This window comes from Pedobacter sp. GW821-FHT01D05, assembly GCF_059422505.1.
The window spans coordinates 1-172739 of the sequence record NZ_JBWKXA010000003.1 but is presented as its reverse complement, the minus strand read 5'-3'; the positions used below and the strand labels follow the sequence as shown (position 1 = coordinate 172739).

The following is a 172739-nucleotide window of genomic DNA, read 5'->3' as shown; positions in this document are numbered from 1 at the left end:
TGCATCAGCACTTGTTCTATAGCGTCATTTGTTTTAAATTGCTAGTGCAATCCCTAAATATTAAATCATCCTAAAAATTATTAATGTCCAGTATGGACATTTCCTCGGTAGAAATTGCAGATGGCAATTTTCGTTCCGTAGGAACGTTTGATTATGATTTAAATTTAGAACGCTATGCCGAATACCTATACCCAATTACACATTCAGTTTGTTTTTGCCGTTAAATTTCGGGCCTCATTAATTCATAAAGATTGGAAGGAAAGGCTTTTGAAATATATCACAGGGATATTTCAGTCAAATAACCATAAAATGATCCAGATCAATTGTATGCCGGATCATATTCACATCTTTATTGGTATGCGGCCGCACCAATCCATTTCCAGCCTGATCCAGAATGTAAAAACAGAAAGTTCAAAATGGATTAACGATCAGAGATTTTGTAAAGTTAAATTTGCCTGGCAAGAAGGTTATGGCGCATTCTCTTATTCAAAAAGCCATATTCAACAAGTTATTCAATACATCCAAAACCAGGAACAGCACCATAAAAAGAAGAGCTTTTTAGAGGAGTACACCAGTTTCTTAAAAACGTTTGAGATTGAATACGAAGAAAGATACATCTTCAAAGAACCAGAATAATTTATTATTATCTTTGCCAACTATTCAATCACCCAGATGAGCAAGCTTTTCGGATATATTTTAAGCCCTATTTTTTATATTTTCTTTGGATTAACACTTTGTATCTTCCACCCTATTCAATGGATTTGCTTTAAGCTTTTTGGCTATAAGGCGCATAAGGTTTCGGTAGATATCCTTAATTTTTTCCTAACCTACTGCCAGATCTTTCTATTCAATTCAATCAGTTTTAAGAATGAATACGATTTACCGACAGATAGACCAATTATTTTTGCTGCGAACCACCAGAGCATGTATGATATCCCTTCGTTAATTTGGTTTTTAAGAAAACACAGCGCAAAATTTATCTCTAAAATTGAGCTTACCAAAGGTATTCCATCCATATCCATTAACCTGCGTTTAGGCGGTGGGGCTAACATTAACCGAAAAGATAACAAACAGGCCATTTCCGAAATCATCAAACTTGGTCGTAGGATGAAAGAAAACAATTGGAGCACTGTTATTTTCCCGGAGGGAACCCGGGCGAAAGATGGTCAGTTGAAAACATTTCAATTTGGGGGTATTGCAACCATATTAAAGGTAGTTCCTAATGCCTTGGTTGTTCCGGTAGCCATAGAAAATTCGTGGAAAATTGTTCGCTTTGGCATGTTTCCGTTAACTACTGGCAATGCGCTAAAATGGACGGTTTTAAAACCGATAGAACCAGGCTTAAAAACGCCGAATGATATTACGCTAGAAGCAGAAAACGAAATCAGGAAAGTTTTAGGTCAACCAATGGCACAGCCTGCTGTCTTATAGTTTTTATTAATCCCTTTAAAGATCCTTCGACTCTGCTCAGGATGACAATCGCGGCAGGATCATTCCGTGGTTTTTGTGCTTCGGTGGCAATTAAAAGGTTAATTTTTTGAACTGGTTTAGCACTTACACCAACGCCCTAAATGTTCTTATTTCCGATCACCCTGAAAAATTCATCACGGTAGGTATCGCCAACAGGGATAATCTTCTGATTGATGGTAATGCGGCTACGCTCGATACTTTCAATTTTATCAACAGCCACAATATAAGATTTGTGCACCCTGATAAACTGACCTTGAGGTAAAGCTTCTTCCATCTTCTTCATACTCTGTAGCGTAATTACACGCTCATCTTTCGTAAAGATCGAAATGTAATCTTTTAAACCTTCGATGAATAAAATATTATGCAGATAAATTTTTTGAATCTTATGTTCTGTTTTAACGAAAATATAATCTTGCACAGGATTTGCTGAACCAGAAAACGGTGCAGGTGTAACGATAGGCTGTGCTACACTTGCAGGGGCTTCAACAGGTTTTACCTGATTATGTACTTTTTCCACGGCTTTATAAAAACGGTCGAATGCGATTGGCTTTAACAAATAATCCGAAACATTTAGGTCGTAACTTTCTAAAGCATACTGTGGGTAAGCAGTAGTTAATATGTAGTGGCATTTATTGCCAGCGATTTTTAAAAACTGGATTCCGGTAAGCTCAGGCATCTGAATATCTAAAAACACAAGATCAATCCCTCCGCCCTGAACAATCTGCAAAGCTTCAATAGGGTTTTCGCACCTTTTAACCATGGTTAAAAAAGGCACTTTCGAAATATAATCCTGTAAAATATCAAGCGCTAAAGGCTCATCATCAACAACAATACAGTTTAAGTTCATTTTAGGTTATTATTTTAATTAATGATTTATCCGGTTTATGTTTGGTTATCGGATTATATATCAATCATCAGTTCACAGGTGTAATGAGTAGCCGAATTTACAACATTTAATTTATATCTATCAGGGTAAACCAATTGTAACCGTCGTTCTACATTGGTTAAACCAACCCCTCCCTGTGCATCTTTATTCTGTTGGTTCTTTTTATTCACTACGCTAAAATGCAAAATCTTCTGGTTGGCAATGATATTAATTTTTACCGGTTCGGCCGGATCGGTTACTACGCCATGTTTAAATGCATTTTCTACAAACGAAATCAACATTAAAGGAACAATTTTTTGATTGTCAATTTCGCCGTTTAAGGTAAGTTCTATATAGGCGCCATCTTTAAACCTTATTTTTTGCAGTTCGATATAACTGGTTAAATAGTCTACTTCTTTGCTTAATGCTACTGTTGGTGTATTGCTCTCATAAATCATGTAACGCATAATTTCCGAAAGCTTCATAATGGCATCGGCAGTTTTATCCGATTTTTGATAGGCCAGTGAATAAATGTTATTGAGCGAATTGAAAAGAAAATGTGGGTTTAGCTGCGATTTTAAAAACTGAAGTTCCATTTCGCGGCGTTCACTTTCTAGGTTACGTTGGATACGCTCGTTAGAAAACCAATCAATAATAAATTTAATAATACAACTGCTGATCAGGAAAAAACCAGAGAAAAAGGCCGCATTCAAGGCAAAGCTATTCACAGAAAAATTGTGCACCTCTTTTTCAGTTCTATAAGTCAACAGTTCTTCGGGGTTAAGAACCGCTAGCACCGTTTTCAAAAACGTACCTGCAATAAGCAACAAGAAGAATGAAAGGAAGTAAATCCAGTATTTTTTCTGTCTCTTTATCAATTCAGGTATTAAGAAAATATAATTGATATAAAAAAGAGAAACGTTGATAATACCGATTACACCAAAAGATAAAAAATAATCTTTCATTGTTGCGCTACCTTCCCTGAATACAGACATGGCAATCAGGAACATAAAGATCAATCCCCAGTATATAGTATGTAAAATTAAAGGACCCCTGCTTTGTTTCATTGGTTATTCATTAAATATTCTTAAAGCTGGTACAAGTTAAAATAACACGTAATAGCTTCATGCATCCAAAGTAAATAAACTTTCAATTTAAACCGAACACAATCTACCAACGGGCATTTTTTTTCTACCAACGGCCCAATAGGCAAATTTTATCGACAAACGCCAAAAATGTCTGTTGATCTAGAATCTTGAACACTTGGTATAATAGATTTTAGCAGCTTGTTTTTCTTGAGTTTCTTTGAATCATCAAAACGAAAACAAAATGAAAACATCATCAGCAATCAACTTAAACAATCAAACAGTAATGGCTGATGATAACTTCACAGCCTCTCAAATAAAACTATCGATCATGAAAAAGTTAGCAAACACATCACCATTTTTACTTTTATTATTACCTGTATTTATGATGATTATTTTAACACTTACGGTTAGCACCAGTCAGAATGATGCAGAAATAGTTGTAAAACCTACAAAAACATCTGGTTCCGTTGTAAAACAAGTAACTGCCATTTTCAAATAGAAACAATGGGTAATTACGCTATCGAAACAGTAGGTTTAAACTTTAACTTCGGCAACCAGATTATTGTAAAAGATCTCTCACTACAAGTACCCAAAGGTAGTATTTATGGCTTTTTAGGCCCAAACGGGGCTGGAAAAACAACCACCATAAAAATCTTGCTTAACCTGCTCAAATCGCCTTCTGATCAGGTTTTTATCTTCGGTAAAGAAATAAACAGTAATCGTATTGCTACCCTTAAACGCATTGGCGCTTTAGTAGAACAGCCAGCCATTTATGGGCATTTAACAGGAAAAGAAAACCTTATTAACCGCTGTATTCTGTTAGGCATAAAAAAAGCCAAAGCTGATGAAATGCTGTCGCTAGTAGGTTTGGCAGATGCAGCAAATAAAAAAGCCAGTAAATATTCATTAGGCATGAAACAACGGCTGGGCATTGCGCAGGCACTAATTTCAGATCCCGAATTACTCCTGTTGGATGAGCCTACAAATGGTTTAGATCCAAATGGCATTATTGAGGTCCGGAACCTCATGATCGATTTAGCCACAAAACACCAAAAAACAATATTGGTTTCAAGCCACTTATTGGCAGAAATAGAAAGAACAGCCACCCATGTTGGCATCATAAACAAAGGTCAATTATTATTTCAGGGTACAATTAACGAACTTCATTTACTAAGCAAACCAATGCTCGAAATCGAAGTCGACAATATCGAAAATGCAAGTTCCCTTTTAACCAAGTCGGGTTATGAAATTGCCACAAAAACCGATAAGGTAATTACCATACCCTATACTTCCCCACAAAAAAGTGGAGAACTAAATACATTCCTTATCCAAAATGGTTTCACGGTAAGCAGTCTTTATCAACAACGAAAAGATCTCGAAAATTTATTCCTTGATATTACCAAAACAAACTAACATGCACGCTCTTTATATTTCTTTAATATCAGAATTTTACAAATCCAGAAAAACCTTAGCCTTCTGGGCAGCTATATTATTACCAGTTATTATATGCGGATTAATCAGCTTTGGTTTTTATTCCGACGCAGAGAAAATCATCGGCAACCACTATCCTCCAATAATATTATGGGCACATTACAGCGGTGCAGCACTCGGCGTAATGGGATTTTTGATAATGCCCTTCTATGTTATATTCATGGCCTTCTCGGTCAATAATATCGAACATAAGAACGATACCTGGAAAATGTTATTTGCCCAACCCTTAAATAAATTTTCGATTTATGCCGCAAAATACCTGTATGCGGTCCTGTTAATATTTATCTGCTTATTCTTATTTGCTACACTTACCTATGCCTTTGGCCATTTATTACAGGTATTGTTGCCTAAGCTTAATTTTAATCAATACAACCCGCTAAATATCCTAGTTAACTCTTACGGCAAATTATTCTTATCATCTTTAGGCATTTTATCGCTACAGTTTATATTAAGTTTGCTATGGAGCGATTTTCTTAAGCCAATGGGCATTGGCTTTATTGGCACCATTATGGGCATTATTACCGCAAATGTGGGTTGGAAATATGCTTACCTGATCCCTTATTCATTACCTGCCTTATCTTTAAAGATGACCAAGGTAAAAAAAGGAGGCGATCCGCTGGATTTTCCGGTTTTTACGCAGGAAATATGGACAAGCTTGATTTATGCTTTGGTTCTTTTCATTATTGGCTACTTTATCGTAACTAAAAAGAGCATAAAATAATTTCAATCTGTAAATTTCTTGTCCTGTACAATGCGATATGTAAAAATCTCATTGGATAATAATTTGAAGTGGTTTAAAGTGTATTTTAGATCAAAATCAACCACCAAATTATTCATAAAATGATCAAAAAATTTACAATCACAGCAATGGCCTTTGGCCTGTGCTTTTCAGCTTTTGCACAAGATACCCCTGATGCAGCTGTAGTACAAAAAATAAGAAAGGAAGGTTTAGAAAATTCGAAGGCAATGGATATTGCTTTTAATTTAACAGATGTAAGCGGTCCCCGTTTATCAAACTCTCCAGGATTAAAAAAAGCACAGGATTGGGCTGTGAAGCAACTTACCGATTGGGGATTAAAAAATGTACACCTTGAAGCCTGGGGAACTTTCGGTAAAGGCTGGCAGATTGATAAATACTATGCCGCCACCACCCTTCCTTACTACCATGCCATCATTGCCTCTCCTAAAGCATGGACACCTGGTACAAATGGCCCAATCAAATCGCAGGTCATTTTAATCAAGGCCGATAGTGTTGCCGATTTAGCAAAATATAAAGGCAAATTAGCCGGAAAAATCATTATGATGGATCAGGGTACCCCGCTAACAAGTGGCGTTAAGCCCGATTTTCTGCGCTATGCCGATACTACTTTGGCACAAATGGCCGCAGCAAAACCACAAACTGCAGGTCCAAGACAACGCCCTGCCGGCGGACCAATGGCTGATAGAATGGCGCAAATGATGAAAATGCGTGAAATCCGTGCGGCAATGAGCGCCATGCTGGTAGAGGAAAAAGTTGGTTTAATTTTAACTTATGCCCGTGGAGGACAGGGGACTTTTTTTACCAGCAACGGGGCTTCTTATGCTTTAGATGCAAAACCAGTATCGCCTGAACTTGAAGTTGCAGCAGAAGATTTCTTGCATGTATTGCGTCTTTTACGTGCTGGCAAGCCTGTAGAAATTGAAGCCGATATCAAAACCTCTTTTTATGATCAGGATCCTCAGGGATATAACGTAATTGCCGAAATACCCGGAACCGATAAAAAACTAAAAGATGAAGTGGTAATGATTGGTGGGCACTTCGATTCGTGGCATGCGGCAACGGGCGCTACAGATAATGCAGCAGGTTCTACCGTAATGATGGAAGCCATGCGTATTTTAAAAGCGATAGATTTTAAACCGAAGCGCACCATCCGTATTGCACTTTGGAGCTCGGAAGAGCAAGGTTTATTTGGATCAAGAGGTTATGTAGCAAAACATTTCGGCGATCCGAAAACAATGGTATTAACGCCAGATCAGAAAAAAATATCAGCTTATTACAACCTCGATAATGGAACAGGGAAAATCCGCGGTGTATATTTACAGGGCAATGCAGCGGCTGGTCCGATTTTCCAAAGCTGGTTAACACCTTTTAACGATCTTGGTGCAACCACCATCACTATCAATAATACAGGTGGTACCGACCACCAAGCATTTGATGCCGTAGGCATACCGGGTTTCCAGTTTATTCAGGATCCTGCCGATTACAATACCCGTACACACCATAGCAATATGGATACTTATGATAGACTTGTTGAGGATGATTTAAAACAGGCAGCAACCATTATTGCTTCTTTTGTTTACAATACTTCGCAGCGCGAAGCACAGATTCCAAGAAAAGAACTGCCTGCTCCGCAACCCGCAAGGCCCTAAACACAAAATACAACGCATAAACACAAGCCTGCTGATTTGACTTTAGTATCAAATAGCAGGCTTTGCTGTTTAGAATGAGAGGTTATGCGTATTTTAACCCTTATAAGGATAATATTCTTTCTTTAAAGGCCCAAACAATTAATTGATAAGAATTTTTAAGATCGAGCTTTCTTACCATATTTCTTCGGTGCGTATTAACGGTATGCTCGCTGATAAAAAGCATTTCGCCAATTTCTTTACTGTTGTAACCCATTGATAACAGGTGTACAATTTCAACTTCCCTTTCGCTGATCGAACTGTGATTTTCCCGTAGCAGGATATTGTTTATCATTTTTGAAAGAATTAAATGGTTAAATGTTTTCTATATCAATCTTCACATCAAATAGACTTTTTTTTGAATAAGTTCAAAATAATTGTTTTTCTGGGGTAGACGGCATTAATATGTTATAACCGCAAATTATTCAGCTGTTATTGTATACCAAAAGTAGTGGTACCGCGCAATTCCGCGTTAGCGCAAAACACCCTAAATAGAAGGGTATTTTTACGGTATTTTAATTACAAATAGCTCTTGCCGAAACCCTTATTATTATCGATTTTTAGAAAAAATCAAACAATAAATTTATGAGTCAAAAATTAAATTCGGAACCTATCGATAAGAAGGTTGCGCAGGCCATGGTTGATGCCTATGCCGTAGAGGCAAGAAAATTTCCAAAATCTTTCACCAAAGCAGTATGGTTTCCGGCAGAACAGATATTAGAAATTGCAAAATCAATGAGCGAAGGAAAATATGATGGTTTAAGGCTTTATTTTGCGCAATATACCGATGTTTTACCTGAAGGCGTAAAAAGTGGGTACGTAGGTAAAAACACTTTATTATTGGTACCTACAACTGCATGCGAAAGCAACGACGACGAACATGAGGATAATCCTGATGATATTGGAAACAGAGGCCAGGGCTGCCCAGATTTTTGTGAGGGAACGAGTTTATAAACAATGAGGTACTTATCTCCCATATTTATAGCAGAGCTTATTTGCCTAATAGCAGCCATTACCATAATATGGAAAGACAAGCATGCATTTGGGAAAGTGATTACCTGCTATTTAGCCATTGCATTAATTACTGAAGAGGTTGCTGCTTATATGGCTATTAGAGGCATACACAATTTATGGCTCTTTAATATTTTTATATTTTTTGAAATCAGCACAATATTATATGGTCTTTACCACTGCTTAAAAGAGTATACCAATCCCAAACCTATATTTATTATAGGTGCGGGTATTGTATACCCGATGTATTTTAGCTTTTTCATCAACCATCCCTTTGCTGATTTAAACACGATTACAATTACTGTAATGTCAGTCGTTTTCACACTTTATTGCCTCTATTATTATTACTTGCTATTAAAAGATGAAAACTTTATCGAGATCAAAACTCACCCCGAGTTTTGGTGGGTAACAGGCGTTCTATTTTATTACTTCGGTAGCACCATGTCGAACATCTTTGATGGATTGTTTACCGTTAAGATTATAGGTCATGTTACTTTAAGATATTGTATTTATATCGTATTAAACCTTATTTTATGTAGCTTTTGGTTATATTCCTTTATATGCAGAATGAAACAACAAAAATTGCAATCTTAGTCGCTATCTCGACGTTGATATTCCTGCTTGTACCTGTGTTTTTGATTTTATACATTAGATCGTACAACCGGCACAAAAAGAATCATGTATTAGAAAAACAGAATATGCAGCAAAAATTTGAGTCCGAAATGCTTCAAACCCGCATTGAAGTACAAGATCAAACGATGCAGAGTATAGCCACAGAACTACATGATAACGTTGGCCAGTTGCTCAGTCTTACCACACTCACCTTAAACTCTGTAAATTTAAACGACGGAGAAAAGGCCAAAAAGAAAATCGATAATTCATTAGCACTTATTAACAAATCCATTAAAGAATTAAGGGAACTGGCAAAACTATTGCATGGCGAACAACTGGTAGAAAATGGCATTGGCCACGCCATTGATCAGGAAATTAACTGGTTGAATAAAGCTGGTTCTTACGAATTAAAAATCAATAACCAGTTAATCGATCTGCAAATTACATCGCCAAATAAAGATTTAATCCTTCTTCGTTTATTGCAGGAAATCATTAATAATATTATAAAACATGCTCAGGCAACCTGTATTCAAATCGATTCGCACCTGACAAACAGCATTTTACATTTAAGGGTTGCCGAAAATGGGATTGGTTTTAACCCTGAAGAAACTAAATCAAAAAAATCGGGAATGGGCTTAAATTCTATTTATAAAAGAATTGAGATGATCAATGGAAAATTAATATTAAATTCGGCTCCAGGCGAGGGCACTTCCATTTCAATAGAAGTTCCATACCCTTAATTGTATGCAAGAACAAAGTATTTCTATCGCTATTGTTGATGATCACACGCTTTTCCGTTCCGGATTGGCCAGCCTATTGGAAGAATTTGACGAAATAAATGTTACGTTTGAGGCGGTAAACGGATTAGATCTCCAGCCTAAAATAAACAATCACCAACACGTTCAACTGGTACTAATGGACATTAATATGCCGGTAATGGACGGCTTTGCAGCAACTAAATGGGTTAAAACTAATCATCCGAATGTACATGTACTGGCATTAAGTATGCTCGAAGATGAAAAAGCAATTATCGGGATGCTTAAAGCCGGTGCCGGAGGCTATATGCTTAAAGAATCAACCCCGTCAGATCTGCTAACAGCAATTAAAGTAATAGTAGATAAAGGTTTCTATGTAAATGAGCTGGTATCGGGCAGGCTTTTGGTGGCGCTAAAAGATAGCGATCAGAAACCAGTATTCTCCGCAAGAGAACTTACATTTTTACAATATTGCAGTACCGAACTTACTTATAAGGAAATTGCAGATCTCATGAATGTTAGTCCACGCACAGTAGACAACTACAGGGAATCCCTTTTTGCGAAGCTGAATATTAAATCTCGCACCGGATTAGTGGTGTATGGGATCAAAAACAACCTGATTACGATATAGTCCTCATCCATAACTAGAATACAATCAGCTGATTTACATAAATTAATAACTAGATTTAATATTTTTCTTAAAGTAAAACCTTAAAAGGGCGAAAAAAGTCATTCTTATTAATTTTTCTAATAATTTATTTAATAAAATTTGGATAACTAACTAATTAGTTTTAACTTTAGTTAAGGCAATTAATTTGCTATCATCCTTATTATTATTAACTATTATGGAAATTAAAGATTTAACCAAAGCCGAAGAACAGATTATGCAGGTTTTATGGCAATTGGAAAAAGCATTCGTCAAAGAAGTTATTGATGAGCTACCCCTCCCTAAACCTGCGTACAATACCGTATCAACCATTATTAGAATTTTAGAAACCAAAGGTTTTATTGGTCACGAAGCGTTTGGTAAAGCACATCAGTACCATCCTTTAGTGAGCAGGGAAGAATATAAACGCCACGCAACAGAAAAATTGTTGGGCAATTACTTCGAAAATTCGGTAGAGAGTATGTTCTCCTTCTTCGTTAAAGAAGAGAAACTGGATTTAAGCGATGTTGATGAAATTTTAAAAATGATTAATAAAATTAAACATAAGCCAAAATGAGTTTTGCCCACTACCTATTACAGGTGAACTTATACTTAATTGTTTTTTTCGGTTTTTACAAATTACTGTTAGATAAGGAGACCTACTTCACTTTAAACCGCATTTATTTAGTAGCTGCAGGCGTTTTGTCGTTATCTATACCATTTATCCGTTTAGAATGGCTAACGGAGCAGAAAGCGGCGCAACAGGTTTATACTTCAGTTAACTGGGAAGCCGTATTAGCACAGGCAACGATTGTAACGGAGCACAATACCGGTTTTAACTGGGGTAATGCATTCGTTTATATCTATTGCGCAGGTATTTTGTTTTTCTTAGGTAGATTGGTGTTTAACCTATTAGCGGTTAAAAAACTCATTTCAATCAGCAAGGCTGGCACGGCTTTCTCTTTTTTTGGCAAAAAAGTAATTGATCGGGAATTGCCACAAATGGATGTGATTGATATTCATGAAGAAGCACATATTAAACAATGGCATACCGTAGATATTTTATTTTTCGAAATTATAGGGATTATTACCTGGTTAAACCCGGTGATTTATCTTTATAAAAAAGCAATTAAAAACATCCACGAGTTTTTAGCTGATGAACTTGCTGCCGAATTTCAGGGTGATAAAGCGGAATATGCCATGTTATTGCTAAGTAAGTCGTTTGGCATTTCGCCAAATGCCTTAACGAATGGCTTTTTAGAAAAATCATTGATCAAAAAAAGAATTTTCATGCTTCATAAAGAGCGGTCTAAAAAGATCGCTATTATGAAGTATGGAATTTTTATCCCCTTATTTGCCCTTCTAATCGTATTTTCGTCTGCTACTGTCCGTAAAAATGAGAAGTTGTTATCCATTACCGATCAAATCCCTTTAGAGAAGCCGATTGAGATTGTTGAGAACATGGTTACAACACCCGAGAAGATAACCGTAGCACCTAAAATTTCAGTTGATGGCAAAACAGATGCAAACTGGAAAGGATTTTATCAGTTTTTGTTAAGAAATATTAAATACCCAGGTGCAGCGAGCAGCGATGAGGTACAAGGTAATGCGCAGATCAAATTTAACCTAAAAGGCGGTAGGGTTACCAATATTACATCGAATGTAGAGTTAGGAGCAGGTTGCGATGAAGAAGTGATGAAAGCAATTTTATCGTATAAAGGATTTAAAACTGTGGCAGATGGCAAATATGCTTTAACAGTAAGTTTTAAAATCCCAGAATCTTCAGAAGCGTTTAAGAATAAATTATTGCCTAAATCGGATGGATATGTAAATCTGAACAAGATTAACATCATATCTTATCTTCCTAAAACCGCTGGAACAGAAAGCAGCGATGTTAAATCTGAAAATACAGATAAAGTGTATGATTTCGTTTCAATTGAGAAACAACCAGAATTTCCGGGCGGTATAAGCAAGTTTTATAAATACCTGGGTGGCAGCATCAGGTATCCAAAAATGGCACAGGAAAATAATGTTCAGGGTAAAGTTTTTCTCAGCTTTGTTGTTGAAAAAGATGGCTCTTTAACAGATGTCCAGATTACACGGGGTTTAGGAAGTGGTACCGATGAAGAAGCGATGAGGGTTATAAAAGAATCGCCAAAATGGAACCCAGGCATCCAAAATGGCTTGGCCGTTAGGGTAAAATACAACATCAATGTTAATTTCACACTTAATACAGATCCTCCTAAAACACTAGCACAAACTCCTACGGGCATAAGACTTAGAAACGATATCAATTTTAACGGTCTTATCATATTAGATGGCGTTAAACTTGATGAAAACAGTCAATTAAATGATATAAATCCAAACAACATTGAATCTATCGAAGTTTTAAAAGATCAGGCTGCTGTTAGTCTTTATGGACCGAGGGCGAAAGCTGGTGCAATTCTAATTACAAGTAAAAGTTCAAAAGCCAGTGCTTTTAGACCGCTCGATGCTAAAGAACTTACTATCGACAGAACTTCTAATTTTTTCGACCTTAAAAGAAAATTCTAGCCAAAATGAAAAATATAATCGCCTTTACCCTAATGATGGGTTTTAGTTTAGTTGGTTTTGCTCAAAAGGCAGATAGCACAAAAACAACCAAAATAATACTTAGAGGTGTACCTGCCCTTGGTACTGAGCCCTTAATTATAATAGATGGTAATAAACAGTATATAAGAGGCACATCATCACTTAGCGAGGTTGATCCCAATAACATTGAGTCTGTAAGCATCCTAAAAGATAGTTTAGCAACGGCGCGATATGGCGCTGATGGTTTTGCGGGGGTAATAGAAGTTAAAACCAAAAATGGTTCTTTAAGCAATTCTGATATTAAAACCGCTCCAATAAAAATTGACGATACCAAGTTAAAAGGAAAAGTATCAGGATTTAGTGTGCGTCCAAATGTACCTAACCCCAGTACATCTATAACCTTAAGAAATCTATTGAACCAAGATTTTGACCTCAAGGCAGAGCCGCTTTATGTCGTGGACGGGAAAGAAGTTTCAGAAATAAAAACCCTGAATCAGAATTCCGTTGAATCAATAGAAGTGCTTAAAGATTCATCTGCAATAACTTTACATGGTGATAAGGGCAAAAATGGAGTAGTGATTATTACCACAAAAAAACCAAAAGAAACGCCTAAGAAAAACTAAATAACCAACATTTTAATAAAAAAACAATGAGAAAGCTAATCTTTTTAGCCCTAATGGGCATCGCTATGTGCTTAAATCAAGTAAAAGCACAAGACAATCCAGACAAAGTTTATGATTTTACCTCCCTAGAAAAGACACCCGATTATCCTGGTGGAATTACTAAATTTTATGAATTCTTAGGTCGTGAGATTAAGTACCCCGAAGTAGCTAAGAAAAACAGCACACAGGGAAAAGTATTTGCTTCTTTTGTAGTCGAAAAAAATGGCGCTTTAACCGATGTTCAGATTACCAGAAGTCTAACACCAGAAACGGATAAAGAAGCCCTTAGGGTATTGAACAAATCGCCAAGATGGAATCCTGGACTGTTAAATGGAAGACCTGTTCGTGTGAAGTACAACATCAATGTTAATTTCACTATGAAATAGATCCGAAATTGGCAATTGGCTTAAACACACAAAACCCCAGCAAAATTGCCGGGGTTTTATGTTTTCTCTCCTGTCTCGGAAGACTAAATTTAGAAAAATTTTAATGTATATGCAAATATTACAGAATAAAATTTCTAAATACGCAAAATTTTAATATGCAAACATAAGATTATTACAACTTTCGCAAACTTTTATTTCGACCTCACTTTGTTGTGCAAGGTTTCGGTTTTAAATTCTAAAGTTTCATATGTTTTCACAACAACGGGAAAATGTTAAATGTGTATCTGTTTTAGTCGTTTGCTTGCTAACAAATCATTAAAATTTAATTCACTATTTATTCCTGGTCTATTAACCAGTATTAGACTACTAATGTGCCTTTCAACAGCTATTTTTATCTATTTTATGATCAGTTTTTAGTTTGCTTTAAAACTAAAAAGCCTCCACGTTGTGGAGGCTCAAGAACCCTGCGGTTAAGCTGGGCGCACAGTATATTTTTTAAACAGTTTCTTCTGAAATAAATTTTGCAGATGCAAAATCACGGTTCATGCGAGCAATGTTTTCTAAAGAAATTCCTTTAGGGCATTCGGCTTCGCAAGCACCTGTATTGGTACAGTTACCAAAACCTTCAGCATCCATTTGCGCAACCATGCTCTGCACCCTGCGGTAACGCTCTGGCTGACCTTGTGGTAACAATGCCAACTGAGAGATCTTAGCTGATACGAATAACATTGCTGAGGCATTTTTACAGGTTGCCACACAAGCACCGCAACCAATACAAGCTGCAGCTTCGAAAGCAGCATCTGCCTGCATTTTAGGGATTGGCAGGTTGTTCGCATCTTGCGCATTACCTGTATTTACCGAAATAAAGCCACCGGCAGCAATAACTCTATCGAATGCAGAACGATCTACAGTTAAATCCTTTACTACCGGGAAAGCAGCCGCTCTCCAGGGCTCAACAACAATAGTATCGCCATCTTTGAAAGAACGCATGTGCAACTGGCAGGTAGTAACCAAATCCTTTGGTCCGTGCGGACGTCCGTTGATAAACATCGAGCACATTCCGCAGATCCCTTCGCGGCAATCGTGATCGAATACCACCGGCTCTTCGCCTTTATTAATTAATTGTTCGTTTAATACATCGAACATCTCCAAAAAAGACATATCCGGTGAAATATCGGCCAATTTATAATCTACCAAAGCACCTTTGGCATTGTTATTTTTTTGACGCCAAACTTTTAGCGTTAAGTTCATATTTCCTGTACTCATGATATTGAGATTTAAGTATCAAGTAACGAGAACCAAGTATCAAGATTTAATTCAAGTCTTGATACTTGATACTTACGTCTTGCTACTATTTATAACTTCTTTGTGCTACTTTAATATTTTCAAACTTCAGCTCTTCTTTGTGAAGCTCGAAGTTTACACCTTCTTTAAATTCCCAAGCCGCTACGTAAGCATAGTTCTCATCATCACGTAGTGCCTCTCCTTCTTCTGTCTGATACTCTTCACGGAAGTGACCACCACAACTTTCGTTACGGTTTAACGCATCAATACACATCAACTCGCCCAGCTCAATAAAATCGGCAACACGACCAGCTTTTTCCAATTCGGTGTTTAACTCATCAGCTGTTCCAGGCACACGAACATCACTCCAGAATTCAGCACGTAAAGCCCTGATTTCCTGAATTGCTTCGTTTAAACCTTTTTCGTTACGGGCCATACCACATTTCTCCCACATAATGTGGCCTAAACGTTTGTGGAAATGATCTACCGATTTGGTTCCTTTAATATTGATCAGCGTATTTAAAATACCAACTGCTCTTTCTTCAGCCTCTACAAAGGCAGGGTGATCAGTAGGGATTGCTTTTACCGAAATCTCTTTCGATAAATAAGCACCAATGGTGTAAGGAAGAACGAAATAACCATCAGCTAAACCTTGCATCAAAGCAGATGCACCTAAACGGTTGGCACCGTGATCTGAGAAGTTAGCCTCACCAGTACAGTATAAACCAGGTACCGATGTCATTAAGTTATAATCAACCCATAAACCACCCATGGTGTAGTGAACCGCAGGATAGATACGCATTGGTGTTTCGTAAGGATTTTCACCGGTAATCTGCGCATACATATCGAATAGGTTACCATATTTTTCCTTAATTACTGCAGTACCTAAGCGCATACAGGTTTCTTTGTCAGGATTGTGATTACCCGCTTTAGCAGCTTCGATTTTTCCGTAACGTTCTGTATTGGCTTTAAAATCCAAGTATACTGCTAATTTAGAAGCACCTACTCCATAACCTGCATCACAACGCTCTTTCGCAGCACGGGAGGCCACATCACGAGGAACTAAGTTACCGAAAGCAGGGTAACGGCGCTCTAAATAATAATCTCTTTCATCTTCAGGAATTTCTGAAGCTTTACGGTTATCATCTTTCTTTTTAGGAACCCAGATACGTCCATCGTTACGTAACGACTCAGACATTAGGGTTAATTTAGATTGGTGATCACCAGAAACCGGGATACAGGTTGGGTGGATCTGCGTGTAACATGGGTTTGCAAAATAAGCACCTTGTTTGTGCGCTTTCCAGGCAGCAGTAACATTACTTCCCATCGCGTTGGTAGAAAGATAGAATACGTTACCGTAACCACCTGTTCCTAATACCACGGCATGGCCGAAATGACGCTCGATTTCTCCTGTAATTAAGTTACGTGCAATAATACCACGTGCTTTGCCATCGATTTTAACAACCTCAAGCATTTCATGGCGGGTATACATTTCTACTTTACCCATACCAATCTGGCGCTCCAAAGCAGAATATGCACCTAATAATAACTGTTGACCAGTTTGACCAGCTGCATAAAAAGTACGTTGTACCTGTGTACCACCGAATGAACGGTTATCTAACAAACCACCGTACTCACGTGCCAAAGGCACACCCTGAGCCACACACTGATCTATAATGTTGGCACTTACTTCGGCCAAACGATGCACATTGGCTTCGCGGGCACGATAATCGCCACCTTTAATCGTATCGTAAAAAAGTCGATAAACGCTATCACCATCATTCTGATAGTTTTTTGCTGCATTGATACCACCCTGAGCAGCAATCGAGTGTGCTCTACGCGGCGAATCCTGGAAGCAGAAACATTTTACCTTGTAACCCATCTCAGCCAAAGTAGCTGCTGCCGAAGCACCTGCTAACCCAGAACCTACAATGATTACTTCAATAGTTCTTTTGTTCGATGGGTTAACCAAAGGCACAGAAGACTTATATTTTGTCCATTTGCTGGTTAATTCGCCTTCTGGAATATTTGAATTAATATCTGACATATCTTTTGTGCTAAAAATTATTGAATAAGACCGAAATAAACTGCAATCGGCATGGCTGCGAAAAGGATCGAAATAATAACCGAATACCAAACGCCAGCTCCTTTAATTATACCGTTATATTTTGAGTGGTTCCATCCTAATGTTTGGAATGCCGAAGCAAAACCGTGCAACAGGTGGTAGCATAAAGAAAACATAGCCAAAATATATACAGCAACCCTTACCGGATCCTGAAATTTCTCTTTCATTACTGCATAAAGATCTTCATGTCCGTTGGCATCAACTGTTGGGATTCCTGTAAAACGGGAAACTACCCAAAAATCTTTCAGGTGAACCACCAGGAAGATTAGCAAAAGCGTACCCAGCAAGCCCATAGAACGGCTGTACCATTTACTGTTTGCCTTACCATCGTTTACGGCATATTTAACCGGGCGCGCTTTTTGGTTTTGCAACGTTAAACGTAACGCCTGAAAAATGTGCGCAAGCAAACCAATAAACAACACAATTTCGCCAGCCCGGATAATCCAGTTAGTGGCCATAAAATGTGCGCCTACGTTAAATGTTAAACCACCATCGCTAATAAAAATTAAAGCATTAATACCGCAGTGTACAATTAAAAAAAGTATCAGGAACAAACCTGTAATACCCATGATGAATTTCTTCCCTATTGAAGAAGAAAATGCATTTCCGAAACCACTCATTTGATTAGGATTTATATCTAAATTTCTTGCAAAAGTATCTAATTATGAGTTTAATTTATAAACGAATATGACAAAACAACGATAAAACATTTATTTAGAAACATTCTAAAGCATATTCGGAAATAATTGAAAGATTATGGGATTATTTGTGGTTTCATAAGTTTTTTTACCATTAAGAAATGAAGATCATTAAGGGCTAAGAATCTTATAACTTAATTTCTTAATGATAAAAAAAATTGAAGATGAGCTTATTTTCACCAAAAAAACAACTAAGTTTTTCGTTATATTGCAATATCAAATTGTTAACATGAAAAAACAGCTCTATTTACTTACTTTATTGGCAGGTATTTTATCTGCTTGCGATCCAGCTCCTGCTACCTTTAAACTCGAAACCAAAAACTTTGGCCCAAATGCCGTAATTACCATTCAAAGCGCTGAAAATGGCGAGAAACTGAAAGTTGAAAACATTACCAACAGCAGCCAGACTTTTAAAATCAATATCCCAATAAAAGGCTATGCCACTTTAAGAACTGAAGACGGTAATCACACGGGAGAATATTACTTCTATCTTGATCAAGGCAGTTTCAAAGGCGTTCTTGATGGAAAAAACATCAATTCATATCCTTTAAAAAACGTTCCAAGCAAGGAAGGCGAACAGTTTATAGACTTCTATAAACTAAAAGACAACATGAGTAAAAACCTGCTCGACAGTTTGGATATTGTTGAAATGGAATTGGACCAAGCCACAAGGGCCAATATTATGGAACGCGCCAAAGAAGCAGACCGCTGGAGGGAGAAAAAAATCCTGCTCCAATTGGATATCATAAAGGCCTTTGCCAAAAAGTATCCCGGTTCTGCACACACGCTCTTTTTATTGGAACAACTGGGCAGGGCAGATTCGGAGCCCAAAAATTATTTATCCATTTTTAACAGTTTAGATAAAGAAGTTCAGGAAAGCAAAAAGGGTAAAAAACTTTTAGAAGAGCTTAAACAAGCTAACCAGATGATGGCGGGAAGTAAAATGCCTAATATTGAAGGAGAAAATCCAGATGGAAAAAAGTTCGACCCAGGTATACTTAAAAAGGTAAACTTGATTATATGCTGGACTTCTTATAGTGGGAAAAGCAGAAAAAATAACCAGGTATTAGTTAAACTCTACGAAAAGTATAAAAATAAAGACGTAGAATTTATCGGGGTATCGTTCGATAAAAAAAGAGACTGGTGGGTGAATGTGATCAAGGATGACCACCTTACCTGGCCACAATATTCAGATCTTCAGGGAGCGAAATCGCCCAATGCAAAAAATCTGAGCAATTATAATGTTACTTACTTCTTTTTAGTAGATAAAAACGGCATTGTATTAACCAACAACGATCTTTCTTTAGATTTTGTTGACGATGAGATCAGCAAAAATTTGGCTGGTAGGTAAATGTGACGGTTGACAATCAAAAGTTGATTCTACAAAAAAAGTCCCGATTTGCATCGGGACTTTTTACGATTTATGTGTTCGAGTTTTCTTAAGCTACTTTAACATTTACCGCGTTTAGGCCTTTTCTACCTTCTTCTACATCGTAGTTTACGGTATCATTCTCGCGAATGTTATCGATTAAGCCTGAAGCATGAACAAAAATTTCGGCATCGCCATTAGATGGAGTGATAAATCCGAAACCTTTAGTTTCATTAAAAAATTTTACTGTTCCTTGTTGCATTATATTGTATTTTAATTTGTTTCAAAGATAGAGTTAAATCCCTATAAATCAATTTTTTATTTTTTATTATGTAAATAATTGCTAAATATATTGATAATTTGCCCTTTAAGCCCCATTTAGCGCTCCGATTTAATTCATCTTTACCCGATATATTGCCCGGTTTTATCAATAAGGCACGTCCAAAACAGGCCTTTGCCTCCACTTTTCTACCCAAAAAGCTAAGATCAACCCAATGTATAATTGCTATCGTAATTGATACTGGCTATCCGGGATTTAAATTTAGCTATAAACGAGGCTTTCGCGCTGCTCATAATTTACCATTAGATTTTCGGTAATTTTCACTACCAATGTTTCTTGTTCTTTACCATCATAGCTTAAGATTAACAAATCACCAATGATTTCGTGTAAAATTAATTTGGGGCTGGTATAGGTGATCGATACCACATGCGCTGCTTTATTTAACAGATCTGAAGCATAAATATGTAATTCGGTCCAATCGAAAAGAATTGGATGACCTTCTAAATCGCTTAAAACAGGTATTTTATGTTCTAAGGCAGCAATGCTGTTTATTACGGCGTATTGAAGTTTTTGGTGTAACGCATTTGCCTTTTCGCTGGCTTGCTGCATCTGAGCAAAGGTATGTAGGTGCTGATCTAAGCTGTATATTTTTGATCTTTTTTGAAATTCTTTGTAAGTATCGTGAAATATCCGTCTTTCAAAATCCGTTCTGCACATGAAATTGAAATATTGTTTTACGCTGAGGTTAATGCTAGCTAAAGCCATAATATTCGGTTTTGGTTGCTGATTCAAATATGGGACAATAAAAAAAATTAATTTATAGCGTATCGGTAAACGCTGATTATCAATCGGTAAATAGCGAAACTAGTTCTTGATTATGAAAAACGGATGAATATTGGTTTGAGTACGAAGATTTGAACGAACAGCCCGTTATTTAAGATATTTTAACATTCCGAGATTTCCTAGAACCAGTTGCCAATTTCATTTTTTCTAAAACAGTTTAAATTCCAGCAGGTTATTAATATACAAATAGGTATAACCAAAATCTTTAACGATATGGAAACGAGAAATAACCATGCTTTAATCCAGGCTCTACTAGATTGCGCGCTAGCTTGCGAGCATTGTGCATCGTCTTGCTTAAAAGAAGAGGACATCAACATGATGATTGACTGCATTAAACTAGATAGGGATTGCGCAGATATCTGTACCCAAGCAGCCAGGTTATTGCAAAGAGATTCAATTATCGGGCATCAATATCTATTGCTCTGCGAAGAAATATGCAGGCTTTGTGCAGCGGAATGTGTTAAACACGATCATGAACATTGCAGACAATGTGCTGTTGCCTGCGAAGAATGTGCAGACGCTTGCCATGCTAATCACGAACCGATCCATCAGGATTAAAAAAAAGCGTCCCGATTTAAAATCGGGACGCTTTTAAAACTATTTTTTATCAGATCAATTACTGCGCCGGGAAGCTATAGTTATAAGAACCCTGCTCGCCAACACCAGAAATACTCACCATGTTGTTTCTACCTAAAGGCAATGCTTTTTGAACATCGGCTACAGAATTTACTGGCTGTCCATTCACTTTAGTAATGATTAAACCTTTTTCAACACCAATATTATCAAATGCCTTGCCGGTAGTAACTGATGTTACCACTACACCACTATTGATGCCGTATTTCGATTTCTGGGCCTGAGTAGCCGGAGCAAAAGTTGCACCTAATTTCGAAACCTCAGCGCCTTTGCTTGTTGCATTTTTGGCTGTAAGGCCTACGCTAGCTTCTCCTTTTAGGGTTACGGTATAATCTTTAAGTGCACCATCCCTCAACACGGTTAACTTAACCTTATCGCCTGGATTTAAACGGCCAACTCTTTCCTGAAGATCAGGAGAATCGTTGATCACTACGCCATCAACTTTTTTGATTACGTCACCTGATTTAATGCCTGCTGCTGCAGCACCGCCGCCAGCAACTACATCATTCACATATAAACCGCTTATTTCGTTGGTTTTAATGCCTTCAGGTTTCTCTTCACCGCTTAAGGGCACAAAGTTAACACCAATATAACCACGTTTAACCGAGCCATATTTCATAAAATCATCAACAATTTTACGGGCAAGATTAACTGGAATTGCAAATCCATAACCTTGGTTGTATCCGCTTTGTGATGCGATTGCCGAGTTAATACCCACCAATTCGCCATTTGCGTTTACAAGTGCACCACCGCTGTTACCTGGGTTAATGGCAGCATCGGTTTGGATAAATGATTCGATACTGGTATTTGCCGGACGATCTGGTCTTTTACCGGTACGTTGGTATTCGCGGTATTCCTCTTCTGTAATTTCATTGCCTTGTTGCTCGCGGCCAATAATACCAATGCTACGGTTTTTTGCGCTTACAATACCAGCGGTTACCGTAGTATTTAAATCTAACGGGAAACCAACCGCTAAAACCCATTCGCCAACCTGTACATTATCTGAGTTACCCATTTTCACTACAGGCAAGCCCGTTGCACTTACTTTAATTAAAGCTAAATCGGTATTCGGATCGCGGCCAATTACTTTTGCTTCTACTTTACGTCTGTCTGTTAAAACTACCTCTACCTTCTCTGCATTTTCTACCACGTGGTTATTGGTTACGATATAACCATCCTGACTGATAATTACACCAGAACCCGATGCCGCTCTAGGCTGACGCTGCATCTGACGGCCACCGCCACCAAAGAAATCTTCCATCATATCAAATGGAGAAGAACTTCTGCCACCGCTTTGTGCCGCGTATGTAGTTTTAATGTGAACTACACCAGGTGCAACAGCTGCTGCCGCCTGCGTAAAATCTGTTGTTCCCGCTGATGATACTTTAAGTGGATTGTTTGCGAAGTATAAGTTCTGTTTTTCAGTAATGGTACTGCCCGTTTGGTTACGCTCAAATAGTTTGTAACCCCCAATTGCTGCTGCCCCACCTATAAAAGCAGCCAACACCGTAATTCCTAATATTTTTTTCATGTGTTTGTATATTGTTTTTTAATGGTCATGAAGCTATTAAAAGCTTATTCTCGCTTTTACAAACTGTTAGCTTTTAATGGTTTCGTGTTTCTATATTGTGTTTTTTAAAGCCATGATTTATTATAAGCTGATTTGCTAGCTAATTGTTTGGTTAGCTTATAATATTCATTTGTTAAATGTTATTATTTGCAAGAGCATTTACACTTTGATTTAAGCAGAATGCTCAGGCAGTTTTTATCTGCTCAAATTTTCTTTCGTAAGTTTATTCAAATTTAATACCATATAAACGATATTTGTATCCTCAAAGCACTTAGTTTTGTGTTAAAAAATGTTAAATCAAAAAACACAAACCGCTTATTACCTTTTGCAACTCAAATATTGCATTAAAAAATGAAGCTTTCATGAAAATTAATTTCTTTAAATACCAGGGCGCAGGAAACGATTTTATTTTAATAGACCACACCATGAGTCCATTAAAAAATATTGATAATCAATTAGTTGAACAATTATGCCATAGGAGATTTGGTATTGGTGCCGATGGATTGATGTTTATTACCAAACATGAGGATTATGATTTTGAGATGCATTATTTTAACGCTGACGGTAAGCTGGGCAGCATGTGCGGAAATGGTGGCAGATGCATTGTTGCCTTTGCCAAACAACTCGGAATCATCGATCGCGAAACAAACTTTTTGGCAGTAGATGGCCCACATTATGCCAGAATTTCAGAAAATGGCGAATGGGTTGATTTGCAAATGATTGATGTAGATACCATTACCAAAGATGATGAGGCTTATGTACTGAACACTGGTTCACCGCATTATGTTGCTTTACAAAACGGTTTAAAAGACTTTGATGTTTTTACTGAAGGGAAAAACATTCGCTATAACTCAACTTATGCAGAAAAAGGTATAAATGTAAACTTTGTAGAAGATAAGGGTGATCATTTATTTGTGCGTACCTACGAACGTGGCGTGGAAGATGAAACTTATGCCTGTGGTACTGGGGTAACCGCGGTGGCCATGGCCATGGCGAAACACAAAGGGCAAACTGGTCATATTAAAACGGCCATCAAAGTTTTGGGTGGCGATATTAAAATAGAATTCGATTACGATGGTAAGGAATTTACTAATGTATTTTTATGTGGCCCGGCCAAATTGGTTTTTGAGGGAGAAGTGGAATAATCTTAAATTTCGTTTTAGTGATCCGAATAGCTTATCTTTTAGTCTTTATAGCATGCTGTATGTCATGCAAGCAAAAAAAACAGGTTAAGCAATCTAAGATCAAAGTAATAGATAGCCCATCAAAAGCAAGAATAGATTCTACGAATAAAAAACAAGATTCTCTTTTTCATAATGCTTTAGATCGTGTATTTGCACTAATCAAAGCCAATTCTAATAATACCTTTGATAAAAGTTTTTCTACTACAAAAGATAATCACCTAGACCATAATGTTAAAGTAGAGGTCAAGTTAGGATACTTATTTTCACAGAACTATAAAAATTTGCTAATCATAAGTGCATCAAATCTTGAAACAAGGGTATACATTTATAATAGCGATGCTACAGATTTTAATCAATTAGTGACTAAAAAGTATTCAAATTATTCTTTTCCGATATTTTCAATTAAGGATATAAATGCTGATGGGCTAAAAGATTTTATAGTCAACTGGTACCCAGCATCAGGTTGTTGCAGAAGAAATATTTATGATTTGTATCTCTCTAAAGCAGATAAAACTTTCAGTAAAGAGGTAACACTTGTTAATCCTACTTTTTATTCAAAAGAAAAAGTAATCAGGGGTGTTACATATGATCATCCCGGACTCGCTTCCTTATATAAATTTAAATGGAATAAGCTAAACCTGGATACTCTGGAATACATCTACCCTAACTTAAAAGATACGCTTCAGTTTTCATTTATTAAATCAAGTCATAAGAGGTATTCATCATCAAAAAGCAAGCATTTAGAGAAATTAAAATCATTACCACAAGAATATAACTCGGTTTCAGAAATCCGTTATTTTAAATCATATGATCTAATGGACATCAAAGCAATTTCAAAAAACTATAATAATTAAGCCATTACTTTAGTTAAAACCGGGTATTATTAAGGACGTTAGCTCGTATTAAATTGATCAAAATTTTTGATATTTACTTTAATAAAAATCGTATATTTCCTTTGAATTTAACAGCTTTTAACATCTGTCGCAAGATATTTACACACTGTTTTTTATGCAGAAATACACGACAACACAATCTATAACAGCACTTTAAATGAAATTCGGCATGTTTTCAAACGAAAAATAAATCAATCGATTGATTAAATGACAGAATTCGGACAGATTTATTTTTTTTTAGGCTCTATTTTTGGGCATTTATCGGCGAAAATCGAAGTCCTATATTTTTTTGACAACGCCCTTAATTCCGGAAATTTAAATTTAAACACACAGAAATACCCATGAGAAAAGTAACAACTCTCTTTTTTAGCGTGAGCATTGGTATGCTTTTAGCGTCCTGCGGAAATAACGATGCAGCTAAAAAAGCTGCCGCTGCAGCAGCAGCTGGTCCACAGGCTTACCCTGTTTTTACAGTAACCACACAAAATACAACATTAGATTCTGATTATCCAGCAACAATTGAAGGTATTCAAAATATCGATATCCGTCCGAAAGTTGATGGTTTTATTGAAAAAATATTGGTTGATGAGGGTGCTGTAGTTAAGAAAGGTCAGTTACTTTTCACCATTAATGCACCACAGTACGAGCAACAGGTTAGAACAGCACGGGCAGCAATTAGCAGTGCCGAAGCTGATGTAAATGCTGCACAGCTAACAGTAAACAAAACCAAACCCCTGGTAGAGAAAGATATTATTAGCAAATACGATCTGGATGCAGCGCAGCTAACGCTTCAAAGCAGGAAAGCTGCATTGGCACAAGCAAAAGCAGAATTGGTAAATGCACAGGTTAACTTAGGTTATACGTCGATTACCAGCCCTGTTGATGGCGTAGTTGGCAGTATCCCTTTCAGAAATGGGAGTTTAGTGAGCAGCAGCAGCACACAGCCTTTAACTACGGTGTCTAATACTTCTAAGGTTTACGCCTATTTCTCATTAAACGAGAAGCAGCTTTTAGATTTTTCAAACACCTATAAAGGCAACACACTTGCGCAGCAAATGAAAAACATTCCTCCGGTGAGTTTAGTTCTTGCAGATGGAACGATTTATGCGCAGAATGGCAAAATCGAATCCATCAATGGACAGATAAACACCAGTACTGGTTCAGCAAGTTTAAGGGCAACATTCCCTAATCCGGTTTTCTTATTAAAAAACGGTGCAAGTGCATCGGTTAGGATTCCGCAGCACGTGGAAAATGCAATTTTAGTCCCTCAAAAATCAACGATCGATTTACAGGGCAAGAAATTCGTCTACATTTTAGGCGATTCGGCTAAGGTAATCAATACCCAAATTGAAGTGATGGAATTAGCTAAAGATAATTTCTACGTAGTTACCAAAGGACTTAAAGCTGGCGATAAAGTTATTTTAGAAGGCTTTCAATCGTTAAAAGACGGAACTAAAATTAAACCTGAGGTAAAAAATACCGATTCAGTTTATGCTGAAATAAAAAAATAACAATATAGTCAGTGCAATCACACTATAGCAGTGTAATCCATATTAATTATGTTTAAGAAATTTATAGATAGGCCCGTTTTATCAACAGTTATATCCATTATAATTGTAATATTAGGTGTATTAGGCCTCGTAACTTTACCCATCTCGCAATACCCCGAAATTGCGCCGCCAACCGTTCAGGTATCGGCTTCGTACCAGGGCGCAAATGCCGACGTGGTAATGAGTAGTGTTGTTGTTCCATTGGAAGAGCAGATAAACGGTGTGGAAGACATGACTTACATGACTTCTAGCGCCAGTAACGATGGTACCGCAACCATTACCGTTAACTTTAAATTGGGTACAAATGCCGATTTAGCAGCGGTTAATGTACAGAACCGTGTAGCCAGGGCAACCAGTTTATTACCTGCAGAGGTAACCAGATCGGGTGTAATTACAGCCAAAAGACAAGCGAGTAATTTACTTATTTTTGCCATTTACAGTGATGATCCATCATACGATCAGAAATTTTTACAGAATTATGCCAACATCAATATCATCCCCGAAATTAAAAGGATTAGCGGTGTGGGTGATGCAAGTGCATTTGGTACTTTAGATTACACCATGCGGATCTGGCTTAAGCCAGAAGTAATGGCTGTTTATGGTCTGGTACCGAATGATGTAAGTGTAGCTTTGGCAGAGCAAAACATCGAAGCTGCACCAGGTCAGTTTGGTGAGCAGGGCAATCAGGCTTTTCAATACACCTTAAAATATAGTGGCCGTTTAAAAACAGAAACTGAGTTTAGCAACATCATTATTAAGGCAGATGCAAACGGACAGATTCTACGCCTAAAAGATGTGGCCAGAATAGAACTTGGTGCCCAAAGTTATGCCAGTTATGTAAAGTTTAATGGTAAACCAGCACTCGGTATAGCCATTAGTCAAACAGCAGGTTCGAATGCGAAAGAGGTAATTGAAAACTCGATCAAAGCTTTAGATAAAGCAGCAACTTCTTTCCCTAAAGGCGTTCATTACGAAACCGTTGTTAACGTAAACAACTTTTTGGATGCCTCAATCGAAAAGGTTATTCACACCTTGATCGAAGCATTTATTTTGGTGTTTTTAGTGGTATTTATTTTCTTACAGGATTTCCGCTCAACTTTAATTCCGGCAATCAGTGTTCCGGTAGCTATTATCGGTACCTTCTTCTTCCTGAGTTTATTCGGTTTTACCATCAACCTGTTAACCTTATTTGCATTGGTACTGGCTATCGGTATCGTGGTAGATGATGCCATTGTGGTGGTTGAGGCCGTGCATGCCAAACTTGATGCCGGTTACAAAGACCCAAAAAAGGCAACGAAAGATGCGATGGACGACATCAGTGGTGCGATTATTTCGATTACCCTGGTAATGGCAGCGGTATTTATCCCGGTAAGTTTTATCCAGGGTTCGTCGGGTGTATTTTATAAACAATTCGGTTTAACACTGGCTATCGCGATTATTTTATCAGCAATCAACGCTTTAACATTAAGTCCGGCACTGTGTGCGATGTTCTTAAAACCACACGCAGAAGATCACGAAAAAAGTAAAAATTTCTTACAGCGTTTTTATACTGCTTTCAATACTTCGTTTGATGCCGTAACGCAAAAATATAAACGTTCTGTTGGCTTCTTAGGTAAAAAAAGATGGCTTGCAGGTTTAGGAATTGCTGTTTTCGCAGTGGTGCTGGTATGGATTATGAATACCACGCCTAAAGGTTTCGTACCAAACGAAGATTTAGGAACCGTGTTTTCTGATATTTCATTGCCACCTTCTACTTCACAGGAAGAAACCGATAAAATTATTGTAAAAATCAATGATATTGTAAGTAAGGTGCCAGAGGTAGAAGCTACATTTAGGGTTGTTGGCCGGAGTTTGATCAGTGGTTCGGGTAGTTCTTACGGTATGGTTATCGCAAGGCTTAAACCATGGGATCAACGTAAGCGCGATGTTAAAGCCATTATTGGTGAATTATTTGCAAAAGCATCCAGCATTAAGGGCGCGAAGGTAATTTTCTTTGCTCCACCCACTATTCAGGGTTTTGGTACCGGTGGTGGTTTCGAGTTCCAGTTGCAGGATAAAACCGGTGGCGATATCAAAAAATTCAACGAAGTGGGTAATGCATTTTTAGCGGCGTTAAGTAAACGTCCAGAAATTCAATACGCATCAACCTCTTTCAACCCCAACTTTCCACAATATCAGATTGATGTAAATGTGGCAAAAGTAAAACAGGCTGGCTTAACGGTTAGCGATGTGTTGGGTGTTTTGCAAGGTTATTATGGTGGTGTTTATGCCTCAAACTTTAATAAATTTGGTAAACAGTACAGGGTAATGTACCAGGCAGATGCCAAGTACCGTGCTAATCAGCAAAGTTTAACCAGCATTTACGTGCGTAACTCGAGCGGTACAATGGCTCCTATTTCTGAGTTTATTACTTTAGAAAAAGTTTACGGGCCACAGGCTATTTCACGTTTCAACTTGTATACCTCAATTGCAGTTACGGGTAACCCGAATGCAGGATTTAGTTCTGGTGATGCCATTAAGGCTATTCAGGAAGAAGCGGCAATCCACCTTCCAACAGGTTATGGCTATGAGTTCTCCGGTTTATCGCGTGAAGAAGTAAGCAGTGGCAGTCAGACAGTTTTTATCTTCCTGCTTTGCGTAATCTTCGTGTACTTCCTGCTTTCGGCACAGTACGAAAGTTATATCTTACCGTTGGCGGTATTGTTTTCACTACCGATCGGTTTGGCCGGTGTATTCATCTTCGATAAAATCTTTGGCGTGGATAATAACATTTATACACAGATTACCTTAATCATGCTTGTGGGACTACTTGCAAAGAATGCCATTTTAATTGTAGAGTATGCGGTAGACAGGCGACGAAAGGGAATGAGTATTATTAACTCGGCTATTGATGGTGCAACTGCCCGTTTACGTCCGATCTTGATGACCTCTTTTGCTTTTATTCTGGGTTTATTGCCTCTAATGTTGTCATCAGGTGTTGGTGCAGCAGGTAATACCTCAATTGGTACAGGAGCTGTAGGCGGTATGTTAATCGGTACTATATTCGGTGTATTTGTAATCCCTGCTTTGTTCATTGTTTTCCAAACCCTACAGGAAAAAATAAGTAACAAATCTCCTTTTGAGGAAGGCATTGATCGCGAACAAACAGAAGAAGAGTATGAGTTAGCGGTTAACCGTCCACATTAATTTTAAAACCATGAAATTTAGATATAAGCATTCCATTTTAATCGGTGTAGCCATCCTCAGCCTAAGCGCCTGCGTAACTAAAAAATACGAGCGCCCACAACTTAAGAGCGAAGGGTTATACCGTGATAACAATACAACAGACACCACTACTATTGCAGATCTGCAATGGAAAACGTTGTTTTCAGATACCACTTTACAATCGCTGATCCAGCAGGGGATAAATGAAAATTTAGACTTGAAACAAGCGATTGAGCGCATTAAAGTTGCAGAAGCCACTTTAATTCAAAGCCGTGGCGCATTATTGCCCAGCTTACAGGCCGATGTAAACGTAACGGATAATAAACAATCGCAGGCCTCCTTAAACTTTCCTCCTGGGATTAACATTAATTTAGAAACCCAAACCTATAAAGCACAATTGAGCACCAGTTGGGAAGCTGACATTTGGGGGAAATTAAGCAGTGCAAAACGTGGTGCTTACGCTACTTTATTACAAAGTGATGCGGCAAAACGTGCTGTTCAAACGCAGTTAATTGCAACCATTGCCAACAATTATTATACTTTGCTGGCGCTTGACAAACAATTGGCCATTACCGAGGAAACCATTAAAGTGAGGACCAAGGATGTAGAAACCATGAAAGCCTTAAAACAAGGCGCCGTAGTTAATGGTGCTGCTGTTGTACAGAGCGAAGCCAATTTATATGCGGCTCAGGTAACCTTGCCTGATTTAAAAAGAAGTATTAAAGAGGCTGAAAATGCACTAAGTGTTTTGGTTGCTAAAGCACCAAACGCGATTAACCGCACTACCTTAGATCAGCAAACCCCTTATGCGAATTTACAAACCGGCGTTTCTGCACAATTGTTAAAAAACCGTCCGGATGTGATCGCTGCTGAATTTGGTTTCAGATCAGCTTTCGAAAACACAAACGTAGCTAAAGCTTATTTTTATCCTGCTTTAACCATTACCGCAACGGGTGGACTATCAAGCTTACAATTACAGGATTTCTTTAGCAAATCTATCTTCTATAATTTGGTAGGCGGTTTAACACAGCCAATTTTTGCGAAAGGTGCAAACAAAGCACGTTTAAAAACAGCCGAAGCGAATCAACAGATTGCTTTTTACAACTTTCAACAAACGCTGTTAACCGGCGGACAGGAAGTATCTAATGCTTTGTACGCTTACCAAACGGCTTCAGAAAAAGAAGAAACCAGGGCAAAACAAATTGCTTCGTTAACCAAAGCAGTAGATTTTACCAAAGAATTATTACGCTACAGTTCGGCAACAAACTATACTGATGTTTTAACTTCAGAACAAAGTTTGTTAGCGGCACAATTAAGTGGCATTAACGATCGATTACAAAAACTACAATCGGTGGTAAACCTATACCGGGCATTAGGCGGTGGCTGGAAATAAACAATAATTAACAAAATTTTTAAGGCATTCTGATTTTCAGGATGCCTTTTTTGTTTAGGCCAATCCACAAATAGCATTACAATTTGATTAATCGCAATAATAAAATGAGCGTATGCTTAGTTAAGCGCTCAATTATTTTTCAGAAAAATAATGTACGTTTGTTTCACTAAAACGCTAGCCACAAAACAGTTTATTTGTATTTTGGCTGCACCAAACAATTTTATGCGCTTCTCAAAACTGCTAGCCCTATTTGTCGGCTTATTTTTCTGCAATAATATTTACGCTCAAACTTACGTAGTAACCAGTAATGCCGATAGCGGCCCTGGCACACTAAGAGAAGGATTAACACAAGCGGCAATAGCCAATAGGATAACTACTTTTACCATTAACTTCAATTTGCCAGGCACGCCTAGCGACAATGCCAACCGAACCATTAGATTACGTTCGGCATTACCTGTGGTTTCTTCTAATGTAGTAATTGATGGTACCTCGCAGGCGGCATGGCCTGCACTTGGTGTTTCTGGAGCTAAGGTAATTTTAGAGCCAGAATATCCTAATTCCACATTTTCGGGGCTGGTAATTGGCCAGTCGTCATCCACGCAGGTCCAAACTACAGGGGTTGAAGTTTATGGTTTGTACATCAGGAATTTTGCCACCATTAACAACTTACAAAATGTAAATATGGCTCAAGGCTCGGGAATTGTAATCGATTATCGTGCAAATAATATTACCATTGGGGCTCCGGGAAAAGGAAATGTTATTGGAGGGAATATTAACGGTATTATTGTACAGAACAGCTATTATTTTACAACCATCACCGCAACTAAAATTAAGATCCAATCGAACTTAATCGGGGTGATATATGATGGAATAACACCAAACACCAATGTTTTTGGTATTTCGGCCAATTTATATGACAGTGCATTAGATGTAGGTGGTGATAATGCTGGCGAAGGAAACGTGATTGCCGCAAACCGGATTAATGTAGATATCACCCGGTCATCGTACTCCACCAACGCAAGGTTTGATGTCAACGTGATCAATAATAAAATCGGGGTTGATTATACAGGCAAAAAAGATTTCCATGAATTACCAATATTTCTTTCTTCTTCCGCTTTAGAAATTGCAGGGTTAAAAGTTAATGCGGTAAATACCGCACTTTATGTGCGCAATAATATTATCGGTGGAAACAGAACTACAGGGGTTTCGATCACCAATTCAGACTTTATTTTAACCGGAAATGCCATTGGTACCGATGCTGCCGGAGCGGTAGTGATGAGCAACGGAATTGGCGTAAAAATAGAAGCAGGTGCAGGAGGAACCATCGGCGGCGCAACACCTGCCGAAGCAAACTTAATTGCCAACAACAATTTCGGGGTCGAAACGGTATCGTCAAAACCCGTAAAAATTACGAGGAACAGTTTCTTTTGCAACAACACCTTTGGTATTGGGAAAACCTTAACTATCCTTCAGCCCTATATTCAGATCCTCAAAAAGCGAAATGATTATGTTTCGGGCAAGGCCACACCCAACTCAGAAGTAGAACTATTTTATTCAGTAAACTGCAAAATAGATGGTATTTGCGAGGGTAAAATCTATATTGCCACGGTACAGGCTGGTAGCGATGGCCGATGGGAATACAATGGTAACTTAACAGGAATGGTTACCGCAACTGCCAGTTTATTAAATGCCACCACCTCTCCTTTCTCCACTGCGGAGTTATTGCCAAACGAAGCCATAGTAGAACCCGTAACCTGTATCGCCAATGGATCGATCACGATACCTGAGGTGCGTGAGGGTTTTACCTTCGACTGGGTAAAAATAGAAACCGATGGGAGCCGTGTACCCAAAGGAAATACACAAAGTATCTCCAATTTAGATGTCGGCACTTACGAAGTAAAGGTTGATGATGGCTGTAAATATTTCAAAACCGTTTTCATTATCAAAGATCAAAAGTTAACCAAACCTACTATTCTACCAGTCTCACCTGCATGTGGACAAACTACTTTTACGTTTACTGCTGAGGTTTTAAGGGGGAAAGGTGTGCTAAAATACGAATGGATAAATACTGCAACAAATGCTGTTGTAAGCAGAACAAACCCGGCAAATTTACCTGAAGGTACTTACTTCGTAAAAGTATCGGATGAGGCAAACTGTTCGTTAGACTCTGATCCGATTACGGTTAGAAGGAAACCAAGAATAATTATTTCAAGTACCACACCGCCGAAACATGCTACCTGTGGCAGCCAGAATGGTGCAATTACCGGTTTAAAAATTACTGATTTTACAGGAACCGTTACTTATAACTGGTATAAACCAGATCCCATTACTGGAGATTTAGGAAATTCAATTTCTACAACATTGGATTTAGTAAATGTTGAAGGAGGAAATTATAAACTCGTGGTAACCGATGAAGGAGAATGTAACCTCCCTCCTGTTTCTGCTTCTTATTTCATCATCACCGACAATACCATTCAGATCAGCGATGCTTCAATCAAAAAAAATGTCACCTGTAATAGCGACAATGGCGCTTTGGATGGAATTACACTAACCGATGCTGATGGTTACGAATGGATTGGACCGGATGGAATTACCATCAAAAAAGGTGTTTATTCTCCTGGAACATCTTTATTGATCGAAAACCTAAAACCTGGTTCTTACAGATTATGGGCCAGTAACAGCAGGTCTGCCTGCCCGAGAGTGCCAAGAGATTTTGTGGTAACAGCCATCGCCTCTCCTGTTTATACCTTTTCGCACCGCGAATCGCCAACCACCTGCGGGTTGATCAATGGAAGTATCGACTTAGATTTTAGCTCTGCGCTTCCATACCGATACGAATGGAAAGATCAGGCAGGCAACATCATTTCGAGCACGAAAACAATTAATTCCATTTCGCTTAAAAATTTACCGGGCGGCACTTATACGATGTACGCTTATGACATTAATAACTGCGCTCCTTTTGTTATAGGCCCATATACAATAGATGTTACGCCCTTGCTAACCATTGTGCCTAAAACCGGAACTCCAGTTAAAGATGGATGTAGTTTACAGAGAGGTTCCGTTACGGGAGTTGAGGTAATTGGTGGTGTACCAGGCTATACTTTTAAATGGATAAACGAAGCTGGCGAAGCTGTTCAATTTACGCAAGATCTAACTAAAATTGGTGCAGGCACCTATCGTTTAGAAGTTTACGATAAAACAGCTTGCGGTTACGCCATCAGTGAGCCTTTCACCATTATTGACGAACCTTTTAAAATTATAGCTCCTATCATCAACGACCTACGCGTTTGTTATGTGTCAGATATTGTTTTGCCTGTAATTTCCCCTGAAGAAGGAACCTACCAACTCTTTGAAAAAATTGATGATACCAAGCCGTTTTTAGAAAATACCAACGGAATATTCAAATTTAAGGTGGCCAAAACAGCTGATTATTTTGTGAGGAGAAAACTGGGTTCTTGTACCAGCGAGTTTACCAAGGTGCACGTAGAGGTAACACACGATAACCTGGAGGTTACCAACACCATGACCCCAAATGGAGATGGTATGAACGATGTGTGGCAAGTGAGGGGTTTACCAGATTTTAAGGGTACCAACATTAAAATCTACACCCGTGGTGGTCAGTTGGTTTACGAATCAATCGGCAATTATACCAAACCATTTGATGGCCGTTTTAGGGATAAAGAATTACCAGCAGGCGTTTATTATTATGTGATCGATTTAAGGGCTGAATGTAAACCGCTAGGTGGCAGTATAACACTTTTACGTTAAAATTGCCTGCTTGGACAAACTACCTGATAGCGGTTATTCAATAAAATACCCAGTACAATTTCGTGGGTACCATTATTTACCGAACGTAAGCCTGAAGTATTTACATCATAAGAATAACTCAGGTTTACCAGCGATGCAATATTAAATCCCGCCAGGAGCGAAAAAGAATCGTTGTTCCTGAAACTGGTTCCAACCCAGAATTTATCCTGATAGGCAAACTTCAAATTGGCATCGAAAGTAGCCGGAGAGTTGGCCCAATATGAAATCAAACCAGAGGGAATCATTGCAATATCCTCATCGAGAAATATTTTATAACCCGCCGTTCCGTAAAAAGTAGCCGCTTGGTAGGGACTCGTTTTAACTTGATTGTTTACAATACTGCTTTTATTTCCAACCAGCTGTTTTGCTGAAACACCGGCAAAAAACCTTGGACTATACAACCAAATACCCGCGCCAATATCTGGTCTAATTTTGTTGTTATAATCGGCAGAGAATAAAGGATCGCCTGATTCATCGGCTATAATTCCACGTACATCAACACTGATCGATTTAAATCCGCCCGATAAACCAACTGATAAATTTACTTCGTTTGTAATACCCAGATGATAGGCATAGGTTAAATTTACATTAGTCTGCCGAACCAAGCCTGCTTTATCCGTCATGGCCACCAGGCCAATTCCATGGTGAGGCTCTGCCGCGGTGTAGCTGTTTACAAAACTTCTGCTCATTGGGTTGTCTCCATTCCCGGCAAATGAATTTACATTGCTCCGAACAAAATCTTCACCAATAGCAGTGCTTAAAGAGAGGTATTGTGTACTGGGCGCACCTTCTAAACCGCTCCATTGTTTGCGTAAACCTATTTTTAAATCTGTATAATTATCTATTCCCGATAATGCAGGATTCAATAGTATATTGTTAAAAATATATTGGGTGCTCCGGGGGATTTCTTGCGCATAGCTACAAAAGAATAAGCAGGCAAGCAGAGAGAGCGTATAAAAAAATTTCATTTAAACCTTAATAGTGATGCGTTAATTGATTGATACTAAAAAACCTATCAATACAAGGGCTAAGATAATAAGTTGTAGCCAATTATAAAGTATTTAATATTTATCTGCCTTTAACTTCAAATAGGTTCTCCATCCAATGTTGGCAATTAACCGCTCATTTAAATTCCGATAAAAAACTGATAATTTTATCTCAAAAACCGCTACTTCTTTTTGATGTAACCTCAAAATATTGTATGTTTAAAGTTTTTTAAGCGCTTAGCTTAGAAAAAATTTTAAACCAATCAATGTTACGTGTCGATAGTTCTAAAGCCTGTAAAGTGGTGTACTCTTTGTGCAAACATGAGTACTTGGGCTATTTAATTGAACCTCACGTTGTTCAGCTCAATCCGCAGGGAGATTTTTCTTTTACTTATCAACGGATTTTTACACATACAGCAGAAGAATTTAATGCCTGCTTAAGTGATATTGATTATAAGCTGATCAAGATTTTAGATGACATTGAGCAAGACTCGCTGATTAAAAAATATTATAAAAAGCTGATCAGGCCAACCGAGTTTTTCACTAAAATTTTCGACAATAAATTTTATGAAAATGTTCGTCCTAAAATCGAAAAGAAACTTGCCGAAGCTTTAGAACTTTTAAAGGTAAAAAACGAGCTTTATGTAATGGACAAAGATGGCTGGCCGGTAGAACGCAAAATCGAACTGGCCAATGAGCCTGCATCTATTCTTTTTCATTTCCGAAGGAATGAAACTGAAACACGCTATTTTCCGACCATCAAATATCAGAATCTGCGTATCGAATTTATGTTTAAAGAAGCACAGATCATCAGCAATAAACCTGCATGGCTATTACTAAATGATGTATTATACTTTTTTGATCAGGATATTGAAGGAAAAAAACTGCAGCCCTTTTTAAATAAACGCTTTATTGCCATACCCAAAACAACCGAAGCCACTTATTTTGAAAAGTTTGTAGCTCCTTTAATAGAAAAGCACCATGTGTACGCCGAAGGTTTCGAGATCAGAACCGAACAATTTGAGGCAACACCGGTAATTAAAGTTTTATATGTAGATGGTGGTCTTTCTCAAATTCAGCTATATTTTAAATACGGCGAGTATACTTTCCCTGTAGAAAACGCACACAAAGTAACTGTACGTTTAGAAAAAACTGCCGATAACTATATTTTCCACCGCATCAAACGTTCGGCAGAATGGGAGAAAAAGCAGTTTAATTTGCTCTTATCGTTAGGATTAAAAAAAACGAGCTCTTTATTCAGCAACCTGGAAGTAGCTTCTGCCGACGAAAATCCAAGTTACGGGGCTATAAATTGGGTAAACGAGCATATCGAAATTTTGCAGGCATCGGGTTTTGAAATTGAACAGGCCACAGGGCAGAAAAAATTTGTTTTCGGCGCCAGCAAAATAGATCTTGAAGTTAAAGAAGGAAACGATTGGTTCGATATCCATGCCGTGGTATGGTTCGGAAAATATCAGATTCCTTTTCTTTCACTAAAGCAACATATTCTACATAAAAAGCGTGAATTTTTATTGCCCGATGGTGAAGTAGCCATTATTCCAGATAAATGGTTTACGCAATACGGTAGTCTGTTCAGTTTGGCCGAGGCCGGAAAAACGCTAAAATTAAAGAAACACCATATTGGCCTCATCAATGATTTGGCTGAAGATAGCCTGGCTAATGTTACGCTTGAACGCAAGTTGCAGCGATTATCAGACTTTGAGGATATTGCCGATACGCAGATGCCTGTTCATTTTAAAGGCAGTTTGCGCGATTACCAGAAAGCCGGTTATAACTGGTTCAGTTTTTTACGCGAATACAATTTCGGTGGATGTTTGGCCGATGATATGGGTTTGGGTAAAACCATCCAAACATTGGCCATGCTGCAAAAGGTGAAGGAAGATGACCAATTGCTTGAAACGCAGACGACCTCGCTCATCATCATGCCTACCTCTTTAATTTACAACTGGTTAACAGAGGCTAAAAAGTTTACACCAAAGCTTAAAATACTGGCTCATACAGGCACCAACCGAAATAAAGATGTGGCCAATTTTGCCAATTACGATATTATCATTACCACTTACGGGGTAACCAGAGTAGATGTAGATGAATTGAAAAACTTTTATTTCAACTACATTATTCTCGATGAAAGTCAGAACATTAAAAACCCGGCATCCAAATCGTTCAAAGCCGTTAGAAGCTTAAAATCTAAACATAAACTGATTCTGAGCGGTACACCTGTAGAAAACTCAGTAAGCGATTTATGGTCGCAGTTAACTTTTTTAAACCCTGGTTTATTGGGTACACAGGCATTCTTCTACGAAGAATATGTGCAAGCGATAGAAAAGAAAAAGGACGAAGAAAAAGCGCGCAAACTGCAATCGATCATCAAACCATTTGTGCTGCGTAGAACGAAAGAACAAGTAGCAGCAGAATTACCGCCTAAAACCGAACAGGTAATTTATTGCGATATGAGCGAAGATCAGGCTGCTTATTACGAAAAAACAAAATCGGCATACCGCAATGATTTATTGCAGAGCATGGACGATGGAACCTTCGCACAGAAACAGGTACAGCTTTTACAAGGGTTAACCGCCCTACGTCAACTGGCCAACCACCCTGTGATGATTGATGGTGCCTATGTTTCAGATTCCGGAAAGTTCGAAAACGTAATCCACACACTAGATAATGTCCTTAAAGGCGGACATAAGGTTTTGGTTTTTTCTCAGTTTGTAAAACACCTGGATATCTTCAAAAAACATTTCGAAGCGGAGCATATTCCGTTTGCTTATTTAGATGGTGCAACCCGTAACCGTGGCGAAATTGTTTCAGAATTTCAGCAGAATAGCGAACTGAAGGTCTTCTTAATCTCTATAAAAGCAGGCGGCGTAGGTTTAAACTTAACCCAGGCCGATTATGTTTTTATCCTCGATCCATGGTGGAACCCGGCAGTAGAACAACAAGCCATCGACAGAACGCACCGTATTGGTCAGGATAAAAAGGTTTTCATTTACAAATTTATTGCAAAAGATACCGTTGAAGAGAAAATATTGGCCTTACAGAACCGTAAAAAATCGCTCGCGAACTCTTTAATTACAACCGAGGAAAGTTTCTTTAAATCGTTAAGCAAAGAAGATATACGCGATATATTGAATTAGTTGCCAGAAATTTGCCACGGAGGCACGGAAATCACGGAATTAGGATTTGCATTCTTTATAGATTTAGTATATTTGGCTACATCCCAACTTAATAAGTTTAAACCTTTATTAAGTCTCTTGGAATGGAAATTCGTCAATCAAACTTCCCGTTAAAAAATGAAACTGATCTAATCATTAATGCAGCTATTGAGATCCATAGCCATTTAGGGTGTGGGTTCTTAGAAATTGTTTACAAAGATGCCTTTTGCATAGAACTAAAAAACAGGGATTATTTTTACGAAAGAGAAAAGTTATACCAAATTTATTATAAAGGTATTCTCCTACCCCATAGCTTTTATGCCGACTTTATTATATTCGATGCGGTAATATTAGAAATTAAATCAAAAAGCGCTATTGCAAGCGCCGATATAGCGCAAACTCTAAACTATTTAAGATGTTCAGGTTGCAAAGTTGGGCTCATTTTAAATTTCGGCAAATCAACTCTCGAAATTAGGCGTGTGGTTTTATAATTCAATATCGATTTCCTACAAATTAAGTTGAGCTATAGCAAATAGATAAATGTTTTCCGTGTTAATCTGTGTCTCCGTGGCAAAACAATAGACACGTAAATCCAAATTTTTACGGCACTAATATATTTAAAATTCTTTTCAAAACTCATTTCCTTCTTACTTGTTATACAGTAGAACATAAATTTAACCATCATGACAAATCAAGATTTTAATACCGCTGTAAACAATGTTAAGGAAGCCTGGAAGTATCCAGAATTGTTCGAAAACGTTTCAAAATCTGAGCGTTGGTTATCTGGCGCTGCAGGAACATATTTACTCTTTAAAGGCATCACCAGCATTTTTTCACATCCTGTAATTGGGCTTACGGGTGCAGCAATTGGTGCGGGATTACTGTACCGCGGCATCACGGGTTATTGCCCAATGCGCGATTTGGCCGAACAGCGTAAAGAAGATATTGCCCCTGATGAAGTGATTATAAGTGAAACCTATGTTGTTGACGATTTGGGGTAAAATTTTAAATACGAAATTTCCTTTTCTTAATAAACTGGTTAACTTTAAAAGTTAAACCACAATCATGAACAAGTACACACTATTATTTATTCCTGCACTTTTTGCAGGGCAAGCTATGGCACAAGACAAGAAACCGGATCCTGCCAAAGACCCAAAAACAACCGAGGTTTGGGAACCCGTTCCTAAAATTGTTACACCAGGCAAATTGCCTCAGGATGCACCATCTGATGCTACCATTCTTTTTAACGGCAGAAATTTAGATGCATGGCATTCTGTTAAAGATCCATCTAAACCAGCTGCATGGACAATCGACGATGGTTTTTTCACGGTAAAAAAAGGTACTGGTAATATCGAAACCAATAAAAAGTTTACCGATTATCAATTGCACATGGAATGGAAAATCCCTGAAAACATAACTGGCGAAGGTCAGGCACGTGGAAATAGCGGGGTATTTTTGGCATCAACAGGTGGCGGTGATGACGGTTACGAAATCCAGATTATGGATGCATACAACAACAAAACCTATGTGAACGGACAAACGGGCAGTGTTTACAAACAAGCGATTCCACTAGCTAATGCCAACAAGAAACCAGGCGAATGGCAATACTATGATATCATCTGGAACGCGCCACGTTTTAATGAAGATGGAACCGTACAAAAACCAGCTAGTGTTACCGTATTTTTAAACGGCGTGCTTTTACAGAACGGATTTGTATTAAAAGGAGAAACCAGATACATTGGTGCACCTGAATATAAAAAACATGGTCCTTCTTCAATCAAATTACAAGATCACGGCGATCCAAGTCCTGCAATCAGTTACAGAAACATCTGGGTAAGAGAATTATAATTTCAACAAAACAACAAGAAGAAACCTGCAGGCCAAAAGCTTGCGGGTTTTGTTTTATAAGATAATTTGACTGATAATTGTACCTAATTTAACGTCGATTTTTTTTATGAACAAAGGCAGATTAGAAGCATTTAGTGATGGGGTAATTGCAATTATCATTACCATTATGGTTTTGGAGATCAAGGTTCCCGAGCATGGCGAAACTTTAGCAAGCTTAAAACCGCTTATTCCAAAATTCATCAGCTATGTTTTAAGTTTTATCTACGTAGGTATTTACTGGAACAATCACCACCATTTACTGCATGCGGTTAAAAAAGTAAACGGATCAATGCTTTGGGCAAATCTTAATTTTTTATTCTGGCTCTCGTTATTCCCGGTAGCAGCCGGATGGATGGGCGAACATCATTTTGCCTTATGGCCGGTTATAATTTATGGTGCTGTACTCCTGCTTGCCGCTATTTCCTACACCCTGTTGGTAATCGTCATCAAAAGAACAGAAGGTCAGCATTCACTTGTGGTACATGCCATTGGGAATGATGCAAAAGGGAAATTCTCATTACTTTTTTATATCGGAGGCATTGCACTAAGCTTTATAAACCCATGGATTGGCGTTGCACTCTACTTCTCTGTAGCCTGCATCTGGTTTATTCCAGATAAACGGATAGAAAATGCAATGCGCGAACAAGGTCTAATTGACGGGAATAGCGGACAATAACATTAATGCTGACTTAGATTTACAAAAGCCACAAAAAAATTAACCTCTTAGGCATAAATCCTTCAACAATAATTGTAATGCCAGCCCTGGCCACCTAGCCCCGATTGCAGTGAACATCCCGATCCTTTCGTCGGGATAAAACGTAAAGCGGGAAGAAACCTAAATAGCTGTACTCAAATGCGCTCCAAATAAACCTCAAACGCAAGGATATCAGTAAGGAGCCTGAAGCAGTTCCATATACAATTCCCGTTCTATCATTTCAGCGCCTAAACGCATTAAATGATCGTTCGGCAACTGACAGTCAATTAAATCGATATTCATTTTACTTAAAAAAATCAATGCTGCTTTTGAGGCATTGCTTACATGGCTAAACATGCTTTCGCCACAAAAAACACGGTTTACTTTTAGACCATATAAGCCTCCCACCAGCTGCTCAGCCTGCCAAACCTCTACACTGTGCGCATAGCCCTGCTGATGAAGACTAATGTAAGCATCTTGCATTTCGTTGGTAATCCAGGTACCATCCTGTCCCTTCCTTTTGGTAGTTGCGCAATTGCGGATCACTTCGGCAAAAGCCTGATTAAAGGTGATCTTGAAAACTTCCTGATTTAAAATTTTCTGCATGCTTTTACTGATCTTGATTCTATCGGGATAAATCACACAGCGTTTGTGTGGCGAATACCAAAGAATTGGTTCGCCTTCACTAAACCATGGAAATATACCATTCGAATAGGCGATTAGCAATCGCTCCGTACTTAAATCACCGCCAATGGCCAGTAAGCCATCCTCTTCTGCCAAAGCCGGATCTGGGAAGCCTGGGTTATCGTCTAGTAACTGAAAAAACATAAACAAAAATAAGAAAGAAAACAAAGATTAAACCCTGGCGTTTTAAATATGTCATACTGTAAAACAGTCTATTATGAGTGCAAAAGATAATTTCTTAAAAGTAAAACATCTTTACAACCGGGCGGGCTTCGGGCTTTCTTATGCCGACTTACAAAAATTGAGCAAAAAAAATCTTGATAAAGTGGTGGACAACTTGCTTAAAGATTCCCAAAAAGATGATCCAATCAATTTAGTGAACGATTACGAATCGAAACGACAGCTTTTGGTACAGGCAGGTTTATACTCGAAAAAAGACCTGACCGATGAAGAAAAGAAAATGCGCCAGCAGATTGTACGCGAACAGAACGAGGTGAGCCGCGATCTGAATATTGCCTTCATTACCAAAATGATCAATACCAGTGCCCCACTGAGGGAAAAGATGACCCTTTTTTGGCATGGCCATTTTGCCTGCCGCAGCAACAACCCATTTTTTGCACAACAATTAAATAATATCCAAAGAACAAATGCCCTTGGCAGCTTTAAAACTTTATTGGTTGAGGTCTCCAAGTCGCCTGCAATGCTGCAATACCTGAATAACCAGCAGAACAGAAAAGGTAAACCAAATGAGAACTTCGCACGTGAACTTATGGAACTTTTCACTTTGGGAAGAGGAAATTATACCGAGCAGGACATTAAAGAATCTGCCCGCGCTTTTACCGGCTGGATGTACGATAAAGATGGCTCGTTCATTTTCAGGCAAAACCTGCACGATCCTGGAACAAAAACTTTTTTCGGTAAAATCGGGAATTTCGAGGGCGAAAACATCATCGATATTATTCTCGAAAAACCAGAAACAGCACAGTTTATCGCCCGGAAAGTATATAAATTTTTCGTGAACGATAATCCAAATGAGGCTCATGTTAAAGAACTTGCCACCCATTTTTACAATTCAAAATACGACATTGCCTCGATGATGAAAAAAATGTTTACATCAGATTGGTTTTATAGTCCAGAGAATGTAGGCACAAAAATTAAATCGCCCGCTGAATTTTTGGTGGGCTTAAGTCGCGAGTTTTATGTTACCTATAACAAACCACAGGTTTTAATACAGCTACAAAGCAGTTTGGGGCAATATTTATTTAACCCACCTAATGTAGCGGGCTGGCCTGGCGGACAAAGCTGGATTGATAGTTCATCATTAATGTTAAGGATGCGCATTCCTTCACTTGTTTTAAATGACGGGGAAATCGATTTCAGTGGCAAAGCCGATCCTGAAGATGAAGCCGTAATTGCCTTAAGCAGAACAGCTACCACCAATGCAAATGCCAACATGAAACCAAAATCGTATGTAAACGCAAATGCAGACTGGCCTAAATTTTTAGATACTTTACCAAAAGGATTAACGCCATTGGAACTTACCGAGTTTTTATTACAACCGAAATTAAATACCAAAATAACAACAATGGTAAGCGATAATAAAGGATTGCGGAGTACGGCAGTAGAAATTACCAGCATGCCCGAGTATCAGTTGTGCTAGAGAACAGTTAATAGTCAATGGTTGATGGTCAATAGCCGATTAGCTAAGCGCCCAAGCCATAAACCATTGACCATAAAACCATTGACCCATCAAAGACTAACAAGATGAACAGAAGAAATTTTTTAAGAAATACAGGATTCGTTGCAGCAGGTTCGCTATTTGTTCCAGCTTTTATGAAACCGCTTGAGGCCATGGCGCTTGATGAGCTAAGCCTATACAAAAACCTGGTTGTGGTACAGCTTTCTGGTGGAAATGACGGCTTAAACACGGTTATTCCCTTCGGAAATGATATTTATTACCAAAAAAGAAAAAGTATTGCCATTAAACCTGAAGAGGTAATTAAACTGAACGACATGCAAGGGCTAAACCCGAACATGGCCGCCTTGCAAGAAATTTATGACCAAGGCTGGATGACTATCATTAACGATGTTGGATACCCTAACCCCGACCGCTCGCATTTCCGTTCGATGGATATCTGGCAAACGGGTAGCGATAGCAATCAATTCTTATCAACCGGATGGATTGGCCGTTATTTAGATAGCAATTGCCAAACCTGCAAATTCCCTTACACGGCAATAGAAGTAGACGACTCACTTTCTCTGGCCATGAAAGGGCAAACCAAAAAAGGAATTGCATTAAAAGATCCTGCGGCTCTGTTCCGCAATACAAATGATCCCTTTTTTAAGGCCATGTTGCAGAATGATAAGGAACATTTAGACGAAGATAATTTAGGTTATTTGTATAAAACGATGATCGAAACTTCATCCTCTGCCAGTTATATACAGAATACCTCCAAAATTTACCAGTCGAAATCTACTTACCCAACTTCGGGTTTTGCAAACCAATTGAAAACGGTTTCTAAATTTATTTCTTCGGGATTAAAAACCAGGGTTTATTATGTATCGTTAAGTGGTTTTGATACCCACGTAAATCAAATTGGTCAACAGGGCAATCTGCTTAAACAATATAGTGAAGGTATGGCTGCTTTTTTGAAAGATCTAAAATCGAACAATAAACTGGAGGATACCCTGGTGATTACCTTCTCTGAATTTGGCCGCAGGGTAGAACAAAATGCCAGTAACGGCACCGACCACGGAACAGCAAATAATATGTTTGTTTTTGGTGGAAAATTGAAGAAACAAGGAATTTTTAACGCTGCACCTAATTTAAGTGACTTAGATACAGGTGATTTAAAATATCAATTGGATTTCAGACAGGTTTATGGTACCATTTTAGATAAATGGCTGGATGTAAATAATGCTGATATTTTAAATAAAAAGTTTAATACACTGGATTTTATATAAGTTGAGCGCTTAAAAGAAGCTAGCTTATAAGAATCTGTAACGTTGAGCTTAGCCTGCACTGAGCAAAGTCGAAGTGAAACGCCTTGCTATAAATTTAGTAAGTCCTTCGACAGCTACTATTGACAGACTCCATAGAAGATCGTCATTTCGACCGAAGCAATGCGGAGTGGAGAAATCTTAAACTATGTTACCGAAAAGTTTAAAGATTTCTCCATTACGCTACCGATGGAAAATCGGTAAGCTTCAGTCGAAATGACGATATTATTTCTCTTAAATTCACCTGTCACTAATATTGATTTTAGACAATAAATTACCCCTCATTATAACAAATTCATATTAATATATAGCCTCTTCTTATTTATCATGAAAATAATTCTTATTTCCGCTTTAACACATATACTGGTCGGTTTGACGATGGGTCTATCTGTTCTGTGTAAACACTAAACAACTCGTAGCCATAGGCTTTCATTTTGTTCACCGCATCAATTGCTGAATTAAATTCGATTTTTTTATCCTTATCATCTCTGATGTACAGTTCGCTATAATCGCCTACCTTTTGGCCATGCTCCAGCGCAATCCATTGTTTATCGGCCAAAAAACTTTTTACTGCACGGATCTGGATATAATCCACATGGATATCGGTCAATTTCACGCCATTTACATTTTGGGCTTTGGCACGCGACAGCCCAAAGCACGCGACAAGTGCCGCTGCAAGAATTAATTTTTTCATGTTGTGTTTCTTTTGTGTGTAATTCTAAATTACAAAGAATACATGAGTATGTATTAAATGAATTGTAACAAAACATCCATTATTAAATCTTAAACTAAAAAACTTAATGAACTTTTTAGGCAATATTATCTGGATTATTTTTGGCGGTATCTTTATTTTTTTCGAATATATTATTGGAGGCATAATCCTATGTTTAACCATCGTGGGGATTCCTTTTGGTATCCAATGTTTTAAATTTGCCATTGTTGGCCTTGCTCCTTTTGGCGTTAAAATAACCGATACCTCATCAAACACAGGTTGCCTTTCTACCATTATGAACCTGATCTGGATTTTATGCGGCGGTTTCTGGATTGCTTTAACCCATTTGTTTTTTGGTATCCTGCTTTGCATTACTATTGTAGGTATCCCATTTGGGCGCCAGCATTTTAAGTTGATGAATTTAGCTTTTACACCCTTCGGAAAATCGATTTCCTGATTCAAACCTGAACTTCAAGATAGTTTCTTCCACCTATTCGTCAGCAATGACGATAGCTTTTTTTGAAAAGCAGGCTTCGGTGTTTATCGGATCCGAAAGCCCCGCCATCCGCTTTATCTCTCTGCGTTCGGTGCCCGCTCCTGTCGGGTTTATTGAACTGTGGCCTGTTCCCAATAGCAAAAACACTATACCTAGCCCCGATTAAATAGAAGACCCCGATATCGGGACAGGAAGGACATTAATATATTGCAGCGTCATTTCCAACTTGATTGGAAATCGTAATGCCTTGGTAGGATTTTAAGTTGCCTTAAGATTAGCTTCGCTGAGCACTGCATGGTTCCCGCCTGCGCGGGAATGACGCCCTTTGAAACTATTGTATCAATCCTATTGATTTAGAATGTTCAATTGCTTCCCCGCTATTAATAAACAAACACGCCCTCACCCCTTTATCTTCAATTTTTTTAAGCAATTCCCTCGTTTCTACTTCTTTTTCAGGACGAACATTACGGATGTAGACTGCTTCGATGTTTTTTGGATATTTCTCCACTATTGTTGAATAAATTTTTGGATCCTGCTGCGAGTTGTCGCCAAAAAACACAAACTTCTGTTTGGGGAAGGCATCTAAAATCCGCATTACCCTTAATAATTTACCCTCATGCCCTGTTTTACCTGTTCTAACTAAATCTTTCCACCGTTTTAAGGTATTTAAAAGGAAAGCACCGTCAGGCAACTTGTTAAACCTAAAAGTCTCGACCAAATAATCGTAAAGGTTCCATTCACTGCTGCTTACATAAAAAAAAGGATTGGGCTGATCTGATTCAGTATGCGACATGGCCAATTGCTGATAATGACTGGCTGCATCAGGAAAGGTTTTACGCGTATGCGGATTCTTGATAAACAACTCTCTCAGCCGCCGCCCAATAGTTGCCGAATGAGAAATCATCACGGTATCATCTACATCCGAAATAAAGGCATATTGCGTAATGTGCGGTACATATACCTTACCCTCACCCGAACTTAAAACTTTCCCGTTTTTATCAACAGCTTCTACTTTAACAAAATGCCAGCCCGCAGGTACATCATGCTCGGCTTTCCATTCGAACTTAAAAAAGCCATCTCCTTCTGTTTTATTGTAAATTGTTTGATCAAAAAACTGTAAACGCACCTCAACAAAAGCATAAGGTTTTAGGATGAAGAGCTTTAAAAGATGTGCGATATTAACAAACAAATTATTGCTGTAAACCTGCCGTGTTTTTGCCTTGCGTTTAAAAACATGGCCATAAACAACCAAATTGTGTGCGTGGCCATAGCCATGATATACCTTAACACTAACAGATTTATTCATCTGTATTAAAACAGAGTTTATTAAAAGTTGTTTGTGATGTAAACCATAAGGTAACACATGAAATTATTATTCATCATCAATCCAGGCTCGGGCAGCCACGACATTAATTTAAAGGAAGTAATTTCTACCCATTTCGATGTAAAAAAAACAGAGATCGATTTATTCGAATTACCGGAAGACTGCTCTTTAGAGCAGATAAAAGAAAGGATTAAAGCTGCGAAAGCAGATCGTGTGGTGGCCGTTGGTGGCGATGGCACCTTAAAACTGGTTGCCGAATGTCTGTTACATACCGAAACGCCGATTGGCATAATCCCTGCCGGTTCTGCAAATGGAATGGCGAAAGAATTAGGTATACCAACTGATATTGAACTGGCTTTAGCTATTCTGGATGAAGGCCGTTTGCAAAAAATCCATGTAGTTAAACTTAATGATGAAATCTGCATCCATTTATCCGATTTAGGTTTTAATGCTTATCTGGTAAAGAAATTTGATACCCTGCCCCAGCGCGGCATGTGGGGTTATGCAAAGGCTACCTGGCATGCCTTATGGAATCATAGCAGAATGGACGTGCAATTGAAACTTAAAAGTGAAACAATCACTTCTAAAGCGGCAATGGTGGCTATTGCGAACGCAACCATGTACGGTTCTGGGCTGAAGATAAATCCAGATGGAAAATTAGATGACGATCTTTTCGAAGTGGTTTTGGTAAAAGATTACTCTTATCTCGAGATCTTAAAGATATGGATCACCAAATTACCTTTCAACCCTAAAAAAATAGAAGTATTTCAAACTGCTGAGGTTAAGATTTCTTCGAAACTTAAAGCTCACTTCCAAGTTGATGGAGAATACATTGGCAAGGTGAATACCGTTGAAGCAAAAATTCTGCCTGCTGCCATAACGGTAGTTTTACCTGAGGTATCAGAAGAATGAGCGGTGAATTTTAATCGTAAAATATAACCTGAAGAATTCGGCAATAAAACAGATGCGGAATAAAATATCAAACCACCGCTCGCCGAGGTTTAACACTTCTGGTAAAAAAGTAATAAAACCGATAGAAAATATCCAGACCACCAAGCGAAATGGAAACTGAATATAATAGGTGATAAAACCGAATTTCTTAAACAAGATTAAACCTGCTGCCGATACAAAAAGCGACACGAATAAAGGCAACAATAAAACAACCTTTGCCTGCGAAAGTATCTGATCGGGGATTTCGTTGAGGTGTGTTAAAATTTGCCAAAACTGTTTAGCAAGCAATACGATACTGATGATATCCAATAAGGCAAAAAATCTGATGGTGTTCTTCATTTACTTACAATACTTTGCTAAATAATCATCAGCCATTTTACTCCCCATATATTTAACAAATAAAAAATCCTCACAGGCACCTTGTTTATCGCCCTGTTTTATTTTCTTTAGGGCCATTTTTATCCTGTCATCCAAATATTCATCATCAATGCCCAACTGGTTTTTAATGGCAATAATCTGAACCTCTTGTCCGGGTTTTGCCTGGTCGATGTTTTTATAGAAATTGATTACCGAGTTGGTTAAACCTTCTTCTGCCAAATAAGTACGGATAGCTTCCTGAATAGCCTCATTTGATTTTCCTTCGCAATTATAGCCCGAAAGCACGAAATTAACCGGCGCAACAATCGAAACCGTTGTATCGTAACCTGCCGGAACTTGCCATTTACCGCTGCTTAAACGCACCAGACGCAGGGCTTCTTCATCGAGATCAGATAATATTCCTTTACTCACTTTAGAAAAATAAACTTTCCCTTGTGCATTAAGCTTAAAACTCACATTTACCGTTCCTTGAATACAATTATCTTTAGAGAATTGCGGATAAATGGTATTCTCTCTCAGGAAGTTTACAAAACCGCTTTTACCCGATTTAAACTGAACCTGACCCATGGCCAATGAACAGCAGAAAAGTAAAGAGAGGGTGAGCAGGTTTTTCATGATACTAATTTACGGTTTATTCAGGTTTAACCGCAAAGAACGCAAAGTTTTTCGCAAAGAACAGAGGAGTTGTTTTGCCACGGAAGCACAGAAACACGGAAAAATTGATCATCACCCAAACTGGAGCGTAAGTTGTACCCCTTTTACATTGATGGGGAAGTAGAGAAATCTTTTAAAACTCTGCGCCTTCTGTGTCTCCGTAGCTAACCAAATAAAAACCTCTGTGCCTTTTCTCTGTGGCCTCGGTCGTTAGAACTAACAAAACGTAGCCTTCAAAATCAAATTCGGGTCGGGGCAGTTTGCCAGGTATTTTTCCCGTTCACTAAATCTGCAAACGCCTGGGTAATCGCCTTTTAATCCTTCCATATTTCTGATCAATTGGAGATGAAGGTGTGGCGGCCAGTAACCGTTCTCTTCCTTTGCTCCTAATACTGCGATTTTAGCCCCAGCAGGGATGAATTTACCTTCCTTAAGATCATTTAACGAAGCCAGACTTAAATGCCCGTATAAGGCATTAAATTTAAGCCCATCTATTTCATAAGCGAGGATAATGGTTGCACCGTAATCGCCAAAGTTGTTGTTATTGGCAAAGCTTTGCACAGTGGCATCATAAAAATTGTAGATTGGTGTTCCTACCGGGCCCCAGATATCTACACCTAAATGTAACCTGCGGGCTTCTTCTCCGGCATCAAAATGCGCACTTCGTGAATATATGGTGCGGTGTTCGTCATAACCACCAATTCCATAACGGGCATTATTATCAATTAATTTTCCATTTACCCAGGCAGAAAATAAATCGGTATTATCCAGAATCTCATCCGTTAATTCAGTATTTGCTGCTGTAAAATCTAAAGGTAAAAGCTGATCCCGTTCTACATCAAAATCAACCACCTTATGGATCAATGAAGCATTCGTTTGAATAATCTGCTCAAAAGTTTGCATCTATAAATTACTTAAAAATATAAACGAAGTTGTAAATATAGTGAGATAAGGCTCCTCCGATTACGAACAGGTGCCAAAGTTCGTGACTGTGCATCCACCTGAACAGCTGTTTATCCTTTGCATAATAATAGGTTCCGGCAATGTAAAAAACGCCACCAAACAGCAACCAGAAAATTGCGCCAATAGGTAAGGTACCTAGCATTTTCTGCAGCAAAGGCACAATCAAACAGCCCATTAAAATATAAATAGATAAAGAAATAGCGGTGCTTTTTAATCGGTTAAAGATTTTAAGCAGGCAACCTATAATAGCGATAATCCAAACGATGGCGAACAGACTCCAACGTAACCAGCCATCAAAAACCAGTAAAGCTGTTGGTGTATACGATCCTGCGATCATTAAATAAATGCAGCAATGATCGAATTTTTGCCAAAAACGCACGCCATAATCGGTAGCCGGATAACCATGGTACATGGCACTTACGCCGAAAAGGATAAAAGTGCCGATGCTATAAATCCAGGCAGCTGTATATTCAATAGGCGTGTTGCATTTTTGGAGCAATATATAACCTGCCGGGATCGCAATTAATGCCGGTATTAAATGAGTGAAGAAATTAACGGGTTCCCTTAGCTTCCTCACAAAGATTATTCGCTGTCTTCGTCTTTTTGTCTGGGCTCTTTTGCAATCTTATCAAAAAGATGATCCATACGCTCTACATACTCGTTTGTATCATCTACAAAGAAAGTAAGCTCTGGCACCACCCTAACCTGATGGCGGATTCTGCTTCCCAGTTTATACCTGATTTCGCCAGAATGTGCGTTAACTGTATTGATAGAAAGCGTGGTGTTATTGGTATTAAAAAAGCTCAGGTAAACTTTAGCCACTGCCAAATCTGGCGAAACCCGAACACGGGTAATGGTTACCAATGTATTAGGCAAAAATGCAGCACCTTCACGCTGAAAAACCTGTGCTAACTCCTCTTGTAATACTCCTGCAAATTTCTGCTGACGTTTACTTTCCATAATGTATTTATCTATCGCCTTTATGATGAAACCTTATAGGTTTTAAAAACCTATGAGGTTTATTTTCGCACCGTAATGACGGAATTTAATCTAATATAACAAATTACTATCATACGGGTATCTCGCTACATGGGCAGCTTTAACCTTATCGTACAATAATGTTTTAAACTCTTCTAAGTTTTCTTTTTCGGTAGCCGATATAAACAATACAGGCACTTTATCGTGGCTCATCCAGCTTTTCTTAAAGTCTTCTAAAGTCAGCTTCCCATCATCCTCTTCATCGTCAAGCTCTGGCGAAACATAGGCATCAATCTTATTAAAAACTAAAATCATGTCTTTATCAATCGCGCCAATATCTTTCAAGGTTTCGTTAACGGTATTAATCTGATCTTCGAAGTTGGGATGCGAAACATCAACCACGTGGATCAATAAATCAGCTTCTCGTACCTCATCTAAAGTTGATTTAAAACATTCTACCAAATGGTGAGGCAGCTTGCGGATAAACCCAACGGTATCAGAAAGTAAAAAAGGCAAATTCTCGATTACCACCTTACGAACTGTAGTATCTAAAGTTGCAAACAATTTATTTTCTGCAAATACTTCCGATTTCGACAGCATATTCATTATGGTCGATTTACCAACATTGGTATAGCCTACCAAAGCAACCCGAATTAACTGACCACGGTTCTTGCGCTGTGTTTCGTTCTGCCGGTCTATATTTCTTAAACGCTCTTTTAATAAAGAGATTTTATTTAAAATAATACGTCTATCACTTTCAATCTGCGTTTCACCCGGACCACGCATCCCGATACCACCTTTCTGACGCTCTAAGTGAGTCCACATACCGGTTAGCCTTGGCAAAACATATTGTAATTGTGCCAGTTCCACCTGTGTTTTTGCCTGTGCAGTTTGGGCCCTGTTGGCAAAAATATCCAGAATCAGATTGCTTCGATCTAAAACCTTAACGCCAAGTTCACGATCGATGTTACGCAGTTGCGACGGCGATAATTCATCGTCGAAAACCACCACATCAATTTCTTCTGATTTTACATACGCCTTTATCTCTTCCAGTTTTCCCGTACCCACAAATGTAGCTCGTTCTGGTTTAAGCATCTTCTGTGTAAAAACCTTCTCTACCTTTCCTCCAGCTGTATCTACCAAAAAAGCCAGCTCATCTAAATATTCTTTTGTTTGGGCTTCTTTTTCACCAGGTGTAACCACTCCAACTAAAATTGCCCGCTCCTGCACAATGGCAGTATCATATGTTTTTTGTTTTCCCATGTAATTGAGGCAAATATACGAATTTGCCAACGTGTAAATCCATTAAGCTTCGTTATTCCGTCATTTCGAGCGCAGCAAAGCGTAGCCGAGAAATCTTTTAACAACAAGTCCATCTAAAGATTTCTTCTCCGAAGGAGTTCTTCTGGAACATTACGGCCGAAATGACGGTTTTTCTATAAAACTCGATCTATATCTGCCCTACAAATTCCTTTATTGCAACACCCGGATTATCCGTCTTCATAAAATTCTCACCAATTAAAAACCCGTTAAAGCCTGCAGCCTTTAGATCTTTAATCGTTTGTGGATTACTGATCGCACTTTCTGAAATCTTTAAAAATTCGCCCGGGATTTTATCTACCAAATCGAACGAGGTTTGGATATCTACTGTAAAATCGCCCAGGTTTCTATTGTTTACCCCAATGGCATCCAGATTGGGGCAGATGCTTCGCTCCAGCTCTTCCAGGTTATGCACTTCTAACAGTACATTTAAACCTAAGTCTTTTGCAAACTTTCCGAAATCGTTGATCTGCTGAGGGGTTAATATGGAGGCAATCAAAAGAATAATATCAGCACCCCAGGCTTTCGCTTCCAGGATCTGATACGCATCGATCATAAAATCTTTTCTCAAAATCGGGATATTGTTTGCCGCTCTTGCTGCCAGGATATCGTCGGTTTTACCGCCAAAGAAATCTACATCCGTTAATACCGAAAGTGCAGATGCACCCGCAGCATTATAAGCCTGCGTTACCTCCGCTACATCGGCAAGGCCATTAATTAACCCTTTTGACGGCGAGCGACGCTTAAACTCAGCGATAATACCGGTGCGGTCTTCGGCCAATAAAAATTCTTTAAAAGAATATGGTGTTCTTTTAAAATGCACCGAATTTTCTAAATCCTGGACTGAAACCAAAGCTTTGGCAGCTGCGACTTCTTCTTTTTTACGTAATACGATTTTATCTAATATGTTCATTTTACTAATCCGTCATGCTGACTTGTTTCAGCATCTAAAAGTTAACTAATCCCAGTAAGATCCTGAATCAAGTTCAGGATGACGACCGGATGAATAAGCACTAGGGGGTTGAGGTTAACCAGTTTTCCATCATCTGCTTTCCGTACTCGGTTAATACACTTTCCGGGTGAAACTGTACCCCGCGAACATCTAATGTTTCATGTCTTAACGCCATGATCTCATTCTTATGATCTCTTGCTGTAATTTTTAAACAGGAAGGAAAGTTCTCTTTACTTACCACCCAACTGTGGTAACGGCCAACATTTATGGTTTGCGGGCATTCCCAGAACAACGGTTCGTCACCATCTACAACAGTTACCGGTGTAGCAATTCCGTGCATTGGTCTGCCTAAGTTCAATAAAGTGCCACCAAAAACTTCGGCTATAGCTTGCTGGCCTAAGCATACCCCAAAAATACTCTTCGTTGGTGCATAGGTTTTAATTACATCCAATAACAAACCAGCTTCTTCCGGAATGCCAGGCCCAGGTGAAAGTAATATTTTATCGTACTTTTCTACATCGGCCAGATCGAATTTATCATTTCTCCAAACTTCTGCTTCATAACCAACTTCGTTAATTAAATGCACAAGATTGTAGGTAAAACTATCATAGTTATCGATTACTAAGACGGTTTTTTTATCTATATTTTCCATTTTATTTCCTGTTAACGGATTTCACTCCAAGCTAAAAATTCCTCAGTCCAACTATATTCCCTCTGCCATTTGCACCGCTTTCCGCAAAGCCGCAATTTTATTGTTTACCTCTTGCATTTCAGTTTCGGGAACAGAATCGGCCACAATACCTGCACCTGCACGGTAATGCAGTTCGTTATTCTTGCTCATAAACGTCCTGATCATGATGGCATGATTAAAATCTTCATTGAAACCCATAAAACCGATTGCCCCTGCATAAAAATTCCTGCCCAGCTTTTCGTTTTCGTCAATCAATTGCATAGCTTTATATTTTGGCGCACCACTTAAGGTACCTGCCGGATAGGTATCGGCAACTACTTTAAAAGCACTTACGTTTTCCTGCAAATGACCGCTCACTTTACTTACCAGGTGGATCAGGTGCGAATAGTATTGTACCTCTTTAAAAGATTTTACCTCAACACGGTTACAGTGCCTGCTCAAGTCGTTTCTGGCCAGATCAACCAGCATAACATGTTCTGCACTTTCCTTCGGGTCTTGTTCTAATTTACGGGCCTGTTCGGCATCTTCGATGTCGTTTCCGCTACGTTTAAAAGTCCCTGCGATTGGGAAAATGTTGGCCGAATTGTTTTTGATGGTAATCTGTGCCTCTGGTGAAGAACCGAACAATTTAAAATTCCCATAATCAAAATAAAACAGGTAAGGCGATGGGTTTATGGAACGCAGGCAACGGTATACATTAAATTCATCACCAGAAAAAGCCTGTTTAAATGCTCTTGAAGGCACAATCTGAAAAACATCTCCACGGTAAATATGCTTTTGTAGTTTCTCCACCAGATCCATAAAACCCTGATCGGTTAGGTTCGAACTTTCCTCGCCACGAAGTTGAAACTTATATTCAGGATAATTTTTATTCTGGATCAGGTATTCCATTTTTTCAAGCCCGCCCTCTTCTTCTCCTTCGAAAGTATTTTTGAAAAGGGTAATTTCATTTTTGAAGTGATCGATGGCGATGATATAACGATACAAGTGGTACTGCATTTCCGGAATCTCTTCGCCCTCAGGGGTTTCGGAGCTAAACTTTATATCTTCAAAATGTTGTACAGCATTCCAGGTAAAATAGCCAAACAGACCGCTCGAAATAAATTTGATTTCTGGTAATTCCGTTTCTCTGAATTTATCTTTAAAATCGGTAATTTCTTCGATCAGGTTTTTACTTTCGGTAATCTCTACGGCGCCATCAGGGAAATAAGTCTCCAATCGCGATCCTTTTAAAATAATTCCCGCTACCGGATCTGCACAAACGAAACTCATCGAGTTTTCTCTACTGTGGTAATCAGAACTTTCTAACAGGATACTGTTAGGATACACATCACGTAAGCGTAAATAAATGCTCACTGGCGTTGTGGTATCGGCAAGCATTTTTTTGTAAGTGGTATTAATTTTATACATGATAAAGGTAAATGGTGTAAGCTATAGGGCTTAAGGTTTGCATTTCGTATTTTTTAACAATAAAAAGCCCGGCGTGTGGTTCTACGCCGGGCTTTAATGGTTCTTTAATAAGGTTTAGGTTGATAAACTATATTTTGTTCATACGCAGCCAGCGCAATTCATTTGAATTACTTTGCCAAAGCCATGTATGTATATTGTTGATCATGAGCAACAAAAATATAAAGAATTTCCAAAAACGGAAATAATTATGAAAATAAATATCCGTTAACCGCAAAGGACACAGAGTGAAAGCACAAAGTACACAAAGATTAATATCCGAATAACGCTTCTGCGCCTCTTTGCGAAAAACTTAGTGTGCTTTGCGGTTAACCACTTAAGACACCCCAAAAAACGATCTACCAGGCACAGCTTTAACCATCAGCAGAATGGCAACAATGATCAGGATCAATGCCAATCCAAAGAATACGGCAATAGTACGGTGTTTTGCTACAGCTTCTGTTACCTTTTTCGATTTTGCATTACCAATGGTAATCAGAATAATGGCAATAAGCATCATTGAAGTATGCTCAGCCTTAAAGTAACGGCCTATGGCATCGCTCATCGGCAATTTTGTTAATGGACTTAAGAAAAAAAGCACCAAACCTATCAGGAATTGAATGTGTGCACTGATCAGCGTAAATACATTCAGCTTACGGTTACCTTCCGTGTAAGTTTTATTACCAAACCAGCCCGACAAAGCATTGATTACAGCAATAACCAATAGAATTAATACGATGTAGCGCCATCCAGAGTGCGCAGATTTTAAGATGTTGTACATTTTTATCAAATATGTTTAGTCAAAAATAGACATTAATTGTAAAAAATAGGATATTCAACAGATTGAACGCTTATTTATATTAGTTTTAAACAAATTAAAACCCTAAACTTATTATGAAGAAAATTTTACTTGCCGTTGGGCTGGTAATTTCTACTACATTTCTGTTTGCACAGCAAACCTCCTTTCCTGTTAACGGTTCTTTTGATACCAGACCCGGAATGTTTGCTTTTACCAATGCAACAATAGTAGTTAATGCCAATCAAACCCTTACAAATGCCACACTTTTAATCAAAGGACAAACCATACAGGGTGTTGGTGCTGGTTTAGCCGTACCTAAAGGATATGTGGTAATCGACCTTAAAGGAAAATTTGTTTATCCATCCTTAATTGATGCCTTTACCAGTTATGGCCTTAGCGAAACACCGGCACAACAGCGTGGCTTCGGCGGTCAGCGCCAGTCTATTTTCGTTTCGACCAAAAAGGGAGCTTATGGCTGGAACGAATCAATCAGACCAGAAACTTATGTAAAAAGCATCTTTTCTACCGACAGCAAAAAAGCAGATGAATTACGTAAGGTAGGCTTTGGTAGTGTAAACGTAATTAATCGCGATGGTATTGCCCGCGGTGTTTCTGCTGCCGTAACTTTAAACGAAGGTGCCGATAACAGCGTATTCTTAAAAGATCAAACCGCAGCAAACTATTCGTTTAACAAAGGAACATCATCAAACGATTACCCGACTTCTTTAATGGGTTCTATTGCTTTATTGCGCCAAACCTATTACGATGCGCAATGGTATGGCAAACAAAAAGATGAGTATAACATCTCGCTAGACGAATTTGGCAAACAACAAACCATTCCACAGCTATTTGAAGTAGATGGCTGGCAGAACATTCTGCGTGCTGATAAAATCGGAAAAGAATTTGGCAAAAAATACATCATTAAATCTACAGGTGATGAATACCAGCGCATAAACGAGGTTAAAGCTACCGGAGCCAGCTTAATTATTCCATTAACTTTCCCTAAAGCTTACGATGTTGAAGATCCTGCAGAAGCTAGAAATGTAACTTTATCACAGATGAAAGGCTGGGAACTGGCACCAACCAACCCGGCTAGTTTAGAGAAAGCAGGAATTAAATTTGCTTTAACGGCATTCGGCCTGGAGAACAGTCGCGATTTTTGGGCAAACATCCGCATAGCTATAGAAAACGGCTTAACTGAAAAACAGGCTTTACAATCGGTTACCGAAATCCCTGCTTCACTTTTGGGCATCAGCGATAAAGTAGGCTCATTGGAAAAGGGAAAAGTAGCCAACTTTTTAATCTCATCAGATAATCTGTTCAAAAACGGGAACATCATTTTTGAAAACTGGGTACAGGGCAAACGTTTCATTGTAAACAAAATGGATGTGAGCGATATACGTGGCACTTACAACTTAAATGTTGATGGTATTGGTGCTTTAATCCTAAAAATTACCGGAACAGGTGGCGGATCGACAGCTGCAATTGAAAGAACAGGTGTAGATAGTGTTAAAACCACAGCAACTTTTACCAGAAACGGCGATTGGATAAGCATCAATTTCAACTTAAAGAAAAACCCAAAGGGTGATGTCCGTTTAAGTGGTTACATTACTTCGGCAAACCCGGTTACCATAAAAGGCGAATCGGCACTGGCAGATGGCACTACCGGAAAGTTTACAGCAACTTATAAAGAAGCTGCTAAAGAAATGCCTAAAAAAGAAGAGCCAAAAAGCACTTTGGCCATGGGTCCGGTAATTTATCCTTTTTCTGCCTTCGGAAGCACTGAACTACCAAAACAAGAAACGGTTTTAATTAAAAACGGAACCGTTTGGACGAATGAAAAAGATGGAATTCTTCAAAATGCTGATGTACTTTTAGAAAACGGGAAAATTAAAGCAGTTGGTAAAAACCTTTCGGCAAGCGGCGCTAAAGTGATCGATGCTACCGGTAAACACGTAACCGCTGGTATTATTGATGAGCACTCGCATATCGCAGGCGCTGGTGGTATTAACGAAGGTGCGCAATCGGTTTCTGCTGAAGTACGCGTTGCAGACATCCTCAATTCAGAAGACGTAAACATTTACCGCCAGCTGGCCGGTGGTGTAACCACTTCACAAATCCTACATGGTTCGGCCAATCCGATTGGTGGCCAATCGCAATTGATTAAACTGCGCTGGGGCAAATCGCCAGAGGAACTGAAATTTGCAGGTGCCGATGGCTTCATTAAATTTGCTTTGGGCGAAAACGTGAAACAAAGTAATTTCGGCACAGGTGCCCGTTTCCCGGTTACACGCATGGGTGTTGAGCAAACTTTTGTGGATGAGTTTACCCGTGCAAAAGAATACGAAAAAGCTTTATCCGTAAAAGGCAACAGCGTACGTAAAGATTTAGAGTTAGATGCTATTGTTGAGATTCTGAACAACAAACGTTTCATTACCTGCCATTCTTATGTGCAGAGCGAAATCAACATGTTAATTCATGTGGCTGATAGCTTAGGATTCAAGATCAATACCTTTACGCACATTTTAGAAGGTTACAAAGTGGCCGATAAAATGAAAGCGCATGGCATTGCAGGTTCTACCTTCTCCGATTGGTGGGCTTATAAAAACGAAGTGGCCGAAGCCATCCCTTACAATGGAAAAATTATGCATAATGTTGGTGTAACTACGGCTTTCAACTCTGATGATGCCGAAATGGCCCGTCACTTAAACCAGGAAGCAGGTAAATCGGTATTATATGGTAATGTACCTGAAGAAGATGCTTTTAAGTTTGTAACCTTAAACCCGGCGAAAATGCTGCACATCGACGATAAAGTGGGCAGTTTAAAAGCAGGTAAAGATGCCGATGTGGTGATCTGGACCGCCAATCCACTTTCTATCTATGCCAGGGCAGAGAAAACTTTTGTAGACGGCATTGCTTATTGGGATATCGAGAAAGATGCTCAGGTAATCAAAACCCAGCAAACAGAGAAAGCACGTCTGATCCAAAAGATGTTAGAGAGTAAAAGCAAAGGTGGACGTACACAACGTCCATTGGGTGATGCACCACGCCTGTACAATTGCGAAACTTTAGAAAACTATTCAGCAGAATTAACCGAGAAAGAACATGCACACTAAACAATATTTACTCAGCCTGGCTTTATCGGCAACAAGCCTGATGTGTTTTGCACAGGCAAACATTTCGCCAGCGAAAAAACAAAGTAAAACCATCGCCATAACAGGTGCAACCGTACATGTTGGCAATGGAACAGTGATCGAAAACGGAACCATCCTTTTTGGCAGTGGAAAAATTATCTCAGTTACCGCCAACGGGCAGGTACCACAAGATGATGTAATGCGCATTGTAGCTACAGGTAAACACATTTACCCTGGTTTTATTGCCGCAACTACCAATTTAGGCTTAACAGAAATTGAAGCCGTAAAAGCAACCCTGGATTTTCAGGAAATTGGGGATTTTAATTCACACATCCGCTCCATTGTTGCTTACAATACCGATTCTAAAGTTCCAGCCACGTTGCGCAGCAATGGTGTGTTAATGGCACAACCAACACCCCAGGGCGGCACGGTTTCTGGCAGTTCATCCGTTGTTCAGCTCGACGCCTGGAACTGGGAAGATGCAGCACTTAAAACCGATGATGCTATGCACATGACCTGGCCGGTTACACCGCGTTTTAGAGGTGGCTTTGGTGGTTTCGGCAGGCCGCAGCAATCGCCAGAAAGCTTAGCCGAACGTACACAAGCGGCCATTGCACAGTTAACTTCTTTCTTTGCTGAGGCAAAAGCCTATTCGGAAATGGGCAAACCAGAAGTAATTAATACCCGATTCGAAGCGATGAAAAAAGTATTCACTGGCAACGAAAAATTGTTCATCGCGGCCGAAAGTCAGAAAGATATTGTTGCAGCAGTTAATTTCGCTAAGAAATTTGGCATTACCCCGGTAATTACAGGCGCTGATGAAGCTTACCTGATTATCGATTTCCTGAAAGAAAACAACATTACCCTGGTGGTGAAACAGCCCCATGCTTTACCAAACAACAATGATGACGATGTAAATATGCCTTACAAAAATGCTGCAATATTGGCCAATGCAGGCTTAAATGTGGTATTGAGTATTGATGGTTACTGGCAACAGCGCAACCTGCCTTTTATGGCCGGTACGGTTACAGCCTGGGGTTTGGATAAAGAAAAAGCATTATCAACCATTACCTTAAATGCGGCCAAAGCGATGGGCGTTGATAAAACCACTGGCAGCATTGAGACTGGCAAAGATGCAACTTTCTTTATCTCTGCTGGCGATGCTTTGGATATGCGCACCAACAAAGTGGAGCAGGCATTTATTCAGGGGAGAGACATTAATCTTGATAATCTACACAAACAATTGGATAAAAAATTCAGCGATAAATTTACTGCAGAGAAGAAGTAAATTTTTGAATGGTTAACTGTTTAATTATTCAAATTGGCTAATTGTTAAAGCCTAACACAAACGGCCGATATTGATTTATCGGCCGTTTGTGTTAAGTAATTGGAGAATTATAAAATAAGAGGTAAATCCATTTTTATAGCTAACCTTTATCAGAATTAAAATGAAAAAAGCTTGTAAACAATATTTCCATTATTAAATGTAATTTTTACGCCAAGTTGTAATGGATATTCATTTTTAGCAGCCCATATCGACCTTTCGGCTTGGTCAAATACAGATACTGGAACAAAATCAACCCCCGTATTGGCACCCCATGCTTCTACACTTGCTACATCATTAGCAATCGCCGGGTTAATCACTAGCGAATTAGCAAAGAAATTTGGATTGAATTTTACTGATCTACTAAAACCATCATAAACCTCTCCTGGATAGCCATATTCATCCGTTACCCAAGTGTAATGCGTAACCTCCTCAACAACCGCATTTGCAGTTTCCAGATAAAAAACTCCCCAGGGTATATTTTGTACGGCGCGGTAGGCCACACTACCTGTTAATGGTTTTAAATACACACTAAAAGACGTTTTTGGCGATGTTAACTTAATCGATCCAGTTTGGTTGATTGTTCCTTTCAGTTTAATATTATAAGGCACTGCCGATTCCCCTCCCGAAAAACCTGTTATTAACCCCAATATACTCTTTAAAAATAGCGCGCCACCTCCCGCAATTCTTCCTGCAGCATCTGTCTCAGGTATTTTTAAAACCTTTGCTACGCCTTCTGCAGTTTTAGCATAAAAGCTTTCCGCATTTTTAATTATACCTAATGCACTAGGGCCACCAGCTGCTTGTGGTTGGGCAGTACCATCTAATTGTATATTTCCATTTAAAACAACGTCAGATTGTGTCACTTCTGAAACACCAATATTAAATGAGGTATTTTCATCAAAAGTTGAGCTGTATCCGCTGACATCAAAATCTGCAATCATCCATTGTTGCACCCCTGCAAAAGTAACTGCAGTTTGCTTGTATTCACTGCTTTGAGTATTAACCGGATTAGCCGGATATTCAACAGTCCAAGCATAAGGGGGCTTTGTGCTACTGTATAAAAAGAACTTTGGATAGGTTGTATTTGTCGCATAACTAAGCGTGATTTGTTGATAAGAGGATTGAACATCATAAGTTCTCAATACACACACCCTCAAAATGCCCCTATGTTTATTATAAAGTAACAAAAACGGATAGGCATTAGCTTCCGTTGGCGTTCCAAAATCGCGCGATACCAGCATCCATCCATTGGCAGGATACATATCTGCTTTTGAAACATCAACATTGCCATAAACTTTTTGAGCACCATCAATAAAAGGATTCAAAGTTGTAACACTACCAACAGATCCATTGGCGTTGTTAAAATAAGCAGTCCAACTGTGCTGGGTCCAATCCCAGGTTGCATCCAAATTAGGATCACCCGGATTTAGTGGGCGTGAACTGGTTAACTTGGAATTAGATCTCGAAAACAATGCTGTTTCCTTTGGAATCTGCTGTTCTTTCTTACAAGATGAGACAATTAGTACCAATAGAACTAATAGAGTGTTAATTTTTTTCATATCTGTTTTTTTCTTAAAAAGACAGTTTTAAAATTAACCACACGTAATACTAAAATTACTTTTATGTAAAATTTATATACAAATTTAATACATTATGAGACAGCTATAAATCTGGAAAAACATACAAACAAACTATCCGAATACTACTGATGCTATTTTCTTAACATTGACCAAATTTGTAAACCATTTCATAATATAAAATCCAATTCAACTTAACACTACATTAACATCTTTGCCATCATAAAAAATTAGAAAACCAATTTTGATGAAACCTGCCTGAGCAGCAAAAAATAACATGTTCGGGCAAGCTTCATAACCGCTAAAAAACAAATGATGATGAAAAATTTACTTATTGCAGTGTTGCTGCTGTTTTGCTTTGTCCCAAACCGGGTTCTGGCACAAACAACCCAGGCATCAATTTCGGGTGTAATCACCGATCAACAAAAGAAACCTATTCCTGGAGTTTCGGTGCAGATCAGAAACAATTCAACAGGTTTCACTACTAAAACATCTACCAACGCTCAGGGCGAATATACTTTTAAAGAACTTCCTTTGGGTGGCCCTTACTCGGTAAAAGCCCTTTACGTAGGCTTCGGCGAGCAGACCAGAAATGGTTATATGTTAAACCTTGGCGATGTAGTTAAGGTGGGTATCACCATGCAGGAAGCTTCGCAGGATTTAGACGCCGTACAGGTAGTGGCTTCGGGTTTGAGGAACAAAGTTCAAAACTTTGGTGCTTCTACAGAAATTTCGGCCAAAACAATGAACCAATTGCCTGTAAACGGGCGTAATTTTTCTAACTTAATGGATCTATCTCCTTTAAGCCGTGGCGGAAATATTTCGGGGCAGTTAGGTTCTTCTACGAATTATACCATTGACGGAATGAATGCCAAAAACCCAACATCAGCTGGCAGTACCACGAGTCGTAGTGGTGCGCCATATTCAATTTCTATTGAGGCTGTTCGGGAGTTTAAGGTAGTAACCAATCAATATGATGTTACTTTAGGCAGAGCCGGGGGCGGTACAGTAACCGCTGTAACTAAATCTGGTACAAACACAGTAAGTGGAAGCGCCTTTGGTTATGGCCGTGCAGATTGGTTAGCCAGCCGTTACGATATTAGAGGTGTAAAACGTGATAACGATTTCTCTACTTATCAATACGGTTTTACTTTAGGTGGCCCAATTATTAAGGATAAATTACATTATTTCGTTGGTTTAGATCATCAGAAAGATGCTCGCCCATTAATTATTGCCGATGTTAACGGCCCAGCTGATGAAGCACGTTTCAGAATCACTAATAGCACTTTAGCACAGTTTTTGGATGTTGCCCGTACTAAATATGGAGTAGCAAATACACCTCAATATGGTTCTTTCGATAAAAAGCGTGGTTCGGATGCTGCATTTGCCCGTGTAGATTGGCAAATTAACGACAGAAATTTATTAACCATTCGTGATAATTACACAAACGATAGAAATCCATTAGGTTTAGCAGATAACACCGCGATAAATTTCTACGAAAGTTACGGTAACGATAAAAATGTTGACAATAATTTATTGGCAACTTTACGGTCAACCATAAGCAGCAAAATCACTAACGAATTAAAAATACAACATTTATATACTTTCCAGGCGAGTACCCAAAATGATGAATTAACAGGTGCCATTCCAAGAGCAATTGTAGGAAATATAAAATCTGACCTTGCTGATGGCACCAAGGGGATCTCTACTGCAATACAAATTGGTGGTCACCGTTTCGGGCAGGAAGGTTTTACCAATAATGTTTTTCAATTGGTAGATAATTTCTATTATAATACCGATAAAGTTAAATATACATTTGGTGTTGATGTGATGTATACGAATGCAAAATCTCTTTATGGTAGTGAGGTTAATGGCCGTTTCGAATACTCAACTTCTCAGATTCAAGACCCCGCTTTTCCAAATGACCCTACAAAAAAGATCGAAGTTCCTGCAATTACAAACTTTAATAACCTTGCTCCGAACAGATTTTATCGTGAAGTACCTTTGGTTGCCGACCCATCGGTTAAAGCAGGCATTTGGAACGCCGCTATTTATGGACAAATGCAGACTAAATTAGCAAAAGGTTTAGATTTTATAGGCGGTTTGCGTATTGATTACAGCTCTTATCCAAAATCGCCACTTAATCAGCAATTATTTGATGCTATTGGCGTGAGAACAGACCATGAATTAAAACAATTTTTAATTCAGCCAAGAATTCAATTTAATTGGGATATTAATGAAAACCGAACAGACTTTGTTCGTTTCGGAGCAGGTATTTTCGGCTCGGATGTGAACAATTATGTGACCATTAATAACTTAACCTTTGATGGTAAACATTTAGCAACAGTTGATGTTTTTGGAGCAGATGTGCCAACACCAAACTTTATAGGTTATAGAAATGGTACTGTTGCTACACCTTCATTAAGTGCTTTACAGGTGCCAACCATCAATACTTATGCAGAGGATGCAAAAATTCCGGTGGTTTATAAAGCCAACTTATCATACAGTAAATTAATTACCGATAAATTTAAGGTTGGGATTACGGGTTACGCCACATTAGGCCGTAACAACTACATGTATGTTGACAGAAATATGGCAGCAAATCCATTCTTTACCCTATCTAACGAAGGTAACCGTGGTGTATTTGTGCCAACTTCAAGTATCACAGCAAGTAATGGTGTTGCCGATTGGAAAGGCGGTCGTTTAACTAATCAGTTTGGCCGTGTGTTAGAATTAAATAGTAAAGGTAAAGTAAATCAATTCGCTGTAGTGTTAGATGCGACCTGGAATTATTTTAAAGATGGAGAAATCTCTGCAAGTTATACTTATAACGACACGAAAGATAATACCTCGTATAATGGCAACGTGGCAAACTCTGCTACTTTATCACTACCTGTTAAAGATGATCCAAGAGATTTGAGCAAAATGTCTTATTCGGATAATCAATTCCGTAATAAGGTTGTTATTTATGGAACGTCGCCAAGTTTTTATGGCTTTAGATTAGGCGTTCGTTACTCTGGTATTGGCGGTACACGATATAGCTTATTGGCTGGCGGCAATATTAATGGAGATTTTGTGGCTACAAATGATTTAGCTTTTGTATTCGATAGAAACAATCAAAATATTCCTGCAAATATCCGAACAGGCTTACAGGCATTATTGGATAATCCAAGCGCAAGCCAAAGTTTAAAAGATTATATTAATAAATATTCTGGTCAGATAGCAGAGCGAAATGGCGGAGTAAATGACTTTTTTGGTATTGTTGATTTAAAATTAAGCTATCAACTACAGTTAAATAAAAAGCATAGCATTGAATTCTCCGGAGATGTATTTAATTTTGCAAACCTACTTAACAAAAAATGGGGTGTAAATGAAACTTTGGGCAACCAGGCTTTATATGCCGTTAGCGCATTCGATGCTACAAACAAAGCTTATACTTACCGCGTAAATAACACTGGTATTGTAACACCAACCGGAAACCCTTGGCAAGCACAAATTGGTTTACGCTACGGATTCTAAATAAGATTTAGCTAAGTTTCTTAGCTTAAAGTCATAAAAAAGGGGAATGGATTTTTATCCGTTCCCTTTTTTTATGTTTGCATTAACAAACAACAAAACTTAATGGGATTATTACTTAACTACCTGAAAAACCACAAGTGGATTGTGGCTTTAGCGTTATTGCTGGCAGGCATAAATATTGGTTTTTCACTTTTAGATCCATACATCACCGGTCGCATTTTAGACCGCTTCATCAATAAAAAAGATTCGTTAACCTATAACCAATATCTTTGGGGCTCTCTTGGTTTAATCGGGCTGGCTATTGGTGCAGCCATGGTTTCGCGTATCGCCAAAAACTTTCAGGATTATTTCACCAGTGTAATTGTTCAAAAAGTTGGCGCGAAAATGTATGCTGATGGTTTGCAACATTCTTTAAAACTGCCTTATCAGGTTTTCGAAGATCAACGCAGTGGAGAAACCCTCGGTATTTTACAAAAAGTACGTTTAGATTCGGAAAAGTTTATCACTGCCTTTATCAGTATCCTTTTTGTAAGTTTAATCGGAATGATTTTCGTTATCGTGTATTCGGTTTCGGTAAGCTACAAAGTTACCTTAGTTTATTTTTCGGCTATTCCGATCATCAGTTTCGTAAGCTGGTTTTTAAGTCGCAAAATTAAAACCATCCAACGCTCTATCGTTGGCGAAACCACTGCTTTGGCAGGATCTACTACAGAATCGTTAAGAAACATCGAACTGGTTAAGAGTTTAGGTTTGGCCGATCAGGAAATTGACCGGCTGAATAAAACCACATACAAAATTTTGGGCTTGGAACTTAAAAAAGTGAAATATGTGCGCAGTATGAGTTTTGTTCAGGGCACTACTGTTAACCTGGTCCGCAGTACAATGGTACTCGTTTTACTGCTACTTATTTTCGACAATACGATTTCTGCCGGGCAGTATTTCTCATTCCTTTTTTACTCGTTCTTCCTTTTCGGACCGCTACAAGAGCTGGGCAATGTGATTTTAACCTGGCGTGAGGCAGAAGTTTCGTTAGGCAACTTTAAAAAGATTTTAAGTACACCGATTGATAAAAAACCTGAGAATCCAACTTCTATAGCAAAAATTAAGGATTTAACCTTTAGCAATGTGGGTTTCAAACACCTAACAGCCAATAGAAATGCTTTAGATAATATTTCGTTTAAAACCCATCACGGGCAAACCATTGCATTTGTAGGCCCATCAGGTTCTGGAAAAAGCACACTGGTTAAACTATTGGTGGGTTTATATCCGGCAAAAGATGGTGAGATTTTATACAATGGCATTCCAAGCAACGATATCGATCTTGATGCTTTACGCGAGAAAATCGGTTTCGTAACGCAAGACACGCAATTGTTCTCTGGTACAATAAGGGAAAACCTGCTGTTTGTTAACCCTAATGCTACGGATGAAGAATGTTATAAAGTTTTAAATCAGGCAGCCTGTCAAACTTTGCTGGCCCGTGCCGATAAAGGTTTAGATTCGTTAATTGGTGAGGGTGGGGTTAAGGTTTCTGGAGGCGAAAAACAACGTTTATCTATTGCAAGAGCGCTGCTCCGTCAGCCAGATATTTTGGTTTTTGATGAGGCCACTTCTTCGTTGGATTCGATTACAGAAGAAGAAATTACCAAAACCATCCGTTCGGTATCAGATTTAACCGATCACATTACCATTTTGATCGCGCATCGCTTATCAACGATAAAACATGCTGATAAAATTTATGTTTTAGAGAAAGGCCACATTATTGAGCAGGGAAGACATGAAGAGCTAATTGCACAAAATGGTTTATATCAGGCCATGTGGCGCCAACAAATTGGCGAAAGAGTTGTTGAAGCTTAGGAACAAAAAGAATTTGTCATGTTACTAGCTCAAATAGAAAGCAACCAGATTGCAATTATCATTATTATAGCAGCCATACTTTGGCTGGCATTAATATTAGCGGCATTGTACCATATATCGCGAAATAACAGCATTGGTTTCTCGGTAAAAGTACTTTGGTTTATCATTATCCTGCTTGCCCCCTTTTTAGGTTCCATTATTTATCTAATCTGGGGTAAGAATAAGAAATTTTAATTTTAGCCATGGTCCGTGCCCTCACGGACCATTTTTTTTTCACCACCAAGAAACTAGGGCACAATAAAAGTTAAATAGCATGCGGGCGTCGATAGTTTTGCATGAGGGATAGCAGTGGAAATCCTTTTTTGATTTTTCTTCAAAAAAGATTGTAACGGATAGCCCGACCCTTGCGCAGCTTGGGGGCATGCCCAAATTATTTGCAATAAAGCATTATCTTTATCGCCCTGGTTCGTGTCCTCACGAACCCTTTTTCGTTTTTCACCACCAAACACAAAGGCACAATAAATTAGTTAATTTCTCATTGAATTCCAGCGTTGTTAACTTTCTGGCAAACTGCCTATTAAAGTTGACCACTCTTTTAGTAACTAAGCAGCCTTGGTTGTTTGCTCATTGATATCCTGCAAACTCAACTTGGTTAAAGATCGTGTTTTAAACCAGGTAATACCCGCTATAGCAATCGTCATACTTCCGCCAAATACAACTGCCGGAACAAGATTCATTAGCTTAGCTGTTAAGCCTGATTCAAATTCGCCGATTTCATTTGATGAGCCAATGAACATACTGTTTACTGCCGAAACCCGTCCCCGCATATCATCAGGGGTAAGTAGCTGCATAATCGTTTGTCTGATGATTACACTTACGCTATCAAACGATCCCTCCAGAAATAAAAAGAATAATGTTAAATAGAAGTTTTTAGATAAACCGTAGCAAATAATGCTGAGACCAAATCCAGTTACTGCGATTAATAAGTTGCGCCAGGGTTTTCCCATTGGCGAAAAGCGGGTCATGGCCAACATGGTAATTACAGCGCCCGAAGATGCTGCACCGCGCATCATGCCCAATCCAAAAGAGCCTAAGTGAAAAACATCTTTGGCAAACATAGGCAACAGGGCTACAGCCCCACCAAAAAAGACAGAAAACAGATCTAAGCTCATGGCCCAAACCATCATTTTGGTTTTAAAAACAAACTGGATACCTTCTTTTAAACTATGGAATATATTCTGTGTGGGCACATAGGTGGCGGGGTGTTTTTTGAAGGTAAATATGCAGATCAATGATATGGTAACAAGACCTACAATTACACTGTATGCTGCTGTAATTCCCCACAACCAATTTACCAAACCTCCAACTAATGGGCCGATAATAGTAGCCAGTTGCCAACTGCTACTGTTCCAAGTACTTGAGTTTGGATACAATTCTTTCGGTACAATTTTGGCCATTAAAGAAAATGTTGCCGGGCCAAAAAAACCTCTGGCTAAGCCAATGCAGAAAACCAATCCATACATAATAAGTACAATAAGGTCTTCCTTAAGGTGAAGATATTTACTGGTAATAATCAACATTAAAACTGAAGCCAGCCAAACACCTGAGAAAATCTTGATTAACAACCCGCGTTTTTCGCTTTTATCAGCAATGTAGCCCCCGTACAATGCAATCCCAATGGCAGGAATAGCTTCGCATAAACCAACTAAACCGAGTTTGAGCGGATCGTGTGTTAAATCGTAAATATGATAACCAATAACAACGGCCTGCATTTGGTAAGCCAGCGTAAAAAAGAACCGCATGCCCAAAAATGATCTAAATTCTTTATATCGCAGGGCTGCGAATGGATCTGGTTTTACAATAACGGAGTTGGGGTCTGAATCTGCCACAGAAAAAAGTTTTTTTTGCAAAACTACGCTTTGAAAATTAAATACGGGAATAGCCAAAGGCTTAAGCTTACCTGTTTTTTCTATTGAAAGTAAAATACCCGATCGGCCAGCTCCAGATATTATTGCATAAAAAACCCGATGAATAATATTATCCATCGGGTATCTAGATTGGTTAGCTTAGTAACCGGGGTTTTGTTCTAGTAAATTATTTTTGTTTACTTCATCGCGGCTAAATGGCCTGAAATAAAGTTTATTGTCCCAACTTCTGTTTTCTTGTGCATTTTCTACAACTGGACTATAAGTATAATCATATACAGTAGGGTCATAATGGTAAGGGGCAGACATCGTTTTACCTGGTTTAAATTTACCCGTAACTTTGATATAAGTAACCTTTCTGCCTAGTGTTTCGCCAGCAATTAACCACCTGCGCGTATCGTGATAACGTTGTTCTTCATAGGCCATTTCTATACGGCGCTCATGGCGGTAAACCTCTCTAAGGCCAGCCTGATCTGTTGCTGTAACCGCAGGCATACCCGCCCTGAAACGAATTTTATTTAACCAGTTTGTAGCATTACTCAGTTCGCCAAGCTCAATACTCGCTTCGATATAATTAAATACCGCTTCGGTATATCTAAAGAAAGGCCAGGGCACATTTTGCGACATCGAGGCATCTACAATAGTTGGATCTGGATCGATAAATTTATGGTAGTAATAACCTGTCCAGCTGCCGTTCCAGTTTTCGATAGAACTTGCACGTGTATCTAAACCTCTAAAGTCAATTCTCGTATTGTTATCCATTAAATCGTATACTCCAGTTTGGATTTGACTGGCAGGATCAACATTACCTGATGCTTTATCGCGAGGTTTCCAACCGGCACCATCGTATAAAATTGTGGCGTAAAACCGTGGGTCTCTATTTACATAAGGATTTGCTTTCTGTACCGGATCGTTCCAGCTAAACTTTGTCCCGTCCGCCATTTCGTAATCATCAACCAATAAACCTATTGGTGTATTACCTGCCCAGTTGTGGTAACCGTTCGGACCATTTTGCTGTGCATGTTTGATATTACTTTGGATGATAAAATAGCGGGCAAAAATAAGTTCAGATGCAGCTGATGCATCTATATTTGGTGCCTTGCTTGCTCCACCCATAGCTATACTTTTATAATTTAACCGTCCATCTGTTAGCGTAGCAGGAGCAGAAAGATTTAATTTATAACCAGTACCTAAATCCATAACGGCTTTGGCAGCAGTTTGTGCTAACTTATACCGATCGGTCTGATTTCCACTCGCATAGCTTAAGAAATCTAATTTTTGAGCAGCTATTCCTGGAATTTTAGCATTAAGTTTCGTCCTGTCATGCAAATCGCTTGCAGCATAAATCAGTACCCTCGATTTTAGCGCCAAAGCAGCAAGTGCCGTTGTACGGCCTTTATCGAGTGTTTTATCTGCTAACAGCTTATTGGCTTCATCGCAATCTTTAATAATGAAATTCACGCATTCTTCGTAAGTGTTGCGTTTTATTTTAAAATCATCAGTTAAAGCATATGTTTTGGTGATGATGGGTACGGCTCCGTAATAACGCAACAACTGCTGATAAAAATAAGCACGTAAAAAATAGGCTTCACCTAGTAATTGATCCTTTAAAGACTGGCTAGAAAGTGCATTGTCGCCGCCAACAATTCTTTCAACAGTGGTATTGCAGGCTCTGATTCGATTATACATCTGTTTATAAGCCCAGGTATCGTTTACCCAACCTAATGTAGATGGATTAATGGTAGCGTTATTGACTAAATCGATCCCTCTTGTGGGGTGGGTAAACATCGCTTCATCCGAAACAGAAGCCAGCATTTCCTCAGAAAAACCACCATTCCCCAATCCGTTATAGATATCGTTTACAAAAGCCTGTGCAAGTGCAGGGTCTTTCCAAACCAGCTCCGAAGATATTTTATCGGGTGGGTTTACATCCATAAAATCTTTCTTACAAGAAACTGCAAGAAAAGTTATAAAAACCAATATATATAGATTTATATTTTTGTTTGTTGCTTTCATATTTTTCATCCTTTAAATTTATTTTCAACTGCGATGAAGCTACCATGATTTAAATATTCACTGTGTGATTTTGAAAATGATGATGGTTTCGTTGTAATTGATAAACTATTATACATTTTAAAAAGCGGCCTTAATTCCCATGTTGATTACCCTTGCCTGAGGATAGTACTGACCACTTGTATTGGTTGATTCAGGATCCCATATCTTGATTTTGTCAAGCGTTGCCAAGTTGAGGCCGTTCGCATAAACCCGTACACTGTTTAGTCCAATTTTTTCAACCCATGTGGTTGGCAATGTATACCCCAACTCGACATTTTTTAGCCTGATGTAATTGTTGCTGCGCAGCCAATAGGTATTATTTAAGGCATTATTACCGTCGGTATAATAAGTAGCGCCCCTGTTTGATAAACGTGGGTTTACTGAACTCGGGTTCTCGATACTCCAACGATTTTGATACGACCATTCTAAGAAATTACCTATATCACCAGATTCGGTTATCCCTACGATTTGCATCCCCCCTGTGGCCCCCTGGATAAGTACAGAAAGGTCGAATCCTTTATATTGCAAATTCAAGTTTAGCCCTCCCGTGAAGGTTGGTGTTCCGTTTTTGTCTAAACGTATTTTATCATCTGCATTGATTTTACCATCATTATTAATGTCTTTAAATTTCATGTCGCCAGGGCGAAGATTGCCGGTAAGTGCACTATAATTAAGCGTATTGGCATTAACTTCTGCCTGATCTTTAAAAACACCATCATAATCGTATACCAGCCATGAGCTAGTTACCCTACCGGTAGAACGTTGCCACTCTGGGGCACCCGGTGTTTCATCCCAAAATATGATTTTATTTTTAGCATAACCACCATTTACACTCACGCCATAATTCCAATCACCTACATGGTCGTTATAACTTAATTTAAATTCGAAACCTTTGTTATTTACTTTACCCAAGTTAACAGGCGGTAAACGGTCTGTAATCCCTGAACTTTCAGGCACAGAACTACCTCTGCTGATGAGGATATTTGTACGTTTATTGTAGAAATAATCGAACTCAAGAGAGAGTTTGTTTTTCAAAAAGGATGCATCCAAACCAATGTTCGTATTGTTGGCAACTTCCCATCCGAAATCTAAATTAGGCACCTTGCCTTCGGTCAAAGATTTTGTAATCAAATCATTAAAAACATAACTTCCAAAATTCATTAAGCTGAGGTACTGGTACTCCTGCAAGGCATCTCCGAAGTAGGCTTCAGCACCCATTTGTCCCCAAGAAGCTCTCAATTTTAGATTATCCACGAACCTAACATTGTCTTTAAAAAAGGGTTCTTCAGATAAGCGCCATCCCACCGATACGCCAGGGAAGAAACCAAAACGTCTGGCTGTTGGGAAAATATAAGAACCATCTACACGCCAAAGAAATTCGGCCAGGTATTTTTCTTTATAATTATAGCCTGCGCGTCCGAAATAACTTAATCGTGCACGGTTGAATAAATTGTTCGGGTCGCCAGGATTATTACCTAACGACTGCTCTTTCTCATCACCCGCCAATAATTGCTCAATTGCTGATGACAAGAAATACCTTCTGAATGCAGTAAAACCATCATTCGTTATTTTCTCGCGGGTTACACCAGCCATTAATCCTATAGTATGATCTCCGATTTTTTTATCATAATTGATCATACCCGTTAAGTTTACAGCCAATTGGCCGCCAGCTGTTTCTCTAAGTCTTGGATCGGTATATTGAGATCTTATTGTACCTGTTAATACAGGCGTTACTCCATCCGCTTGAAAAGTCTTCTTGTCCCAATCGTAAAGTGTCCATGGTAATTGCCAGTTTTTTTGCCTGCCAGAATATTTGTCTATGGCTGCAGTTCCGGTTACTTTTAATCCTTCTACCCCTGGGATTTTAATTTCAACTTTACCTGTTGTTTGAAAGTAATCTCTGATATCTTTATTGTACCCTGTTAAATCAGTAGTAGAAACCACTGGATTATAACCATATTCAATATCTCTACCTGGCAAACCGTTAGGCCATATGGCTATTTCATTAGGACGTCCTCTCATTAAAAATCTAAATATATCGCCCGCACTAACCGTCGGAAAATTGCGGTTTTCCTCCCTCGCAGTTACGCCCAATGTCGTGGTAATATATTTACTTACTTTTGCTTCCAGGTTAAAACGCATATCGTATTGCTGATAGCCAGTAGCAGAATTCTTATAATATGCATCCTGATCAAGATAGCCGAGTGAAACCAGATATTTCACATTTTCACCGCCACCATTGATCTGAACATTATGTCTTTGTTGAGGCGACCAATTTTGAAAAACAGTTTTAAACCAATCAGTATTGGGATACCTTAGCGGATCTGAGCCATCACCAAATTTCCTGATTTCGTCTGGTTTGTAAGCAGCATTAATCGTTTTACCGCCGGTAGATAAATAAGTACCTGTTGTTTTGAAACTGTTCCACGCTGCCGACCATTCATTCGGATTAAGATCAGAGCCGAAAATATTCAGTTCATTTAAAATCTCAGCATACTGAGTGGAATTGGCCATTTTTGGTATACGTGTAGGTTGTTGTAGGCCATAACTAAAATCGTAAGAAAATTGTGGTTTGCCCGATTTACCTAATTTGGTGGTAATGAGGATTACCCCATTTGCAGCCTGCGAGCCATAAATAGCTGCAGATGCATCCTTTAGCACCGATACACTTTCTATATCATTCGGATTTAACCTTTCGATCCCACCTGCCCGGTTAGGTATTCCATCGATTACAATTAAGGCATTATTATTACCAAGCGAATTTATACCGCGAATCCGGATCGTCGAGCCGTCGTATCCAGGCTCCCCGCTTCCTTGCAGTGCCGTAACGCCAGGTAAACGACCAGCCAATGAATTGGTTAAGTTTACTGAAGATGATTTGGCCAGCTCTGTACCTTTAACCGATGCTACAGCGCCAGATACAACTGCCTTTTTTTGAGTTCCATACCCTACCACTACTACTTCAGATAAGTTTTGGTTGTTCTCTAATAACCGGACATTAATATTGCTTTGGTTTTTTACCTGAATTTCTTGGTCTACATAACCTACATAGGTAAATACTAAAGTAGCGTCTTCCGGTACTTTTATGCTAAATTTTCCGGAAGCATCCGTTACTGTAGTTGCTGCCCCTCCTTTTAACTTAACACTTACACCAGGAATGGGGCCTTTGGCATCAGTAACCTGTCCTTTCACAATGATGTCCTGAAGCGGAGGTCTGTAAAAATCAAAGGGTTCTTTTTCGTGTAATGATGCTTTGGCAGACATGCTGGCAAGTGGAGAAAAAACGAGATAACCACCGCAAACAAGAAACATGCTACTTCTGGCAAAAGTCCTCAATAGATTTTTTTTCATAGTTTTCAATTTATTTTGGTTAGATATTGATTGTAATACAATTTAATACTCATGAGTAATCATGAACGGTCAATATTTGCATTATTAATAACTTGATATATTGAGACAATTATCTACACAAATTTCCCATAAGAAAACTATTTCCTCCCGCTCTGTTGACCAATAAATCGCTGTTAACCATTATGAATCCCTCATATCTGATAAAAAAACCAATTAAGGTTTAGTAAAAACTGCTGAATAGGATGTATGCTGACTTAGACTTACCGACTAAACAGTTCATATTTGGCTATTATGCAAGATAGGGATATTAGGAATTAAAAAAAGGGGGTAAAATAATAATTATAAGGGGTTGACTCGTAAAAAAACGATTACAAAACTACACGAAGTAGAACAAATAATACACAACTAAATATTATTGTAAGCAAGGATAAGAAATTAGAGAAATTGATAGTTAACTTATCTTATCGAACGAAATGCCTCTTTCCAATTTTTGCAGATAAGCTTTTAGCATTGCATTTTCTGGTTTTGCCAGCTGCGGATCGTCCTCAAAAAGTGCGATTACCGTATTACGTGCTTCAGACAAAATAATCTGGTCTTTTGCCAAATCGGCAAGCTTCAGGTCTAAAACACCGCTTTGTTGAGTTCCTGTAATATCACCTGGGCCACGGAGCTGTAAATCTATTTCTGATATTTCGAAGCCGTTGTTGGTTCTTACCATCGTTTCTAAACGGATCTTGCCCTCTTTACTCAGTTTATTTCCACTCATTAATATACAGAAAGACTGTTCTGCACCACGGCCTACCCTACCACGCAACTGGTGCAGTTGTGAAAGCCCAAACCGTTCGGCATTCTCAATTACCATTACCGAAGCATTAGGTACGTTTACGCCCACCTCTATTACGGTAGTGGCAACCATAATCTGGCTTTTACCATCAATAAACTGCTGCATTTCGAACTGTTTATCAGCATTGGGCATTTGCCCGTGTACAATACTCATTTGGTAATCTGGCCTTGGAAACTGGTAACTCAATTGCTCAATTCCGGCTTCGAGATGTAAAAGATCTAATTTTTCACTTTCCTTAATTAAAGGATAAACAATATAAACCTGCCTGCCTTTGGCTATTTCCTGCTTCATAAAACCGAACATCCTGAGGCGTTGGCTTTCAAAAAGGTGTTTGGTTTCTATCGGTTTCCTGCCCGCGGGTAATTCGTCAATAACCGAAACATCAAGATCGCCGTACAAGGTCATGGCCAAAGTTCGCGGAATTGGTGTAGCGGTCATCACCAGAATGTGTGGGGGAATAATATTTTTCCGCCAAAGCTTAGCGCGTTGCTCTACACCAAAACGATGCTGTTCATCAATCACAACCAGCCCTAAGTTCTTGAATTGAACCTTATCCTCAATCAGCGCGTGCGTTCCGATCAGAATATCGATTTCTCCATTCTCCAATTGCTCATGCAAAACAGTACGCTCCTTCTTTTTGGTATTTCCTGTAAGAATAGCAACACGTACCAGATCATTGGTTACAAGTTCTGTAATAGAGGCATAGTGCTGGCGGGCCAAAATTTCTGTTGGAGCCATCATACAAGCCTGGTAGCCGTTATCATTTGCCAAAAGCATACTCATTAGTGCAACCGCAGTTTTACCGCTTCCTACGTCGCCCTGAATAAGCCGGTTCATTTGCACACCACGCTGTGTATCTATCCTAATTTCTTTAACCACACGCTTTTGTGCATTGGTTAATTCGAAAGGCAAAAATTCATTATAAAAGCGGTTTACTTTTTCACCTACCTTTTCAAAAGTTACACCTTTAAATTTTAACTGGCGTAAATGTTTATTATGCAAAAGCTGTAATTGGATGAAGAATAACTCTTCAAATTTAAGGCGTCTTTCTGCTGCACTTAAATCCTTCACATTTTTAGGAAAATGAATATTCAGCAGAGCCAATCTCTTATCCGGCAGCTGATACTTATCAATAATGTATTGTGGCAAATTTTCGGGAACCTGGGGAATAATCTGATCCAACAAGCCAGCAATTAAACGTTGTAAGCCTTTTGAATCGAGATTAAATTTTTTAAGCTTCTCTGTTGAGTTATAAACCGGCTGCAAGGTTAAATTCCCTCGTCCCACCTGTTTACGCTGGTACAGTTCCATTTCTGGGTGCGAGATACTGAATGTTCCGTTAAAGATGGTTGGTTTCCCAAAGGCCACGTAAGCGGTGCCAACAGTAATATTATCATCAACCCATTTTAGGCTCTGGAACCAAACCAATTCCATAATTCCGGTTTCATCCTTAAAAACAGCAACAATACGTTTTGCTCTTTTATCGCCGATTACCTTTTTGCTGATCACACGTCCGATAATCTGGATATACTGCGAATCAGGATTGATCTGGTTAATCTTGAAATATTTTGTACGGTCGATATACCTGAACGGATAGTGGGCAAGCATGTCCTGATAAGTGAAAAGGCCGAGATCCTTTTTCAAAACATCGGCACGGCTTGGCCCAACGCCTTTTAAAAACTCAACAGGTGTATCTAATACCGGATTAAACAAAATATTTTACTGTTTCTTGTAAACAACACTCTTTAACAACTGTACGTTAAAAATAACGATCGATAGCAGCAAAAGCAAATAGGCAAAAAATTGGTGCAGATCTATTTTCTCTTCAAAGTAGAAAAATGCAACGGTAAATGCAACTATGGGATTGAGATAGATTAAAATACCCAAGGCCGACGAAGGCATGCCCAACAGTGCATAAGAATTTAAAAAGAGTGGAATAATGGTAAATACAATGGCAATCAACAATATATGCAACCAAAAGAAGGTTTCGGTAGGAAAAGGCGCAGCGTTGAGAAAATACAATGGCAGCATCATTAATCCTGATAAAATTAACTGAACACCCAAAAAGTTAAACTTATCTACATCTTTAATTACTTTTAGCACAATAACATATATGGCATAAAACGATGCGATGATAATGGCCCACATTACTTCGTGTAAAGAGCCCGTTGCCAATAGAATGATGCTTATAAATGCAATGATCAGGGCAATAATTTTAGCCTTAGTTAACTGCTCTTTTAAAATGATAAATCCACAGAGTGCAGTTAACAGTGGGCACACCATATAGGCAAAGGCAGCTGCTTTTAAACTTACACTATTTACCGCATAAATATAGGTAAACCAGTTTCCCGTGATCAGAAATGACGACACTACAGTAAGCAGCAATAGTCTGGTTTTCTGACGGGTGCTTAACGATTTTAAGAAATTCAGATCAGCCTTTAATGCCTCCCTTCTGAATAAAAGAATGGTTGCCCAAACTACGATAATGGAAATAAATATCCTGTAGTATAAAATTTCGTGTGGCGGAAAACCTTTGATGTTACGCAAAGGTATAGACATTGTTCCCCAGATAATGTAAGGAACAATGCCCGCTATAAAATATTTGCTTTTACTATCTGCCAAAATTAGCCTACAATGGCAATTACAGAAATTTCTACATTAACATTTTTAGGCAATACCGAAACCTGAACCGTTTCGCGTGCAGGGAAATCAGCAGTAAAATACTGCCCATAAACTTCGTTTACCTGAGCAAAGGTACCCATATCGCTTAAGAAGATGGTAGACTTTACTACGTTATCGAAAGTTAAACCTGCTTCAAGCAAAACTGCTTTAAGGTTACGCATTACCTGGTGTGTCTCTTCTTCAATATTACCAATATTTAATTCTCCATTTTCAGGATTAATAGCTACCTGGCCTGATACGAATAAAAAGTTTCCGGCTTGTACAGCTTGGCTATATGGTCCAATTGGAGCTGGAGCATTAGTTGTTTTAATAATTTGTTTCATACAATTTGGGGTTATTTAGCAAGCCATTGGATTAGCTTGTAGATGATACCTGCAAGAAAAATTAAGATGGCCAATGCATTTATAAAATGCATAATTTTCAGATTGATATTATTTGGTCTGTTCGGATCCTTTTTTCTAAAGAAGTACATAACACAAACTTAGCTAAAAAGCTTAACACAGAAAATTAAAAGGCACAAAAAAAGTCCTGACTTTCATCAGGACTTTTTTAAATCTTATATTGAAATACTAGTTTCTAGCAGTTTCAACACGACGGTTTTGGATACGACCTTCTTCAGTATCGTTAGAAGCAATTGGATTAGCTTCGCCATTACCTTTAGTAGCAACTTGACTAGCGTTAACGCCAGAGTTTACTAAGTAAGTTTTAACAGAGTTAGCTCTGTCTTTAGATAATTTCAAGTTATATGCAGCAGTACCTTCGCTTGAAGCGTAACCGTTTACAGTTACTTTACCACCGTTTTCACGTAACACTGAAGATAATTTATCTAAAGTAGGGTAAGACTCAGTTTTTAAAACTGAAGAGTTGAAATCGAAACCGATTTTTTCGAAACCAGTTACATTTGAAGGAATTGAATCAACTGGAGCTGGTTTTGGAAGAGGACAACCTGAACCATCAACAGCAGTACCAGCAGGAGTTCCTGGGCATTTGTCGAATTGATCAGCAACACCGTCACCATCAGTATCTTTTTTCAAATCTTCAACAGATTTTTCAACAGCAGAAACACGGTTTTTCAATGCTTCAACTTCTTGACGTAAAGTTGGATCTTTTAACTCATCGTACATAGTAGCTAATGGGTTAGTCCACTCTAAACTTGGTTTAGCAGAAGAACCTAAAGAGAATTCTAAACCAGCATAACCGTAAGAGAATTTATCTTTAGTTTGACCTTTTGCATAAACTCCGTCTAAGTTATCAGCATCAACAAAGTTCATTGTGTAACCTAAGTTAAAGTTAACACGCTCTGAAACTTTGAATTTAACACCAGCACCAACTGGGATGTAGAAACCTTTTACGTAATCTTTAGCATCATGTTTGTCATCAGCAGGACCAGTAGCTTTACCTTTCCAGTCAATAACAGAACCATTAGATAAAGTAACTTTTGGAGCATAAGCCATATAACCAGCACCAGCAGTTAAGAAGAAACCAACTGAATTCTCACGACGTAAGAAATCGATTGAACCTACATTTACAACACCGCGTAAATCTACAGCATATTGTAATTCAGTTTCAAATTCTTTAACTGATGAAGTAATACCTTCGTTAGTACCTGAAAGTTTACCACGTGTTCCGTTTAATTCTAAACCGAATGAGTGACCTAATTGTTTACGGATGTTTAAACCGTAACCTAAGTTAGCATCCCATTTGTTGAAGTCATTTGAACCACCGATAGCAACAACTGGCATTAAAACACCACCATGTACACCGATAGACCAAGTTCTGTACTGACCTCTACCGCCAAATACCTTGACGCCAGAAGTTGTTGCAGGTGCATCTTGAGCGACAGCAAGAGAAGCAACTCCTGTTAATGCCACTAAAGAAAGCGCAACACTTTTCTTTAAAGTAGAATAATTCATAATCTTTTTCTTTTTTAAGGGTTAAACAATTTAATTGATTAATTTTTTAGTAATGCCAAAATTAAACAAAATTTTAAATTTTCAAACTTTTATACAAACTCCGTTCCAAACTTCACAGTAATTAATCATTTTATTACATTTGGCCATTGCCCATATAAAAATACCATTTTCATGAAATATCCTACTATTGATCAGTCATTATTTATTTTAAACAGAAAAAAATTCACTAACAACCTAAAAAACAATTCATTAGCTATATTCAACTCAAGCGATGAATTTCCTAGAAGCGGTGATCAGAACTTTATTTTTAAGCAAAATCCTGATTTATTTTATTTATCTGGAATTGATCAAGAACAAACAATATTGCTATTATTTCCTGATTGTCCTAATCCATTGTACAGAGAAGTCCTGTTTTTAAGACAGACTAACGATTACATTAAAGTTTGGGAAGGATACAAGTATACTAAAGAGCAGGCTAAAGCCGCATCGGGTATTCAAGCAGTATATTGGTTAGAAGATTTCGATAACATATTGCATAGTATTGTTAACTATGCTGAATATATTTATTTAAATACAAATGAAAACGATAGGTATGCCCATGAAGTTCCTTATCGCGATATCCGTTTCATTGAGAAAATGCGGGCCAAGTATCCATTGCATCATTATGAACGTTCGGCACCAATTATGCGAAATTTACGTGCAGTTAAATCAGATGTTGAAGTTGAACTAACTAAAAAAGCTTCGGCAATAACACGTGATGCCTTTATCAGGGTATTAAAATTCACCAAGCCTGGTGTTAAGGAATATGAAATTGAAGCGGAGATTATCCACGAATTTATCCACCAGGGCGCAACAGGCCATGCCTACACCCCTATTATTGCTTCCGGTCATAATGCAAACATCCTCCACTACAATGACAATAATCAGGAATGTAAAGACGGCGACGTTATACTTTTTGATTTTGGGGCCGAATATGCCAATTACAATGCAGATATGAGCCGCTCTATCCCCGTTAACGGTCGGTTCACCCAAAGACAAAAGCAGGTATACAATGCAGTATTGCACGTAATGAAAGCGTCGATTAAATTAATTGGCGAAGGAACCATATGGAATAGCTACCACGAACAGGTTGGCGAAATTATGACTGAACAACTGGTTAAGCTTGGACTTATTTCGACAACAGACGTGAAAAACCAAACGGCAGCGTGGCCAGCTTATAAAAAATATTTTATGCATGGCAATTCACACCATTTAGGCATTGATGTACACGACTTTGCCGGAAGATACACACCATTTGCAGCAGGCAATATTTTAACTGTTGAACCAGGAATCTATATTCCGGAAGAAGGCTTAGGCATCCGTTTAGAAAACAATATTCTCATAACCGCAAAGGGAAATATAGATTTAATGGCCGATATACCATTAGAAGCTGAAGAAATTGAGGATATTATGAACGGTTAGTCCAATTCTCAGTTGACAGTTTCAATTAACCATTATTGATAAACTTATCAGCAAAACGATAAATATTAAAATCATCTTCTTTCAAGGCTGCCTGAACTTTTTCTAGCAGCTTTTTTTTATCTACACCCCTCATTTTCTCGTGTTGAATGAGTCTCCAGGCTTTCTCTGCAAACAGAAAAGCCTTTCGGTTATGATCATGAGGAAGCGGCTTGATTATCCATGCACATAGTTCATCAATACCTGTGTTTTTATCGGCCACTGTTTTTAATATTGGGATAGTCTTCGTGCCCTGATGAACAATTTTCTTTAAATTATTAGCAAAAATAGCTGCACCTTCCCTATCAGCCTTATTTATCACAAAGCAATCAGCAATCTCCATCAAACCAGATTTGATATTCTGCACCTCATCACCCGATTCGGGAACCAGCACTACGATGGTTTTATCTGCTAATCCGGCAATTTCTACCTCCGATTGCCCAACACCAACAGTTTCTACGATAATCAGATCAAAATTAGCTGCTTTTAAAACATCAACCATTTCGATGGTCTTCGCCGAAATACCACCCAGCGCGCCCCTTGTAGCCAACGAACGGATAAAAACATTTGGATTGTTAAACTGGCCAGCCATGCGGATACGATCGCCCAGCAAAGAACCAAAATTAAATGGAGAGGTAGGATCTATGGCCAATATAGCGATGCGCATTCCATTCGCCACAAAATGACCAGCTATTGCATTTACCAGGGTACTTTTACCAGCACCTGGAGGTCCGGTAATGCCTAAAACCGGCACATTAACCTGGCCATCTAAATCTCTTAAAATCGAATCAGCCGGTGTAATGTTATTTTCAACAAGGGTTAATGTTCTTGCCAAAACCTTGTAATTCCCAGCTTTTACTTCGCTTAAAATGGATAGATGCGTATTCATCAATAAAACTATCTTTGTACAAATAAACAAAAATTATCAGCTACAAAGCATCCCTATAATGAAAGTTACCGGTTTTACCTTTTTAAGAAATGCAATTGTAAACGATTATCCCGCAAAAGAAGCCATACTTTCCGTATTACCTTTGTGTGACGATTTTATAGTTGCGCTGGGCAACTCATCTGATGAGACTTCTGAAATGGTTAAAAGCATTGATCCTAAAATCAAGACCATCAATACCGTTTGGGATGATAGCATAAGGGAAGGCGGTCGTGTTTTTGCTGATGAAACCAACAAAGCCTTAGCAGAAATAGGGAAAGATACCGACTGGATGATCTACATTCAAGGTGATGAGGCCATACATGAAGATTATCTCCCCTTGATCAAAAAAGAAATGGAGCTAGCGCTTAACAACAGCAATGTAGAGGCCTTACTTCTAAAATACAAACATTTTTATGCTTCTTATGACTATCTGGCTGAATCCAGACGATGGTATAGAAGAGAGGTTCGGATTATAAAAAATTTACCCGGGGTAAAATCTTACCGCGATGCGCAAGGCTTCAGAATTAATGACAGAAAACTTAAGGTTAAGCTAATTGATGCTTACATCTATCACTATGGCTGGGTTAAACCACCAAAAGGATTACAAGGCAAAGTGCGGAACTTTAATCAGTTCTATCAAACAGAAGAATGGATTGAAGAGCATTATCCTGTGCAGGAAACCTATGATATGCACAATGCCGATCGTTTAGTTCATTTTAAGGGTAGCCATCCAAAAGTAATGCAGCAAAGAATTGCTGCTGCAAACTGGAAATTTGAAAAAGATTTAACTCAGGAAACTCCAAAAATGAATTTCCGCAGGAGAGTCTTGCAAAAAATTGAAGATTTAACAGGAATACGTTTGTTCGAATACCGGAATTATAAAATTGTAAAATAGTCAACAATTTAAATCTGGCTATATTTGCAGAATTGTTTTCTTCTAAATACACGATTTAATTAATGGAAAAGCCTAAGGTTTTAGTAACTTTTGATTCGATGAAAGATGCCAATTGTGGTTATTTTTCATTTGGGAAAGGATTAGGCGACGCATTAATCCAGGAAAACAAAGGAAAGTTTGAATTAAAATTTTATCTTTTCAAACAGACAAAATATCTTTTTAACGACTTGGTTGATATCATTTATCTTTCGAGATTAGATCGGTTATTTTTTAAGAAAAAAAATGATTTCGAAGTTGTTCATCTCTCTGATCAGACCTGCAGATTACGGCCAAAAAGAGTTAATGCAAAAAAAATAATGACCATTCATGACATGAATAAGGTTCATTTAAAGTTTAGCAAGCCACACAGAATTCAGGTATATCTAAAAAAACTAGGCAAGCTAATATCACAGTGTGATAAAATTGTATGTATATCTCAGTTTGTTGCAAACGATGTGAAACACTATTTCCCTGAGTCAGCAAATAAAATCAGTGTAATTTATAACGGGGCCGATAAATTAGTTTCAGATGAAAATCATCAGCCAGCTTTTAAACCTAGAAAGAAATTCCTATTTACCATTGGTTTGCTTTCGGTACAAAAAGGTTTTCACTTATTACCTGCATTATTAAAAGATAACGATTTTGAACTGGTAATTTCTGGAAGGGAAACACCTCATAAACATCGGATTTTAGAAGAAGCAGAAAAACACAATTGTTTGGATAGGGTACACATTACCGGGCCAATTAGTGATGAAGATAAAGCTTGGTACTACAAAAATTGCGCTGCTTTTTTATTCCCTTCCGTTGCTGAAGGTTTTGGTCTTCCTGTAATAGAGGCCATGCACTTTGGAAAACCTGTTTTCCTTTCAAAATTCACCTCACTCCCAGAGGTTGGTGGCGACGTGGCTTATTACTTTGATAATTTTGAACCTGAACACATGCAGGAAGTATTTAAAAAAGGAATGGATGATTTTGCTCAAAATAACCGCGCTAAAGAAGCAATTGCCCAAGCAGAAAAGTTTTCGTGGGAAATTGCAGCCAACCAGTATCTTAATTTATATCAGGAATGTTTGGAAAAATAACAAAAAGTAAGTTTAAGGGTAAAATTAACAGGTATAAAAATATACGTGGGTTATAGTAACAGTTCCCACCCCCGCATTATATGATAAGAATAAAATAATTAGCGTCCAACTGTTAGCGCAATACATCCCCGAAAAACAGCGTTTCAATCCAGCCATAACCCAAGAATTGTAATTTTAATTTTGTTGGGTTTCAGTATCTTATTCATATGTATGAAAAACCGTACATTTGCTCGGATTTTATTATATTTTTTCCTGACTAGGTACTTCCTGGGTTCTGTTATATATACAATATTTAATGAAAACTTATTTTCGTTTATTATCATTTGCCAAGCCTATTGAAAAGTTTGCCATACCTTACGTTATTGCAACTTTACTTTCTATTCTATTCGGAACCTTTAACCTGGCTTTGTTATCGCCGCTGTTCGAAACACTTTTAAATGCAAACAAGCAAGCTTGCCAAACGCCAAGCTTAACAGATAAAGCAGCCTCCTCATTTAGCTTATTGGGCAAGTTAAGGGATTTTGTTAACTATTCAATAAAGGTTAACACTATAGAAAGTACATTGATGTACATCTGTATTATCATTGTTATCTCTGTACTGCTTTCCAATTTGTTCAGGTATTTTTCTCAGCGTTACATGGAAGATCTGAGAGTTCATACATTGCTAAACTTTAGAAAGCGGGTCTTTAACAATGTGATGAATCTTCATGTAGGATATTTTAACAATGAGAGAAAAGGCGATATTATTTCTAAAGTAGCCTCTGATGTACAGGTGGTTCAATTTACGGTTACCAATACATTACAGGTTGTTTTTAAAGAACCTGTAACACTAATTGTATATGTTATTCTTTTATTTAATATTTCAGCAAAGCTTACCTTATTCTCTTTACTGGTGATTCCAATTTCTGCATTTATTATCAGTAAAATTGTAAAAAGGTTAAAGCAGCAGGCAAAAGAATCACATGAATCTTTTGCAAAAATGATTGGCTTTTTAGATGAGGCATTAAGCGGGATTAAAATCATAAAGGCCTTTAATGCAACGGAACGAATTAAGGACAAATTTAACCAGGAAAATATATACTATTCCAACTTAACACGCAAAATGGTCAGACGCCAACAACTCGGCTCACCAGTTTCTGAATTTTTAGGTGTTTTAATGATTTCTATTATCGTTTGGTATGGTGGATCATTAATATTACATAATGATAAAAATGCTTTAACAGCATCAGATTTTATTGCTTACATCGCTATTTTTTCCCAGGTAATGCGTCCAGCAAAAGCATTAACAGATTCATTTAGTGGAATCCATTCTGGAATTGCTGCAGGCGAACGGGTTTTAGACCTAATAGACACCAAACCGTTGTTGGTTAATGAACCCGATTCGAAAGTTCTTGATGATTTTAACAGTACAATCAGCCTTCAAAATATATCGTTCAGTTATGGGGAAAAACAAATTCTTAACTCGATAAGCTTCGATATTGAAAAAGGACAAACAGTAGCTCTTGTGGGGCCTTCCGGAGGCGGAAAAAGCACATTAATGGATCTGCTTCCACGTTTCCATGATCCAAAATCAGGAACGATTAAAATTGATGGCCACGATTATAGAGCACTTACTGTCGAAAGCATCAGGGCACAAATGGGAACCGTTAATCAAGAATCTTTTCTATTTAACGATACCATTTTTAATAACATCGCGTTTGCCAAACCAGATGCCACAATGGAAGAAGTTGTTGCCGCAGCGAAAATTGCAAATGCGCACGATTTTATCGAGAATACAGAAGATGGCTATCAATCTTTTGTCGGCGATAGAGGAAATAAACTTTCAGGAGGCCAGAAACAGCGTGTATGTATTGCAAGGGCTGTATTGGCTAATCCACCAATCATGTTGTTGGATGAGGCCACTTCAGCCTTAGATACAGAATCTGAAAAATTAGTTCAGGATGCCTTAAATAACCTGATGAAAAACCGCACCTCAATTGTAATTGCTCACCGTTTAAGTACGATACAACATGCCAATAAAATTGTTGTTATAGATAAAGGCAGCGTAGTAGAAACCGGAAGCCACAATGAGCTAATGAACAAAAATGGTTTATATAGGCGCTTAATCGACATGCAGGCCTTTAACGACTAAATATTTAGATGAGGAGAGTATTATTTTTTATGCCTGATAATCCGCTGAAAAAAAATGCGGGCAACAGAACCAGGGCTTTAAGCATGTTAAGCTATTTTAAATCAAGGGCTTTTGAAATTGATTTTGTAAGCGAGTATTTCACCGGAAAATGGAACGAAACAGATATTAAAGCATTTGAGCAAGCAGGCCTGGCCAGTAATACTTATGTAATTAAAAAAAAACCATCTAAAAAAAACATACTCTATTATCTGCTTTTTTATAAACTGCCCAATTTTTTCTATCAGAATAAGGCTTGGTTCTTCCCGCTTCAATTTCCTGAATTGGTCACCTTAAGGTTTAAAAGGGCTTTCAAAAAAATTCTAAAAAACAACGATTACGATTACATCTTTATCAATTATGCCAGTTGGGCTACATTGGTAGAGGATAACCATTTCACAAAAAAATCGATAAAAATAATTGATACACACGATTTTATAACCGCTCAACTTCAAAAAAAAGTTAATATTGGCCAATCTTTTAAAGAAGAAATCAGAAGGATTTCTTTGTTTGATATTACTTTAGCCATTTCTGTCGAAGAACAGTATATCTTTAGTCAATTCTGTAAGAACAAGGTGGTGTTAGCGCCAATGATGCTCGATAAACCTGAAAACCTTCATGTTGGTAAAGAGAAGTCGTTTGATCTGATATATGTGGCCAGCGATAATGTACATAATCAAAAAGCCGCTAAGTGGTTTTTTAAGCATGTGTATCCGTTATTACCAACCGGCTTGCAGATATGCGTCATTGGGCAGATAAACGAGCATCTTTCAATAAAGGCACCAAATATTGTTTCCATAAACTTTGCCGAAGATCTATCAATCTATTACCAAAATGCTAAAATAGCACTATGCCCTATGCTTACCGGTACTGGAACCAAGATAAAAGTAGTAGAAGCGTTATCTTATGGTTTGCCAATCGTTTGTAATACCCGTGGGATCGATGGGCTGATCAACAAGACCGACAATGGCTGTTTGGTTAGTGATGACCCCGTTGAATTCGGAAATAATATCATGCTACTTTTAACAGACGAATCGGAATATAAAAAACAGGCAGAAAATGCTTTTGCTGCTTTTAACATCAATTACGAAAAGGAACGCTGTTATAAAAATCTTGATAAACTGTTTTTGAAATAGTTTAATCACTCAAATAAAGTTGAGGGTATTAATAACCTTTTTGTTGTAAGGACGTACAATGGAAAGGCTGTTTTTTCAAGATAATTTAATAGAGATATGAATTAAGAAATCGATTTGTGAATAAACTAAAGCATACCTAGATATAGTGTATTAGCTAAAATTATTTTAATAAAATGAAGTCATTAATAGTGGATAAAAGTACATTTTTTCAAAATTTTTATTATGAGTAAAAAATTATCAATTATAACTATCAATTACAACAATAAGGCGGGGTTACAAAAAACAATTCAAAGCGTGGTAAGCCAAACTTGGCAAGATTTTGAGTTTATCGTTATTGATGGAAATAGTTTGGATGGAAGTAAAGATGTCCTTAATACATATTCTTCATTTTTTAGCTATTCTGTATCTGAGCCTGACAGTGGTATCTATAACGCAATGAATAAGGGCATTAAGATTTCAACAGGCGATTATTTAATGTTTTTAAATAGTGGAGATTCTTTAATTGACAATACCATTTTAGAGAGATTGAATGCCGAATTAAATGGTCAATATGATATTTACTATGGAGATATCCTACACATTGATGGAATAAAACAAGAGATTCGCACTTTTCCTAAAAAGCTAAATTTCGCTTTTTTTTATGAACAAAATATTTCTCATCAGGCAAGTTTTATTAAGGCAAAGTTATTTAAGGATATTTTTTTATATAATGAAAATCTCAAAATTGTAGCTGATTGGGAATTCTTCACCTATGCAATTTGCAAACGCGAGGCTTCATACAAACACTTGGATTGTGTAATTGTAGCCTATGATGGAACTGGAATATCCGCAAATTCAAAGAATCATCCAGAAATCGATAAAGAAAGAGATGCTTCTTTGAACAGATATTTCCCTGAATTTGTTAAGGACTATGAATATTTGAAAGAGATAAAGTTTAAAAAGGCAGAACAATTTATGCATATAAAAAAATATCCGATAGCTTATAAGATTTTGAAAGGCTTCATGAATATTATACTTTTATTTTTGCCAAAGTTTAATAGAAATTAAAATGGATAGTTCTTGTGTAATTGTAATACCAGTTTATAAGTCCGAGCTTTCATTTTATGAAAAGATAGCTTTGACCCAATGTGGAAAGTTATTGTCTGATTATGATATTGTAATACTCAAACCAGATGATTTAGACATATCGAATATGCAGATAGGATTCTCTTATAGTGAGGTGTCTTTACCAAGTTTTTATTTTAAGAGCGTATTTAGTTACAACGATTTAATGCTTTCGGAACTCTTTTATGAGAAATTCTTGAATTATAGCTATCTACTCATCTATCAATTGGATGCCTTCGTGTTTAAAAATGAACTAAAATATTGGTGCAGTTTAGGTTATGATTATATAGGCGCTCCATGGTTGAGGGAAAAAGAATTCCCAACTTTATTTAAAAAGACTAAAGAGAAACTTAGGTCCTACCTGCATAGAAGATATAATTTACTTGATAAACAAGGTCGGCCTGATATCGAGCGACAATTGTACAATCATGTCGGCAATGGAGGCTTTTCGTTGAGAAAAGTTGAATCTTTTTATAATATCTGTATTCAAGAAAAAGAACTCGTAGAAAATTACGTTGGCCGGAACAGCAGCGATTATCATGAAGACATGTTTTGGACCGTAGAAGTGAATCGAAAGAAGAAGAGAATAAAGATCCCTACTTACAAAAAGGCATTAAACTTTTCCATTGAAACAGCTCCACAAAGGGCAATGGCTTTAATTAAAGGAAACATGCCTTTTGGTTGCCATGCGTGGGACAAAAACATCCATTTTTGGCAACCATACTTTAAAGAAGCAGGTTATCGGATTTAACTGCGCCAAATTTCTTTATTTAGCATTAAAAATAGACTAAAGTTGTTTTTTCTTAGTTTACTTCGCCAAAATATTTTAAATATTTCTATCTTTTTATACCCAGATATTTTCATCTGCTTTAGAAAGAATTTGAATGCATGTTTTTCAGCAAAGAAACTTTCTTTTTTTGATAACCCCTCTACATCTATCGGTAAATCAGCGGCCCATTTTTCATGTAATTTTAATGTTTCCTCTATCCAGGTTTTACAATAATTTCCTTCTGAGAAATGTTCTAATAATACTTCAAAAGTTACAACGGCACGGTGTGTTTTATGTACTTGAAGTGAAAAATCCAGATCATAACAATGAAACTTTTTAAATGTTTCCTCATCAAAATTATTAGCTTCAACTATTTCTTTTTTGGTACAGAACCAAACTCCATCTACAACAATTACGCTTGAATACTTTTCATTTTTTACGTTTTGAGAAATGTGTTTTGTTTTCTCTTCGCTAAATTTATAGCGTTGAAGGATATTAACATAATTGATTTTTTTTTCACCGGCGCTACAAAACCATCCAGACGGAACTTTAGTTTTATAACTATTTCCGGCTATGCCAATCAATCCTATTTTCTGATCTTCATTAAAAATATCCGCAACAATAATACCCCAGTCTTTCGTTTTAATACTGATATCCTCGTGCATATAGCAAAGTAGCTGATATTTGGCCCGCTTTGCCCCTTCATTGTAAATTTCGCATAATCCACGTTTTCCATCAGCATTATCAAAACTGATAATTTCATGTTCAACTCCTATGGTTGCGGCAATGTTCTCCTTAATATCAGAAAGCTGATCTTTATTTACGGAGGCTATAATTATTGATATCATTTCCTTCAAAAATAAAATAAAAAACAGTACCTATTGTAGAAAATCAGATACCTTTGCATCCAAATTTATAATTCGGTATGGGTTTAACCTCATTTCTTTATAAGAAGATCAATAAAATAAGCGTTACCCATAAGTTTCTAGAAAAAAAATACAGAAACCTATGGCCACATGTAGAACTCGTAAAAAAGAACGGTTTTACGGCAGTTAACCTGGTAGGCAAGAGTCAGACCAGGGGACAGGCTACAGCAAAGATTTTGATCGACTGCCTTAAAGAACTGGTTACGGACAAGGACTTGCACTTTAAATTTTTCATCAATGATAAACCTGCCGGTGGTTATGAAGATGATTCTTTTTATTATTGCATAGACGACGATCAAAAGCAGGATTTTCTGATCCCTGATTTTGCCTTTGAAAGCTGGAAAGAAGCAGGTATAAACAGTTTTTCGGATACAGTGGCCGAAATTGAGGCCAAAGGAAAAGAAACCTGGGCTGACCCACGTATATTTTGGTCCGGAAATGTCAAAACCAATATAATCAGAGAGAAACTGATAGAAATCGGAAATAAGGCCCCAGATATTTTTGACTTTTATAATACCTATGTGGATGATTATTTTATCCATAAAAAGGATGTTCCATATTTTACCCTGCCCCAACATACCCGGTACAAATATTTAATAGATGTGGAAGGCAATAGCTATTCTGCCCGCTTAAAATTTCTTTTTTACAGCCAGAGGGTTGTATTTTTACAGGAAAGAAAGTGGAAAGAATACTTCCATTACGATTTAAGGCCATACGAGCATTATATCCCTGTAAACAACGACCTGAGCGATCTGGTGAGCCAATACCACCGGATCGAGAAAGACCCCATGCTTTATAAACAGATTACGGAGCGCGCATTAAAATTTGCCCATGAGAAACTCACCTACCAGTGTGCGGTTGATAAAATGAGGTCTACTATCGAAAACAGAATCAATAAGCCATAATAATAAATGAAAAGTGAAGAAAAATACGATTATTTAATTGTTGGTTCTGGACTTTTTGGTGCCACTTTCGCACACGAGATGACCAAAGCTGGCAAAAAATGCCTTGTTATTGATAAAAGGGATCACGCGGGGGGAAATATCCATTGTAAAAAAATTGAGGATATAAATGTGCACTGGTATGGTGCCCATATTTTTCATACGAATGATAAGTTTTTATGGGACTATGTAAATCAGTTTGCCGATTTTAACCGCTACACTAATTCGCCAATAGCCAATTACAAAGGAGAACTGTATAATCTGCCGTTCAACATGAACACCTTTTATTCGCTCTGGGGAACAAAAACCCCGAAAGAGGCGAAGGAAGAAATTGCCAGACAGATTAAACATTTGAATATAGAAGAGCCACAAAATCTGGAAGAACAGGCCTTAAAACTTGTAGGTACAGATATTTATGAAAAGCTGATCAAACATTACACCGAAAAACAATGGGGCAAAAAAGCAACAGCTCTCCCAGCATTTATCATCAAACGTCTTCCTGTTAGATTTACCTACGATAATAATTATTTTAATGACAAGTACCAGGGAATCCCTATTGGTGGATTCAACAAGATAATAGATGGTTTATTAACTGACTGTGAGCTGAGATTAAATACCGACTTTTTTGATAATAGATCTGAATGGCTAAATGTAGCAGAAAAAATTGTATATACAGGAAAGATAGATGCTTATTTCGATTACCGTTTTGGCGAGCTCGAGTATAGAAGTTTAAGGTACGAGTTGGAAGTTCATGATACCGAAAACTACCAGGGCAACGCTGTGATGAATTTTACAGATGCAGAAACCCCTTATACCCGTGTTTATGAGCATAAGCATTTTGAATTTGGCGCACAGCCTAAAACGGTAATTACAAGAGAGTACCCGTTAAAGGATAACAAAGATGCTGAGCCCTATTATCCGGTTAATGACGAAAAGAATATGGCTATGTTGAAAAGATACCAATTGTTAGCTGAAAAGGAAACTGGTGTAATTTTTGGAGGAAGATTAGCTGAATATAGATATTATGACATGCATCAGGTGATTGCATCTGCTCTAGCGAAATCAAAAAAAGAATTAAGAAGTGAATAAAGACTTAACAATTTACTCTGTTTATCATAAAGAATTTGCGGTTCCTCATTGCGATTACATCCAGCCTATTCAAGTTGGAAAAACTTTTTCTAAACTAGAATTAGGCTTTATATCTGATGATATAGGCGAAAATATAGCTGTTAAGAACAAAACGTTTAGTGAACTAACGGCATTATTTTGGATTTGGAAAAACATAGAAAAAGTTGATTCGGAATTTGTAGGCTTATGTCATTACCGACGATATTTCACATTGCCCGAAGTACGAGTTAAGAAGAAGTTATTCAATACAAAAATCATTGTTGATCCTAGAGATGTTTATTATGCCCCTTTTAGCGAAGAGGCTTTAAAAACAGCAAGCAATGAAAGTTTAAAAGATGCACTGCTTAATCAACTTCATTCTGGAAAAGTAGTTGTACCTACTGCAGCTCCCTTAGCGCTTGAATTATCTGGAGAGGTATCAATAAAGATGCATTATATCTTTTATCACATAAGGGAAGATTGGTATTTGATGAAAAATGCGGTCGTAAAACTTTATCCAGATATGGAAAAGGCATTCGATGAATTCTTCGACACAGAAAAAAAAATGCATTGCTATAACATGTTTATAGCCAGGAAAGAGGTTCTAATTGATTATTGTAATTGGTTGTTTCCAATATTATTTGAATTAGAGAAAACGGTAAAATTAAGTGAATATGAATACCAAAGACGAATTTTTGGTTTCTTTTCAGAAAGATTATTTAACCTTTATCTTTTTTATAACAATCTCCAAAAGGCTGAATTTCCAGTTGTATTTTTCTCTTAACTAACCTCCAACAGTCCATTTAATTTTGGTTTTAAGCAGCAATCTTGTAATTCCAAAAGCAATCGTATAAACGACCAAAAATCTGAATATCGAGTACAAGATATTTTGTTCTACAGAAAAGTAATTGAAATTCCACTTATCCCATTTGAAGATCTCTGGAAGTAATATAATAATTAAAATTTGATGGATAAGGTAAATTCCAAATGTAGATTGTCTAGGCTTCAATATATTATCAATAAATTTTATTCCGCCCATTTTTAAAAGTAAAGTAAACATAGTTAATGAATAAAAAATATTGGTAACCCGAAGGGTATTGTATTCATCTTTAGAACCATGATGATTTAAGTACATTACTTCTAAACATGCCAATGAAAAAAAAATAATATTAACCAAAATAATATGAGACCATTTTAACTGCTTTACATAAGCCATTACTTTGTCGAAATAGCGATTTAGATAAACACCAAGCCATAAATAAAATACAAATCCAAACAGGGCGGCTGAATGATGAGTCACAAACCACTCGTAATATAAATTAAGACTATATAGAAGCGATATAATTGCCCAAATTAACCCAAACCAAAGCTTATATAGATATTTTTTAAAGATAAGTAGGATGCTTATACAAATTAAGAAATTAAGTATAAACCAAAAACTGCTTTCAAACAAGATATACCTAAATTCTTCGGCAAAATAACCAATAGGATTTCCGTTGAATATAGAGTCCCCAGATTTAATATTTAATACTACTCTATGAATGAGATTGAGGCCAACCAATACGATGATCCAGAATAGCCATGGCTTGATAGTATTTTTAAATCTCCGTGATAAATATTGGCCTGGTGTATACTCTGTAAATTTGTAATTAATTAAAAAACCACCAATAAGGAAAAAGGCAATTGTAGCAAACTTCCAAAATTGCATAGTAGTAACTTGTAGCCAAACATCGGTTGTATTGTTATATTTAGCCCCCCAAAGTATTGCAGAATGCTCAAAAACAATTCCTATCATTGAAATGCACCGAATTGTATCAACGAAGTTAAAACTCTTTTTCTGCTGTGTTTGTAAGGTTTTTAATTCAGAATCCATTAAATAGTATAGGTAGATAAATCTCAAATATCTGTTAAAAAAAAGAGTTCCGAATTAATTCGGAACTCTTTTAACATTTATGTATGTAAAATATTACAGTACAAAATTATTTTAATTCTATTCCTAAAATAATTAATTAACGAAGGCATAAAAAACTGACTATTATAAGAGCATCCAGCAAATCCTGGGCTTCTATTAAGAGTATAGAAATGTCCTCCCGTAGAACTATTGTAAAGAAGCACCCACGCTGTATGTACCTAAGCCATTAATTTCTTGTGCATATGCTAAATTAATACTATATCTATCAGCTACTGCTGGGCCCGTAATATACCTTAAAACACTGGGCCATCTTGAAAATATATCTTGCCTGTAGTAATATCTCCTATTAATCTACTGCCCAGTAAAAAAGGGCGTCAGCGTTGTTAATGTGTCATTTGATATCATCATCCCATCAACAAGCTATAATCTGATAGCCTCTATCGAATCATTTTTTGTAAGTATCTTACAAACACATTCTAAATCGAAATCAGGATATGCCTCTACAAATTTTTTATACTTGGTTGGCTTAAACTGAATATCATTATACTTCACCTCGTAAGCCATACCTTTGTTTAAGTGTTTTTCTACAATAAAATCTACTTCATTACCATCAGCAGTACGCCAAAAGTGCAGATTATCTGTATCAAATAACTGCCTTAACCTACAATAGACATAATTTTCTAACAATTCTCCTTTGTCTGCTCTATCGTTCAGTTTAGAAAAGTTATTTAACAATGCATTACGCAGGCCATTATCATTAAAATAGATCTTTGGCATTTTGGTTAATTCTTTCCGAACATTGCCGTAAAAAGGAGAAAGCAATTGTACAATAAAGGTTTTCTGCATTAAATAAATGTAGTTTTCTATCGTAGAACCGGCCATTTGCAAGGTATTTCCCAGTTCATGATTATTCACCAGATTACCTGTTTGATCGGCCAATAACCTTGCCAGCTGAAAAAACTTTAATTCTTCTTTAATGCCCGCTTCTGAAGCATCTTTTTTCATGTAGCTATTTACAAGTTCTTTAAGCATTTCCTGCTTTTCCTGTTCAGTATCTGCCAAAACTACGGCTGGATAACCGCCATAAACTAAATATTCTTCAAAAAGTGAATTTATACGGTTGCGTTGAAGCCCCTGATATGCAGCCCTTTTCTTCATCTGCTCCCACTCTGCAATTAAATTATCCTCACCCTTAAAGTGCAGGAACTCATCAAAAGCCAAAGGAAAAAATTCAAATACCTTTTTTCTTCCGGCTAAGCTATCCTTAAAGCTTTTATCAATGTAAAATGCACTACTCCCTGTTGCAATGATTTTCAATTTTGGGGAATACTTATCATACAAAAGTTTTAAAAAATTACTGGGATCTTTTGCATATTGAACTTCGTCAATAATAATATATAATCTTTTATCTGTAGGAACATCAGCTGGTAATAATGTATAATTAAAGATATTTTCAGCATGATGATTTACAGCTTCTAAAATAACAGGATCTTCAAAAGTCAGAAAATAAACCAGTTCATTAGCTTGATTTAACTCTTCAGCCAATTGTTTAACCAATGTGGTTTTACCGATCTGCCTTGGACCTATCACGATAGTATGCTGAGGCTTACTCAAATGGCCCTTTAAAGATTTTAGTGCTTCTGATCTTTCCATGAGTACAAATATCGATATTTTTAAGACATAAACTTAATATTATCCGATATTTTTAAGATGTAAACTTAATATTATCCGATAATTTTAAGATTAAAATATTTTGAACATAAAAAAAGTGGCCCTTTTCGAGGCCACTTTAAATTCTATATTTTAAAAACTGTTACAGTTTTCTAGCTACTTCTACTTGTTCGTAAGCTTCTACGATATCGCCAACTTCGATGTTGTTAAAGTTCTGAATGTTTAAACCACACTCGTAACCTTTATTAACCTCTTTCACATCATCTTTAAAGCGTTTTAACGATGCCAGTTCACCTGTGTACACTACAACACCGTCCCTAACGATACGGATCTTGCTGTTACGGGTAATCTTACCATCCAATACCATACAACCTGCAATGGTACCCACCTTAGTAATTTTGAAAGTCTCACGAATCTCAACGTTAGCCACAATTTTCTCTTCAAATTCTGGATCCAACATACCTTCCATCGCTGATTTAATCTCGTTGATTGCATCGTAGATGATAGAATATAAACGGATATCGATCTGCTCAGCTTCTGCAAGTTTACGAGCACCTGTTGATGGACGAACCTGGAAACCAATAATAATCGCATCAGAAGCCGAAGCTAACAATACATCAGACTCTGAAATCTGACCAACACCTTTACTGATGATATTGATCTGGATCTGCTCAGTTGATAGTTTCAATAATGAATCGGCTAATGCCTCGATTGAACCATCCACATCACCTTTAACAATGATGTTAAGCTCTTTAAAGTTACCGATAGCCAAACGACGGCCGATCTCATCCAGTGTAATGTGTTTCTGTGTACGTAATCCCTGCTCACGTTGTAACTGCATACGTTTGTTTGCAATATCACGCGCTTCGGTTTCACTTTCTAAAGCATTAAATCGATCGCCTGCTGTAGGTGCACCCTGCATACCCAAAACCTGTACCGGTTGCGATGGACCTGCAGAATCTACTTTAGCACCACGCTCGTTGGTTAATGCCTTTACACGTCCGCTATAACTACCCGCTAAGATTGGATCTCCCACTCTTAATGTACCGGCCTGAACCAATACTGTAGTTACGATACCACGTCCTTTATCTAATGCCGACTCAATTACAGTACCTGTAGCTCTCTTATTCGGATTTGCTTTCAGTTCTAATAATTCGGCTTCTAATAATACTTTATCTAAAAGTAAATCAACATTTAAGCCGCTTTTGCTTGAGATTTCCTGCGATTGATATTTACCGCCCCAATCTTCAACCAAGATATTCATTACTGATAACTGCTCACGTACCTTATCTGCATTTGCACCTGGCTTATCTACTTTAGTGAAAGCAAATACCAATGGTACGCCCGCAGCCTGTGCGTGGTTAATCGCCTCTTTTGTTTGAGGCATCACCGCATCATCAGCCGCGATAACAATAATGGCAATATCGGCAGCCTTAGCACCACGTGCACGCATCGCTGTAAAGGCTTCGTGACCCGGAGTATCTAAGAAGGTTACTTTTTTACCGGTCGGTGTAGTTACCATGTAAGCACCAATGTGCTGGGTAATACCACCTGCCTCACCAGCTACCACGTTTGCTTTACGGATATAATCCAGCAATGAGGTTTTACCGTGATCGACGTGACCCATAATCGTAACAACCGGAGCTCTTTCGATTAAATCTGCCTCGTTATCTTCTTCCTCAATTACATTTTCTTCATCCTCATCCGGTTTAACGAATTGAATTTCGTAACCAAACTCATCTGCAACAATGGTTAAGGTTTCAGCATCTAAACGCTGGTTAATGGAAACGAACATACCCAGGCTCATACAGGTACCAATAATTTTGGTAACCGGTACATCCATCATGCTCGCTAACTCATTAGCCGTAACAAATTCTGTTACTTTTAATATTTTCGATTGCGATTCAAGCTCATTTGCAGCCTCTTCTGCGTTCGATGCTACATCATCACGTTTCTGACGACGTAATTTAGCACGTTGTGCAAATTTACCTGATTTACCCGCACCACTTAAACGGGCAAGTGTTGCTTTGATCTGATCTTGAATTTCTTTCTCAGTAGGTTCTTCTTTAGGTCCGCTTGGTGTAGCATTTCTATTTTGGAAACCTGGCCTGTTATTGTTATTATTTCTATTTCCCTGATAAGGAGTTCCGCCTTGTCCGGCTGGTCTGTTACCCTGGTATGGAGTTCCACCGCCTGGTCTATTACCTTGATAAGGTGTACGGGGTTGTCCTGGTGTACCACTTTGACCTTGACCTGCAGGATTATTCTGTCCTTGCTGGCCTTGACCACCGTGTTGACCTGGTTGACCCGGTGCTCCCGGAGTTTTTTTGCGTTTACGCTTACGTTTAGCGGCTTCACTATCGCTAGATGATGCCACTGGCCCGTTTCTTCTATCCGGCGTTGTTGGTAAAACAATTTTACCAATAATGTTCGGACCGGTTAATTTAACGGTACGTGCTTTAATTACCTCAGGCTCGTTGTTTACCGGTTTTACTTCAGATGGTTTTTCTTCCACCTTAGGTTGTTCAACTGGTTTTACAGGCTCGGGGGCTTTAACCACTGGCGGTTCTACAGCTGGTGCTGGTGCAGCAGGTGTTTCTTCCTTTTTAACCTCAACCGGTTTCTCTTCTACTTTAGGTTGTTCAACTGGTTTTACCGGTTCAGGTGCTTTAACCACTGGCTGTTCTACAACAGGTGCCGGTGCAGCAGGTGTTTCTTCTTTCTTAGCCGGGCGTGTTTTCGAGTTAAGATCGTTTAAATCGATCCTTCCTACAATTTTAACCCCTGGCAATCCAGTTTCTTCAACCTTATCTTCTGCCTTAGTTTCTTTTACCGGCTCTACTGCTGCCGCAGGGGCCGGTGTTGGCGCTGGTGTTTCTACCTTAGGGGTTTCTACAACCTTTGGTTTCTCTACCGGAGGTGTAAATGATTGAGCATTTTTAATTAAAATCTCTTCATTTTTCTCAAAATCGGTATTCTTCTTCGGCGCTTCTACTGGCTTTTCAGTCTCAGGCTCGTCACGACGTATTTTACCAATCACTATTTGTTTGGCTTCTTCTCTTACGATCTTATCTCCCTGATACTCTTTCAATAAGGCATTATACATATCTCCCGTAAGTTTAAACATAGGGCTTTTCTCGGCAGAGAATCCCTTTTTGTTTAAAAACTCAACGGCCGTACCCATGCCTATATTAAGTTCTTTAATAGCTTTAATTAAAATGATTGGTTTGTCGTCTGACATTTAGCTCCTGTTATTGTTTTTTATTTAATACAAAAGTAGTGTTTATTTGGCAATTACACCACTTATTCAAATTCTGACTTCAAAATTTGAACCACTTCTTTAATGGTTTCCTCTTCAAGGTCGGTGCGTTTTACCAAATCTTCTACTGTAAGTGCTAGTACACTCTTAGCAGTATCGCAACCGATAGCCTTTAATTCATCAATGATCCAGCTATCAATCTCATCTGAGAATTCTTCTAAATCAACATCCTCGTCGTTTTCTTCTCCAGCTTCGCGATACACATCAATTTCGTAGCCAGTTAATTTACCGGCCAGTTTAATGTTGTGTCCGCCACGTCCAATTGCCAATGAAACCTGATCTGGTTTTAAGTAAACCGATGCATGTTTAGTTTCATCATCCAATTTAATAGAGGTGATTTTTGCCGGGCTTAACGCACGGGTAATGTATAATGAAATATTATTGGTGAAATTAATCACATCAATGTTTTCGTTTTTCAATTCGCGAACGATACCGTGAATACGTGATCCTTTCATACCCACACAAGCACCTACTGGATCGATACGGTCATCGTACGATTCAACTGCAACTTTAGCACGCTCTCCCGGTTCGCGAACAATTTTCTTAACGGTAATTAAACCGTCGAAAATTTCTGGAACTTCCTGTTCGAACAGGCGTTGCAAAAATTCTGGTGCTGTTCTCGAAATGATAATTTTCGGGTTAGCGTTGATCATTTCTACTTTAGAGATTACCGCTCTCACAGAATCTCCTTTTTTGAAATAATCTGCTGGAATCTGCTCTGTTTTAGGCATTAAAAGTTCGTTACCTTCATCGTCTAAAACCAAAGTTTCTTTTTTCCAAACCTGATAAACCTCACCTGTTACGATTTCGCCTACCCTATCTTTATATTTTTTGAAGATTTCGTCTTTCTCTAATTCCAATACTTTAGAAACCAAAGTTTGACGGGCAGCTAAAATTGCTCTACGTCCAAAGCTCTCTAAAGTAATCTGCTCGATATAATCATCGCCAACTTCTAAAGTACTGTCTAATTTAGAAACTTCAGCAAGCTCAATCTCTAAATCATCATCCTCAGAAAATCCATCCTCCATTACTTTTCTTGTTCTCCAGATCTCCAAATCCCCATTATCCGGATTCACAATAACATCACAGTTTTCGTCTGTTCCGTATTTTTTACGCAACATGCTACGAAAAACTTCTTCCAGCACACTGATCACCGTTGGGCGATCTATATTTTTGAAATCTTTAAACTCTTGAAAAGAGTCGATCAAATTAATTGTTGTAGTACTCATTTTTACTTAAATGAAATTAACACACTTGTTTCTAATATATCATTAAACGGAACAGCTGTTTGAATTGCTACCGCCTTTTTCCCTTTTTCTTTAACCGATTCTTCAATCAGCAGATTATTTTCTGTAACCGCTAGCAGTTTCCCTTCTTTTTTTAATCCTTCTTTCAGCTTAATGCTTACTGTACGGCCAATATTTTTATTGTATTGACGGATTAATTTTAAAGGCTCGCCAACACCTGGCGAAGAAACTTCTAAATTATAAGCCTGTTCTATAGCGTTTTCTTCTTCGAGATGAAAACCAACATGCCTGCTTATCGCCACACAATCCTGTATGCTAATACCTTCGTCGCCATCAACATGGATAATCAATTTATTGTTTGGCAACATTTTTACTTCAACCAGAAAGAGTTCTGGCTGATCTGCTATTTTTTCCTCAACGAGGGCTGCAACTCTCTTTTCTACCTGCATATTTTAACCTGATTTCATAGAAAAAGGGGACATTGTCCCCTTCTCTTTTCTTCGATTACGATGCAAATGTAGTAATTTTTTAGAAAAAATCAAACACTTGCGCTAATTATTATGCTGATTATTACCGTTTAAGTGTTTGTCGCTGCGCTTTTAAATTCTGCTTACCCTTCCCCATAATCAGATCGCCCACAGTTGCAAATTTTATTCCGATGTAACTCTCAACCAGATATTCTTTACCCTTAAGAAATGGCTGATCTGGATTAAATATGACTGAATCGCCAAGTATCTTAACCTTGCCAGGCACCTCAAGCTCATCCTGAATACTGTCCAAGTCGCCTGGTTTTATCAAAACTGAGATCACATTAAGTGTATCTGCATTAGCCTGATAGGCATTTTTAACCTGTAAGAGACTCGCCTCATCAATATTTTTAATTATTATTGATGAACTATCCCCAGAAAACTTAATTATTGGCCTGTTGTTTGTATTCGAACATGAAAGTGCGAATAGGACAACAGCAATTACGGCCTGGTATTTAAAAAAGCATTTAAACATTTACAAAAATAAACAATTATGAGATTTATTATCGAAATCCTTTTAACAGGACTGGCGTTTTTTATAGGCGCAAAGCTAGTGCCGGGCGTAAGCGTTGATGGTTATGGAAACGCAATAATTGCCGCCGTGCTAATTGCACTTGCAAATGCAACCATCGGGTTTATTTTAAGATTATTAACATTCCCTGTTAATTTTTTAACGCTCGGACTGGTATCATTTATCATTACCGTTTTAATGATTTTATTGGTTGATAACATGATGACCTCTTTTAACACTTCAGGTTTTATCGCTGCTGCATTCCTGGCTATAGTTGTAGCCTTAATTAAAGCCGTGTTTAGCGCTGTAGTTGGGGAGAAGGAATAGTTCAGTTTTCAGTTGGCGGTTTTCAATTCGAACTGCCAACTGAAAATTGATAACTGGAAACTACCGGATCACTTCTCTCGATATCACCATTTTCTGGATCTCAGAAGTTCCTTCGTAAATCTGGGTAATTTTAGCATCGCGCATTAAACGTTCTACATGGTATTCTTTTACGAAACCGTAACCACCGTGCACCTGCACTGCTTCGATGGTTACATCCATCGCCACTTTCGAAGCAAACAGCTTAGCCATAGAACCAGCCTGTGTGTAAGGCAATCCCTGATCCTTTAACCACGCAGCTTTATAAACCAGTAACCTTGCGGCTTCGATCTGTGTCGCCATATCGGCCAGTTTAAAAGCAATAGCCTGATGTTCAGCAATTGGTTTGCCAAATGATTTACGCTCTTTAGCATACTGCGTAGCCAACTCGAAAGCACCTTGTGCAATACCTAGCGCCTGGGCCGCAATACCAATCCTCCCGCCTTCTAAAGTTTTCATGGCAAACTTAAAACCGAAGCCATCTTCACCTATCCTATTTTCTTTTGGCACCTTAACATCGTTAAACATTAAAGAATGTGTATCAGATCCGCGAATGCCCAGTTTATTTTCTTTTGGTCCAACGGTAAAACCTTCCATTCCTTTCTCTACAATAAAAGCGTTGATGCCTTTATGTCTTAACTCAGGATGGGTTTGTGCAATAACCAGATAAGTTGATGCGGTACTTCCATTGGTGATCCAGTTTTTTGTACCATTCAGCAGATAATAATCGCCTTTATCCTCAGCGGTTGTACGTTGCGAGGTAGCATCAGATCCGGCTTCGGGCTCCGATAAACAAAAGGCACCTATTTTTTCTCCGGCTGCAAGCGGCTTTAAATATTTTTCTTTTTGGGCTTCGCTGCCATAGGCCTCTAATCCATAACAAACCAATGAATTGTTTACCGAAACCACTACCGATGCAGAGGCATCTATTTTAGAAAGCTCTTCCATTACCAAAACGTAAGAAATGGCATCAAGTCCGCTTCCGTTATATTTTTCGCCCACCATCATCCCCAAAAAACCAAGTTCTCCAAGTTTTTTTACCTGCTCGGCCGGAAATTTCTGATGTTCGTCTCGTTCGATCACACCTGGCTTTAATTCTTGCTGCGCGAAATCGCGAGCAGCCTGCCGGATCATTAATTGTTCTTCACTTAATTCAAAATGCATAACATTTATGTATAAAAGGTTAGTAAATCAAATGTAGCATTAATGATCGAAATTACTATGGCTGCATAGTAATTTATTTTATCTCATGATACTTTTATAATTTATTAAACAATCCTTAAAAATATTATCACATTTAAAATGAAAGTATTAGCTAGAATAGGCTTTGTGTTAATGTAAGATTATTATTTTTGTTAAATGAACCTAGGGCAACAAATATTATTTTTCTTTAGTGCCCTGGGCGCATTTAATGGCTTTATCATTAGTGCATATTTGTTATTCTTCAAAAAACCAAAATCCACATCTTCTTTTTTTCTTGGGCTTTTGCTTGTTTCTCTTTGTTTAAAGATCAGCAAGTCGCTTCTTTTTTATTTCTATCCGGCCTTACCTGGCATTTATATTCAAATTGGCATTTTAGGAAGTTCATTGGTTGGCCCCTCGCTTTTTTATTTTATTCAATCGACTTTGGAGCAAGATCCAAAGCATAAAACTACACGGAAAGGAACATATCTCTTTTGGATTTTTGCAATTGTAATTGCCAGTATCATTGCACCCTATAACAGCAAGCCTGATATATGGGAAAATTATATCGGTAGAATAATTTCAATACAATTTACCGTTTATATTGCACTATCTGCCTGGTTGCTCAGAAATGTTTTCGGCAAAGGGGGCAAGATTTCTACAACAGAGACACTATTGCTATCTGTATTTATTGGGAATATAATAGTGCCTGCTGCATTTAAGTTACCCATCTTCTCATTTTTTAATGGCCCTTGCATAAGTGGGGCTTTATTTTTCTCAGCCGTTCTTTACTTAAACACTTTCTTGTTTATTAGCAGAAGAAAAAATAGCAATCTTTTTTCTGGCAGCCAGGATTTGGTTCGTTATGCCAACAAGAAGATAACCGACGAACATGCCGTAACACTAACAGAAAGACTGCAGAAGATTATTTTGGAAGACGAACTTTACAAGAACCCAGACCTAAAATTAAATGATTTAGCCAAAAAAATTAATATTTCGGGTCACCAGCTTTCGCAATTGCTCAACGACAATTTAGGCAAAAGCTTCGCGGCTTACATTAACGAATTTAGAATAAACGAAGCCTGTGAACTGATTGTTAACGACAGGGGCATTAAGCTCGAAGCCATTGGATATGAGGTGGGCTTTAACTCCAAATCTACATTTTACACTGCTTTTAAAAAACACAAACAAACAACCCCGATGCATTATAAGGAACAACTATTAGTTGTTTCATCAAACTAAATTTGGTCTCGTTTTATAATTCCGAACGCCTAAATCTGAGATTCAAAACCCCTTATCTATCCTTCTCTCCTAGTTTTGGAACATTCTGCAAAATCCAAATACACGAAGATGAAACCGACATTGTTATTCTGCCTATTCTTATTTATACCTCTATTTCTAAATGCACAAACGATTAAAGGAAAACTGATTGACCGTAAAACCAAGCAGACTATCCCTTTAGCCAATTTGGCTTTGGCTGACAAAGACCATCCTACAGTGATCAAACATACCAATAGCGATACCACCGGTTTCTTCGAATTTAGAGACCTGCCAAACGGAAAATACGTTTTATCGGTTACTTTAGTTGGTTACCAAAAAACACAAAAAGAGTTATTGATAAATGAGAACAGCCTGAAAACAATTGATGTGGGCGACATTTTAATGGAGGAAGACGCTAACCTACTCCAAGAAGTAACCATAACAGGGGGAGTACCAAATTTTAGCACAAAAAATGGTCAGATTAAAATCGGCATTGCCAATAATGTGTTTTTCAAGTCTGCTTCTAATTTGTTAGATGTGTTTAAGAAACTACCGGGCTTGCAGGTTAACGAGGATGGAACAATATTAATGGCAAGCAGGGCGACTCCAACCTTATTTGTTGATGGCAAGCCGACAAATATGAACAACGATGAAATCATCTCCTACCTCAGTAGCTTGTCGCCAGATATGGTCGAATCGATTGAAATGATTAACCAGCCTTCATCAAAATATGATGGAGAATATCAGGGAATTATCGATGTAAAACTGAAGAGAAATCAGTCTTTAGGCGTAAGAGGCACCTATAATGTCCGTTTTCAGCGAAATAATTACAGTTTATTGGATAATAATCTATCACTGGTGCTTAAAACAAACCGGTTTGTGTACGATTTAAGGCTGGGCCATACCGGCGGAAGCACTTTTTATAAGTATTATTCTTTGCAGTATTTAGCTAATACAAACGCGATGACTACCGATACCAGAACCATTACCTCCAACCAAAACTTTAATGTGCAGGCAAGGGTAACTTATGAGGCAAAAAAAGGGCAAAACTTTGAAGCTTTTGTACGCACCTACCAAATGGACAGAAATGCGGTGTCTGGCAATCAATTGCTTACCCAAACCGCTAACTTAGATAAGACCATTGCGCTTGTTAAAAGCGATAATAATGCCTTTCCTAAGCAACATAATTATTCAGGCGGCCTCAATTACGATGCCCAATTTAAGAATAGCGAACTTCACGTAATTACCTCTTTGTCCCAAATTGACAATCGACAAACCGAAGATATTCAGAATCATAATGTACTTAACAATCAATTGTTAAATTACTGGAAAACAGACTCTAGAAACAGTATAATGATCCATGTTGCACAAGCAGACTACTCGCAAAAAATAGGTAGAGGAAAACTAGAATACGGAGGAAAATTTGCATATACAAAAACTCAGAACGACCTCCGCTATGATACACTAGCCAATAATGTTTTTGACTTAGATCCCAACCGGAGTAACCAGTTCCGTTATCAAGAGTATATTGGTGCGGGCTACCTTTCTTATATTGGACAATGGAGTAAGTTTAGTTACAGTTTAAGTTTAAGAGCAGAACATACGCACACCATAGCCAATTCGATTACTACTGGCAGTATTACAGAAAAAAAGTATATAAAATGGCTCCCAAGTTTAAACATTACTTATGCCATTAATGAAAGCGAACAGCTCAATTTCAGTTATACCAAACGATTAACAAGACCAACCTTTGCCATGTTAAATCCTTTTCGTTTTTATTACAGTCCACGGCATTATTGGATCGGTAACCCTTACCTACAACTCTCTACAACTAGTCTTTTCGCTTTGTCTTATAGTAGAAAAAGCCTTAATATTTCGCTAAATGCAGGAAAGGAAACAGATCCAATGGGGCGTTATCCCGAATACAATCCAGTAACTAATGAGCTGATTTTTTTGGGCAGGAACATACCCTACAGAAAATTTGCGAATCTACAGGTAAGTGTCCCCATAACAATGAACAAATGGTGGCGGATGAACAACAACATCACCTTCTATTACAACAAAGAGCTAACACCTTACTTTGGAAATACCTACGAAATACCCATATATAATTATGCGGTTAACGGTAGCCAAGTTTTTACTTTAAAAAACTGGATATTGGATGTAAGTTATACCTATGAATCGAAAAGTGGCAATGGACTTTATATTATGGCTCCAGTTTATGGAATTGATTTTGGTGTGCAAAAAGCCTGGTTAAAAAACAGGATCAATACTAAACTTACACTTTATGATGCATTTGATAACATTAAAAGAAGGCTTATTTTTAGAGAGAAAAGTATTATCAACAACGATTTCTACCACTATTTCGCTTCGCAAAGACTGGTTTTTAGTTTAACTTGTAATTTCGGAAGTTCGACTTACAAAGCCAGGGAAAACAAAAAAAGCGAAGAAGAGAACAGGGCCAATTAAAAAGAATTAATTACCCTTTTGTTTCTTAAATAAAATCAGCATAAGGCTCAAACAGCCCAATATCAATATGAGCAAAACCTGCGAAGAGTGAATAATGGTTGAATAAGCCAAGCCATCTTTAAAAGAAATGGAATAAAGCACCAATGATTGGGCAACCATCCAGTGGAAAACGCCAATACCACCCTGAACAGGGGCAGCCATGGCAAAACCAGAAAATACAATTGCTGTAAATGCGGCATTAAAATGTAATCCTGAAGTAGCTTGAATAGAAGAAAAGGCGAAATACATGGAAAGTGAGTAGAAAAGCCATATCCCTAATGTATAAGTTAAAAATAATCTTTTTCGTTTTAACTTACTGTATGAGCCAAATCCTTGTCGCAGGCTTACAAAAATGCGTAAGAATTTTTTACTGAATTTTTGGCGGAGAAAATATACTGCAACACCAATGAGCAGCAAAATAATAATACCCAAACCAACCAACCACAAATAGTTAATGGTACTTAATTTTTTAACAAGATTGAGATATATGGTTTGATGAAGGAAATCGGCTACAATATCATACTGAAAAATCAGCATTGCTAAACTGGTGAGAAAAAGCATCAGCACATCAAATAGCCGTTCGGTAATTACGGTACCTATAGAAGCAAACATGGGTATCTTTTCGGCTTTGTGGATAACCGAACAACGGCCAATCTCTCCGAAGCGTGGCAAAGCAAGATTAGCCAGGTAACCGATCATTACGGCATGGTAGGCATTCCAGAAACTTACTTTGTAATGGATAGACTGATAGAGCATCTGCCAGCGCAAAGCACGTAATACATGTGCAATCCATACGGCAAATGCAGAAGTAATTACCCAAAAGTAGTTGGCAGATTTAATTTCCTGCCAGATCTTTCCTAAATCCTGACCTCTAAAGGCTAAATATAAAACCCCTATCCCGATTAAAAACAGGATGATATATTTTAGCGCTGTTTTGAGGTCGAATATCACAAGGTTATTTTAGCAAGTGGTTGTTATCGTCAGGAAAAACCAATATAGGATTGTATTTTTTGGCTTCTTCTATTGGTAATGAGCCGTAAGACATAATGATGAGAATGTCGCCAAGCTGAGCCAAACGGGCTGTTGCGCCATTTAAACAGATGGTTCCGGTACCGCGTTCGCCTTTAATTACATAAGTTTCGAAACGTGCACCATTATTATTATTTACAATCTGCACCTTTTCATTAGCAATAATGTTAGCTGCATCCATCAAATCTTCATCTATCGTAATACTGCCTACATAGTTCAATTCGGCTTGTGTTACCTTAACACGGTGTATTTTCGATTTTAATATTGTGATAACCATACGGCAAAGTTAGTAATCAGTTTGGAGTTTTCAGTCATCAGTTTGGAGTTTCGCAAAGCAGCAGAATGTAAAGGTTGATAGTTGATGGTCCATAGTTGATCGCTTAGGGGCCATGGTCATCAACCATAAGACGATGAAGCATTAACCGACTACATTATCCATCATTTGATAATCATATTATCGATCAGCCTGGTTGAGCCCACTTTTGCAGCAACTAGTGCAACCAGGTTATCTTCATCTTTTGATTTGGCTGGTTCCAGTGTATCGCCATTGGCAATGGTAAAATAATCAAGTTCAACGTCATCAATATTATGGTAAAGTGCTTTGGCCTTATCTTCTAATTCTGACAGTGAATATTCGTTAAAATGATCGATAACGAACTGCAACGATTTACTCAGCACGAGCGAATGCTTGCGATCATCGGCTGATAAGTGGATATTTCGGCTGCTCATCGCCAAACCATCGGCTTCGCGGATAATCGGACAGGTAATAATGGTAATAGGCAGCTTAAAATAAGCCAGCATATTCTTGATCATTAATACCTGCTGGAAATCTTTTTGTCCGAACATGGCTACATCTGGTTCAACGGCATCAAACAATTTTTTTACAATCTGCGTTACACCTTGATAATGGCCTTTTCTAAATTCGCCTTCCAATAGAAATTCGGCATTACCCAAATCAATGTGCCAAGCTTCATCAGCTCCGGCAGGATACATTTCATCTACATTTGGCATAAACACACCGTTACAACCGGCATCGGCCAACATGGCTAAATCGTGTTCGATTGGGCGCGGGTATTTCTCTAAATCTTTAGGATCTGTAAACTGCGTTGGATTTACAAATATGCTACAGATAATGATATCGGCATTTTGTTGGGCCAGTTTTATCAACGATATATGGCCATTGTGCAGGGCACCCATGGTAGGCACAAGTGCTATTTTTTTACCTGATGCTTTTAAGGGTTTTAAAAAAGCCTTAAGCGCTGCTTTGGTTTTAAATATTTCCAATTTGGACAAACTAAATTAAAGCCGTAAAGGTGTAAATTAATCTAAACGAAACCAAACAAATGCTTGCTATATTGATAAATAGTATTATTATGCTTACCTTTGCAGCTCATTATCTTTTATTTAACTTAATATTTTCTTAGAATATGGAGATGGCAAAAACGAAGCTGCTGATTGTTACACACGAGATGTCGCCTTTCCTCGAGCTTACTAAAATTTCTGAAATCACGCGCCAATTACCACAAGCAATGCAAGAAAAAGGATTCGAAATCCGCATCTTGATGCCTAAATTTGGTAATATCAACGAAAGAAGAAATCGTTTACACGAAGTAATCCGCTTATCGGGAATGAACATCATAATTGATGACAACGATAATCCTTTAATCATTAAAGTAGCCTCCATCCCAGCTGCACGCATGCAGGTTTATTTCTTAGACAACGAAGAATATTTCCAACGCAAACAAGTATTTAGAGATGCAAGCGGGAAATTCTTCGACGACAATGATGAACGCACCATTTTCTTTTGCAAAGGCGCATTGGAAACCGTTAAAAAATTAGGCTGGGCACCAGATATCGTTCACTGTCATGGCTGGATGAGTGCATTAGTTCCTGCCTATATCAAAACAACTTATAAAAACGATCCTACTTTTAAGAATTCTAAAGTGGTATATTCTGTTTATGAGGATGGCTTTACAGAGAAATTAAATGCTAATTTCGCGAATAAAGCAGTGATGGCAAATATGACGGAGGATGATACTAAAGCATTCTTACCATCTGATTGCGACAGCATGCACATTGGTGCGATAACACACTCTGATGCAGTAGTTTTAGCAGATGAAAACCTAAATAAAGATGTGTTAAAATTTGTTAAAGATTCCAATAAGCCAACATTAGCTTTTAACTTAACCGAGAATTTCGAAAACTTCTATACTTTTTATGAAGAAATTTCGAATGACGAACTGGTTTCACTTGCTTAATTAAGGTATTATTATTTTAAATATGAAATTTACAAAACAAGACTTATTAACCCTGTTGATAGGTCTTTTTCTTTTTGCATCGTGCAAAAACCCTGATGGTGTTGGTTTAGATGTTGATCCAAACGCTGCAATCACCGGAACGCTGGTGGTATCGCAAGTTAAGTCTCAACTTGTGGAAGAAGATCCTGCCAATACCTCTGGATTAAACCGTTATCCATTGGGATACATGACAGACCCTACCTTTGGAAAAACGGAGGCAGCTTTAGCAATGACGGTTTACCCGGTGAGTGCAAGTTATGATTTCGGTACGTCCCCAGTATTAGATTCTGCTGTTTTGGTATTAAAATTAGATACAACATCTACACTAACAAAATTTTACGGCGATACCACCAATTCTAAATACAGCATTGATGTTTATCAGTTAGCCAATAAGGTTACAACTTATAAAAGCTCCGATGTACAAGCGATTAATAACACGCTTTTAGGCAATTTTACAGGCAAACTGGCACCGAATACTAAAAGGAAAATATCTGTTATTGTTCCAGGCAAAGCTGACACCTTAAAAACTGTACCGGCACAGATCAGAATTCCTTTAAACAAGGCATTTATACAAAGTGCTATATTAAACCTGGGTACTGCAGGAACAGCAACAGATGCTAAGTTTATAGAATCGTTTAAAGGTTTGTATGCACAGATCAATAAAACATCTTCTACAGGTGTTGGAGGCATTGCATTCTTTAACTTTTCGGGAACAGACTCTTACCTGCAGCTGGTCTGGAAAAAAACGAACTCATCAAACGGCATAGATACTACCAGTGTAAATTTCCCTATTGGTAAGATGGTTACAAATCCTGCGCAAACTGCAAATGTAATTTCTGGTGTAGCAGCTAATATTAAACATGATTATACAGGCACAGAAGTGAAAACACAAATTGATGCCCCTAATCCAACTACTCCATATAGTGTTACTTACTTACAAGGCTTGGCCGGTGTAAAAACAAAGCTAACTTTCCCAGAATTGACAAGCTTTAAAAATACGTACGGGAAAGCAATTATCAATAAGGCAGAATTAGTTGTAGAGATTGGTGAAAATGCACCGGCATACCCTTTTAATGCCGCTCAACGCCTTTCTTTATATCGTTGGGATATTGCACATCAACCAGCCGATATACCTGATTATACAACATTCACTAATAGTGCCTCTGGTGGTGCAGCACTTTTTGGCGGTTATTTCGATTCGTTAAAGAAACGCTACATCTTTATCATAACCAGTTACGTTCAGAATTTGATTGATAAAAACATCGAAGACGAGGGTACATTCCTGGCCCCTACATCATATACCGATTTCCAGAGAACATCTACTGCTACATCTGCAGAAAGATCTATTATAGGTGCAACCAGCTCAACTGCAAACAAGATAAAGTTAAATATTTACTACACTAAAATCAATTAACTATTTTAGTGTTGCATAAGAAACTCCTGTCAGCAAAACTGGCAGGAGTTTTTTTTATCATTATTTTAAGGTTACGGAATAAAAGCACATAAAAAAAGCTACCTCTCATCAGGTAGCTTTTTTTATGCATTTTAACCTTTAATTAAAATGGAAGATCTCCATTTTCATCAGATGGGCCAATTGTAAATTCATCTTCAATTTTAGTTTCAGAACTTTGATGTGTTGGTGTAGTTGGACTTTGCTCGAAATCGCTTTTTCTGCCCAACATGGTAAAGTTTTCGGCCACAATTTCTGTTACATATTTTTTAACCTTTTCTTTGTCTTCAAAGGATCTTGTTCTTAATTTGCCCTCTATGTAGACCAGTTTGCCTTTCTGAAGGTATTTGGAAGCAACTTCTGCTAAGCCACGCCATAACACAATATTATGCCACTCCGTTTGTTCTACTCTTTTACCGTCTTTGTTGTATGTTTCCGAGGTAGCTAATGGAAAACTGGCTACCGTTACGCCACCGTCTAAATGTCGCACTTCAGGGTCTTTGCCTAAATGGCCTACTAAAATAACTTTGTTAATCCCAGACATAAATATTTTTGGTTAGTTGTTTCGTTTTCTAAATGCGCACCGGACAAGATGGTTAGTTACTCCATTTTGTCGTTATAAAAATATTCCAGAACAAAATCATGGATTACTTTTGGCTGCGGTAACTCATCTAATTTACTTAAAGAAACCCAATTAAGTTCCTTTTGTTTATTAAAGTTAAATATATAATTTTTTAATGCAAAAAATTGTACGTGGATTATTTGGTGTGTTAATATGTGCTTTTTGGCGCTTATAAATGTAAAATCGGCCTTATTTCCGAATACAGATTGTACCTGATCGATGAATAACGAATCGCTCCACTCGCATTCTTCTGTGGTTTCCATGCTAGGGAAATCATATAAATGCTGCCATATATCACCTGCTTGTCTTTCCCTGATCAATACTTTTTCATCTTCAAAACAAACAAAATAATTAATATACCGGTGCTTTTGTTCGGCTTTGCGAATTTTAACCGGCAGCACATTTACCTGGTTATGACTAAAAGCATAACAGCTCTGATTAAGCGGACAAACGCTACAATTGGGCGATTTTGGCTTGCACTGCATGGCCCCAAACTCCATAATAGCCTGGTTATATAACGCAGGGTCTTCTTTATATAGCAAATCATTTGCCAACGCATAAAACTCTTTTTTGCCTGCCGGGCTATTTATTGGCGTAGCTAAACCATAGAACCTGGAGAGTACCCTAAATACGTTACCGTCTACTACGGCCCGTGCTTCTCCAGACGAAAATGAGGAAATGGCAGCAGCTGTATATTCGCCAATTCCTTTTAATTTTATGAGCTCATCATGCAGGTTTGGGAAGATTCCACCGTAATCTTTCACCACAATTTGAGCGGTTGCATGCATATTCCTGCCCCTCGAATAATAACCCAGTCCTTGCCAAAGCTTCAAAACTTTGGCTTCGGTAGCATTGGCAAAATCGGCAACTGTAGGAAAATTCTCCAAAAACTTATTAAAGTACGGAAGCCCTTGCTCTACTCTTGTTTGTTGTAATATAACCTCTGATAACCAGATGGTATAGGCATCATTGGTATGCCTCCAGGGCAAATCTCTCTTGTTTATCAGGTACCAATTCATGAGTTCATTTTGAAATGTCATTACTGCAAATTACGGTCTATTTATCCGATTAAAAAAAAACTTGCAATTGCCTGATAAGTCTAGCGATAAAAAAATCATCTTTTATTTCCCTATCTCATTAAAAAGCAATACTTTTGCAACCCCAAAACAGTAGTAATATTAAAACATAATATATAATAAATAATAAAATATGACTAAGGCAGATATTATTTCAGAAATATCAACAAAAACCGGAATTGAGAAGGTTGATGTACAGGAAACAGTTGAGGCATTTTTCAAGGTTATCAAAACCAGCATGATTGGCGGTGAAAATGTATACGTTAGAGGCTTCGGAAGCTTTGTTGTTAAAAAGAGAGCGCAAAAAACTGCGAGAAATATCTCAAAAAACACTGCAATAATTATCCCAGAACACTTCGTTCCTAGCTTTAAACCAGCAAAAGTATTTGTTGATAAAGTGAAAAGCAATTCAAAAAAAATTAACGTAGAAGCCTAAGTCTTATATATGAATAGCAACATCAGATCAAAACAAACCATTGTTATTGGAGCGATTGTATTGCTTGTTGCATTCTTATTTACAAGAGACATTAAGGGTTTGGTTAAACCAACGGAAGAGAATGGAAAAATACCTTCAAGTGGCCCAGTGGCCGGAGCAGCTTCTTCATCAACTACATCGGTACTAAACCTCGAAACTTCGTCTACTGCTGCAAAGAATGTAATCAACAAGAATTTGGCTACAGATATTACAGTTTTAGAAAAAAGCTACAAAGGCGCAAATGGTGCAGAGAAGATTGAACTTGCTAAACAACTGGCTCAGAAATGGGATGATGTTGAGCAAATTACTCCATCTGCACTATATTTAGAAGTTGTGGCCGAAGGCGAACCATCATCAAAATCGTGGTTGGCTGCCGGTAATCAATTTATAAAAGCTTTTGAAAGCACACAAGATAGCATAGCGCAGCCTGCTTTATTGCAGAAAGCCAATGCGTCTTACAAAAATGCATTAGAGAAAGACTCTACAAACATTGAAGCTAAAACAGGCTTAGGTGTAACGATAGTAAACGGCTTAGGCGCACCAATGCAAGGTATTGCAATGTTGCTAGAAGTTGTTGCTAAAGAACCTAAAAATGTAAAGGCTAATATGAATTTAGGATTGTTCTCCATAAAATCAGGTCAGTTTGATAAAGCAATTCCTCGTTTTAACACCGTAATTGCCACTGCTCCGACCCCTGAAGCCTATTTTTATTTAGGAACAGCTTTAGAAAATTTAGGCAGAAATAAAGAAGCAGTAAATGCTTACCTATCAAGCAAAAAATTAGCGGCTAACCCAACCTTATCTTCATTCATTGATAAGAAGGTGGCTGAACTAAAGAATAAAAATTAATTAACAGATTAATAAAAACATTTAAAACTTAAAACTATGCCAAGCGGTAAAAAAAGAAAGAGACATAAAATGGCTACCCACAAACGTAAAAAACGTTTAAGAAAAAACAGACATAAGAAAAAATAGTTTCTTATTTGATAAAGCCAGTTAAACCTCATAGTAAACACTATGAGGTTTAAACAATTTATATGATTTTTTTATTGTATATCTTTTTGGCTACATCACTGTTTTTATTTACTATCCATTTGTTAATAGGCGAAAGCCTTAAATCTGTAGCTGTTGGTAAAAGAATTAATTATCAATTCGACTCCTGCCGGAGTTACCATAGCGTTGATTGAAGACAAACAACTTGTTGAGCTTCACAAAGAACAAATCAATATTAACTACGCTGTAGGCGATATTTATTTAGGCCGCATTAAAAAAATTATGCCTGGTCTGAACGCTGCTTTCGTGGATGTTGGTTATGAAAAAGATGCTTTTTTGCATTACTTTGATTTGGGCCCTCAGGTGCAATCTTTAATTAAGCTAACGAAGATCAAGCGTAATGGCTCGGTTACAGGCACATTATTAGATAATTTAAAGCTAGAAGCCGATATTAATAAGGCTGGCAAAATTTCTGATGTGCTCAGTAAAAACATGCTCCTACCTGTACAAATTGCCAAAGAGCCAATTTCTACAAAGGGACCGCGTTTAAGTTCCGACATTTCGATTGCCGGCAGGTATGTGGTACTGGTGCCATTCTCCAATACCATATCTGTATCAAAAAAAATTAAAAGTAATACCGAACGTAATCGTTTAAAAAAGATTATCGAAAGTATTAAACCTCAAAATTTTGGGGTCATTATCAGGACCGTTTCTGAAGGCAGAGGGGTTGCCGAAATGCAAAAAGATCTTTTAGATTTAATTGCTAAATGGGAAAACTTCATTAAAAAAATACCCTCTACCGAACCATCAAAAAGAGTTTGGGGAGAAATGGACAGATCATCAACGTTAATCCGTGATATTCTGAACCCTGATTTTACAAACGTTTACGTGAGTACGCCAGAGCTGTACGATGATATCCGTTCTTATGTTCACGATATTTCTCCTGAAATGGAAAAGATCGTTAAACTATACAAACAGAAAGAACCTATCTTCGATCATTTTGGTGTAGAAAAGCAGATTAAAAACGCTTTCGGAAAAACAGTAAACTTACCAGGCGGTGCTTACCTTGTTGTAGAGCACACTGAAGCACTCCACGTGATAGACGTGAACAGTGGAAACCGTACTGCCAGTAAAGAGAATCAAGAAGAGAATGCTTTACAGGTAAACAAAGAGGCGGCCAAAGAAATTGCCCGTCAATTGCGCTTGCGCGATATGGGCGGTATTGTGGTAATCGATTTTATCGATATGCACAAACCAACAAACCGTAAAATGCTATTCGATTATTTGCGTGAGCTGATGTTATTGGATAGAGCCAAACACACTATTTTGCCTCCAAGCAAATTTGGGTTGGTACAGATTACCAGACAACGTGTTCGTCCGGAAATGAATATTGTTACGGTAGAAAAATGCCCGGCCTGCGATGGGACCGGAGAAATTAAAGCGAGTATCGTTTTAATGGATGATATTGAGAACAACCTTAATTATATTTTAAGAGAGCAGAATGAAAAGGGCGTAACCCTTTGCGTACACCCATACATTGAAGCTTATATTACAAAAGGCATTTTCAACCTTCAACGCCGCTGGTTCTTTAAATACGGCCAATGGATTAAAGTTAAGGCACAATCATCCTATCACTTAACCGAGTTTCACTTCATCTCCGCAAAAGATGAAGAGATTAAATTATAACTCAAAACACATTTAACAGAAAGCCTGGATTTTTTAAATCCGGGCTTTTCTTGTTTAAGTATATTTCAAACCTACAATATTAATTAAGCGACTCACTAAGTTGCGCTCGGATGGTTAAGACAGTGACTATTTTTTTTGGAAAAGCGGGGTTCGGCACATTTTGGTTACAACAGTCCTGCTATCCCTCCAAGTTCTCACTCATTCTTCGCTCCGGGCTTTCCGTTCTATCAGGTTTATCAACAATGGCGCTGCATTTCATAGTGATGTTTCAAACCCCGCAGGTTTTGAAAACCTGCGGGGTTTGATGTAAAATTAATTGTTCAAAAAAATAAAAACACTTTCAATCCTGAAAGGTTAAATTCGTAATCTAAAATTTTAATCAATTGGCAAAATCAAAAAGTGCATTTTTCTGTCAGAGCTGTGGCTACGAATCGGCAAAATGGTTGGGTAAATGTCCGTCATGTAACCAATGGAATACCTTTGTGGAAGAAATTGTAGAAAAAAGCTCCGCTTCTGTTCCAACCTGGAAAAGCGATACTACTAGCCGTAAATTAAGCAAACCAAGCAAGGTTGATGAAATACAATCGTCAACAGAACGGAGAATATTAACTGGCGATAAAGAATTAGACCGCGTTTTAGGTGGTGGATTGGTAGAAGGATCGCTCGTGCTCATTGGCGGTGAGCCGGGTATCGGAAAATCGACCTTGATGTTGCAACTGGCATTAAATTTAAAAGGCAAAAAACTGCTCTATATCTCCGGTGAAGAAAGCGAACAGCAGATTAAAATGCGGGCAGAAAGGATTCAGGAAAGCCCCTCATCCAACTGTTACATTTTAACAGAAACATCTACACAGAATATATTTAAACAGATCGAAATTCTGGAACCTGAAATTTTAGTTGTAGATTCTATTCAGACTTTGCACTCCGCTCATATCGATTCAACACCAGGCAGTGTATCGCAGGTAAGGGAATGTACTGCTGAACTATTGCGTTTTGCAAAAGAAACCGGCGTACCTGTTTTCCTTATAGGCCACATCACCAAAGATGGCGCCATTGCAGGGCCTAAAATACTCGAGCACATGGTTGATACAGTTTTGCAGTTCGAAGGCGATAGGCACCACGTTTATCGCATCCTAAGATCCATTAAAAACCGGTTTGGTGCAGCAGCAGAACTTGGGATCTACGAAATGCAAGGCAGTGGTTTAAGAGAGGTTTCCAATCCTTCGGAGATTTTGTTATCACAGCGAGACGAAGAGCTGAGCGGAATCGCCATCGCCGCAACCTTAGAAGGCGCGAGGCCAATGTTGATTGAAACACAGGCTTTAGTGAGTTCGGCAGCTTATGGAACCCCACAACGTTCAGCAACAGGCTTCGATACCAAAAGGATGAATATGCTCTTAGCTGTTTTAGAAAAACGCTGTGGCTTTAGGTTAAGTACACAAGATGTTTTCTTAAATATTGCCGGCGGAATCAGAGTAGAAGACCCTGCAATTGACCTGGCCGTATTAATTGCCATTATATCATCGCATCAGGATATTGCCGTTTCTTCAAAAAACTGTTTCGCCGCAGAAGTAGGCCTGTCAGGAGAAATTAGGGCGGTAAACAGAATCGAACAACGTATTGCCGAAGCAGACAAATTGGGTTTCGAAACGATTTACATCTCTAAATACAACTTGAAAGGAATTGCTATAGACAAATACAACCTTGAGATTAAAGCAGTAAGTAAAATAGAAGAAGTATTCAGTCTTGTTTTTGGATAATAAAGGTGGGGAAACAGCTCAACAAATTTCCACATAAAGAAGATAATATTCTACATTCCTACAACATCGCTGAATATTAATAAGTCAAAAAAAAAGATAATAACTATCTGTATATAAACATATTAACTACATCTAAAACAAAAATTAAACTTTTGGATTCTAGTTTGCCTATAACCAATTAATGTACATCATAAAATGTGATTTACAATTATAGGGATGATTTTCCCCGCTAATGGATGTTAGCGGGGATTTTTTGTTTTCATTAATAATGAAAAATTTTAAATAACTTTGATTAGATCATTAACCGGATAATTATAAAATCATGAAAAAAATCATTCTAAGCATAAGCTTTTGCCTATTTGCGGCATTTTCATTCGCTCAAACCGCATATACTGGTCAAAAATTCGGAGAAGAAGTTAAACCTGGAGATGTAAAACCAGCTGCAAAGATGGAAGCTGCCATGGGGGATAAAAAAATTGCCGACATGAAAATCGAAGGCAAGGTGGTAGATGTGTGCAAAAAAAAGGGCTGTTGGATGACTTTAGAAATGCCCAATGGCGATCCAATGCGGGTAACTTTTAAAGATTATGCCTTCTTTATGCCGATGGATATTGTGGGCAAGAAAGTAGTTTTGGATGGATTAGCAAAGAAACAAACCATCTCGGTAGAAACTTTACGCCACTATGCAGAAGATGCTAAAAAATCTCCTGAAGAAGTAGCCAAAATTACCGATCCTAAAAAGGAGTTGGCTTTCGAAGCTAAGGGCGTAGTGATTTTGGATAAATAATTAATCTCCAATAGTTAGTCATCGCTCTAAACTCATTTCAGGGTCTTAATAGCTGCAAAGAAGGATGCTGAAATAAATTCAGCATGACGATATTATAAATAAGAAACCCCGATGCAGATGCTGTATCGGGGTTTATATTTTTATAGAATGGGGATTATTACACAACCCAGTTCCAACCAAATTCATCAGGCGCTAAACCGTAACGGATATCGTTTAATTTTTTAGCAATGCCATTAGAAATATGTCTTGTAGATGGGTCGGTCAATTTATAGATCTGACCATTGTAGCCCATTTCGCCTACATGCGTTACTGTAGCTGCAGTTCCTGCGGCAAAAGCCTCGGTTAAACTCCCGTTTTCAATTCCTTCGATCACTTCTCTAACAGAAACCCTACGTTCTTCAACTTCTACTCCGGCATTTTTAGCCAGTTTAATAATGGTATCACGCGTTACACCATCCAAAACCGTGCTGCGCACCGATGGTGTAACCAATTTGCCATTGATTACAAAAAGTAAGTTGGCAGTTCCGGCTTCTTCAATAAACTCATGCGTTACTGAATCTGTCCAGATCAATTGATCGTAACCTTCTTTTTTTGCTTGCTCGAAAGGATATAACGAACGCGCATAATTTCCAGCAGTTTTGGCAAAGCCTACACCACCTTCGTCTGCACGTGTAAATTCAGTTTCGATTTTAACTTTTAACGCGCTACTGTAATAAGGACCAGTTGGGGTGGTTAACAAAGCAAATTTATAGGTATCAGATGCCTTAACACCCAAATAAGGGTCCATTGCAAACATTACCGGACGGATATATAAAGCATAATCTTCTTGATTAGGCACCCATTTCTCATCAATATTGATTAATGCGGCCAAACCCTGCATAAAAATTTCTTCAGGAATACCCGGCATCGACATTCTTGCCGCCGATTTGTTAAAACGTTCGAAGTTTTTATCGGCACGGAATACACTTATTTTACCATCTGGTTGACGGTAAGCCTTTAATCCTTCAAAAATTGCCTGTCCATAATGAAGCGCAGAAATTGCTGGGCTCATCGGAATTGGGCCATATGGAAGAATCTGTAAGTTTTTCCATTCGCCATCTTCATAGTCGGCAGTAAACATGTGATCGGTAAAAACCTTACCGAACGGTAATTGCGAAAAATCAGTAACAGCCAAACGTGTTTGGTCTGCTTTAGTGATTTTTATATCTAATGTCTCGGTCATTGTATTTGAATTTTGAATGGGTGAATGATCGAATGATTGCGTGTTTTACGCGCTCATTCTCTAATTCAATAATTCACTCATCCTGTCATTAATTATTTCGCGCAAATTAAGAAAAAACAGGCTTTTTTAATAGCTTTTTGCAATATTAATCTTTGTTTTTGAGTGTTTTAAGTACACTAAGCACCCAGCCTTTACCCCACTCTTCCATTTGCTCACTTGTCCATAAGAACGGATAAAAGATTCTCTTCTGAAAACGCGGAGGCAGATACTTTTGCCAGTTGGTTCCACCTGTTGCAGCAATATCAACCGGATCTTTCTCCAAATAACGTACGGCCGATTTGTAGTGCGATAAAGGCCATTCTACATTTACATACAAATCTAACTTACGCAACTCCTCTGCAAGAGCAGAAACATCGGCCCCATTCGCCTGCAATTGATGGTATAAGGCCGAAAAATTGGTTAAAGTGCGATCTTTGGCCAGTTGTAGAAACTGAGCCGCATACTTTTTAATAAATTGCTTCAAGGTTAAAGTTTGCTTGCCCGACGACAGTTCGGTTGCACCGAATTTCCAGTAAATATTTTCGAACTGTTCTTCTATTGTTGCAGTACTTAGTTCTTCGCGTTTGCTTTTATCTACCAATTGAATAAAATCTGTAGCGCAGATCTCGATCATCCGGTACTGGCCAGATTGGAATCCACTGGCGGGCAATAACGACATCCGGAATTTTAGGAACTGTTCTTTCTCCATACCATCAACCATCACCTCGAAAGAAGTAGTTAAGGCATTGAAATAAGCGTTGATCCGTTTTACGCGTGCAGTAAAAAATTCGACGGTTAAATTTTCATGCTCAGCAATCTGCCTGCATTCGTGCAGTGCAAGCTTAAAATAAAGTTCCGTAATCTGATGGTACATGATGAAAATCTCTTCATCCGGAATTGGTGTTTTAGGATTCTGTAAGCTCAGTAAAGTATCCAAATGAATGTAGTCCCAATAGGTTAAGAAATCGGCATATAAAAGTCCGTCAAGGTACGATGCCATATCTTGCCCCATTGCGGTATACTTTTCCTGTAGCTGGTGTAGTTTGTCTTTTATTTCGGGTGTGAAATCCATTGTTTAAAGTTAGCTGCACAAAGGTGATAAAGATTTTGCAACAAATAACTAAATTTTATACATTTGAGACAATGGCGATGGAGTACCGCCAAAACCGCCCAAACAGGCTGATGACTCCTACGATTTTTATTTAAAATTGAATTCAAATGCCTGTTAAAAAACTAACAGAAGGATTTCTTCTGTCTATTAAACATTTTATTGAGCTCGACTTCGGATTACTCTTAATTAGCACTTTAAAGTGGTTATTGATTTCTGCAATATTGGGTGGGATTATTGGCTCTGCCTCTGCCCTGTTTTTAGAAACTTTAAACTGGGCAACCAGTTACCGTGAACAACACCTTTGGATTATTGGATTTTTACCAATCGCTGGTATACTCATTGGCCTGGCATACCATTATTGGGGTGCAGCCGTTGTAAAGGGCAACAACCTCTTAATTGAAGAATTACAATCGCCCAAAAATGTGATTCCGCTGATCATGGCGCCACTCATTTTTGCAGGCACGATTATTACCCACTTATTTGGCGGATCGGCTGGAAGAGAGGGTACAGCTGTGCAAATTGGAGGAGCCTTTGCCGACCAGTTTACGAAACTGTTTAAACTTAAAGCCAGAGATCGAAAAGTGATCCTCATCTGCGGGATCGGTGCTGGTTTTGCGGCTGTTTTCGGAACGCCTTTAGCAGGTGCCGTATTCGGATTGGAGGTTTTCGTTATTGGAAGTTTAACCTACAGTTCAATCCTTCCTTCATTTATTACCGCAGTTATTGCCGATTATGCCTGCAAGGCCTGGGGTGTTGGCCATACCCATTATTCCATTTCTCTGGTACCGGAAATGAATTCGATAAATTTACTGTTATCCTTAGGTGCCGGAATATTGTTTGGACTGGTGGCGAGATCTTTTTCGGCCTTAAACCATGGCTTATCAAGTCTTTTCAGTAAAATTAAATACCCACCATTAAGGCCATTTATTGGTGGATTAGTTTTAATAGGCATTATTTACCTGATCGGGAATACACGATATATCGGTCTGGGTATTCCGGTTATTTCAGCATCCTTTGTTCAACAAGAAGCCTACTATACATTTGCGATCAAATTATTTTTAACTGCATTTACCTTGAGTGCAGGCTTTAAGGGTGGCGAGGTTACTCCACTTTTCTTTATTGGGGCTACACTCGGTAGTTTTTTGAGTTTCTTTATCCCCTTACCTCTTGGCCTGCTGGCAGGAATGGGCTTTGTAGCTGTTTTCGCAGGGGCTGCAAACACCCCTTTAGCTTGTATTTTTATGGGTGTAGAGCTATTTGGTACCTCATCTGGAATTTATATCGCCTTAGCTTGTGTTACTGCTTACTTATTTTCAGGCCATACAGGAATTTATCGGTCGCAAACGATAGGTGCCCCCAAACATTTGTTGCTGAAGCGGCATCAATTTTTGAGGTAGAGCGCGTGGGGCGTACAGAGAAAAGCGTTATTGTCATTCTGAACGCAGTGAAGAATCTACAGCAAAAGAAGCCCTAAAAGGCAGTACTTTAAAAAAGAGATTCTTCGTTGCACTCAGAATGACAGATTTTAATAGGAAGGTGGTCATCTCAACTGAAGCACAGCCCCGAATTTTCGGGAGAGAGATCTTTTAATATAGATTTCTCGACTGCGCTGCACTCCGCTCGAAATGACGATATTATTATTAATACAATACCCTAAACTTTATCGTTTGCTCGATCTTTTTTAATGATTTAAACAATTGTTTATCATACTGTGCATTGATATCGGTAATGGCATAGCCAATCTCAGGATTGGTCATTAAAAACTGGCTCACAATATTGATATCGTGTTTGGCAAAAACAGTATTGATTTTCGCCATGATACCCGGAACGTTTTTGTGAATGTGAATTAAGCGGTGGGATTTATCAATTTTTGGCAGTTGTAAATTAGGGAAATTGCTGCTCAGATAAGTTGCCCCGGTATTCATAAAATCTGCAAGCCGTTTTGGAATAAAATCGATATTACGCGGATTGTTTTTCGGATCATCAAAAACCACAATACCTAGTTTGGTGCAAAGATTAAGATCTACCTTATTCTTGGCATTTCCCAAATATCCGATGGTTTTAAGTTTAGCCGCGTTTTTTAACTGTTCTGCATTTATTTTTTCACCATCACCTAAAAGAATAATCCCCACATCCTTTACATATTTATCTTCAAAAGAAGTTTTATGCCTGATCGATAAACCATCATTTTTAAGGATGGAAATCGTTAAGGGATCAACTTCACCAATTACCAGGCAAAGGATTCTGTTTTTAGGATAAGAAATTGCACGCGGCAGATCGTTTACATACAAAAACTCGTCGAAGCTTGGGGTTACATGGTCAGCTTTCGAAACAATGCTTTCGCGGGCTATATTCTCGGTAAATGCAAAAAACTTATTGATGATACCACTTTCGCGCAACTGGAAATCAGAATATCCATCACCAATACCGAATAGTTCGCCTTCGAGCTTTAAATGCTGAAGCAATTTTACTTTACCACCTTCTTCACTTAAAGGATTGGCATGGTCGTAATCTATAATTTTACCATCACCAGTGGTTACAAAGGTATTGGCATAAATATTTTCCTTTTTAATGTGGTACTGGCTTACTACAGGGGTAATAAACTCTTTAAATCCTCCAGATACAATTAAAACTTCATCGGCATGTTTCTTAAAAAAATCGGCATTACGTGAAAAAGAAGTTGATACTTTCTTTTTTAAATGTTTGATGAGTTGTTTTAAATGATCTTCATTTGCTTCAAGTAGTTTAACACGTTGAGCTAAACTTTCGGAAAAGGAGAGTTTTCCTTCCATGGCAAAATTGGTATAATCTTCAATTTTTTGGAAAATCGCCTCTTTATCTGGGTGGTTCTTCAGCGAAATTCGGGCAAGTTCATCAAGTGCTTCTACCTGTGTAAAGGTACTATCAAAATCGATGATGTAATAAGCTTTCTGTTTGGGCATTATCTTAAATGTTGGGTAATTTCTTTTATGCTTTTGGCAACTGGCTTAAAGGTAATGCCTGTTTCCGTTTTTATTTTATCGTTATTGTAATAACTTAAGGTTAAACTGCTCTTTGCAGCATCTTTAGTGATGGAAGGCTGTTTACCAGTGAATATGGATGCAAATTTTAGCGCTCTCCAGGCTATTCCGAGCATCCATGGTTTTGCTTCTCTTTTTGGTGCTTTAACGGCAAAACCCTGTGCAATTTCGCTGAACAGATCTTTATAATGATAATCATCGGCAGAAATAATATATCGTTCTCCCGAAACTTCCGCATCCATTAACAGGATCATCGCTTTGGCTACATCTTCAACATCTACAAAACCCGAAGCACCGTCGGTATAAAAGGGGAAACCACCTTTTACCAATTTAAAAATTGCTCCACTTCCCTCAAATCCCGCATTTTTACCGATAATTACCGATGGGTTAACAATAATAGCCTCTAAACCTTCAGTAATGCCCCGCCAAACTTCCATCTCACCCTCGTATTTCGATAAACCATAGGCGTGTGCTTTGGCATCATATTCCCAAAAGTCTTTTTCAGTAATTTTATTGCCCTTTTTAGCATTCCCTAACGCTGCAACTGAGCTTACATGCAATAAACGGCAGTTATTTTCGGCACAAAGATTTACAATGTTTGAGGTTCCTTCTATGTTTACGTGAAAAAGTTGTTTTTTATCTTTTGGGTTAAAGGATACAAAAGCTGCGCAATGGTAAACTTTGGTAATCCCGATAAAGGCATCTTCCAATGCAGAAGGTTCGTTTATATCAGCCTCAAACCATTCGATGAGTGGGATATTCTGGATTTGTGAAGGGATTTTAGATTTCTCCCGCCTCAAGGCCCGAACGGCTAAACCCCTATCGGTTAACTGCTTAATTAATTCAGATCCTAAAAATCCAGTTCCTCCGGTTACCAGTATCATTTTATTTTTTTCGAGCTATATGTGGAAATACGCATTCAAAAATAGATATTTGAGCCGAGAGTTTTAAATATATGTCATTAACGGATTTCTTTTCCCCTATAAACCCTGATAGTTTTACACCCAAGCAAGGATTTTTTACAAGTCAGCTGGGGTTAAAAGCGCAGATTTACACCGAATCATTCCCCGATTTTGAGGAGCATACCTATGATTTGGCCATTTTTGGGGTACTTGATGGAAGAGGCGCCGTTAATAATGAAGGCTCTGCCCTGGCACCAGATTATTTTAGAGAGAAATTTTATAAACTCAACGAGGGTGCTTTTAATAGCAGAATTGTAGATTTAGGAAATATTAAACACGGCGCAACCATTGCCGATACTTACATTGCCATCAAGATGGTGGTTTCGGAACTGATTAAAAAAGACATTATTCCGATCATTATTGGTGGCGGACAAGACTTAACTTATGGCCAATACCTGGGTTATGAAGATTTAGAGCAAAAAGTAGATCTGGTGGTTATAGATAACCAATTTGACATTGGCGATGACGACAATGAAGGAATTGCTACCCGATCGGACTGTTACCTGAACAAAATTTTCCTGCACCAGCCCAATTACCTTTTTAATTTTAGCAATGTGGGTTATCAAACTTATTTTGTAAACCAAGAGAGTTTGAGCGTAATGGATAAATTGTATTTTGATGTACACCGTTTGGGCGAGTTTGCCCAGGATATTACCTTAACCGAGCCCATTATCCGCAATGCAAACATGATTAGCTTTGATATAGGCGCTATCCGTTCTGCAGATGCTGCAGCAAATGCGAATACCACGCCAAATGGTTTTGATGGCGAAGAGGCATGTCGTATTGCCCGTTATGCTGGTATGAATGATAAGTTAACCTCAATTGGTTTTTACGAGTTTAATCCGGCATATGACAATAACGGACAAACTGCTTTCTTACTTGCTCAAATGGTTTGGTATTTTGTGGATGGATTTTACGCCCGTAAAAAGGATTTCCCACTTACGCCGAAATCACAATTTATGATCTATAGAACCAGTTTAAAAGATGGTTCGGGAGAGATGATGTTTGTGAAAAGCAAAAAATCAGACCGCTGGTGGATGCAGGTCCCTTACCCTTCGGGACAATCTAAAAACGAGCGTTACCATCTGGTGCCTTGCAGATATGATGATTACCAGACTGCTGTTAATGGTGAAATGCCCGATTTATGGTGGAGAACCTACCAAAAGTTAAATTAAAAAACTGCGCCAATAAATAGCATTATAATTTTACACAGGTATTTACGTTTTAGCGGTACAGATTTCTATATTTGGATGGAATTAAACTAACCTCATGAAACCATCATGATTTTCAAAATCACAAAGTAAAATCAATAAATCATGATAGCTTTATCACCAATGAAAAATATTATACAGATGAAAAAAATATTATTATCTGCAATGGCATTATTGCCCCTTGCAGCTTTGGCACAGAAGCCATTTACTGTTACAGGTTATATTAAAGGCCTGAAAGATGGCGATAAGATATACTTGATTTACCGTGCAGACGATAAATCAGTAACAGATTCAGTAACTGTTGACAAAGGTACTTTTATATTTAGAGGTACTTTAGTGGATCCAGCTGCCGGAAACCTATTTCTTAACAAAAACCCCTACGTTAACCGTCCGGCAAAAGGCGAGGTACTTGATTATACCTCCCTTTTTCTTGAATCTGCTGACATCAAGATAATCGGTACCGATTCGATCAAAACTGCAGCTATTACTGGTTCGGTAATTAATGATGACAATAAAAAATTAAAAGCATTAACTAAGCCTGTTGATTATGAAATTAACTCGATAAACAGCGAATATGCTAAGCTAACTCCTGAGCAGCAAAAAGACCCTAAATTAAGGGAAGCAGCCATGGAGCGTTACAATAAAGCTACCGAAGCCTTAACCTCAATTTTATTAACTTACGCTGGTAACAACCCTAAATCGTATATCAGCTTAACAGCGCTTAGCCAATTGGCTGCAGATCCTGATCAGGCAACAGCAGCAGAAAAAGCTTTTGTTGCATTATCGCCAGACTTGAAGGCAACTACAACAGGTAAAAAAATTGCTCAAATATTTGATGCCGGAAGAAAGACCGCTGTAGGTGCCATGGCTATGGACTTTACACAAGTTGATACCGCAGGTAAACCTGTTAAATTATCCGATTTTAAAGGTAAATATGTACTGGTAGATTTTTGGGCTTCATGGTGTGGCCCATGCCGTCAGGAAAACCCAAATGTGGTAACAGCTTACAACAAATTTAAAGATAAAGGCTTTACTGTTTTAGGCGTTTCTTTAGATGGAGGAAATACCAGAACAACTAAAGCAGCCTGGCAAAAAGCCATTGAGGCCGACAAGTTAACCTGGACACATGTATCAGACTTAAAAGGCTGGAGCAATGAAGTGGCTCAAATGTATGGTATTCAATCTATTCCAGCTAACTTCTTAATTGATCCAACAGGTAAAATTATTGCTAAGGGCTTAAGAGAACAAGCTTTACAAGATAAACTTCAAGAATTATTAGGAAGTAAATCGAAATAAGAAATACGCATTAAAAGAGAAAGCCCCAATCAAAAATTGGGGCTTTCTTTGTTTACACGAAAACGTATTATGCAGATTTTAAGAAATCCAATACGTTAATAAAGTAATTTTCAAGTCCTTCGTAAGGATCTTCTCCTGGAATCCACGATGCAAATTTCCAGTATTCCCAATCTGCATTTTCGATTATGGGTGGGATTAGAAGAAAATATTGCTCTTCTCCTAAGCCAGCAACAATAATGCTTCTGGCCAGTTTAACTGCTACCTCAAGCAATTCGATATTTTCAATCCAAACTTCGATCAGCTGTGGGTCAACATCTTTTAGAAATGCTACATCACTTATTCTGGAAAACGATGGATCAACGTGTTCATTTGGCGTAGTAAATCCATTTGTAATCAATAGAAATTCTTTATAATCCGTTGGAAGCGTTACGCCCAATCTTACTTCAGCTTCTTGTATTTCGGCTAAGGTGGCAGGTTGATTACCTAGCCATTTTGTTTCGGTCTGCTCGGTTGTAAAACTAAACTCTCCTTGTTTAATTGCGGTTTCGGAAATCTTCTTAAGTATTTTTTTCAACTTATATTCTTTTAAATTAAGTCAAAACCGATATCTTCTCTGAAATATTTGCCATCGAAATAAATTCTACCAGCATCAGCAGTTGCCGATTGTAAAGCGGTAAACAAATCTTTTTGCAAACTGGTAATCGCAATTACCCTTCCTCCATTAGTTTTTACCACATCATTTTCTAACAATGTTCCGGCATGGAATGCATTCGAATGGCGTAAGTTTTCAATTCCGGTAATGGCTTTACCCTTCAGGTAATCGCCGGGGTAACCACCTGCCACAATCATTACAGTAGCAGCTGTTTGCTCAGAAATAACCAAACTCACCTGGTTTAGTTGTTTGTTGGCCGTAGCTAAAAACAGTTCTACCAAATCGTTTTCAACTCTAGGGATTACACTTTCTGTTTCAGGATCGCCCATACGCGCATTGTACTCAATTACAAATGGCTCTTCTCCTACTTTTATCAGTCCGAAGAAGATGAAACCGGTATAATCGATATTATCTTTCTTTAAACCATCAACCGTTGGCTTAATAATCCGCTCTTCTACTTTAGCCAAAAATTCTGGTGTGGCAAAAGGGACAGGCGAAACTGAGCCCATACCACCAGTATTTAAACCGGTATCGCCCTGGCCAATCCGTTTATAATCTTTAGCCGAAGGCAACGTGATATAATTTTCACCATCAGTTAAAATAAATACCGAAAGTTCTATCCCGCTTAAAAATTCTTCAATTACTACGGTTGCCCCGGCTGCACCAAATTTACCGCCAAGCATCAGTTTTAATTCTTCCTGAGCCTCAATGGTTTCGGTACAGATTAACACACCTTTACCTGCTGCCAAACCATCGGCCTTTAAAACAACCGGTAAAGCATGGTTTTGCAGATAAGCCAAGCCATCTTCTAAGGTTTCGGGCGTGAAAGATTTTGAAGCCGCGGTAGGAATACCGTGACGCTCCATAAACTGTTTAGAGAAATCTTTACTTCCTTCCAAAATAGCACCTTCTTTTTTAGGGCCGATAACCGGAATGTGTGCAATGGCTTTGTCTGCAAGGAAAAAATCGTGAATACCATTTACCAAAGGTTCTTCCGGGCCTACTACAACGAGTTCGATGTTTTCGGTAAGCACTACTTTTTTAATGGCATCAAAATCGTTTACATTGATGTTGATGTTTGTACCATAAGCTCCCGTACCACCGTTGCCTGGAGCAATAATTAGTTTATCGCAGTGCGAAGACTGGCTCATTTTCCAAGCGAATGCGCTTTCTCTGCCGCCTGACCCTAAAAGTAAGATATTCATATCGGCAAAGATAATATTTTACCATCAAGTAGCCCAGTATGAAGTAGTAAGACTTTATGATAAAGCACTTTTGCGTTAAACAGCTCCGTATTTAAAAAATATAAAGAGAAATACGGAGCTAAAATATGCCCAAAAAATAGAAAACATGGCATGGACGGTGGTTTCGAATAACTTACCTTTCCACAAATCCTTCGAGTAAACAAAAAACTGAATAAAGAATCTTGTCGTCCAAAACAGACCAAAACCGAGCGATATTTTTCGCCCAAGATCGGTTTGTATTAATTCGTTTGACGAGGTTAAACAGAGTAAGCCCATTAGAAATACGGTAAGCGCAATAAAAAACGTATGTACCAGCATCATTTGTCTGTTTATTAAACTCAGCGATTTAAGTTCACTTTCCCAATTAAAGTATCTTGGAAAAATAATGTGAATAAGTGCCAATGTGACCAGAAGAGCACCAACTATTAACAAGTGTATTTGCATTTAACTAGGGGCAACAATTAAAAATAGACATAAATGGTGTGAATTTCGTTTCAGAAAAAGAAGAAAAACCTGCAGCTTTAAATGCTCTTCGCCAAACTCCCCGTGAGAAAAAATGCGTAAAACCAATAGAGAAAGCCATAAAATTGGGTAAATCGCGTAAATGTTCTACCATAATTACCTGGCCAGTTGGTTTACATAACCTATAACATTCCTTTAAGAAAACGATCTTCTCTTGTTGCGACCTTATTTCATGTGCGGCCGACAAAAGGAATATCATATCAACGGACTTATCGGCTAAAGGAATAAAATCTGTATTTATTTGCGCTGTATCAGGAAACATTAAACTTACTTTTCTTGCCCTGACTATAGCCTGCTCTGTATGCTTCGCAGGATTGTAAAAATCGAAGGCCTTTAAAGTTGCTTCCGGAAAATGACTTTTAAGAATGAAGCTTGTTTCATCAAAACCTGCATTAATATTTAAGATTAAATCTGGGTTGGAATTAGAAATACTAGCTTTTTTTAGCCAATCGAAATGATAATACCCAGAAAAGTCGTAAACATATGCAGATACTATTAAGGGCATTAAAAGACCATAAAGAAAAGCTAAAATGATTAACCAAAATACGACAATAGGCCATGGCATTACCATTTGACTAATTATCACTAACAATAGAGCAATAAGACCAAATATGTAGAAATGCCTGTTAAAACTTAAAATATTTAACACACCCTGAAATTTTCTTCTTTTTACTTCCATTTTTCAATTTTTCCTCTTTTCCAATAATAAGGGATGTTTTGAATGTCAAAGGCATTTGCCAAAATCGGCCCTTTTAGATTCAATGAATTTAAAAATCCAAAGTTATAACTGGCAATTTTTATCGGCGCTGGCTGCCAGTTTTGTCTAACCCCCTCTATAATTAAAACTTCTTTATTTTTTTCGTTGTACGTAAATGTAAAGGGTAAAGGCCCGGCAAATCTTCTGGCTTCTTTCCAATCGGCAAATGGCGAATGTTCGGGCAATGAAACTTCCTGATCTATTTTATCGATTACGATTTTAAAATCAGAATTGGTTGAAGTAATTTCCTTTTGGTTTTCGTTGTCAATTAGCGATATATCTGTTGTAGTATAATTGTAATGGGTAAAAATATTGCCCATAAATTCCATTTTCTTTTTATTCGTTTCTGATTTTAAAATATAAAGCCCGCGAAGGCTTTTCCCTGCTTTGTTCGTATAACGCACAAATACGCGATAACCAATAAGAAAAAAATCGTTACCCATAAATTTAGGAAAGCCTTTTGGTCGCAAATTTTTCGTTTGAACCATCGCGATAGCAATGAAAGCCCATTCATTTTTAAAGGTATCAAGGGCTAAGCACGCTGGAATAAGGTGTTCTAATTCTGTTTTTGGAACAGAAAACGTTAATACGAGTGAGTTTTCAAAAAATGCATCGACTGCAAATGGGTGGTTTTTCAGAAATGAGAACATGATGCCTGTTGCGTTGTTTTTTTGTTAAAATAAAACCCATTGATAAACACAACTATAATAAATATAAATGCAAAGAGCGAATTGAATTTCCCCCAAAGCAATAGATCTGGTACAAGTATAAATTCGATGGTATTCATTGTAGCAACTATTACAATCTGAACAACAGCATTTAGCTTAGTTTTGAAACTACTCAAAATCCAGATTGCCATCACAATCTCTGATATGCCGATAAAAACGGTAAAGTAATGGCTATGGGTGGGCGTTAAAATTCTGGCAACGATCTGTTCGTGGCGAGGTACAAGACCTAACACTTTGCAAAACAATCCGTTTGCAAGCCAAACCAATGCAATAAACCAGGTAAGTATTCTTTGTGGTAATACTTGATTGTTGCAATTGATCACATTTACCATATCGCTTTATTTCGCGCTTCTTGTCATTTGTTCGAGCATATCCCACATTTCGTTCGGGATTGCTTCCAAACCATTCATCTGGCCTGCTCCCTGCAACCATTCGCCCCCATCAATGGTAATTACTTCGCCATTAATGTATCCGGAGAAATCGCTCACCAGAAATGCAGCTAAATTGGCGAGTTCCTGATGATCGCCAACTCTTTTCAAAGGTACACGGTTTTTGAAATCGAATTTTTTAGCTAAATCGCCGGGCAATAAACGCTCCCATGCACCCTTGGTTGGGAATGGACCAGGGGCAATCGCATTGGTACGGATACCGTATTTACCCCACTCAACGGCCAAAGACCTTGTAAGTGCTAAAACGCCGCCTTTTGCACAGGCCGAAGGCACAACATAAGCTGAGCCTGTAAAAGCGTAAGTGGTAATTATATTTAAAACTGTTGCCGCTTGTTTTTCCTTAATCCAGTGTTTACCAAAGGTAAGTGTGCAGTTAACTGTTCCTTTTAAAACAATATCGATAATGGATGAAAATGCATTGGCTGATAACCGTTCGGTTGGCGAGATGAAATTACCCGCAGCGTTGTTTAATAATACATCAACTGAACCAAATCTTTCTAAAGTTTTGGCCAATACGTTTTCCACCTGTGCTACTTCTCTAACATCACAGGCAACTGCCAATACTTTGCCGCCTGTTTTTTCTTCCATTTCATCGGCAGTTTTTTGCAATACATCCTGTTTTCTGCTTGTGATTACGAGGTTGGCTCCTAATTTCAAGAAATATACGCCCATTGCTTTCCCCAAACCCGTTCCACCACCTGTAATTACAATGGTTTTTCCTTTTAAAGCGTCTTCTCTGAGCATTGGTGCATTATAACTGAACATAGTATATTGGTTAACTGGTTAATTGTTGTAATTGGCTAACTGTAGCATTGGTTAATTCCTAGCTGAAAACCAACAACTGCAAACTGATTACTTTCTCTGCAGGTTAGCTAAAATTGTTTTTAAAATATGACGTGTTGCAGGCGACCACCACTGTGCTAACATTTTTTCTAAAGTAGCCGATTGATCTGCAGTTACAGCAGCAATTAATTCCTCACGGATACTTAACTTACTTTGCGACCAGGTATTGCTTTCGAGCTCCATGTATTTCTTAATCTTGCGCTCGGCAGCAGTTAACAAACTTTCATTTCTCACCAATTCGTCAACCAAACCAACTTTTAAAGCTTCTTCGGGACTGTAAAGTTTACCAGAAAGCAAACTATGGCTTGCTTCGGCTTTTCCTATCCAAAACGCATACAATTGAAAAATACTATTCGGCACAATAATGCCTACCGGCACCTCATTAAGTCCAATAATGTACGGTCCTTCTGCCATTACCCGGTAATCGCAGGCTAACGCCATTACGCACCCGCCGGCTGGGCTATGGCCACTAATTGCCGCTACCATCGGTTTTTTAAACGAAACCATATTGGCCGTAAAACCCAAAAATAGCTGCCAGAAAGATTTAGCCTCTTCTTCGTTATAGTTATAAAGTTCTACCAAATCCAATCCCGCAGAAAAGAAAGGTGCTGTTCCGGTTAAAATTACACCGCCAATGTTGTCATCTGCGGTAATATTTTTAAGCATATCGCCCAACTCGGTAATCAACTCACGGTTTAAGGCATTCGATTTTCCTCTATCTAACGTGATGGTTGCCAGGCGATCTTTAACACTTACTTTTATTGTATTCATATTTTAAATAGTATCAAGATTTAAGAATCTAGTATCAAGACAAATATATCACAGCATAAACTATGCATGCATACTAATTCAAATTTATCTATTTTTCTCTATTTAACATCATAAGTGTAAACTTTTCTTGCCAAATGCCCTAAAGCATCTATTCCTTCTATTACTACGCGGTAGGTTCCAGGCTCGTCTGCATTATAAAATTCGAATTTTGCTTTTCCGTCTTTATCTGTAACAACCTGTGGATCCCAATAAATGGTTGTTCTTAAATCGGTCCTGCTACTTGAACTTGCTGCATCGTATTTTGGCGAATAAAATTCTCTTGAAACCGTAAATCCTTTTGGATTAAACGTTACAATTCCTGGCGCATACCGGTTGGTGCTTCTTCCCCCATCACCACGTTTAGTAGTGATAATAATTACACCACCACCTCCTTGCGAACCGTAAATGGCTGTATTACCGATACTTTTTAAAAGCTCAATAGATTCAACATCACTAGGCGTAACGTTATCCAGAAAATCGGCTTCCATTTGCATACCATCAACAATAATATTAATAGGTTGATTTTGACTACGCATTAGATATGGCACATTGCCTCTAAATATTACCCCGGGCAATCTGCCCTGTAAACATTGCGATAAGGTTACACAGGTAGATAACTGATCGGCTGTCATCACGAAATCGGCTCTTCCGGCACCATTTAGGTTGGATGAATTTTTCGCAGGGTTTTTCTTTTCAGTAATGGTTACTTCTTCGAGTTTAATGGTCCGCTCCAGCAAGCCTAAACGGGTCATCTCATTAAAATAGTTATCGCTTTCTTTGATATACTTCATCAAAGTATTATTCACATTGATATCAACATCGGCTCCATTTTTGTTCTTGGTTACAATCTGCCCGGGAACGACGTCGAGATTAATATCTACAAACTTCCTTTCTGTTTTAGTTCTAGCCTGAACAACAAATTTTGTACTGTCGCCAAAACTCAAATTATCGAAAACAAATTTTCCTTCGGCATTGGTTACCGTATCCAAAATATACACCGTTCCTTTTGTAGCCATTAACATTACCTTACCACCAGGTACAGGTTTATTACCCTTCATTACCGTTCCGCTAATGGTAATAGACTGCTCGGGTTTATAGGTAATATTCGGACCAACACCATTGATTATATTTTTCCAAAGAAATCTTCTCCAGCCCTGGGTAAGCATTAAGTTATCAAGTTCCTTTTGTGTTTGAAGATCGTCCTTTAAAAAATAGTGGTTGGGTTTCTCTACATAGCCGCTCAGGTCAGAGGTAAGTAACAACGAGGTGAGGATATTCGACTCATTATTTTCATCAGGTGTTACTTTTGCTGTGTTGGTTACAGCAACCGAAAAACTACCTAAAACGGGTTTATTATCATTAATGGCATCGAAAGTAAAGGCTGCCTTTCCTCTTTTTGAACTGGAAACTCCTGATGTATTAATCGATACGTCAATTAATTCGGCCTTGTTGTTAATAAAAGCCAATCGCTCTGCCAAAGGTTGATTGCTGCTTGAAAATAAAGTAAACTGCACAATACCGGTTGGCAGGTTCTTTTTTGGAATATTGGCCACCAGCACCTGTTTATCCATTTTAGCTTTCGAGCCATAATATACATTGCCACCATGCTGTGCAACAACTTTTAGTTCATCGCCATTCACAAGATCGGCACTGGCCATAATTTTAACCACCACTTTACCTGTATCTAAAGCATTTACAGAAAGTGCATAACCACTTTTAACGGCTACAGGTAATTTCAACGTTTTTTCTGATCCATCCTTAAATTTAACCTTGGCCGAATATGACTTACCAGCCTGATTGTTAAACACAAAGTTACCCATACCTAAATAATTGGTGGCAAAACTGGTTATTTCATTTCCCCCTTCGTCTACTACAGTTCCTTCCACATCTTCGCCGCGGCCATCGGCATTAACCGCTTTAATGGCAACTTTTTGCGGCAATTCTTCAACAAGCGTTCCCCCCTCTGGCATAAACTGTACATCAACATTGGTAGATGTGGAAGTGATCGGGATAGATTTGATTACTTTTTGTTTATTATCCAACGCAATGGTCGCAATAATCTTCCCTGATTTATTTTGGAACGACTGATTGTTTGTGAAGCTAATTACCGCATCACCTGTTAAACTTGTTTTAACTTTACCCTTTGTAACAGTACGATAATCTAACAGAACTTCATAACTTACCTCATTTTCACTATAGGCGACACCATTTTTATCTTCAAAATGAACTGTTGCCGTTACTTTATCCGCATTGTTCTCTTTGGTAAAACTGTAAGAAGTTTTCGTAAAAACTTTGTTAGCCCAGCTATTTCCAATCTTAATTGTCTTATCGTAAAAAAAATCGGTGCCAAAATTCCTCATATAGTTGGTATAGGCCCTAATTCTATAATTGCCCTCGCCAAGTGAATCTGTTAGCTTAAAATCGCCCCAGGTAATTCCTCCCATAATAGGTAACTTAACCAGTTTTTTAAGCGAATCTTTTTCGTTGATCAACTCTACATACAGGATCTTACTGATGCCTGAAGGAGCAGAGGTCTTGGTATTTACAACATAGGCTTTGAACCAAATATCATCGCCAATGGCATAATAAGGCTTATCTAAGTGAAGGTGAACTTTTTCTTGTGGATATTTACTGGTGTAGTCTTCGAGTTTTTGTAAGAGCTGGCTAAATGGATCATCATCCATTTTAAATGCGGCAAAAACAATAAGTAAAGATAGAAAACTGATTGCGAGAGTAATTTTGAGTTTCATGTGGTTGGGTAACAAATAAATATGTGTCAAGGTACAAAACCTAAGGCATATTTTCATGAAGATACCATGAAATTTAGTTTGACTTCTAAGTTTTTAGTTGATATTTATAGAAACATATTAATTTATCAATACAGATAGCCAAAGTACTGCCCGCTCATTTCCATAAGAGAATATACTTGTATGCTAAGTGATTTGGAAATGAGGGGTTCGGAGCGTTTGGCAACCACAATCCCACTCATACGCTTTATCCCGATGGAAAAATCGGGATGTTCGCTTTAATCGGGTTTAGGAACAATGTTTAGTGCCAAGAGAACAAAACCGCCAATCATAAACCCGACAGCAGCGGTTCCGATCCTTCATCGGAATAGCAAATGGCAGAGCTACCGGCCGGCCAAAAGAATATGGCGTCCATTTCCAAAACATTAAGATGTGCTTAAATTGGAGAAATTTGGCAGTTTACAGCTCACACTTCAGCAATCCTAACAATTTAACAATTACAAAGAACAGTTAAACGATTAACCAACCATTAAAACTTATTCTTCCACATCATGCTTTCTACCGGCCTGGTGGTTTTATTGTTGTATTTAGCGTTACCTTTTGAGTTGTACATCGTTTCGATCTTACCTTCAACAACAAAATAAATCAATTGGCCAATAGGCATTCCGGCATAAATTTTTACAGGTTGTGCTACTGATATTTCTAAGGTCCAGGTATTACAAAAACCAACATCACCTTTACCTGCTGTTGCATGAATATCGATACCTAAACGGCCGGTACTACTTTTACCTTCTAAAAAAGGTACATGCCCGTGTGTTTCGGTATATTCTAAAGTAACACCAAGATACAGCGTACCTGGGTGAAGGACATATCCATCTTTAGGAATTTCGAAATGTTCGATTTCATTGTGCGCCTTCGCATCAAGCACACGGCTTTTATAAGTAGCCAGGTATTTTCCTAAATGCACATCATACGAGTTGGTTCCTAAACATTCGCGTTTAAAAGGCTCAATGATGATTGTTCCCTTCTCAATTTCTTCTAATATCCTGCTATCAGATAATATCATTTTTATACGTATTTTTGGCCTAAATTATCATTTATTTAAGATAATTTTGCATGTAATCTCCAATTTAATCAATGCCAATAATTTACAATAAAAATATTGATCAGCATGCTGTTTTAGCAATTTGGAAAATTGAGGAAACAGAGGAAGAATTGTTGGCCGGACTGCAGCTTAAGCAGCATGAACATGATATTATTTCAACCTTAAACAGCGGCAAGCGGTTACTGCACTGGTTAAGTACAAGATTGCTATTGAGAACAATGCTTAATACAACTGAGTATATCGACTGTCAGTTTGATGAACATGGCAAACCCTATCTGGTTAATTTCGATTACCATATTTCGTTAAGCCATTCTTATGATTATGCTGCCGTAATGATTAGCAAAGATCATGCGGTAGGTGTTGATATCGAACTGATTAAGCACAAGATAAAAAGCATTAAACATAAGTTTTTAAGCGATGTAGAGCTTGCCCAGAAACAGATTGGAGATAATACGGATGGTTTGTATGTTGCATGGTGTGCTAAAGAAGCTATTTACAAGTGGCATGGCAAAAAGGGTTTAGAATTTAAACAGCATATCCATATAAAACCTTTTAAGCTAAAAAACGAAGGCTCACTAAATGCAATTGTAGAATTGCCAACAGGCACAAGGGAGCTGACCGTTAATTACTTTAAAACAAAAGACAGTTACATGTTAGGCTATGTGGCCAGCAATTCTTAAAATAATTAGAGATGAACGAGATAGCGGAAAAAGCAATTGCGATAGATTTAAAGCCAACTATTTTTACAGACTGGGGCTTAACAGACTATCAGGAAGCCTGGGATAAACAGGAAGATTTGCTAAATAAAACGGTGGCCATTAAAACAGAAAACCGCGTAAACAACAGCAATAAGCCTACCCCGAACCATCTTGTATTTTGCGAGCACCCCCATGTTTACACTTTAGGTAAAAGCGGGCATCCCGAAAATTTATTATTGGATGAGCAGGGATTAAAAGATAAACAGGCAACCTACTATAAAATAAACCGTGGGGGTGATATTACCTATCATGGCCCTGGGCAGATAGTGGGCTACCCTATTCTTGACCTTGATAATTTCTTTACTGATATCCATCTATATTTACGCACACTGGAAGAAGCCGTTATCCTCACCTTAAAAGATTATGGGATAGAAGCGGGCCGTTATCCTGGTTTTACAGGGGTTTGGTTAGATGCCGATAACGAAAAGGCCCGTAAAATATGCGCGATGGGCGTTCGTTGCAGCCGTTGGGTTACCATGCATGGGTTTGCCTTTAATGTAAATGTAGATCTTGATTACTTTAAAAATATTGTGCCCTGCGGTATTGATGATAAGGCCGTAACTTCTTTAGCAAAAGAACTCGGTTTTAAACTTGATATGGAAGAGGTAAAAGGAAAATTAAAGAATCATATTGCCGGACTCTTTAAAATGAAGCTCGTTCAATGATCAGGCTTATCTTTATTTTAGCGCTAATTACCACACGTGTTTCTGCACAAAACCTGGATGGGATAATTAAATTTATAAAGGATAATCCTAAAAAAGCTTCGATTGTACTTATTGAGAACAGCAAGGAAGTACTCAATTTTAACGGCAATCAATTGATGCCATTGGCCAGTGCAGCCAAAACCATTATTGCCATCGAATTTTCCAATCAGGTTGCTGCCAAAAAAATTGACGCAAACCAAAGCATAGCAATAAGCGACCTAAGCAAATACTATATTCCTTTTACCGATGGTGGCGCCCATTCAGCATGGCTTAAATCTTTAAAAAAGACAAAGGCTGACAGTGTTTCTTTGCTAAAGATTGCTCAAGGCATGATTAGATTTAGCTCAAATGCCAATACTGAATATCTTGAGGATTTATTGGGCTTGGCAAACATTAGCCGGAACATCAGGACACTAAAACTTCAGCAGCATAGTCCCTACTATTACTTCACTGCAGGAGCATTAATGACTTGCCTCAAACCTGATAACCTCGATGAAAGTATGTGGGCAAAACAATTGGAGGCAATGTCAATGAATGAATATATAAAACGATGCGAAACCAATCACATCAAATTAAAAACAGATTCTACATTTATCAAAACTTTCAGCACCCTAAACTTGCCATTCTCAATACAAAAAATATGGTCTGATAGATTAGTCGCCTCAAATGCTACTGATTACGCAAGCATTATGCAGAAAATTAACAGTAGAAATTACTTTAAGCCCGAAATCCAAAAAATCATAGATCAGATTATGGAATGGCCGATGATATATCCAGGCAACCAGGCAGCATTTAAACATTTAGGGCAAAAAGGTGGGTCAACTGCATTTATTTTAACAGATGCTTTTTATGCAACAGAAAAAAGGGGGACCAGTTTAGCCTGTGCGTTTTTCTTTAACAACCTTACTGAAAAAGAAAAACTGATGATTCAAAGCAATTTTGCAAATTTTGAGGCAGGTATTATCACTGATGCCGCTTTTAGACAAAAACTCATTGCTGCCCTAAAACAAAACTAAACCGGACGCTAATTCGTAGATTAAGCGATGAAGATTTTATTAAGTGCTATTTTATTTTCTTTCTTAACTTCGGGCTGCACAAAACAACAGCCTATGCCTATTGAACCCGTTATCGACCGAACAACAGCTTCAACAAATGGAGATGGTAATTTTACATATCTGGCACTTGGCGATTCTTATACCATTGGCGAATCGGTTAAACAGGCCGAATCTTTTCCCTATCAGCTTCAGAGTTTATTAAAAGCTCAGGGCGGCAGTGTAGCAAATCCAAAAATTATTGCGGTTACCGGCTGGACTACCGATGAACTTCTGGCGGGTATAAAAAAGGAGAATCTAACAGGCACCTATAGTTTTGTTACGCTCTTAATTGGTGTAAACAATCAATATCGGGGTTATCCAATAAATACATACAAGAAGGAGTTCACAGAATTGTTACAAACGGCAATCGCTTTTGCGGGAGGTAACAAGAATAAGGTTTTTGTCGTTTCTATTCCAGATTGGGGCGCTACACCTTTTGGTAAAAACTCAGGACGAAACCCACTAACGATTGCTAATGAAATCGATAGCTTTAACGCTGCAAACCAAGAAATCACGCTTTCAGCTGGCGTAAACTATACCAACATTACCCCCTCATCTCGAAATGCAGCAACCGACCCGTCGTTAGTGGCAAGCGATGGATTGCACCCAAGTGCTAAAATGTACGCTGAATGGGCTAATGCTTTATTACCAAAAGTGGCTAATGTATTGAAATAATTAAACGCTTGTTTATGCTGTTTTTAAATTAAAAAATATATTTTAGTTCAACTATTTAAATTAATATACTTAAAAGTTGATACTATGGAAGATCAAAAACCTCAAGAACAAGCACCATTCGGTCAGCAACCGTTTGGACAAACACCATTCGGAAATCAAGGCCCGGCACCAAAGAACTGGCTTGTAGAATCAATTCTGGTTACATTATTCTGCTGCTTACCTTTTGGAATAGCTGGTATTGTAAATGCTGCCAATGTTAACAGTAAATATGCAATGGGCGATTATGCAGGAGCTCAGGCAGCATCTGCAGCCGCTGGCAAATGGACAAAAATTGGATTCTTTATTGGAATTGGAGTTTATGTCTTATATATATTATTTTTTGTGGTGCTAGGTTTTGGCGGTGCCATGATGGGTAGCTACAGATAAATGAAATTAACGTACATCTTAGGAATTGTTATAGGGTTAGCATTTGTAATAATTTACTATAATTTTAATCCTGAGATGTACAATTTCTTTCCGGAATGCCCTTTCCACAAATATTTGCATCTCGATTGCCCTGGTTGCGGTTCACAAAGGGCAATACATGCCTTACTTCACCTCGATGTTCAAAAGGCTGCAGGATATAATCTACTCCTTGTACTCAGCTTACCACTGCTCATTACCCAACTGGCTTTCAAAATCTATTCCCTTTCAACAAAGAAGAACTTGGTGATGCACTTTTGGTATAACCCCAATACGCCCAAGGTAATTTTTGCTATTGTAATGATATTCTGGATTGCCAGAAATTTGCCCTACACACCATTCAATTATCTCGCAGCTTAACTAGGCCATTGTAGCCGTAAGGTGATTATAATCCTTTAACACTGTCTCTAAAAACTGTAACTCGTTCATCCCGCTCGGAATGGTTACAAAAATATGTGCTTTGGTTTTTGCCGCCATGGCATAAATCAGTTCGGCATTTCCGGTTTGGTAATAACCGGTTAACACCTCGTGAATAAGCTCTATATCCCTATCATTTAAGTGCAGAACTTCCTTAAACTGTGGTTCATATTCTTCAGGTAAATTAAAACTGAAGGCTACATTAGAAAATTCAGTTCTTGGTTGAGTTTTAATCAGCGTTGTTTTAGCCAATATATCGCCTAACCGTTGATGATTTTTTGTTACCGCTACCGAAACCAGCGCAACAACACCCCAGCCAAATGGGAAGCCAAAATCGATCATTCGAAATAACCACCTAAAAATATATTGCCCAAAAGTTGGCTGTGTGCCATCAATGCTAATTACTTTTATCTTTAACACTTTCTTTCCCAAAGTCTGGCCGTTCATAGTGATTTCGCAAACCAGATCGTAGAAAGCAAAAATGGCCAGGAAAATAAAAAAAACTACCATAGCAGCATTGCTTGACATACTGTATGAAGCCGCACCAATCAGAATCATAGCAACAACCCCAATTACCAAAAAGCCAGCCAGATCAATACACCTTGCAGCTATACGTTCTCCAAGGCCAGCAATTTCGTAATCAATATCAATATTTTGAGCAGTGCTAATTCTAATGCTATCCATATTCAAACATAATTTTTTTTAAAGATAATAGCTATATGTCGATCGCTATTTTTTAAACTAAAGTTTCCTTATATTTTTAGTTTAGAATGTCCATCTATGTATATTTGTTTAGATTGGTTAAGCAATTTGAAAATAATGTTGGTTTCATTTCCATAAAAAATTAGCTATTTTAACCCGAGATTTGGTAAGGCCTTTAAATGAGAGAAGCATTATTTGTTAAACAGAATTCGAAGAAGTGGCAACACTATGATTCCATGCAACAGGCAAATCCTGATGAAGTGGCCAATCAGTTTATCGAAATCACCAATGATTTGGCTTACTCAAAAACGTTTTATCCAAATTCGAAAACAACGGCCTATCTCAATGGCTTAGCTTCTAAATTACATCAATCGGTTTACAAAAACAAAAAGGAAAAGTCGAACCGCTTTGTTCATTTCTGGAAAACAGAACTCCCCTTAATATTCCTGCAACACAGAAAACAGGTATTTTATGCCCTGGCATTTTTCCTCGTTTCTTGTGGCATTGGCGCACTATCAGCAAAATACGATGATACTTTTGTGCGATTGATTATGGGCGATGGTTATGTAAACATGACAAACGAAAACATTGCCAAAGGTGATCCGTTTGGAGTTTATAAACAGAGTAATGAGTTTATGATGTTTATGCAGATTGGTGCCAACAATATTTACGTTGCGCTATATACCTTCGTTTTGGGCATTATATTTTCATTTGGTTCTATCGTTTCGCTCTTCAGAAACGGAATAATGCTCGGCTCGTTCCAGTATTTCTTTTTTAGCAAGGGCTTGGGTTTTCAATCTGTTCTGGTTATCTGGATTCACGGAACTTTAGAAATATCGGCAATTGTTTTGGCAGGCGCTGCCGGTTTAATTTTGGGCAATAGCCTTTTATTCCCCAAAACCTATACCCGTATGGCTTCAGTTTTAAAAGGCGCAAAAGATGGGTTGAAAATTGTAATTGGCCTGATCCCGATTTTTATCGTTGCGGCATTTTTTGAAAGTTTTGTTACCCGGCATACCGAAATGCCTTTATGGCTAAGTATGTTAATATTACTATCGTCTGCAGCTTTTATTATTTGGTATGTATTTATTTACCCCATTAAAATCTACAATAAACAAGCAACACTAAATTAACATGCTAGGGAAAATTGAATTTAAAAAAAGAAGAGATTTCGGGCAGGTAATTAACGATACCTTTACCTTTATGCGCCAAAACTTTAAGCCGCTAATCAAAATATATTTTACGTTTTGTGGCTTATTTGTAGTGGCCAGCATGTTAACCATGTTAATGCAACAATATAAAATGGTTAACATTATCAATACCATCGGCAATGGAAGAAACACTACGGGCTTAGGCTTTTCAAATATATATGGATTAGAATATTTTTTATCTATTTTATTTTCTTTAGCCACCTATGCCAGTATGAGTGTTGCCATTCTCTCTTATATCGCCATATATGTGCAAAAAGGAAACCAAACACCAACTACGGATGAGGTTTGGGGATACTTTAAGTATTACTTCTTCAGGATTTTTGGGAGTTCCCTTTTATTGATACTGATGCTGGGTGTAGCCATGTTATTCTGTGGGGTACCTTTCTTCTGGCTATTCCCTTATGCCGCCATGACGCTCCCTATAATGGTAATCGAAAATGGCTCATTAGGTTATTCCTTTAGTAGAAGCTTCAAAATTATTAAAGATAATTTCTGGATTACTTTCGGTACGCTGATTGTAGTATGGATTATTGTTTATGCTTGTATGACTATGATCATTTTACCTACAAGTTTATTTAATATGATTGGTATGTTTACGCATAAAACGCCCCACATGTCATTAACCTTGACCATGATTACAACTATTTTGCAGTCGTTATGCCAAGTGTTTACCATCATCCCCATCATTACTATTTCATTAGCGTATTTCAGTCTGGTTGAACAAAAAGAAAGCACTGGCTTAATGGAAAGGATTTCTAATTTTGGCAATACCGAAAAACCTATAGATACAAGACCTGAAGAATATTAACAATGCAGCCTGCACTCTTACGATATCTTCTTGTTTCTCTTTTGTTTTTTATTCCGGTAATCAGCAAAGCACAGACGGCTAAGCCTAAGCCTGTAACTGTTATAATTAAAACAGATAGCAGTAAGGTTGTGGCCTCAAAATTCGACAAAGAGGCCATAAGCAATTATAAAGAACAAAAAGAGTTTCAATACGACGAAATAGGTCAGCAGCAGTTATCGCTCTGGGATAAGTTTTGGTTATGGTTTTGGAGTATAATCGGTGAGCTCTTTCAGGGAGCAGCATCTAACATTTTTTCCAGGTATATTTTTATCGGACTTGGTGTTGCGCTAATCATATTTATTGTGGTTAAGATTATTGGTGCTGAAAAAATATTCACCAAAAAACCGAAAGAAACAATCCTTCCATACGATGTAATTACCGAAAACATCCATGAGATAGATTATGAACAGGAATTACAAAGATTAGTTGCCGAAAGAAAATTCCGTTTGGCAGTTAGGCTTTTGTACTTGAGGGCGCTAAAAAAATTGAGCGATGCCGAAATTATCCAATGGCAGCCCGATAAAACCAATTATAATTATTTAATGGAAATTAGTAAGCCCGAGCTAAGAAATGATTTTAGCCAGCTTACCCTACAGTTCGATTATATCTGGTATGGCGATTTTCCTATCGATGAAGTAAAATTCGACCCTATTAAGCAATCGTTTAACCAGTTTAACAACCAGATTAAATGAAAGGCTACAAATTATACCTGATTATCGGTTCCATTCTAATTTTGGGTTATTTAATTGCGCAGTATAATAAACCTACGCCAACAAACTGGGCGCCAACATATGCTGCTAAAGATAAAATCCCTTACGGAACATATATTTTATACAATAGAATTAAAGATATTTTGCCATCGGCAAGTATTCAACAGTCGAAAACTGCTGTTTACAGCACTTTAAAATCTAAAAATTTCAAGGAGACCGCTTATTTAATTATTGCACAACAAACAGACTTTAGTAAAACTGATCTTGAACAGCTGATAAAATATATGCAAGCGGGTAATGATGTATTTATAGCCACTTATGATTTAGGAAAAATAAGGAAGGAACTTAAAGTGCAAACTTCTACCGCAATATCTCCCGAAGGAAGTACCTTAAATTTCACCAATCCAGAATTAAAAACCGATGCAAATTATGGTTTTGAAAGAGGGATAGGCAGCCAGTATTTTAATAAGGTTGACACCAGTAAAACCACGATACTTGGCGTAAACGCCACTAACAAGCCAAATTTTATCCGTTATAACTACGGCAAGGGTAATCTTTACCTGATTGCTGAACCCGGTTTCTACACTAATTTTAATCTGCTGGATAAATATGGTGCAGAATATGCCGCTAAAACCTTGAGTTATTTACAAGGAAATAAGCAGCTCATTTTTGATGAATATTTCTCTACTCAAAAGAACACCACTACCGATATGCTCAGGGTGTTCTTTAAACATCCTGAACTGGAGTTTGCATACTATCTGGCAATATTTAGTCTGATATTTTTTGTCTTGTACGACATTAAGCGCAGGCAAAGAATTATCCCAATTGCAGATCCACTTACCAATTCTTCATTGGCATTTGTGAATGTGGTTGGTAGTGTTTACTACCACGAGCGCAACAACCTCGATATAGCCTTAAAAAAGATCAATTACTTTATGGAATATTTAAGGGCCAGATATTATATAAAAACAAACGATATCGACAGCAAATTTGCTCAGGTACTAATAGAGAAAACAGGTATTAACGAAGCGCTAGCCAAAACCCTGACCAAATATTTTATCCAAACGCCAACCATGGGCGAATTAAGTGATACCCAATTGATTAATTTAAACGAAAGTATAGAACAGTTTTATAAAAACACCCAAAGCAATGGAACAAGAACAGTTTAACCCACGTACCGATTTAAGCGCTTTAAATGAAGCTGTAAATCAGATTAGAGAAGTACTTGGAAATATCATTATCGGCCAAAAACAGGTTATTGATTTCTTAATTGTTGGTTTGCTTGCCGATGGACACATCTTAATTGAAGGGGTACCTGGTGTGGCCAAAACGCTTAGTGCAAAGTTGCTGGCAAAATCGATAGATGCACAGTTTTCGAGGGTGCAATTTACGCCTGATTTAATGCCCTCAGATGTTTTGGGAACACCAATATTTAATACCAAAACAGGAGATTTCGAATTTAGAAAAGGGCCTATTTTTGGCAATATTATTCTGGTTGATGAGATTAACCGTGCTCCGGCAAAAACCCAATCGGCCTTGTTCGAGGTGATGGAGGAGCGCCAGATAACCATTGATGGCCATACCTATACCATGGATGAGCCTTTTATGGTATTGGCCACACAGAACCCGATTGAGCAGGAAGGAACATATCGCCTGCCTGAAGCACAATTGGATAGGTTTTTATTCAAAATAGAGGTTAAATACCCTTCGCTGGAAGAGGAAACTGCGATTTTAATGACTCAGCATACCTTAGTTAATAAAACATTATTAAACGAAGTAAAACCAGTATTGTCTGTTAAACAGATACAAGAGGCTAGGGCAATCATCCGCAATCTGTTTGTAGAGCCAAAATTACTGGAGTTTATTGCCAAAATCGTAAATGAAACCCGTAACAATTCGTCGCTTTATCTGGGCGCCTCGCCAAGGGCATCTTTAGCAATTGTACACAGTGCAAAAGCTTTCGCCGCTATTCAAAACCGCGATTTTGTTACACCTGACGATATTATTGCTGTTGCAGGACCAGTATTGGCGCACAGGATATTGTTATCACCTGAAAAAGAAATGGAAGGATTAACCACAAGCGACATTATTAACCAGATTATCAAAAAAATTGAAGTACCGCGGTAGGTCAGTTATCAGGCGCCAATTTTCAGTTTACAGTGGGCTACTAACAGTTAACCAGTTTAAACACTTAACCGATTAAACAACATTGAAAAAATTCTTTCAGCAATATTATAACAATCTATTCCTAAGCGATCGCTTATTTGCAGCTTTAGGCCTCTGCATTGTGCTTTTTTTGTTGAAGTTCTTTTTTGCCTGGCTGGGCGATATCCCTGAAATTGCCACTGGCGCCGTATTTGTTTTATTTTTTATCGATATTTTTATTCTGTACCGAAATACCCAGGGGATTGATGCCAAAAGAATTACCCCGAAACGTTTAAGTAATGGCGATGAAAATCCGATACAAATCGAAATCAGGAATAGTTATAGTTTTGGGGTAAATGCCAGGGTGATTGATGAAGTACCTTTTCAGTTTCAACTCCGGGATAAAGATTTTAAGCTTCACCTAAAATCTACTGAAATAAAATCGATCCACTACAACCTGCGACCAACGAAACGTGGTGAATATGATTTTGGCTTTATTAGAACCTACATCAGTTCACCTCTGGGCTTAATTAACCGCCGTTATAATTTTGATGGCGCCAAGATACTACCTGTTTTTCCTTCTTTTATTAATCTTGGTCAATACGAATTGATGGCCGCCTCGCGCTATTTAACAGAATTTGGGATTAAAAAAATCAGGAAAGTTGGACAAAGCAGCGAATTTGACCAGATTAAAAATTATGTGGGTGGCGACGATATCCGTACCATTAACTGGAAAGCTACCGCCAGGAAAGGTGGTTTAATGGTGAATACCTATACAGACGAAAAGTCTCAGAATATTTATTGCGTTATTGATAAATCGCGTGTAATGCGCATGCCTTTTGAAGGATTGAGCTTACTCGATTACGCCATAAATGCTACCGTTGCACTCTCGAAAGTAGCCATGCTGAAGGAAGATAAAGCCGGTTTAATAACCATATCCGAAAATATAGGATCAATCGTACCTGCAGACCGTAAAGCTTCGCAGCTTGGCAGTATTATGAACGTACTTTATAAAGAAAAAACAAGATACCTGGAGAGTAATTTAGAGGCATTGTATGCTGCGGTACGATCAGTAGTGAAACAAAGGGGGCTTTTGGTTTTCTTTACCAACTTTGAAAGTTTATCTGCCCTGCAAAGGCAATTACCCTATTTAAAAAGGATTGCCAAATATCACCTACTGGTGGTTGTATTTTTCGAAAATACGGAGCTAAAAGAATTAAGTACAGCACCAGCTAAAGACGTAGAAGGCATTTATCATAAAACCATTGCCGAGAAATTTATCTACGAGAAAAAACTAATGGTTAAGGAACTCAACAAACATGGTATATTAGCCATCCTTACCCCTCCCCAAAAACTTACAGTTAATGTAATTAACCAGTATTTGGCGTTAAAGGCACAACAGCGAATTTAGTCATGAGTCCTTAGTCTGTAGTCCAAAGTCGGACTCATGACTGAAGACTTAATCCTCGGTCTGTGTCCTCACAGACCGAAATAAAATTAAAGGAGATTCCTATAATCAGTTAAAAATCCAAAATTGTCCGTACCAGTTTCGTAAAAGCTGGCAGAAGACCATTCATAATCTTCTGGTTGTTCACTTAGTTGCCATTGCACTTGTAAAGGATTATAATGTATATAATCTATTTTTTGCTCAAGTTTATCCTGCGTATCCAAAAGAATAGCTAAGGGATCACGCTGCCATAAACGAAAATTTCTTTCGCCATCAGATACTTTAAAATATGGCAATGCATCTGGATAATTAAGTTTTAAATCCTGAAAAATTTGATGAGAAGTGTACTTGTTAAAACTTGCATTAGGCATTTCTTTTCCATTAGTTTCAATCATTTGCCATATTAAATGTAAATGATTTGGCATAATCACAAAAGCATAAACGATAATTTTCTTTCTTTTTACAAGCACCCTTAAGGTATCGATTAATAGGGCTTTGTACTTGATTTGAGAAAATATATGTTTCCAATCTTTAACCGTATCCGTCCAAAAATATGTTTCATTCAAAAGCATTTTTGAGTTGCGATCTTGCTTGAAAATATTTTTGTTTTCCATTATTAAAAATAGAAAATAAAATTCAGTTTCTGTCTGTGGGGACACAGACCGAGGAAAAAGATTTAGTCCTTAGTCTGTAGTCCAAAGCCGACTCATGACTACAGACTAAGGACTCAGGACTAAAACCTACTCCTCTTCCCTAAAATACACCTTGTAAAAGTTCATCGATTTATCATCGTCGTAACCTTTTTCGATCATGTCTTTATTGCCATGAATATAGATGTGGAAGTTTTTATCCAGCTTTAATACGCTTTTATAGGCACGGGCCTGTTTTTTAACAGCAGATTCGGCGATTTCAAAGTTATCAGCTATCGGACTTTCGTACTCTTGCTCGTAATTCTTCTTATAGTTTTTGAATGATTCAATCCCTTCGGCATTACCAATTACTTCATTGCCGAATTCCTCAATATCAAAGGTTTCTTTTTCTTTGAAATACTTCATCGAGCGGTTTAAGAGATCGATTTTATCTGCTTTGCTGATTTCGTAATCATCATCAAGCTTCTGCGTAACGAAGTTTTTGTAAACCCCTAAAACATTATTGGTTTGGTTATAACTGTCATTCCTGATTTTAAGCTTCAAGAATTCATCTTTCCAATAAACAGCAGAATCGTTACTGCTTTTCGATTGATCCAACACCACAACTTTGTAGCCTTCTTCTTTATCAACATTAAAAATCAGGCAGCCTTTATCCAATTTATTAATACTGATGGCTTCTTGCTCGTAACTTACATTAAAGCCATCCTGCTCAGGATAAACTTTTAAGTAGGTATCTTTCGTTTCGGATTTAAAAACGCCAACAACATCCAATTGCTCGCCTTCTATCTGCACCTTTTCGAAATAAGCCACATACAGCTCGCCAGATTTAATTTTTGGGTGGTTGGCTACATCGTATAAATGTTTGGCCAGTTGTTGCGAATCTTCATGAAAAAGTTCATTGTTCTCAAAAATTTCATGAACAAAATGAAATACTTCATTTAATTCTAAATTATCGTTGGGGTGATAAAACCGGTAGACTTCATTTACCTTTTCGAAAGGTTTTAAGAAATACTGCATCAACAGGTTTCCCAACACTTCATCATCAATTTTTAGCGGAGCATCAGATAATTTATAATACTCTTCAAGCAGTTTATTGCCTGTATGGTGGATAGAAAGTTGCTTAAGTGAAGCCTCGAAAAATGAAATCATGGGGGCAAAAATAGTAAAATCATTGGTTAACCCCACTCAAATTCACTCACTCAATTATTCTCTCATTTCTTAATATAAGCCTCTGCTCTTTCTAAAAAGCTTTTTTCCTTTAACGATGCCTCCACCTCATTTATCGCCTTCATTAAGTTGTTTTGAGTGTTCGTAATTTCTGCTGTAGCTTTAATAATTACGTCCCAAACAGGCTCCATGTTAGAAAGAAGTGCTGTACCCTTTTCTGTGAGTTCAACCAAACGCTTACGGGTATCTACTTTATCTTTTTTAGACCGGATCAGTTTCTCCTTCTCCAATTCTTTTAACAAACTGATGGTAGAAGGATGTGCATAACCAATTTCATCCGACAACGAAACCACATTCATGGTCGATTTTTTATACAAAGTATACAACACAGGGAACCATTTGGGTTGAAAATCAATTCCGAATGCTTTATAAATCAACAGGCCATCTTTACGGATCTGATCGCTCAGCCTTTGCAAACGGGTAGAAATGGCCAATAAACCAGAAGCATCAATTACATTTTGTTCCATTAAAGAGATTTTAAATCCAGGCTATAAAAAACGTTGTCTACAGCCATCCGAGGGAAATAAAGCGGCAAATCTCCCATTGCAACTGGTTTAAATCCGTTACGTTCATAAAAACGGCAGGCTGCCTGCAATATATCCTTGGTACCCAAATATACTTCATTCAATTTATTATCATTGCAATAGGTCAACAAGGTTTTTAATAAGGCCTGCGCAACGCCCAGCTCCTTCCCGCGGAATTCCTTTTTAACAAACATTTTTCTGATTGCCCCCGATTGATATTCAGGTACAGCAATTAAAGCAATAGTCCCAATCAATTCACCATTTACTATGGCACCCCAAAAAGCGCCGCCTGAGCCATCGTAATTTTTTTCTATATCCAACAAATCTGGCTGTGCTGCCAGGTCTATATCTACATTAAATTCTATTTGTTGAATGGGCAGAATTAACCCAATAATCGCTTCACAGAAGTGATTATCTAACCGTTCAATTTTAAAGTCGTTTTGCATCGCTTAATATTATCAAACAAATATATGTAGTTAACTACATATATGCAAAATGCAAATATCACTTGAACCTCAAATTTTTTGAAGGCTTTGGTATTGGAGAAAGTTATTTTGTGTTCTTTAACTTATTGAGGAAATCAACAATCTTTTTATCTGCATAATTGGCCACGCCTTCATGCCTGAAAGACAATCTGCCCTGTTTATCAAAAATAACTGTTGTTGGTAAAGCGCCAGCAAATACTTTTTCAGGAATTTCGCTTTCTACTTTATAAACTGGCATTGCATATTTACGGTCGGCCATGAACTTGCCCGATTTCACAAAATCGCCATCTGCATCTGCAAAAATGAAAACAACATTTTTATCATCCTTAAACTGGGTATACAATTTATTGATCGAAGGCATTTCAGCTCTGCACGGCGGGCACCAGGTTGCCCAAAAATTAAGAAAAATAATCTTACCTTTTAAATCGCCCAAATCTATCAGATTTCCTTTTATATCCTTAAACAGGATACCTTTAAGGCTGGCAGAAGCTTTATCGGGCATTTCGATCCTAGGCTTATAAAAACCAATTTCCATTAATCCCCTAATTAAAAATGCTTTTGCATCAGGTACAAAAACGATTATCAAAAGGACAATGATAAATAATGCGTTGAATATATTTTTTCTGATAAACTTCACTAATTGTTCGTTTTACTTATCGTTAATAGTAAAGAAATGGGCTTGCAATTGGTACTTCAATAATTAATTAGAAGATTCATACCCTTCTTACGTTAAACCATCGATTAAATCGAAGGTCATAACACTATAAATACAATGTTACTTTGTAAATATATATAATTGCTTAGGAATTACTACTTTTGGCCTGTTGAAAAAGCATAGACAAAACATTAAAAAATATCTATCGGCATTTATGCTGATCGTATTTGCTATTGCTTTAACTCCGTGGAGTGTTCTTCACCACCACAATACTCTTCCGGTTGTGGAGAAAGAGGTCAACTGTAAACATGTTAGCCACGTGCAGGCCCACGGCGATACCTGTTTAATCTGTAATGCTAGTTTTGAAAAAAATTATGTGCAAACGCACCACATCTACAGAATCTTCTTATCAGCCAAAATTTTTAGCCGAACCGAAGCGACCTTAAAGAATGCCTTTACCGAAATAAAGCGTACTTGCCTCCGCGGCCCCCCATTAGCATAATTTTTTCTTTTCAAGCACATCCGTGCTTAATCAAATTATTTATATGAGAAACTAAAACTAGCTTCGTTACGCTATTGCTTTGGTTTTTCTATCATTTTTATTTACTACAACACATGAAAAAATTACAGCTTATTGGCTTAGTAATTCTATATACATTATTAAGCAGCACCGTTTTTGCTGCCGCTTTAAAGAATATAAAAGGTAAGGTTATTGATGCCAGCACCAAACAAACGTTGCCAGGCGCAACCATTTTTATCCCTGATTTAAAAGTTTCGGCGGTAACCAACAATGACGGAGAATTTACGTTGAATAATCTTCCTTCAAAAGGAAGTTACCTGGTTGAGGTACATTATGTAGGCTATAAAACCGCTACGCAGGTGGTAAACTTTGCCAACGCAACTGAATTAGCGTTTTCTTTACAACCTACTGCAATAGAAACAAAGGAAATTGTAATTACCGGAAGTCTGATCAGCAGTACCAGCAAAAGAAATAGTGCTTCCTCTGCAGTAATTGGCAAAGATCAGCTTTTACAGCCTTCAACCAATTTAATTGATGCCTTAACTAAAATACCTGGTGTATCGCAGATTACCACTGGTCCATCTATTTCTAAGCCTGTAATCAGGGGCTTGGGCTACAACAGAATTGTAACCCTAGATGATGGGATAAAACAACAAGGTCAGCAATGGGGCGATGAGCATGGTATTGAAATCGATCAGTTTAAATCAGACCGCGTTGAAGTTTTACGTGGCGCAGCATCGTTAATGTACGGTTCTGATGCACTCGGCGGTGTAATTAACCTATTAGAGCCAAGTACCGCACCAGAAGGGCAGATTAAAGGTGAATTTATTACCAATTATTCTACAAACAATGGCCTTACTGCTAACTCATTAATGTTAAATGGTAACGAAAACGGGTTTGTTTGGAGAGCCCGTGGAACGTATAAAAATGCTTACTCTTTTAAAACACCAACAGGCTACTTCCCTAATTCAGGCTTTAACGAAACCGATTTAAGTGGTATGGTAGGTTTAAATAAAAGCTGGGGTTATACCCACTTAAATGTTTCGAACTTTCATAACAATATTGGTTTTTATGAGCCAACTTTAGATGACAATGGAAATTTTGTAAAAGAAGATGGTAGTGCTTTTACCAATGATGATTATAAAAACCGTACTTTAGAATACCCTCGTCAGGATATCCGACACTTTAAAATTGCCTTAAATAACAATTTCATTATCGGTAACGGTAATTTGAAAGCCGATTTTGGCTATCAACAAAACCAACGTCGCGAGTTAGATGGACCAGACCCAGCCTTATTCTTCGATCTTAAAACCTACAATGCAGACCTGAAATACTACATACACGAAACCAATGGATGGCAGCCTGTTTTTGGTGTAAGTGTAGACGATGCACATAGCCAAAATAAAGGAACAGAATTTTTAATTCCAGCTTATGATACTTTTGGTTTAGGTGTTTTTGCTTTTGCCAAGAAAAACTGGGAGAACAATACATTTAGCATCGGTGCACGTTATGATTTTAGAAAAAACAACGGAAAACAATTGTTTGATGACGGAGAAGAGCTTTTTGCACCTTTCAAAAATAAGTTTTCCAATGTAAGTGGCGCATTGGGGTTTACCCATCAGTTTAATGAAGAGCTAAATTTCAAAGCCAATGCAGGTTCTGCGTTCCGTGCGCCAAACCCGGCAGAATTAGGCTCGAACGGCGTACACGAAGGAACATTTAGATATGAAATCGGTAACTCCGGCTTAAGTCCTGAGCGCAGTTACCAGGTAGATGCAGCTTTAGAATATGAGGGAAAATTTGTAAGTGCAAGTGCAAGTGTTTATAACAACTATATCCACAATTATATTTACGCTTCCAACAATGGCGAACAAAGAGAAGCTGACGGTACACTTTATGATGTTTACCGTTACGGACAGGTAAACGCGAATCTTTACGGTGCTGAAGCAAGCTTAACCATCCACCCGGTTCCGTTTATCCACTTCGAGAATACCTTTGGATATGTTCATGCACAGAATAACACTTTAAACAGACCACTTTCATTTATTCCCGCAGGAACTTTGAGAAACGAGTTGCGTTTCGAGCCTAAACTTAAAGGAACAAATGATGCTTATCTTTCTGTAGGCATCAACTCGGCATTTAAACAAACGCGTGTGGATGATGTTTTCGAAACGCCAACCAGTGGTTATACGCTATTAAACGCGGGTATTGGTGCTACATTTAATTTAGGCAAACAGCCAATCAAACTATCTGTTTCGGCCAATAACTTGTTAGATCAGAAATATTATGATGCTTTAAGTAGATTTAAACCAGGCCGTTTTGATCAGGAGAATCCTAATTTAGGTGTTTACAATACCGGTAGAAATATCACTTTCGGATTGTATGTTCCTTTTACGCTGGTAAAATAAAACTCACGGACACCATTTACAGACAAAAAGCGGGGTTGATCAATAAGATCACTCCGCTTTTTGTTTAAGTATATCTAAGATTAATCGTCATTTCGCTATCGTCGACGGATTCCAATAGAAAGGTCGTCATTTCGAGCGAAGTATAACGGAGCCGAGAAATCTGCATAGACAGATCTCTCCCCCGAATGTTCGGGACTGCGCTTCAGTCAAGATGACGCCCAATTTATTTGAGGTTGCTATCCAAACCCAATTATTTCTTAAATGTTTCTCTTTTAGCCCTAACGTACTGGTTTGGCCATTCGGTATCATCGCCAAGCACTTGCGCCGCATGTGTAGGGAAATAAGGATCACGTAACGATTCGCGGGCAATAAAAATTAAATCGGCTTTGCCTTGCTCTAAAATTTCTTCCGCCTGCTTTGCCTCTACAATTACGCCTACTGCACCTGTATAAATACCAATTTCGTTCCTGATCTTATCAGCAAAAGGAACCTGATAATTTGGTCCAGCAGGGATAAAAGCATCAGGCACATTTCCTCCCGACGAAGCATCGATTAAATCTACTCCACGATCTTTTAAAACCGCAACTAATTGTAGCGAATCATGCTCGTTCCAACCACCTTCCGTCCAGTCCGTTGCAGAAATGCGAACAAATAAAGGCAAGTTCTCTGGCCATACCGATTGTACGGCTTCAACCACATCAATTACCAAACGAATACGGTTTTCGAAACTTCCACCGTAAACATCTGTACGTTTATTGCTCAGCGGACTAAAAAACTGATGCAGTAAATAACCGTGTGCAGCATGTATTTCTACAACTTTATAGCCTGCAGCCAATGCACGTTTAGCGGCTGCCCGGAAAGCAAAAACAATATCCTGAATCTCTGCTATCGTTAATTCATGTGGCTCCACCTGTCCTTGCTTAAAAGAAATTGGAGATGGTGCAACTGGTTTCCAGCTGTTTTCACCTGAGGCTAGCTGCTCACCTCCATTCCAAGGCACCTCACAGCTGGCTTTTCTACCTGCGTGCGCCAGTTGAATGCCTGCAATTGCTCCATTATCATGGATAAACGAAACAATCTGTTTTAATTTGGCTACATGTTCATCTTTCCAGATGCCCAGATCGGCATAGGTAATTCTTCCATCGGCAGTTACTGCAGAGGCTTCCTGGATAATTAAACCTGCACCACCAACGGCACGGCTTCCTAAATGCACCAAATGCCAATCGGTTGCAAAACCATCAACTGCAGAATACTGGCACATTGGCGAAATAACAATTCTATTTTTTAAGGTCACATCCTTTATGGTTAAAGGCGAAAATAATTTAGACATATCTTGTTAGTTTTACCGCAAAGGACGCAATGTTTTTCGCAAAGAAATCAAAGACCTTAACCTCTGTGTTCTTTGCGTATTCCTTCTTTTCTATGCGGTTGAAATTTAAAAACCAGCGTTCTTTAATGCTGTATTGATAAGCTGAATTTCTTCAGCATTTAATTTTACGTTCATTGCTTCTGCATTTTGTGCAGCTTGCTTTTCATTCCTTGCGCCAACCAAAGCAATGGTAATGCCTGGGCGTTCAACCGTCCAACGCAAAACCAATTGAGATAGGGTAGCTTTTTTCTCATCGGCCAAAGGTTTTATTTTAGCCAAAAATGAATTTGTTTTTTCGATACTTTCTGGTGTGAAAAATTTATTCCCTTGACGGTGATCACCTTCTTCGAATTTATAATCGGCGGTCATTTTTCCGGTTAACAAACCGCGCTCCATCGGACTATAAGCCAAAACCGATTTATTTTTTTCGATGCAATATGGAACAGTTTCCTCCTCAACACCGCGGTTTACCATGCTAAATGGAATCTGGTTAGAAATAATTTCTAGCGTTTGATCTGCCTCTTTTAATTGTGCTATATTATAATTGCATACGCCCGCATAACGCACTTTACCCTGCTCAATTAACTTGTTCACCGCTTCGAAAGTTTCGCTTATCGGTGTGGTTATATCTGGCCAGTGGATCTGGTAAAGATCAATATAATCGGTGCCCAGGCGTTTCAAAGATTGTTCGCATTCATAAATTACACTTTCTTTTCCGGCATATTTATAAATATCGATCTCTTTTCCGTCGTTGTTTTTACTCTTAAAGCCGAAATCGCCTTTGGCCAGATCCCAACGCATCCCAAATTTGGTTACCAATTGTAATTTATCGCGCGAGATGCCTTTTATCGCATCGCCCACAATTTCTTCACTATCGCCCTGACCATATATTGGAGCGGTATCGATTGATGTAACCCCTAAATCGTAACCTGCTTTAATTGCATTAATCGCATCGTTTCTATCTGTACTTCCCCACATCCATCCGCCGGCTGCCCAGGCCCCAAAAGTGATTACTGAAAGTTCCAAATCTGAATTTCCAATTTTTCTGTATTCCATAATTATTTTTTAATGATTTTATCAACCGCATAGCTGTTATGCGGCAAGTAAGCGAGTAGTACCGACAAAAATGCCACATGGACGAGTTGAGAAGGTAGTGCCTCCCAATTCTCAATTATTGTTGTTCCGAAAATAAGCGCTAAAGAAATTACTCCCGCAAATAATAATCCTTGCCTTGTAAATAATCCTAATATAATCATTAGCCCCGCTATAAATTCAGCAAATGGCAAAATATAACTGAAGGGAATGACCAATGCATCCGGTAAATACGATTTTGAAAATTGCCCTACCATCCAATGGCTAAAACCTGAAAGTTTTGGTAAACGTACCAAACCATGTCCGAAAAAACTTAAACCAATTGCCAAGCGGCTAAGTAAATATGCCCATTTTGTATCCATACTGTATCGATATACTACAAACATACAATCTCCACATTAAGGATGTTTTAATGCAACGATTATTAAACTGATATTTTACCTCCCCGTGGCGGAGCAAAGGGCGGAGCGCGTGGAGCGATAGGCATGAAAACACCAAGCGTTATTCGCTTAGCGCCATTTTTTTTTCAAAATAATTTGGAGCATATCAAAATAGATCATACATTAGTGTATTATTTAACTAATACAGTAGATATGATCAACATTAACAATCTTAATTTTGGCTACAGCAAGCATAAGCCATTATTTAAAAATATGAGCATGCGGTTAAGCAATGGTCATATTTACGGTTTGCTTGGAAAAAATGGAGCAGGTAAATCCACCTTGCTAAAAAACCTGGCCGGCTTGGTACATGCACAGAGTGGTACATTGGATGTAATGGGCTTTAATCCTGCAAAAAGACAGCCAGCACTGTTAGCGCAGATCTGTTTTATACCAGAAGAGTTTTATTTGCCTCCGGTTAAAATAGATGCCTATTTAAAAGCCAACGCTCCATTTTACAAAAATTTCGATCATCAGTATTTTACCGATCTGATTAAGGAATTTGATATTCCGGTTGAACAGAAGCTCATTAATATGAGTTATGGCCAAAAGAAAAAAGTAATTATCGCCTTCGGATTGGCTACGCAAGCCAAACTAGTGATTATGGATGAGCCTACCAATGGTTTAGACATTCCTTCTAAAGCACAGTTTAGAAAAATTATGGCTTCTGCTATGACAGATGAACGTTGCATCATCATCTCCACCCACCAGGTCAGAGATTTGGACAATTTGATCGACACGGTGATTATGCTTGACGAAAATGACGTTGCACTTAAAGCTTCAGTAGAAGAAATTACGGCCAAGTTAACCTTCAAGAAAGTTAAAGAACTCGATGACAGCATCATCTATGCCGAGGCATCACTTTCTGGCTATAATGCCGTTATGCCGAACTATCACCAGGAAGAAAGCAAATTAGATATGGAACTTCTTTTTAATGCCATACTTACCGAAAAAATCAAATTTAAACCTTTATTCAGTTAAGCAATGAACAATACCTTTAATATCAATCGATTTGGCTTATTGCTTAAAAGACAATGGCTTGAGTTTGGAAAAATCTATTTAATCAGTTTTGGTGTATTAATTGGGGTTTTGGCTTTATTTTATGCCATAAACTTAACTGATAATAATCTACAACACCTTTCATCCAACACTTTAAATTTTAGATACCCCCTTTTCCTGATCACAGGACTTTTATTTGTAAGCATTATAGCAAACAGTTATTTTATGCATCTAGGACAAAAACCGAAAGCAATTATTAACATTTTGGTTCCGGCATCAGGTGTTGAAAAATTTTTAAGCGCCATATTTTACACCTTAATTATTGCAATCCCTACTTATCTTCTGTGCTTCTATCTGATCGATCTTGCTTTTGTTTCATCTATTAGGGCAACACATACACTAATAGCAAGCTACACCGATTACCAGGGCAAAAAAGTAGTTATAGATAATTTAGCTTATTTTTTCTCAACTACAACGGTTAAAGAGTTTTATCAGTTTTATTATGTGCCATTCCTGATCAATGCTGTTTTCCTATTAGGTTCTATCTTTTTCCAGAACTTCCATTACATTAAAACGGCTATATCCGTAATGGCATTTGTGGTGCTCTGGGTGACCTCCATAATATTTGTAATGAACAGATTAACTGACAATACCGTTTGGGTTGGTGGCCCATACTGGCAAGATAAGAACAACGTCTCTCTTGTAATGAGCCTAATAGGCATATTTTTAACCTTGGCATTATGGTTCATCTCATTTATACGTTTAAAAGAAAAGGAGGCCTGAAATGGAATTTAACAATAACAAGGCCATTTACCTGCAGATAGCTGAATACGTTTGTGAGCAGATATTGTTGGGCAAATGGAAGACCGAAGATAAAATACCCTCTGTAAGGGAAATGGCAGTAGAACTGGAAGTAAACCCCAATACAGTAATGCGTACCTACGAATTGTTACAGGGCAAAAACATCCTGAACAATAAAAGAGGGATTGGTTTTTTTCTGGCTGATAATACCATCGATCAGGTAAAACAATACCGGAAAACCAGCTTCATCGAAGATGAACTGCCAAACTTATTTAGAAATCTCTATCTGTTGGAAATTGATTTCGACGAGTTAAAATCCCGTTATCAAACTTTCATATCACAAAACTTTAATGCCTAAAAGATGAAAACAAGCAATAAATTATTAATAGGATTGGCAATTGCACTACTGATCATTCCACTAACGGTTATGATCTTGATTGCCAAAGTAAACCGGATCGACAATAAAACCTATAACAAAATGTTGATGGGAGCCGAGACAACAGATGGTGCAGCAGGTCGGTATATCAAAAAATATCCTGTCCAGGCATTTCAAAATGTGGTAATTAATGGCTCAGAATCATCTTATCTTAATATAAAAATAATTGCCAATGATAAGTTTTTGTTTAAAGCAACAAACGATCTTGCTCCTTATATTGAATATAAGGTAGATAAAGATGGGAAACTTCATATATCCTTAAAGGCAGAACGCAATTACCAGCATGGAACACTGCTGATTTTTTCCCCAAACTTAAAAGGAATTACTTTTAACAATGTATCGATTGATGCGTTATCGGCTAATACTGATAGCTTAAATGTAGAGATCACAAGAGGTATAAACTTCAGGTTTGGTGAGGGTATGAAAATCAAAAATTTGAGCTTGACCAAGAAAACTACATATGATCCACAATATATAGTGATTCCTGAGATTACCATCGAAGATGCAAAAATCGAAAATATTCGGGCAGACATCAATTCGGGGTATTTAACTGTGAATAACACGCCGCTCCGGAATGTTGATCTAAAAGTGAAGGATGCAAAAGCTGAATTTAAAAATGAAGAAAATAAGAATATTGGCCCAATAGAAACACTCTCGCTAAATAGTATAGGTAAGAACGATGTCAATTTTCAGCACATCAGGATTAACACAGCGAAAGGAAATCTTTCTGACGAAACTACAATTCAGATTCCTACTGTTAATTTAAAACAATTGATCAAATAAAGTTTAGTGTGATTAAGACCACATATATATTGTGATTTTGCAAAAAGGGCATGATTTTTAAGCTAACTAATTGGCAAAAGTTTAACTTGGGCCAATTAGCTTTTTAGTTTTTTACATCATTACCAATCATGAAGAAATATTTTCTTTTATTTGCCCTCAGCCTGTTCGTTTTTAGCCATGTACATGCACAAAAAATAGACACCCTATCTATCACCCTTGATAACGTTAAATACCCATATCCGGTTAAATATTTTCCTATCCACACCGAAGGGCAAGATATTAAAATGGCTTATATGGATGTTGCACCAACCGCAGCAGCCAATGGAAAAACAGCCATCCTTTTCCATGGGAAAAATTTTGGAGGTTATTACTGGGGCAATGTAATTAAAGCACTTACAAATATTGGTTACCGGGTTATCGTACCTGATCAAATTGGTTTTGGTAAATCTTCTAAAGCATTTATCCATTACAGTTTCCACCAAATGGCTAGCTGGAATAAACGACTTCTAGATACGCTAGGCGTTCAAAAGACCGTAGTTTTAGGTCATAGTATGGGCGGTATGCTGGCTACACGTTTTGCTTTGATGTATCCGGAAACAACTGAAAAACTTTTACTCGAAAATCCAATCGGATTAGAAGATTATAAAACTTTCATTCCTTATGTCACTACTGCTCAACAGTACCAAACAGAACTTAAAACAACAGCTGAGAGCGTACGAAAGTATTACCAGGGCTCCTACTTTACCTATTGGAAACCTGAATACGAGTACCTGGTGAGTATTGCCGGAGGCGTAACCAATAGCTCCGACTACCCGCGCTGGGCTAAAGTTGCCGCGTTAACTTATACCATGATTTATGAACAACCTGTGGTATACGAATTTCAGAATTTAAAGGTCCCCACTGTTTTGTTTATTGGTAAAGAAGATAAAACCATTGTGGGCAAAGGGCTGCTTACGCCAGATCAACAGGCATTACATGGGCAGTATAAACTTTTAGGAAAGCAGACTGCAGCCAAAATTATCGGTGCTAAAATTATCGAATTTGATGCCTGCGGCCATATTCCGCATATCGAAATCCCGACGGAATTTCTGGTAGCGTTAACTGGTAGTTTGTAATACGAAAGAAGTCAAATCAAAAAAGATGTCATCCTGAGCTTGTCGAAGGAAAATCTTTTTTGATTTCTTTTAAGAATAACGGTCTTCGACCGGCTCAGACTGACAGCAGAAATAGCGAACTTAATTTCTAATTAACCTCTTTTCCTGCAATTTTATTGATGCCCTGCATGTCGAAATCGATGTCCTGCCCCATCGATTTCATTTTACCATACAGCTCAACACGGAGGTGGCTATTAAGCACAATTCCCGTTTTCATATCAAGTGAAGTTTCTCCCGAGTTGGTTCCTTGTAAATCAGTTTCCATTTTGTTGCCCATCACTTCAAAATTTCCTTTTGAGACCAATGTTCCTTTTACGCTCAAAATAGCAATACCCTCTTTCACTTCCTTCAATGTGTATTGTGTAATCGTTTCAATGGGCATACTCAGCTGCATTTTGGTATCAACGGTCCAGCTGTCGCCTATTTTAACCGGTTTATCGGGGTAAATTTTAAACGATGATTCCATGGTTTGTTTCACCACCTCATTACTAAATTGTTTACTTAAAGCGTTTTTAATCTGTTTAACCTGACTGGTATCTTTAGTCATCCTGGCTGCCATATTATCGAGCATTTTATCTATGCCAGCAACTGTTTTAATCCCACCATTTGGGCTTACTGTCATATAAAAAGAAGCACCCTTAAAACCACTAAAAGGATTCTTTTTGGTACTATCCTGATCATCTGAACTATAGCTCATGGTGTTGCCCATTGCTACAGATTTAATGAAAATCTTATTATAGGTAACTTTTACATCCTTTTCGCCACTATGGCCTTCGGTAATATCAAAAGTATAGTCCGTTCCAATGCTTTGGGTTAAGTGTACATCCCGGCCAGCAATTTTCTGATTAATAATCTGTTCGGAAGCGATTGTAAAATCGTACTTATAGCCCGTTGGATAATTTTGTCTTAGCACATAGGTTTTCTGCGCAAAGGCGCTTATAGAGACTAAACTCCAGATAACTGTTGCAAATATTTTCATTAGTGGATTGATCATTTTAACCTGCAGGCTGTTGCGCAAAAATGCGGCTTAACTGAAAATATAATTCTGGATGTTTATCCCTTAGCTGCTCTGGTTTTTCAAAGAAATATTCAGAAACTACAGCAAAAAATTCGGCCTGATTGGTGATCGCGTATGGATTAATATCCGATTTATTGTCTCCAATTTTCTCCATTTCTTCATGCATCATTTTAATCCAGGGCAGAGTATATTCATGTGCAATTAAATTCTCCGGCACCCCATCTGTTGCGCCGTCAGATTTATCTAAAAGGTGTACAAATTCATGTATAGCCGTATTTTCTTTCCCTGCACTTTTAGAAAAACCATGTCGCAAGGCCGAACGCGATAAAATCATCTGTCCATTCATATAGCCTGTACCTACCATACCCATAATGTTCCTTTCGCCACCTTCAAACTGAAAATCTTTATTAAAAGTATCCGGATACAACAAAACGCTGGTTAAGTTTTTGTATTGCCAGTCGTCAAAACCGAAAATCGGGATCACGGCACTTGAAGCAATCAGCAATTCGTCTAATGTTGTCATTTCTAAACCCACCCCTTCGATCTTAACCGTGCTGAAAAATGCGGCCACTTTCTGCTCAAACCTTAGCTTATCGGTCGAATCGAGATTATGGTAATACCCTACATAATCATCCAGTATCTTTTTGTCTACATCCGTTAAAGGATCAATAGCCACCTTCTTTTTTTTAAGGATAAGATAAAGGGCAATTAGAAAAATAGGAATTAAGTAGGCAAGTGGAAGCGAGTTCATAAATGGGATTACACAGATTAGGGGATTACACAGATTGGATGATGATTTATATTAGCTTTCGATAATTTCTAATTGGGTCAAAACATCCTCGCGTGTAACCGGATATGGTTTATTGTTGTTTATTGCTTGATAAACGGCTTCGAAAAGCGGCAAATAACTTCCTACTTCTGATGGAATCGTCTCCTCGGTTTTATGGCCTTCAGCATCAATAGTTGTTAATAAACCATCTTTACTTGCGGGCTCAACACCATAGCCCGGATCGGTTAATTTCATACCCGCCAGCAATTGTTCTTCCTGAATATCTGTTCTTTGTTTAATAAAGCTTCCATTTACGCCATGTAAAACAAACCCCGCCTGCGGATTTACCACCAACATACTCGCCGTAACAAAAACTTGCAGACTATTTGGATAACTCAGTTGGATCGAGAAATAATCATCGACCAAAGTACCTACCCTATTTTTACCCAGAATTTTATGGTAACTTAATGGTTTGCCAAACAGACTGATTACCTGGTCTAACAAGTGTGGACCTAAATCGTATAAAAGTCCGCTGGCCGCTATCGGGTTTTCTTTAAATGCCTTTGGGCCAATTACATTACGGTAGCGATCGTAACGCATATGAACTTCAACCAGCTTACCCAGTTTACCACTTTCAATTACCTTTTTCACCGCGATAAAATCACTGTCCCAACGGCGGTTCTGGTAGAAAAAGATTTGTTTCCCTACACTATCGGCGAGTTCAAAAAGTTCTTTTGCCTGTACAGCCGTTGCTGTAAACGGTTTTTCAACCAGAATATGTTTATGTTTGATTAATGCCGCTTTAGCATGTTCATAATGCAGGTTATTAGGGGTATTAATAACTACCAATTCTATTTCCTCATCATTCAAAAGTTCATCAACACTGTTGTAACTTGTAATATTTGGGTAATTATTAACTGCTTTTTTTTGACTGCGCTCTACTATAGCCTTTAAATTGAATCCACTATGTGCCTGTAAAAAGGGAGCATGAAAAACTTGCCCCGACATGCCATAAGCTAATAAACCCGCATTAACTGTCTTATTGATATTCGTATCCATAGGTTATAAATGTAGCTAAAAATACAATTACGATTCAAGCTTTAATGTTAAAACCGCAAAGCTTTTACTTAGGCCTTACACCTTTTTACCTTATCTTTGCAAGATATGAAGCCATCGGAGATTAATGCCAAGTGGAAAGTTTTACAGGAAAAAATTTCAAAGGAATTTGATTCGGATTTTCCTGATTTAAAAGTAATGCTTTTTCTAATTGGCGTTCAGGAATTGGGCAAAGGACCAAAGAAATACAGTAAACGCCAAAAAGAGGAACTGATGCACATTGCTACCTGCCGTTTATTGAGCGAAATGGGCTTTTATGAGCTTGAGGGCTTAGATCAGGACGGCTGGCCCCATTGGAAGTTAATAAAAGCAATACCTCCCTATACCATGCTCGAGCAGGAAATGCTGATGAAATCGCTCGTGGTAAGTTATTTCGAAGATATTTATTCGTAAATTCTATCGTGCTGTCAGATATTAGTATCCGGCATCAATCTACTCCATCAGATGGTAACATCCGACGGCACAATATCTTACCGTGGTGTTGGATGTTGCCATCCGACACGATCTATTTATAGGTTTTGGAAAGCAAGGCCATTCACATCTATTTAAGTTTAGTCGGGCTTTTCGCTATATCTTCCAATCCGATGAAGAATCGGGATTGGAAGGATGTCGCTTCAATCCCGTTTAGATCATTCAGTTTGTGCAAGTATTTGGGGTTGCAGGTGCGCTAGAAAACTTCCGATTTGGCCTCGACCGTAGCCTAAGTGAAACTTCAGAAGTTTGGCCTGCCCAGCACCAAACCCAAGATAACTAAACCTGATAGAAACGGAAAGCCCGTAACGAAGTGGAGGCTTGAAGTGGATAGCAGGGCTTTCGCAACCGATACACACAGGAACCTGATTTTCAAAAAACAGACTAATTCATTAACTAGTGCCAGATGGTAACATCTGGCACCACAACTACCCTACGTTTGATGGCGACATCTGACAACACAAAAAAACCCCAGTGGATGTACACTGGGGCTGCATTTATAATGACCTCATAGGTAGAGGGAAATTGCGTGCAATCTTATCCTTGTTTCTGCGCGGTCGCTTTTAATGCATCGTTAGCAACGATTACAATCTCTACGCGACGGTTAGCTGCACGGCCAGCATCAGTTTCGTTATCTGCAATTGGCTCAGCAAAACCTTTACCAATGGTAACTAACCTTGATGATGGTACACCTTGAGAAACAGCATAAGCTTTAACTGCTGCTGCTCTTCTTTCCGATAGGCCCATGTTATATTGCTCGGTACCGCGGCTATCGGTATGACCGATAATTTTGATATCTGTATCAGGATATTGATTTAATGAAGAAGCTAAACTCTGGATATTTGTTTTAGCTGCATCTTTTAAAGCCGTTTTATCAAAATCGAATAGAATACCACTGTCGAATTTTACAATAATTCCTTCACCTTCACGAATAACTTCTGCGTTAGGAATAGCTTTCTGGATTTCAGCTGCCTGTCTGTCCATTCTACGGCCGATAAAAGCTCCCGCTGTACCGCCAATAGCACCACCAATTAAGGCACCTACTGCTGTATTACCGGCTTTTTTACCGATCAATGCACCAATAACACCGCCAGCTGCAGCACCAATACCAGCTCCTTTTTGTGTTTTAGTTAAACTATCACAACTTTGGAATGCCATCGAACCTACTGCTAACCCTATACTTAATGTTGCTATTCTTACTTTTGAAATACTCATAATAATCTAGATTTATAATTTCTACTCCATATATTCAAACACAATGCCAAAAAGTTATTGAACCGTATTTTCTGTCTGTTTTGCCCAAATTTTACCCTAAATAAAAATTATCAGCACAAAAAAAGAGTCCCGAATAATGGAGACTCTTTGATAATGTATCATTCTTAGTACAAAAACTAAGCGGAGAAATAACTCTCCAACTCTTTCAATGTATTTTCATCTGTTTTAAAATCCTTAATTACCTGCCCTTTTTCAACCAATATGATCCGGTTACAAACGTCGGTAACGTGATTTAAATCGTGACTAGAAATAAAGGTGGTCATGTTGCCTGTTTGCTCTTTCAACAGTTTCTTCAATCGGATCTGCGTAGTTGGATCGAGGTTGGCAAAAGGCTCATCCAAAATTAAAATTTCAGGCTTCTGCATCAGGGCAGCCGCAATTCCTACTTTATTCTGGTTTCCTTTACTAAAATCGCGGATGTACTTTCCACTGTTTAATATTTCCCCATTAAAGAACTCACCGTACTGGCTCAGATAGGCAGAAACATCAGCCACACTTAAGTTATTCAAACTGCCAATAAAAATAAAATACTCCTCAGGGGTTAAATAATCAATCAGAAAACCTTCATCCAAAAATGATGCAGTATAATTCTTCCAGTTATCGTTGTGCATTACATTATCGCCTTTTGATAAAACCTCGCCATTAGTTGGGCGGATCAAATCTAAAAGCATCCGGAAGAAAGTGGTTTTACCAGCGCCGTTATTTCCAACTAAACCAACGGTTTCGCCAGCAGCAATCTGCAGATCTTCGATGTTTACAACGGTTTTATCGCCATAAACTTTTTGTAAATTCTTAACTTCTAAAATCATAATTATTCTCTAAAGCCTTCGGCTATTTTATAACGTTGTAACTCTAATCTTTTTGCAATGTAATTAACCCAAAAGCCCCGCAACAATAACATGGCCAGGCCAAAAACAGATACGGCAAGCAAGCCCCAGTAAGGTTTATTTAATATGCCGAATGGCACATAAATTAATATTGGCGTAAGTGCATAAGGAAACATTAACAGCCATTGGGTAGCGCCGGTACCCTGGTAATTAAAACTTGCGGCCTTGGTAATATCCAGTCTTTTATAGTTTAATGTAGCGAGATAGAGCACCACTACCGTACCAAAACCAATGTTGTATAAATAGGCTGCCAGGTGTAAGAGTAATAGCTTTGGACTTAAAAACCCGTAAAAACTCGCCAATAAGGTAATAATGGTACAGCCAATGGTAAATAGTAGAAATTTAGCCCTGATGTAATCTTTAAAATTGATTTTATTGGCTAATATTCCGTCAAAATGGGCACTTTGCCATGCAAACATAAACTGGCCATAAATAATGATCGAAACACCTGTCATAAAAATAGCACCAAACATCATTTGTCCGAAAGCATCGCGATCTATTGCTTTTTCCTTATAAAAGATAAACCCATAGAAAAGGAAGAAGAAACCAAGAATAACCGAAGAACGGGGGCGTTTATGGCGAAGGATTAATTTCAGCTCTAAAGCTGCCAGTTCGCCCACTTTACCAAAGCGGTTAAGAAAAGCATAATCGGTACTCCCCTTCTTCTCTTGCTTTGTACTTAATTCTTCTACATATAAATTTTTACGCAGGAAATTAGAATTGAAGTAAAAAATAGCAACCGCAGCAATTGTAAAGGCAAAGCCATATAAAGGCTGTGCTGCGATGGCCCTGAATACCACATCAGAACCTGCCATGATCGAAATAACCTTATAATATTCTAAAGCAGCAAAGGCAGCAATAACCACCAGGCCTAAAAAAGTATACAAAGTATTGGTGATTGATTTCCGTTTGATATACAACACCATGTAGTTGTTAAAAATCATGATCGAAAATATCGAAACGATGTACATGATGGTGGTAACTGCACCAAGGCTTGGAGCAATTTTGATAAAACAGAAAGGCAGAAAAATAAAAAATGGCCAAAGGTTAAATGCCGAGAAGAGTGCTTTAACATTTAAAAATTTAATGATCTTACTCTTCTGGATTTTGAGATGCAGGTAAGGAATGATACTTAATGTTGGCAACTCCTGAAACTGCATGCGCATGATAAAATCGAATGCAAAATAATAGAGGATAATTCCGTTGAAGCTTTTAATTACATCTTGATTTGGGAAAAAGTAGGCCAATAAATGAGACATACCTAAGCCAGCTCCAAGTGCCAACGTAAAAAAATACAGCATAAAAAAACCCAAAACAATCTGGCCAGCAATACTACTGCCCCTGTTTCGCGAACGCCAGAAAGATTTTCTTTGATGGCTTAAAAAAGTACTCAGCATATTTAGTTTAGGTGTTTGATTTTAGTCAATATATCTATTAGTATGCATTCAGCAGAAAATGTTACACTAATATTTGTATTTGTCTTTCCAGTTCTGCTTAAGCTTTTCACGCAACTTCTCTTCTGCAGGGTTTTTCCCCGGATCGTAGAGTTTAGTGCCGCTTAATTCTTCCGGAAAATATTCTTGTGGCGAAAAATTGCCTTCATATCCGTGCGAATACTGGTAATCTTTTCCATAACCGATATTTTTCATCAGTTTGGTTGGTGCATTACGGATATGCAAAGGCACGGGCAAATTTCCAGTCTGCTTAACCAAGGCCTGCGCCTTGTTAATGGCTTCGTAAGATGCATTACTTTTAGGCGAACTTGCCAGATAGGTTACACATTGTGATAAAATGATCCGTGCTTCCGGATAGCCAATTACATTTACAGCGGTGAAACAGTTATTGGCCAAAAGCAAGGCATTAGGATTGGCATTACCAATATCTTCTGAAGACAAGATCAGTAACCTACGGGCAATGAACAGCGGATCTTCGCCTCCTTCTATCATACGTGCAAGCCAATAAACGGCAGCATTCGGGTCGCTGCCACGGATGGATTTAATAAAGGCCGAAATGATATCGTAGTGTTGCTCTCCGGCTTTATCGTATAGCGCAAGGTTCTGCTGCGCATGCGCCAGCACATTTTCGTTGGTGAGTACAATTTTATTTCCGCCTATGCCATTAATGGCAATTTCGAGCACATTTAACAATTTCCGTGCATCACCGCCCGATAAACGGATCAGTGCTTCGTGCTCTTTTATGGAAATATTTTTCGCCGAAAGAATACTATCTTTTTTAATGGCTGTTTCCAATAAACCCGCCAGCTCCGTTTCGGTTAAGGATTTTAAAATGTAAACCTGACAGCGGGAAAGTAAAGCGGAGATCACCTCGAAAGATGGATTTTCGGTTGTTGCGCCAATTAAGGTAACCAAGCCTCTTTCTACTGCGCCCAACAAACTATCTTGTTGCGATTTACTAAAACGGTGAATCTCATCAATAAACAGAATGGGAAGGCCTAAAAAACTATCCTTCAGCTGTGCGGCCCTATCGATCACCTCCCGAATATCCTTAACACCACTATTAATGGCGCTTAGGTTAAAAAACGGACGATCTAATGCCTGCGAAATGATATAGGCCAAAGTTGTTTTACCCACACCTGGAGGTCCCCAAAAAATCATGGAGGGGAGCTGACTGCTTTCGATCGCTTTGCGTAAAACCGCACCTTCTCCAACTAAATGCTGTTGCCCAACATATTCATCGAGATTTTGAGGGCGCATACGTTCGGCTAAGGGGGGCAGGTTTTGCATAATGGTAAATATATAAAAATTGAGTATTTTGTTTGTCGATAATTTACTAACCAAATATTGAAAGCATAACTGTTTTAAAACAAAAGGACGAATGCTTTAGTTCTAATTTATTACTATGGACATTAAAAACTTAGATCACCTTGTACTAACGGTTGCCAATTTAGAAAGCACCTGCAGGTTTTACAGCCTTGCCCTGGGAATGGAAATTATTGAATTTGGCGAAAATAGAAAAGCCTTGAAATTTGGGAATCAGAAAATTAACCTGCACCAATATGGAAGTGAGTTTGAACCAAAAGCTTTCAAACCTATGCCCGGAACAGCCGATCTATGTTTTATTACCGATCTCCCTTTACGCGAAGTGATGCAGGAACTTAAAGAAAAATGCATTGAAATTGAGGAAGGTCCTGTAGAACGCAACGGCGCCAATGGGAAAATTACCTCTATTTACCTCCGCGACCCGGATATGAATTTAATTGAGGTGAGTAATTATTTGTAAACGCCTCGCAAAGATTTTTGCCACGGAAACACGGATTGACACAGAGGTGTTATTTAATCATGATAGGCATATAGAAAAAGCGTCATCTCCTTTGGTTTATCCAACTGATTTTCTTCTTCCAAATAGTATTACAAGAAGAAAGCTTGGTAAGCGTTTA

154 protein-coding genes and 1 riboswitch are annotated in these 172739 nt (G+C 38.0%); of the genes, 79 read left to right on the top strand and 75 right to left on the bottom strand.

Annotated features, from left to right (window positions below; all coding sequences use genetic code 11):
* Positions 1 to 174: 174 nt before the first annotated feature.
* Positions 175 to 636, top strand: coding sequence for an IS200/IS605 family transposase (gene tnpA, locus AC07VK_RS12890; protein WP_492952512.1), 462 nt, complete (start codon positions 175 to 177; stop codon positions 634 to 636).
* Between the two features lie 36 nt (positions 637 to 672).
* On the top strand, positions 673 to 1431 hold the full coding sequence (locus tag AC07VK_RS12885; RefSeq protein WP_492960922.1) for a lysophospholipid acyltransferase family protein: 759 nt from the start codon (positions 673 to 675) through the stop codon (positions 1429 to 1431).
* Positions 1432 to 1567: 136 nt separating this feature from the next.
* Here AC07VK_RS12885 and AC07VK_RS12880 read toward each other — a convergent pair whose 3' ends face one another.
* Positions 1568 to 2317, bottom strand: coding sequence for a LytR/AlgR family response regulator transcription factor (locus AC07VK_RS12880; protein ID WP_029276707.1), 750 nt, complete (start codon positions 2315 to 2317; stop codon positions 1568 to 1570).
* A 53-nt stretch (positions 2318 to 2370) separates the two neighbouring features.
* Positions 2371 to 3402, bottom strand: a complete 1032-nt coding sequence (locus AC07VK_RS12875; RefSeq protein WP_492952510.1) for a sensor histidine kinase — start codon at positions 3400 to 3402, stop codon at positions 2371 to 2373.
* A gap of 262 nt (positions 3403 to 3664) precedes the next feature.
* Here AC07VK_RS12875 and AC07VK_RS12870 point away from each other — a divergent pair, with 262 nt between their 5' ends.
* The 4 genes from AC07VK_RS12870 (at position 3665) to AC07VK_RS12855 (ending at position 7323) form a co-directional block, all read left to right on the top strand.
* Positions 3665 to 3922, top strand: a complete 258-nt coding sequence (locus AC07VK_RS12870) for a hypothetical protein (RefSeq protein WP_492952509.1) — start codon at positions 3665 to 3667, stop codon at positions 3920 to 3922.
* Between the two features lie 5 nt (positions 3923 to 3927).
* Entirely contained in the window at positions 3928 to 4836 is a 909-nt protein-coding gene (locus AC07VK_RS12865; protein ID WP_492952508.1) for an ABC transporter ATP-binding protein, read from the top strand.
* Between the two features lies 1 nt (position 4837).
* Positions 4838 to 5635 (top strand): ABC transporter permease, encoded by a 798-nt coding sequence (locus AC07VK_RS12860; protein ID WP_492952507.1) that lies wholly within the window; start codon positions 4838 to 4840, stop codon positions 5633 to 5635.
* Between the two features lie 119 nt (positions 5636 to 5754).
* Entirely contained in the window at positions 5755 to 7323 is a 1569-nt protein-coding gene (locus AC07VK_RS12855) for a M28 family metallopeptidase (RefSeq protein WP_492960920.1), read from the top strand.
* A 100-nt stretch (positions 7324 to 7423) separates the two neighbouring features.
* Here AC07VK_RS12855 and AC07VK_RS12850 read toward each other — a convergent pair whose 3' ends face one another.
* Positions 7424 to 7654, bottom strand: a complete 231-nt coding sequence (locus tag AC07VK_RS12850; protein WP_057931491.1) for a response regulator transcription factor — start codon at positions 7652 to 7654, stop codon at positions 7424 to 7426.
* A gap of 290 nt (positions 7655 to 7944) precedes the next feature.
* Between AC07VK_RS12850 and AC07VK_RS12845 the strand changes: the two genes are divergently transcribed.
* The 8 genes from AC07VK_RS12845 (at position 7945) to AC07VK_RS12810 (ending at position 14002) form a co-directional block, all read left to right on the top strand.
* Positions 7945 to 8313 carry a hypothetical protein gene (locus AC07VK_RS12845; RefSeq protein ID WP_492952505.1) on the top strand — a complete coding sequence of 123 codons (369 nt, stop codon included), beginning with the start codon at positions 7945 to 7947 and terminating at the stop codon, positions 8311 to 8313.
* A 3-nt stretch (positions 8314 to 8316) separates the two neighbouring features.
* Entirely contained in the window at positions 8317 to 8964 is a 648-nt protein-coding gene (locus AC07VK_RS12840; protein ID WP_492960918.1) for a hypothetical protein, read from the top strand.
* A gap of 104 nt (positions 8965 to 9068) precedes the next feature.
* Positions 9069 to 9722, top strand: a complete 654-nt coding sequence (locus tag AC07VK_RS12835) for a sensor histidine kinase (protein ID WP_492960916.1) — start codon at positions 9069 to 9071, stop codon at positions 9720 to 9722.
* Positions 9723 to 9726: 4 nt separating this feature from the next.
* The gene (locus AC07VK_RS12830; RefSeq protein ID WP_492960914.1) at positions 9727 to 10368 is read left to right on the top strand and encodes a response regulator transcription factor; all 642 of its coding nucleotides are present in this window, start codon (positions 9727 to 9729) and stop codon (positions 10366 to 10368) included.
* Between the two features lie 214 nt (positions 10369 to 10582).
* Positions 10583 to 10960, top strand: coding sequence for a BlaI/MecI/CopY family transcriptional regulator (locus tag AC07VK_RS12825; RefSeq protein WP_025143307.1), 378 nt, complete (start codon positions 10583 to 10585; stop codon positions 10958 to 10960).
* Entirely contained in the window at positions 10957 to 12936 is a 1980-nt protein-coding gene (locus AC07VK_RS12820; protein ID WP_492960912.1) for a TonB family protein, read from the top strand. Before AC07VK_RS12825 ends, AC07VK_RS12820 begins: the two co-directional genes overlap by 4 nt.
* Positions 12937 to 12941: 5 nt before the next feature.
* Positions 12942 to 13577: a TonB-dependent receptor plug domain-containing protein gene (locus AC07VK_RS12815; protein WP_492960910.1), complete on the top strand. Its 636-nt coding sequence runs from the start codon at positions 12942 to 12944 to the stop codon at positions 13575 to 13577.
* Positions 13578 to 13603: 26 nt separating this feature from the next.
* The gene (locus AC07VK_RS12810) at positions 13604 to 14002 is read left to right on the top strand and encodes an energy transducer TonB (protein ID WP_492960908.1); all 399 of its coding nucleotides are present in this window, start codon (positions 13604 to 13606) and stop codon (positions 14000 to 14002) included.
* A 495-nt stretch (positions 14003 to 14497) separates the two neighbouring features.
* Here the strand turns inward: AC07VK_RS12810 and AC07VK_RS12805 are convergent, their stop codons facing one another.
* The 3 genes from AC07VK_RS12805 to AC07VK_RS12795 all read right to left on the bottom strand — a co-directional run bounded on the left by AC07VK_RS12805 (position 14498) and on the right by AC07VK_RS12795 (position 18031).
* Positions 14498 to 15268, bottom strand: coding sequence for a succinate dehydrogenase/fumarate reductase iron-sulfur subunit (locus AC07VK_RS12805; protein ID WP_029278232.1), 771 nt, complete (start codon positions 15266 to 15268; stop codon positions 14498 to 14500).
* An 85-nt stretch (positions 15269 to 15353) separates the two neighbouring features.
* On the bottom strand, positions 15354 to 17333 hold the full coding sequence (locus AC07VK_RS12800) for a fumarate reductase/succinate dehydrogenase flavoprotein subunit (protein ID WP_138819581.1): 1980 nt from the start codon (positions 17331 to 17333) through the stop codon (positions 15354 to 15356).
* A 17-nt stretch (positions 17334 to 17350) separates the two neighbouring features.
* Complete coding sequence (locus AC07VK_RS12795; RefSeq protein ID WP_057931500.1) at positions 17351 to 18031, bottom strand: succinate dehydrogenase cytochrome b subunit; 681 nt, start codon at positions 18029 to 18031, stop codon at positions 17351 to 17353.
* Between the two features lie 307 nt (positions 18032 to 18338).
* Between AC07VK_RS12795 and AC07VK_RS12790 the strand changes: the two genes are divergently transcribed.
* Positions 18339 to 19460 (top strand): TlpA family protein disulfide reductase, encoded by a 1122-nt coding sequence (locus AC07VK_RS12790; protein WP_492960906.1) that lies wholly within the window; start codon positions 18339 to 18341, stop codon positions 19458 to 19460.
* Between the two features lie 88 nt (positions 19461 to 19548).
* Here AC07VK_RS12790 and AC07VK_RS12785 read toward each other — a convergent pair whose 3' ends face one another.
* Together AC07VK_RS12785 and AC07VK_RS12780 are read right to left on the bottom strand one after the other, a co-directional pair.
* Positions 19549 to 19740 (bottom strand): cold-shock protein, encoded by a 192-nt coding sequence (locus AC07VK_RS12785; RefSeq protein ID WP_010599638.1) that lies wholly within the window; start codon positions 19738 to 19740, stop codon positions 19549 to 19551.
* A gap of 279 nt (positions 19741 to 20019) precedes the next feature.
* The gene (locus tag AC07VK_RS12780; protein ID WP_492960905.1) at positions 20020 to 20523 is read right to left on the bottom strand and encodes a hypothetical protein; all 504 of its coding nucleotides are present in this window, start codon (positions 20521 to 20523) and stop codon (positions 20020 to 20022) included.
* Positions 20524 to 20814: 291 nt separating this feature from the next.
* Here AC07VK_RS12780 and AC07VK_RS12775 point away from each other — a divergent pair, with 291 nt between their 5' ends.
* On the top strand, positions 20815 to 21159 hold the full coding sequence (locus AC07VK_RS12775; RefSeq protein ID WP_492960903.1) for a four-helix bundle copper-binding protein: 345 nt from the start codon (positions 20815 to 20817) through the stop codon (positions 21157 to 21159).
* 58 nt (positions 21160 to 21217) lie between these two features.
* Here AC07VK_RS12775 and AC07VK_RS12770 read toward each other — a convergent pair whose 3' ends face one another.
* Positions 21218 to 22765, bottom strand: a complete 1548-nt coding sequence (locus AC07VK_RS12770; RefSeq protein WP_492952494.1) for a trypsin-like peptidase domain-containing protein — start codon at positions 22763 to 22765, stop codon at positions 21218 to 21220.
* A gap of 401 nt (positions 22766 to 23166) precedes the next feature.
* Between AC07VK_RS12770 and dapF the strand changes: the two genes are divergently transcribed.
* The 6 genes from dapF to AC07VK_RS12740 all read left to right on the top strand — a co-directional run bounded on the left by dapF (position 23167) and on the right by AC07VK_RS12740 (position 34796).
* A complete protein-coding gene (dapF, locus tag AC07VK_RS12765; protein ID WP_492952493.1) occupies positions 23167 to 23949 on the top strand; it encodes a diaminopimelate epimerase in 783 nt (260 codons plus the stop codon).
* Between the two features lie 59 nt (positions 23950 to 24008).
* Positions 24009 to 24842, top strand: coding sequence for a hypothetical protein (locus AC07VK_RS12760; RefSeq protein WP_492960901.1), 834 nt, complete (start codon positions 24009 to 24011; stop codon positions 24840 to 24842).
* A 380-nt stretch (positions 24843 to 25222) separates the two neighbouring features.
* A complete protein-coding gene (locus AC07VK_RS12755) occupies positions 25223 to 26392 on the top strand; it encodes an efflux RND transporter periplasmic adaptor subunit (protein WP_492952491.1) in 1170 nt (389 codons plus the stop codon).
* A 48-nt stretch (positions 26393 to 26440) separates the two neighbouring features.
* Positions 26441 to 29617: an efflux RND transporter permease subunit gene (locus AC07VK_RS12750; RefSeq protein WP_492952490.1), complete on the top strand. Its 3177-nt coding sequence runs from the start codon at positions 26441 to 26443 to the stop codon at positions 29615 to 29617.
* A 10-nt stretch (positions 29618 to 29627) separates the two neighbouring features.
* Positions 29628 to 31028: an efflux transporter outer membrane subunit gene (locus tag AC07VK_RS12745; protein WP_492960899.1), complete on the top strand. Its 1401-nt coding sequence runs from the start codon at positions 29628 to 29630 to the stop codon at positions 31026 to 31028.
* 150 nt (positions 31029 to 31178) lie between these two features.
* Positions 31179 to 34796 carry a T9SS type B sorting domain-containing protein gene (locus AC07VK_RS12740; protein ID WP_492960897.1) on the top strand — a complete coding sequence of 1206 codons (3618 nt, stop codon included), beginning with the start codon at positions 31179 to 31181 and terminating at the stop codon, positions 34794 to 34796.
* Here AC07VK_RS12740 and AC07VK_RS12735 read toward each other — a convergent pair.
* Positions 34793 to 35803, bottom strand: a complete 1011-nt coding sequence (locus AC07VK_RS12735; RefSeq protein WP_492960895.1) for a PorP/SprF family type IX secretion system membrane protein — start codon at positions 35801 to 35803, stop codon at positions 34793 to 34795. The genes AC07VK_RS12740 and AC07VK_RS12735 overlap by 4 nt on opposite strands.
* Before the next feature lie 284 nt (positions 35804 to 36087).
* Between AC07VK_RS12735 and AC07VK_RS12730 the strand changes: the two genes are divergently transcribed.
* The 5 genes from AC07VK_RS12730 to AC07VK_RS12710 all read left to right on the top strand — a co-directional run bounded on the left by AC07VK_RS12730 (position 36088) and on the right by AC07VK_RS12710 (position 41560).
* Positions 36088 to 38979: a DEAD/DEAH box helicase gene (locus tag AC07VK_RS12730; RefSeq protein WP_492960891.1), complete on the top strand. Its 2892-nt coding sequence runs from the start codon at positions 36088 to 36090 to the stop codon at positions 38977 to 38979.
* A 122-nt stretch (positions 38980 to 39101) separates the two neighbouring features.
* Positions 39102 to 39488: a GxxExxY protein gene (locus AC07VK_RS12725; protein WP_492952485.1), complete on the top strand. Its 387-nt coding sequence runs from the start codon at positions 39102 to 39104 to the stop codon at positions 39486 to 39488.
* 192 nt (positions 39489 to 39680) lie between these two features.
* A complete protein-coding gene (locus AC07VK_RS12720; RefSeq protein ID WP_029278253.1) occupies positions 39681 to 39998 on the top strand; it encodes a YgaP family membrane protein in 318 nt (105 codons plus the stop codon).
* A 64-nt stretch (positions 39999 to 40062) separates the two neighbouring features.
* Positions 40063 to 40845: a 3-keto-disaccharide hydrolase gene (locus AC07VK_RS12715; RefSeq protein ID WP_492952484.1), complete on the top strand. Its 783-nt coding sequence runs from the start codon at positions 40063 to 40065 to the stop codon at positions 40843 to 40845.
* A 106-nt stretch (positions 40846 to 40951) separates the two neighbouring features.
* Complete coding sequence (locus AC07VK_RS12710) at positions 40952 to 41560, top strand: TMEM175 family protein (RefSeq protein WP_492952483.1); 609 nt, start codon at positions 40952 to 40954, stop codon at positions 41558 to 41560.
* Between the two features lie 210 nt (positions 41561 to 41770).
* Here the strand turns inward: AC07VK_RS12710 and aat are convergent, their stop codons facing one another.
* The gene (aat, locus tag AC07VK_RS12705; protein WP_492952482.1) at positions 41771 to 42406 is read right to left on the bottom strand and encodes a leucyl/phenylalanyl-tRNA--protein transferase; all 636 of its coding nucleotides are present in this window, start codon (positions 42404 to 42406) and stop codon (positions 41771 to 41773) included.
* A 73-nt stretch (positions 42407 to 42479) separates the two neighbouring features.
* On the opposite strand from aat, the gene AC07VK_RS12700 reads away from it, so the two are divergent.
* Positions 42480 to 43922 (top strand): DUF1800 domain-containing protein, encoded by a 1443-nt coding sequence (locus AC07VK_RS12700; RefSeq protein WP_492960889.1) that lies wholly within the window; start codon positions 42480 to 42482, stop codon positions 43920 to 43922.
* A 104-nt stretch (positions 43923 to 44026) separates the two neighbouring features.
* Complete coding sequence (locus AC07VK_RS12695; protein ID WP_029278263.1) at positions 44027 to 45226, top strand: DUF1501 domain-containing protein; 1200 nt, start codon at positions 44027 to 44029, stop codon at positions 45224 to 45226.
* A 376-nt stretch (positions 45227 to 45602) separates the two neighbouring features.
* On the opposite strand, the gene AC07VK_RS12690 is transcribed toward AC07VK_RS12695, so the two are convergent.
* On the bottom strand, positions 45603 to 45956 hold the full coding sequence (locus tag AC07VK_RS12690) for a hypothetical protein (protein WP_492952480.1): 354 nt from the start codon (positions 45954 to 45956) through the stop codon (positions 45603 to 45605).
* A gap of 106 nt (positions 45957 to 46062) precedes the next feature.
* Between AC07VK_RS12690 and AC07VK_RS12685 the strand changes: the two genes are divergently transcribed.
* On the top strand, positions 46063 to 46431 hold the full coding sequence (locus AC07VK_RS12685) for a YccF domain-containing protein (protein WP_492952479.1): 369 nt from the start codon (positions 46063 to 46065) through the stop codon (positions 46429 to 46431).
* A gap of 370 nt (positions 46432 to 46801) precedes the next feature.
* On the opposite strand, the gene AC07VK_RS12680 is transcribed toward AC07VK_RS12685, so the two are convergent.
* Positions 46802 to 47776, bottom strand: a complete 975-nt coding sequence (locus tag AC07VK_RS12680; RefSeq protein ID WP_492960887.1) for an App1 family protein phosphatidate phosphatase — start codon at positions 47774 to 47776, stop codon at positions 46802 to 46804.
* A 57-nt stretch (positions 47777 to 47833) separates the two neighbouring features.
* Between AC07VK_RS12680 and AC07VK_RS12675 the strand changes: the two genes are divergently transcribed.
* The gene (locus AC07VK_RS12675; RefSeq protein ID WP_492960885.1) at positions 47834 to 48706 is read left to right on the top strand and encodes a diacylglycerol/lipid kinase family protein; all 873 of its coding nucleotides are present in this window, start codon (positions 47834 to 47836) and stop codon (positions 48704 to 48706) included.
* Here AC07VK_RS12675 and AC07VK_RS12670 read toward each other — a convergent pair.
* The 10 genes from AC07VK_RS12670 to AC07VK_RS12625 all read right to left on the bottom strand — a co-directional run bounded on the left by AC07VK_RS12670 (position 48695) and on the right by AC07VK_RS12625 (position 56908).
* Entirely contained in the window at positions 48695 to 49084 is a 390-nt protein-coding gene (locus AC07VK_RS12670; RefSeq protein ID WP_492960883.1) for a hypothetical protein, read from the bottom strand. The two genes, AC07VK_RS12675 and AC07VK_RS12670, sit on opposite strands and share 12 nt — an antisense overlap.
* Positions 49085 to 49738: a TonB family protein gene (locus AC07VK_RS12665; RefSeq protein WP_492960881.1), complete on the bottom strand. Its 654-nt coding sequence runs from the start codon at positions 49736 to 49738 to the stop codon at positions 49085 to 49087.
* 255 nt (positions 49739 to 49993) lie between these two features.
* A complete protein-coding gene (locus tag AC07VK_RS12660; protein ID WP_492960879.1) occupies positions 49994 to 50680 on the bottom strand; it encodes a peptidoglycan DD-metalloendopeptidase family protein in 687 nt (228 codons plus the stop codon).
* A gap of 7 nt (positions 50681 to 50687) precedes the next feature.
* Positions 50688 to 51317 carry a PAQR family membrane homeostasis protein TrhA gene (gene trhA, locus AC07VK_RS12655; RefSeq protein WP_492952473.1) on the bottom strand — a complete coding sequence of 210 codons (630 nt, stop codon included), beginning with the start codon at positions 51315 to 51317 and terminating at the stop codon, positions 50688 to 50690.
* A gap of 5 nt (positions 51318 to 51322) precedes the next feature.
* Positions 51323 to 51700 (bottom strand): 30S ribosome-binding factor RbfA, encoded by a 378-nt coding sequence (rbfA, locus tag AC07VK_RS12650; protein WP_029274533.1) that lies wholly within the window; start codon positions 51698 to 51700, stop codon positions 51323 to 51325.
* Between the two features lie 90 nt (positions 51701 to 51790).
* Positions 51791 to 52981 (bottom strand): GTPase HflX, encoded by a 1191-nt coding sequence (gene hflX / locus AC07VK_RS12645; RefSeq protein ID WP_492960877.1) that lies wholly within the window; start codon positions 52979 to 52981, stop codon positions 51791 to 51793.
* Positions 52982 to 53168: 187 nt separating this feature from the next.
* Entirely contained in the window at positions 53169 to 53951 is a 783-nt protein-coding gene (trpC, locus tag AC07VK_RS12640) for an indole-3-glycerol phosphate synthase TrpC (protein ID WP_492960875.1), read from the bottom strand.
* Positions 53952 to 54051: 100 nt separating this feature from the next.
* The gene (locus tag AC07VK_RS12635) at positions 54052 to 54642 is read right to left on the bottom strand and encodes an anthranilate synthase component II (protein WP_492952470.1); all 591 of its coding nucleotides are present in this window, start codon (positions 54640 to 54642) and stop codon (positions 54052 to 54054) included.
* A gap of 51 nt (positions 54643 to 54693) precedes the next feature.
* Positions 54694 to 56091 (bottom strand): anthranilate synthase component I family protein, encoded by a 1398-nt coding sequence (locus tag AC07VK_RS12630; protein ID WP_209434961.1) that lies wholly within the window; start codon positions 56089 to 56091, stop codon positions 54694 to 54696.
* Positions 56092 to 56464: 373 nt separating this feature from the next.
* Positions 56465 to 56908, bottom strand: a complete 444-nt coding sequence (locus AC07VK_RS12625) for a cytochrome B (protein ID WP_426327184.1) — start codon at positions 56906 to 56908, stop codon at positions 56465 to 56467.
* A gap of 113 nt (positions 56909 to 57021) precedes the next feature.
* Between AC07VK_RS12625 and AC07VK_RS12620 the strand changes: the two genes are divergently transcribed.
* Together AC07VK_RS12620 and AC07VK_RS12615 are read left to right on the top strand one after the other, a co-directional pair.
* Positions 57022 to 60042, top strand: a complete 3021-nt coding sequence (locus tag AC07VK_RS12620) for an amidohydrolase family protein (RefSeq protein WP_492960873.1) — start codon at positions 57022 to 57024, stop codon at positions 60040 to 60042.
* A complete protein-coding gene (locus AC07VK_RS12615; protein WP_492960871.1) occupies positions 60032 to 61348 on the top strand; it encodes an amidohydrolase family protein in 1317 nt (438 codons plus the stop codon). Before AC07VK_RS12620 ends, AC07VK_RS12615 begins: the two co-directional genes overlap by 11 nt.
* A gap of 155 nt (positions 61349 to 61503) precedes the next feature.
* Here AC07VK_RS12615 and AC07VK_RS12610 read toward each other — a convergent pair whose 3' ends face one another.
* Positions 61504 to 62946 carry a hypothetical protein gene (locus AC07VK_RS12610; RefSeq protein WP_492960869.1) on the bottom strand — a complete coding sequence of 481 codons (1443 nt, stop codon included), beginning with the start codon at positions 62944 to 62946 and terminating at the stop codon, positions 61504 to 61506.
* Positions 62947 to 63282: 336 nt separating this feature from the next.
* Between AC07VK_RS12610 and AC07VK_RS12605 the strand changes: the two genes are divergently transcribed.
* The 3 genes from AC07VK_RS12605 (at position 63283) to AC07VK_RS12595 (ending at position 68571) form a co-directional block, all read left to right on the top strand.
* Positions 63283 to 66483, top strand: coding sequence for a TonB-dependent receptor (locus AC07VK_RS12605; protein ID WP_494939801.1), 3201 nt, complete (start codon positions 63283 to 63285; stop codon positions 66481 to 66483).
* A 102-nt stretch (positions 66484 to 66585) separates the two neighbouring features.
* Positions 66586 to 68337 (top strand): ABC transporter ATP-binding protein, encoded by a 1752-nt coding sequence (locus AC07VK_RS12600; protein ID WP_492952464.1) that lies wholly within the window; start codon positions 66586 to 66588, stop codon positions 68335 to 68337.
* Positions 68338 to 68355: 18 nt separating this feature from the next.
* Positions 68356 to 68571, top strand: coding sequence for a PLDc N-terminal domain-containing protein (locus tag AC07VK_RS12595; protein ID WP_215129583.1), 216 nt, complete (start codon positions 68356 to 68358; stop codon positions 68569 to 68571).
* Between the two features lie 368 nt (positions 68572 to 68939).
* Here AC07VK_RS12595 and AC07VK_RS12590 read toward each other — a convergent pair whose 3' ends face one another.
* From AC07VK_RS12590 to AC07VK_RS12555, 8 genes are all read right to left on the bottom strand, one after another.
* A complete protein-coding gene (locus AC07VK_RS12590; RefSeq protein WP_492960866.1) occupies positions 68940 to 70382 on the bottom strand; it encodes an MFS transporter in 1443 nt (480 codons plus the stop codon).
* A 21-nt stretch (positions 70383 to 70403) separates the two neighbouring features.
* Positions 70404 to 72278, bottom strand: a complete 1875-nt coding sequence (locus tag AC07VK_RS12585; RefSeq protein ID WP_492960864.1) for a RagB/SusD family nutrient uptake outer membrane protein — start codon at positions 72276 to 72278, stop codon at positions 70404 to 70406.
* A 117-nt stretch (positions 72279 to 72395) separates the two neighbouring features.
* Entirely contained in the window at positions 72396 to 75668 is a 3273-nt protein-coding gene (locus AC07VK_RS12580; protein WP_492960862.1) for a SusC/RagA family TonB-linked outer membrane protein, read from the bottom strand.
* A 451-nt stretch (positions 75669 to 76119) separates the two neighbouring features.
* Positions 76120 to 78225, bottom strand: coding sequence for an ATP-dependent DNA helicase RecG (recG, locus tag AC07VK_RS12575; RefSeq protein ID WP_492960860.1), 2106 nt, complete (start codon positions 78223 to 78225; stop codon positions 76120 to 76122).
* A gap of 6 nt (positions 78226 to 78231) precedes the next feature.
* Positions 78232 to 79134: an EamA family transporter gene (locus AC07VK_RS12570; RefSeq protein WP_492960858.1), complete on the bottom strand. Its 903-nt coding sequence runs from the start codon at positions 79132 to 79134 to the stop codon at positions 78232 to 78234.
* Between the two features lie 2 nt (positions 79135 to 79136).
* Positions 79137 to 79517, bottom strand: coding sequence for a RidA family protein (locus tag AC07VK_RS12565; RefSeq protein ID WP_029274517.1), 381 nt, complete (start codon positions 79515 to 79517; stop codon positions 79137 to 79139).
* Between the two features lie 11 nt (positions 79518 to 79528).
* A complete protein-coding gene (locus AC07VK_RS12560) occupies positions 79529 to 79666 on the bottom strand; it encodes a DUF6728 family protein (protein WP_317130071.1) in 138 nt (45 codons plus the stop codon).
* Positions 79667 to 79763: 97 nt separating this feature from the next.
* A complete protein-coding gene (locus tag AC07VK_RS12555) occupies positions 79764 to 81107 on the bottom strand; it encodes an OmpA family protein (RefSeq protein WP_492960856.1) in 1344 nt (447 codons plus the stop codon).
* 171 nt (positions 81108 to 81278) lie between these two features.
* Between AC07VK_RS12555 and AC07VK_RS12550 the strand changes: the two genes are divergently transcribed.
* Positions 81279 to 82568 carry an aminopeptidase P family protein gene (locus AC07VK_RS12550; RefSeq protein ID WP_492960854.1) on the top strand — a complete coding sequence of 430 codons (1290 nt, stop codon included), beginning with the start codon at positions 81279 to 81281 and terminating at the stop codon, positions 82566 to 82568.
* 25 nt (positions 82569 to 82593) lie between these two features.
* Here AC07VK_RS12550 and meaB read toward each other — a convergent pair whose 3' ends face one another.
* Positions 82594 to 83493 carry a methylmalonyl Co-A mutase-associated GTPase MeaB gene (gene meaB / locus AC07VK_RS12545; protein WP_492960852.1) on the bottom strand — a complete coding sequence of 300 codons (900 nt, stop codon included), beginning with the start codon at positions 83491 to 83493 and terminating at the stop codon, positions 82594 to 82596.
* 58 nt (positions 83494 to 83551) lie between these two features.
* On the opposite strand from meaB, the gene AC07VK_RS12540 reads away from it, so the two are divergent.
* From AC07VK_RS12540 to AC07VK_RS12515, 6 genes are all read left to right on the top strand, one after another.
* Positions 83552 to 84427 carry a glycosyltransferase family 2 protein gene (locus AC07VK_RS12540; RefSeq protein ID WP_492960850.1) on the top strand — a complete coding sequence of 292 codons (876 nt, stop codon included), beginning with the start codon at positions 83552 to 83554 and terminating at the stop codon, positions 84425 to 84427.
* Between the two features lie 62 nt (positions 84428 to 84489).
* Positions 84490 to 85548 carry a glycosyltransferase family 4 protein gene (locus AC07VK_RS12535; protein WP_492960848.1) on the top strand — a complete coding sequence of 353 codons (1059 nt, stop codon included), beginning with the start codon at positions 84490 to 84492 and terminating at the stop codon, positions 85546 to 85548.
* Between the two features lie 295 nt (positions 85549 to 85843).
* Positions 85844 to 87679: an ABC transporter ATP-binding protein gene (locus AC07VK_RS12530; RefSeq protein ID WP_492952453.1), complete on the top strand. Its 1836-nt coding sequence runs from the start codon at positions 85844 to 85846 to the stop codon at positions 87677 to 87679.
* Between the two features lie 8 nt (positions 87680 to 87687).
* A complete protein-coding gene (locus AC07VK_RS12525) occupies positions 87688 to 88851 on the top strand; it encodes a glycosyltransferase (RefSeq protein ID WP_492960846.1) in 1164 nt (387 codons plus the stop codon).
* Positions 88852 to 89073: 222 nt separating this feature from the next.
* Positions 89074 to 89898, top strand: coding sequence for a glycosyltransferase family 2 protein (locus AC07VK_RS12520; protein WP_492960844.1), 825 nt, complete (start codon positions 89074 to 89076; stop codon positions 89896 to 89898).
* Position 89899: 1 nt separating this feature from the next.
* Entirely contained in the window at positions 89900 to 90706 is an 807-nt protein-coding gene (locus tag AC07VK_RS12515; protein ID WP_492960842.1) for a DUF5672 family protein, read from the top strand.
* Here AC07VK_RS12515 and AC07VK_RS12510 read toward each other — a convergent pair.
* Complete coding sequence (locus tag AC07VK_RS12510; RefSeq protein WP_492960840.1) at positions 90703 to 91572, bottom strand: glycosyltransferase; 870 nt, start codon at positions 91570 to 91572, stop codon at positions 90703 to 90705. The genes AC07VK_RS12515 and AC07VK_RS12510 overlap by 4 nt on opposite strands.
* A 77-nt stretch (positions 91573 to 91649) precedes the next feature.
* On the opposite strand from AC07VK_RS12510, the gene AC07VK_RS12505 reads away from it, so the two are divergent.
* From AC07VK_RS12505 to AC07VK_RS12495, 3 genes are read left to right on the top strand one after another with little or no spacing between them, the layout of a single operon-like run.
* Positions 91650 to 92555: a glycosyl transferase family 90 gene (locus tag AC07VK_RS12505; protein ID WP_492960838.1), complete on the top strand. Its 906-nt coding sequence runs from the start codon at positions 91650 to 91652 to the stop codon at positions 92553 to 92555.
* A 6-nt stretch (positions 92556 to 92561) separates the two neighbouring features.
* Positions 92562 to 93680: a UDP-galactopyranose mutase gene (gene glf, locus AC07VK_RS12500; RefSeq protein ID WP_492952447.1), complete on the top strand. Its 1119-nt coding sequence runs from the start codon at positions 92562 to 92564 to the stop codon at positions 93678 to 93680.
* Positions 93673 to 94482: a DUF4422 domain-containing protein gene (locus tag AC07VK_RS12495; protein WP_492960836.1), complete on the top strand. Its 810-nt coding sequence runs from the start codon at positions 93673 to 93675 to the stop codon at positions 94480 to 94482. The genes glf and AC07VK_RS12495 overlap by 8 nt, the downstream gene beginning before the upstream one ends.
* Here AC07VK_RS12495 and AC07VK_RS12490 read toward each other — a convergent pair whose 3' ends face one another.
* From AC07VK_RS12490 to AC07VK_RS12465, 6 genes are all read right to left on the bottom strand, one after another.
* Complete coding sequence (locus AC07VK_RS12490) at positions 94483 to 95571, bottom strand: acyltransferase family protein (protein ID WP_492960834.1); 1089 nt, start codon at positions 95569 to 95571, stop codon at positions 94483 to 94485. It abuts the gene before it with no gap.
* A 459-nt stretch (positions 95572 to 96030) separates the two neighbouring features.
* Positions 96031 to 97263, bottom strand: a complete 1233-nt coding sequence (locus AC07VK_RS12485) for an ATP-binding protein (RefSeq protein ID WP_492960832.1) — start codon at positions 97261 to 97263, stop codon at positions 96031 to 96033.
* A gap of 160 nt (positions 97264 to 97423) precedes the next feature.
* The gene (infB, locus tag AC07VK_RS12480; RefSeq protein ID WP_492960830.1) at positions 97424 to 100522 is read right to left on the bottom strand and encodes a translation initiation factor IF-2; all 3099 of its coding nucleotides are present in this window, start codon (positions 100520 to 100522) and stop codon (positions 97424 to 97426) included.
* 62 nt (positions 100523 to 100584) lie between these two features.
* Positions 100585 to 101829: a transcription termination factor NusA gene (gene nusA, locus AC07VK_RS12475; protein WP_029274497.1), complete on the bottom strand. Its 1245-nt coding sequence runs from the start codon at positions 101827 to 101829 to the stop codon at positions 100585 to 100587.
* Between the two features lie 2 nt (positions 101830 to 101831).
* On the bottom strand, positions 101832 to 102296 hold the full coding sequence (gene rimP / locus AC07VK_RS12470; protein ID WP_492960828.1) for a ribosome assembly cofactor RimP: 465 nt from the start codon (positions 102294 to 102296) through the stop codon (positions 101832 to 101834).
* A gap of 121 nt (positions 102297 to 102417) precedes the next feature.
* The gene (locus tag AC07VK_RS12465) at positions 102418 to 102849 is read right to left on the bottom strand and encodes a hypothetical protein (protein ID WP_492960826.1); all 432 of its coding nucleotides are present in this window, start codon (positions 102847 to 102849) and stop codon (positions 102418 to 102420) included.
* A gap of 18 nt (positions 102850 to 102867) precedes the next feature.
* Between AC07VK_RS12465 and AC07VK_RS12460 the strand changes: the two genes are divergently transcribed.
* Positions 102868 to 103212, top strand: coding sequence for a phage holin family protein (locus tag AC07VK_RS12460; protein ID WP_492952440.1), 345 nt, complete (start codon positions 102868 to 102870; stop codon positions 103210 to 103212).
* A gap of 60 nt (positions 103213 to 103272) precedes the next feature.
* On the opposite strand, the gene AC07VK_RS12455 is transcribed toward AC07VK_RS12460, so the two are convergent.
* Positions 103273 to 104412 (bottom strand): acyl-CoA dehydrogenase, encoded by a 1140-nt coding sequence (locus AC07VK_RS12455; RefSeq protein WP_492960824.1) that lies wholly within the window; start codon positions 104410 to 104412, stop codon positions 103273 to 103275.
* Positions 104413 to 104607: 195 nt separating this feature from the next.
* Here AC07VK_RS12455 and AC07VK_RS12450 point away from each other — a divergent pair, with 195 nt between their 5' ends.
* Both AC07VK_RS12450 and AC07VK_RS12445 read left to right on the top strand, forming a co-directional pair.
* Entirely contained in the window at positions 104608 to 105672 is a 1065-nt protein-coding gene (locus AC07VK_RS12450) for a helix-turn-helix domain-containing protein (protein WP_492960822.1), read from the top strand.
* 108 nt (positions 105673 to 105780) lie between these two features.
* Entirely contained in the window at positions 105781 to 108159 is a 2379-nt protein-coding gene (locus AC07VK_RS12445) for a TonB-dependent receptor (protein WP_492960820.1), read from the top strand.
* A gap of 6 nt (positions 108160 to 108165) precedes the next feature.
* On the opposite strand, the gene AC07VK_RS12440 is transcribed toward AC07VK_RS12445, so the two are convergent.
* From AC07VK_RS12440 to panC, 3 genes are all read right to left on the bottom strand, one after another.
* Entirely contained in the window at positions 108166 to 109149 is a 984-nt protein-coding gene (locus tag AC07VK_RS12440; RefSeq protein ID WP_492960818.1) for a lysylphosphatidylglycerol synthase transmembrane domain-containing protein, read from the bottom strand.
* Positions 109150 to 109153: 4 nt separating this feature from the next.
* Positions 109154 to 109504, bottom strand: coding sequence for an aspartate 1-decarboxylase (gene panD / locus AC07VK_RS12435; protein WP_055909206.1), 351 nt, complete (start codon positions 109502 to 109504; stop codon positions 109154 to 109156).
* A gap of 161 nt (positions 109505 to 109665) precedes the next feature.
* Positions 109666 to 110511 carry a pantoate--beta-alanine ligase gene (gene panC / locus AC07VK_RS12430; protein WP_492952435.1) on the bottom strand — a complete coding sequence of 282 codons (846 nt, stop codon included), beginning with the start codon at positions 110509 to 110511 and terminating at the stop codon, positions 109666 to 109668.
* A 149-nt stretch (positions 110512 to 110660) separates the two neighbouring features.
* Here panC and AC07VK_RS12425 point away from each other — a divergent pair, with 149 nt between their 5' ends.
* Together AC07VK_RS12425 and AC07VK_RS12420 are read left to right on the top strand one after the other, a co-directional pair.
* Positions 110661 to 111485, top strand: coding sequence for a glycogen/starch synthase (locus AC07VK_RS12425; RefSeq protein ID WP_426327147.1), 825 nt, complete (start codon positions 110661 to 110663; stop codon positions 111483 to 111485).
* Positions 111486 to 111507: 22 nt separating this feature from the next.
* Positions 111508 to 112938 (top strand): DUF4270 domain-containing protein, encoded by a 1431-nt coding sequence (locus AC07VK_RS12420; RefSeq protein ID WP_492960816.1) that lies wholly within the window; start codon positions 111508 to 111510, stop codon positions 112936 to 112938.
* Between the two features lie 142 nt (positions 112939 to 113080).
* Here the strand turns inward: AC07VK_RS12420 and AC07VK_RS12415 are convergent, their stop codons facing one another.
* Together AC07VK_RS12415 and mutY are read right to left on the bottom strand one after the other, a co-directional pair.
* Entirely contained in the window at positions 113081 to 113518 is a 438-nt protein-coding gene (locus AC07VK_RS12415; protein ID WP_131028222.1) for a single-stranded DNA-binding protein, read from the bottom strand.
* A 56-nt stretch (positions 113519 to 113574) separates the two neighbouring features.
* Positions 113575 to 114636 carry an A/G-specific adenine glycosylase gene (gene mutY, locus AC07VK_RS12410; RefSeq protein ID WP_492960814.1) on the bottom strand — a complete coding sequence of 354 codons (1062 nt, stop codon included), beginning with the start codon at positions 114634 to 114636 and terminating at the stop codon, positions 113575 to 113577.
* 169 nt (positions 114637 to 114805) lie between these two features.
* On the opposite strand from mutY, the gene AC07VK_RS12405 reads away from it, so the two are divergent.
* The 5 genes from AC07VK_RS12405 to AC07VK_RS12385 all read left to right on the top strand — a co-directional run bounded on the left by AC07VK_RS12405 (position 114806) and on the right by AC07VK_RS12385 (position 120373).
* Complete coding sequence (locus AC07VK_RS12405) at positions 114806 to 115108, top strand: HU family DNA-binding protein (protein WP_025143406.1); 303 nt, start codon at positions 114806 to 114808, stop codon at positions 115106 to 115108.
* Positions 115109 to 115117: 9 nt separating this feature from the next.
* The gene (locus AC07VK_RS12400; RefSeq protein ID WP_492960812.1) at positions 115118 to 115996 is read left to right on the top strand and encodes a tetratricopeptide repeat protein; all 879 of its coding nucleotides are present in this window, start codon (positions 115118 to 115120) and stop codon (positions 115994 to 115996) included.
* Between the two features lie 279 nt (positions 115997 to 116275).
* Positions 116276 to 117826, top strand: a complete 1551-nt coding sequence (locus AC07VK_RS12395) for an Rne/Rng family ribonuclease (RefSeq protein WP_116249171.1) — start codon at positions 116276 to 116278, stop codon at positions 117824 to 117826.
* A gap of 383 nt (positions 117827 to 118209) precedes the next feature.
* Positions 118210 to 119586 carry a DNA repair protein RadA gene (radA, locus tag AC07VK_RS12390; RefSeq protein WP_492952431.1) on the top strand — a complete coding sequence of 459 codons (1377 nt, stop codon included), beginning with the start codon at positions 118210 to 118212 and terminating at the stop codon, positions 119584 to 119586.
* Between the two features lie 322 nt (positions 119587 to 119908).
* Positions 119909 to 120373 carry a DUF4920 domain-containing protein gene (locus AC07VK_RS12385; RefSeq protein WP_492952430.1) on the top strand — a complete coding sequence of 155 codons (465 nt, stop codon included), beginning with the start codon at positions 119909 to 119911 and terminating at the stop codon, positions 120371 to 120373.
* Positions 120374 to 120530: 157 nt separating this feature from the next.
* Here the strand turns inward: AC07VK_RS12385 and AC07VK_RS12380 are convergent, their stop codons facing one another.
* Positions 120531 to 121595, bottom strand: a complete 1065-nt coding sequence (locus AC07VK_RS12380) for a branched-chain amino acid aminotransferase (protein ID WP_492960810.1) — start codon at positions 121593 to 121595, stop codon at positions 120531 to 120533.
* A gap of 145 nt (positions 121596 to 121740) precedes the next feature.
* Complete coding sequence (locus AC07VK_RS12375; protein WP_492960808.1) at positions 121741 to 122706, bottom strand: tryptophan 2,3-dioxygenase family protein; 966 nt, start codon at positions 122704 to 122706, stop codon at positions 121741 to 121743.
* 64 nt (positions 122707 to 122770) lie between these two features.
* Positions 122771 to 122833: riboswitch (Fluoride riboswitch) on the top strand.
* Positions 122834 to 122852: 19 nt separating this feature from the next.
* Between AC07VK_RS12375 and AC07VK_RS12370 the strand changes: the two genes are divergently transcribed.
* Entirely contained in the window at positions 122853 to 124142 is a 1290-nt protein-coding gene (locus AC07VK_RS12370; RefSeq protein ID WP_492960806.1) for a voltage-gated chloride channel family protein, read from the top strand.
* A gap of 243 nt (positions 124143 to 124385) precedes the next feature.
* On the opposite strand, the gene AC07VK_RS12365 is transcribed toward AC07VK_RS12370, so the two are convergent.
* Both AC07VK_RS12365 and AC07VK_RS12360 read right to left on the bottom strand, forming a co-directional pair.
* Positions 124386 to 125687, bottom strand: a complete 1302-nt coding sequence (locus AC07VK_RS12365) for an HAD-IB family phosphatase (RefSeq protein ID WP_492960804.1) — start codon at positions 125685 to 125687, stop codon at positions 124386 to 124388.
* Positions 125687 to 126649 carry an NAD-dependent epimerase/dehydratase family protein gene (locus AC07VK_RS12360; RefSeq protein WP_492960802.1) on the bottom strand — a complete coding sequence of 321 codons (963 nt, stop codon included), beginning with the start codon at positions 126647 to 126649 and terminating at the stop codon, positions 125687 to 125689. The genes AC07VK_RS12365 and AC07VK_RS12360 overlap by 1 nt, the downstream gene beginning before the upstream one ends.
* A gap of 71 nt (positions 126650 to 126720) precedes the next feature.
* Between AC07VK_RS12360 and AC07VK_RS12355 the strand changes: the two genes are divergently transcribed.
* Positions 126721 to 127902 (top strand): formimidoylglutamase, encoded by a 1182-nt coding sequence (locus AC07VK_RS12355; RefSeq protein WP_492952423.1) that lies wholly within the window; start codon positions 126721 to 126723, stop codon positions 127900 to 127902.
* 177 nt (positions 127903 to 128079) lie between these two features.
* Positions 128080 to 129234 carry a redoxin domain-containing protein gene (locus tag AC07VK_RS12350; RefSeq protein ID WP_492960800.1) on the top strand — a complete coding sequence of 385 codons (1155 nt, stop codon included), beginning with the start codon at positions 128080 to 128082 and terminating at the stop codon, positions 129232 to 129234.
* A gap of 67 nt (positions 129235 to 129301) precedes the next feature.
* Here AC07VK_RS12350 and AC07VK_RS12345 read toward each other — a convergent pair whose 3' ends face one another.
* The 9 genes from AC07VK_RS12345 to dcd form a co-directional block, all read right to left on the bottom strand.
* Positions 129302 to 129808 (bottom strand): SMI1/KNR4 family protein, encoded by a 507-nt coding sequence (locus AC07VK_RS12345; protein ID WP_492960798.1) that lies wholly within the window; start codon positions 129806 to 129808, stop codon positions 129302 to 129304.
* A gap of 11 nt (positions 129809 to 129819) precedes the next feature.
* The gene (gene purD / locus AC07VK_RS12340) at positions 129820 to 131091 is read right to left on the bottom strand and encodes a phosphoribosylamine--glycine ligase (protein ID WP_108197261.1); all 1272 of its coding nucleotides are present in this window, start codon (positions 131089 to 131091) and stop codon (positions 129820 to 129822) included.
* 487 nt (positions 131092 to 131578) lie between these two features.
* The gene (locus AC07VK_RS12335; RefSeq protein WP_492960796.1) at positions 131579 to 132331 is read right to left on the bottom strand and encodes a class I SAM-dependent methyltransferase; all 753 of its coding nucleotides are present in this window, start codon (positions 132329 to 132331) and stop codon (positions 131579 to 131581) included.
* Positions 132322 to 133059, bottom strand: coding sequence for a DUF2071 domain-containing protein (locus AC07VK_RS12330; RefSeq protein WP_492960794.1), 738 nt, complete (start codon positions 133057 to 133059; stop codon positions 132322 to 132324). The genes AC07VK_RS12335 and AC07VK_RS12330 overlap by 10 nt, the downstream gene beginning before the upstream one ends.
* Entirely contained in the window at positions 133044 to 133469 is a 426-nt protein-coding gene (locus AC07VK_RS12325; protein WP_492960792.1) for a DoxX-like family protein, read from the bottom strand. The genes AC07VK_RS12330 and AC07VK_RS12325 overlap by 16 nt, the downstream gene beginning before the upstream one ends.
* Before the next feature lie 6 nt (positions 133470 to 133475).
* Complete coding sequence (locus AC07VK_RS12320; protein WP_116249187.1) at positions 133476 to 134351, bottom strand: SDR family oxidoreductase; 876 nt, start codon at positions 134349 to 134351, stop codon at positions 133476 to 133478.
* A gap of 87 nt (positions 134352 to 134438) precedes the next feature.
* Positions 134439 to 135200: an enoyl-CoA hydratase/isomerase family protein gene (locus AC07VK_RS12315; RefSeq protein WP_492960790.1), complete on the bottom strand. Its 762-nt coding sequence runs from the start codon at positions 135198 to 135200 to the stop codon at positions 134439 to 134441.
* Between the two features lie 98 nt (positions 135201 to 135298).
* Positions 135299 to 137989: a carboxypeptidase-like regulatory domain-containing protein gene (locus AC07VK_RS12310; protein WP_492960788.1), complete on the bottom strand. Its 2691-nt coding sequence runs from the start codon at positions 137987 to 137989 to the stop codon at positions 135299 to 135301.
* Between the two features lie 526 nt (positions 137990 to 138515).
* Positions 138516 to 139052 (bottom strand): dCTP deaminase, encoded by a 537-nt coding sequence (gene dcd / locus AC07VK_RS12305; protein ID WP_215129483.1) that lies wholly within the window; start codon positions 139050 to 139052, stop codon positions 138516 to 138518.
* 71 nt (positions 139053 to 139123) lie between these two features.
* Here dcd and AC07VK_RS12300 point away from each other — a divergent pair, with 71 nt between their 5' ends.
* The 6 genes from AC07VK_RS12300 (at position 139124) to AC07VK_RS12275 (ending at position 143144) form a co-directional block, all read left to right on the top strand.
* The gene (locus AC07VK_RS12300; protein ID WP_492960786.1) at positions 139124 to 139771 is read left to right on the top strand and encodes a 4'-phosphopantetheinyl transferase family protein; all 648 of its coding nucleotides are present in this window, start codon (positions 139124 to 139126) and stop codon (positions 139769 to 139771) included.
* A gap of 11 nt (positions 139772 to 139782) precedes the next feature.
* Positions 139783 to 140514 carry a lipoyl(octanoyl) transferase LipB gene (gene lipB / locus AC07VK_RS12295; RefSeq protein WP_492960784.1) on the top strand — a complete coding sequence of 244 codons (732 nt, stop codon included), beginning with the start codon at positions 139783 to 139785 and terminating at the stop codon, positions 140512 to 140514.
* On the top strand, positions 140511 to 141569 hold the full coding sequence (locus AC07VK_RS12290; protein ID WP_492960782.1) for a serine hydrolase: 1059 nt from the start codon (positions 140511 to 140513) through the stop codon (positions 141567 to 141569). Before lipB ends, AC07VK_RS12290 begins: the two co-directional genes overlap by 4 nt.
* Before the next feature lie 27 nt (positions 141570 to 141596).
* Positions 141597 to 142322, top strand: a complete 726-nt coding sequence (locus AC07VK_RS12285; RefSeq protein ID WP_492960780.1) for an SGNH/GDSL hydrolase family protein — start codon at positions 141597 to 141599, stop codon at positions 142320 to 142322.
* Positions 142323 to 142406: 84 nt separating this feature from the next.
* Positions 142407 to 142748 carry a CD225/dispanin family protein gene (locus AC07VK_RS12280; protein WP_492952409.1) on the top strand — a complete coding sequence of 114 codons (342 nt, stop codon included), beginning with the start codon at positions 142407 to 142409 and terminating at the stop codon, positions 142746 to 142748.
* 75 nt (positions 142749 to 142823) lie between these two features.
* Positions 142824 to 143144, top strand: a complete 321-nt coding sequence (locus tag AC07VK_RS12275; protein WP_492952408.1) for a DUF2752 domain-containing protein — start codon at positions 142824 to 142826, stop codon at positions 143142 to 143144.
* On the opposite strand, the gene AC07VK_RS12270 is transcribed toward AC07VK_RS12275, so the two are convergent.
* Positions 143145 to 143885 carry an RDD family protein gene (locus AC07VK_RS12270; RefSeq protein ID WP_492960776.1) on the bottom strand — a complete coding sequence of 247 codons (741 nt, stop codon included), beginning with the start codon at positions 143883 to 143885 and terminating at the stop codon, positions 143145 to 143147.
* A 197-nt stretch (positions 143886 to 144082) separates the two neighbouring features.
* Here AC07VK_RS12270 and AC07VK_RS12265 point away from each other — a divergent pair, with 197 nt between their 5' ends.
* The 6 genes from AC07VK_RS12265 to AC07VK_RS12240 all read left to right on the top strand — a co-directional run bounded on the left by AC07VK_RS12265 (position 144083) and on the right by AC07VK_RS12240 (position 150227).
* Positions 144083 to 145036 (top strand): stage II sporulation protein M, encoded by a 954-nt coding sequence (locus tag AC07VK_RS12265; protein ID WP_492960774.1) that lies wholly within the window; start codon positions 144083 to 144085, stop codon positions 145034 to 145036.
* A 1-nt stretch (position 145037) separates the two neighbouring features.
* Complete coding sequence (locus AC07VK_RS12260; RefSeq protein WP_492960772.1) at positions 145038 to 145922, top strand: hypothetical protein; 885 nt, start codon at positions 145038 to 145040, stop codon at positions 145920 to 145922.
* Positions 145923 to 145924: 2 nt separating this feature from the next.
* The gene (locus AC07VK_RS12255; RefSeq protein WP_492952404.1) at positions 145925 to 146653 is read left to right on the top strand and encodes a DUF4129 domain-containing protein; all 729 of its coding nucleotides are present in this window, start codon (positions 145925 to 145927) and stop codon (positions 146651 to 146653) included.
* Positions 146650 to 147840, top strand: a complete 1191-nt coding sequence (locus tag AC07VK_RS12250) for a DUF4350 domain-containing protein (RefSeq protein WP_492960770.1) — start codon at positions 146650 to 146652, stop codon at positions 147838 to 147840. Before AC07VK_RS12255 ends, AC07VK_RS12250 begins: the two co-directional genes overlap by 4 nt.
* Positions 147821 to 148798: an AAA family ATPase gene (locus AC07VK_RS12245; protein ID WP_492960768.1), complete on the top strand. Its 978-nt coding sequence runs from the start codon at positions 147821 to 147823 to the stop codon at positions 148796 to 148798. Before AC07VK_RS12250 ends, AC07VK_RS12245 begins: the two co-directional genes overlap by 20 nt.
* Positions 148799 to 148880: 82 nt before the next feature.
* Positions 148881 to 150227: a DUF58 domain-containing protein gene (locus AC07VK_RS12240; RefSeq protein WP_492960766.1), complete on the top strand. Its 1347-nt coding sequence runs from the start codon at positions 148881 to 148883 to the stop codon at positions 150225 to 150227.
* Positions 150228 to 150313: 86 nt separating this feature from the next.
* Here AC07VK_RS12240 and AC07VK_RS12235 read toward each other — a convergent pair whose 3' ends face one another.
* The 5 genes from AC07VK_RS12235 to AC07VK_RS12215 form a co-directional block, all read right to left on the bottom strand.
* Positions 150314 to 150877 carry an REP-associated tyrosine transposase gene (locus AC07VK_RS12235; protein ID WP_492960764.1) on the bottom strand — a complete coding sequence of 188 codons (564 nt, stop codon included), beginning with the start codon at positions 150875 to 150877 and terminating at the stop codon, positions 150314 to 150316.
* A 126-nt stretch (positions 150878 to 151003) separates the two neighbouring features.
* Positions 151004 to 152062 (bottom strand): nucleoid-associated protein, encoded by a 1059-nt coding sequence (locus tag AC07VK_RS12230; RefSeq protein WP_131528988.1) that lies wholly within the window; start codon positions 152060 to 152062, stop codon positions 151004 to 151006.
* A gap of 62 nt (positions 152063 to 152124) precedes the next feature.
* A complete protein-coding gene (locus AC07VK_RS12225; protein ID WP_492960762.1) occupies positions 152125 to 152607 on the bottom strand; it encodes a MarR family transcriptional regulator in 483 nt (160 codons plus the stop codon).
* Entirely contained in the window at positions 152607 to 153110 is a 504-nt protein-coding gene (locus tag AC07VK_RS12220; protein ID WP_492960760.1) for a GNAT family N-acetyltransferase, read from the bottom strand. The genes AC07VK_RS12225 and AC07VK_RS12220 overlap by 1 nt, the downstream gene beginning before the upstream one ends.
* A gap of 103 nt (positions 153111 to 153213) precedes the next feature.
* Complete coding sequence (locus tag AC07VK_RS12215) at positions 153214 to 153786, bottom strand: TlpA family protein disulfide reductase (protein WP_492960758.1); 573 nt, start codon at positions 153784 to 153786, stop codon at positions 153214 to 153216.
* Between the two features lie 633 nt (positions 153787 to 154419).
* On the opposite strand from AC07VK_RS12215, the gene AC07VK_RS12210 reads away from it, so the two are divergent.
* Positions 154420 to 156732 (top strand): TonB-dependent receptor, encoded by a 2313-nt coding sequence (locus AC07VK_RS12210; protein WP_492960756.1) that lies wholly within the window; start codon positions 154420 to 154422, stop codon positions 156730 to 156732.
* A gap of 250 nt (positions 156733 to 156982) precedes the next feature.
* Here the strand turns inward: AC07VK_RS12210 and AC07VK_RS12205 are convergent, their stop codons facing one another.
* From AC07VK_RS12205 to AC07VK_RS12195, 3 genes are all read right to left on the bottom strand, one after another.
* Positions 156983 to 158062, bottom strand: coding sequence for an NADH:flavin oxidoreductase/NADH oxidase (locus AC07VK_RS12205; protein WP_492960754.1), 1080 nt, complete (start codon positions 158060 to 158062; stop codon positions 156983 to 156985).
* Between the two features lie 105 nt (positions 158063 to 158167).
* Positions 158168 to 159157 carry an aldo/keto reductase gene (locus tag AC07VK_RS12200; protein ID WP_492952394.1) on the bottom strand — a complete coding sequence of 330 codons (990 nt, stop codon included), beginning with the start codon at positions 159155 to 159157 and terminating at the stop codon, positions 158168 to 158170.
* A 2-nt stretch (positions 159158 to 159159) separates the two neighbouring features.
* Positions 159160 to 159555 carry a DoxX family protein gene (locus AC07VK_RS12195; protein ID WP_057931607.1) on the bottom strand — a complete coding sequence of 132 codons (396 nt, stop codon included), beginning with the start codon at positions 159553 to 159555 and terminating at the stop codon, positions 159160 to 159162.
* Between the two features lie 231 nt (positions 159556 to 159786).
* Between AC07VK_RS12195 and AC07VK_RS12190 the strand changes: the two genes are divergently transcribed.
* From AC07VK_RS12190 to AC07VK_RS12170, 5 genes are all read left to right on the top strand, one after another.
* Positions 159787 to 160614: an ABC transporter ATP-binding protein gene (locus AC07VK_RS12190; protein WP_492960752.1), complete on the top strand. Its 828-nt coding sequence runs from the start codon at positions 159787 to 159789 to the stop codon at positions 160612 to 160614.
* 3 nt (positions 160615 to 160617) lie between these two features.
* Entirely contained in the window at positions 160618 to 161415 is a 798-nt protein-coding gene (locus AC07VK_RS12185; RefSeq protein ID WP_492952392.1) for a hypothetical protein, read from the top strand.
* A gap of 1 nt (position 161416) precedes the next feature.
* Complete coding sequence (locus tag AC07VK_RS12180; RefSeq protein WP_492952391.1) at positions 161417 to 161791, top strand: GntR family transcriptional regulator; 375 nt, start codon at positions 161417 to 161419, stop codon at positions 161789 to 161791.
* Positions 161792 to 161794: 3 nt separating this feature from the next.
* The gene (locus AC07VK_RS12175) at positions 161795 to 162652 is read left to right on the top strand and encodes a hypothetical protein (RefSeq protein ID WP_492960750.1); all 858 of its coding nucleotides are present in this window, start codon (positions 161795 to 161797) and stop codon (positions 162650 to 162652) included.
* A 128-nt stretch (positions 162653 to 162780) separates the two neighbouring features.
* Positions 162781 to 163767, top strand: coding sequence for an alpha/beta fold hydrolase (locus tag AC07VK_RS12170; RefSeq protein WP_492960748.1), 987 nt, complete (start codon positions 162781 to 162783; stop codon positions 163765 to 163767).
* A 127-nt stretch (positions 163768 to 163894) separates the two neighbouring features.
* On the opposite strand, the gene AC07VK_RS12165 is transcribed toward AC07VK_RS12170, so the two are convergent.
* The 3 genes from AC07VK_RS12165 to AC07VK_RS12155 are packed head-to-tail and all read right to left on the bottom strand — an operon-like array spanning position 163895 to position 166652.
* Positions 163895 to 164785, bottom strand: coding sequence for a DUF6263 family protein (locus tag AC07VK_RS12165; RefSeq protein WP_492960746.1), 891 nt, complete (start codon positions 164783 to 164785; stop codon positions 163895 to 163897).
* 16 nt (positions 164786 to 164801) lie between these two features.
* On the bottom strand, positions 164802 to 165575 hold the full coding sequence (locus AC07VK_RS12160) for a M90 family metallopeptidase (protein WP_492960744.1): 774 nt from the start codon (positions 165573 to 165575) through the stop codon (positions 164802 to 164804).
* 51 nt (positions 165576 to 165626) lie between these two features.
* Entirely contained in the window at positions 165627 to 166652 is a 1026-nt protein-coding gene (locus AC07VK_RS12155; RefSeq protein WP_492952386.1) for a Gfo/Idh/MocA family oxidoreductase, read from the bottom strand.
* A gap of 105 nt (positions 166653 to 166757) precedes the next feature.
* On the opposite strand from AC07VK_RS12155, the gene AC07VK_RS12150 reads away from it, so the two are divergent.
* The gene (locus AC07VK_RS12150; RefSeq protein WP_131028267.1) at positions 166758 to 167102 is read left to right on the top strand and encodes a hypothetical protein; all 345 of its coding nucleotides are present in this window, start codon (positions 166758 to 166760) and stop codon (positions 167100 to 167102) included.
* Between the two features lie 615 nt (positions 167103 to 167717).
* Here AC07VK_RS12150 and AC07VK_RS12145 read toward each other — a convergent pair.
* The 4 genes from AC07VK_RS12145 to AC07VK_RS12130 all read right to left on the bottom strand — a co-directional run bounded on the left by AC07VK_RS12145 (position 167718) and on the right by AC07VK_RS12130 (position 172086).
* Entirely contained in the window at positions 167718 to 168395 is a 678-nt protein-coding gene (locus AC07VK_RS12145; protein ID WP_029274435.1) for a YiaD family glycine zipper/OmpA-like lipoprotein, read from the bottom strand.
* A 176-nt stretch (positions 168396 to 168571) separates the two neighbouring features.
* Positions 168572 to 169264, bottom strand: coding sequence for an ABC transporter ATP-binding protein (locus AC07VK_RS12140; RefSeq protein ID WP_492960742.1), 693 nt, complete (start codon positions 169262 to 169264; stop codon positions 168572 to 168574).
* 2 nt (positions 169265 to 169266) lie between these two features.
* On the bottom strand, positions 169267 to 170739 hold the full coding sequence (locus AC07VK_RS12135; RefSeq protein WP_492960740.1) for a DUF5687 family protein: 1473 nt from the start codon (positions 170737 to 170739) through the stop codon (positions 169267 to 169269).
* A gap of 66 nt (positions 170740 to 170805) precedes the next feature.
* Positions 170806 to 172086: a replication-associated recombination protein A gene (locus AC07VK_RS12130; RefSeq protein ID WP_492952384.1), complete on the bottom strand. Its 1281-nt coding sequence runs from the start codon at positions 172084 to 172086 to the stop codon at positions 170806 to 170808.
* Between the two features lie 115 nt (positions 172087 to 172201).
* Between AC07VK_RS12130 and AC07VK_RS12125 the strand changes: the two genes are divergently transcribed.
* The gene (locus tag AC07VK_RS12125; RefSeq protein ID WP_492960738.1) at positions 172202 to 172582 is read left to right on the top strand and encodes a VOC family protein; all 381 of its coding nucleotides are present in this window, start codon (positions 172202 to 172204) and stop codon (positions 172580 to 172582) included.
* Positions 172583 to 172739: the final 157 nt, after the last annotated feature.

Bases quoted from the DNA above. Each gene is read 5' to 3' on its own strand.
- AC07VK_RS12445 (WP_492960820.1), top strand. From the start codon at position 105,781: ATGAAACCGACATTGTTATTCTGCCTATTCTTATTTATACCTCTATTT.
- AC07VK_RS12565 (WP_029274517.1), bottom strand. From the start codon at position 79,517: ATGAAACAAATTATTAAAACAACTAATGCTCCAGCTCCAATTGGACCA.
- AC07VK_RS12325 (WP_492960792.1), bottom strand. From the start codon at position 133,469: ATGGTAAATGTGATCAATTGCAACAATCAAGTATTACCACAAAGAATA.
- AC07VK_RS12525 (WP_492960846.1), top strand. From the start codon at position 87,688: ATGAGGAGAGTATTATTTTTTATGCCTGATAATCCGCTGAAAAAAAAT.
- AC07VK_RS12675 (WP_492960885.1), top strand. From the start codon at position 47,834: ATGAAATTATTATTCATCATCAATCCAGGCTCGGGCAGCCACGACATT.
- AC07VK_RS12200 (WP_492952394.1), bottom strand. From the start codon at position 159,157: ATGGAATACAGAAAAATTGGAAATTCAGATTTGGAACTTTCAGTAATC.
- rbfA (WP_029274533.1), bottom strand. From the start codon at position 51,700: ATGGAAAGTAAACGTCAGCAGAAATTTGCAGGAGTATTACAAGAGGAG.
- nusA (WP_029274497.1), bottom strand. From the start codon at position 101,829: ATGAGTACTACAACAATTAATTTGATCGACTCTTTTCAAGAGTTTAAA.
- AC07VK_RS12190 (WP_492960752.1), top strand. From the start codon at position 159,787: ATGATCAACATTAACAATCTTAATTTTGGCTACAGCAAGCATAAGCCA.
- AC07VK_RS12880 (WP_029276707.1), bottom strand. From the start codon at position 2,317: ATGAACTTAAACTGTATTGTTGTTGATGATGAGCCTTTAGCGCTTGAT.
- AC07VK_RS12335 (WP_492960796.1), bottom strand. From the start codon at position 132,331: ATGGAAGTAAAAAGAAGAAAATTTCAGGGTGTGTTAAATATTTTAAGT.
- AC07VK_RS12175 (WP_492960750.1), top strand. From the start codon at position 161,795: ATGAAAACAAGCAATAAATTATTAATAGGATTGGCAATTGCACTACTG.
- AC07VK_RS12455 (WP_492960824.1), bottom strand. From the start codon at position 104,412: ATGCATTTTGAATTAAGTGAAGAACAATTAATGATCCGGCAGGCTGCT.
- AC07VK_RS12660 (WP_492960879.1), bottom strand. From the start codon at position 50,680: ATGCAAACTTTTGAGCAGATTATTCAAACGAATGCTTCATTGATCCAT.
- AC07VK_RS12775 (WP_492960903.1), top strand. From the start codon at position 20,815: ATGGAAACGAGAAATAACCATGCTTTAATCCAGGCTCTACTAGATTGC.
- AC07VK_RS12185 (WP_492952392.1), top strand. From the start codon at position 160,618: ATGAACAATACCTTTAATATCAATCGATTTGGCTTATTGCTTAAAAGA.
- AC07VK_RS12800 (WP_138819581.1), bottom strand. From the start codon at position 17,333: ATGTCAGATATTAATTCAAATATTCCAGAAGGCGAATTAACCAGCAAA.
- AC07VK_RS12820 (WP_492960912.1), top strand. From the start codon at position 10,957: ATGAGTTTTGCCCACTACCTATTACAGGTGAACTTATACTTAATTGTT.
- AC07VK_RS12225 (WP_492960762.1), bottom strand. From the start codon at position 152,607: ATGGAACAAAATGTAATTGATGCTTCTGGTTTATTGGCCATTTCTACC.
- AC07VK_RS12510 (WP_492960840.1), bottom strand. From the start codon at position 91,572: ATGATATCAATAATTATAGCCTCCGTAAATAAAGATCAGCTTTCTGAT.
- AC07VK_RS12630 (WP_209434961.1), bottom strand. From the start codon at position 56,091: ATGTATAAAATTAATACCACTTACAAAAAAATGCTTGCCGATACCACA.
- AC07VK_RS12715 (WP_492952484.1), top strand. From the start codon at position 40,063: ATGAACAAGTACACACTATTATTTATTCCTGCACTTTTTGCAGGGCAA.
- AC07VK_RS12560 (WP_317130071.1), bottom strand. From the start codon at position 79,666: ATGTACTTCTTTAGAAAAAAGGATCCGAACAGACCAAATAATATCAAT.
- AC07VK_RS12260 (WP_492960772.1), top strand. From the start codon at position 145,038: ATGCTAGGGAAAATTGAATTTAAAAAAAGAAGAGATTTCGGGCAGGTA.
- AC07VK_RS12585 (WP_492960864.1), bottom strand. From the start codon at position 72,278: ATGAAAGCAACAAACAAAAATATAAATCTATATATATTGGTTTTTATA.
- AC07VK_RS12870 (WP_492952509.1), top strand. From the start codon at position 3,665: ATGAAAACATCATCAGCAATCAACTTAAACAATCAAACAGTAATGGCT.
- AC07VK_RS12595 (WP_215129583.1), top strand. From the start codon at position 68,356: ATGTTACTAGCTCAAATAGAAAGCAACCAGATTGCAATTATCATTATT.
- AC07VK_RS12160 (WP_492960744.1), bottom strand. From the start codon at position 165,575: ATGAACTCGCTTCCACTTGCCTACTTAATTCCTATTTTTCTAATTGCC.
- infB (WP_492960830.1), bottom strand. From the start codon at position 100,522: ATGTCAGACGACAAACCAATCATTTTAATTAAAGCTATTAAAGAACTT.
- AC07VK_RS12315 (WP_492960790.1), bottom strand. From the start codon at position 135,200: ATGAATACAATAAAAGTAAGTGTTAAAGATCGCCTGGCAACCATCACG.
- AC07VK_RS12580 (WP_492960862.1), bottom strand. From the start codon at position 75,668: ATGAAAAAAAATCTATTGAGGACTTTTGCCAGAAGTAGCATGTTTCTT.
- AC07VK_RS12825 (WP_025143307.1), top strand. From the start codon at position 10,583: ATGGAAATTAAAGATTTAACCAAAGCCGAAGAACAGATTATGCAGGTT.
- AC07VK_RS12150 (WP_131028267.1), top strand. From the start codon at position 166,758: ATGAAGCCATCGGAGATTAATGCCAAGTGGAAAGTTTTACAGGAAAAA.
- AC07VK_RS12140 (WP_492960742.1), bottom strand. From the start codon at position 169,264: ATGATTTTAGAAGTTAAGAATTTACAAAAAGTTTATGGCGATAAAACC.
- AC07VK_RS12405 (WP_025143406.1), top strand. From the start codon at position 114,806: ATGACTAAGGCAGATATTATTTCAGAAATATCAACAAAAACCGGAATT.
- aat (WP_492952482.1), bottom strand. From the start codon at position 42,406: ATGTTTTTTCAGTTACTAGACGATAACCCAGGCTTCCCAGATCCGGCT.
- AC07VK_RS12725 (WP_492952485.1), top strand. From the start codon at position 39,102: ATGGAAATTCGTCAATCAAACTTCCCGTTAAAAAATGAAACTGATCTA.
- AC07VK_RS12840 (WP_492960918.1), top strand. From the start codon at position 8,317: ATGAGGTACTTATCTCCCATATTTATAGCAGAGCTTATTTGCCTAATA.
- purD (WP_108197261.1), bottom strand. From the start codon at position 131,091: ATGAATATCTTACTTTTAGGGTCAGGCGGCAGAGAAAGCGCATTCGCT.
- AC07VK_RS12620 (WP_492960873.1), top strand. From the start codon at position 57,022: ATGAAGAAAATTTTACTTGCCGTTGGGCTGGTAATTTCTACTACATTT.
- AC07VK_RS12515 (WP_492960842.1), top strand. From the start codon at position 89,900: ATGGATAGTTCTTGTGTAATTGTAATACCAGTTTATAAGTCCGAGCTT.
- AC07VK_RS12505 (WP_492960838.1), top strand. From the start codon at position 91,650: ATGGGTTTAACCTCATTTCTTTATAAGAAGATCAATAAAATAAGCGTT.
- AC07VK_RS12835 (WP_492960916.1), top strand. From the start codon at position 9,069: ATGCAGCAAAAATTTGAGTCCGAAATGCTTCAAACCCGCATTGAAGTA.
- AC07VK_RS12380 (WP_492960810.1), bottom strand. From the start codon at position 121,595: ATGACCGAGACATTAGATATAAAAATCACTAAAGCAGACCAAACACGT.
- AC07VK_RS12250 (WP_492960770.1), top strand. From the start codon at position 146,650: ATGAAAGGCTACAAATTATACCTGATTATCGGTTCCATTCTAATTTTG.
- AC07VK_RS12635 (WP_492952470.1), bottom strand. From the start codon at position 54,642: ATGGAAAATATAGATAAAAAAACCGTCTTAGTAATCGATAACTATGAT.
- AC07VK_RS12735 (WP_492960895.1), bottom strand. From the start codon at position 35,803: ATGAAATTTTTTTATACGCTCTCTCTGCTTGCCTGCTTATTCTTTTGT.
- AC07VK_RS12810 (WP_492960908.1), top strand. From the start codon at position 13,604: ATGAGAAAGCTAATCTTTTTAGCCCTAATGGGCATCGCTATGTGCTTA.
- AC07VK_RS12710 (WP_492952483.1), top strand. From the start codon at position 40,952: ATGAACAAAGGCAGATTAGAAGCATTTAGTGATGGGGTAATTGCAATT.
- AC07VK_RS12730 (WP_492960891.1), top strand. From the start codon at position 36,088: ATGTTACGTGTCGATAGTTCTAAAGCCTGTAAAGTGGTGTACTCTTTG.
- AC07VK_RS12220 (WP_492960760.1), bottom strand. From the start codon at position 153,110: ATGCAAAACGACTTTAAAATTGAACGGTTAGATAATCACTTCTGTGAA.
- AC07VK_RS12290 (WP_492960782.1), top strand. From the start codon at position 140,511: ATGATCAGGCTTATCTTTATTTTAGCGCTAATTACCACACGTGTTTCT.
- AC07VK_RS12605 (WP_494939801.1), top strand. From the start codon at position 63,283: ATGAAAAATTTACTTATTGCAGTGTTGCTGCTGTTTTGCTTTGTCCCA.
- AC07VK_RS12460 (WP_492952440.1), top strand. From the start codon at position 102,868: ATGAGATTTATTATCGAAATCCTTTTAACAGGACTGGCGTTTTTTATA.
- AC07VK_RS12285 (WP_492960780.1), top strand. From the start codon at position 141,597: ATGAAGATTTTATTAAGTGCTATTTTATTTTCTTTCTTAACTTCGGGC.
- AC07VK_RS12860 (WP_492952507.1), top strand. From the start codon at position 4,838: ATGCACGCTCTTTATATTTCTTTAATATCAGAATTTTACAAATCCAGA.
- AC07VK_RS12600 (WP_492952464.1), top strand. From the start codon at position 66,586: ATGGGATTATTACTTAACTACCTGAAAAACCACAAGTGGATTGTGGCT.
- tnpA (WP_492952512.1), top strand. From the start codon at position 175: ATGCCGAATACCTATACCCAATTACACATTCAGTTTGTTTTTGCCGTT.
- AC07VK_RS12375 (WP_492960808.1), bottom strand. From the start codon at position 122,706: ATGGATTTCACACCCGAAATAAAAGACAAACTACACCAGCTACAGGAA.
- AC07VK_RS12370 (WP_492960806.1), top strand. From the start codon at position 122,853: ATGCCTGTTAAAAAACTAACAGAAGGATTTCTTCTGTCTATTAAACAT.
- AC07VK_RS12790 (WP_492960906.1), top strand. From the start codon at position 18,339: ATGAAAAAACAGCTCTATTTACTTACTTTATTGGCAGGTATTTTATCT.
- AC07VK_RS12130 (WP_492952384.1), bottom strand. From the start codon at position 172,086: ATGCAAAACCTGCCCCCCTTAGCCGAACGTATGCGCCCTCAAAATCTC.
- meaB (WP_492960852.1), bottom strand. From the start codon at position 83,493: ATGAATACGCATCTATCCATTTTAAGCGAAGTAAAAGCTGGGAATTAC.
- AC07VK_RS12680 (WP_492960887.1), bottom strand. From the start codon at position 47,776: ATGAATAAATCTGTTAGTGTTAAGGTATATCATGGCTATGGCCACGCA.
- dapF (WP_492952493.1), top strand. From the start codon at position 23,167: ATGAAAATTAATTTCTTTAAATACCAGGGCGCAGGAAACGATTTTATT.
- lipB (WP_492960784.1), top strand. From the start codon at position 139,783: ATGAACGAGATAGCGGAAAAAGCAATTGCGATAGATTTAAAGCCAACT.
- AC07VK_RS12875 (WP_492952510.1), bottom strand. From the start codon at position 3,402: ATGAAACAAAGCAGGGGTCCTTTAATTTTACATACTATATACTGGGGA.
- AC07VK_RS12400 (WP_492960812.1), top strand. From the start codon at position 115,118: ATGAATAGCAACATCAGATCAAAACAAACCATTGTTATTGGAGCGATT.
- AC07VK_RS12270 (WP_492960776.1), bottom strand. From the start codon at position 143,885: ATGGATAGCATTAGAATTAGCACTGCTCAAAATATTGATATTGATTAC.
- AC07VK_RS12755 (WP_492952491.1), top strand. From the start codon at position 25,223: ATGAGAAAAGTAACAACTCTCTTTTTTAGCGTGAGCATTGGTATGCTT.
- panD (WP_055909206.1), bottom strand. From the start codon at position 109,504: ATGGTTATCACAATATTAAAATCGAAAATACACCGTGTTAAGGTAACA.
- AC07VK_RS12615 (WP_492960871.1), top strand. From the start codon at position 60,032: ATGCACACTAAACAATATTTACTCAGCCTGGCTTTATCGGCAACAAGC.
- AC07VK_RS12330 (WP_492960794.1), bottom strand. From the start codon at position 133,059: ATGTTCTCATTTCTGAAAAACCACCCATTTGCAGTCGATGCATTTTTT.
- AC07VK_RS12385 (WP_492952430.1), top strand. From the start codon at position 119,909: ATGAAAAAAATCATTCTAAGCATAAGCTTTTGCCTATTTGCGGCATTT.
- rimP (WP_492960828.1), bottom strand. From the start codon at position 102,296: ATGCAGGTAGAAAAGAGAGTTGCAGCCCTCGTTGAGGAAAAAATAGCA.
- AC07VK_RS12805 (WP_029278232.1), bottom strand. From the start codon at position 15,268: ATGAGTACAGGAAATATGAACTTAACGCTAAAAGTTTGGCGTCAAAAA.
- AC07VK_RS12210 (WP_492960756.1), top strand. From the start codon at position 154,420: ATGAAAAAATTACAGCTTATTGGCTTAGTAATTCTATATACATTATTA.
- AC07VK_RS12275 (WP_492952408.1), top strand. From the start codon at position 142,824: ATGTACAATTTCTTTCCGGAATGCCCTTTCCACAAATATTTGCATCTC.
- AC07VK_RS12535 (WP_492960848.1), top strand. From the start codon at position 84,490: ATGGAAAAGCCTAAGGTTTTAGTAACTTTTGATTCGATGAAAGATGCC.
- AC07VK_RS12360 (WP_492960802.1), bottom strand. From the start codon at position 126,649: ATGATACTGGTAACCGGAGGAACTGGATTTTTAGGATCTGAATTAATT.
- AC07VK_RS12490 (WP_492960834.1), bottom strand. From the start codon at position 95,571: ATGGATTCTGAATTAAAAACCTTACAAACACAGCAGAAAAAGAGTTTT.
- AC07VK_RS12550 (WP_492960854.1), top strand. From the start codon at position 81,279: ATGAAATATCCTACTATTGATCAGTCATTATTTATTTTAAACAGAAAA.
- AC07VK_RS12165 (WP_492960746.1), bottom strand. From the start codon at position 164,785: ATGAAAATATTTGCAACAGTTATCTGGAGTTTAGTCTCTATAAGCGCC.
- AC07VK_RS12310 (WP_492960788.1), bottom strand. From the start codon at position 137,989: ATGAAACTCAAAATTACTCTCGCAATCAGTTTTCTATCTTTACTTATT.
- AC07VK_RS12855 (WP_492960920.1), top strand. From the start codon at position 5,755: ATGATCAAAAAATTTACAATCACAGCAATGGCCTTTGGCCTGTGCTTT.
- AC07VK_RS12420 (WP_492960816.1), top strand. From the start codon at position 111,508: ATGAAATTTACAAAACAAGACTTATTAACCCTGTTGATAGGTCTTTTT.
- AC07VK_RS12145 (WP_029274435.1), bottom strand. From the start codon at position 168,395: ATGAGTATTTCAAAAGTAAGAATAGCAACATTAAGTATAGGGTTAGCA.
- AC07VK_RS12450 (WP_492960822.1), top strand. From the start codon at position 104,608: ATGAACCTAGGGCAACAAATATTATTTTTCTTTAGTGCCCTGGGCGCA.
- AC07VK_RS12235 (WP_492960764.1), bottom strand. From the start codon at position 150,877: ATGGAAAACAAAAATATTTTCAAGCAAGATCGCAACTCAAAAATGCTT.
- AC07VK_RS12280 (WP_492952409.1), top strand. From the start codon at position 142,407: ATGGAAGATCAAAAACCTCAAGAACAAGCACCATTCGGTCAGCAACCG.
- AC07VK_RS12205 (WP_492960754.1), bottom strand. From the start codon at position 158,062: ATGTCTAAATTATTTTCGCCTTTAACCATAAAGGATGTGACCTTAAAA.
- AC07VK_RS12720 (WP_029278253.1), top strand. From the start codon at position 39,681: ATGACAAATCAAGATTTTAATACCGCTGTAAACAATGTTAAGGAAGCC.
- AC07VK_RS12365 (WP_492960804.1), bottom strand. From the start codon at position 125,687: ATGCCCAAACAGAAAGCTTATTACATCATCGATTTTGATAGTACCTTT.
- AC07VK_RS12845 (WP_492952505.1), top strand. From the start codon at position 7,945: ATGAGTCAAAAATTAAATTCGGAACCTATCGATAAGAAGGTTGCGCAG.
- AC07VK_RS12700 (WP_492960889.1), top strand. From the start codon at position 42,480: ATGAGTGCAAAAGATAATTTCTTAAAAGTAAAACATCTTTACAACCGG.
- AC07VK_RS12350 (WP_492960800.1), top strand. From the start codon at position 128,080: ATGAAAAAAATATTATTATCTGCAATGGCATTATTGCCCCTTGCAGCT.
- AC07VK_RS12170 (WP_492960748.1), top strand. From the start codon at position 162,781: ATGAAGAAATATTTTCTTTTATTTGCCCTCAGCCTGTTCGTTTTTAGC.
- mutY (WP_492960814.1), bottom strand. From the start codon at position 114,636: ATGACATTTCAAAATGAACTCATGAATTGGTACCTGATAAACAAGAGA.
- AC07VK_RS12320 (WP_116249187.1), bottom strand. From the start codon at position 134,351: ATGTTCAGTTATAATGCACCAATGCTCAGAGAAGACGCTTTAAAAGGA.
- AC07VK_RS12815 (WP_492960910.1), top strand. From the start codon at position 12,942: ATGAAAAATATAATCGCCTTTACCCTAATGATGGGTTTTAGTTTAGTT.
- AC07VK_RS12750 (WP_492952490.1), top strand. From the start codon at position 26,441: ATGTTTAAGAAATTTATAGATAGGCCCGTTTTATCAACAGTTATATCC.
- AC07VK_RS12785 (WP_010599638.1), bottom strand. From the start codon at position 19,740: ATGCAACAAGGAACAGTAAAATTTTTTAATGAAACTAAAGGTTTCGGA.
- AC07VK_RS12780 (WP_492960905.1), bottom strand. From the start codon at position 20,523: ATGGCTTTAGCTAGCATTAACCTCAGCGTAAAACAATATTTCAATTTC.
- AC07VK_RS12520 (WP_492960844.1), top strand. From the start codon at position 89,074: ATGAGTAAAAAATTATCAATTATAACTATCAATTACAACAATAAGGCG.
- AC07VK_RS12265 (WP_492960774.1), top strand. From the start codon at position 144,083: ATGAGAGAAGCATTATTTGTTAAACAGAATTCGAAGAAGTGGCAACAC.
- AC07VK_RS12665 (WP_492960881.1), bottom strand. From the start codon at position 49,738: ATGAAAAACCTGCTCACCCTCTCTTTACTTTTCTGCTGTTCATTGGCC.
- AC07VK_RS12745 (WP_492960899.1), top strand. From the start codon at position 29,628: ATGAAATTTAGATATAAGCATTCCATTTTAATCGGTGTAGCCATCCTC.
- AC07VK_RS12415 (WP_131028222.1), bottom strand. From the start codon at position 113,518: ATGTCTGGGATTAACAAAGTTATTTTAGTAGGCCATTTAGGCAAAGAC.
- AC07VK_RS12180 (WP_492952391.1), top strand. From the start codon at position 161,417: ATGGAATTTAACAATAACAAGGCCATTTACCTGCAGATAGCTGAATAC.
- hflX (WP_492960877.1), bottom strand. From the start codon at position 52,981: ATGGGAAAACAAAAAACATATGATACTGCCATTGTGCAGGAGCGGGCA.
- AC07VK_RS12230 (WP_131528988.1), bottom strand. From the start codon at position 152,062: ATGATTTCATTTTTCGAGGCTTCACTTAAGCAACTTTCTATCCACCAT.
- AC07VK_RS12555 (WP_492960856.1), bottom strand. From the start codon at position 81,107: ATGAATTATTCTACTTTAAAGAAAAGTGTTGCGCTTTCTTTAGTGGCA.
- glf (WP_492952447.1), top strand. From the start codon at position 92,562: ATGAAAAGTGAAGAAAAATACGATTATTTAATTGTTGGTTCTGGACTT.
- AC07VK_RS12830 (WP_492960914.1), top strand. From the start codon at position 9,727: ATGCAAGAACAAAGTATTTCTATCGCTATTGTTGATGATCACACGCTT.
- AC07VK_RS12770 (WP_492952494.1), bottom strand. From the start codon at position 22,765: ATGAAAAAAATATTAGGAATTACGGTGTTGGCTGCTTTTATAGGTGGG.
- AC07VK_RS12795 (WP_057931500.1), bottom strand. From the start codon at position 18,031: ATGAGTGGTTTCGGAAATGCATTTTCTTCTTCAATAGGGAAGAAATTC.
- AC07VK_RS12865 (WP_492952508.1), top strand. From the start codon at position 3,928: ATGGGTAATTACGCTATCGAAACAGTAGGTTTAAACTTTAACTTCGGC.
- AC07VK_RS12850 (WP_057931491.1), bottom strand. From the start codon at position 7,654: ATGATAAACAATATCCTGCTACGGGAAAATCACAGTTCGATCAGCGAA.
- AC07VK_RS12540 (WP_492960850.1), top strand. From the start codon at position 83,552: ATGAAAGTTACCGGTTTTACCTTTTTAAGAAATGCAATTGTAAACGAT.
- AC07VK_RS12610 (WP_492960869.1), bottom strand. From the start codon at position 62,946: ATGAAAAAAATTAACACTCTATTAGTTCTATTGGTACTAATTGTCTCA.
- dcd (WP_215129483.1), bottom strand. From the start codon at position 139,052: ATGATATTATCTGATAGCAGGATATTAGAAGAAATTGAGAAGGGAACA.
- AC07VK_RS12885 (WP_492960922.1), top strand. From the start codon at position 673: ATGAGCAAGCTTTTCGGATATATTTTAAGCCCTATTTTTTATATTTTC.
- AC07VK_RS12530 (WP_492952453.1), top strand. From the start codon at position 85,844: ATGAAAACTTATTTTCGTTTATTATCATTTGCCAAGCCTATTGAAAAG.
- AC07VK_RS12740 (WP_492960897.1), top strand. From the start codon at position 31,179: ATGTACGTTTGTTTCACTAAAACGCTAGCCACAAAACAGTTTATTTGT.
- AC07VK_RS12690 (WP_492952480.1), bottom strand. From the start codon at position 45,956: ATGAAAAAATTAATTCTTGCAGCGGCACTTGTCGCGTGCTTTGGGCTG.
- AC07VK_RS12590 (WP_492960866.1), bottom strand. From the start codon at position 70,382: ATGGATAATATTATTCATCGGGTTTTTTATGCAATAATATCTGGAGCT.
- AC07VK_RS12245 (WP_492960768.1), top strand. From the start codon at position 147,821: ATGGAACAAGAACAGTTTAACCCACGTACCGATTTAAGCGCTTTAAAT.
- trpC (WP_492960875.1), bottom strand. From the start codon at position 53,951: ATGAACATATTAGATAAAATCGTATTACGTAAAAAAGAAGAAGTCGCA.
- AC07VK_RS12465 (WP_492960826.1), bottom strand. From the start codon at position 102,849: ATGTTTAAATGCTTTTTTAAATACCAGGCCGTAATTGCTGTTGTCCTA.
- AC07VK_RS12195 (WP_057931607.1), bottom strand. From the start codon at position 159,555: ATGGATACAAAATGGGCATATTTACTTAGCCGCTTGGCAATTGGTTTA.
- AC07VK_RS12300 (WP_492960786.1), top strand. From the start codon at position 139,124: ATGCCAATAATTTACAATAAAAATATTGATCAGCATGCTGTTTTAGCA.
- AC07VK_RS12355 (WP_492952423.1), top strand. From the start codon at position 126,721: ATGTCATTAACGGATTTCTTTTCCCCTATAAACCCTGATAGTTTTACA.
- AC07VK_RS12125 (WP_492960738.1), top strand. From the start codon at position 172,202: ATGGACATTAAAAACTTAGATCACCTTGTACTAACGGTTGCCAATTTA.
- AC07VK_RS12485 (WP_492960832.1), bottom strand. From the start codon at position 97,263: ATGGAAAGATCAGAAGCACTAAAATCTTTAAAGGGCCATTTGAGTAAG.
- AC07VK_RS12685 (WP_492952479.1), top strand. From the start codon at position 46,063: ATGAACTTTTTAGGCAATATTATCTGGATTATTTTTGGCGGTATCTTT.
- AC07VK_RS12135 (WP_492960740.1), bottom strand. From the start codon at position 170,739: ATGCTGAGTACTTTTTTAAGCCATCAAAGAAAATCTTTCTGGCGTTCG.
- AC07VK_RS12255 (WP_492952404.1), top strand. From the start codon at position 145,925: ATGCAGCCTGCACTCTTACGATATCTTCTTGTTTCTCTTTTGTTTTTT.
- AC07VK_RS12670 (WP_492960883.1), bottom strand. From the start codon at position 49,084: ATGAAGAACACCATCAGATTTTTTGCCTTATTGGATATCATCAGTATC.
- AC07VK_RS12425 (WP_426327147.1), top strand. From the start codon at position 110,661: ATGGCAAAAACGAAGCTGCTGATTGTTACACACGAGATGTCGCCTTTC.
- AC07VK_RS12155 (WP_492952386.1), bottom strand. From the start codon at position 166,652: ATGGATACGAATATCAATAAGACAGTTAATGCGGGTTTATTAGCTTAT.
- AC07VK_RS12625 (WP_426327184.1), bottom strand. From the start codon at position 56,908: ATGTACAACATCTTAAAATCTGCGCACTCTGGATGGCGCTACATCGTA.
- AC07VK_RS12695 (WP_029278263.1), top strand. From the start codon at position 44,027: ATGAACAGAAGAAATTTTTTAAGAAATACAGGATTCGTTGCAGCAGGT.
- AC07VK_RS12760 (WP_492960901.1), top strand. From the start codon at position 24,009: ATGTCATGCAAGCAAAAAAAACAGGTTAAGCAATCTAAGATCAAAGTA.